Raw genomic sequence first — 227,980 nt, forward strand, 5'->3', positions numbered from 1 at the left:
CTGGGCACTGACCCGCTGTATGCTGACCCGCCCGACCGCAAACTGGCGCAGCAGCGGTTGCAGGTTGAGATCCTCATCGCGGTGCAGCCCGTCGGCTTCGATGACGAGCAGCCAGTCGCGCTCGCTCGCCCCCGGCAACAGCTCGGCCTCGACAGGGGCGGCCTGCACCCGCATGGCGCACAGGGCGAGCAGCAGCCAGCAGCCGATCCGGGGGGAGAGCAAGCGCTGCACGAGGATCACCAGGGCTCCTCCACCTTGATCAGGGGGCGGCGCAGGGCCTCCTTGCGAAGGCGCTGCTCCAGCAGCAGCACGGGGGGCGCCGGGGGGCGGGGAGCCTCTGAGGCGCGGACGGGGTCGGGAGTGTCGGCCTGCTCCGGGGCATTTGCCGAGGGAGTTGTCTGCGGCGGGTTGGCCCGCAGCAGGGCCAGGTTGTGCAAGGCATCCCTGTGCCCAGGTTCAAGGCGAAGGGCGCTCAGATAGGCCTGCTCCGCGGCGGCAAGGTCCCCGAGCCAGACCAGGGCATTGCCCCTGTTGTAGTGGGCGGTGGCGCTGTTTGCCCTGCCATAGGCGGCGACGGCCCTGGCGTAATCCCCGGCTCTATACCAGGCGTTGCCTTGCCAGACCGGATCCTGGAAGGCGTTGGCCGCTTCCCGATAGTGTCCCTGGCGATAAGCCTGCCAGCCTGCTTCATCTTGTCGGGAGGCCGCCTGCAGGGAAGGGGGCGCGACGCCAATGACGAGGATCACCAGCAGCCAGTGGGCGCCGATCCGTGCCAGCAGCGCCAGGGGGAGCAAGGGGATGAGCAGCCAGGGGCCGAGATCCCGGGATTGCCCCTGCGTCAGGGTCTGGCCCATGGGCAAGGGGGCAAAGCGGGGCAGGCCGGAATCAAGCCAGGCCAGCCTGCCTCCGGTACTGGCGGCAAGGGCGGTCATGGCCTCCTCGTCGGGCGCCGGCAAGGTGTGCCCGGCGTGGCTGCCGAGCTGCCAGCGCTCGGCAGCCACGCCGGGCAACCGGGTCTCCTTGCCCCCGCTGGCCAGCAAGATGTCGAGCCGCGGGGCCGAGCCTGCCTTGCAGAACAGGTCGTTGAGGCAGGGCCAGAGGGCGGCGATGCGATCGCGCGCTGTCCCGGAGAGGCCGTCGGTCACGAGCAGTAGACGGGCGGACTGGCCCGGCGGGATCAGGGTGAGGGCCAGGGCCACGGCGCGCTCGGGGGCGCTGCCCTGGACAGGCATGATGGCCGGGCGCAGGTCCGGCAGCAGCAGGGCGATGGCCTGATGATCCCGGGTGGGAGGCATGGCGAGGTAGGCATCCCCGGCAAATAGAATGAGGGCGATGGGATGGGCCGCGTCCTGCCGCGCTATGTCGGCCAGCATCTCCTGCAATCCCAGCCTCACCCGGGTTGCCCGGTCCGGCGCCAGATCCTGCGCCAGCATGGAGTCGGAGAGATCCAGCAGCCAGATATCGAGGGCCGGGCTCGGCATGGGGAGACTCTGTTGGCGCAGGGCGGGGCCCGAGAGCGCCAGGATCACCGGCAGACAGGCAAGCCAGCGCCAGGGGATGGCCCGATGGCGGCTCGGCAGCAGATAGGCCTGCATGGCCGGGGAGAGCAAGCCGGGATCGCGGCGGCGGCGCCACCCCTGCCACAGCCAGGGGATCAGGGCCAGCAACCAGAGGGGGCGCAGCAAGGTCAGCTCCATGGTGCCACCGTCATGACCAGCCTACTCATGGGATGGCCTGTGTGACAGGGGGATGCGCCAGCGGGCTGGCCAGCAGAGCAGCAGCCAGGCCAGGGCCAGTGGCCAGGGGTAGAGCTCCTGGTGGGGCCGGGAGAGGGTCTGGGGCCGGGCGAGGGGCTCCAGGGTGTCGATGGCCTGGTTGATGGCGGCGAGATCGCCCCGGTTGCGGGCGCGAAAATAGCGGCCTCCTCCCAGTGTCGCCAGCTGCTGCAACAGGGCTTCATCCAGTTCGGCACTGGGATCGGCATCCCCTGCGGGCGCGGCGAAGGTGTCGGGGTCGGCGCCCACCCCCAGGGTATAGAGACGGATGCCTGCTTTGGCGGCGAGCCGGGCCTCGGTCAGGGGATCCGCATTGCCCGAGGTATTGCGGCCGTCCGTCACCAGCAGCAGGGCGGTGGGGCGGGTGGGGTCGGCGTGCTGGCGTGCCAGCAGGATGGCTTCCCCCAGGGCCGTGGTGCGCCCCACCAGATCGAAATCGAGCTCCCTGGCCAGGGTGAGCAGGGCCCCGGTCTCCTGGGTGAGGGGGGAGAGCAGATAGGCGTGATCGGCAAAGACGACCAGGGCGATTCGATCCCCCGGGCGGGAGGCGACAAGGTTGCTTATCTGCTGGCGCACCGCGGCAAGCCTGTCCGTTTGCTCTCCGTCATCCAGCATGTCCTGGGTGCGCATGCTGTCGGAGAGATCCACCGCCAGGATGAGGTCCCGGCTGCTCTGGTAGTGAATGATCGGGGGCTCCTGCCACTGGGGGCGGCACAGGGCCAGTACCAGGGCGCACCAGCAGAGCATCATACGCCACAAGGGCTGCCCCGTCTGGGGCTGGAGCAGGGGAAAACCTCCATGAACGAGCCGGTTTCCTCCCTTGCGCCCCTTCATGGGAGGCAGGCCGAAGCGCACCAGCAGCGGCAAGGCGAGGGCGAGGGAAAACCAGGGCCAGGCGAGGATCATCGCGTACCCTCCGGGGGAGGTGCCCCTCGCTTGCTTGCCGGGAATCGCGGCGCGCTGACGCAGCGTCGCCCCCAGGCGAGATAGGCGAGGCGCAATCTTTTGCGCTGCGCCTCATCGGGCACGCTGCCCCCATAGAGCCAGAGTGGCCACTGGGCGGCAAACTGGGAAAAATCGCTCCCCCCCTTGCTGTCCAGCCAGGCGAGCCAGGCCTCCCCTTGCAGGGGGGCCGCCTCGGGCCAGCGGGCCATGGCCGCTTCTCGCAGGGCATCCTGCAGCCTGGGGACGAGATCGTCGGCCTGCCAGTCTATCCGGTGCGCCCAGCGGCGCTGGCGCCACAGGGTGAGGGCCGTCATGGCGATCAGGCAAGCGGCGGTCGCTGCGATCAGCAGCCCACCGAGGGCCATCAGGCGAGGATCCTGTGCAGGCTCGAGAGCGGGGCCTTGGTGGATGTCGCGCAGCTCGGCACGGATGGCTTGCAAGGCCTCACTGGACGAGGGCTGGCGATATGCATCCGGTGCGGGCACGCCCTGCTCCCCCTTCAAAACAGACGGCATCCGCCCTCCTGCCACTGGCGTTGCAGGGTGGCGCCGTTGTCGAGGCGATAGAGGCGCGTCACCAGGGGCAGTAACTGCTGGCGACAGGCCTCGGCCTGTTCGTCGGCCGCCCTCTGGTAGCGGGCGCGAAAGTGGGGGTCTTCTCCCGCGAGCCAACCGCTGTGTCTGCCTGCCTGCACTGCCAGTTGCCCCTGCTCGGGCAGCGCGGCTTCCAGGGGATCGCGGATCTGCCAGTAGTGGATGTCGTGGCGCAGGCGAAGACGTTGCAACTGCTGGCAGAGTGCCTGGTCCGGTGCCTGGTGATGGCTTATCAGGGTCAATCTGGCCCCGTGGGGCAGGGTGAGTCGTGCCAGGGTCTGGGCCAGCGTCCAGGGCGGGGGGGCGCGATCCAGCCCTGCCTCGTAATGGCGGCAGAGCGCTTCCAGCAGAGGCATGAGAGAGCCGCGCTGGTGCTCTGTGTGGGGGACTGCGCCCTGGCAGATCAAGGTATTGGCCTGTTTCTCCCCCTGCCAGAACAGGGCTGCGGCCAGCTCGCAGCCAAGGCGGGCCTTGAGCTGGGCGCGGGAGCCAAAGTACATGGCGGGTGAGAGATCCAGCAGCAACCAGTGGGCTTGATCCTGCTCTTCCCCGTAGAGGCGGGTGTGGGGGCGGCCGAGGCGGGCGGTGACCCGCCAGTCGATGTGACGTACCTCGTCACCGGCCTGATAGAGGCGAAGCTCCCTGAAATGGAGCCCGGGCTGGCGCCCGATACGCCCCTGGGCCGCCTGATGAATGCGAGCACGCTCGCCCTGGCGCGTCCAGAGGCGCACCGCCAGCAGCCGCTCGAGGGTGAGGGCGATGTCGGGGTGATCCCGGGGCTCGGCGACGGGGGTCATGGCTATAGGGCTGCCTGCGGGGGTCGGCTCAGGGGCATGGAATGGCATCCAGCAGCAGGGCGATGAGCGCCTCGCTATCGAGGTTGTCCGCCAGCGCCTGATAACTCGGGATGAGGCGGTGGCGCAGCACGGTAGGCGCCAGCTGCTGGATGTCTTCGGGCAACACGAAGTCGCGCCCGGCGAGCCAGGCCCGGGCCCGTGCGGCTCTTGCGAGGCCGATGCTGGCTCTGGGACTGGCCCCCACCGCGACCAGGGGGTCTAACTCGGGGCACAGGCCGCTGCCGGGGCGGGTGGCGCACACCAGTTGCACCAGATAGTGTTCGAGGCGCCCCTGCATCTGTACCCCTTGAACGGTGGTACGGGCTTCCAGCAGGTCGGACTGGCTGAGGGTGACCGGCGGCGTCGGCAGGGCGTCGCCGCGGGCGTTGAGTTGAAGGATGGCCAGCTCCATGGCGGGGCTGGGGTAATCCACCAGCAGCTTGAGCAAGAAGCGATCGAGCTGGGCCTCCGGCAGGGGATAGGTCCCTTCCTGTTCGATGGGGTTCTGGGTGGCGGCGACCATGAAGAGGGAGGGCAGGCGCCAGCTCTTCTTGCCCACGGTGATCTGGTGCTCGGCCATGGCCTCCAGCAGGGCGGACTGCACCTTGGCCGGCGCCCGGTTGATCTCGTCCGCCAGCACCAGGTGATTGAACAGGGGGCCGGGTTGAAACACGAAACTCGCATCCTGGGGATGGAAGACCTCGCTGCCGGTGAGATCGGCAGGGAGCAGATCCGGGGTGAACTGGATACGGGCAAAGCGCCCCTCCACGGCGCCGGCCAGCGCCTTGACCGCCCGGGTCTTGGCAAGACCGGGGGCCCCCTCGATCAGCACATGTCCTTCACATAACAGGGCGATCAGCAGCCCCTCGATGAGGGGGCCCTGTCCCAGGATCTGGCTGCCCAGATAGTCTCCAAGTGCTCTGAACTCGGCCGCTGCCATGCGATAAACCCGTTGTTTTTATGGAAGTTGATCTTTTTATACCCCAGTTGGCTCACAAGGGCGAGGGAGGGTGGCAAGATGGGGACAATTTAGTTTCAATCAGCCGTATGAAATTTGTGATTGGATTGTTAAGATGTGGCGCAATGAGGTCAGACCTCTGCCTTTTTAACCCAAGGAGCCAGGATGAAACAGCCATTGAAACTGACGACTCGCCAGGGCGAACGGATAGCCGTCGTGGCGGGTCTGCGCACCCCCTTTGCCAAGCAGGCCACCGCTTTTCACGGCGTGCCTGCGGTGGATCTGGGCAAACTGGTGGTGAGCGAGATGCTCGCCCGCACCGATCTCGACCCCAAGCTCATCGACCAGCTGGTGTTCGGCCAGGTGGTGCAGATGCCGGAAGCGCCAAACATCGCCCGGGAGATCGTGCTTGGCACTGGCATGAGCGTCAGCACCGATGCCTATAGCGTGTCGCGCGCCTGCGCCACCAGTTTCCAGGCGGTGGCCAATGTCACCGAATCCATCATGGCCGGCACGGTGGACATCGCCATCGCCGGCGGTGCCGACTCCTCTTCCGTGCTGCCCATCGGAGTCAGCAAGTCTCTGGCCCGCGCCCTGGTGGATCTCAACAAGGCGCGCAACCTCCAGCAGCGTTTCAATATTCTGCGCCGTCTGCGTCTGAAGGACCTGCTGCCGGTGCCCCCGGCCGTGGCCGAGTATTCCACCGGTCTCTCCATGGGGCAGACCGCCGAGCAGATGGCCAAGACCCACCAGATCAGCCGCGAGGCGCAAGATGCGCTGGCCCACCGCTCCCACACCCTGGCGGCCGAAGCCTGGGCCCAGGGCAAATTGAGTGGCGAGGTGTTCACTGCCCATGTGCCCCCCTACAAGTCGCCGCTGGAGCGGGACAACAACATCCGCGAAAGCTCGGATATGGCGAGTTACGCCAAGCTCAAACCGGTCTTTGACCGGGCTCACGGTTCGGTGACCGCCGCCAACGCCACTCCGCTTACCGACGGCGCCGCCGCCGTGCTGATGATGCGCGAAGGGCGGGCCCGCGAGCTGGGTCTGGAGCCGTTGGGTTACATCCGCAGCTTCGCGTTTTCCGCCATCGATGTCTGGCAGGACATGCTGATGGGCCCCTCCTATGCCACGCCGCTGGCGCTGGACCGTGCCGGCATCACCCTTGGGGATCTGACCCTCATCGACATGCACGAAGCCTTTGCCGCCCAGACGCTCGCCAACCTCAAGATGTTTGCAAACGCCGAATTTGCCCGTGACAAGCTGGGCCGGGATCAGGCCATCGGCGAGGTGGACATGGAGAAGTTCAACGTGCTCGGTGGCTCTTTGGCCTTTGGTCACCCCTTTGCCGCCACCGGGGCGCGCATGATCACCCAGACCCTGCATGAACTGCGGCGCCGGGGTGGGGGATTGGGGCTCAACACCGCCTGTGCGGCGGGTGGGCTGGGTGTGGCCATGGTGCTGGAGGTGGAATGATGAGTGCCAAGACTTTTTCTCTGGATATTCGTAAAGACGGCATCGGCATCCTCACCATGGATGTGCCCGGTGAGAGCATGAACACCCTGAAGGCCTCCTTTGCGGACGAGATCCGCACTCTGCTGGCCGAGGTAAAGGGGAACGGGGATCTGATCGGCCTGGTGATCGTCTCCGGCAAGAAGGACTCCTTCGTTGCCGGGGCCGACATCGCCATGCTGGCGGCCTGCACCAGCGCCCAGGATGCCGAAGCGCTGTCCCGGGCCGGACAGGAGGTGTTCGCCGAGATCGAAGCCCTGGGGATCCCGGTGATCGCCGCCATTCACGGTCCCTGCCTTGGCGGCGGGCTGGAGCTGGCGCTTGCCTGTCATGGCCGGGTGGTGACCGATCACGGTAAAACCGTGCTGGGCCTGCCGGAAGTGCAGCTCGGCCTGCTGCCGGGCTCCGGCGGCACCCAGCGCCTGCCGCGCCTCATCGGGGTGGCCAAGGCACTGGATCTGATGCTGACCGGCAAGCAGGTGCGGGCCAAACAGGCCAGGAAGCTCGGGCTGGTGGATGACATGGTGCCCCCGTCCATTTTGCTGGAGGCCGCCATCAAGCTTGCCAAGAAGGGCAAGCCGCGCCACCACCTGAAACGGGATCTGCAGGGCAAGGTGCTGGAGACCAACAAATTTGGTCGCAAGGTGCTGTTCGATCAGGCCCGCAAGGGGGTCAAGGCCAAGACCCGGGGCAACTACCCGGCGCCGGAGCGCATCATCGAGGTGGTGCGCATCGGCGTGGAGGAGGGGATGCAGGCTGGCCTGCTGGCCGAGGCCCGCCACTTCGGCGAGCTGGTGATGACGCCGGAATCCGCCGCCCTGCGCTCCCTCTTCTTCGCCACCACGGAGATGAAAAAAGAGGTGAGCTATCAGGGGGCCGAGCCGCGCAAGGTGGGTCATGCCGCCGTGCTGGGGGGCGGCCTGATGGGAGGGGGTATTGCCTTCGTCACCGCCACCAAGGCGGGGGTACCGGTGCGGATCAAGGATGTGGCGAGCGCCGGCATCGGCAATGCCATGCGTTACAGCTACGACCTCCTCGCGAGGAAGGTCAAGCGTCGCCAACTGCTGCGCAGCGAGCTGGAAAAACAGATGAGCCTGCTCACCGGCACCCTGGACTATTCCGGCTTCCACCGGGTGGACATGGTGGTGGAAGCGGTGTTCGAGGAGATCAACCTCAAGCACCAGATGGTGCAGGACGTGGAGCGCGAGTGCGGCGAGCACACCGTGTTTGCCTCCAACACCTCCTCCCTGCCCATCCACCAGATCGCCTCGGCGGCGACGCATCCGGAGCGGGTGGTAGGGCTGCACTACTTCAGCCCGGTGGACAAGATGCCGCTCGCCGAGATCATTCCCCACGCGGGTACCAGCGCCGAGACGGTGGCCACCACCCTGGCCTTCGCCCGGGCCCAGGGCAAGACCCCCATCGTGGTGAAGGACGAGGCGGGCTTCTACGTCAACCGCATCCTGGCGCCCTACATGAACGAGGCGGCGCGCCTGGTGCTGGAAGGGGAGCCGGTGGAGGTACTGGACGGCGCTCTGCTCGACTTCGGTTTCCCGGTCGGCCCCATCACCCTGCTGGACGAGGTGGGGATCGACGTGGGGGCCAAGATCTCCCCCATCCTCGAAAAAGAGCTGGGTGGCGAGCAGTTCCAGGCGCCCAAGGCCTTTGACAAGCTGCTGGAAGACGATCGCAAGGGGCGCAAGAACGGCAAGGGCTTCTACCTCTATGGCAAGGCGGCTCCGCGCAACAAGCTCACCGGCAAGGAGGGCAAGAAGACGGTGGACGCGAGCGTCTACGACGTGCTGGGCGTCAAGCCCCAGGCCAAGCTGGCCAGGCAGGAGATCGCCGAGCGCTGCGTGCTGCTGATGCTCAACGAAGCTGCCATGGCCCTGGATGGCGGCGTGGTGGCCTCGGCCCGGGATGGCGACATCGGCGCCATCTTCGGTATCGGCTTCCCCCCCTTCCTGGGCGGTCCGTTCCGCTACATGGACAGCCTCGGCATCGACTATCTGGTGGGGCGTCTTGAGCACCATCAGAAGCGCTTTGGCGACCGCTTCGCCCCCTGTGCGCGGCTGAAAGCGATGGCGGCGGAGCAGCAGACCTTCTACTGATGGCTCTCGACGGCATACATCGAGCGAGGCGACCCCAAGGTCGCCTCGCTTTTTGTTGGGCATACCTTTCCGGTTTGGGGCGGGGGCGCGAAGAAAAACGGGGCGGGGAGGGGGAAAACCTTGATCTGGCGCAAACTGGTGCCCCATTTATTACTTTGGTGGCATAGGACTCAGGCGCGGGTTGAGGTCAAATAGTCTCATCAGGAACGGGGGCGACCCCGTCACGAAAGGGACACCCATTTCACTGGATGAAGGACACACTATGAGTCTGCTCGAACAAACCATCTGGAACATATTGGGATACGGGGCCATGCCCTTTATCTTTCTGAGTGGCTTCGTGGCCGTGGCAGTCACCTGCTGCCTGCTGCTCAATGCCTTCGGGGTCAAGTCCGCCGAGAAGTGAGTCACTCTCGTTCATGCCGCCAAATGCCAGTCCTCGGACTGGCATTTGTTTTTTGTGTCTTCTGAAGCACTTGCCCGACCCTGATGGGGTAAACGGAGAGCAAGACGGTCGAACCCGGCAGCCATTTTGATTACACTGACGCCCGGCATGTCCGCCCCTTTCTCTTTTATCAGGTGTTCACGACTTCTATGGCGCTCAAGGCAACCATCTTCAAGGCCCAGATCAGCTTGTCTGACATGGATCGCAATCTCTATCAGGACTTCTCCCTCACCCTGGCCCGTCACCCCTCCGAGACCGACGAGCGCATGATGATCCGCCTCGCGGCCTTCGCCTGGCATGCCGCCGAGCGGCTGGAGTTCACCAAGGGGCTCTCAGCCGACGACGAGCCTGAGCTCTGGTGCAAGAACTACTCCGACGAGATTGAACTCTGGATTGAGCTGGGTCAGCCGGACGAGCGCCGTCTCAAGAAGGCATGCAACCGCTCTCGCCAGGTGGTGCTCTACCTCTATGGCGGTCGTGGCACCAGCGTCTGGTGGAAGCAGAACCAGGGCAAGCTCGGTCTGCACGACAACCTGAGCGTCATCGAACTCTCCGACAGCCAGACCCTGCCCCTGGCGGCCATGGTGGAGCGCACCATGCAGCTCACCTGTACCATCTCCGACGGCCAGCTCTGGGTCAGCAACGGCAGCCAGGAGGTGACGCTGGACCCCGTGGTGCTGATGGGACGCCCGGCCCGCGAACTGTAAACGGGATACCCATGTTCAGCGCCCTGCTCAATATCGTCATTCCCGTGTTTGCGGTGGTGGGCCTTGGCGCTCTCTATGGGCGGCTGCGGCCGGGCGGGGCCCTGGGTTATGTCAACCGGGCCAATATCGAGCTCTTTACCCCGGCGCTGGTCTTCTCGGCCCTGGTGAAATACCCCCTGGATCTCGCGGCGCACCTGCCCCTTGTGGGGGCCGGTGCCCTGGTCATCCTGCTGCCCGGCTTGCTGCTCTCCCTGCTCAAACTCAAGGAGATAGAGCGGGCCGCGCTGATCTTGCCCGCCATGTTTCGCAACACCGGCAACCTCGGCATTCCGCTGATGGTGCTCGCCTTTGGCGAGCAGCAGCTCGGCGCCATCGTCATCCTCTTTGTGCTCTCCAACCTGCTCCACTTCTCGGTGGGCATGTTTATCCTCTCCGCCAGCAGCTCCCGCTGGCTCTGGCTGAGAAGCCCCGTGCTCTGGGCCGCCTTCGCCGGGCTGCTGGTGGCCAACCTGCATATCCCGCTGCCGGAATACCTGGTGACCAGCGCCACCCTGCTCGGCCAGATAGCGGTGCCCCTGATGCTGTTTGCCTTAGGCATCCGGCTGATGGAAGGGGAGCTGGATCATCTGGGGCTGGCCATCAAGTGCAACCTGCTCTACCTGCTGGCGGGGGGCCTCTCTCTGGGGCTCGCCGTCTGGCTGCTGCCCCTCGAACCTGACTGGATACCACTCCTGATGCTGTCGGTGGCGCTGCCCCCGGCGGTGCTCAACTACATGCTGTGCGAGCAGTACCAGTGCCAGCCCGACAAGGTGGCCAGCATCGTGCTCGGCGGCAATGCGCTCTCTGTGGTGGTGATCCCCCTTGCGGTGTGGTTGGCGCTGCATCTGGGGGGATAAGGAATTAGGGATATCAGGGGGACCGATTTCCTGAGTGACAAGCCCATTGAGGTCGATCTGGATCAAAGAATGAAAACGGCGGAGAGAGCTGCTGCTTTGAGTTTGATTAAATCATTATTGTACTAATCTTGTACTCTACTCGCTTAAGATTATGGATCTCGCCATGATAGGTAAATCATTTTTCTCTGTACTTATGTTGGTAACGTCGACTGTATCTGTTAGTAAAATATCAGACGATTACATATTAGTGAACTCGCGAATTCAACTTCGAAGTGCGACACTCGCCTATGCCGCCTGACAGTACTCTTCGAATACCTTGACAGGCTGCCTGAATCCGAGACATTTCCGAGGTCGTAGGTTGAGCCACTGCTCCGCTCTCCTGACATCCTCGTCCGTGACCTCTCTCAGGTCTGTTCCCTTTGGGATAAACTGCCTCAACAGCCCATTGCTGTTCTCGTTCAGACCGCGCTCCCACGAAGAGTAAGGGTGCGCAAAGTAAGTCTCGGCACCCAGCGCTTCCTCTATCGCCTTGTGTTCGGCAAACTCGCCGCCGTTGTCAAAGGTGATGGTATGCACCTGCTCGATGTAGGGCGTTAACATCTCGATTATCGCATCCCGCACCACCCCAGCCTGTTTGCTCGCGACCCGCTTGACCAGATAGAGCCGGCTCTTGCGCTCCACCAGGGTGACCAGTGCACCTGTGCCTTGCTTGCCCAGCACCGTGTCCGCCTCCCAATCACCGAGCCGCTCCCGGCTATCGACGATAGCCGGCCGTTCATCAATAGAGCGGGCTTCCTTGATGGGAGAACGCAGGCTGCTCGCCCCCTTGCGGTAGCGCTTGTGGCCCTGGCGCAGATGGCGGTACAACTGGCCACCCCGGGCTTTGTCGGCGGCCACATGGCGGTATATCCACTCGTGACTCACCATGAGGCCTATCTGCTTGCCCACCGCGCTTATCTGCTCCGGGCTCCACCACCAGGCGAGTGTCAGCTCGACAAACTGGATGACATCGGCAGATAGCCGAGATTTGGCCGCACTGGCCCGTCGGTGGGTGGCGTGCTGATGCGCATTGTCTGGCTGGTAGCCCTGCGGCCCGGCGTTACGACGCAGCTCCCGGTAGAGGGTGGAGCGATGAACGCCAATGGCGCGTGCGGTGGCAAGGATGGACATCCCCTGTGCGCGAAGCACCGATAACTGGTATCGTTGCCCCTCGGTCAACTGCTGATAGCTCATGGTGATACTGCTTTTACTTTGGCGAGCAGAAGGGTACCACCAATCAGCAGTTGGCCACCTCTCGCCATTCATCCATGAGTGTCGCACTTATTATCTGAATTCCCGACTTGGTTGGATTTGCGGTGGATGACAGTTCAATGGTGACTAAAACTGAGGTCATAAAAAGATGGCTTGTATCTAAAGATGCTTTGGAAAAAGCGGTAAATTATTATGTCAACCATTTATGGGACGTCATCTAAATATTAACAAGACAAGGGCAGCACACAAAAATAAGATAATGGGAGATTTGGAAAATTTTAAAGTAGTTACAAGTGGAGCTGACTTTGATAAGAATTCAATAGCAATTAAACAAGTGGAGGAATTAGTTGTTTTGAAATTATCTAATATTGAAAAATATAAATATATGGTTGAATGTCATACTCTGTCACCGAATAGTGAAATGAGCGATTTTTTTGATTTTTGACTTGGACGTGAGCTATCCCCGCATGAAAGCCATTATCCTATGGCTGATCTTTTGGAGACGATATATTGGTTGAGAGGGATGAGAACAGTGGAGACCCTGCTGTTGTGGAGCTTGCCGATAATGCTTAATTACGCCTGTTGGCTAATTTAATCAACGATACAAGGTTTTTAGGTCATTTTTTCTGCATATAATTTAAGGTCGTTAAGGTGATTTTTGACAATATCATCACACTCATTCTGAGTAAGGTGTGTAGTTATAGTGATCACACAATTACTTGTAATGTTTACCGTGCCTCCAACTTGTGAGAAGTAATGAGTAAGATTCTCAACTAGTAATACAATATTTTTGACCACATCTTCTGGGCTCAGTTGGTCGTCCATGAAATTCTTTATCGTGGGATTGAATTTATAATAAGGTTTATACTTATACATAATAGCATTACCCCTTTACTGGTGTTCAATATACTATATTAGTACAGCACCATCTGACGATGCTGTCATTAATTATTTTTGGGCATTGTGACTCGGCCTCAGTAACTCACCATAATTTTCATTATTCCTTCAATTCTACCAACCTGAAATTCTCCTGAGGGCTGACCATGTTGGCAGTGTAGACACTTTTCTGACAAGACCGCCCCCTACGTAAAGAATATCGCCTTGTCTCGGGTGAGACGGATAAGGTGGGGAGTGTAGTGGTCAACTAAATCCGGACACACAGTTAAGCAGATTTTCGGCCTCTGCTGGCGGTATCCCATCATTGTGTTGATGTGGACGCCGCCAGTTGTAGTAATCCATCAGGTAATAGCTGATATCCCGCTTCGCCTCCCGCAGGTTCATATATCCCGTTGTCGGGATCCACTCTGTCTTCAGGCTCCTGAACAACCGCTCCATCGGCGCGTTATCCCAGCAGTTGCCACGCCGGCTCATGCTCTGGGTCATACGATAGCGCCACAGCCGTTGCCGAAACGCACGGCTGCCATATTGGCTGCCTTGGTCGGAGTGAAACAGCACGCCTGATGGTCAACCCCGCTGCTGATAGGCCATCTCGAGCGCTTTTATTGCCAGCTCTGCATCAGGTTTGTCAGACATCGCCCAGCCCACGACTCGCCGGGTATGCAGGTCGAGCACTGCGGCCAGGTAATACCAACGACCCGCGGCCCAGATGTAGGTGATATCGCCACACCACACCTGATTGGGTTGCTGGACATCAAATTCACGGGCCAGCAGATTGGGAATATCCGGTCGCTCAGACCGGGCGACCTGATAGCGATGAGCGCCCGGTTGCTTGGATACCAGACCGGCTTCTTTCATCAGACTGCGCACTTTGAATCGGCCAATCTGATGCCCCAGCTCTCGCATCATCGACATCAAGGCGCGGCTGCCCGCTGAGTTCCGGCTTTCTTTGAACAAACGGCGCAACTCGCTGCGTTGCTGCATCCGCTCACGGTTAATCGTCCGCTTGCGGGCCAGATAGTCGTAAAAACAGGATGTTGGAACATCGAAAGCGCAGCAGACCAGAGTGATGGGGGCTTGCTCTCTTAATCGGTCTATCAGCGCGTACGAGTGAACTCGTCCGTCATCAAGAGAGCCGTAGCCTTTTTTAGAATGTCCTTTTCGCGCTCGAGCCGGTTGATGCGGGCTTCCAGCTCCTGGATTTTCTGCTGCTCCGGGGTCAGCGCTTTGCCGATTGGGGTGGTGCCGGTTCGTTCGGATTGAAGCTGCTGAACCCAGCGGCGAAGTACGGTTTCACCGACATCCAGCGAACGGCTTGCTTCGGGGACAGAGTATCCCTGGTCGAGCACCAGGGATGCGGCTTCGAGTTTGAATTCAGCAGTAAATGAGCGACGCAATCTTGTCATTGAACACCTCAAGTCATGGTGGCGACTGTACCACCTAAAATGGTGTCCGGGATGATTAGACCACTACAGAGTGGGGGAAGAGTGGGATAGAAACAGGGCGGCCTTGGCCGCCCTGTTTATTGATGGGGAGCAGGTTGCACCTGGCCATCCTTGCGCAGTTGGGTATAGAGACCAAACCCCGCCAGCAGGCCGGCGAGGGCCAGCAGCCACCAGATGGAGGTGGCGGGGCGACTGCCCGCATCCCCCAGCATAAAGCCGATGAGCAGGTTGCCAAAGAGCGCCATGCAGCCCCCGGCGCTGGCATAGAAGCCGTAGTAGCTGCCGAGCTGCTCAGGGGGGGCGTAGCGGGGCAGCTGGGCGGCGAACAGTGGGAAGCAGAGGATGGAGCCCAAGGAAAGCAGGGCCACCTGCGTCAACACGCCTGCCGTCGGCCAGGGTACCAGCAGGGGCAGGGCCAGGTAGCTCAGGCCCATCATGCCTATCCCCAGTCCCATGGCGAGCGGTACTCCCAGGCGGCGCTCCACCAGGCGGGAGGCCGGGAGCTGGAGCACGACACCGATCACCGCCGAGAGGGTGAAGACGCCGCCGAGCAGGTGGGTGGCGTCCGGCAGGCTCTGGATATGGGCGGGGAGGGCGAGATAGAGCTGGTGGAACAGGATCTGGTAGCTGCCCGCCAGCAGGGTGAACCCCATAAAGGGGCGCTGGCGCACTATCTCCCCCCATTGGCGCAAGATGGCGCCACGGGGGCTCTGGTTGCTCACCGGGCGTTTGGGCAGCACGCGGTATTGCAGCACTCCGAGCAGAGCGAAGAGGCTCGCCGCCAGGACCCCCGTCAGGGTATAGCTCTGCTGGGTCAAGGTGAGGCCGACCAGGGGGCCGAGCAGCATGCCCGCCTCGCTGGCCAGATTGTGCAGGGCGAAGGCGCGCTGACGCTGGCTCGGGTTGTGGCATTCGCTGGCAAGGTAGGCCTGGGCGCAGGGGGTGAACAGGGCCCCCGCAAAGCCGGTGAGGGTGGCGGCCAGCAGCAGTATGGGCAGGGACTCGGCCCAGCCCAGCAGCACGAAGCCCAAGGATCGTACCAGGCAGCCCCAGACGATGGCGGGATGGTAGCCGATGCGATCCCCAAGGGTGCCGCCCAGCAGGAAGAGCCCCTGCTGGCTGAAGACCCGCATCCCCATGACGAGGCCACAGGCCCAGCCGGCCAGGCCCAGGCCGCTGCCCATGTGCTGGGCGAGGAAGGGCATCATCATGTAGAAGCCGAGGTTGAAGGCGAGCCCATTGGTGATGAGCAGGCGGGCGGCCGGGCTCATGCCCTGCCAGTCCCGCCAGTAGGAGGCGCCGTTCATGGTCGCCTCCCGCCAGTGCGTGGGGAGGTGGTCGCCGGGGTGGCGCAGCACTGTGTCATGATGTCTTTCGCAGGGTTCTGAGGAAGGGGATGCCGTGCTGATCGTGGCTTATCTCCACCGGCACCTGGTAGAGGCGCTCGATGAGGGCCGCGTCGAGCACCCGGGCGGGGGGGCCGAAGGCCTGCAGATCTCCCCCTGCCAGCACGATCAGCTGATCGGCAAACTGGGCGGCCAGGTTGAGATCGTGCAGCACCACCAGGGTGATCCACTGTTGCTCCAGGGTCTGCTGGCACAGGTGCTCCATCAGTTGCATCTGGTGGTGCAGGTCCAGGGCGCTGACCGGCTCGTCCAGCATCATGATGCGGGGGTCGCGCAGCAGCACCTGGGCGAAGAGCACCATCTGCCGCTGGCCGCCGCTCAAGGAGTAGAGGGGGCGATCCGCCAGATGGGCGATGCCGAGCGCCTGCAGGGCGCGGCCGGCCGCCAGTATGTCCTCGTCCGCGAGGCGCATGGAGAGGCTGTCGAGACGCCCCAGCACCACCACTTCGATGACGCTGAGGTCCAGCTCCAGCTGGATGTTCTGGGGCATGTAGCCAAACTGCTGGCGCCACCTGGCCTGCGTCATCTGGCTAGCACTCTGGTCCCCGAGGCGAATGTCGCCACTGTCCGGGGTCAGTTCACCAAAGAGGGTGCGCATCAAGGAGGTCTTGCCGGTCCCGTTCGGGCCGATGATCACATGGACCTGACCCGGATGCAGAGTGAGGCTGAGATCCCGCAGCAAGGTCTGCTGGCCGAGGGAGAGGGAGAGTCGGGATATTTCAAGCACGTTTACGCCCCCTGCCGAGGATCAACCAGATGAAGAAGGGCACGCCAATGAGCGCGGTGACGATGCCGATGGGGAACAGGGCCCCCGGAATGATGGACTTGGAGAGCACCGAGGCCGCCGAGAGCATGCAGGCGCCGCACAGGGCGGAGAGGGGGATCAAAAAGCGCTGATCTTCCCCCACCAGCATGCGGGCGATATGGGGGGCCACCAGGCCGACGAAGCCGATCACGCCGACGAAGCTGGTGGCGGTGGCGGTGAGCAAGGCGACCAGCACCAGGGTCTTCATGCGCAGCCTGTCGACGTTGACCCCGAGGCTGCGGGCGCGGGCTTCCCCGAGGCGCAGGCTGGTAAGGGCCCAGGCGTCACGGTAGATGAGCAGGGTGCAGATCAGGGTGACGACGGCGGTGATGATCAGGGAGTCCCAGGTGGTGCGCATCAGGCTGCCAAACAGCCAGAACAGGATCTGCTGGTTGAGCTCGGGAGAGGAGAGGAACTGCAGCAGGGAGAGCAGGGACTGGAACAGGAACAGCAGGGCGATGCCCGCCAGGATCAGGGTCTGGCTGCTGACATGGCGCATCATGGCCAGACCAAACAGCAGGCAGGCGGCAAACATGCACACAATGAAGGCGCCGGCCGGGATGGCCACCAGGGGAGGAAGCCCGAGGCCGCCGGTGTAGAGGGCCAGCGCCGCGCCCAGGCCCGCCGCTGCCGCGAGCCCGAGGGTATAGGGACTGGCGAGGGGGTTGTCCAGCAGGGTCTGCATCTGCACGCCGCCAAGGCCGAGAGAGGCCCCGACCACCAGGGCCATGAGGGCGATGGGCAGGCGCATGTCGTGGACGATGGTGCGGGTCATGGGATCGGCCTGGGCGGGGGAAACCAGGGCATCGATCACGTCGTGCAGGGCCAGCAGGGAGGGGCCGGTGGCGATATCGAGCACCAGGGTAATGCACAGGACCAGGGCGAGCAGCAGGAGCCAGTGCCAGCGACGGCGCTCCCGTTGCCGCTGCCGGGCGAGGGTCTGCTGCAGGGCAGCCAAATCATTCATGATGTCAATCCTGAAACGGGCGCCGCAAGAGGCGCCCACACAATCCAAGAGGGTTGCTGAAGAGGGCGTGGCCGAGGTGGGCCGCACCCGAATTGCCGGGGTTAGCTTGCGTCATCCTGCTTGATGCCCAGCATGAAGGTGCCCTGGGGACGGATGGGCAGATAGTGCTGGTAGAACGCCTGATAGGTGGCCAGGGGATCGAGATCCTGGAAGAGGTCCGGATAGAGGGCCTTGGCCATGAACTCGATGAGGGCGGCATCCATGATGCTGCGGGTGGCGCCGTGATAGACCGCGTAGAGGCGACCCTCCTTCACCGCAGGCAGCTCGCTCCAGCCCGGGCGGGCAGCAAAGCCTTGCAGACGCTGGCGCACGGTCTCTGCCGACACATCCTGGCCGACCTGCATGGCGACAGCACTGCTCACGCTCTCGTAGCCCGCCATCAGGATCACCTCGGGCTTGCTCGCTAGCAGTTGCTCCGGGTGGATGGGACCCCAGCGATCGACGAAGGGGGCGGCCACGTTGTCGCCACCGGCCAGCAGGGCCATGGCGCCCCACATGTCCTTGCCATAGGTGTAGCTGTACTCGGCCGGACCCTTGTCACCCAGCTCGATGTAGACCCGGGGCGGCGTGCGCTTCGCGGCGGCGATGCGGGAGGTGATGGTGTCAATCTTGGCCTTGTACTCGTCGGCCATCTTCCGGGCGCGGGCCTCCTGGCCGGTCAGCTTGCCAAGCAGCAAGGTGCTCGCCATGTGCTGTGTCAGGGTCTGGGCGTTGTAGTCGATGACCACCACCGGGATCCCCGCCTGCTCAAGGCGTGGCAGGTCCGCGGCCAGGGCTTCATATTGCCACTTCGCCAGGATCACCAGGTCGGGCTTGACCGCCAGGGTCTTCTCGATGGAGAAGCTCTGATCCTGCACGTTGCCAAGGTCGGGGACCTTGGCCAGTTGTGGCTGGCTGGCCACGTAGAGCGACCAGATGGCGGGACGGGACTTCATGAACCAGCCCAGGGACATGCCCACCAGGCGTTCGGCCCCGCCTTCACCGGCCACCGCCAGGTAATCCTCGGGATAGAAACCGAGCACGATACGGTTTGCCGGAAGGCTGAGGGAGACCTTGCGGCCCATCACATCTTCCACTTCAACGGGGGGGGCGGCCTGCGCCATCCAGCTCACCAGGACGAGCTGGCCGAGCAGCAGCAACTTTGCCAGGGGGTGACGAAACATCTTGTAGCACCTCGAGAATAGAGACGGTCAAAAAAGAAAGTGAGAACTATTGCCATTCGCGAGCGCAAAAGCAACAAACGTTTGTGTCATCCCCTCTCTTGTTATTTCTGTCATTACTGGAATCGGTTCCACAAGAGCACCAGGAGAGAGTCTTATCCCCCGGTTTTCTGCCTTCTCGGGCCACGCAGGGGGTGGCGCCCGGTATGGCACCCATGGATTTGCCCATGATCCAGTGTCTGTGAGTGGGGTTGCTCACGAAATGGTAGCGGGCAGAGGCCCGCCGTAGTGCTCCCCGGTCTGCCCCGGCGCCGATGTCGCTCCTTGACAGAGGCCGCCAGCAGGGGCTGGGGGGCGACAACTTCCTGCGCAGCGATGGCAGACACTGCCCATTCGGGTATTGCCCGTCACCTTGGCGCAACATTTTGTTGTCATTGTTAGCCAGCTCGCAGCAGCCCCGGCGCCGACGGGGCAGAGTGGGCGCGCAGTTTCGGCCGGGGGCTGACATGCCTCCCGTTGATGGCTGCATCCAAGGTGCTGCGGCCCGCCTTGTGCGGGGCGCCAATAACATGATCTGCAAATAAAAAAGGAAACTGACCATGTCAGGAAGACACTCTCTGGTGGCGCTGGCCGTCGGGCTGGCCCTCGCTGGACAGGCACAGGCGCAACTGCTCATCACCGAATACCTGGAAGGGTCCGGCAACAACAAGGCGGTGGAGCTGAGCAACCTCGGCTCGGACCCCGTCGATCTCTCCCAATACCGGCTGGCCCTCTACGCCAACGGCAAACCCATCACCGATGCCCCCACCAACAGCCTGGCGCTGCAAGGCACCCTCGCCCCGGGCGCCACCCTGGTGCTGGCCAACCCCTCAGCAAATGCCGAGATCCTGGCCAAGACGACCCAGACCAGCGGCAACCTGGTGTTCAACGGTGACGACGCCCTGGTGCTCTATCGCGGCAGCGAGATAATCGACAGCGTCGGCCAGGTAGGGGTGGATCCCGGCACGGCCTGGGTGTCGGGGAGCGTCTCGACCCTGGACATGACACTGCGCCGCAAGGCCACCGTCACCATGGGCCGCACTGATGCGACGTCGCCTTTTGATCCGGCGCAGGAATACGTGGCCGCCCCGAAAGATGACGCCAGTGGCCTGGGTTGCAGTGGCGATGGTCCCTGCGATGGCACCCAGCCGCCCGCCTTCGTCTGCCCGGTGGATCAGTTGGTGCCGGTGACCGTCATTCAGGGCCCGGGCAGCAGCAGCCCCCTGGTGCCAGCCGGCAAGTTTGAATCGGAACAGGCCTATGCCACTCGCGGCGTGGTGACCCAGGTAGTGAGCGGCCTCTACAAGGGCTTCTTCATTCAGGACGAGCAGGGGGACGGGGATGCGGCTACCTCCGACGGCCTCTTCGTCTACAGCACCAAGGCCAACGCTGCCATCGTGCCGGGGGCTGAGGTGTGCGTTTCGGGCAAGGTGAAGGAGTATTTCAATCAGACCCAGATCAACGCCGACGAGCTGGTGGTGACTCGGCCCGCTGAGGCAGTGCCGGCCGCGGTGGATCTGCTGCCGGTGGCGGGCGAGAGCCTGAGCCAGCTGCTGGAGCGTCACGAGGGGATGCAGGTACGGCTGGTGCCCGGCTCCAGCCTGGTGGTGACCCGCAACTTCAGCTTCGATTACGACGGCAAGCGCAACAACCTGGTGCTCTCTTATGGCGCGCCGCTCATCAAGTCGACCCAGAAATTTGCCGCCATGAGCCAGGAGGCGAGCGACTGGGCCCTTCGCAACCAGCAGAACCAGCTGGTGGTGGAGACCGACGCCAAGGCGCCGGATGGCGTGCTGCCCTGGTTCCCCGGCTTCAACGCCGAGGACGGTTACCTGCGCATCGGCGACAAGCTCAACGGGCTGGAGGGGGCCCTTGGTTACTCCTACAACCTGTTCAGGCTGGTGGCCAGCAATCGCATCGACGCGAGCCAGATTGATCACAGCGGCTGGGATCGGGTGGAAACCCCCGAACTTGCCGAGGCGGGGGATCTGCGGGTCGCGAGCTTCAACGTGCTCAACTTCTTCACCACGGTGGTGGGCGGGGATGCCAACCCCACCGGCAGCAACCGGGGCGCCTTGACGGTGGCGGAGTTCGAGCTGCAGCGCACCAAGATAGTCAGCGCCATCACCCGCCTCAATGCCGACGTGGTGGGGCTGATGGAGATCGAGAACAACGGCTACGGTGACAACTCCGCCATCGCCAACCTGGTGGCGGCCTTGAACGCGGCCCTGCCGGACGAGGCGGATCACTACCGCTGGATTGCCTCGCCGGATGGCAAGCCCATTGGCACCGACGCCATCACGGTGGGGCTCATCTACCGACCCGCCAGCGTGAGCCCGCAAGGGGCCGCCAGCCTCATCGCGCTGCCGGTGCAGCAGGCCGAGGCGGTGGACGCCAGCGGCAAGCCGGTGACCATCAATCAGGGGATGCGCGAGTCGCTGGTGCAGCGCTTCAGCTCGCCCAAGGGGGATGCGCCCCTGACCCTGGTGGTCAACCACCTCAAGTCCAAGGGCTCCGCCTGCTTCGAGGATTACCCCGACTACGCCAGCGCCGATCCGCTGGATGGCCAGGGCCACTGCAACGCGCTGCGGGTCTCCGCCGCCAAGGTGCTGGGGGAGCACCTCAAGGATCTGGCCGGGGATCTGCTGCTTATCGGCGACATGAACGCCTATGGCATGGAGGATCCCATCCGGGTGCTGACCGACTATGATCCGGCCGCCCAGGCGCGCCAGATCATGAGCGCCTCCTTCACCACTCTGGCGGGTCAGCCCTTCGAGGAGAGCGGCAGCGCCCTTGGCAAGGGGTATGGTCTGGTGAACCTCAATACCCGCTTCCATGGCACCGACACCTACTCCTACAGCTACGAAGGGGAGCTCGGCAACCTGGATCACGCCCTGGCAAACCCGAGCCTCGCGGCCAAGGTGATCGGCATCGAGGATTGGCACATCAACTCCGCCGAGAGCAACTTCTTCGAGTACGGCACTAAGTACAGCGGTCAGCTGGCGAAATCCGAAGGGCCCTTCAGCGCCTCGGATCACGATCCGGTGCTGGTGGCCATCCAGTATCCGCAGCCACCCGCCGGGGTATTGAGTCTCGAGAGCGCCGCTGCGAACGTGGAGGAGGGGAATACCTTGTCCCTGAGTGTCAGTCGCAGCGATGGCAGCCACGGGGAGGCGAGCGTCAGCTATCGCATCGTCTACGGCAGCGCGGACACAAGCGACGTGGCGCCCCTCACCGGCACCCTGCACTGGGCCGCCGGGCAGAGCGAGCCCCAGACCATCAGCATTCCGGTGAAGAGCGACACCCTGCACGAGGGGGACGAGACCTTTACCCTGGAGCTGTTTGACCCGAGCGGCGCGGCCCTGGGGGATCAGCACCAGACCCTGGTGACCATCAAGGACAAGCTGGCGCCGTCCACCATCTCGCTGGCGCGCGCCAGCATGACGGTGAACGAGGGGCAGTGGTTTGCCGAGATCCCCCTGGTGCGCAGCGGCGATCTGAGCAAGCCGGCCCGGGCCCGGGTGGCCCTTGACGGGGTCACGGCGCGCTGGGGGCTGGATTTCCTGCCCTGGTTCGGTCAGTCGGTGAGCTGGGCCGCGGGCGAGGGGGGCAGCAAGTCGGTTAAGGTGCTGATCATCGATGACTGGTTTGTGGAGCCCACCGAGCAGTTCAGGGTGAGCCTCGATCGGGTGGAAGGGGGCCAGCCCGGCGCCCTGCAGCAGACCCGGGTCGACATCCAGGACAACGACAAGTCCTGGTGGCCCTTCGGTCGCCACTGAGGATGACGTCTCAATATAAAAAGGGGCCTGCGGGCCCCTTTCTTAGTTGGGAAGACTTTTGTTGGGAAGACTTGTTGCAGACAGGTTGGGTTGCGAAGATGAAAAAGGCCCACCGTCATGGTGGGCCTTCCTCATGGCAGGGCGCTCCTAACGGAGTATCAACCCTGCGCGTTGCTCAGTACCAGCTTGCCATCCTTGACCGGAATGGTGGGGCCGGGTTGCTTCTCCATGCGTACCACCCCCTCCTGGCCGGCGAGGCGGTAGGTGACGTCATAGCCGATGGTGCGGGTGCTGCTCTCCTGCACCGTCTTGCAGCGCTGCTCCGTGGTGGTGTAGGTATCACCGGCCTGCATGTTGCCCTGCACCTGATTCCCGGCATAACCCCCTGCCACGGCACCGGCGGCGGTGGCCACCTTCTTGCCGCTGCCACCGCCAAACTGGTGGCCGACCACGCCGCCCAGGGCCGCGCCAACCACGGTACCCAGGATCTTGTGCTCGTCCTGCACCGGCTTGCGGTGGGTCAGGGTGACGTTGCGGCACTCCTGACGCGGCGTCTTGATGGTCTCGGTCACCGGCTTGCTGGCCAGCACCTCGGCAAACTGGGGCTCTGATGAAAACAGGGATCCGCTGGCGACCGCCGACAATGCCAGCGCAGAGGCAACACCGATCCCGACACCTGCCAACATGGATTTGTTCATCACTCTTCTCCTTGTACTCATACCCGTTGAGGGCTTGGGATCATTCTTGGCATTTTGCGCCGCAGGCTCAAGGCAAGGGCCACGGGATCGCGACAGGGGCTGACTGCGCAAAAAGTGACCGCACAAAAATAGCGTCGGCGATTGGCGACAGGGGGAGCAGGGCCGAGGGCCCCTAAGACGTTTCGCTAATACCTGGGATCTGGCCCCCTTGATACCCTTTCATCCGGTTCCAGCCGGCATCCTGGCCCCGCATCAGGGCACAATGCCGGTCGTGGTGAACCGCGAGTGCCACCCCGTTTTGTGTCCCTGTGAGGAAGGATCCGATGACAGAGCAGAACATGTACGACGCCGGCCTTGGCAAGACGCCCGCCAATTTCGAGGCGCTGACCCCCTTGAGCTTTCTGGGGCGGGCCGCCCGGGTCTATCCCGACTATCCGGCGCTGATCCACGGCCCCTTGCGCCAGAGCTGGGCCCAGACCGAACGCCGTTGCCGCCAGCTCGCCTCGGCCCTGCGCCGTCGCGGCATTGGCGAGGGGGACACCGTCTCCATCGTCGCCCCCAATGTGCCGGCCATGTTCGAGGCGCACTTCGGGGTACCCATGAGCGGCGCTGTGCTCAACACCATCAACACCCGGCTCGATGCGGACGCCATGGCCTTCATCTTCCAGCACGCCCAGATCAAGGTGGTGCTGGTGGACCGGGAGTTCGGCGCCGTGGTGCGAAAGGCGCTCTCTCTCATTGATAGCCAGCCCCTGGTGATCGCCATCGACGATCCCCTCTACCGGGAAGGGGAGCTGGTCGGCGAGCTCGACTACGAGGGGTTCATCGCCCTGGGGGACGGGGACGAACCCGGCTGGCTGCCGGCGGACGAGTGGCAGGCCATTTCCCTCAACTACACCTCCGGCACCACGGGGAACCCCAAGGGGGTGGTCTATCACCATCGCGGCGCCCACCTCAATGCGGTCAACAATGCCCTCTCCTGGGAGCTGCCCAAGCACCCCGTCTACCTCTGGACCCTGCCGATGTTCCACTGCAACGGCTGGTGCTTCCCCTGGACCCTGGCGGCCACCGCCGGGGTGAGCGTCTGCCTGCGCCACGTGCAGGCGGCGGCCATCTACGGGGCGCTGCGCGAACACAAGGTGAGCCATTTCTGCGCCGCCCCCATCGTGCTTAATATGCTGAACAATGCCGATCCGGCCCTCAAGCAGGGACTCGACCACCCCGTCAAGGCGATGACGGCGGGGGCAGCGCCACCCGCCACCGTGATCGCCGGCATGGAGGCCATGGGGATCGCCGTGACCCATGTCTATGGCCTCACCGAAACCTATGGCCCCTGCGTGGTGTGCGAGCCGCAAAGACACTGGCAGGGGCAGGATGCCACCACCCTCTCCCGTCTCAAGGCGCGCCAGGGGGTGGCCTCCCCCCTGCAAGGGGAGATGCGGGTCATCAACCCCGTCAGCGGCGAGCCGGTCCCCATGGATGGCAAGACCCTGGGAGAGATAGTGCTGCGGGGCAACATCGTCATGAAGGGCTACCTCAAGAACCCGGCGGCGAGCGAGGAGGCGATGGCACAGGGATGGTTTCGAAGCGGGGATCTCGCGGTCTGGCACCCGGACGGCTATGTGGAGATCAAGGACAGATCCAAGGACATCATCATCTCCGGCGGGGAGAACATTTCCAGCCTGGAGGTGGAGGACGTGCTCTATCGCCACCCCGATGTGGAAGAAGCCGCGGTGATCGCCATGCCGGACGAGACCTGGGGGGAGGTGCCCTGCGCCTTCGTCAAGCTCAAGGAGGGGCGCGAGCTCACCCAGGCCGAGCTCATCGGGTTCTGCCGCGAGCAGATGGCCCACTTCAAGGCCCCCAAGCGCATCATCTTCACCCCGCTGCCCAAGACCTCCACCGGCAAGGTGCAGAAATTCATGCTGCGCAAGCAGTTGGCGTGACGACAAAGGCGCCGCGCCATCAACGGGCCTGCGGGTCCGTTTTGTGTTGCGCGATGCAAAGAAGCAGGGCCTCGCCGGTAGCGGTCGCCAGCCAACAAGACGTGCCTTTTGAGCCCGTCCCGGCTTACCATGGCCGCCATGTCCCGCCAGCCTGAGGATGCCTGTGAGAAAATCGGACCGACTGTTTCAACTGACCAACCTGCTGCGGGCGCATCAACCCCTGACCGCCCAGGAGCTGGCGACACGCCTGTGCGTGTCGGAGCGCACCATCTACCGCTATATCGACGATCTCTCTTTGGCAGGCATTCCGGTTTACGGGGAAACCGGGCTGGGCTATCGGCTGAGCGAGGGGTTCGAAATGGCCCCGTTGCAACTGAGTACGGCCGAGCTGGAGGCCCTCATCACCGGGGTGAACCTGGTGGCGGTGCTGACGGGCAAGGGGATGGCCGATCCGGCCCGCGCCCTGCTCGCCAAGATTGAGGCGGCCCTGCCCGCCAAGGAGGCTCGGGCACCTCGCGTCCCCGTGGTGCGGGTGCCGGACTATTCCACGGCGCAGCCTGCATACGCTCGCTGGGACAGGTTGCACGACGCCATCACGGCCGGTCACTGGCTGCACATTGGCTACCGGGATGCCAGCGCCAGCAGGACGGAACGTCAGCTCTTTCCCCTCGGGCTCTTCTACTGGGGCGGATGCTGGACGCTCGGCGCCTGGTGTGCGCTGCGCCGGGCCTACCGGGATTTCAGGGTGGATCGCATCGACACCCTGGCGCCGTGCCGTCAGGGGGAAGGGGCGCCCCCTGGCGCGACCCTGGCCGATTACCTTGCCCTGCGCCAGTCGGACGCGTTCCCCCCTGGGCGCAGTGGCGCCGAAAAGTCATTCAGGACTGACACAAGGCTGTCAGTAGCTCTTCGTTATGCTGGGTTCTCCAGACCATCCACAACGGAGAAAACGAGATGATCATCAACGGTGACATGCAACAGGCAGGGGGCGTCGAATTTGCCACCTTCAGGCTCAGGGAAGGGGTGACGGAGGCGGATTTGCTCGCCCTGTCACGGCGGGTCGAGTCCGAGTTTCTTGTCCAGCAATCCGGGCTCATCATGCACTGCCTGCTGCGCGGCGCCGACGGCCTCTATGCGGACGTGGTGATGGCCCCCAACCAGTCGCTGGTGGAAGCCTACTGCCAGCAGTGGCTGCACAACGACGTGGCAGGGGAGTACCTGACCCTGCTTGACCATCACTCGGTCAACATGAGCTTCTGGACCCGTATCGGCTGAGGGCGGCGCGGGGCCTGCCATCCCCCGGCGAGGGGGCAATCATGAAATGAAACGGGCCCATAGGGCCCGTTTTGTTGAACAGAATTCAATAATTACTTGGTGTGGCGCTCATGCAGGCGCTGCACCACATCCTTCAAACCCAAGCCTTCGTGTTGCAGCAGCACGGTCAGGTGGTAGAGCAGGTCGGCGGATTCGTTGATGAGCTCTTCCCTGTCTTTCGCCATGGCGGCCAGGGCCACTTCCACCCCCTCTTCACCCACCTTCTGGGCGATTCGCTTGGTGCCTTTGCCATAGAGGCTGGCGGTGTAGCTGGTGGCGGGATCTGCCCCTTTGCGTGATGCCAGGATCTGTTCGAGCTCGGCCAGGAAGCCGAGCGGCGGCACGGGGTGGCCGTCGAAGCAGGAGGGGTTGCCCAGATGGCAGGTGGGGCCGACCGGGTCGGCGGCAATGAGCAGGGAGTCCTGATCACAGTCGGTGGTGATGGCGACGAGCTTGAGCACATGGCCCGAGCTCTCGCCCTTGGTCCACAGGCGCTGCTTGCTGCGGCTGAAGAAGGTGACCTGGCCGGTGGTCTGGGTCTTTTCCAGCGCCTCGCGGGTCATGAAGCCCTGCATCAGCACTTCGCCGCTGAGGGAATGCTGAACGATGGCGGGGATCATGCCCTCACACTTGGCCCAGTCCAGGCGCTCGGCCAGCGGCAATGCATTGTCTACTGCTTGATTATTCACGGATGGCGACTCCTTCGTTTTTCAGCCAGCGTTTCAATTCGGGAATGGGAATGAGGCCCTTGTGGAACACGGAGGCGGCCAGCGCCCCGTCCACGTCGGCCAGGGTAAAGGCATCGCGAAAGTGCTCCATGGCCCCGGCGCCGCCGGAGGCGATGAGGGGCACCTTGCACACGGCGCGCACCAGCTTGAGCTGCTCAAGGTCGTATCCCTGACGCATGCCGTCCTGGTTCATCACGTTGAGCACTATCTCCCCCGCGCCCCGGCGCTGCACTTCCTGTACCCACTCCAGGGTGGTCCAGGTGGTGGTGCGGGTGCGGCTCTCGTCGCCGGTAAACTGTTTGACCTGATATTGACCGAGGGCGGCATCGAAGTAGGAGTCGATACCCACCACCACGCATTGCACGCCGAAGCGCTCGGCGAGCCGGGTGATCAGGGTGGGATCGGCCAGGGCGGGGGAGTTGATGGAGACCTTGTCGGCACCGAATTCCAGGATCTGGCGGGCATCCTCCACGCTTTTGATGCCGCCGGCGACGCAGAAGGGGATGTCGATGACTTCCGCCACCCGGCTTACCCAGCTCTTGTCCACTACCCGTTCGTCGCTCGAGGCGGTGATGTCATAGAAGACCAGCTCATCGGCGCCCTCGGCGGCGTAGCGGCGGGCGAGGTCGACAATGCCGCCCATCACCTCGTGGTTGCGAAACTGCACGCCCTTGACCACCACGCCATCTTTGACGTCGAGACAGGGGATAATACGCTTTGACAACATGCTCATTGCTCCATGTAAAGCACGGTTAAAGAAACGTCGTTCTGCCGCCGGCGTTGGCCCGGGCGGCGGACGGGAACAGGGTTGGCATGCCTTGAACGGGGGCCCCTGACGGGGGAAACGACAGGCCCGGCAGGCCGTCTCGTCGCCTCTGGGCACCCCACTATATGCATGACTTTATTCAGTGATTCAACCCTTTGTCGCCCTTCACCTGGCCCGGATGGCAGGCTGGCGCCTCGGGGAGGCTGGCCCGATCGTCCGAGTGGGTCTCGTCCGTTGCCATATGTTGGCGCAGGGTGAGCAGGGCGGCATCAAAATCAAACGCCTTCAGTTGCCTGGTCAGGGTGTCGCTGCGAGACCCCAGCATGAGGCGAAGGGGACCGGCATACTGCTCGTAGAGGGGGATCACGGCGGTGTCGCTTTGCACCAGCAGGGCTTCCATCTGGCCCAGCAGTTGCTGGCGCCACTGATCCCCCAGGGGCACCAGATCGGTGGTCGGGGCGGCGAGATCGTCCCCGAGCAGAGCGCAAAGGGCGGCGATCTCTTCATCGATGGATGACATGAGTCCGGTGGGCTCAGTGTTGCCGTCCGCGATGGCCTGCTCCAGTGCCAGGCAGTGGCGCGACAGCTCATGTGCCCCCAGGGTGCTCGCCACGCCGCGCAGGCTGTGGGCCATGCGGGTTGCATCGCTGTGCTCCCCGGCCTGCAAGTGGCAGTGCAGCCGGGCCATGTCCTGGCCATGCTCATGGATGAAGTAGCGAAGCAGGGCCAGGTATTTCTCCTGATTGCAGTTGAGGGCCGCCAGCCCCTGGTCGAGATCCAGACCCGGGTGTGCCTGCAAGCGGGCAAGGGGGCCTGTCACGGGATGGCGAGTGCTGTCGTCCGGGGCAAGCTCGGGGACCTTGCCCTGGGGCAACCAGCGCTGCAGGGCGTCAAACAGCTTGGCGGGGGTGACGGGCTTGGCAATGAAATCGTTCATGCCAGCCGATGCGCTCGCCTTTCTGTCCTCCTCGAAGGCGCTGGCGGTGAGCGCCAGGATGGGCAGCCTGTCCATGCCGGGCAGGGCCCGGATGGCGCGGGTGGCGCTGTAGCCATCCATCACCGGCATCTGTATGTCCATCAGGATGAGGTCGAAGGGATGCTGGTTGACGAGGGCCAGGGCCTCCTGGCCGTTGACGGCCGTCTCGATGACGAGGCCGCTGTGGCACAGGAGCTCGAGCACCACTTCCCGGTTGATGGCGTTGTCTTCCACCAGCAGGATCCGGGCGTGGCGAGGGAAGCTGAAGGCCTGTTGGTTCCCCTGCTCGGACGGGATCCGGGAAGGGGCGTCCTCCTTTGCCTTGAACAGCCTGGCGGTAAACCAGAAGCAGCTTCCCTCGCCTGGCTCGCTGGTGACTCCGACCTCACCCCCATCAGGGCGGCGATCCGGCTGGTGATTGCAAGGCCAAGGCCAGTGCCGCCATATCTGCGAGTGGTGGAGACATCCGCCTGTTCGAACGCCTGGAACAGCTTCTCGCGCTGTGCAGGGGTGATGCCGATGCCGGTGTCTTCCACCTCGAAGCGCAGCAGGTAGCCGGTGGTGAGGGGGCGGGCCAGCCTGACGCGCAGGGTGACGGTTCCCTGCTCGGTGAACTTGATGGCGTTGGTCGCATAGTTGAGCAGGGCCTGGCGCAGGCGGGTGATGTCGCCGTGCACCCAGGCGGGGGTATCGCCGATGTCCGTCACTATGGTGAGCCCCTTGGCCCTGGCCTGGTCGCTCATCAGGGTGCGGACGTTGTCCAGCATGGCGGTGAGGGAGAAATCGGTCAGATCCAGCGTCATCTTGCCCGCATCGATCTTGGAGAGATCCAGGATGTCGTTGAGGATGCTGAGCAGGTGCTGGGCGGCAGTGTCTATCTTGGTCAGCCGTTCGAGGTCGGTGGGATCCCGGGTGTCGCACTTGAGCAGATAGGTGAGCCCCAGGATGGCATTCATGGGGGTGCGGATCTCGTGGCTCATGTTGGCAAGGAAGGCGCTCTTGGCGTGGTTGGCACTTTCGGCCCGCTGGTGGGCCTGGGCCAGCTGCCGGGTGCGCTCGTTGACCATCTCCTCCAGGTGGTAGCGATACTGGTCCAGCTCCTCGCCGAGCTGCTTCTTCTCGGTGATGTCGGCCTGGACCGTGACGTAGTGGGTGATTTCGCCGCTCTCCTGGCGGATCGGCGACACCGTGGCCAGCACCTGGTAGTGGGAGCCATCCTTGCGCTGGTTGATGAATTCGCCATGCCAGCGCTGGCCGTGGTTGATGGCATCCCACAGGGCGACATAGCTGGCATCCGGGGTGAGGCCAGAGCGCAGCAGGGACGGGGTCCGGCCTATCACCTCGTGCTGCTGGTAACCACTGGCGGCGAGGAAGGCGGGGTTGACGTACTCGATGCGCGCCCGGGTGTCGGTGATGAAGACGCCGTCAGGGCTCTGTTCGAGGGCCAGGGACAACTGGCGCAACTGCTGCTCGGCCAGCTTGCTCTGGGTGATGTCCAGATGGATGCCAAGGAGGCGCACGGGTCGCTGCTGGGCGTCCCGGTAGACGCTCCCTTTGCTCACCAGCCAGCGGATGCCGCCATCTGGCAGCAGGATCCTGAACTCCAGCTCGACGGGGGCGCCGCTGACAGCCCGCTCCGCCAGCAACTGCTCGATGCGCGGCCTGTCATCCGGATGCAGGCAGGCTTGCCAGGCGGCCAGCTCGCCGAGCGCCTCGGCACTGCGGCCATAGAGGCGGGCGCATTCCGGCGAGAAGAAGAGGCGGTTGCTGACCATGTCCCATTCCCAGATGCCGACATGGGCCCCTTCCTGGGCCATCAGCAGGCGCTGTTCGCTCTCGCGCAGGGCGCTGCTGACGGTTTCGGCGCGCACCCGTGCACTGATGGCGTCGTCCATCAGGTTCAGGGCTGCGAGGCGAGCACGACGCTGGGTATCGAGCGCCATCTGCTGATTGTGTTGCAGGCGCTGCTCCGCGAGCTTGCGCTCCGTGATGTCCTGCACAGTGCCGTAGAGCTCGAGTATGGTGCCATCCCTGTCCCTGAGCGCCGCCCCGCGGGCAATGACCCAGGCGGTCTCCCCCTGCTCCGTGATCACTTCGGCATCGCACTCGTAGGGCTGCCCGTCCATCCTGCAGCGCTCGACGGCCTGGGCCACCGTGTGCCACCCCTCCTGGGTGAAGTATTTTCTGACCTCGGGATAGACGGCGGGGGGGAGGGCCGGATCCCGGCCATAGATGCGATAGATCTCCGGTGACCAGAAGTGGCTGTCATCGGCCACGCGCCAGCGCCAGTTCCCTATCTTGGCGAGACGCTGGGACTCGCGCAGTATGGCTTCGTTGCGGCGCAGCGCCTCCTCGGTCTCCTTGTTCTGCCGGTTGTCCTCGATGATGGAGATGAAGTAGTCGGGATTGCCTTCGGCGTCGCGCACCAGGGCCACCGTCAGAGTGGTCCAGATGATCTCGCCCCCCTTGTGCAGGTAGCGCTTCTCCAGGGTGTAGTGGGGGATTGTCCCCGCCAGCACCCGGGCGATGTGGACCTCATCGAGGTAGAGATCGTCCGGGTGGGTCAACTGCTGGAATGTCATCCCGGTGAGCTCGTCGGCCCGGTAGCCCAGGATGTGGCACAGTCGCTGATTGACACGCAGCCAGTGTCCATCGGGGGAGACCAGGGCGATGCCGACCGCCGCCTGTTCGAAGGTGACCTGGAAGCGGTTCTCGCTCTGCTGCAACTGGTTCTGGGTGTTCATCAGCTCCTGCCAGCGCAGGACCTCTCTGGCCCGGGCGCGATGAAAGGCGGCACTGAGCACGCTGATGAGCAGACCGTTGGCGATGAGCAGGCACCATTGCACCAGATCCTGGCCAGCCTCGACACTCAGTGAATAAATGGGGGGGAGCATGAAATAGCTGGTGACCAGGGCGGTGATCAGGGTGCAGAGCAGACCTGGCAACAAGCCCCCCAACAGGGCGCAAACGATGATGGGCAGCATGTAGAGAACCAGCTGCGGTCGCTCGCCAAATGCGATGGGCAGCTGGACCCGGATTTGCAACATCAGAACGGGCAGCAGCACGGCCAGCAGGGAGATCCCCCAGCGCTGGGTGGAGGGGCGCACATGCCACAGGGGTGACCAGCTCATCATGGGAGATCCTCCGGAGGCATGGGGGCCTGGGGATAGGGGGGCGGCACTCCGAGCTGACGGGAGAGCCCGTTGATCTGGTGCTTGAGGGCCAGCATGGCGAGTTCCCTGTCCACCATCACCTTGTTGAACCGCTCCAGCTCATGGTTCTGCTGGCGCAGCTCGCTGGCCTGGCGGGTCAGGGCCTGTTCAACCTGCTCCCGTTCGGTGACATCGAGCAGAATGCCGATGATGGCGGGCTGGCCGAGGTAGTCGACGCGCCGCCCGTACAGCTCGACCTCCAGGGATTCCCCGTGCTGATGCAGGGCACTGAAGCGGGTGTGGATATCGCGCGCGTCCTGCTCGCACGCGTGCACCAGCTCGGCGACCCGGGTGCTGTCCTTGGGAGCAGCAAGGGCGTGTAACTGGCCAACGGCGATCAGCGCCCCCGGGGTGTCATAGCCAAACAGTCGGGCAAAACAGGGGTTGATGTAGCAGAGCCGACCCTGCTGGATGATGTAGATCCCGGCAAGGGATTGCTCCACCAGGGCACGGAACAGCCCCTCCCGCTCTCGCAAGTCGGCCTCGGCCCGTTTGAAGTTCGTGATGTCCCGAGAGATGCCGAAGATCCCGATCACCTGCCCCTCGCTGTCTTGCAAGGGACCCTTGGTTGCGAGAAACACATGCTCGCCATCGGGCAGGGTCAGGTACTCCTCCTCGGTCTGCACCCGGTTGCGCTCTATGACCTGGCGCCCGGATGCCATCAGCATCTGCGCCTGCTGCGGCGGGAAGAGCGTCAGATCATCCTGGCCCAGCACCTCGTCAACCGGCTTGCCGACAAACTGGCTGGCGGCCCGGTTGAAGAGGATGTATCTGCCCTCCTTGTTCTTGGCGAAGATGGCGTCTTCCGAGCTGTCGGCGATGGCGGAGAGCAGTTGCAAGGCCTCCAGCCGCTGGGACTGGGAGTGCTGAAGCTGCTCAGCCATCTGCAGCCGGGTGTGCTGGCGCAGCAGGATGATGCCGGCGTTGGTGACAAAGAGCACCAGCAGGCCGATGAGACCGATCCAGACGCTCTCCTTGAAGGTGGCCTGGTAGAGTTCCGCCTTGTCGATCTTGGCCAGCAGGTACCAGTCCGTGTTCATGACCGGATAGACAACCCCGAAGACCTCGCTGCCCCGGTAATCCTGGCCATAAAGCACCTGGGGCGTGCCGCGTTCGGCGAGCCGCAAATACTGGGCAGCCAGCAGGGTGGGGTGGGTGACGGGATAGTGCAGGGTGAGAGCCGGTTCCGGGCGATAGCGCAGGCTACTCAGATAGTGGACCTGATCCCCTTGCTGGCGAAACAGAATGGCTTCTCCGCTGCTGTCTGGGATGGGCCAGGACCCCAGGATCTGATCGAGCCAGCGATTTGCGCTTATCTGCATCACCAGCACGGGGGCAGGTCCTGCAGCGACCTCCAGATTGACCAGAAAGTCCAGCCTGGCGTGGCCGCGATCATCGAGATAGGGACCAAGACGCATGACGTTGCCCTGCTCGAGCCGTGGCAGGGCGTCACGCAACGTGGCATTCATGGTGTCGCCACCCGGGGTATGCCACAGGGGCTGTCCGGCAGGATTGAACACGGCCGCACCGTGAAATCCGCGTACCGAGATGAATTCGAGCAGCCTTGCCAGTGGTGGCGTGATCGCTTCGGGTGAGGATGGTGCTTGTCCGGGACGATAGAAATCAGTACTGCCCAGACCCTTTATGAGCTGGTGAATATCCTGCTCGTGGGTTCCGAGCCACTCGGTGACGCGCTGGCTCTTGAGATCCGCGATGGCTTCGAGACGAGCCACCTCCTTGTTGCGTGCCAGTTCGATGTTGCGGGCGATGGCCATGGCGGTCAGGGCCAAAATGAGCCCGTTGAGCAACAGGAAGGGGATCCATTGACGCCGCGTAAAGACAGGTGTGCTGCCGGTGGTGTCAATGCGACGACGCAGCATGGCATAAAGCATGAGGGCCGTGATGAGGATGAAGAGCCAGCCCTTGATGGTGCTTGCCATGGCGAACTGGGCAGGGGTGCTGAACAGCCACTCCACCGCCTTGTCGGAGAGCAGGATCCACAGGCTTGCCACGGCGGCATAGGTGAGCACGACGTTGAGCACATGTGCCCGGGTCAGGGGAGCCTCAGCCATCCACGGCCTCGCTGCCATCCTGGTAGCGTTCGGCAATGGTGACGAACGCGTCGAAATGGCGATCGAAGGCGGTCACGACATCGGGATCGAAATGGTGGCCGCTGCCGGAGAGGATGAGGGCGCGAGCCTCGTCGTAGCTCATGGCCGGCTTGTAGACCCTGGCGCAGATGAGGGCGTCAAACACGTCTGCCAGCGCCATCAGGCGGGCCGAGAGGGGTATGGCGTCCCCTTGCAAGCCGTCCGGGTAGCCGCTGCCATCCCACTTCTCGTGGTGCCAGTGGGCGATCTCCTTGGCCAGGGTGAGGAAGGCCAGGGGCTGCTCCATGTCCTGTTCGGCCTCCTCGATGGCATCGCTGCCGAGCTTGGCGTGGGTGCGCATGATCTGCCACTCCTCCGGGGTCAGCTTGCCCGGTTTGAGCAGGATGTGGTCGGGAATGCCCACCTTGCCGATATCATGAAGCGGTGCGGAGCGGCTCAGCAGATCGATGTAACCCGGGGTCAGGGTATCGGCGAAACGGGGGTGATCAGCCAGGGCGCTCGCCAGCAGACGTACATAGCCCTGGGTGCGCAGGATATGGTTGCCGGTTTCGGGGTCGCGGATCTCCGCCAGATGGGCGAGAGCGCGGATGGAGACCTGCTGGATCAGGTCGTTTTCCGCCATTCGCCGCGCGACCTCGGCTTCCAGCGCCGCATTCTGGTTTTGCAGACCGTCACGGGCCTGCTTGGCCTCCAGCTGGGTACGCACCCGGGCCTGAACGACCACCGGTTTGATGGGCTTGGTGATGTAATCGGCGGCGCCGAGGGAGAGGCCGAACTCCTCGCTCTGGGGGTCGGCGAGGGCGGTGAGCAGAACGACGGGAATACGGCTGCTGATCGGGGACTGACGCAATTGCCTGAGCACTTCATAACCATCCATGCCGGGCATCATCACATCCAGCAGGATGAGGTCAGGCTTTGGATCCGCGCTGACGATGCGCAGGCATTTTTCCCCGCTCTGCGCAGCCAGCACGCGGTAATGAGGCGAAAGCAATTCGGTCAGTACCATCAGATTTTCGGGTGAGTCGTCGACGATCAGGATGGTGGCGTTGTGAGGTGTCAACATATGTCTTCCATGACGCTATCCCTGTGAGGTCGAGTATAGAGCCAATTGCTGCCAAATCATAAGGTTCGCCCCCATCGGGGAGAAAGAGGCCTGCCCGGATGGGCAGGCTGTCTGATGCCGGAAAGGGGCGCGTCACGCAGCGCGGCCGTCACCCCAGCAGTGAATGGCTTCTGCCACGTCAAACTTGCCCTCCAGCAGGGCACGGCCGAGGATGATCCCCTTGACGCCGGTTCCCTTGAGCGCCTCGATATCCGCCAGACCGCCGATACCGCCGGACGCCTGGAAGCCGACGCTCGGGTAGCGGGCGCAGAGATCCCGGTAGAGTTCGACGTTGGTGCCCGCCAGGGTACCGTCCCGGCTGATGTCGGTGCAGAGCACGTGTCTGAGTCCGGCGGGGAGGAAGCGCTCGATCAGTGCCTCGATGGAGATGCCGCTGTTCTCCTGCCAGCCAGCCACTGCGATGTGGCGGTTGCCCTGTTCATCGATGTTGACATCCAGGGCCAGCACGATGCGCTCGGGACCATATTTCTCCATCCAGCTGGCCACCAGATCCGGGGATTTGACGGCGGTGGAGCCGATCACCACCCGGCTGGCGCCGGCCGCCAGCAAGTCGGCCACATCCTGTTCGCTGCGCACGCCGCCGCCGACCTGCACCGGTGCCTCGGTGGCGGACAGCAGCTGGGCGATGAGGGCCAACTGGCGTGCCTTGGCATCCTTGGCGCCGTCCAGATCCACCAGGTGCAGCTGCGCCGCCCCCTGGCTGACATAGTCATCGAAGCGGGCCTGCGGGTTGTCGCTGTAGGCGGTTTTCTGGCCGTAGTCGCCCTGATAGAGGCGCACGACCTGACCGTTGATAAGGTCGATTGCGGGAATAATCATGCCTGTCATAGCTCCAGAAAGTTTTGCAGTAGGCGGGCACCGGCCGGGCCGGATCGCTCCGGGTGGAATTGGGCGCCAAAGAAGTTGTCCCGCCCGACGATGGCGGTAAAGGGCAGGCCGTAGTCGCAGGTCGCCAGGGTCGCGTCGGTCACCTCCAGCGCATAGGAGTGGACAAAGTAGAAGTAGCTGCCGCTGGGAATGCCTTTGAGTAGCGGGTGGGTCTCGTCGTGTGCAATCTGGTTCCAGCCCATGTGGGGCAGGCGCAGGTTGCCCACCTCCATCAGGCGGATCCTGCCAGGCACGATGCCGAGGCAGTCGATGAGCGCTCCTTCGCTGCCATCGGCGCTCATGTTCTCTTCCGAGGCCTGTGCCAGCATCTGCATGCCGAGGCAAAAACCGAGCAACGGCTGCTTGGCGGCGCGAATGAGGGGCACCAGTTCCCGCTCATTGAGGTTCTTCATGGCGGCGATGGCGGTGCCGACGCCGGGCAGGATCAGCTTGTCCGCCTGTTCGATGTCGGTGGCCTTGCAGCTCACCCTGGGTTGCACGCCGAGGCGCTCGAACGCCATGCGCACCGAGGCGAGGTTGGCGCAGCCGGTGTCGATGATGACCAGGTTCTGTTTCCCCATCACAGCACCCCCTTGCTGGAGGGAAGCTCGCTCCCTTCCACGCGAATGGCCTGGCGCAGGGCGCGGCCAAAGCCTTTGAACAGCGCTTCCACCTGGTGGTGGGTGTTGCCGCTGCCCACCTTCATCTGCAAGGTGATGGCCATGGCGTCAGAGAGGGAGCGGAAGAAGTGGGGCACCATCTCGGTGGCCATCTCTCCCACGCTGTCGCGACCAAAGCCGCTCGGGCAGTCGAACACGAAGTAGGGACGGCCGCTCAGATCCAGCGCCGTGGCCACGTCCAGCTCGGTCAGCGAGGTGTTGTCAGCCTCCTGGCGGGGACGCCCGTCGATCACCGCCTGCACCTCGTCCATCGCCAGCACGAAGCCGAAGCGGCCGATGCCGCGCTTGTTGCCAAGGGCCTGGCGCAGGGCTTGACCCAGCGCCAATCCCACATCTTCCACCGTGTGGTGATCGTCGATGTGAAGATCGCCGCTCACTTTGAGCTTGAGGCGAAAGCCCGCGTGGGTCGCTATCTGATCCAGCATGTGATCGAAGAAGCCGATGCCGGTGGCGATCTGGTTGCCACCGCTCTTGTCGAGATCCACCGCCACCTGGATGCGGGTCTCCTTGGTGTAGCGCTCCACCTCGGCCACGCGCCCCTTGGAGAGCAGCTGATCACGAATGGCAGTCCAGCCGTGATCTTGCGGGTGGTAGCGGATGCCGCGGATGCCCATGTTCTCGGCAAGCTGGATGTCGGTCTGTCTGTCGCCAATCACGAAGGAGTGGGCAAAGTCGATGCGGCCCGAGGCGAGATACTCCTTCACCAGCCCAAGGTGAGGCTTGCGGCAGCTGCAACCGTCGGTGGGGAAGTGGGGGCAGATCAGCACTTGCTCCCAGGTGACACCCTGGGATTCGAAGAGGTGCATCATCAGGTCGTGGGGCGGCTGGAAGTGTTCAAGGGGCAGGCTGGCGGTGCCGAGCCCATCCTGGTTGGTCACCATCACCAGCACGTAGCCGGCGGCCTGGAGCTCACGCAGCACAGGTATCACCATGGGCTCGAAGCGCAGCTTCGCAAGGCTGTCCACCTGCTTGTCGGTGACCGGCTCCTCGATCAGGGTGCCGTCACGGTCGATAAACAAAAACGGGGTTTTCATCGCTACATCCTTGCTTGTCTTACAGAGAGGGTGGGGGCAGGTCACGCAGCACGGCGAGCACGGCGTCCATTTCGCCCTGATAGCCGATGGTGATGCGGATGCTGTTGTCAAGGCCAGGCTTGCTGGAGAAATCACGCAAGATGATGCCGGCGGCCTTCATGGCGGCGAACACGGCGGCGCCATCTTTGAAGCGCACCAGCACGAAGTTGCCCTTGTCCTCGAACACTTCCTTGACGCAGGACAGACGAAGCAGCTCCGCCTTGATGAGCGCCTTTTGCTTGTTGAGTTCCAGCACCCGCTCCTGCATCAGTTCCAGCCCCATGGGAGAGAGCGCCTGGGCGGCAATCTGGGCGATGGGGTCGGGAATGGGGTAGGGCGCGATCACCTTGGCCAGCATGGCAATCACCTCGGGATCCCCCAAAGTAAAGCCGCAGCGGATCCCCGCCAGGGCAAAGGCCTTGGAGAGGGTACGGGTCACCACCAGGTTCGGGTATTGGGCGAGCAGGTCCACCACAGAGGCCTCCGGGCAGAACTCGATGTAGGCCTCGTCCACGACGATGATGGCGCGGTCCCGGGCCTTCTCCAGCAGGGCGACGAGTCCCTTGCGGCCCACCAGATCCCCGGTGGGATTGTTGGGGGAGCAGAGGAACACCAGCTTCACGTCAGAGAGGCGATCGGCGATGGCGGGCCAGTCCGGCTGACGGCTGGCGGTCAATGGCTGCTCGACAATCCCCACGCCACAGGTCTCGGCGCTGATGGCGTACATGCCGTAGGTGGGGGGGCAGATGAGGATCTGATCTTCCCCCGCCTCGCAGAAGGTGCGGATCAAGAGCTCGATGGCCTCGTCGGCACCGCGGCTTACCAGCACCTGATCCGGATTGACCCCGGCGTAGGCGGCATAGCCATTCACCACCTCGGCCGGCTGGCACTCGGGATAGCGGTTGAGGCGACTCCCCTCGACGGTGAAGGGATAGGCCAGGGGGGCCTCGTTGGCATTGAGCCAGACGTGGCCCTGGCCGCCGATGCGGCGCGCGGACTGGTAGGGAGTGAGAGCCCGTACAACGCGACGGGCCAGATTGACGATGCTCATGACAAATCCTTCTGCTGTGCTGTTTGTTGGGGCTCGGCGGCCAGGGCGTTCAACCTGAGGGTGACGGCATGCTTGTGGGCATCGAGCCCCTCGGCCTGGGCGATGCGCTGGACGATGGGGCCAAGGCCGCGAATGCCGTCTGCAGTGAGCTCTTGAACCGTGTAGCGGCGCTGATAGTCAGCAAGCCCCAGGCTCGAGCAGGTGCGGGCATAGCCGTAGGTGGGCAGGGTGTGGTTGGTGCCGCTGGCGTAATCACCGACCGACTCCGGTGTCCATGCCCCGAGGAAGATGGAGCCCGCGTTCTCGAGCTTGTCCAGCAGATCCCGGGGTGCCCGGGTCTGCACGATGAGGTGTTCCGGTGCATAGGCGTTGGAGATGGCGCAGGCCTCCTCCAGGTTGTCGCAGAGGATCACCAGGCTTGCCTTCAGGGCTTGCTCGGCGATGTCGCGGCGGCTGAGGTCGGTGAGTTGCGCCTGGAGCTCGCTGCCGATGGCATCGGCCAGGGGAGCGGAGGTGGTGACCAGCACCACCTGGCTGTCGGGGCCGTGCTCGGCCTGGGAGAGCAGGTCCGATGCTACGAAGGCCGGGTTGGCGCTCTCGTCTGCGATCACCAGTACCTCGGAGGGGCCGGCTGGCATGTCGATGGCGGCGCCCCGCCAGTCACGGGAAACCTGGCCCTTGGCTTCGGTCACATAGGCGTTGCCCGGGCCGAAGATCTTGTCGACCTTGGGGATGGTTTGCGTGCCATAGGCCATGGCCGCGATGGCCTGGGCACCGCCGATGGCGAACACCTGGCGAACACCACAGGCGCGGGCGGCAAACAGGATCTCGTCGCTCGCCGGAGACGGGGTGCAGAGCACCACCTCACGGCAACCGGCCAGGCTTGCCGGAATGGCCAGCATCATCACGGTGGAGGGGAGCGGCGCGCTGCCTCCCGGGACATAGAGACCGACCCGGCTGATGGGTTGGGTGCGCAGCTCGCACAGCACCCCGGGCTGGGTCTCGACTCGCACGACGGGCTGCACCTGGGCGGCGTGGAAGGTTCGGATATTGGTGATGGCGGCCTCGATGGCACCCTTGATGTCATCACCGAGTCGAGCGCAGGCGGCATCCACTTCCGCGTCGCTCACCCGAAGCTGTTCGCGGGGCGCGCGTTCGAAACGCTGGCTCAGCTCGCGCAGGGCCTCATCGCCCCGGCTGCGTACTGCGGCAATGATGTCTCGCACCACGGTACCGATGTCGGCTTCGTCGCCAAGGGCGGGCCGGGTCAGGACTTCGGCTTGCCGGGCGGGGGAGAGGGTCTTCCAGATCAGGGTCTGCATGATGTGTCTTCCTTATTCCATCTCTCTCGGCTTATTCCATCATCTTTTCAATGGGCAGCACCAGGATGGAGCTGGCACCCAGGGCCTTGAGCTGTTCCATGGTCTCCCAGAACAGGGTTTCGCTGGAGACGACGTGCAGGGCCACCTGGTTGGTGTCACCGGCGAGCTGCATGATGGTGGGACGCTCCGCCCCCGGCAGCAGATCCGTGATGGCATCGAGCTTATCTTTGGGGGCGTGCAGCATGATGTATTTGCTTTCGCGCGCCTGCTGCATCCCCTGGATGCGGGGCAGCAGCTTGTCGATGAGTTTCTGCTTGGCATCGTTCAGGGGGTTGGGGGCCTGCACCAGGACGGCCTTGGAGCGGTAGATCACCTCGACCTCTTTCAGGCCGTTGGCTTCCAGGGTTGCGCCGGTGGAGACCAGATCGCAGATGGCATCGGCCAGACCCGCGCGGGGGGCCACTTCCACCGAGCCGCCCAGCATCACGCTCTTGAAGCCCAGGCCCTTCTCGTCGAAGAAGCGCTTGAGCAGACCGGGGTAGGAGGTGGCGATGCGTTTGCCGGCCAGGCTCTCGGGTCCTGTGTAGTTGACATCGTCCGGCACCGCCAGAGAGAGGCGGCAGCCGCCGAAGTCGAGCTGCTTGAGGGTCTTCACCGCAAAGGGCTGCCCCTGGGCTGCGCGGATGAGCTGCACCTCTTCGAGAACGTTCTCGCCGATGATGCCAAGATCGACCACCCCTTCCATCACCAGACCCGGGATGTCGTCATCACGCACTCGCAGAATGTCGATGGGCATGTTCTCGACATGGGCGATGAGGCGTTGTTCCCGCAGGTTGATCTTGAGGCCGCAGCTCTTGAAGAGGGCCTGGGAATCCTGGCTCAGACGACCGGATTTTTGCATGGCGATGCGCAGACGTTGTGTTTCCATTGCTCGATTTCCTTCTAGTCAAAAACGAAAAAACCCTCGGAAGTATGTGCTTCCGAGGGTTCATGAATCTTGCGTTCCTTTTGGAAGTCACCAGTTAAGTGTCTTCCAGCAGTCAACCTCCTGAAAGACTATTCGGGATGATGATGGTGATGATGAGTCTTCAGGTTGGTGAACTTCATGATGTAATCAATCCTTTACAAATCAGATGCCGTTGTTGACGCCCGATTTAAACTACCTGCCTTGACAGAAAATGCAACCGAAAAATGTGATCAGGACGATTAAAGTTGAGAAAACGGTTTTCTGGTCGATAACTAGACAATGAGATGCCAAAGGAGGCGACATCATGCCCAGCCAGGACCTGTTATTTCCCATCCTGCCCCGCGCACCCTCGACACCGAGCCCGGATGACATCAAGCGGGAGGTGACCCAGATCAGCCAGAAACATCAGCTGCGCAAGATAGGCACCGACAATGGTGGCGGTGGTCAGCATCACCAGCAGAGAGAGCAGCCGCCAAAGCCTGGTCAACCAGCGGTGCAGGATGATGATCACAAACCGGATCCGGACCACCGGATTGATCTCTTCGTCTGAACGCATTATCAGTCCCGCTTTTTCCGCGCTTTTGGCATAATGCCCGCTTTTGCAGCGGGACATGCCTTTGACCATCATCCAGACCCTGTTCAAGCCAGACGGCCCCCTGGCCCGCCATATCGACGGCTTCAAGGCCCGTGCCCCGCAACTGGAGATGGCCGAGGCGGTGTCCCGTGCCATCAAGCAAGGTGGCCGCTTGCTGGTGGAGGCTGGAACGGGCACTGGCAAAACCTATGCCTATCTGGTGCCTGCACTGGAATCCGGCAAGCGAGTGGTGCTCAGCACCGGGTCCAAGAATCTGCAGGAGCAGCTCTTCTATCGGGATCTGCCCACCATCACGGGGGCGCTTCACTACACCCCGCCGGTGGCACTGCTCAAGGGGCGCAGCAATTACCTCTGCATCGAGCGGATGAACCGGCTGTTGAGTGAATCCCATCTGCAAAAGCCCGAGATCCTGAGCGATCTCGTGAAGGTCAAATCCTGGTCGACCGCCACCGACAACGGCGATGTGGGGGATATCCCGGGGCTACAGGAGAACGCCGAGATCCTTGCCCACGTCACCAGCACCAACGACAACTGCCTGGGTCGCGACTGCCCCTATTACGATGATTGTCACCTGGTCATCGCCCGGCGCCGTGCCATGGACGCCCAGGTAGTGGTGATCAACCACCACCTCTTTTTCGCCGACATGGCGGTCAAAGACACCGGCTTTGGCGAGCTGGTGCCCGAGGCGCAGGTCTATGTCTTCGACGAGGCGCACCAGCTGCCCGAGATCGCCAGCCACTACTTCGGCAAGTCCGTGGGCAGCCGCACCATCCAGGATTTGGCGCAGGATATCCAGCTCGCCTACCGGGCAGAGGCTCATGACATGGCCCAGCTTGGCAAGGCGGCGGACAGGCTCGCCATTGCCAGTCAGGATCTGCGCCTTGCCTTCGGCGTGGAGGGGGGGCGCGGCAACACCCGGGATCTGCTGAGACAATCCCTCTGGGCCCAGGCGCTGGCCCGCCTCAATGATGCCATCGGGCTCTGTTATGAAGTGCTGAAACTGGCGCTCGGGCGAGGGGAGCAGCTGGATCACTGTTTCGAGCGCATCAGCGAGCTGCGTACTCGCCTTGGGGAGGTGCTGGCGGTCAACCAGACCGGTTTCTCCTACTGGTATGACTGTTCGCGTCTGCACTTTACCCTCAATCTGACGCCGCTGTCGGTCGCCGAGCGCTTCGGTGCCGAGGTGCAGCGCCCCGAGGTGGCCTGGGTCTTCACCTCGGCCACCTTGACGGTGGACAATCGCTTCGCCCACTTCGTCGCCGAGATGGGGCTGGCCGGCAGCGCCGAACTCATTCTCGACAGTCCGTTCGATTACGCCGAGCAGGCGCGCCTGTGCGTACCCCGTTTCCTGCCAGAGCCCAATGCCTTCGGGCGCGGGGAGCAGCTGGCGACCCTGATGATCCCCCTCATCAACAAGACGCCAGGGGGGTGTTTTTTCCTCTGCACCAGCCATCAGGTGATGCGCCAGGTGGCCGAGGTGCTGCGCCGGGAAATCGGCCGTACCGTCCTGCTGCAAGGGGAAGACAACAAGCAGCGGCTGCTCAAGACCTTCGTGGAAAACGGTCGGGCCGTGCTGGTGGCCACCAGCAGTTTCTGGGAGGGGATAGACGTGCGGGGGGCGGCATTGTCCTGTGTTATCATCGACAAGCTGCCCTTTGCGAGCCCGGACGATCCCCAGCTCAAGGCACGGGTGGAGGATTGCAAGCTCAAGGGGGGGGATCCCTTTGCCGAGCTGCAGTTGCCCAAGGCGGTGATTGCCCTCAAGCAGGGGGTGGGGCGGCTCATCCGTGATCGCAGTGATCACGGTGTACTGGTTATTTGTGATCCCCGGGTGGTCAACAAGCCCTATGGCGCCACCTTCATCAAGAGCCTGCCTGCCATTCCACGGACCCGGGAGCTGGCGACCCTGGGCGAATTTTTCGGACCACGGGAGTGAGTCCGCCGCGCCGGGGCTGATTGCCCCCGGCCATGCATGACGGCAGGCCTTGGCCATGCTGACGATTTAACTGACTGATGTGAAGAGAATAAAAAGAATGGATGAGTTGAAGATCCTGGCCGTGGATACCGCCACCGAAGCCTGCTCCGCAGCCCTCTTGGTGGGCGATACCCTCTACTCCCGCTGGGAAGAGGCGCCCCGTGACCATACCCGCAAGATCCTGCCCATGGTTCAGGCTCTGTTGGATGAAGCCGGTCTATCGTTGGATGAGCTCGACGCCATCGCCTTCGGTCGTGGGCCTGGCTCCTTCACCGGGGTACGGATCGGGATCAGCGTGGCCCAGGGGCTCGCCTTTGGTGCCGGCGTGCCGATGATCGGTGTCTCCACCCTGGCGGCCATGGCCCAGGGGGCCCATAAGCTGGAAGGGGCCGAGCAGGTGCTTGCCGCCATCGATGCGCGCATGGACGAGGTCTATTTTGGCCACTACGCCCTGGTGGACGGAGTGATGACGCTGGTGGGCGAGGAGGTGGTGAGCGAGCCAGCCGCACTGGTGCAGGCCCGTGACAAGCTGACTGGCGCGGTGAGCTGCGTTGGCACCGGTTTTGAAACCTATGGCGAGACTCTGGGCGGCCTGGCAGATGTGCTGATGCCAAGCCAGGTGCGTTTCCCGGCGGCCGCCGACATGCTGCCTCTGGCACGCCAGGCCTGGTTTGCGGGTGAGGCGGTGCCGGTTGAGCAAGCCACCCCTGTCTATCTGCGTGACAAGGTGACCTGGAAGAAACTGCCGGGTCGCGAATAGGCGGCAACAGCTGCCCCGGGCTGCTTTGTCGGACGATGAAGGAGAGACGAATGAGAAAATCCGTGATCATGCTGGGATTGGTGGGGCTGCTGCTGGGCGGTTGCAGCACGGTGCCCAAAGAGCTTGCCTATGAGCCTGCGGATCAGCTGGTGGCCTATCAACCCGCTCTGCAGGGGATGGAAGGCAAGCCGGCCCGCTGGAGCGGTGTCATCTCGGCGGTCCACAACAAGGCGGATCAGAGTGTCATCGAGGTGGTCTATCTGCCCCTCAAGTCCAACGGGGTGCCGGAGCAGACCGAGCAGAGCCCCGGTCGTTTTCTCGCCATCATGCAGGGGTTTGTCGACCCGACCCTCTATGCCAAGGGTCGCAGCCTGACGGTGCTCGGCACCCTCGACAAGCCGGTGGACAGCCAGATTGGCGAGCACAAGTATCGCTTCTCGGTACTCAAGGTGACGGGGAGCAAGCTGTGGCCACCGGTGAAGGAGGTGGAGATCCGCTACATGGATCCCTACTTTTACGATCCTTTCTATGATCCCTTCTGGCCCAGACGGCCCCTGCGCCGCTGAGGAGCCCGGATGACGGCGACATTGCAGGAGCGCAGGCTGCGCCTGGCGGACGGGCGGCACATCGCCCTGCTGGACAATGGTCAGGAGGACAGACCGCTGCTGGTGGCCCTCCATGGCTGGCTCGACAACGGCGCCAGCTTTTTGCCTCTGGCCCCCTGGCTGTGGGCGTTTCATCTGGTCTGCGTCGATCTGCCGGGCCATGGTCACTCCGATCACAAGTCGACCCCCTATGTCTTCGTGGACTGGCTGGATGATCTCTACCAGATCACCCAGGCCGCGGGCTGGCAGCGTTTCATCCTGCTTGGTCACTCCCTGGGGGCGCTGATTGCCTCTGCCTATGCCGGCGTTTTTCCCGAGCAAATCGAGCGGCTCATTCTGCTGGAGGGGCTCGGCCCCTTGAGCCAGCCTGACGAGGAGGTACCGGGGCATCTGCGTCGCGCCATCCTCAACCGCACTCGTACCCGTGAGCGTGCAACCAGTGGATTTGCCACCCTCGAAGAGGCCGTGGCTGCCCGCTGCAAGGTGGCGGACATCCCCCCGAGTGCGGCACGCCTTATCTGCGAGCGGCAGCTGGAGGCGCGGGCAGGGCGCTGGTATTGGCGCAGTGATCCCCGTCTTCGCGATCTCTCGCCCCTTCGCATGAGCGAGGGGCAGGCCCAGGCCCTGATCCGGGCCATCGCCTGTCCGGTGCTCTTTATCCGGGGAGAGCAGGGCTTCCCCGGGCTCCTGGCACAGTGGCAGTTGCGGGAGGCGGCCTTTGGCCACATTGAACGGGTGACAGTGGCAGGAGGCCATCATTTTCATATGGAAAATTCATCAGAAACCGCCGTTTATATCGAAAACTTCGCTCAAATCCGGTAGGATCAGCGGCTTTGAATCATGTCAGGTTTGCTTTCTCCTTCACATTTCCCGTTGTTAATTCACTGTTAATTGATGTTGCCTTATGTAAATATGTGCGGCATTAGAGCATGAACTTAAAACAACTGATTGAAATGGATGTGACAGGGACGGAGGCAACACAGTGAGCGCACAGGTGCGAGTTATGCAGGAGAAGTTCGTGGAAAGAGTCTGGCTGAAGCGTTATCCAGAAGGGGTGCCCGCCGAGATCAATCCAGACCAATACGGCTCTCTGGTCGAGATGTTTGAAGAGTCGGTGAACCAGTTCGCCGATCAACCCGCCTTCGTCAACATGGGGCAGACCATTACCTACCGCCGGCTGGAGGAGCAGTCCCGAGCCTTCGCCGCCTACCTGCAAAACGAGCTGAAGCTCGGCAAGGGGGACAGGGTGGCCGTGATGATGCCGAACCTGCTGCAATACCCCATCGCGGTATTCGGCATCCTGCGGGCCGGCATGACGGTGGTGAACGTCAACCCCCTCTATACCCCGCGCGAGCTGGAGCATCAGTTGAAAGACTCCGGCGCCAAGGCCATCGTCATCGTCTCCAACTTTGCCCACACCCTGGAAAAAGTGGTGTATGACACTCCGGTCAAGCACGTGATCCTGACCCGGATGGGTGACAACCTGGGGCTGGCCAAGGGGACCCTGGTCAACTTCGTGGTCAAATACGTCAAGAAGCTGGTGCCCAAGTACAACCTGCCCCATGCCAGCACCATGCGCCAGGCCCTCGCCAAGGGGCGCTACCTGCAGTACATCAAACCCGAGATCAGCAACCAGGACATCGCCTTCCTGCAATACACCGGCGGGACCACCGGCCTCTCCAAGGGGGCCATGCTGACTCATCGCAACATGATCGCCAACGTTGAGCAGTGCCTCGGTGTCTATGGCCCCGTGCTGGAGCGCGGCAAGGAGTTCGTGGTCACGGCGCTGCCGCTCTATCACGTCTTCGCCCTGACGGTAAACTGCCTGCTGTTCATGCGTCTGGGGGGCTACAACCTGCTCATCAGCAACCCCCGCGACATCCCGGGTTTTGTCAAAGAGATCAAGAAGTATCCTTTCACCTGCATCACCGGGGTGAACACCCTGTTCAACGCCCTGGTCAACAACGACGAGTTCAAGGGCATGGATTTTGCCAAGCTCAAGCTCACCATCGGTGGCGGCATGGCGGTGCAACGGGCGGTGGCCGAGCAGTGGAAGGGGCTGACCGGCACCCCGCTGCTGGAGGGCTATGGCCTGACCGAGTGCTCGCCCCTGGTGAGCGTCTGCCCCTATGATCTGGTGGATTACAACGGCTCCATCGGTCTGCCGGTCTGCTCCACCGAGATCCGTCTGGTGGATGACGAGGGTAACCAGGTCACCGAACGGGGTGCCCCCGGCGAGATGCAGGTGCGCGGTCCTCAGGTGATGACCGGCTACTGGCAGCGCCCGGAGGCGACCGCCGAGGTGATGCAGGATGGCTGGCTCTGCACCGGCGACATCGCGGTATGCGACGAGCAGGGTTTCTTCAAGATCGTCGATCGCAAGAAGGACATGATCCTGGTCTCCGGCTTCAACGTCTACCCGAACGAGATAGAAGACGTGGTGGCCCTGCATCCCAAGGTGCTGGAGGTGGCCGCCGTCGGCGTACCCAATCCGGTGTCCGGCGAACAGGTGAAGATCTTCGTGGTCAAGAAAGATGCAAAGCTGGCGGAAGAGGAGATAATTGCCCACTGCCGCAAACATCTGACTGCCTATAAGGTGCCGAAACTGGTAGAATTTCGCGACGAACTTCCCAAGACCAACGTGGGCAAGATCCTGCGCCGCGTACTGCGCGACGAGGAGATTGCCAAGCAGTAACCGGCATGCACTGCTTTGCAGTCCAGCGCTGTCGTTATGCAAAACCGTGGGACATCCACGGTTTTTTCTTTCTGGATCCGACCAACGTGCAGGCAACGATGCAATATCAACTCATTTCACAGCAAGCCGAACTGGATCAGTATCTCGCTTCTCTGGCCGACGTTCCCCTGGCCATCGATACCGAATTCGTTCGCACCCGTACCTACTATCCCCAGCTCGGTCTGTTCCAGATCTACGATGGCAAGCAGCTTGCCCTGCTCGATCCCCTGACCCTGGATCTCTCCGGTTTGTGGCAGCGCCTCGGTCGGGCCGGACAGATTGCCATCCTGCACGCCTCCGGTGAGGATCTGGAGCTCATCCAACATCAGGCGGGTCACCTGCCCAACCAGATGCACGATACCCAGCTGGCGGCAGCCTTCCTGGGCCATGGCGTGTCGGTGGGGTTTGGCGCCCTGGTCAACGAATTCCTCGGGGTTGAGCTTGAGAAGGATCAGGCCCGTACCGACTGGCTGGCGCGCCCCCTTACCCCTCGTCAGCTGGAATATGCCGCGGCGGATGTCTTCTACCTCATGCCCCTCTACGAGAAGGTGATGGCCAGACTGCGCGAGAGCGGCAAGTTCCCCTGGTTCGAACAGGAGTGCCAGAACCACTCCGCCCGCAAGACCCAGGGCAGCGATCCCCGTCAGGCCTACCTAGAGATAGTCAACGCCTGGCAACTGGGTCGCCGTGAGCTGGCCATCCTGCGCGAGCTGGCCGCCTGGCGCCAGCAGGAAGCGGTACGCCGGGATCTCGCCCTCAACTTCGTGGTCAAAGAGCTGCACCTGTTCAAGGTGGCGGAGCGTCGTCCCGCTTCCCTTCGGGATCTCAACGAGCTGGGCCTCTCGCCCATCGAGATCAAGATCCACGGCAAGCGGATGCTGGACATCGTCGCCGCCGCCCAGCAGAGCGACCCTGCGAGCTGGCCCGATCCCATCCGCCGTCTGGTGGACTTCCCCCAGTACAAGGCCGAGCTCAAGCGCATCAAGGCCATGGTGGAGGAGAAGGCCAAGGCCAGCAACATTCCGCCGGAGCTGGTGGCGAGCAAGAAGATCATCCACCAGTACTTCACCTGGAGCTGGCGCATGAGTGCCGAGGAGCGGGCCAGGGCGGACAAGCCCATGCTGCTGCAAGGGTGGCGTCATGAGCTGGTAGGCCACCTGCTGGCCCAGTGACGAGTACGCAGTACGAGAAGGGGAGTCCATGACTCCCCTTTTTCATGCCTGTGCGGCCGCCCCCAGGGGTTGCCGGGATCGTCGCACCAGGGGGTTGGTCATGATGGGAAGCGAGAAGGGGTGGAGGAGGAAAATGGCGGGCACAAAGGGTGCCCCCATCAGAGTTCGTGAGCGTGGAATCCCTTGCGGTAGCGGGCCTCGCAGCGCGGGCAGCGTTGCAGGGTCGGATCCTGTTCCAGCTGTTCAGGGAGCAGCGGCTCCTCACAATCGGAGCAGAAGCCATAGAGCCCCAGATCCATCTGGCAGAGCGCCGCGTCGAGCCGCTTGAGGCGTGCCACGCTGTGTTCCACCCCGGGCAGATCGAGACGGCTGGTCAGATCAACCAGTTGATCCCGCTCGCAGCGCTCCACCTTCTGTGCCCAGTCATCTTGTCGACAGGCCTTGAGCTGACGGATCAGCTCCTCTCTTGTTTGCGCCCAGTCGGTCAGAAGGCGCTGATGCCATTCGGCCAACCGGGCTTGCGTCACTTCACACACAGCAGCCCCCAAAAACGAGTGATAAAACTCGGCCAGTATAGGGAAACCCGCGGTTTATCAAGATGACATGAATCAAGTTAACCGTGCTTTGACGGGTTTTTCCGGCAGGTGCTGCGGCTTGCCGGTGATGACGTAGAGCACTCCCGCCACCAGACAGACGACACCCACCAGGGTACTCATGGGGGGCATGATCCCGCGCAGCATAAAGGCGTAAAAGAGCCCCGCCAGAGTCTCGAACACGATGAGCGGCCCGACCAGCACGGTCGGCAGGCGCTGGCTCGCTTCGTTCCAGCACAGGGTGCCGAGCCAGGAGCAGAGGAGCCCCACTGCCCCCATCAGCAGCACGAAGCGCAGGGGCGTCGGCCCGAAGGGCAGGGGAAAGTCCGGTGCGCTCAGGGCAAGATGGCCGAGGCTGCCGAGATAGGCAATGAGCGCCACCGGCAGGGTCACCAGCCCCTGGGCGGTGGCCCAGACGGCCGGACTGCGGCCCGGGTGCTCGCGCAGCCAGCGGGCGTTGCGCAGGGGATACCAGGTCCAGCACAGCACGGCGCCCACCGCCAGGGCGAGCCCAAGCAGTTGTTCGGTGCGCGCCTCGGTGTGCCAGGTGAGCTCGGCGCTGTTGACCAGACAGAGGCCGGCCCCCATCAGCACCAGGGACGGGTAGAGCCGGGTGCGGGAGAGGCGACCGTCCCGTGCGCCATAGAGGCGGTTGGCGGCCAGGGCCGTCACCACCGGCAGGGTGCCGATAAACATGGCCGCCAGGGGCGAGCCGATGCGCAAGATGGCCCCCGACAGGCAGAAGTAGTAGAGGAGGTTCCCCACCAGAGTGAGGGCGAGGGCCTCTCGCCAGTCGCTGGCCGAGAGGGCCGCCAAGTGTTTGCGGGCCTGCCAGGCGAGCGGCAGTACGATGAGGCCGAAGGCGAGGTAGCGGCCGCTCGCGAGCAGGGCGGGGGGATAGCCGTCCACTAAGAGGGGGGCGACGAAGATGAGCCCCCACATCAGGCCGGCCAGCAGGGCAAACAGGACTCCGATCAACATGTTTCATATCCGGTAAAGAAGAAGGAGGCCAGCCTAGCAGGGGGGAAGGAGGGCGTATTGAACCAGATTGCGCTTTAGCGGCCAGCCTGCACCTGTTTCTGGTAGCGGACCGGGGTGGTGCCATAGCGGCGCAGGAAGGCACGGTTGAGGTGGGACTGATCGGCCAGACCACAGGCGGCGGCCACCTCGGCCGCGGGCAGGCCGGCAGCCAGCCACCCCTTGGCGCGCTGCAGACGGATGGCCATCAGCATCTGCTGGGGGGTGACGTGAAAGCGGGCCTTGAAGCTGCGCTGGAAGTGGTAGGGGCTGAGGTTCACCGAACCGGCCAGCTCGGCCAGGGTAATGGGGCGGGCGAAACAGGCCTGCATATAGTCGATGGCGCGGCCCAGAGGGTGGGCCGCTTCGCGCGGGGCCGCCAGGGCCCGGGCATGGGGGCGTAGGGTCTCGCACACCCTTAGCAGCAGGCCGTCGGCGGCGAGCTCGCTGTCACAGTGCCAGAGGGCATCCAGGGCCGCCTGCAGGACGGGGGCAGTGCGCGGATCGCTTCGCACGGCATCGGTGAAATACCAGTCGCGCTCGCCGCTGATGGCCTCGAGCCGATCGGCGGGCAGGTAGAGCATGCGATAGCGCCACCCTTGCTCGCAGGCTGACTCGCCCGTGTGCAGCTCATCGGGGTTCATCAGCACCAGGCTGCCGGGACCGGCCAGGAGCTGGCTGCCGCGATAGCGAAAGCGCTCGGCACCGCACTCGATGACACCGAGGCAAAACCCCTCGTGACTATGGGGATCGAAGATGTGGTGCTGGATGTGGGCGCGATAGAGCTCGGTCGCAGGCTGCCCCGGCAGGGCGCGAAAATCGGCCCTGTCGTGCTGATGGGTAAAGTTGACCGGCACTCCTTGCATCCTGACCTCCTGTCAATGAGCCTTCATCATAGGGCGCTGCGGGGTGGCGGCCAAGTCTAGGCCTGTGAGGCGCACTCGCGCTCGAGGGCGGAGCGGATCTCCTCTGCGGTCTTGATGGTGCGGATGCGGCGAAACAGCTCGTCGGCCTGGGGGTATTCCCGCACTATGTAGGAGAACCACTGCTTGATGCGGCTCGGGTAGTAGTCGGCCTTGTCGCTCGCCAGATCCTGCTCGGTGTAGGTCACCATCAATTGCAGTACCTCGGCCCAGCTCATGTGGGCACACCCCGTCTTCATCACGTTGGCCAGGTTGGGCAGGGAGATGGCGCCCCGGCCAACCATGAGGGCATCGCAACCGGACACCCGGGCACAGATCAGGGCATCGGCATGGTTCCAGATCTCGCCGTTGGCGGTGACGGGGATGGGCAGGGCGCGGCGGATGGCGTCCACGTACTCCCAGTGTGCCGGCGCCTTGTAGCCTTCGCGCTTGGTGCGGGCATGCACCGCCAGCTCGTTGGCGCCCCCCTGATAGACGGCCTGGGCGTTGTCCAGATAGAGATCCTTGTCATCGTATCCCAGGCGGATCTTGGCGCTCACCGGCAGGTGGGCAGGCACGGCCTCCCGCACCGCCTTGACGATGCGATAGACGGTCTCGGGTTCCTTGAGCAGCACGGCGCCCCCCTTGCTCTTGTTGACCGTGGGGGCAGGGCAGCCGAAGTTGAGATCGACCCCGGGAGAGCCGAGCTCGATGGCGCGCACTGCGTTTTCGGCGAGCCATTCCGGATGCTGTCCCAGCAGTTGCACCCGTACCGGGGTCCCCGCACGGGTCTTGCCATCCTGTCTGAGCTCGGGGCAGAGGCGATGGAAGACCTTGGCGGGCAGCAGTTGATCGACCACCCGGATGAATTCACTGACGCAGAGGTCGTAATCATTGACGGAGGTGAGGACCTCCCGCATCAGGTGATCCAGCACCCCCTGCATGGGGGCCAAAATAACGCGCATAGCTGCTTCCGAAGACAAGGGGAGAAAAAAGAGCGCAGATTGTAGTGGCAATGGCCGGGATTGTCAGCCGTCTGCCCACTCGATGGCCCCCATCGACGGCCGCAGACTGGGCCAGGCTGTCAGCTTCCGGGCCAACTCTGTTAGGCTAAAGGCAGAGAAACACTAGAGGAGTACCCATGAAACGCTGGTGTCTGATGGCCCTGGGCTGGCTTGCCTTCGCCACCGGGATAGTCGGGATAGTCCTGCCCCTGCTGCCGACAACCCCCTTCATGTTGCTGGCGGCGGCGCTGTTTGCGCGCTCCTCCCCCCGCTTTCATGGCTGGTTGCTGGCGCATCCCTGGTTTGGCCCCCCCATCCTCGACTGGCAGCAGTATCGCGGCATTCGCCGCCACGCCAGATGCCGCGCCATCATCTTCATCCTGATCTCGTTCTCGGTATCGCTGCTGGTGGTGCCGTTGCCCTGGGTGAGGTGGCTGCTGGTTGTCATAATGGTGATCCTGCTCACCTGGTTGATGCGTCTGCCGGTGCTGGAGCCGGTTGCAATGAAGAAGTGAAATCCCTAAGCTATCGCGGCAATAATGCTATGGAGTTGGCTCGTCATTTTTGCGTGACGGGCCTTTTTATTGCCCCCAGGCGGAGACCCCGTGCGCCGCCATGGCAGGGCTCAAAAAATAAGCGGTCAAATAATGAATCCGGAAACCCTGAAGTTTATCGAAGCGAGCATCAAGACCATTCCCGACTATCCGAAGCCGGGCATTCTGTTTCGCGACATCACCAGCCTGATCGAGAATGCCGAGGCCTTCAAGGCCACCATCGATCTGCTGGCCGATCATTACCGTGATCAAGGCATCACCAAGATTGTCGGCACCGAGGCCCGTGGCTTCATCTTCGGCGCCCCGGTTGCCTACGCCATGGGGCTGGGGTTCGTGCCGGTGCGCAAGCCGGGCAAGCTGCCCCGCGCCGTCATCGAGGAGTCCTACGCCCTGGAGTACGGCACCGACACCCTGCAACTGCACACCGATGCCATCGTGCCCGGTGACAAGGTGCTGGTGGTGGACGATCTGCTGGCCACCGGCGGCACCGTCGATGCCACCGTCAAGCTCATCCGCCGCGCCGGCGGTGAGGTAGCGGATGCCGCCTTCATCATCTCCCTGCCGTCCCTGGGCGGTGATGCCCGCCTGACCGCCGCCGGCGTCAAGGTTGTCTCTCTGGTGGAACTCGCGGGGGCGTAAATCGCCCCTTCGCGCGGCAGGCCTCGTCACCCTGCTTTCTGCCGCAAACCGGTGCCTGAACGGGCACCGGTTTGAAATTCAAGCGATCCCTCCCAAGGCGGCGCATCCCCCATACAGCCAGCCTTCCATTTGTGTTAGCATCCAGCCTCAATGCCTCGTTTCCCAGCATCGAGATCTATGAGCTATCAGGTTTTGGCGCGCAAATGGCGCCCCCATACGTTTGAACAAGTGGTCGGCCAGCAACATGTGCTGACTGCCCTGACCAATGCCCTGGATCAGGGACGGCTTCACCATGCCTACCTGCTGAGCGGGACCCGCGGGGTGGGCAAGACCACCATCGCCCGCATTCTGGCCAAGAGTCTCAACTGCGAGCAGGGGATCAGCAGCCATCCGTGCGGTGTGTGCGATACCTGCCGCGAGATCGATCAGGGCAATTTCGTCGATCTGCTGGAAATCGATGCGGCGTCCCGCACCAAGGTGGAAGACACCCGCGAACTGCTCGACAACGTGCAGTACCGTCCGGCCCGTGGTCGTTTCAAGGTGTACCTCATCGATGAAGTGCACATGCTGTCGCGCCACAGCTTCAATGCGCTGCTCAAAACCCTGGAAGAGCCGCCCCCCTATGTGAAATTCCTGCTGGCCACCACGGATCCGCAGAAGCTCCCCATCACCATCCTCTCGCGCTGCCTGCAGTTTCATCTGAAGAGTCTGGATCAGACCCAGATCGCCAGGCAGCTCGAATGGGTGCTGGATCAGGAGGGACAACCCTTCGAGCCTCGCGCCCTGCTGGCCCTGGCCAAGGCGGCTGACGGCAGCATGCGCGATGCCCTGAGCCTCACCGATCAGGCGCTGGCCCACGGCAACGGCAGCGTGCGCCTGGAGAGCGTGCTCACCATGCTGGGGACCCTCGATCATCACCACCTGCACCAGTTGCTGGAGGCAGTGCTGCGCCAGGATGCACCCGCCACCATGGCCAAGATCACCGAGATAGCGACCCTGGGCCCCGACTTTGATCAGCTCCATGCCGAGCTGGAAGCCTTGCTCCACCGGGTGGCCATGGCGCAACTGCTGCCTGCGAGCGTGCAGGAGCAGGGGGCGGATGCCGATGCCTTGCTGCAGCTTGCCGGAGCCATGAGCCCGGAAGAGGTGCAGCTCTGCTATCAAATCGTGCTGGGGGGGCGCAAGGATCTGCCCTGGGCCCCTGACGGGCGCACCGCACTGGAAATGACCTGTCTGCGGATGCTGGCCTTCTCTCCCCGGCGCGAGGTGGTCCATCCCGCCAACCTGGCGGCCCAACCTCTCATGACAGGGCACTCCGGCGTGATGGCGGCTGCGAGGGAAAGCGCGCCGCTCCTGCCGGGAAAGCCCCAGGGGGCTGAGCCGGCCCCGGCTGCCAGTGCAGCACCACAGGCTCCCGCCGCGCCAGCATCGGTCCTTGAGGCCGAGCACGTCGCCCCCTCACCCAAGGCGGAGGAGGGCGCAGTGCTGGATCCGCTCTTTGCCGAGCAGGATGAGCTGCTGCGTGAGGCCGAACGGATGGGTTACGAGGCCGTGGTGCCTGCCAGTCCGCCTGCAGAGCCTGCCTCTGGGCCGTTGGCGGCGGATGACGCCGGGCAGACGCAGCAGGTTGATGTTCAAGGGGAAGACGTCGCCATCTCTTCGACCTCCAGCATGCAGAGCCTGCTTGGCAAGCGCAATTTGCTGCGAAGCCGCCTGCGTGGCGAGCAGAGTGCAAACGCCGCGCCTGCCCGGGTCACTCCCGTCAAACCGGTGGCCGCGACCAAACCGGCCCCGATGCCTGCCGTCGCGACTTCGCCCCAGGCCGAGGTGCAACCAGCGGCGCGGCCCGAGATGCCGGGGCAGGGATCTGCCATGCAAACGGGGTATGACGACCTGCCCCCTCTGGATGCCTATGAAGAGGGGGCCAGTGACTACGAAGAGTATCTGAATCAGGGGTTTGACGAGGGGTTTGCCAGTGCCCCGTTGCCCACGCGGGCAGTGACTTCCGCCCAGCCAGCTCCCGCCACCATGGCACCTCCTTCGCAGGAGGATCTGCCGCCCTGGGATCTGGGCGCTGACGCCGGCAGCGCGGATGCGGCGGCACCTGCGATTGTCGCTATGGTGCCTGCCGCGCCTCCAGTGGTCGCCAGCGAGCCTCAGCCCGCCATTGCGTTGATGGAGACCATCGATTGGGATGCGCTGGAGAGCGACGAACAACCCGAGGAGGAGGGGGAGGTCGCCCGTCTGATCCCCTCGTCCTTGTTGGTCAATTGCGGGGACGCCTGGGCCGAGCTCATCGCCCGCACCGGGGTGGGTGGTCGGCTGCGTCAACTGGCCATCAACGCGGTGATGACCCGGGAAGGCAATCGGGTCTCCCTGCTGCTCAAACCCGAGCAGCGCCATCTGGTGAGCGACAAGGCCCGCGCCGATCTGGCCGAGCTCATCGGTCCCGAGCTGGGCGGCCCGGTTCACATCGATGTGACCCTGGGCTCGGATCCCGCGCGGGAGACGCCGCTCGAGATAGAGCATCGTCTCTATCTCGGGGTGCGTGAACAGGTGAGCCGGGATCTGGCGGCGGATCCCAACGTACAATTCTTGCAGCAGCGTTTCGGCGCCGTGCTCCATCCCGAGAGCATCGAACCACTGAGTCGCTGAATTGCGGTGAAAAAACCGTGCCGGGGTTTGTCCCCGGTTGAAAAGACTTTTGGCTGCCCCCACTTAGGGCAGATGAACCCACAGCCCGGCGCTGGATGCCGGATTTCAAGACGAGAGACGATCTATGTTTGGTAAAGGTGGAATGGGTAACCTGATGAAACAGGCCCAACAGATGCAAGAGCGCATGCAGAAGATGCAAGAGCAGCTGGCCCAGATGGAAGTGGTCGGCGAGGCGGGCGCAGGCATGGTCAAGGTGACCATGGCCGGCAGCCACAGCGTGCGTCGTATCGAGATCGATCCCAGCCTGATGGAAGATGACAAGGAGATGCTGGAAGATCTGGTCGCCGCCGCCGTCAATGACGCCGTGCGCCGCGTGGAAGAGCAGAACAAGGCCAAGATGGGCGAGCTGACCGGCGGCATGCAACTGCCCCCGGGCTTCAAGATGCCCTTCTGAGGATACTGCCCGTATCCGTTTCCCCTCCTCTGAGAAGGGGAAAAATGAAAAGGCCAGAGCCAAGCTCTGGCCTTTTGCATGTCGGCACCCCCGGGAACGGCCATGCACAGATCATGGCGGGGGCGGCGCACTTGCCTGCCCCAGGGGGGAGAAGCCCTCGACCAGATGATCGATGAGGGCGCGGATGGCAGGCAGCAGACCGCGGCGTGAGGGGAAGACCGCGTGGATCACCTCCTGGCGCGGGGCCCAGTCGGGGAGCAAACGCACCAGCCGGCCATCGGCCAGGGGCTCATTCATTATCATGGTGGGCAGTTGCACGACCCCGAGCCCGTCGATCGCCCCCTGACGCAATGTCTGCATGTCGGTAGTGGCAAAGCGGGGGCTATGGTGCTGTTTGACTCGGGCACCATCGGGGCCCAGCAGGGTCCAGTGATGGCCTTCCAGGCTGGCGCCGTGACCGAGGCTCGGCCATGACAGCAGATCTGCGGGGGCCCGGGGCAGGCCGAGTGACGCGACAAGGGCCGGGCTTGCCACCAGACACTGGGTCGCATAACCCAGCACCCGCATGGCGAGATCGCTGTCCTCCAGGGGCAGTGGTCGCACCCTGAGCGCCATGTCCAACCCCTCCGCGACCAGATCCACCGCCCGGTTGACCCCGACGAGCTGCACCTTGACGCTGGGATGGGCCAGGGCGAAAGAGACCAGCATCCTCCCTACGTGGGCGTGCAGCAGATCGATGGGGCAGGCGATGCGCACCAGACCGCAAGGCTCGCTCTGGGTCGCGGCGATGAGATCCTGCGCCGCATCGGCTTCCACCAGCATGGCCCGGCAACGGGTGTAATAAGCCTGCCCGAGTTCGGTGACGGTGAAGCTGCGGGTGGAACGCTGGATAAGACGCACCCCGAGTCGCTCCTCCAGCATGGCGATGCGGCGGCTGAGCCTGGATTTGGGCATGCCGAGGGCCCTGCCGGCCTGGGCAAAGCCCCCGTGATCCACCACCTGGACATAGAAATAGAGGTCGTTGAGATCCTGTTGCATGGGGTTATCGTTCACAAAATAGGACGCTGATGGCCAATTTTACGTCTACCGGACGCAGCGTTCCAGACTCACAATGCGAGCAACGACACATCCCGTGACGATCACCCAGGAGAGCATCATGAAAAGAGTCATCGGTATTTACAGCGCCCCTCGACAACACTGGGTCGGCGACGGATTCCCGGTTCGCTCGCTGTTCTCGTATCAGACCCATGGCCGCGCCTTGAGCCCCTTCCTGCTGCTGGACAGGGCTGGCCCGGCACATTTCGAGCCCGCCGATCATGCCAGGGGCGTGGGGGAACACCCGCACCGTGGCTTCGAGACGGTCACCATCGTCTATGAAGGGGAGGTCGCCCATCGCGACTCGACCGGCCAGGGGGGGATCATCGGTCCGGGAGACGTGCAGTGGATGACGGCCGCCGCCGGCATCATGCACGACGAGTTCCACTCCCAGGGGTTCACCCGTCGTGGTGGCACCCTCGACATGGTGCAGCTCTGGGTCAACCTGCCCGCCAAACACAAGATGTCGACGCCCGGTTATCAGGGCATCACCAGCGACACCATCCCGCAACTGAGCCTCAAGGAGGGCGACGTGCGGGTGCGCATCATCGCCGGGAACGATGCCGGGTTACAACAAGGCGAGGTAGCGGGGCCCGCCCGCACCTTCTCGCCCATGAACATCTGGGATCTGCGGCTCAAGGGCGGGGCCAGCGTGGTGCTGCCGGCGGTAGCGGGATGGAACAGCGCCTTGGTGGTGCTCAAGGGCTCTCTCTTGATCAACGGTCAGGAGCGCGCGGGCGAAGCACAACTGGTGCTGCTCGATCCCAACGGGGAGGAGTTCATGCTGGAGGCGGAGGGCGAGGCCAGCTTGTTGCTGCTGAGTGGCGAGCCCATCGATGAACCCATCGTGGGTTATGGTCCCTTTGTCATGAACAGCGAGGCAGAGATCCATCAGGCGATAGATGATTTCAACAGCGGCCGGTTCGCCGTCATCGCCCCCTGAGACAATCCCGATAAAAACAAAGCGCCTGATGGCGCTTTGTTTTTTTATGAGCCCTGGTCAACCGAGCCAGCCGAGGGCCAGCGCCAGCCTGCCGCACAAGGCAGCCAGCAGGATGCCAAGCAGGGTGCGCAGCAGCCAGATCACCACCAGCTGTCCCACGCTCACCGGGATCCGGGTGGCCAGGATGCAGGGGATGGAGGCAGAGAAGAAGAGCACCGAGCTGACCGAAACCACGGCCGCGACATAGCGCACCAGCAGGTCGGCATCCTTGAGCAGGATGGCGGGCAGGAACATCTCGGCCAGACCGGCAGAGAGGGCCTTGGCGGTGGCGAGCGGTTCGCCGAGATCCAGCAGCCAGGTCAGTGGCCAGAGCAGCCAGCCCAGCAGATCGAACAGGGGAGTGTGCTTTGCCAGCAGCAGGCCCAGCAGACCGACGGACAGTATGGTGGGCACCACGGCAGCGGCCATGTGAAGACCGTCCCTGAGGTTGTCCTTCAATTGCCGCAGCAGGGGATCTGCCTGGTGGGACTGGGTCAGGCCGCAGGTGAGGGCTGCCTGCCAGCGGCTCATGCCAGCCGGTAGCGGCTCGTCGGTCTCCCCATGGTGAGCCAGGCGGCTGATGGGAGGAACGCGCGCCAGGATGGCGGTGATGACGAAAGTGATCACCAGGGTGGACCAGAAGTAGAAGTTCCAGTGTCCCATCAGGTTGAGGGTCTTGGCTACGATGATCATGAAGGCGGCCGAGACGGTGGAGAAGCCGGTGGCGATGATGACGGCTTCTCGCACCGTGTACTTGCCCGCGAGGAAGACCCGGTTGGTGATGAGCAGGCCCACCGAGTAGCTGCCGACGAAAGAGGCGACCGCATCGATGGCGGAGTGACCCGGCGTGCGCCACAGGGGGCGCATCACAGGTTGCATCAGTACCCCGATGAATTCCAGCAGGCCGAAACCGAGCAGGAAGGTCAGGGCCATGGCGCCGATAGGCACGATGAGACCCACAGACATGGCCAGTTTATCGAACAGGAAGGGGAGGCGATCCGGGGTCATCAACCAGGCAGGGCCCCAGTCTGTGACATACAAAATGGCCAGGGCCAGCCCGAGCAGCTTGAACAGGCTCAATACCCTGTCGATGGGACGGGCGCGCCAGCGGCCATCCAGCAAGGGGGTGATGGCGCCATAGGCGATGAGCAAGAGAATGAGGGTCAGGGCAAGGGGGCGCTGGGCAATCAGAAAGCCGGCCAGGTGATCCACCACTATGGTGCTGCGCCCGCCAAGCTCGAAGGGCACGAAAAAGATGGCGATGCCAAGCAGGCTGGCCAGCAGCAGCTTGATGCCGGCCCCTGATCCTGCCGGTGCAGTGAGCGTGTGTTCAGGTTCCATTTTCTCTCCTTGTGATCCGCATGGTTCAATTCCGTTGAGGGGATAATTTGTATATACAATATCGTCCAGCGCTCAAAATGGAAACACCAAAGTCACTAAAATGCAACATGTGAATCGGTGTGGATGTAGATGACCCCAAGACTGAAAAGCGTGATCTCGGGGGGAAAGAGGGGCCGGGATGGCGAGTGGGTGGTGAGGCATCAAGAGGCAAAACAGGAAGGTAAGCGACCAGCGCCAGGAAAAACATGAGCGGCTATTTACCCTTTCTGGTCATATTCATTCATGAGCCTATATTCATGACTATTTATGAATAAATCATAAACCCTTTGTTCATTTGACTACTTTTCGACTATCCCATTGCAGAGTAAGATGCCTCTTCAATAAAAATAAGAATTAGGAGTTCGGGTGTGAAGGCATTAGAGAAAGAAAGGATATCGCCCTATATCAGCCAGTTATACGAGTGCGGTATTAATGATTTTGACATTAAGCTCGTCGTGGACCAATTTCGTGCCGACGTTTCCTGCAGTTCATCCCTGTTTTTATTGCGGGATGATGACAAGAGCGACGGAATAAAGCTTTTTTCCAGCGGTCTGACCGAGGCCCAGCAGCAGTTTTACCTGCAACATCATCGCCAGGATGTGTGGTTCAACCATTATCTGGATAAAGGGTGCAAGGGGATCGTCAGCGCCAACAGCATTTCAAGCTCGGTGGGCCTGCTGGCAAGTTTCGGCGCCCAATTCGCCGCCGGCGGCGTCTGCCAGGTCAAAGGGCGTGGGCTGAGCAGCCTGTGCAGTTACCGTGGTGCAGCGCAAGATGATTTCAGCAGTCGCGACCTCACCTCGCTCTCGGAAATCTATTCCGGACTGGCGGCCTGGAGCCACCATTATTGGAACTTGCTGGCCCTGGAAACCCAGAACTATCAGTTGCAACAGCTGGTGAAAAACCATAATAAGCCCAGCGCCATCATAGACGACAAGGGGCATATTCATTATTCTAATGTGGCCTTCAACCGTATCGCCGATGAAAATGTGGAATTGCGGGCCATCAATGGCATTTTCTCTTTGCAGAATAAGGAGCAGCAACGCCAGCTCAAGGAGATCCTCAATGGCTTTGCCTATTTGCTGCCCGGCGCCAGCGCCTATATGTCCATTCCCCGTCAGCCTAACCTGCGTCCGCTGCTGGTCCAATGCACCCTGATGAGCGGACTCAGCCGCTTTGAACGCTATGTGGAAGTGGTGCTGCGTGACCCCGAGCACGCCTTCAACCCCGACATCGAAGCGCTGGCCAGCCTCTATCCCCTCACCATTGGCGAGAAGGAGCTGCTGGTGCTGATGAGCAAGGGTTACAGCAGCAACGACATTGCGGAGCTGCGCGGTGTCAAGGTGGAAACCGTCCGCTCCACTCTGAAAGGGGTGTTCAAGAAGACCGACTGCCACAGCCAGAACGAGCTCTTGCTCTTGCTGCAATCCATCTCCTGATCCATGCGGACTATGCTTGGAGTGAGCTGGACATAGTGCCCGGCTCTTGCCTCCCCTCGGGAGGCTCGTTGGGGTAAAGCGTCATGGAATCACTCAAAGCAAAGGACTACATGCAGACCAAGCCCATCACCTTCAGCGCAGAGATGATGGTACAGGCGGCGGTGGAAAAATTTCTCAACAGTCATCAGTTGGGCGGCCCCGTAGTGGACAGCCAGGGACATCTGATTGGCTGGGTCTCCGAGCAGGATTGCATCGCTGTCATGTTGAAAGAGGCTTACCACTGTGAACAGGTGGCCCAGGTCAGGGATGTGATGCGCAAGGAGGTGCTGGCAGTCGGCCCCGACACCAGCATCCTGGATCTGGCGGAGATGATGATGGGTCAAAAGCCCAAGATCTATCCTGTGGTGGAGGAGGGGCGCCTGCTCGGGGTCATCAACCGCCACAATGTGATGCAGGCCATCCACGCCCAGCTTGGCACCTGTTTCGTGCATCAGGCCAGAGTCTGAGCGGTGTTGTCTGGTTGTTTTCAAAGAGCAGGCTCCGGCCTGCTCTTTTCATCCGTGACGGTCATGATGCCTCCGGCTTGATGTGCTGGCGCGGCGCTTTAAGGCTTGCACCGCCCAGCCTCGCTCTTTAGGATCTCCCCCAGCTATCGATATGGCCCTTGATGGGCACTCTTTTAAGGAATTCGTACCTTGTCTCTCTCTATCGAGGCGCTGCGCCGCCGTCTTACCGCCTGCATGAATCTCGACGCCCGCCGTCTTTCCAGTCGACTGCATGGGGTCAAGAAGCTGCCGGAAGCCAAGCAGGCTGCCGTGCTCGAGACCATCGCCGCTGACCTGGATGTGGCACAGGCGCGCTATCAGTCCCGTCTGGCGGGCGTGCCCAAGGTCACCTATCCGGACAATCTGCCAGTCAGCCAGAAGCAGGGGGAGATCGCCAAAGCCATTGAAGAGCATCAAGTGGTGATCATCGCCGGCGAAACCGGCTCGGGCAAAACCACCCAGATCCCCAAGATCTGTCTGGCGCTCGGGCGTGGGGTCAAGGGCTTCATCGGCCACACCCAGCCACGCCGTCTGGCGGCCCGTACCGTCGCAGCCCGTATTGCCGAGGAGATGGAGTCCGAACTCGGCCACTACGTGGGTTACAAGGTGCGCTTTACTGATCAGGTGAGCGAGCAGACCCACATCAAGCTGATGACCGACGGTATCCTGCTGGCCGAGATCCAGAACGACCGGATGCTGACCCAGTACGACACCATCATCATCGATGAGGCCCACGAGCGCAGCCTCAACATCGACTTCATTCTGGGTTATCTCAAACAGCTGCTGCCAAAGCGCCCCGATCTCAAGGTGATCATCACCTCGGCAACTATCGACCCCCAGCGTTTCTCCCGGCATTTCAACAAGGCGCCGGTGATCGAGGTCTCTGGCCGCACCTATCCGGTGGAGGTGCGTTACCGCCCACTGTTTGTTGATAAAAAAAGCAATGAGAAGAGCGAAGGGCTGGAGGAGCGCGACGAGCTGCAGGGGATCTTTGATGCGGTGGAAGAGCTGGCCCGCGAGGGGCTCGGGGACATCCTCATCTTCATGAACGGCGAGCGGGAGATCCGCGATACCGCCGATGCCCTGCGCAAGCTCAACCTGCGCGATACCGAGGTGCTGCCGCTCTACGCCCGCCTCTCCAACGCCGAGCAGAACAAGGTGTTCCAGCCACACGCCGGACGGCGCATCGTACTGGCCACCAACGTGGCGGAGACCTCGCTGACGGTGCCGGGCATTCGTTACGTCATCGATCCGGGTACGGCCCGCATCAGTCGCTACTCCTGGCGCACCAAGGTGCAGCGCCTGCCCATCGAGCCGGTCTCCCAGGCCAGCGCCAACCAGCGTAAAGGGCGTTGCGGTCGGGTGGCGTATGGTATCTGTATCCGCCTCTACTCAGAGGAGGATTTCAATAGCCGTCCGACCTTTACCGACCCCGAGATCCTGCGCACCAACCTGGCCTCCGTCATCCTGCAGATGCTGGCGCTCGGCCTTGGCAATATGGAGGCTTTCCCGTTCGTCGAGCCGCCGGAGTCGCGCCATATCAAGGACGGTCTGACCCTCTTGAAAGAGCTGGAGGCGGTGCGCGAGCTGCCCGCCACCGGCGATCGCGAAGCCAAGCTGCAGCTGACCGAGACCGGTCGCCAGCTCTCGCGTATCCCCCTTGATCCGCGTCTGGCGAAGATGGTGATCAGTGCGGCGCAGACCGGTTGCCTGAGCGAGGTGATGGTGATCACCGCCGCCCTCAGCATTCAGGATCCCCGCGAGCGGCCCATGGAGAAAAAGCAGGCCGCCGACGAGCAGCACAGACGTTTTGAAGACAAGGATTCCGACTTCCTCGCTTTTGTTAACCTCTGGAACTATCTGAAAGAGCAGCAGGATGCCCTTGGCAGCAACCCGTTTCGCCGCATGTGCCAGAAGGAGTTTCTCTCCTATCTGCGGGTGCGCGAGTGGCAGGACATTCACTTCCAGCTGCGTCAGACGGTCAAGGAGCTGGGTTTTAAAGCCAACCAGGAACCGGCAGATTTCAAGACGGTGCACTGCGCCCTGCTGACCGGCCTCTTGAGCCATATCGGCAACAAGGATCTGGAGAAGCCCGAGTTCCTTGGGGCCCGCAATGGCCGTTTCCACCTCTTCCCGGCCTCGGGTCTGTTCAAGAAACCGCCCAAGTGGGTGATGGCCGCAGAATTGGTGGAGACCTCGCGCCTCTACGCCCGCATCAACGCCAAGATTGAACCCGAGTGGGTGGAGCCGCTGGCGGGGCACCTCATCAAGCTACACCACAGCGACCCCCACTGGTCGAAGAAAAATGGCGCCGTGATGGCCAAGGAGAAGGTGACGCTTTATGGCCTGACTCTGGTCAACGAGCGCATCATCAACTTCAGCCACATCGATCCGGCGCTGTGCCGCGAGCTCTTTATCCGCCGCGCCCTGGTGGAGGGGGATTTCGAGACCCGCCACCGTTTCTTCAGCGATAACCGCAAGCTCCTGGCCGAGGTAGAGGCGCTGGAGCACAAATCCCGTCGGCGCGATATTCTGGTGGATGATGAGGACTTGTTCCGCTTCTACGATGCCCGTTTGCCGGAAGATGTGATTTCCGCCCGCCACTTCGACAAGTGGTGGAAGGAGGCACAAAAGCAGGATCCCGAGCTGCTCAACTTCGAGAAAGAGATGTTGATGAAGGGGGATGCGGCCCACATCAGCGATCTCGACTACCCCAACTTCTGGCAGCAGGGGCGCCTCAAGCTCAAGCTGACCTATCAGTTCGAGCCGGGGGAGGCGGCGGATGGCGTGACCCTGCATATCCCGCTGCCGCTCCTGAATCAGGTGGAGGTGAAGGGGTTCGAGTGGCTGATCCCGGGGCTGCGTCACGAGCTGTTGGTGGCCCTTATCAAGTCGATGCCAAAGCCGATGCGCAAGAACTTCGTGCCGGCCCCCAACTACGCCGATGCACTGCTCGCCAGTATCAACCCCGAGCAGGGGCCGCTCTTGGACGAGATGGAGCGTCAGCTGCGCCGCATGACCGGCGTGACCGTGCCCCGTGAATCCTGGGATTGGGCTGCGGTGCCCGATCACCTGAAACTCACCTTCCGTGTGGTGGACGACAAGCACAAGAAGGTGGCGGAAGGCAAGGATCTGGAGGCATTGAAAGAGTCCCTGCGCGGCAAGGTGCAGGAGACCCTGTCGCAAGTGGCGGACGATGATATCGAGCAGTCCGGTCTCACCCTGTGGAGCTTTGGCGAGCTGCCCCAGGAGTACAGCCAGAAGCGGGGCAGGTTCGAGGTGAAAGCCTATCCGGCGTTGGTAGACGAGAAGGATTCGGTCGCCATCCAGCTGGTGGAGAGTCCAGTGGTGCAGCAGCAGCTGATGTGGGCAGGCCAACGCCGGCTGGTGCTGCTCAACGTGCCATCTCCCATCAAGTATCTGCAGGAGAAGTTGCCCAACAAGGCCAAGCTCGGGCTCTATTTCAACCCGTTTGGCAAGGTGGCCGAGCTGATTGACGACTGCATCGCCTGCGGCTGCGACAAGCTGATTGAGCAGCACGGCGGCATGGCTTGGGACGAGGCCGGTTTCGAGGCGCTCAAGGAGTATGTCCGCGCCGAGCTCAACGATGCGGTGGTGGAGGTGGCCAAACAGGTGGAAGCCGTGCTGACCCTCTCTCATGAGATCAAGAAACGGCTCAAGGGCAAGATGCAGCTCGACACCGCCTTTGCCATGTCGGACATCCAGCAGCAGTTGGGTAACCTCATTCACAAGGGCTTTGTCACCGAGACCGGCTGGCAGCGGCTGCCTGACTTGCTGCGCTACCTGCGGGCCATCGAGCGGCGGCTCGAGAAGCTCGCCATCGATCCCAACCGGGATCGGGTCTACATGCTCAAGGTGCACAGCGTGGAGTCGGAGTACAAGGCACTGCTCGCCAAGATCCCCAAATCCCAGCTGATCTCGGCCGAGGTGGCCAATATCCGCTGGATGATCGAGGAGCTGCGAGTTTCCTTCTTCGCCCAGCAACTGGGGACGCCATACCCTATCTCGGATAAACGGGTGCAGAGCGCCATTGCCCAGTGCTAAGCTGCTATCTATCTGTTTTCTGAGCCATAGTGTGAAAGCAACGAGACGCCAAAGGGAAGGGAGGCCGTCATATGCTGGGGATCTGGTTGGGGGTGGCACTGGTCAACATCAGCGGGTATCAACCCATTGCGGAACAAACCTGGGTGCAGCTCAACCCGGAGTTCTATCCGGTGCTGCGCCCCGTGCCGCCCATTTTTGCGGCCTGGCGGGGCAATCAGTTTCCCCCACTTGAACAGAGAAAGAAGAATGGCCGCTGGCAGATCCTCTTTCCTGCCCGGCTGGTGCCCCCCTTCGATCTGTTCGAAGGGGAGGCCCAGCTCTCCAAGGCTTACCTGGCCAGGCTAAAGCGCATCGATGAGATGGCCTATGGCATGGCGCCCCACCAATCAGTACAGCAAGCCGCCTCCTCGGCCCCCTCGTTCGAAGTCCCGGGCGCTGTCGCCTTTGTCGCCGAGTTCTCCCTGCCTCGGGAGAGGAAGGCGCGGATGCCTCTGGGGGAGCCCTTGCTCGCACGGCTTGGGGGGCAGGTCCCCACACAGGCCTTGGCAAGACAGGGAGATGCACAGCCCATGGCCACCGCAGATTCTGCCCCTGAGCAGGCGACCCTGACTCTTTCCGCCACGGCGGCAGGGGAGGCATCGCGGGTTTGTCATCAGGTGGCGGCGGGAGAAACCCTGTGGCGCATTGCAAGCCAGCTTCAGTCAAAGGAGGCCGGCGGCTCGGATACTTACAGTTATCTGCTGGCGCTGGTGCAGGAAAATCGTGACAGGATGGCCAAAGGGATCCAGGTACAGGCCGGGCAGCGCCTCTATTGCCCGAAAGCGCAGACTCTGGCGCAATTCGATGCCCTGAGCCCGGCCCAGCGACAGCAGCAGTTTGCCCGTCTGGAGCAGGGGCGCTAGGGGATGGCGAGAGGCGTGGTGGAGTGCCTCTTGGCCAAAGAGGAGTAACGCGGGTTCTTTCCTTGTATCCCCTCCGGGCCCGTGCTAGTATTAGCGCTCGTTTTGCGAGGTGCTGACCGGTCGCAGTCAACACCATACATTCATCTTAAAAGAGATAATCACTATGTCTTTCGTATTCCAAGCTGAAGTCCGTTCTGACCTGGGGAAAGGTGCGAGCCGCCGCCTGCGTCATGCTGACCTGGTTCCTGCCATCGTTTACGGTGCAGGCAAAGAAGCCGTGTCCGTTACCCTGGACCACAAAAAACTGATCCTGGCCCAAGAGAAGCCGGAGTTCTACTCCTCCGAGCTGACCCTGGTCATCAATGGTGAAGAAGTCAAAGTGAACGTGAAGGCTATCCAGCGTCACCCGGTTCGCTACAAGCTGGTTCACCTGGATTTCGTTCGCGTCTAATCGACAACGAACTTTCCTGTGAAGAGGCCACCCAATCGGGTGGCCTCTTTGTTTTTACAGCATTTTTTCCGGGAAAATAAAATACTCAAACAGCACTATTGGTCTTTACTTGTAGGCATGATTGACAGCAGGACACGTGTTGTGGTGCTCTGATGTCCAAAAGGTACTCGGGTAAGTCCATTCTTCGGGGCGATGTTGACCGTTATGAAAGGAATCGTACGGACATATATCCTGCTGTTTTCACCTATTCTGCTGTTGGTCCTGGCGGGGGGCTATCTGCTGGGCAATGCACTGATCGAGCGCGAGCTCTACCGCGTTCGCAGCGATTAGAGCACCTTCCTGGCGCTTGCCAGCGGCCGCCTTGACGGTGAGCTGGCGGTGCCGCTGCGTCATGTGCGCAGCATGTCGGAAGAGCCCATTCTGCTCGAGGCGGCGGCTCGCAATGACCGTGACACCCTGGCCGTCCAGTTCACCATCCTGATGAACCGTAATCCCGACTATGCCCAGGTGCGTTGGCTTGCCCCGGATGGCATGGAGTTGGTGCGCATCGATCGTCAGGGACAGCGTGTGTGGCGTGTGACGGACGACCAGTTGCAGAACAAGGGGGAGCGTTACTACTTTCGCGACGCCATGGCGCTGCCCTGGGAGCGGGTCTACGTCTCGCCGCTCGATCTCAACGTTGAACACGGCGTGATCGAACGTCCCTTCAACCCCATGATCCGCATTGCCAAGCGTATGCGCCTTGGGGGACGAGATCTTGGTCTGCTGCTTATCAACGTGCAGGCCGCCCGTATGCTCAAGGAGTTTGCCGACAGCAGCGGCAAGGCGGCCGATCACACCATGCTGTTCAACCAGGACGGATATTGGCTGCACAGCCCGGACCCATCCCAGGAGTGGGGCTTCATGCTCGAACGTCCGGATCTCACCCTGAAGCACACGTCCCCCCAGGCCTGGCAGGTGTTCTGGGGCGCATCAAACGGCCAGATGGAATCTGCCGACGGACTGTGGAGCTGGACCACTCTGTACCCGGCACAGAATCATGATCAGCTGATCTGGAAAGCCGCGTCCCTGGTGCCGCGCAGCGAGCTGCTGGCCATTCGCACTCACATCTGGGGGATCATCTCGGCCACTTGCGCGATGCTGCTGCTGTTGTTTGGTGCCGGGGTGGCCGCATTGGTGCGCAGCAGGCACAGGGAGCAGCTGGCCCAGCAGGAGGCGGCCAGGCTGGCACAGGTCAAAGGGGATTTCATCGCCAACATGAGCCACGAGATCCGCACCCCCATGAACGCCATCATGGGGCTGACTTACCTGCTCGAGCAGGGAGGGCTCGACGATGGCCAGCATGTCCTGGTGCGCAAAATTCACCAGGCCGGGCAGGCGCTGCTCGGGATCATCAACGACATTCTCGATTTTTCCAAGATTGAGTCGGGTCGGCTCGAGCTTGAGCGGGTGCCATTCAGTCTGGAAGAGGTGCTCGATCACGTGGCGGCCATCATGTCCACCTGCGTTGGCCAGAAGCACCTGGAACTGGTGGTGAGCAGCGCCCCCGAGCAGGTTTCCCATCTGATTGGGGATGCCCTGCGCCTCGAGCAGGTGCTGCTCAACCTGACCGGCAATGCCATCAAGTTTACCGAGCGCGGGGAGGTGGAGGTCAAGGTCGAGCTGGAAGCAGAGCAAGAGGGCATGGCCACCTTGCTGTTTCGGGTGCGCGACACCGGGATCGGCATTCCCCCCGAGCAGCAGGCCAATATTTTCAATGCTTTCTCCCAGGCAGACTCCTCCACCAGCCGCCGTTTCGGGGGGACCGGGCTCGGTCTGACCATCAGTCGCCGCCTGGTGAACCTGATGGGGGGGATATCGGTGTCACCAGCGAACTGGGCAAGGGGAGTGAGTTCTGGTTCCGCGTCCGGCTGGAGCAGGTGGAGCGGCCCGAGGCCTTGAACGAGCGTCTGCAGCACATCTCGCTGCTCATCGCCGACGACAATCAGGTGACCCGTGACGCCCTGTCGATGACGGTGGGTTCCCTCGGTTGGGAGTCTCGGGTGGTGGAGTCCGGTGAGCAGGCGCTGCACCATCTGCTGCGCCAGGGGGAGCGTTTCGACGTGATCCTGCTCGACTGGATCATGCCGGGCATGGACGGACTCGAGACCTGCCTGGCCATTCGCCGCGCCTTCGAGCGGCAGGAGCGTTCACCCATCATCATCATGGCGACCGCCTACTCCCAGGATGAGCTGATGCACTGCCCCGGCTCGGAGCAGGTGGATCTGGTGCTGCACAAACCGGTGACCGGCTCCAGTCTTTACAACGCGGTGGCACGCCTCATCCACGAGAAGCGCGAGCACGTGGAACCGCTTGAGAGTGGCCAGCGCCGTCTGCGCCTGCCGGGCGTGCACATACTGCTGGTGGATGACAGCGACATCAACCTGGAGGTGGCGACCCGTCGCCTGCGCCTGCTGCCGGGGCGGGAGGAGACTCCCGTGCTGGCACTCACCGCAGGGGTATTCAAGGATCAGCGGGAGGCGGCGCTGGCCTCTGGCATGAACGACTTCATAGCCAAGCCGCTCGATGTGGAGCAGCTCATCGCGACCTTGCTGCGTTATCTGCCGGACGTAGTCCTGCCGCTCACCGTGAACGACGAGCGACTCCCCCACGAGCCGGTGGCCGGCATCGATATCGATACCGGACTGCGCAACTGGGGTGAAGCCTCGGTCTATCTTAAATACCTGCGGCGTTTTCGCGATGACTACATGACGGTCGGTACCGTGTTGCCGGGTTACATCGCCCAGCACGAGACCGATGCGGCCGCGAGCCTGACCCACAAGCTCAAGGGGGTGGCGGGCAGCCTGTCACTCACCGATGTAGCGCGTATCAGTGCCGAGTTGAACGAGGCCATCGAGCAGGGTGGCGACACCAGCCAGCTTATCGCGCCCTTCCTCGAGGCCCTAGAGCGGGCGCAACACTCCATCGATACCTATGCCGGGCGCGAGCCGGGCGCGGTCAGCTCCCCGCTGGCCCTGGGGGAGGCGCGGGAGGTCTGCCTGCACGCCCTGCATCAGGCCCTGGTGAGCGAGGATCTGGATCTGATTGAGCCTGCGATGAGCCAGGCAAGGAGTCACCTGCCTTGTGAACTGGTGAGCGAGATAAGCGCAGCCCTGGAGCTGTTCGACATCCCGTTCGCCACCCGCAAGCTGGAGGCATATCTGGAGGATCGGGAGGAACCTGCGCCATGAGTCGACCGCGCGTGCTGATCATCGACGACGAGCCGAGCAACCTCGGGTTGCTGCGGCAAATCCTCAAGGAGGAGTACAACCTCTTCTTTGCCAAAGGGGGAGAGGAGGGGTTGGCCGCCGTGGGGCGTCATGAGCCGGCACTTATCCTGCTGGACGTGCGCATGCCCGACATGGATGGTTACGAGGTGTGCCGCCGGCTCAAGGCCGATCCGGCTCATGCCGGGATCCCGGTGCTCTTTATCACCGCGAGCGACAACGCAGACAGCGAGAGCCAGGGGTTCGAGGCGGGCGGAGTGGATTATATCTACAAGCCGGTCTGTCCGAGCACGGTGCGTGCCCGGGTGCGCAATCATCTCTCCCTGGTGCGCCTCGATCAGCTCGAGTGCAGCTATCGCACCGCCATCGTCATGCTGAGCGAGGCGGGCCACTACAACGACACCGACACGGGGGTGCATATCTGGCGCATGGCCGCATACGCCCGGGCCCTGGCTGATGCGGCGGGCTGGAGCCCGGAGCAGTCGGATCTGCTGGAGCTTGCGGCCCCCATGCACGACATGGGCAAGATTGGTATCCCCGATCACATCCTCAAGAAGCCCGGCCCCCTCACCGAGGAGGAGTGGGTCATCATGCGCAGTCACCCGCGTATCGGTTACGAGATCTTGAGGCGATCCGATGCCCCCATTTTTCGCATGGCGGCGGAGATTGCCCTGCACCACCACGAGAAATGGGACGGCTCGGGCTATCCCGCCGGCGAGACCGGCGAGGGGATCCCCGAGGCGTCGCGGATAGTGGCCATCGCCGACGTCTTTGACGCCCTGAGCGTGCGTCGTCCCTACAAGGAGCCCTGGCCCCTGGACCGGGTGCTGGCTACCATGCGCGATGGCTCCGGCCAGCACTTCGATCCCCGGCTGCTCTCCCGTTTTCTCGAGATCATGCCGGAGATCTTGCGCCTCAAGGCGCAATGGGATGCCCGCGAGGAGCGGGGGGATTACCAGATGGGCTGTTTCAGATAGGGATTGCTGGCCCGTTCGTGACCAAAGGTGGAGCTCGGGCCATGGCCCGGAATAAAGACGATCTCATCCCCGAGTGGCAGCAGGGTCTCAGTGATCGACTTGATCAGCGTCCCGTGATCCCCGCGCGGGAAATCGGTGCGGCCTATGCTGCCGGCAAAGAGCACATCCCCCACCCAGGCGAGGCGTTCTGCCTGGCAGAGCAGCACGATGTGGCCCGGAGTGTGGCCCGGGCAGAAATAGACCTCCAGCTCGCATTTGCCAACCTGTACCTTGTCACCCTGTTCGAGCCAGCTATCCGGTGTAAAGGCCGGAGTATGGGCAAAGCCGAACATCTGGCTCTGCTGGGGCAGGATATCGAGCCAGAAGGCATCCTCCTTGTGGGGGCCGGTAATGGCGACACCGGTTCTCTCGCGCAGCTCCGCGGCGGCGCCCACGTGATCCAGATGGCCGTGAGTCAGCAGGATATGGGTGAGGGTCAGCCCCCGTTTGGCAATGGCGGCCAGCAGCTTGTCCGCCTCGCCGCCGGGATCGACGAGGGCAGCCTGGCGGGTCTCGTCACACCAGATAAGAGAACAATTCTGGGCGAACTGGGTGACCGGGATCACCTCGAACTTCAACATGTGGGACTCTCCTGAGGGGTCTGAAGGGGGGAGCGTTTGGCGAAGAAGGCGAGGCAGGCCTCCTTGTCACCACGAAACAGGATCCGCTCGCGCTTGTTGTCCAGCTGATAGCGGTACATGGGGTCATAGTAGCGAGTCAGCAGCAGTCTGATCCAGACCAGATGGGCGCGGGTGTCCCCGCTCTGGGCCTGTTCCCTGAGGGCGGCCTGCAACAGCCCATCGAGTTCGCGATAATCCTTGTCACCGAGTCGGCGCTTGAGCCTGGCCATGGCGTCGGTGAGGTAGCCGGCAAACAGCGGCCAGCCTGCATCTGGCCCATGGAACTCCAGATAGCGCAGCCAGAGATCCTGCACGTAATCGGTGCGGATCTGCTCGGCCCGAGCCTCCTGCGGCACCTCCACCACCACCAGAGGAGCCCGGCACATGGCCTCATAAAGGTTGAGTGGCAGGGCGCAGCGACCGATGAGGCGGCTCTCGTCTTCCAGTACAAACTGTGACTCCCCCCGGTTGCGACGCTGAAGCAGCTCGATGGCAAGCCGATTTTCGAAGTCGATGTTGCCGGGTTGCCCACCCGGCAGTTGGCCAAACGACGACCCCCTGTGACGGGCGTGCCCTTCCAGATCCACCGCTTGGGTGATGTGCGCCAGCATGTGGGTCTTGCCGGAGCCGGTCATGCCGGTCAGCACGGTCCAGTCGCACTCTGCACTGGCCTTCGCCTGGGTGTCGATGAGAAAGTGGCGCAGCGCCTTGTAGCCGCCCGCGACCCGGGGGCGGGTGATGCCGGCCTCGGCCAGCCACTGCTGCACTGTCTGGGAGCGCAGGCCGCCGCGAAAACAGTAGAGCAGGGCGTCGGGTTGCTGGCGCAACCTGGCCAGCCAGCCTTCCATGCGCGCGGCGCGCACCGCGCCACCCACCAGTTGATGGCCCAGGGTGATGGCTGCGGCCTGTCCCTCCTGCTTGTAACAGGTACCGACCCGGGCACGCTCCTCGTCCGTCATCAGCGGCAGGCTGACGGCGGTGGGAAAGGCCCCTTCCTTGAACTCGACGGGGGCACGCAGATCGATGAGTGGAACCTCATCCAAAAAGATCTGGGCGTAATCCGTGGCCAGTGGCAGGGCACTCATTGGACAACCTCGATGAACTGGTTGCCGGTGCGGGCCTGCAACTGGCCGATGGGAGAGAGGGTCAGCCCTGCCTGTGCGGCAATGGCAAGGAGCTCGGCTTCACTTTCTTTACCGACGGCCACCAGCAGGCCGCCGCTGGTCTGCGGGTCACACAGGATGTTGCGGGTGCGATCATCCATGGCACCCAGCTTGTCACCATAGGAGTCGAAGTTGCGCAGGGTACCGCCCGGTACGCAGCCCTCACTCAGGTAGTAATCCACCTCGTCCAGCAGCGGCAGCGCCTTGAAGTCCAGACGGGCACTGACGCCGGAACCTTCGCACATCTCCAGCAGGTGGCCTGCCAGTCCAAAACCGGTCACGTCGGTCATGGCGTGCACGCCGGGTAAGGCGGCGAAGCGCTGGCCAATCTTGTTGAGGGTGCACATGGCATCCGGGGCCAGTTGCTCATGCTCGGGCTTGAGCTTGCCCTTCTTCTGGGCTGTGGTGAGGATGCCGATGCCAAGGGGTTTGGTCAGATAGAGGGTGTCGCCCACCTGGGCGGTGTCATTCTGCTTGATGGCGTCGAGTGGCACGATACCGGTCACTGCGAGGCCGAAGATGGGCTCGGGGGCGTCGATGCTGTGACCGCCTGCCAGAGAAATGCCCGCCTCGTGACACACCTGGCGACCCCCGTCGATCACCTGCTGGGCCACTTCCGGCGCCAGCGTGTTGACGGGCCAGCCGAGGATGGCTATGGCGACGATGGGTTTGCCGCCCATGGCGTAGATGTCGCTGATGGCGTTGGTGGCGGCGATGCGACCGAAGGTGAAGGGATCGTCGACGATGGGCATGAAGAAGTCGGTGGTGGAGACGATGCCCTGGCCGTTGCCGATGTCGACCACGGCGGCGTCATCTTTGCTGCTGTTGCCGACCACCAGGGTGGGGTCGTCAAAGCCCGGGATCTGGCTCTTCAAGATGGTGTCGAGCACCTTGGGGGAGATTTTGCAACCGCAGCCAGCGCCGTGGCTGTATTGGGTCAGACGAATGGAAGACATGCTTTCCCCTTGTGTGGGCAGACTTGCGTGTACAAATAACTGCTGTGGCACCGTCAAATGTGCGCGCAAAAATAGGGTGGCCCTGGCGGCTTGTGAACACAGTGATGTCAGGCTGCCTGGCAGGACGGGAGGAGGGCAAGGATGCGCCGGCGAAGCCCCGCCGAGGACCACAGGACGGGCCATTATGCCACAGATGGCCCTCTTGATTCGAACTGGAATTGACACAAAGCGAAGGGGATTGTCGGGTTCAAAAAGAGCCGTACTCTTCGCCTTGCTCAGGCTAGTCCCACTTTGAGCCGCCCCGACGGCGTGCCGGTCTTGCATCGGGGCAGCATGTGGCGACGGAAACTAGCCAGCTTGCTCCATCACTGGTTGGGGCGCCTTGCCTAGCCGGCGCAGTCGCCGTTGCAGCGGCCGCTCCAGCAGGGTGTAGCTCAGCGCCGAGAGCCCGATCAGCACGGCGAGCATCAACAGGGTGGCCAGCACCCCCAGCAAGGGGTTGGTCTGGGCGTACCACCACGCGGTGAGCCCCGGCGCCAGAGAGTGGACAAGCTCGCAGCCGGTGAGCAACACCAGGGCGTGGAGCAGGTAGATGGAGTAGGAGAGATCCCCCAGCCAGTTGGTGAAGCGGTTGTCCAGGAGGCGCAGCAGCGGGCTCTGGCGCTCCCCTTGGGCGGCGGCAATCCAGATCAGCAACACGTAGGCGCTGATCAGTAGCAGGGTCAACAACGGCGTCATGGTGAACTGCATCAGTGCGAAGGGGAGCAGAAAGGCGAGCAGCAGCGGCAGATCTTGCTGCATCATGGGCCACTGGCGGGCAGCCTTCACCTTGGGCAGCAGCCAGAGGCCGAGCACGAATTCACTCACCCCGCGCCCGATGGCCAGCGCGCCGCTGGTGACATCCAGGGTACCCCGGCTGTGCACGATATAGGCCAGCACCGTCAAGGCCAGCAAGGGGGCGAGGTTGCTCCAGCGGCTGCGGGTGACGGCGAGGGGAATGAGCAATGGAAACAGCAGATAACTTATCCACTCCACGCTGAGCGACCAGGCAGCGAAGTTCCAGGTCAATCCGTGATCCGTTACCACCTGCAGCAGCAGGAAGGCGCTTGGCAGTGCCTCGGCGGGGGTGAAGGGGGAACCAAAAGGAGGCATCCCCTCCCACTCCCACATCTTGAACAGGGGGCCGGCGTAGAAGCCAATCCCGTGGTGGGCCTTGTAGAGCTCCCAGCCAACCAGCAGCAGCAGGGTCACCAGGTAGAGGGGATACACCCGGGTCAGCCGCAGCCAGAGGAAGCGGCCATAACCAATGGTGCGGGGCGTGCGGGCGAAGGCCTCCCCATAGACATGGGCCAGCACCAGCCCGCTCAAGATAAAGAAGAGATCGACCCAGAGGTAGCCGTTCTCGATGAGTCGGGTGTGGCCGGCGATCGACTCCATCCACTGGGGGAAGAGTAGCAAGCGGGCGTGGAACAGCACCACCATCAGGGCAGCGATGCCCCGCAGCGGCGTCAACAGCGGCAATGATTGATTCATGACGGGATCCTTGATGATGTTCAGCTTGGCCTGACATCAATTTTTGTTGTGGTGCCGCTCATCAACCCTGATGAGTCGGCTGCCCCGGCTTGGCGGCCACAGGCGGGATCACCCTACCTAAAAGAGATCCATACGGGTGTTATTGCCGTCATGAATGGGCGTTTATCATCCCAAAACCAGCATGGGATAGGGACGCATCGAAAATAGAGAGGGGATCTAGACTAGGGAAGTCATCCCTCTGAGCGTCAGGAACATCCCCATGAAACTCTATGCCCACCCTTTTCGTCCTACAGCCAGAAAGTGCTGATCGCTCTCTACGAGAATGCCACCCTGTTCGAATACCGGAACCTCGAAGAGCCGGCGGCCAGCGCCGAACTTGCCGCCCTATGGCCACTCAAGCGCTTCCCGGTGTTGCTGGATGACGGTCGCTGCATCCTCGAGAGCAGCACCATCGTCGCCCACCTGCAGGCGTACCATCCGGGCCCCGTCAGCCTGATCCCGCCCGGCGATGCGGGTCTGGAGGTGCATATGCTGGATCGCATCTTCGACAACTATGTGGTGACGCCGATGCAAAAAGTGGTGCTGGATGCGCTGCGCCCGGCCGCTGATCGCGACCGCTATGGCGTAGCGGAGGCCCGCGAGATGCTCAATCAGATATACCCCTGGCTTGATCAGCGACTGGAAGGACGCCACTGGATTGCCGGCGCAGACTTCACGCTGGCCGATTGCGCCGCCGCCCCCTCGCTCTTCTACGCCGACTGGGCCCACGAGATCCCGGCTGGCTATGGCCGCCTGCGTGCCTATCGCGCCCGTCTGCTCAATCATCCCTCCATCGTGCGGGTGGTGGAGGAGGCGAGGCCATTTCGTCACTACTTCCCGCTGGGCGCGCAGGCGCGTGATTGAGCGGGATGACTTGTGGTGGGCGAGTATTGTCGCCCCAGGCAATGTGCGAGGCGGACAGGGGCATGGCGTGATCCATTGCAGGGGAAAACAGCAATATTCATTAAAATGAGTGGATATGCGTTTATGGCTGATGTTTCCCCGAGGATTTTTGAATGTTGATGCGTAATATTTCATGCTTTTGCATAAAAAAATGCCGGGCATGTCTCTGCTGGTGGGTTGTGTAGTGAAAGAGAGATGAGAATCGGGTTAACGATGCGGCAACCTTTAATTGAGGATGGCTGTAGTCACTCGAAGAGGAGGGATGGGGGCAGCAATCGCTGTTGGTGGCAAAGTCGGGGGGGAGGTTGTCTCTTTGGCGGCCTCATAAAAAAAGCCCGCTACGATCGCGGGCTTCTTGATGGCTTGCCGGACCCGGAACTGGAACTGGGGGCAAGGGAGGTCAGCGCTGGTCTGCTCGGCTTAGCGGGCGCGCACTACCAGCCCCTTGAGGTAGAAGCCTTCCGGATAGGCGGTGCCGATGGGGTGATCGGAGGCTTGGGACAGGAGCTCCAGGATCTGGGCATCGCGGCCGGCATCGAGGGCTGCATCGGCCACTATCTTCTGGAACAGGCTCTGCTCCATCAGGCCGGAGCAGGAGTAGGTCAAGAGCACGCCACCCGGCGCCAACAGCTGGAACGCCAGCATGTTGATGTCCTTGTAGCCGCGGCAGGCGCCCAGCAGCTGGGCCTTGCTCTCGGCAAACTTGGGCGGGTCCAGCACGATGACATCGAACTTCTCGCCCTTCTCGCGATATTCGCGCAAGAGCTTGAAGACGTCGTGACGCACGAACTGGGTGTTGCTGGTATCGAGACCGTTCAGTTCGGCGTTCTGGCGGGCGATGTCCAGCGCATTCTGGGAGAGATCGACGTTGACCACCTCCTTGGCACCGCCCTGGAGGGCATAGACGCCAAAACCGCCGGTGTAGCAGAAGCAGTTGAGCACCCGCTTGCCTTCAGTGTACTTGGCGGCAGCCTGGCGGTTGTCCCGCTGATCCAGATAGAAACCCGTCTTGTGACCGTTACGAATATCGACCAGGATCTTGACGCCGCCATTCTCCTCGATGACGACCGGCTCGGTCGGGGTCTCGCCATGGATGACGCCGGTGCGCTCCTTCAGCCCTTCCTTCTTGCGCACGGCCACGTCGGAGCGCTCATAGATGCTGCACTCGGGGTAGAGGGTACGCAGGGCTTGCGTGATCAGCTCACGCTGGAACTCGGCACCGGCAGAGAGAATTTGGCACACCAGGAAGTCGGCGTAGCGGTCGATGGTCAGACCCGGCAGACCGTCGGATTCGGCGGCGCAGAGGCGATAGCCGGTGAGGCCCTGACGCTTGATGAGCCCGTCACGGGACTCCTGCGCATATTTGAGGCGACGGATGAAGAAGTCGAGATCGACGTTCTCATCCTTGTCGAAGGTCCAGACCCGGGCACGGATCTGGGAGCTGCCGGACCAGGCACCACGGGCGAGCCATTTGCCGTCATGGGTGAAGATCTCGACGGTATCGCCGTCAACGGGGTTGCCCTGCACCCGCTCAATGCCCTTGGAGAAGATCCAGGGGTGGCGACGCAGCAGGGATTTTTCGCGGCCTTTGACGAGATAGATGGAAGCGCTCATGGGTAGTTGCCGATGGTAGAAAAGAAGGGGGCATATAGTAGGGGCTGTGAGGGTAGGCACGCAAGCCGCGTCTACCGGGATCCGTGCATCCTCACGCGGTCAGGGTCGAACGGGCTGTTTCGCGCGTCCCCAGCGCCTGGCCCAGACATGGCAGGCCATCTGGACGATGGCCTGCCGGAGGGGGGTCAGATCCGCAGGCCGGTCAGCGCCTGACCGAGTTCGCTGGCGGTTCCCTTGAGGCCGGTGGTGCCGGCGACCGCCGCGCTGGCGGACTCCTCCACCCGGCTTGCCTCGTGGCGCACCTTGTCGAGGTTGCGGGTGATCTCCTCGGCCACCGAACTCTGCTCTTCGCTGGAGGTGGCGATCTGGGTGCTCATCTCCAGCACCGCATCGCTGTGGTTGCTGAGCCGCTCGATGTCCATGCCCACCTCGGTGATGAGCTGCTGGCTGTCGGCGGCGCGCCCCACCGTCTTCTCCATGATGTCGTTCAGCGCCCCGGTCCCGGCCTGGAGCTCCTCGATCATCTGCTGGATCTCCACGGTCGCCTGCTGGGTGCGGCTGGCGAGGGTGCGCACCTCGTCGGCCACCACCGCAAAGCCGCGTCCCTGTTCACCAGCCCGGGCCGCCTCGATGGCGGCGTTGAGGGCCAGCAAGTTGGTTTGCTGGGAGATGGCGTTGATGACGTTGACCACTTCGTTGATGCGATTGGCGTTGTGAGTCAGCCGCTCGACCGCGCCCGAGGCATTGCCAATCTCGTCTGCCAGGGTGCGGATGGCGGTGATGGTGCGTGCCACCCGCTGTGCCCCGTGAGTCGCCTCGTCGCTGGACTGGCGGGTTTGCAGCAGGGTGTCATTGGCGTTGCGGGCCACTTCCCGGATGGCGGCGGACATCTGCTCCATGGCGGCGGCCAGGGAGTCCATGTGCTGGCGCTGGGCGCGGGCAAGCTGCTCGCCGTCGCTGGCATGCTCGCGAAATTCGTCTGCGGCCAGGGTAAGGGCATCGGCGGACTCTTCCACCAGTTGCACTATCTTGTGCTGGCGGTCGGTGAAGGTGTCGATGCTGCCCGCCAGAATGGAGAACTCATCCCGTACCGGGAAGAAGTTGAGCCGGAAGGTGAGATCGCCGTTCGCCACCGTCTGCAATGCCTTGTTGGTGGAGTAGAGCGCCCCCGAGACAAAGGTCATCAGATAGTGGGTGATGAGGGCCAGCAGGGCGGCCAGCACCGCGATGATGGTCAGGGTAGTGCCCTGGCCATCCCAGAGGGCGTAGTGACTCGTATCCAGGGTGCCGGAGACGACTCCCGCCTGACCTGCGCTGGCGCCATAGCGATAGATGTCTCCCTGCTGGCTAAGGCCGGTGGCGGCGCCAGGCGTGAGTACGAGATCCGCGGGCAGGGTAAGGGTCGGCTGCTGGCTCACCAGCTGGGCCGTGGTCTCGACCCGCCCTTTTAGCTGATCCACTCTGAGCTGCATCGCCTGATCATGGCCGTCGGCCAGCAGATACCAGGTGAGGAAGGCGATGAACACCAGGGGGCACCAGAAGGTGATAAGAAATTTCTCGCTGATCGTGAGGTGAATGAGATAACGGTCAACCCACCGAAACTTTACTTCTTTCATAATGGTATTGCGTCCTGCAAGGGGAAGAGAGTGTCGCGCTCATTATCGCCCCGGGGAAAAATTACTTAAGGGAAAGGTGTGATAAATGGGAGAGCAATCGTTTGTCGTGCGGGTGTGGGGTCAGGTTCAGGGGGTGGGGTTTCGCTACTTCACCCGGGAGCGGGCGCTGCAACTGGGGCTGCGGGGGCATGCCTACAACCTGGAAGATGGTTCGGTGGAAATCCTGATTGCCGGTCCCGAACAGAAGGTACAGATGATGCTGGGCTGGCTTGAGCACGGCCCGCGTACCGCCGAGGTGACCCGAATGGAATATGAGGTGGCGCTACCGCCCAAGGGGAGCGGTTTTCACACCAACTGAGGAGGCGGCAAGGGTCATCGCCTGCACACAATAACGGGAGCCTTGCGGGCTCCCGTTTGCATTGATGATCTCTTGTCTGCGGGTCAGCCTGCCTGGGCGGCGTCGGCGATGGCCTGGGTCTTGGCGAGCACCGTTTGCAGGGCTGGGCGTTTGGCCAGGCGATCCCGATAGGCGGCGAGTTTGGGGGGAATGCTCTGCTCGAAGCGGGTGGCCCACATCAGGGTATGAGCTAGGAGCAGATCCGCGATGGTTACCTGCTCACCCAGCAGGTAACCCTGCTCGGGTACCCAGGATTCGGCGATGGCCGCTGCCTTGTCGAACTCCCACTTGGCGGTGGGGAAGATGGCCGGCAGGCGCTGGGCCTCGGGCAGGGCGAAGCGGTGCTTGCCGATGGTCCACAGTGGCTGCTCCAGCTCGCAGGTGATGAAACTGATCCACTGGGCGTGCAGCGCCGAGGCCTGGGTCCCTCTGGCCGGCAGCCAGTTCGGGCCATATACCTCGGCCAGGTACTGCATGATGGCGGCGGACTCGGTCAACACGAACTCCCCGTCCTTGAGCACCGGCATCTTGCCGCTCGGGTTGAGGGTCAAGAACCAGTCGCTGCGGTTCTCGCCCTTGGCGAAGTCGAGAAACTGGAACTGCCATGCCACGTTCAGCTCTTCCAGTAACCAGGATACGCGCAGGGCACGGCTGATGGGGGTGCCGTATAAGGTGATCATGCTTGCTCCTTGCCTGATGAAGTGGGCCATGGGCCCGAAGTGAATCGCCAGTCTAGGTAAATTGATCGAGAGCAACAAGCGCCCAAGGGGGGAGGAAAAGCACACAACGGCGCAATCAGCAGGAGAAGAGGAGGAAAGAGAGAAAATAAAAGGGAGGCCAGAGGCCTCCCTCGTTGCTAACGGCTGCGGCAGCGCTTACTTCACGCGCATGCCCGGCTGAGCACCTTCCTGGGGCTCGAGGATCCAGAGATCCTTGCCGCCCGGACCTGCCGCCAGCACCATACCTTCGGACATGCCAAAGCGCATCTTGCGCGGGGCCAGATTGGCCGCCATCACGGTCAGCTTGCCTTCCAGATCTTCCGGGTTGTAGGCGGACTTGATACCGGCAAAGACCTGACGGGTTTCGCCGCCGATATCCAGCTGCAACTTCAGCAGCTTCTCGGCTTCCGGCACCGCTTCGGCTTTCTTGATCAGCGCCACCCGCAGGTCAATCTTGGCAAAGTCGTCGTAGGTGATGGTCTCGCTGATGGGATCGTCCACCAGGGGGCCTGCCGGCTTCTTGCTCTGCTCCTTGGCGAGATCTTCCTTGGACGCTTCCACCATGGCATCCACCTTGGCGGACTCGATGCGGGAGAAGAGCGCCTTGAAGGGGGCGACGCCGTGGTCGACCAGAGGGGCGGCGATGCCGTCCCAGGTCAGGGTTTCGCCAAGGAAGGCTTCGGCGCGCTCGGCCAGTTGCGGCATGACGGGCTTCAAGTAGGCCATCAGCACGCGGAACAGGTTGATGCCGACGGAGCAGACGGCTTGCAGCTCGGCATCCGCCCCTTCCTGCTTGGCGATGACCCAGGGAGCCTTGTCGTCCACATAGCGGTTGGCCTTGTCGGCCAGGGCCATGATCTCGCGGATGGCGCGGCTGAATTCGCGCGCTTCATAGGCTTCGGCGATGCTGGCGCTGGCGTTGGCAAACTCGGCGTAGAGTGCGGGCTCGGCGCAGGTGGCGGCCAGCTTGCCGTCAAAACGCTTGGCGATAAAGCCGGCATTGCGAGAGGCCAGGTTGACCAGCTTGTTGACCACGTCGGCGTTGACGCGGGAGACGAAGTCTTCGAGGTTCAAGTCCAGATCGTCGATGCGGCTGTTGAGCTTGGCGGCGTAGTAGTAACGCAGGCACTCCGGATCCAGGTGCTTGAGATAGGTGGACGCCTTGATGAAGGTGCCCTTGGACTTGGACATCTTGGCGCCGTTGACGGTCACATAGCCGTGTACGTTGACCTTGGTCGGCTTGCGGAAGTTCGCGCCTTCCAGCATGGCTGGCCAGAACAGGCAGTGGAAGTAGGCGATGTCCTTGCCGATGAAGTGATAGAGCTCGGCGTCGGAGTCCGCTTTCCAGTAGCTGTCGAAGTCGATGTCGCCGCGCTTGTTGCACAGGTTCTTGAACGACGCCATGTAGCCGATGGGGGCGTCCAGCCAGACATAGAAGTACTTGCCGGGGGCACCGGGAATTTCGAAGCCGAAGTAGGGTGCGTCACGGGTGATGTCCCACTGTTGCAGGCCGCTTTCGAACCACTCTTGCATCTTGTTGGCCATCTCTTCCTGGATGGCGCCGGAGCCGCGTACCCAGTCGGCGAGCCAGGCTTCGAACTGGGGCAGGTCGAAGAAGTAGTGCTCGGAGTCCTTCATCACCGGGGTCGCACCGGAGACGGCGGATTTCGGATCAATCAGCTCGGTCGGGCTGTAGGTCGCGCCGCAACTGTCGCAGTTGTCACCGTACTGATCGGGGGACTTGCACTTGGGGCAGGTGCCCTTGACGAAGCGATCCGGTAGGAACATGGATTTTTCCGGATCGAACAGTTGGGAGATGGTGCGGATCTTGATTTTGCCGGACTCTTTGAGGCGGCCATAGATCACGCCCGCCAGCTCGCGGTTTTCGTCGCTGTGGGTGGAGTGGTAGTTGTCGAAGCTGATGTTGAAACCGGCAAAATCCCCCTGGTGCTCCTGGGAGACGGCGGCAATCATCTCTTCCGGCGAGATCCCCATCTGCTGAGCCTTGAGCATGATGGGCGTGCCGTGGGCATCGTCGGCACAGACGAAATGCACCTGATGGCCACGCATTCGCTGATAACGAACCCAGATATCGGCCTGGATGTGTTCCAGCATGTGGCCGAGATGAATGGAGCCGTTGGCATAGGGGAGGGCGCAGGTTACAAGCATTCTACGAGGATCAGTTGCCATAATACGTTCTTTATGTGCCTGTTGGGATGATACAGTGCCGTGCATGTTACCCGAATTGGGGGCGGCCTGCCTAGGGTTGTGGCCCCCGGTGCCCTGACTGGCGGCATCACGATGTCGTCGGCAAGCCACTGATTTATGTGCGGTAACCGTTCACCTCAGCATAACGACAACATAATGGGGAGTTAATGGTGATTGATTCAGTAAAACAGATCCTTGCCGAATTTAAGCCGGCAGGATGGGGCAAGGATCTGGTCGCGGCCGGTTTTGTGCGTTCCGTCGAGCGGCACGAACAGACCTTGGCCATCACGCTGGTGCTGCCCTTTGCCGGCCAGTCCCTGTTTGAACAGATCAAAGAGGAGTTCGATGCCCGGCTGCGCAGCGCAACCGGTGCGACCCGCATCGACTGGACGGGGGAGATAGACGTGGCCAGCATGCCCCGCGCGCAGCAACTGGCGGCGGTGCAGGGGATCCGCAATATCCTGGTGGTTGCCTCCGGCAAGGGAGGGGTGGGCAAGTCCACTACCGCGGTCAACCTGGCGCTGGCGCTGCAAAAAGAGGGGGCGCGGGTCGCCCTGCTGGATGCGGACATCTATGGCCCCTCCATCCCGACCATGACGGGGACCCTCAAGGAGCGCCCTGTCAGCTTTGATGGCAAGTTGATGGAGCCGGTGATGGCCTGCGGCATCAAGAGCAACAGCATCGGTTATCTGGTGGCCGAGCAGGATGCCACCATCTGGCGCGGTCCCATGGCGAGCAAGGCACTCGGGCAGATCCTTCACGAGACCCGCTGGGGCGAGGTGGACTACCTGGTGGTGGACATGCCCCCGGGCACCGGCGATATCCAGCTGACGCTGGCCCAGCAGGTGCCCACCACGGCGGCGGTGATCGTCACGACGCCCCAGGATGTGGCGCTGGCAGATGCCCGCAAGGGGATCGCCATGTTCAACAAGGTCAATGTGCCTGTGCTTGGCATCGTCGAGAACATGAGTTACCACGTCTGCAGTGCCTGCGGGCATCACGAGCCGTTGTTCGGTACCGGCGGTGGCCAGAAGATGGCGGAGCAGTATCACGTGGCGCTGCTTGGTCAGTTGCCGCTGCATATCGACATTCGCCAGCACATGGATGACGGCTGCCCCACCGTGTTCGGTGCGCCGGATGGCGAGCTGTCACAGACTTACCTGAAACTGGCTCGCCGGGTAGGGGCCGAGCTCTATTTCAGCGCAAAACCGATTGCGACCCCGCTCTACACGGTGGCGCTGGACGAATAATCGGCGTTCGGCCAAGGGGGACGGATTTGGGGTGGGCATGACCACCCCTTTTTCATATAATGGATCGGTTTAAACAATCCCCAGTGCTCTTCTCTTTAGGTATTTTCAATGTCTGATACTCAACATTCCTGTGTGATCATCGGTATTGCTGGTGCATCCGCGTCCGGCAAGAGTCTTATCGCCCAAACCATCTATGAAGAGCTGGTGGCCGAGCTGGGAGCGGGTCAGATTGGTGTGATCACCGAGGATTGCTACTACCGTGATCAGACCCACCTGACCATGGAAGAGCGGGTCAAGACCAACTATGACCACCCCAATGCCCTGGATCACGATCTGCTGGTGCAGCATCTGACCCAGCTGACGCAAGGGGAGGCGGTCAACATCCCCCAGTACTCCTATACCGAGCACACGCGCATGACCGAGGTCACTACCTTTGCACCGCGCCGTGTCATCATCCTCGAAGGGATACTGCTGTTGACCGACAGCCGCCTGCGCGAACTGATGGACGCCTCCATCTTCATGGATACCCCGCTCGACATCTGTTTGCTGCGCCGTCTGGTGCGCGATGTGCAGGAGCGCGGTCGTACCATGGACTCCGTGCTCAAGCAGTATCAGAAGACTGTGCGTCCCATGTTCATGCAGTTCATCGACCCGTCCAAGCAGTATGCCGACGTGATCGTGCCCCGTGGCGGCAAGAACCGCATCGCCATCGACATGCTCAAGGCGCGTATCCGCCATATGTTGATTGGTTGAGAGAAAACAAGCCGGGTGATGCCCGGCTTTTTTTAATGAATCTTTTGTCAGGAGAGTCGCAGAATGCGTCTTTGTGATACCGATATCGAACGGCACCTGGATGAAGGCAAGATCGTTATCGAGCCACGGCCCGGTGTTGAGCGGATCAGCGGCGTCAGCGTCGATGTGCTGCTGGGCAACGAGTTTCGGGTGTTTCGCGATCATACCGCGCCTTACATCGACCTTGGCGGTACCAGTGCCGAGATGGCCGATGCCATCGAGCGGGTGATGAGCGAGGAGATCCACGTGCCGGACGGTGAAGCCTTCTATCTGCACCCGGGTCAGCTGGCGCTGGCGGTGACTTATGAATCGGTTACCTTGCCCGCAGATATCGTCGGCTGGCTGGATGGTCGCTCCTCCCTGGCGCGCCTGGGCCTCATGGTGCACGTCACCGCCCACCGCATCGATCCGGGCTGGTCCGGTCGCATCGTGCTGGAGTTTTACAACGGCGGCAAGTTGCCTCTGGCCCTGCGTCCCAAGATGAAGATCGGTGCCCTGAACTTCGAGATGCTGTCAGGTACCGCGGCTCGCCCGTACAACAAACGGGAAAATGCCAAATACAAGAGCCAGCAAGGGGCTGTGGCCAGCCGGATCAACCAGGATTGATCCCCGCATTGTGCGGCTTGTCTATGGAGGAGGGGGCCAAGGCACCCTCTTTTATATATGGCAAAAGGAAACGGACGTGCCGAGCGGGTTGAAAGGCTGCCTTTTTCGGGACATCGAGCCATGCTCAGGCTTTGATTGGCGCCTATCCACAGCAATGGAATGGACTTAAATTAATCCTCGACAAGCCCCGTTCCTACAGGCCCTAAGACATTTTCTGACGGAATGCCCTTTTTTTTTTTTGCTGAAATATTTCAACAACGGGTATGGCGCATCGAGCCTTCTGGCATAATCCGCCGCAACTCATAAACAGGTTCGTTTTTATGTTTGAAATGTTTAGTGGTTTGGGTTTGTGGTGGTCAATCGGTTTGGTATTGGCCGTTTTTTTTGTGCTGGCCTATGAATTCATCAACGGCTTTCACGATACCGCCAACGCGGTAGCAACGGTTATCTATACCAAGGCGATGCCGGCTCATATGGCGGTGGTGGCTTCCGGTCTGTTCAATTTCGCCGGTGTCATGCTGGGTGGGTTGGGGGTGGCCTATGCCATCGTTCACCTGCTGCCCATCGATCTGCTGCTTGGCATGGACTCTACCCAGGGTCTGATCATGGTGTTCTCCCTGCTGTTCTCGGCCATCTTCTGGAACCTGGGAACCTGGTACTTCGGCATTCCGGCATCCAGCTCCCACACCCTGATCGGTTCCATCCTGGGGGTAGGCGGCGCCTATGCCCTGATCAGCCATCAACCCCTGAAAGAGGGTATCAACGTCGGCAAAGCCATCGACATCATGCTCTCTCTCATCATCTCTCCCACCGTGGGCTTCATCATTGCCGCCCTGCTGCTGTTCGTCATGAAGCGCGTATGGCTTGGCAGCAAGATCCACAAGACCCCGGAAGAGCGCCTGCTGGTGGACGGCAAGAAGCATCCACCGTTCTGGGCCCGTGTCACTCTGATTTGTTCCGCAATGGGGGTGAGCTTCGTGCACGGCTCCAACGATGGTCAGAAAGGCATCGGTCTGGTGATGCTGGTGCTGATCTGCATGGCGCCTGCCTATTTTGCGCTGGACATGAACAGCCGCTCCTATGATCTGGACAGAACCCAGGATGCCAACCAGCGCATCATGGAGATCTACCAGCGTAACCAGGATCAGGTCTCCCATCTGGTGAACTTCAGTGTGCCTGCCAAAGCCCAGGAAGAGCTGATGAGCCACTGTGCGGCAGGGGAGGCCCTGCAGGCCATGGCGACCCTCGACAAGCGTCTGGGCCAGGTACGCACCTACGAGGAGATGAACCTGGTGGATCGCCGCGAGGTGCGTCGTCTGCTGCTGTGCATCGATGACACTGCCCGCAAGGTCTCCAAGTTGCCACTGCCGGCCAAGGAGCTGACCGATCTTGCCAAATGGCGCAAGGATCTGACCGCCACGGCCGAATATGCGCCGACCTGGGTCATCGTGTCCATCGCCCTGGCGCTCGGTTGCGGCACCATGGTGGGCTGGCGTCGTATCGTCTACACGGTAGGGGAGAAGATCGGTTCCTCCGGCATGACCTACAGCCAGGGCATTGCAGCCCAGATCACGGCCGCCGCGTCCATCGGGATTGCGAGTCTGACCGGGATGCCGGTGTCCACCACCCACATTCTCTCCTCTGCGGTAGCGGGGACCATGGTGGCCAACAAGTCCGGCCTGCAGAGCCAGACCATCAAGACCATTCTGCTGGCCTGGGTGCTGACATTGCCGCTCACCATGCTGCTCTCCGGCGGTCTCTTCCTGCTGAACAACCATCTCTTTGGCGGATAAGCGCGACAGTCATTGGAAATGAAACAAGGGCCTTCGGGCCCTTTTTTGTTGCCTGGTGAATGTCACGTCATACGGCAATAGTTCAATGAGCAATAGCTATATGCCATCAGACAAGAAGTTGAATGACATTATCTATCACCTTTTTGGCTTCTCTACATCCCTGAACCACTCGTTGTGCACAGTGAGGTGAACCTGCCTGTGTGACGCCTTGTTACGAGCCGACCCTTGCACGTGAAGCTGAAGGGAGGGCGTTCAACGGGTCTATGATCCTCACCAGAAATGATGAGAGTGAAGAGTGCCACAGGTTGCTCTATGTCTGGCATTCCTGTTCAACCTGGGCTGTCTCAGCTACCACGAACACACCGACAGAGCAGTCAAAGGGGCTGCCAGACTGTTTGCCAATGGCATCATATGCTGTCAATGCACGGACTCTGTCGACAAAGCAGAGCATGTCGTGATGCTTCGACAGAGATGAATCCTCTGTCTGGTGTGTTATTCACGTATTTTTGGACTGGGTGTGTGTGGTCGCTGAACATCGGGAAAGCGGCGGATATCGAACGGGCAGGGAGGGAGATCAAGGCGATGTCAGCCCCAAAAAAGAGACAAAAAAAGAGCCACACATTGTGTGGCTCTTTTTTCAGACTAACGGGTCTGCTCAGGGGCGACCGGCCGGGCTGGTTGCCACGTTGCTGGCAGCGGTGCTGCCACCGTGGCGACCGGAGGTCACGACTTCGCTGCGTACCAGGGGAGCGTACTCCACGGGTTCACGGGGTGTCGGGGCAGGAGCCGCAGCCGGCGTTGCCATGGGGGCATAAGCCTTGCGGGCACGGGCCAATACACCGGCACCCTTGCTGACCTTCACTTCGGGGCTGGTTGCTGGCTCGGTTTGCACCACGGCAGCCGGCATCTCGACGACCTCCGCTTCGGCGGTGGCCGTCTCCTCAGCGATCACGACAGGTGCCGCTTCAGCAACCGGTGCAACCTCTTCTGGGATGGCCTCAACTTGTTGGGTCTGCTCGACAGCGTCGATCACGGCGACAGGTTTGTCATGAGAGGCGGTATCGACGATAGGTTCGACCATCTCGGGTTCGACAACTGCCACTTCGGCGACGGGGTCAGCGTCTGCTTGCGCAACCTGCTCAACTTCGTCAGTGGAGGGCGCGTCCACAGCCTGGGCTGCCAGTGCTTGCTCTGCCGCTTCCTCAGCAACGGCTTCAGCCACCACGTGTTCGGTCAGTGCGGCGGAGGCCTGCAGGGCGGCAGCAACCGCTTCTGCGCTCGGAATGGTGATGACAGGCACAGCCGGTTCTTCCACCTTCACCTGAGCCGCATCGGCCTGGGCCGCGGCAGTCAGCTGCACTTCGCCTTGTGCTTCGTCTTCACGCTGGCCACGAGCCTCTTCGTTGATGCGCTTGCGACGTTGCCCTTCGATGCGCTGATTGCGCGGGGTACGGCGGGAACGACGCTGACCTTCGCCTTGCTCTTCTTGTTGCTCAGCAGAGGCGGCTTGCACGTCGGCGACATCGGTGATTTGCTCGTCAGTCGGCAGGGCAGGGGTGTCGATCGCGGCGACATCGACACGGATCTGCTTGCGCAGTTGGCGACGTTCGCGGCGTTCGGCCACTTTTTGCTCTTTTTCCTGACGCGGTTCAGCGCTGGCGACCGCAGTATCAACGGTATCAACCGCCTCGACGATCACCTCGGCACGGGGTTCGCGGGGGGCGCGAGGTTCACGAGCCGGACGCGGGGCACGAGGTTCGCGCTCCTGGCGGGGTTCGCGAGGCTCACGCTCCATGCGCTGTTCGGTGCGCACTTCGCCACGGGGTTCCCGTTCCTGGCGCGGTTCCCGCTCTTTGCGCGGGCGACGATTACGATCACTGCTCTCGCGGCTGGCTGCGCCTTCACGCTTCTCGCCGGCCTCGGCATTGCGACTGCCGCGGTTGTCGTCGCGACGACCACGTTGACCACGGCTGCGGGATTCATCGCGCTGGTGACGGTGCCCGTCATCCTTGCGAGCTTCGCGCTGGGCGGCCGGTTTGTCGGCAGGCGCCTTCACCTCGGCCGGAGCCGCATCGGAGGAGGCACCGAACAGGCCGGAGAAGGCCTTGGCCAGCTTGCCAAAGAAGCCGACTTGTTCTGCAACCGGAGCGGGAGTCGCAACAGGAGCCGGGGCGGCGGGCGCAACCGGCTGAGGAGCCGGGGCAAACCCTTGCAGCAGCGGTTGTTCACGCTCGACTACCTGAGCCTGGCGCGGCTGATAGACCGGCTTGGCAATCTCGGTTTTGAGCTCGTAGCTGGCCGCTTCCGGGATCTCGTTCTGACGGATGCGGGTCACTTCGTAGTGCGGGGTTTCCAGATGCTGGTTCGGAATGATGTAGACACGTACATCATTGCGCTGTTCCAGATTGGCGATGGAGGTACGCTTCTCGTTGAGCAGATAGGCGGCCACATCGACCGGCACCTGGGCATGCACCTGCTCGCTATTGTCCTTCATGGCCTCTTCTTCGATGAGACGCAGGATGGACAGGGCGAGGGATTCATTGTCACGGATGACCCCCTGACCCTGGCAACGGGGGCAGATATGGCTGCTGGACTCGTTGAGGGAGGGACGCAGACGCTGGCGAGACATCTCCAGCAGACCGAAACGGGAGATACGGCCCAGCTGGATGCGGGCACGATCCTGATGCACCGCTTCACGCAGACGGTTTTCCACTTCGCGCTGATGGCGAACCGGGGTCATGTCGATGAAGTCGATGACAATCAGGCCACCCAGGTCACGCAGGCGCAGCTGGCGGGCGATCTCGTCGGCCGCTTCCAGGTTGGTCTGCAGGGCGGTCTCTTCGATATCGCCGCCCTTGGTGGCGCGGGAGGAGTTGATATCGATGGAGGTCAGTGCTTCAGTCGGGTCGATGACGATGCTGCCGCCGGAGGGCAGGCGCACTTCGCGCTGGAAGGCCGATTCGATCTGGCTCTCGATCTGGAAGTGGTTGAACAGGGCGACATCACCCTTGTACAGCTTCACGCGATTGAGGAAATCGGGGCGGACCAGCTCGATATGTGACTTGGCGCGCTCGAAGATGACCGGGTTGTCGATCAGGATCTCACCCACATCGCGACGCAGATAGTCACGGATGGCGCGCACGATGACGTTGCTCTCCTGGTGAATGAGCACCGGAGCGGAACGTTGTTGTGACGCCTTGTGGATGGAGTCCCAGTGATTGAGCAGAACGTTCAGATCCCACTCCAGCTCTTCCGGGGACTTGCCCACACCGGCGGTGCGCACGATGAGGCCCATGCCGTCCGGCACGGTCAGTCCGCTCAGAGCTTCCTTCAGCTCGGTCCGCTCGTCACCCTCGATGCGACGGGAGATGCCGCCGGCACGGGGGTTGTTCGGCATCAGCACCAAGTAGCTGCCAGCCAGACTGATGAAGGTGGTGAGGGCTGCACCCTTGGTACCACGCTCTTCCTTGTCGATCTGGACAATCACTTCCTGGCCTTCGCGGACCACTTCTTTGATGTTGGGACGACCCTGATAGGAGTAACCGGAGGGGAAGTAATTGCGGGCGATTTCCTTTAACGGCAGGAAACCGTGGCGTTCGGCGCCATAGTCAACAAAAGCAGCTTCGAGACTGGGTTCTACTCGGGTGATTTTGCCCTTGTAAATGTTCGCTTTTTTCTGCTCGTGTCCCGGACTTTCAATATCCAAATCGTAGAGCTGTTGTCCGTCAACCAGCGCTACGCGCAACTCCTCTTCCTGAGTCGCGTTGATTAGCATTCTTTTCATTGAGTTCTCATTATTTTGTCATTTTGATTCCTCCACTGGGTCCTGCCGGCGCCGGCCTCGGGTCTTCAGCATGCTGGGGCAACCTCCCGGTTGGGGTATGCATGAGGCGCAAACTAAGGGCACTCTGGTTCAGCCTTCTCGAGAGGGCGTGAATTAAGGATACCGATGTGGAGACAATTTACGTCGGCTCTGTTTGTGTTCTCCATGCGTTGTACCTCGCACCCGGGAACCGTCATGTTCTTGTATACACGGTGTTTCGGGATTGGGTGGCATACATTTTGGCCACTTAGTACAAGGCTTGAACACAATGACAAAACCTTGTTTATTATCCCATTTAAACCACTTTTATAGCAAGACGCCATTTTTTAACAAAGCATGGAGCCAAGGGCTGTCAGCGGTGTTAAAATCCGCGCCATGACACAGATACATCAACAAGTGCAGCTGCTCACCATCGAAGCTGAGCATGACGGGCAGCGCATCGACAATTTTCTCAAGACTCAGTTAAAGGGCGTCCCCAAGAGCCTGATTTATCGCATCCTTCGAAAAGGGGAGGTGCGGGTCAACAAGAAGCGCATCAAACCGGAATACAAGCTTTGTGCCGGTGACGAGGTGCGGGTGCCCCCCGTGCGTGTGGCCGAGAAGAATGAGTTGCCTTCTGCCAACCTCGGCAGCATCCAGCGTCTGGAGAGCCAGATCCTGTTTGAAGACGATGCCATGATAGTGCTCAACAAGCCGTCCGGCATGGCAGTGCACGGCGGCAGCGGCCTCAGCTTTGGCGTCATCGAAGGGCTGCGTGCCCTGCGCCCCGAAGCCCGTTTCCTCGAACTGGTGCACCGGCTGGATCGCGACACCTCCGGCGTGCTGCTGGTTGCCAAGAAGCGCAGTGCCCTGCGCAGCCTGCACGAGCAGTTGCGGGTCAAGACCATGCGCAAGCAGTATCTGGCGCTGGTGCGCGGCCAGTGGCAACCCCACGTCAAGGTGGTCAATGCGCCACTTCGCAAAAATGATCTGCAATCCGGCGAGCGGGTGGTGCGGGTCAGCAGCGATGGCAAACCCTCCGAGACCCGGTTCCGGATTGCCCGTCAGTTTGCCGAGGCTACCCTGGTCGAGTGCAGCCCCATCACTGGCCGTACTCACCAGATCCGTGTCCACACCCAGCACGCCGGCCATCCCATCGCCTGCGATGACAAATATGGTGAGACCGGGTTTGATGAAAAAATGCGAGGGCAGGGGCTAAAGCGTCTGTTCCTGCACGCCTGGAAGCTCACCTTTACTCATCCGGTGGATGAGCGGGAGATGCAGGTGGAAGCGCCATTGTCACCGGAGCTTGAGGCGTTTCTCGCCAAGCTGCCACGCTGACAACCATGAAAAACGGGAGCCAAGGCTCCCGTTTTTCATGGCAGAGTTCTTGTTATGGCAGAGCCAGGCCGTGGCGACCCAGGAGATCAACCAAGCCTATCAGGGGAAGACCGACAAGGGCGTTGGGATCGCGCCCCTCCAGCGCCTTGAACAAGACGATGCCCATTCCCTCGCATTTGAAGCTGCCGGCACAATCCAGAGGACGTTCGGCCTCCACATAGCGACGGATGGCTGCTTCGTCGAGCGAGCGAAAATACACGGTGAAAGGCTCGACGAGCTGCTCGGCATGGCCATTCGCAGCATTGATCACACAGAGCCCGGTGTAAAAGATGACGCGCTTGCCTTGTGCCCGCAGCAACTGCTCGACCGCCTTCTCCACCGTGCCGGGCTTGCCGAGGATCTGCCCGTCACAGACGCACACCTGATCTGAACCGATGATCAATCCTTGATCACGGTCAGTAGCAACGGCATTCGCCTTGGCAAATGCCAATCTGCTGACCAGGGCTTCTGCGGTCTCCCCGTGTCGCGCTGTCTCATCGACTTGAGGCGCAGCACAGTGAAATGGCTGACCGAGTTTTTCCAGCAAGGTTTTGCGGTAAGACGAGGTGGACGCGAGGATCAAGGAAGGCTGCATGTTTTGATGATATCCATTTATAAATCAATTGGTTGATTCTATCTGTGCAGATGGGGCCACGCAAACAGGAGATGTCTACAGCGGGACTCGCCTAATTAGCGGGAAGCATGCATGCTGATGGAACCACAGCACAAACACAATCGCCAGCTGGGCAGGGACATGGCAACTTCGTCAGGGGGATGAGGGGGTGATGCTTTGGACCCAGCCACATCCTCCGACATCTTTTCAGGCCTTACGTCTGGAGATGCGCGTGAATGCCGATCCTGGCGCGCTGATCACGGTACTGCGCAACACGGTGCGCCATGAAGAGTGGTTGCCCCAGAGCCGTGAAGTCAGGGTGCTGGCCAGATCTGGTCCCGACGATGATCTGGTCTATACCCGCCTGGCGTCTCCCTGGCCGGTGCAAGACAGGGAGCTCATCACCCGCTCCCATTTGAGTCGACGCATCGATTGCGGCCTGACTCTCGAGGTGTGGGCAGAGCCGAATGCCCTGCCATTGCATGCAGGGCTGTTCCGGATCCAGGAAAGCGCTGGACGGTGGGAGGCGCTACCCCAACGGGATGGCAGCACACTCGTTCGGCTCGAAACCTATACCAACCCGGGCAACAACTTGCCGGGCTGGCTGGTCAATCCCATTGCCATCAAGGCTGCCGTGGGCAGTTTCAAAGCCATACGCAGACTGATGGAAGCCGAGCCCAGAGTGGCTGCGACACCAGGCCTGCTGGGGAGAGACCCGCGCTGTTCTGCCACCTGATGAGACACCAAGGAGCACATCCGGTGGACAGACAGGAGAGGGGAACAGGATCCTGTGCCAGATCCTGCACGATATGGCATAATCGGCCACCGATGAGCACAAGTTCCTCTTGCAGGGGCCTGTGAAGGTAAAATCATCGGCGGTAAGGACTTTTTCCTTTGACTATCCCTTGTTGGACCTATAATATTCGCGCCCTATGCAAAAGGTGAAGTTGCCCGTTAAGGTTGATCCAGTCCGTAATGCCTTGAAGCTACTCGATTATGTCGGGATAGTGGAAAAGTCGCAGATGCCCAGGCTGGAGGAATCAACCGAAGGCTTGCGAAGTGATGTGGATGTCACACTGCACTTTGGCAAAGATGTCCAGAAGTTGACCGTTATGAAAGGCACTGCCCATGCCAAGGTCGACCTGGTTTGCCAGCGTTGTGGTGAGACGTTTGAACACCTTTGTGAAGCTAGTTTTATTTACACTCCGCTGTTCGAAAGAACAAACGAGGAAGAACTGCCGGAAGCTTATGAGCCCATTGAGTTGGACGAAAACGGCGAGATAGATCTTCATCAAATCCTGGAGGATGAACTCATCCTCTCGTTGCCTCAGGTAGCCATGCATCCGGTGGATGTGTGTCCCAGAGGAAACATGGAGATGACCTGGGGTGAAATCGAACCTGCTGATGAGCGGCCGAATCCCTTTGCAGTTCTTGAAGCGCTCAAACGTAAGTGAATTTTAGGAGTTAGCCTACCATGGCCGTACAACAGAACCGTAAAACCCGCGCCAAGCGTGGCATGCGTCGTTCCCACGATGCGCTGACCACCGCTGCCCTGACTGTTGATCAGACCAGTGGCGAAATTCATCGTCGTCACCACGTGACTGCCGATGGTTTCTACCGCGGTAAAAAGGTAATCGCTTAAGGATTGCCTTTGTCTACGCAAACTGTCGCGCTAGACATAATGGGGGGAGATATCGGCCCCTCGGAAACAGTGCCTGCCGCCGTGCAGGCACTGTCTCTTCTACCCCAGCTAAAACTTGTTCTGGTCGGTGATCGACACCAGACCGCCTCTCTTCTGCAGCAACATGGCTTGCTCAACCACCCTCGCGTTCGTCTCGTGCATGCCTCCCAGGTCGTGGGCATGGGCGAAAAGCCTATCGTGGCGCTGCGTACCCTGAAAGACTCCTCCATGCGCGTGACCCTGGATCTGGTCAAGAGCGGCGCTGCCGATGCCTGTGTCAGTGCAGGCAACACCGGTGCCTTGATGGCCATGGCCAAGTGCGTGCTCAAATCCTTGCCCGGTGTTGACCGGCCAGCCCTCATCAAGGCGCTGCCCACATTGAGTGGAAAGCGGACCGTGATGCTGGATCTGGGTGCGAACGTGAGCTGCGATGCCGACACCCTGCTGCAATTTGCCGTGATGGGCGCCGTAGTCGCAGAGAAGGTGGAGGGGATACCTTCACCCAGAGTGGCACTGCTCAACGTAGGGGAGGAGGAGATCAAGGGCAACGACCTGGTGCGCCACAGCGCCGAGTTGCTGCGCCAATGCTCCGCCCTGAATTTTGTCGGTTTCATTGAGGGGGACAGGATCTTCAGCGGCGAGTGCGACGTGATCGTCTGCGACGGTTTCGTGGGCAACGTGGCGCTCAAGACCGCGGAGGGGGTGGTGCGGATGATGGCCGAACTGGCCGGATATCCGCGCAAAAAACGCAGTTTTCTTGGTCGACTCGCCGGATTTATGTTCAAACGGCGTTTCTCTTACCTGAACCCCGACCAGTATAATGGCGCGAGTCTGTTAGGATTGCGCGGCATTGTGGTAAAAAGCCATGGGCGGGCCGAGCGCCGCGCTCTGTGTCATGCGATTCTGCTGGCCGCACAAGAAGCCAGACATCAACTTCCATTGCAAATTGCAGATCGCCTTGAATCTGTCTTTTCCGACAGGGATTTATAAAACTCTATGCATAGCAAAATTCTGGGTACTGGTAGTTATCTGCCGAGTTCGGTTCGTACCAACGCCGATCTTGAACAGATGGTTGAAACCAGTGACGAATGGATCGTGGAACGCACCGGGATCCGTGAACGCCGTATCGCCGGAGCCGACGAAACCGTCGCGACCCTTTCTCATCAGGCGGCCTTGCGTGCGCTTGATGCGGCAGGTCTGACTGCCGCCGATCTGGACATGATAGTGCTGGCCACTACCAGCGCAGAGAATGCCTTCCCAGCTGCTGCCTGTGAACTGCAGGGGCTGCTTGACGTACCGGGGATCCCGGCGTTTGACGTAGCCGCCGCCTGTGCCGGCTTTACATATGCTCTCGCCATCGCCGATCAGTTCGTCAAATCCGGCGCTGCTCGCCACGTGCTGGTTGTCGGTGCGGACGTGCTGTCACGCATGTGCGATCCCGAGGATCGCGGCACCATCATCCTGTTCGGGGATGGGGCAGGGGCCGTGGTCATCGGTGCCAGCGACATTCCTGGGATCCTCTCCACCCATCTGCATGCCGATGGCCGTTATGGCGAGCTGCTCAAACTGCCGCAGCCCCGTCGCGGCATGCCGGGTGCTGAGCTCGAAGCCTACATGTACATGAAGGGCAACGATGTCTTCAAGGTGGCGGTGACACGCCTTAGCGAGATCGTGACCGAAACCCTGGCTGCGGCCAACGTCGAGCCGAGCGAGCTGGACTGGCTGGTGCCCCATCAAGCCAACTTCCGCATCATCAATGCCACCGCCAAGAAACTCGGCATGGGGCTCGACAAGGTGATCCTGACCCTGGATCGTCATGGCAATACCTCCGCGGCCTCCGTGCCCATCGCCTTCGATGAAGGGGTGCGCGATGGTCGCATCAAACCCGGCCAGCTGGTCCTGCTGGAAGCCTTCGGCGGCGGTTTTGCCTGGGGCTCTGCGCTGGTTCGCCTCTGATACCGAGCGGTGCCCGGTCCTCGGGCGCCCGCTTACCGAATTCGTCTTACCTTAAAGGAATCAATGATGACCCGATTTGCCATTGCCTTCCCGGGACAAGGCTCCCAGAGCGTCGGCATGCTGGCCGAGCTGGCCGAGCAACACGCAGTGATTAAAGAGACCTTCGCCGAGGCGAGCCAGGTGCTGGGCTATGACCTGTTTGCCCTGGTGATGGCAGGCCCGGCCGAGGATCTCAACAAAACCTGGCGTACCCAGCCAGCGCTGTTGACCGCCTCCGTCGCGCTGTGGCGCCTGTGGCAACAACAAGGCGGGGTAACCCCTGCCGTGATGGCCGGCCACAGCCTGGGGGAATACTCCGCCCTGGTGTGCAGCGGCGCGCTGGCGTTTGCCGATGCCGTCAAGCTGGTCGAGCTGCGTGGTTTGGCCATGCAGGAAGCCGTACCGGAAGGCACTGGCGCCATGGCTGCCATCATCGGTCTGGACAACGAAAGCATCGCTGCCAACTGTGAGAAAGCGGCCCAGGGGCAGGTGGTTTCTCCGGTCAACTTCAACTCTCCGGGTCAGGTGGTCATCGCCGGCCACAAAGAGGCGGTCGAGCGTGCCAACGTGCTGATGAAAGAGTCAGGTGCCAAGCGTGCCCTGCCGCTGCCGGTCTCCGTGCCCTCCCACTGCGCCCTGATGAAACCGGCCGCAGAAAAGCTGGCCGCCGCCCTGGATGGGATCGAGATCAAGGTTCCTGCCATCGCCGTCATCAATAATGTTGACGTCTCTTGTGAGCAGGATCCTGCCGCCATCAAGCAAGCCTTGGTGCGTCAGCTGTTCAGCCCGGTTCGCTGGACTGAAACGGTAGAGCGCATGGCAAACGACGGTGTTACCCTCGAGATCGAGATGGGCCCGGGCAAGGTATTGACCGGCCTGGCCAAGCGTATCGATGCGCGAGTGGAAGGTATTCACGCCAACGACGCCGCCTCGTTCGAGCAGGCACTGGCCCAGATCAAGTAAACAGGAGCAAGTCATGAGTTTTACCGATAAGGTTGTGTTGGTCACTGGCGCCAGCCGTGGCATTGGTCGTGCGATTGCGGAGATGTTTGCTGCTCGTGGCGCCAAAGTCGTGGGGACCGCGACCAGCGAGAGCGGTGCCGAGGCGATCAGTGCTTACCTGGGTGAACAAGGCTGCGGCATGGCACTGAACGTGACCAGTCAGGAATCTATCGAAACCGTCTTCGCCGCCATCAAGGCGCGTTTTGGCGACATCGACATCCTGATCAACAACGCCGGCATTACCCGCGACAACCTGCTGATGCGGATGAAGGATGACGAGTGGAACGAGATCATCGACACCAATCTCACCTCCCTGTACCGTCTGAGTAAGCCGGTATTGCGTGCCATGATGAAGAAGCGTAACGGTCGCATCATCAGCATCGGTTCCGTGGTCGGCACCATGGGCAACGCCGGTCAGGTCAACTATGCTGCTGCCAAGGCTGGTCTGGTTGGCTTTACCAAGTCGCTGGCCCGTGAAGTGGCATCTCGTGGCATCACGGTGAATGCGGTTGCTCCCGGTTTCATCGAGACCGACATGACCAAGGCGCTCAATGAAGAGCAGCGCGCCGGCATCATGAATCAGGTGCCTGCTGCCCGTTTGGGCGATCCGAAAGAAATTGCTGCCGCTGTGGTATTCTTGGCATCGGATGATGCCGCCTATATTACCGGCGAAACCCTGCATGTTAATGGCGGGATGTACATGGTGTAATCAATTTGTCGTGAGTTCTGTTCAAATTTGCGATAATACGCCGAAGTTTGGCGAATTTCGTGGTTTGACCAGCGGCAAGTCACTTGCAAACTCACGTCAATTGAATACACTACCCCAACCAGACGCAATAGCGTATTTTTAAAGGAAAATTCAGGTCATGAGCAACATCGAAGAACGCGTAAAGAAAATCATCATCGAACAACTGGGTGTTAAAGAAGAAGACGTGAAGAACGCTGCCTCCTTCGTCGACGACCTGGGCGCTGACTCTTTGGATACCGTTGAACTGGTAATGGCGCTGGAAGAAGAATTCGATACCGAAATTCCTGATGAAGAAGCCGAGAAGATCACCACTGTTCAAGCGGCTATCGACTACATCACCGCTAATCAGGAATAAGTTCCTGTTCTGAAAGAAGCGGCCCAAGGGCCGCTTCTTTTATGTTTACCCCTTTCAAAACACCTCTCGGAGACTACCTCAGTGTCAAAACGCAGAGTCGTGGTGACCGGCTTGGGGATGCTTTCCCCGGTAGGCAACACTGCCGAATCCAGCTGGCAAGCCCTGCTCAACGGGCAGAGCGGCATTTCCCTCATCGACCACTTTGATGCAAGCGAGTTCGCAACCCGTTTCGCAGGCCTGGTCAAGGATTTCGACCCCGAAGAGTTCGGCATCAACCGCAAAGAAGCCCGCAAGATGGATCTCTTCATCCAGTATGGCGTGGCGGCGGGTGTTCAGGCCCTGGAAGATTCCGGCCTGATCATCAACGAAGAGAACGCGGAGCGGGTAGGCGTTGCCATCGGCTCCGGTATCGGCGGTCTGGGTCTGATTGAGCAGAACCACAGCAGCCTCATCAATGGCGGCCCTCGCAAGCTGAGCCCTTTCTTCGTTCCGTCCACCATCATCAATATGGTGTCCGGTCATCTTTCCATCATGAAAGGCATGCAGGGCCCGAACATCGCCGTGACTACCGCCTGTACCACGGGTACCCATGCCATCGGCATGGCTGGCCGGATGATCGCCTATGGCGATGCGGACGTGATGGTTGCCGGTGGTGCCGAGAAAGCCTCCACCCCCATGGGCATGGGCGGCTTTGCCGCTGCCAAGGCGCTCTCCACACGTAATGACGAACCGCAGAAGGCGAGCCGCCCCTGGGACAAGGATCGCGACGGTTTCGTGCTGGGCGACGGTGCCGGCGTGTTGGTGCTGGAAGAGTATGAACATGCCAAGGCCCGCGGCGCCAAGATCTATGCCGAGCTGGTCGGCTTTGGCATGAGCGGGGATGCCTATCACATGACGGCCCCTCCCTCGGACGGCGATGGTGGCGCACGCGCCATGAAGAACGCCATCAAGGATGCTGGCATCGCACCCGAGCAGATCGGTTACATCAATGCCCACGGTACCTCCACGCCCCTTGGGGATGTGGCAGAGCTGCGCGGCATGAAGAAGGTGTTTGGTGACCATGCCAGCGCCCTGATGGTCAGTTCCACCAAGTCCATGACAGGCCACCTGTTGGGTGCGGCTGGCGCCATCGAGGCGATCATCACTGTGCTCTCTCTGCGTGACCAGATGGTGCCTCCCACCATCAACCTGGACAAGCCGGATGATGAGTGCGACCTGGATCTGGTGCCGCATGTTGCCAAGGCTGGCAGCTTCGAATATGCCCTCTCCAATTCCTTCGGTTTTGGCGGCACCAATGGCTCCCTGATCTTCAAACGCGTATAATTCGCTCTGGGCGAATGATAAGGCCCGATACGGCAGTATCGGGCCTTTTTTATCGGAGGGATCCCCTTGCTGATTAATGGAATACCCACAGAAACACTGTCAGCCAGGGATCGTGGGCTGGCATACGGTGATGGTCATTTCACCACCATGCTGGTGAGGGAAGGGAAGGTACTCTGGTGGCAGGACCATCTGGCCCGGCTGCAACATGCCAACGCCCGGCTTGGTTTTGGCGAGCACTCCTGGGACCTGCTTGCCGACGAGGCGGCGCAGCTGGCTTCTGGGCAGGCACAGGCTGTCGTCAAGATAATGCTGACCCGGGGCGCCGGTGGGCGGGGATATGACGGCGCAGGCTGTGACACGCCCACTCGCATCGTCTCTTTGGCACCTTATCCTGAGCATTATCATGATTGGCAGCAAACCGGCATCAATGCCTTGGTATGCCAGCAGCATCTTGGGGACAGTCCCATGCTCGCCGGTCTCAAGACGCTGGGGCGCCTCGAACAAGTGATGCTGAAGCGCGAACTTGCTGCGCGCGGCGGGGTCGAAGGTATAGTCTTGAACAGCCGGGGATTTCTGGTAGAAGGGGTCAGCGCCAATCTGTTTTGGCGTCGCGGCAGGACGGTGTTCACACCGGATCTCACCCGCGCCGGGATCGATGGCATCATGCGCAAGCGCGTGATGACGATGCTTAAACAGATGGGCATTGAACTGCGTGTCGTTGAAGCTCCATTGGAGTCACTCTGGCAGGCGGAAGAGGTCTGGCTGACCAATACCCTGATGGGGATTGTCCCGGTCACCAGCATCGGGGATATGCACTATCCCAGTCCGGTATTGATCCGCCGTTTACAGGAGCGCTTGGTCATTGAAGTTTAATCGGCTTTACACCCTGCTCGCGGGGGCGGCACTCTCTGTCGCCGTTGCCGGAGGGTACGTGTATCACAAGTGGCAACAGGTGGAGACGCTCACCAACAAGGGGCCAACCCGCCTCTTTACCGTCGAAAAAGGCGCCCATGCGGCGCGCCTGATTGCCGAACTGGGAGAGGGGGAAACCAGCCCCTGGGCGGTGCGCCTCTGGTTGCGCGGTCATCCCGAACTGGTGGCCATCAAGTCCGGCACCTATGAAATCAAGGAAGGGGCGCCGCTCAAGGAGACTCTCTCTCTCTTTGCTTCCGGCAAGGAGTTTCACTTCAGCCTGACCTTTGTCGAAGGGTCCCGTTTTGAGGATTGGCTGAAGCAACTTTCCAGCGCCCCCTATCTGGAGCGCCTGACTCTGGAGCAGAGCGAAACCGAGCTGGCTCAGGAACTCGGCATCGAAAATGGCAAGCTGGAGGGGTGGTTCCTGCCGGAAACCTACGCCTATACCACTCATGCCAGCGATCTTTCCATCCTGCGCCGCGCCTATCAGGACATGAAAACGTTCCTGGAGGCTTCCTGGGAGAAGCGTCAGGCCAATCTGCCCTACAAGACACCCTATGAGGCGCTCATCATGGCCTCCATCATCGAAAAAGAGACGGGCCAACCGGATGAACGAGCCCAGATTGCCTCTGTGTTCGTCAACCGTCTACGCCTTGGCATGAAGTTGCAGACCGACCCTACCGTCATCTACGGGGTGAAGGAGAGGTACGATGGCAACATTCGCCGCAGCGATTTGACCGACGTGAACCCCTACAACACCTATGTGATCGACGGTCTGCCTCCGACGCCCATCGCCATGCCGGGCAAGGCCTCCATCGAGGCGGCGCTCAACCCCAAATCGACCGACTATCTCTACTTCGTTGCCAAGGGGGGCGGTGCCCACTACTTCTCCAAGACCCTCGATGAACACAATCGGGCGGTGCGTGAATACATATTGAAGAAACCCTAATGTCTAAATTTATCGTGATTGAAGGATTGGAAGGGGCAGGGAAGAGCTCTGCGGTGCGCTATGTGACCGACTATCTGCAAGCCCACGGAGTTGCGCGGATCGAGTGCACCCGGGAGCCGGGCGGCACGCCGCTGGCGGAACGCATGCGGGCCATCGTCAAGGAAGTGCACGACGAGCGCCTGACAGTCGAGGCCGAGCTGCTGTTGATGTACGCCTCCCGGGTACAACTGGTGGAGACCCGGATCAAGCCTGCCTTGGCAGACGGCATCTGGGTAGTGGGCGATCGCCACGATCTCTCCTCCCAGGCCTATCAGGGGGGTGGCCGCGGCATCGATGCGAACCTCATCGGCGCCATCAAACGGGCGGTCCTCGGGGATTTCAAGCCGGATCTGACGCTCTATCTGGACATCGATCCTGCCATCGGCCTGCAGCGGGCCCGCCATCGCGGCGAGCTGGACAGGATTGAACTGGAGCAGATCGGCTTCTTTGAACGTACCCGCCAGCGTTACCTCGAGTTGGCGGCCGCCGATGATTCCATCCAGGTCATCGATGCCGGGTTGCCCCCGGCGCAAGTCAAAGCCGCCATCGAGGCTGCCCTTGAGCATTATCTGGCAAGCGAGGGGCTATGTATCCCTGGCTGATCCCGGATTGGCATGCCCTGAGCGAGACGGCCCGGGCCGGACGGCTCGGGCACGCCTGGTTGCTGCTAGGCGATCCCGGTCTTGGCAAGGAGCAGCTTGCAGAGCGACTGGCGCGACTGCACCTGTGTCAGCATCCACAACGAGGTGAGCCTTGCGGTCAGTGCCACTCCTGCCAACTGTTTGAGAAGGGGCATCACCCGGATCTTGGCACCCTGGGGCCCGAGGGCAAGACCATAGGTGTCGAAGCCATCCGGGAGATTTGCAGCCGCCTCCAGAGCACATCCCAGCTCGGTCGCGGCAAGGTGGTGATCATTCAGGAGGCGGAGCGCATGACGGAGTCTGCCGCCAATGCTTTGCTGAAGACGCTGGAAGAGCCGGCTGGCGACAGTCTGTTGCTGCTCATCGCATCCCGGGTATCTCGCCTGCTCCCCACCATCTTGAGCCGTTGTCACAAGCATGTCTGCCAGCTCCCCTCTGAGGGGGAGACCCTTGCCTGGCTCGCCGAGCAGGGCCATCAGGCCACCCAGGCCCAGGTGCGGATCTGCCAGGGTGCGCCGCTGCGGGTGCTGAGCTACATCGAAGCACAGCAAGATGATGCCAGACGGGCATTGCTCGACGGATTTGTCTCGCTGGCATCGGCCCCCACCCGTGCGGCGAATGTCTGTGCCCAGTTGGCCGAGGATACTCAGGTCCGGCTGCACTGGTTGCAGCTCTTCCTGTGTGATGCCCTCAAGCTTCAGGCTGGCTGCGGCCATCATCAACTGGCAATGCCGGATCTTGCATCACTCAGCCAGCAACTGGCAGAGAAACACTCCAGCGAACGGCTCCTGGAAGCCGAACAGCAGCTGGTTATGCTGAAAGAGGCTTGTCAGCCAGGGCAGCTTTCCAATCCCACCATCCATTTGATGAACTGGCTCAATCGCTGGTTATAAACAAGGTTGTCTATGTTACTCGTTGATTCCCATTGCCATCTCGATCGCTTGAGTTATGGCTCCAAGCAGACCGACATGGCCGATGTATTGGCCAAGGCGGCGCAGCAGAGCGTGGGATATTTTCTCTGCGTGAGTGTGACCCAGGCCCAGTTCCCGACCATGATGGAGGCCATCGCTCCCTATCCCCAGGTGTTTGCCTCCTGCGGTGTCCACCCGCTCAATCAGGATCCCGGGGTGGATGCTGCCTTGCTGCTGACTCAGGCGGCCGATGAGAGAGTGGTGGCCATCGGCGAAACCGGGCTCGACTACTTCTATTCACCGGAAAACAAGGATGTACAGCAAGCCTCTTTCCGCGAACATATTCGTGTAGCCCGGGCACTGAACAAACCGCTCATCATCCACACCCGGGATGCCCAGGAAGACACGCTGCGGATCATGCGAGAGGAGGGGGCCGAACAGGTGGGCGGAGTGCTGCACTGCTTCACCGAGTCCCTCGAAATGGCCGAGGCCGCGATGGCCATGGGGTTCTATATTTCCATCTCGGGAATAGCCACTTTCAAGAACGCCTCAGCCCTGCAGGCCGTGGTCAAGGCGTTGCCCCTGGAGCGACTGCTGGTTGAAACCGACTCTCCCTATCTGGCACCGGTTCCGCACCGGGGGAGGGAGAATGAGCCGGCCTTTGTTCGCGACGTTGCCCAATTTATCGCGGATCTTCGCCAGATTCCGCTCGCTGAATTGGCGGAGGCCACCAGCCACAATTTCTTCGAGTTGTTCAAGTTGGCAAAGCGATAACAGACAACGCCCCGCACAGCGGGGCGTTTTACTATGACAATTTGCACTATCATGATCCATCCAAAAACAATCATGCCAAGTTGTTATCTCTCATTTTGTATGGTGGGTGCTGACGAGATTAAATCGCCAGCACCTGATAAAACGGAGCAGGGATGACAGAGTGCTTGAGGAATCAATGAGGGAGCTGAAATGGGTTAAAGCAGTCTTCATAAGTATCGATAATATTCATTATCGATACTTGATAGATCTGGATGATCCTGTAAGATCCACCGAAACTCCGCTTTAAATCATAGAGTTAAGTGAACTACCCACGCCTTCAAAACCCAGTTCAGCAATCCTTGCAAAGCGTCTTCGATCCTCAGCTGAACAGCCGGGCAAGACGCTTCCTGCGCAGCGCCAAAGCCGACTCCACCCTCAATGCCTATCAGGCAGATACCCGCATCTTTGTCTCCTGGTGCCAACTCCACGGGCTGGATCCCTTGCAGACGACACACCACGACATCATGAATTTTTTGGCGGATCAGGCCGACGGCATCCTGGCCAACTGGGTCTGGCTGGACAAAGAAGAAGGGAAGGGGGAGCTTCGCAACGGGAAACCTCGTAAACCGGCCACCCTGGTAAGACGGCTTGCCGGCATTCGCTATGCCTTCAAGCAGAAGGGGATCCACCCCATGCCGACCGAGCATGCGGAGATAAAGGAGATGATGCGGGGCATAGTACGGCTCGGTGATAACCGCAAACGCAAAACGGGGGCGCTGACCCTGAAACCATTGGCCTGCGTGCTGGACGAGATAGATACCAGCAACCTGGCGGGACTTCGGGATTACACCCTGTTGCTCCTGATGTTCAGTGGCGCCTTGCGCCGATCGGAAGCGGCCAGGATCGAGGTGGATGACGTGCAGTTTGTGGGGCAGGGGATACGCCTTCGTCTCAAACCAAGCAAACATCAGCTCCATGAATCGGAGATAGCACTCATTCCAGGTACCCGGTATTGCCCAGTGTCTGCACTGCAACAATGGCTGAAAAAAAGCCGAATTGCTGAGGGCCCCCTGTTTCGTCGAATGAATCGCTGGGGACAGCTGATGACAGACCCCCTGGGGCCGCAAGGTATCAACCTGATGATCAAGCGGCGAACCGACCAGGCCATCGACGATCTCCACGTCAGTGGCCACAGTTTGCGGCGGGGGTTCATCACCTCGGCGGTGACGGCGGGCAAGCCGATGAACAAGATCATCGAGGTGACAAGGCACAAGGACATGCGCACCTTGCAGGAATATTTCGACGATGCACACAAGTTCTCGGATCACGCCCTGGATGGGTTGTTATAGAAAACCGCGCCTCTGCTTTTTTTATGTTAAATGCTATCCTGTTGATCTGATGGTATATTCAATCCGTCCTCCACAGACATCATGACGGTGGGGGAGTCGTAATCCGATTTACTTTCGTAGAAGATGCCAACGAAAAATGAGAGATAACATTCACGATATAGACATGTCGGAAGGTCACGATAGCCAGGAATTGAAGAAAAGCGCCGCTCAAGAGAACGCCGAACGCCAACGCCAGCACGTGAAGCGCAAGCAGGAGAGTCACAGCCGGTTGCAGTGCTGGATAAGCAATCGTCACGCCGAGCGACTGCATGAACTCGGCCTGCATCTGGAAGACAGTCAGGCATCCCTCATCGAGCAGGCAATCGATCTGCTCTATCAGCACGAACTGCAACAAACGACCAACGCGCAGCAGAGCGATCTCCCCGAGTCGGCAGACATGCTCGAATAGACGATGGTATCGTGCCGGCATGGTTGAAAAAGGAAGAAAAAAAAAGCCAGGTACGAATTCCTTGTACCTGGCATAGGGGAATTGGCTCCTTGCAGAGCCGTGCGCTAACTGGTATGCGGATAGCCTTAAGCTTAGACAAGGCTCTAGGCATTTCAAGAACCGGGTAAAAGTTCAACCAGAGTGTGGGTTTTTCAGACTCGAACAGGCGCTATTTTTGCTCGAGCGACCCCACTCTCACGCATTGAACAGGTTGTTGTCCCGTACCAGCTCCCGGGGCAGGGCATTCTTGATGCGACTCCCCACCCATTTCCCCATGCCGAGCGGGTGCCCCTGGTAACGAACGATCACTTCCCCAGTCCCGGCATCCTGCTCTGGCCAGAGATCTCGTCCCATCATGAATTCACGGGCATTGGCGGCATCCAGCTCGACGCATCCCTTACTCGCCTCATGGCCGTAAGCCAGAGCCCATTCATGGGTCAATCGATATCCCTTCTTGAAGGTCTCAGCCAGCTTGATGCCGATGCGATCGAAACGCAGCTTCCCCTGTACCTGCTCGAAGGCGTGAGGGAAGAGCCAGATCTCGTCATTGCGGCCAAACAGTTGGCCATGGGGCACGATGCCAAAATTCCCTTCAATCTCCCGCAACATGGGGCCGGCCTCTTTCTCTGGCAGCGGCGAGAAGGGGAACTTGCCGAGCTTGCCCGGTTTGAACATGGTGTTGGGCACGGAGTGATGCTTGCGCAACCGGGCGACGAAAAAGCCCTCACTGTCGAAGATCTGGGGCCACACATGCAGGTATCCCTCCGGCGTACAGGCTTTCTCCGCCCCCGGAAAGAGATCGGCCAACGAGTCAAAGCTGAAGGCATCGCCGAACTTCTCTTGCAGTGACTGGCAGACGTCCTGATTCTCTTGCAGGCTCAGGGTGCAGGTGGAGTAGACCAGTACGCCGCCGGGTTTGAGGGCGTGAAAAGCGCTCTCCAGCAGGCCACGCTGCACCGCGGCGATCTCCTCGATGCTCTCTAGGCTCCAGTTGCGCAGTGCGTCTTCATCTTTTCGCACTGTCCCCTCCCCGGAGCAGGGGGCGTCGAGCAGGATGGCGTCGAAGGTTTCCGGCAGCCATTGGCCAAAGACCTTGGCATCGAAATGGGTCATGCCGACGTTGGTCACACCGCAGCGCTGGATATTGGCGCTCAGCACTTTCAGCCTGCTGCTGGAAAACTCGTTGGCGATCAGCATGCCGCGATTTTCCATCAGCGCCGCGATCTGGGTAGTCTTGGAGCCAGGGGCGGCGGCCGCGTCCAGCCACATGCCATCCCCTCTGGTTTGCTCACTGGCAAAGAGCGCCGTCACCGGCAACATGGAGCTCGCTTCCTGAATATAGAAGAGGCCGCACAGATGCTCGGCCGTGTTGCCAAGGGGAACGCTCTCATCGCTGCGGGTGAGCCAGAAGCCGGTTTCACACCAGGGCACGGGATCCAGCTGCCAGCCAAGCGGCGCCATGCGGGCGACAAACTCGGATACCGTGATCTTGAGGGTGTTGACCCGGATGCTGCGCCGCAGCGGCTGCCGGCAACTCGCCACGAATGCCTCCATGGAGAGATGGGATGGCATGAACTCCGCAATGTGACGAAGGAAGTGATCGGGGAGGTAGGTGTTGTCGTGCACGGCGCAATCTCGCTGACCCAAAATGAGGGGCGACATCTTACCACAGTGCGCGGCCCTTCTTGATGGGGGAGTCCATGAGGCCATAAAAAAACCGGCACAAGGCCGGTTTTTGACGAACAGGGGAATAACTCAGGGCAAGATGCGGGGGCTCCACTCCAGCCACTCTTTCTCTGCCTTGGCATGAAGCGGATAACGATGGCCCGCCTTGACGGTCGCGCCCATTTCCCGCTCCGGCGTATTGAAGGCAATCCCGCCTGCCAGCAGGCTTTGCACCGTTTCGACCTCGATGGTGCCACCGGTCAGCCCGATATCGGCCTTGACCCCGGAGACATTCCAGAAGCGGCTGTTGGCGCGTATCAGATGGGCGTACTGTCCATCCACATTCACATCGATCAGTACCTCGCTGCCATCCCGGGCCAGGGTCACGCCGGTGACGCTGCCCACCACCATCTTGCGAAACAGCAGGGGGCTGCCCACGCTGATGCCATCGACGGAGGGGCTCTTGAGGGTCAGGACAAGACCGGCGGGGCCACTCTGGCTCAAGGGGAAGGTCTCCTTGCCAGCCCCCCGGCCCGGCGTTGCCTCCACAAAGGCCCCCTTGATCAGGGTATCGAGGTGGGCAACGCCCCCCAGCCCGACCTTGGCCTGCACCAGGGCATAGCGCGCCCCGGATTGCAGGAAGCGCGCGGCATATTGCTCATTCAGCTCGGCCTTGAAGCTTACCTGGCCCAGGGTCGGGTCCAGTTCCACCTGCTCCACCTTGCCGATGTCCACTCCGCGATAGCGGATGGGGCTGCCGACCCCGAGACCCGGGTTGTGATCCGCCGTGAGCGTGAGGGTGCGCACCTGGGAGCTTGCCTGCTCCTTGCTGTCAAAGAGCTGATGACTGCTGCGACCTGTCCCCAGCTTGTCGAATTCGATGGCACCACGCAGCAGGGTGGCGAGGTTCCCCATCTTGACCTGCACGCCATCGAGCCGGATCTTGCCGTCGATGGCGGCCTTCTTCCAGAACTGGGGTTGCTGCTTGAGCAAAGGAGCATAGATGGCATCGATCTCCAGGGTGATGGCCACACCGCGATCATCGGCATCCAGCGCCTTGACCTTGCCCGCTTCCAGTCCCAGGTAGAGGACGGGGGAGCCCACACCGATACCATCAGCCTGAGCGGCACGCAGCGTCCAGCTGACCGCTTTGGCATGGCGGCTCCCAAGCAGGGCCAGCTCCTGGCTGGGGTAGAGGCGGTCAATCCTGTCACCCTTCGCAGCCTGTACCAGCTTGATGCCCCCCGCCAACCAGGCACTGGCCGGGCTGGTCTCCACCTTGATACCGCTGAGGTCCGCCTCCACCTGCAAGGGAGCGGCGCGATAGAAGCGAGCCCGTTGCAGCAGATGGCGATAACGCTCGTTCACCAGCAACTCGACACTGGCATTGCCGCCGGCATCCAGGGTCAGTGCCCCGAGCTGACCTATCTGCAACCCCTTGAACCAGAGCGGAGCCCCTTCGCTCAAACCGGCGAGATCCTCTGCCTGCAGGGTCAGCTTGATGCCGCCGCGCTGTGCCTGGCTCTCCAGGATCATGGTGTTGACCCGTTTACCGGGTTCATAGTCCAGACGAATGGCGGGCCCGGCCAGCAGGCGATCCGCGTGCTTGATCCCGGCAGGGGAGAGAGAGACCGTCTCCCACACCAGACGACTCTTGCCGGTCACCCGGAACGCCTGTTCGGGGTTGATGAGGGCCGTCACGCTTCGCCCTTGCTCGGTGAGGCGAATGGGGTCGACTCGTCCAATCTCGATGCCCTCATAGAGGATGGGCATCCCTTCCTTGATGGGCAGAGTCCCCGCCTGGATGGTGATGCGCTCACCCCGGGCGGCCTCGGCCAGCCCCTTGTAGAGGATGAAGTTGACCCCCTTTTGCGCCACGGGAGAATCTTTGGGGGAGTCAAACGCAATGCCGCCGCTCAGGATGGAGGTGAGGCTGCCCGCCTCCACGCTGACGCCAGCCAGGCTGAAGGAGCCCTTGATGCCGCTGATGTTCCAGAAGCGGGTATCCGCCTTGACGAGGTGCTCGAAGCGCGGCTCGATCACCAGATCCAGGATCACGTTCTGGTTCTCTTCCCCAAGACGGGTGTTGATGACACTGCCCACCTCCAGCCCGCGGAAATAGATCTTGGCGCCGATGCCCACCGACCCCAGAGAATCGGCTGTCAGGTGCAGGGTGCGCCCTTGGGCCTGATAACCGGGGGGAGGGCCATCCAGGGCATCGAACTCATCCTCCAGCGGGTTGTTCTCCCGTCCGGGTTGCAGGTTGATGTAGTTGCCGGACACCAGGGTGTCCAGGCCGGAGATCTCGGTCAGTGACGCCTTGGGACTCACCAGCCAGAAGTCGGAGCCCTTGCGTATGAGGGAGCGGGCACGGCTGTCCACCTTGGCCAGGACCGCAATCTTGCGACCATCCTGTGCCAGTTCCAGCTCCTGGACCACGCCGATGGCGACCCCCTGATAGCGCAACTGGGTCTTGCCCGGCAAGATACCGTTGCCCTGGGCAAAGTTGATGCGAATGAGTTGACCACTGCTCGTCCACTGCTGGTAGAGAAAGCCTCCCGCCAGCAAGAGGGCGATGAAGGGCAGCAACCAGACCGGGGATAACCAGCGGTGCTTCTCAATGACGGGCTCAGCCCCGACCATACCGACTCCTTACATTGGCTGTGATGCACAGCGCGTTCGACACAAAAAACATTAACGGGCCGCCTTGTCCCACAACAGGCGGGTATCGAGCATCCTGGCCGACATCATGGTGAGCACCACCACGCCGGCGAACGCCGTCGCCCCGGGGCCGGCACGCACGTTGAGCAGCACGCCGCGATCCACCAGGGCCACCATCAGCGAGATGACGAACAGGTCCAGCATGGACCAGCGTCCGATGAAATCGATGATGCGGTACATGACGAGCTGGCGTTTGCGGCGCACCGGCTTGCTGCGCTGCAACTGCCAGCAGATCCAGCCAAGGCCCAGGATCTTGCCGATGGGCACGATGATGCTCGCGGTGAGCACTATGGTAGCGATGCCGGACATCTTGCTGCGATAGAGCGCCATGATACCGCTGAAAATGGTATCGGACTGCAATAATCCCTTGTTGTAGAAGTGGGTGATGGGCAGCAGGTTCGCAGGCAATAGCATGAAGGTGGCCAGCGCCAGCAGGCCCCATGACCAGGCGAGGGAATGGGGGATGCGCATCTGCAAGGGAGTGTGACAACGAGGGCAGCTCATGCCGTGTTGATGGCGCACCAGCAACCCACAGGTATGGCAGCGGCAAAGCCCCAGTTCACGGGCGCTGATCGGGGACATGGTCCGGCTCCCGGGAGGCATGTTGCAGCGGAATCCGCTCCCAGTAAGGGGCAGGATCAAAGAGGATCAGCAACGTCATGTTGAGCAGCATCAGACAACCCAGGCTCAGCAGACCGCCTCCCAGGCGCACGTCGGCGATGTCGATAAGCTTGAACAGGGCGACCAGCAGGCTGACGATGTACACCTCCAGCATGGCCCAGTGGCGAAATACCTCGACCGCTTTGAGGGTCCACGCCAGCAGATGCCAGCGCTTGGCCAGGCCGGAGGCGAGGGCAAAGATCCCGAGCAGCAGCCCTGTCGGCGCCAGCACGGCGCACCAGAGCACCAGTGTTGCCACCCAGAGCTCGCTCTCGGCATACAGCATCATAATTCCCTTGATCAGGTTGGCGTCCGAGTTCACGCCCGCCAGACGAAGATAGATCAAAGGCTCAAAAAACGCGGAAGGCAGCAACAGGAATCCGGTGATGGTCAGCGCCATCAACTGGGAAGGGCGAAAGGCATAGCGCCCATACAGATGCTGATGACAGCGGGGGCAATGGGCGTGACGGCGCAGCGGCAGCAACTTGCGTTCGATCAGCAAGTCACAGGCCGGACAGACAATCACCGAGTGCGGATCCGACATACGATTCAACCTGTTGAAGGAATTGATGAAATTTACCTTAAAACGCCTGCCCTGTCTTGCCGCGCTGCACACCCCCCTTTGAAAAGACGTGTTTTCCGGTGTGAACTGGCCGCCGCCAGCCAAGCAGGGGCTGGCGATGCATGCCGACATGCTGAGGGTATTTGCAATACTGTATATACGTACATATACTTGCAATCACTATCATCAGGAGGGCGCCGCGATGGCCGTTGAGATCAAGTATGTTGTGGTACGTGGGGGAGTGGAGAAGATGACCTTTGCCAGCAAGAAAGAGGCGGATGCCTATGACAAACTGCTGGACACGGGGTTTGGGGAGCAATGGAACCAAAAACCAACGTAAGCCCTACCAACGCTTTTCGGTGTCTTCTTCCCAGGCGCCCATCTCGACAAAACAGTTGCGCATGTCGGCCTCCTGGCTGATCTCGGTCAGCAGGTCATGCACGCTCTTGTCCAGCTCATCGTCGCTCCGATACGGAATGGTCAACTCATAGTGGCCGGCATCCAGCCGCTTCATGCCATAGGGCTCCAGGCAGTAGCGCTCAATGTTCTCCGTGGCCCGCTTCCGGCCGCGCACGAACTTGCTGTTATTCACCACCGCGAGGCGCAGGGTGACGGTGGCCACCCGCTCGGCGGCGGGCGGCTCTGCCGGCGACGCGGCCGAAGGCTGCTGGTCGCGTGACCTGGCGCTCTTCTGGTACGCGCCGATCTCGACACCACGGTGGCGCAGGTAGCTGTACAGGGGATGTAAGCCGGAACCCCAGAAATTTCCGTCACCCTAGTTGGGTGGGCTCAACACTCGTGTCACCAGCTACCTTCTGGAGAATCGAGCTCGGCCATCCCTCCCTGGACGGGCATCGCTCGACGATGTTCAACGGCTCCCTCACGGGGCCGTCGTTTTGTGGGGGCTATTCCATCCACAAGTCGTCGAGGTTCTTGAAGTTCCAGAGCGTCGGGTCTTCGGGGCCAGTGATACTGTCCTTGCAACTCGTGGCCGCCAGGTCGATGGTCTGCATCGGGATCGGCTCTCTCGAGCGTAGCGAGAAGAACACGCGAACCTTGGGAGTCAGCAGTGATTCCATTCCCGGCTCAACGACAACGGCCAGACGCTGAGAGGACAGGCGAACCAAGGAGCCGACGGGGTAGATGCCCACGGCCTTGACGAAGGCGTGGAAGATGCGTTTGTCGAAATGGCCCTCCCACTTGGCCATCTGCCGCATCGCCGCGGACGGGTCCCACGGCTTTTTGTAGGCTCGCTCCGACGTCACGGCATCATAGACGTCGCAGATTGCGCCCATGCGGGCCAGGAGTGAAATGGCGTCACCGGCCAAGCGATCCGGGTAGCCGGTTCCGTCGATCTTCTCGTGATGGTGCAGGGCAATGTCCACCACCCCGGGCTCGGCCCCGCCTGCGCGCAGCATCTTTGCGCCCTCCACAGGGTGGCGCTTCATGATGGCGAACTCGGCATCGGTGAGCTTGCCTGGTTTGTTAAGCACTTCCAGCGGCATCGCGGCCTTGCCTAGGTCGTGCATCAGTCCGCCGATGCCAGCCAGGCGCGTTTGCTCCTCGTCTAGATCGAGATGCCGGGCCAGCGATAGCATCAGGGCGCAGACGGCAACCGAGTGCAGGTAGGTGTAATCGTCGTGCGTTTTGATGCGTGCGACGCTGATGAGGGCATGAGGTTGGCGCAGCACCGAGGCAGCGATTTCTCCGACCAGCGGCAACGTCGTGCTTGGGTCGACGGCCTTGCCAAGCCGGGCTTCCTGGAACATGTCCATGACTTGGGACTTGGCCGCAAGACAGAGTTTCCGTGCATAACACATTTCGCTCTCCATTGAGGTTGCGCCGTCACTTTTCTTGCTTAGTGGACTAGACGGCAGAGATTGCTCCTCCGACAATTCTCTGGGCTCTGGGCTCTGGGCTCTGGGCTCTGGGCTCTGGGCTCTGGGCTCTGGGCTCTGGGCTCTCTGGGCTCTCTGGGCTCTCTGGGTCGACTTGGCTTTTGGCCAAGTCGACCCAGACCTCCCCGACGCCACATTCTCGAATGGCAGAGAGATCCTGAGGCTCGGTCAGCAGGAAGCTGCCGCGCCAGAATGGGTGTCGAAACCAAGAGCCGGCGAGCTTGTGGATGTACATGCCGAGACGAAGCTCGGATACGGGAATGCGTTTTACCAACTTATTTTCCTTTCTGAGTTGGGTGGTTAGGCGTGCGCCGAGGCTGGCACCCAGCGGTAGAGCGGAGGTAAGGTCACGCCAAGATTCTTGGATCAGCCGGAACCGCCGAAATTTCCGTCAGCCGATCAACATGGCTTTGTCTCGCGCTCGGTCGATGCGTTCCTGCATCGCCTGCATGACTTCTTCGTGGGTGTACGACTTGGCGTTGGGGTCGTCGGCCTCTCGGAGAGCTTCCTCGACCTCGCGGGTCATCCGCGCATATTCTTCCGGCCACAGCGCTTGCTCCATGCGCAGCGACGCCTGCCCAAGCAGGTGCAGCAGGCCGAACAGCCGCATGTCATTGGTGGCGACGACGTGCTCTCGAATCCGCTCCTGGATCACCTCGCAGGCCCGATGCGCCTCTGGCGTCGCCGTGCCCTCGTAGCCGGCTGGGAGTTCTGCTTCTTCAGCGATTCGCGCCCAAGCGATAGCCAGCGCCTCGATGGTGGACAGGTTCATTTGCTCATCCACTTGCGCAGCAGACGCTTTTTCAGGGAGGCGCGCTCTTGCGGATTGCGTCCCTTGTGGTTGGCAATGCGATCCGCCGTGGCGGCCTGGCGCTTGATGGGCCAGTAGGAGCGGCCATCCTTACCCATCGACCAGACGTTGCTGACCTGGTTTTCCAGTAGAGGCAGATGGGCGCATAGAGCTTCCGGCGACGCGCTGGCCAGCGCGGTGCGCTCGTGGGTTCGCCAGCGCTGATGCCAGAGTTTCTTGTCCTCGCGCTCGCTACGGCAGGTCGTGTGCCCAACGATGGGCGTTTTGCGGCGGCTGCGGCTCATGATGTGGTTGTCTCCAAGAACATTCAGGACAGGCTTTCTGGGTAGAGCGCCGTCAACCGGGACAGGGTTTCTTGCACTTGTTCCAGCGAGGTCATCAGATGATCAACCTGATCCTGAAGATCCACGGCGAGATCAAATAGCTCAGCCACTCGGCTGCGTGATCCCTCGTTGAACGCGGCCATTGCCAGTTGATGCAGCTTCAACAGGTCGGTGCGCAGTTGCGGAGGTGCGCCGTCTGCGCTGTCATTCAAATCGCCGCGCAGCACGTCCACGGCATCGACTGCACGCAGCAGTGCCGTGGTATCGAAATTCTCGGGAGTCAGTTCGTCCCATTCGTCGTCGGTGATGCGGGCTGCCATCAGGAGAGCTCCGATTAAGCGGTTGCGAGCGTTAGATGCCCGATCGGCTCGGCTGCTGGCCGTACCTTGATTTCGATGTCGTAGCCGAGGCGATTCAGACAATCCATCAGCTTGCGTTCGGATAGATTGGTGAAGTCGCCGCGCATCATGCCCGACACCTTCGGTTGCGGGATGCCCATGCGTTTGGCCGCCGCTTGTTGAGTCAGCCCAAGGGCGCGCATGGCCCTCCTGATCTCGACCACCAGGCCGGTCTTGATCTTGAGCTTTTCAGCGTCAGGCAGTCCAAGGTCGGCAAAGACGTTGCCCGAGCTGCGCTGAACCTCGACGCCTTCAATGATTCGTTTTTGCATTTCATAGCTCCTGTGCCAATACCTCGGCCACCTTCAGCCGAGCGCGGATGATGTCCATGTCGGCCTTTGGCGTGGCGATTCCGCTCTTGCTCTTCTTCTGGAAGCAGTGCAGGACGAACACCGCTTCCGCAAACTTGACCGTGTATACCGCTCGATAGGTGCCGCCGGCATCGTCTTCGACGACCTTCAGCACGCCGGCACCACCGAACCCCTTGAGCTCCTTTGCTGCGTCATCCTGATCGCCTATCTGCGCCAACGAGAGCGCGTAACCGAAACGGCGACGCACGTCGGACGGCAACGCCATCAAATCCTTGTGGCTGCTCGCGATCCATTCGAGCGGTTTTTCTTTGTTTGTCATGACGGAATTTTATACCTGTTCAGGTAATGATGTAAACGCGGCAACCTCAAGGAGGTGTCGTAAAACATTTGTTTTGCGACAGGCTGTCAGCCGCCGCTGTGCTACCTGTGCAACACCCCCTCAAAAATGTACGGAAAACTCTATCGCTATTCACTATTATGCGGAAACCTGTTTTTGATGGTTATCCGCCTATGTTGGTTGGCTACATGCGCGTGTCGTCGGACTCCGACCGCCAGAGCACGGACTTGCAGCGCGACGCGCTGCTCGCCGCCGGCGTCGATCCGCGTCACCTGTTTGAGGATCGTGCCTCTGGCGCGAAGGATGACCGTGCCGGCTTGGCGCGGGCGCTTGAGTTCGTTCGAGCCGGCGATGTGCTGGTGGTGTGGAAACTCGACCGGCTCGGTCGCTCGCTGTCGCACCTGCTCGCCATTGTGACTTCGCTCAAGGACAAGCGGGTGGCGTTCCGCTCGCTGACAGAGAACCTGGACACTACGACGCCCTCGGGCGAATTCCTGTTCCAGGTGTTCGGTGCGCTCGCGCAGTACGAGCGCGCCTTGATTCAGGAGCGCGTCGTCGCGGGCTTGGCCGCCGCACGCAAACGCGGCCGGATCGGCGGCCGGCCGCAGGCGATCACTGGTGAGAAGCTGGACGCCATCGTCGCCGCGCTCGATGGCGGCATGTCTAAGGCGGCGGTGTGCCGCAACTTCAATGTCAAGCGCACTACGTTGATCGAAACATTGACGCGAGCAGGTTGGCGTGGTGCGGGAAGGACGGTCGATGAGCAACAAGAATAAGCTACTCACCGTCTTTTCTGACGCAGAGCAGGAAGCCTTGTACGGCCTACCGGACTTCGACGATGCTCAGCGGCTGGAATACCTGGCGTTGACCGAATCTGAACTGGCGTTCGCCAGCAGCCGGCCTAGCCTGCAGGCCCAAGTCTATTGCGTCTTGCAGATCGGCTACTTCAAGGCCAAGCATGCTTTCTTCCGCTTCGATTGGCATGAGGTCGAGGACGATTGCGCCTTCGTGCTGAGTCGCTATTTCCACGGCGAAGCGTTCGAACGCAAGGCGATCACCAAGCATGAGCACTACAGCCAGAGGGGTCAGATCGCCGAACTGTTCGGCTACCGGTCGTGGGCGGCTAGCTTCCTGCCGCAACTGGCACAGCAGGCTGAACAGATCGTGCGGCGCGACGTAATGCCAGGATTCGTGGCCGCCGAACTGATCGTTTGGCTCAGCGAGCACAAAATCATCCGGCCCGGCCACACCACCTTACAAGAGCTGGTCAGTGAAGCCCTGTCCACCGAACGCAGGCGCTTGGGCGGCTTGCTGGCAGAAGTGTTGGACGAATCGGCCAAAGCTGCGCTGGGCCAGCTCCTGGTGCGTGACGACACCCTGTCTCAACTGGCAGCGCTCAAGCAGGACGCTAAAGATTTTGGCTGGCGTCAGATGGCAGGGGAGCGCGAGAAGCGCGCCACGCTGAAGTCCTTGCACGGGATCGCCAAGGCGCTGCTGCCCAAGCTCGGCATCTCGCAGCAGAACCTGCTGTACTACGCGAGCCTGGCGAACTTCTATACCGTCCATGACCTGCGCCACCTGAAGGCGGAGCAGACCCGGCTCTACCTGCTGTGCTATGCCTGGGTACGTTACCGGCAGCTCACCGACAACCTGGTCGACGCGATGGCCTTCCACATGAAAAAACTTGAGGACGAGAGCCGCACGGGTGCGAAACAGTCCTTTGTCGCCGAACAGCTGCGACGCCATCAGGAAACGCCGCAGGTTGGCCGCCTGCTGTCGCTGTACGTGGACGACAGCGTGGCCGATCCGACGCCGTTCGGCGAGGTGCGCCAACGCGCCTACAAAATCATGTCCAGGGAATTGCTGCAAAACACGGCGCAGCGCATGAGCGTCAAGCCACTGAACAAACTGGCGCTGCACTGGCAGGCGGTGGACGGCCTGGCCGAACGCATTCGACGCCATCTACGGCCGCTGTACGTCGCGCTCGACTTCGCCGGCACGGCCCCCGATAACCCATGGCTCGCGGCGCTGACTTGGGCCAAGAGCGTGTTCGCCAAGCAGCAGCGCCTATCACAACGGCCACTCGACGAATGTCCGGCGGCAACGCTGCCGAAACGCTTGCGTCCGTACCTGCTGATGTTCGATGCCGAAGGCACGCCGACAGGCCTGCATGCCGATCGTTACGAATTCTGGCTTTACCGTCAGGTCAGGAAACGCTTCCAGGCGGGCGAGCTCTACATTGACGATAGCTTGCAGCACCGGCATTTGTCCGACGAGTTGGTTTCGATGGACGAGAAAGCCGCCGTGCTCGCGCAGATGGACATCCCCTTCCTGCGGCAGCCGGTCAGTGCCCAGCTCGATGCACTGGCGACCGAGTTGCGTGCGCAATGGGTGGCGTTCAATCGCGAGCTGAAACAGGGCAAGCTGACGCACCTGGAATACGACAAGGACACGCAGAGACTGACCTGGCGCAAGCCCAAGGGGGAGAACCAGAAGGCGCGCGAGCAAGCTCTCTACGAGCAACTGCCATACTGCGATGTCGCCGACGTGTTTCGCTTCGTCAACGGCCAGTGCCAGTTCCTGTCGGCGCTGACACCATTGCAGCCACGCTATGCGAAGAAGGTAGCCGACGCCGACAGTCTGATGGCGGTGATCATTGCCCAAGCCATGAACCACGGCAACCAGGTTATGGCACGTACCAGCGACATCCCGTACCACGTCCTGGAGAGTACCTACCAGCAGTACCTGCGCCAGGCGACGCTACATGTGGCCAACGATTGCATCAGCAACGCCATCGCCGCACTGCCGATCTTCCCGCATTACTCGTTCGACCTCGATTCGTTGTACGGTGCCGTTGATGGGCAGAAATTCGGCGTCGAGCGACCAACTGTGAAGGCGCGCTACTCGCGCAAATATTTCGGCCGCGGCAAGGGCGTCGTCGCCTACACGCTGCTGTGCAATCACGTGCCGTTGAACGGCTACCTGATAGGCGCACACGAGTACGAGGCTCACCACGTGTTCGACATCTGGTACCGCAACACGTCGGACATCGTGCCGAGCGCGATCACCGGCGACATGCACAGCATCAACAAGGCCAACTTCGCCATCCTGCACTGGTTCGGACTTCGTTTCGAGCCGCGCTTCACCGACCTCGACGACCAGTTGCAGGAGCTGTATTGCGCCGATGATCTGGCATTGTACGAGAAATGCCTGATCCGGCCGGCTGGCCAGATCGACCGGCAACTCATCGTCGGTGAGAAGGCGAACATCGACCGAATCGTCGCCACACTGGGCCTGAAGGAAATGACGCAGGGCACGCTGATCCGCAAGCTGTGCACCTATACGGCGCCGAACCCGACGCGGCGCGCAATCTTCGAGTTCGACAAGCTCATCCGCAGTATCTACACACTGCGCTACCTGCGCGACCCGCAACTGGAGCGTAATGTTCACCGCTCGCAGAACCGCATTGAGTCCTATCACCAGCTACGCTCGACCATCGCCCAAGTCGGTGGGAAGAAGGAATTGACCGGCCGCACCGACATCGAAATCGAGATCAGCAACCAGTGCGCCAGGCTGATCGGCAACGCGATCATCTTCTACAACTCGGCGATCCTGTCCCTGCTGCTGACGAAGTACGAGGCAGCTGGCAATGCCAAGGCGCTGGCGTTGATCACGCAGATGTCGCCAGCGGCCTGGCGGCACATCCTGCTGAACGGGCATTACACCTTCCAGACTGACGGCAAGTTCATCGACCTGGATGCGCTCGTGGCGGGACTGGAGCTGGGCTGACGGAAATTTCTGGGATTCCGGCGTACAACCCCGTAAAATGGAAGAGTGAGCACTTGATTTGCTGGTGCTTTCAAACAACGGTGTTGTTTTTTTAACAGCCGAACTGGAAAGGGAGGCTGAGCTGCTCAGTGATCACTTTATCCGTTGGCTGATTTACGCCGGCATGTTCGCTACAGGCACTGAACGACAACGCAGATGGTATGGTCTGTGCGTTCTGACTCGTCAAGGATCGGCCAATGGATCGTTTGTCTAATTTGCTCTCGCGGTTCGGCGTGCGGGCCAATCTGTTCTATGACGGCGACCTATGCGGCTCTGCATCTTACGATGGCGCCGAGCGGCGAGGTTATATCCATCTGCTTCAGGCCGGCAGCGTGACGTTGCTTGGTCCCGATCGCAAGGATTTGCAGCTCACTCGCCCTAGCTTGATTTTTATGCCACGCCCCGCCAAGCATCAATTGTTTGCGGGTGAGTCCGATGGCGCAAAGTTGTTGTGTGCTTCCATGGAGTTTGAGGGCGGAATTGATAATCCTTTGTCGGCTTCATTACCGGACTGTTTGGTGCTCGCACTCGATGATCTGCCCATGCTGGCAGACACGTTGGAGTGGATGTTTGCCGAGGCGGCAAATGTGCATTGTGGAAGGGAAGCCGCGCTTGAGCGCTTATTTGAGCTCCTAATCATTCTGTTGCTCCGTTACCTGCTCGATCATCACCAGTTGCGCACCGGAATGATGGCTGGACTGGCCGACATGCGGCTTGCCCGATCGCTTTTACAGATGCACAACTCCCCGGAACATGCCTGGTCAATAGCAGAGCTGGCCAGTGAGTCAAATATGTCACGCGCTGCGTATGCCGTGCATTTCAAGAGTGTCATCGGACAGACGCCTGCTGATTATTTGTTGAGTTGGCGAGTTAGCCTGGCTCAGAAGCTGATGCGAGAAGGGCGCTCGATTACGCTGATTGCAGCTCAAGTCGGCTACGAAAGTCCTTCGGCGCTGTCTCGCGCATTTAGACGCAAGACGGGGTTGAGCCCTCGTGACTGGTTGAAAGATCTGGCGGGGGAAAATGATGGCAAAAAGGCCTAAGGCATTACTGCCTTAAGCCATTGAAAAAATTATGCATTAATTTTACGTTTTTCCAGTTCAACCAGCGAATGGCCTGCCACAAATATCGAAACAGCAAGCAACCCTAAGTCTTTAAGCAGAAACTGACCTGGCGCAACGGAAATCGCCGGAAACCCTAAACTAGGCTCAATGACGCCCGGAGTGGAAAACATAAAGCTAAGGGTTGTGAAGAACAGGCCTGCAGACAGAGCGCCTCCTACCACGGATAGTTTGGGCGACAGCATGCGGCCTGCGATCAGAGTGCCGATCGAAATCTCTAGTATGCCGAGCAGGCTGGAGAACATGTCGACCGAAAAAATGCTATACACCCATCCCAAAAGCGGGCTGTTGCTCACCAGTGGAACCAGGCCCTCGGCCTCGTAGTGGGTAAATTTCATGCCGCCGAACCAGAAGTAAATAATAGCGAGAGCCAAGTACGCGCCATAGATACCTAGCCCCATAGTTTTGGTTCCAAGCGTTAAGTGGGCCTGTACGCTGGACTTCGAGTTTTCAATGCCTATGGTTTTCATGTCTGAGCTTCCAGTAGTGAGTGAGAGTGTGTTGGCTGCCGAACGCCGTATGCGTTGGCGATGAGATGATTATGGCTGGCATCTCTAATCAAGAGGCATCAGAAAGTATTGATTTCAGTGCAGATCGTCTTGGGCGGTGCAATTCGCGATGAAGGGATCGCCGTGGAGAGCGATGAGTGCACTATTTCGATAAAGGAGTCGTTTTACATAGGTCGATGAAGCGCGTTGCGGCATCGCCTACTGTCATTTCTCAAATCTGACTATGGGGCTTGGGGCGAAGGGCGGCACTGACTAGGCTTAGAACAGCTACCAACTAGCCGCGCGGCCGCGATGCACAAAGAATGGTAACTGAGCCGTGAGTGCGGTGGGCGCCCGCATTTATTTCCAAACCCTACAGATACATCGATCTTCGACTTCAACCGGGCAGATAGCTGTTGCAGCAAGCCTATCAATCGACTTTGACGTGTTAAAGAGGATAGGTTTTCCAGGGTTGGGGAACAGCATGCCCTGCAGAACGACACACGTCACTTTTGTTAAATTAATAAGCTAGCTACCTATTGGGCATAACCTTGCAATTTGCTTCAATTTACGCACATGCACTTGCGACCTCAAAATGCAACGTAAGCCCCGAATATCTCCATTATTGTCGCCGCCAGCCTTAGTTACAGCTGCTATGATGAATGAGATCGAAAACTGAAATCCCCCACTAGAATTGTTGACTGGAGTCAAAATGAATAAAAAGCGGCCGGTTAATCTTGATATTCGAACCATTCAGCTTCCTCTCACGGCGCTTACATCGATTCTGCACCGGATTTCAGGAATTATGCTCTTTATTTTTCTGGGACTGATACTGTATATGCTGAGCAAATCGTTGGAGTCAGAAAAGGGTTTTAATGAAGTCAAGGAGATTTTTTCTTCACCTTTCGGCAAAGTTAGTTTCTGGTTGGTATACTCTTCATTTATTTATCATCTCGTAGCCGGAATTCGACACCTAGTTATGGATGTGGGTGTTGGTCATACTTTGAAAGGCAGCAATCGCGCCTCTACTATTGTTTTAGTAGTGTCGGGTGTTTTAATGGTTGCTGGCGCCGTATGGATTTGGTAGCTGTGGAGTCGTAATGCGTATTTACAAGGACTAAAAGCGTCCTTTAAAGCTAACTTACGAAAGTATTTATAATCGACGGTTCACGCTTAAACGGTTGAATCCTTTCGGGCTTCCGAATAGCTGTTAGCTGAAAGCTATCATGAGCTAAGTTTTCTGTGCATCATCAAATGTGTTAATGGGAGCGCCATAGTACTAGGTACAAATATGGCTCTAGGACAATGTTAGATGTTTTGGATTTTGAGGCGGATCGCTCTTATCGAAGATCGTCTAATTCGCTCTGAAGCGCAGGTTTTTTGAAACTATCACCTGGTTGGCACACTGTGCGAATCAACATCAGATATGAGAAAGCCAATCAGGTGAACACTACCCTCGAGGGCTCATCTGTCCAGTTAAAGCCTCGAGTCTTTCTGGGTGCGCAAAAGACAAGAAGGTTATATGGGAAAATTATGAGGCCTGGATACCATGCGTCATGGGCGTGCCGATGCTGTGAGTGACAGAGCGAGAAGCAAGTGAAAGTCCCTGAAGTAGGGGCGGGATGCGCCCGAGTGGCATTTTTTGTCTTAAGGTAGATCGCGTAGCTGTTCTTCAGAATAATCTTCAGAGCGTTGACGACAGCCATCGCTGTGCATTCCTCAAGAATAGAATGTGTCGGAAGGGTGGCGTCATTGGTGTTAGTCATCGCTTAGGATTTCTCAATCTGGCTTACACGGGCGCCTGTACCGATATCCCCGCGGATGGCGACGTATCGATGTTGAATTCCTCGCCAGACGAAGTGCAATGAGCTGCGGCTATAGGCTTGCGCAGCCTTAGATAGCCGGCCGTCGCAGGCGCGCCGGTTGGCCGGGATCTTCTTCTGCCCGTCAGGTGTCCGGTCGGAACTCCAGCACGAACGCTACGACCTTTTCGGCGGACATTTCGCACGGCTTCAACAATGTCCTATCTGATGTAACGCGGAAGAGGTTGAAGCTGACAATGTCAGTCCCGTCCAACTCCCTGGCGAACAGACTGTTGCGACGTCCGTCCCCAGATCGCCGGACGATCAAGCTGAAACGCCGGCCTTCATAAGTCCCTTCTCTGTATCCCTCCGCAAGCTTCGCGAAAGCGGCATCGAACTCGGAATGCTCCATGTCATCCATCCTTATTGATAGAACAGAGGCGCGGCGGGTGCGAGACCGCCAGTGCCGGGTCGCGCTAAGGTGCCGGGCAGATTCCTGCAGCCGACGAGGCCCGGGGTGGGCAGGATAATTGGGGTCGTTTGCGGGAGGGGGCGGAATCCTACGCTAAGGCTTTGGCCAGCGATATTCTCCGGTGAGATTGATGTGTTCCCATCCGAGCGGCGAAACATGGGCCAAGAGATCGGGCGATAGCAGCTTTCCATCGCGTTTCTGGTTTGCAACGACCTCGCCGAGCTTCATGGTGTTCCAGAAGATGATGATGGCGGCGAGCAGATTCATGCCGGCGATGCGGTAATGCTGGCCTTCGGCGGAACGGTCGCGGATTTCACCGCGGCGGTGGAAGCTGATTGCCCGCTTCAGCGCATGATGAGCTTCGCCTTTGTTGAGCCCGATCTGGGCACGCCGTTGGAGTTCGGCATCCAGAATCCAGTCGATCATGAACAGGGTGCGCTCGACGCGACCGACTTCCCGCAGGGCTGTCGCGAGCTCGTTCTGCCGCGGATAGGAGGCGAGTTTCCGCAGAATCTGGCTTGGCGCGACGGTCCCGGCAGCAATGGTGGTGGCGATGCGCAGGATGTCGGGCCAATTGCGCTCGATCATGGCTTGGTTGACCTTTCCGCCGATCAACGCTCGCAGGTGCGCCGGGGCGGCCGACGGATTGAACGCGTAGAGCCGTTTGGATGGCAGGTCGCGGATGCGCGGAGCGAACCGGTAGCCGAGAATGGCACATGCGGCAAAGACGTGATCGGTGAAGCCGCCCGTGTCGGTGAACTGCTCGCGGATATGGCGTCCAGCATCGTTCATCAGCAGGCCATCGAGGATGTAAGGCGCTTCGCTTGCCGTTGCAGGAATTACCTGGGTTGCGAACGGCGCATATTGGTCGGAGACGTGGCTATAAGCTTTCAGGCCCGGGGTATTGCCATATTTCGCGTTGACCAGGTTCATGGCCTCACCTTGCTCTGTAGCGACGAAGAACTGTCCGTCGCTCGAAGCCGACGTGCCCATGCCCCAGAACCGGGCCATGGGTAACGCTGCCTGTGCCTCGACCACCATGGCCAGCGCCCGGTCATAGGCTTCGCCCTCGACATGCCACCGTCCAATGCGGATCAATTCCCAGAAGGTGTGGGTGTTTGTCGCATCCGCCATTTTGCGCAAGCCGAGGTTGATCCCTTCCGCCAAGATAACGTTCATTAGCCCGATCCGGTCAGCGCAGGGTGCTCCTGTGCGCAGATGGGTGAACGCTTCGGTGAAGCCGGTCGCCGCATCCACCTCCAGCAGGAGATCGGTGATGCGCGTGGGCGGGATCTGCTTGTAGAGATCGAGCACCAGATCTTCGGCGCCTGTCGGCGCGGCGGCTTCGAGTTTCTCGATATGCAGAACGCCGTTCTCAATCGACCCGCCCGGGATCGTGCCTGCGCGAGCGGCACGGCCAAGCTCGCGCAACCGCATGTCGAGGCGAGCTTGCCGGTCTGCCAGCCATTCCTCCGGCCGCAATGGCACAGCGAGACGACCGCCTTCCGCGATGGCTTGTGCCGGAACGAGTGCGTGTTTCAGATCGCCATAGCGCCGGGACCTAGTAAGCCAGACATCTCCGGAGCGGAACGCATCGCGCAGATGGAACAGCACCGCGATCTCCCATAGGCGAGCGTCGCCAGCCCTCTGGGCCCGAAGGTGGCGATGCCATTTCGAGCTGGGCCGCAAGAAGCTGGTCATCGCGGCATCGTTCAAACCGGTACGAAGGGCCGTCACAGCTTCCAGAAGCGGCAGTGCAACGGGCGCAGCTCGCAGATCGAGCAGGCGCAACATGCGTGGAGCGTATCGGCGGAAGCGGTGATAACCGTCGAGCACATGATTGAGCGGATCGTCGGCCATGGTGGCGGTCAGCCTGGTTGCCATTGCAACAAGGGTTTTTAAGCCGTCCCACCCTGACCCACTCGCGATGACATCGCCCAGCGGCTGGCCATCATCCTGTGCATCGACCAGGGCGCCCCCGATCTCGGCGAAGGATTTCAGGGTGTCACGCACCACCCCCGCTTCGTCTGCGACCTTTGCATGGCAAATACGCTCCGAAGCACGGTAGAGACGGCCGACGATCCGGTCGTGGGTTTCGACCACTGCGTCGGCCAACATCGCCTGCCATTCCGAGACGCAAACAGCCAAGATCGCAAGCCGCCTGTCCTCCGGGAGATCGCGCATGCCGTCGGCATAATACCGTTCACCCTGCCTGCGCAGACGAGTCACCCGATGGGCAGGAACGCCGGCAAGCAGATCCTCGGGGAGATCGACGCGTTGCAGATATTCGAGCCGGTCGAGCAGCCGGTTGGCCGACGAAGAGTTCGAGCCAGGCTCGAACTGGCGCAGCCACACAAAACGGGTCACCCGATCATCAGCCGTCTCCTCGAGCAATGCCAGCAACTGTTCTCGGATCGGCATAGGCAGCCGACTGGCGATCCTCGTCTCGATGCGTCGCTCGGCATCGACGAGAGCCGCGGCACAAAGCCGCTCGATCGTGGATGTCGCGGGAAGGACAGTGCGGGTGCGTCGGCACTCGGCTACGAAGCGACGGGCGATATCCTCGTTCGACACCGCCATCTCCGCTTCTCGGAACAACCATTCCTTCAGCTCGCTCGCACCACGCCCGGAGAAGGTGCGGAAGCCGTAGAGCCCCCGTAACTCGGCAAGATGCTCGTGCCGTGTTTCCTCGCGGGCAGCATAGTCTACGAGATCGTCGGCACCCAGGCCAAGCTGCGCTCCGATAAATTCGATGACCTCTGCAGGGATCAGTTCGCCTGGAGCCAGCACCCGGCCGGGATAGTGCAGGACACACAATTGCAGGGCGAAGCCGAACCTGTTGTGAACGCGCCGACGCAGCCTGATATGCCCAAGGTCTTCATCACTCAGCGTATAGTGCTTGAGCAAATCCGTCTGTGAAGTCGGCAAGCGCAACAGCGCGTCTTTCTGCCGATCGGTTAGAGTGACGCGACGCGGCATACATGTTCCTTTTTCAAAATCTGATAGCGTTCAAGACGCTTTATTTATGAAGCTGGTTGAGATACATTTCCAGAGGTCAATGCAATCGTGGCCGAAGCGCCGCCTCAAACCAACGTTTGTGATACATGCTGATCGGATATGCCCGCGTCTCCAAAGCCGATGGCTCGCAGTCTCTCGACCTGCAGCACGACGCCTTGCGCGCCGCAGGTGTCGAACGGGACAATATCTATGATGATCTTGCTTCCGGCGGTCGTGATGATCGCCCTGGCTTGACTGCCTGCCTCAAGTCATTGCGTGACGGCGATGTGCTGGTGGTCTGGAAGCTCGATCGCCTCGGACGATCGCTTGCCCATCTGGTCAACACGGTGAAGGAGCTGTCAGACCGCAAGATCGGCCTGCGGGTTCTGACTGGAAAGGGCGCTCAGATCGACACCACGACTGCGTCCGGTCGCATGGTGTTCGGAATCTTCGCCACCTTGGCCGAGTTCGAGCGGGATCTGATCCGAGAGCGCACCATGGCGGGTCTCGCCTCCGCGAGAGCGCGCGGTCGCAAGGGCGGACGAAAATTCGCGCTCACCAAAGCTCAGGTGCGTCTCGCGCAAGCCGCCATGGCCCAGCGCGATACTTCAGTTTCCGATCTCTGCAAGGAACTCGGCATCGAGCGCGTCACTCTCTACCGATATGTCGGTCCCAAAGGCGAGCTCAGAGACCATGGAAAGCATGTTCTCGGACTTACGTAGCAACTCGTTTCTTTTCGCAGGTTGAGCCACCTCCGCGCTTCATCAGAAAACTGAAGGAACCTCCATTGAATCGAACTAATATTTTTTTTGGTGAATCGCATTCTGACTGGTTGCCTGTCAGAGGCGGAGAATCTGGTGATTTTGTTTTTCGACGTGGTGACGGGCATGCCTTCGCGAAAATCGCACCTGCTTCCCGCCGCGGTGAGCTCGCTGGAGAGCGTGACCGCCTCATTTGGCTCAAAGGTCGAGGTGTGGCTTGCCCCGAGGTGATCAACTGGCAGGAGGAACAGGAGGGTGCATGCTTGGTGATAACGGCAATTCCGGGAGTACCGGCGGCTGATCTGTCTGGAGCGGATTTGCTCAAAGCGTGGCCGTCAATGGGGCAGCAACTTGGCGCTGTTCACAGCCTATCGGTTGATCAATGTCCGTTTGAGCGCAGGCTGTCGCGAATGTTCGGACGCGCCGTTGATGTGGTGTCCCGCAATGCCGTCAATCCCGACTTCTTACCGGACGAGGACAAGAGTACGCCGCAGCTCGATCTTTTGGCTCGTGTCGAACGAGAGCTACCGGTGCGGCTCGACCAAGAGCGCACCGATATGGTTGTTTGCCATGGTGATCCCTGCATGCCGAACTTCATGGTGGACCCTAAAACTCTTCGATGCACGGGTCTGATCGACCTTGGGCGGCTCGGAACAGCAGATCGCTATGCCGATTTGGCACTCATGATTGCTAACGCCGAAGAGAACTGGGCAGCGCCAGATGAAGCAGAGCGCGCCTTCGCTGTCCTATTCAATGTATTGGGGATCGAAGCCCCCGACCGCGAACGCCTTGCCTTCTATCTGCGATTGGACCCTCTGACTTGGGGTTGATGTTCATGCCGCCTGTTTTTCCTGCTCATTGGCACGTTTCGCAACCTGTTCTCATTGCGGACACCTTTTCCAGCCTCGTTTGGAAAGTTTCATTGCCAGACGGGACTCCTGCAATCGTCAAGGGATTGAAACCTATAGAAGACATTGCTGATGAACTGCGCGGGGCCGACTATCTGGTATGGCGCAATGGGAGGGGAGCAGTCCGGTTGCTCGGTCGTGAGAACAATCTGATGTTGCTCGAATATGCCGGGGAGCGAATGCTCTCTCACATCGTTGCCGAGCACGGCGACTACCAGGCGACCGAAATTGCAGCGGAACTAATGGCGAAGCTGTATGCCGCATCTGAGGAACCCCTGCCTTCTGCCCTTCTCCCGATCCGGGATCGCTTTGCAGCTTTGTTTCAGCGGGCGCGCGATGATCAAAACGCAGGTTGTCAAACTGACTACGTCCACGCGGCGATTATAGCCGATCAAATGATGAGCAATGCCTCGGAACTGCGTGGGCTACATGGCGATCTGCATCATGAAAACATCATGTTCTCCAGTCGCGGCTGGCTGGTGATAGATCCCGTCGGTCTGGTCGGTGAAGTGGGCTTTGGCGCCGCCAATATGTTCTACGATCCGGCTGACAGAGACGACCTTTGTCTCGATCCCAGACGCATTGCACAGATGGCGGACGCATTCTCTCGTGCGCTGGACGTCGATCCGCGTCGCCTGCTCGACCAGGCGTACGCTTATGGGTGCCTTTCCGCAGCTTGGAACGCGGATGGAGAAGAGGAGCAACGCGATCTAGCTATCGCGGCCGCGATCAAGCAGGTGCGACAGACGTCATACTAGATATCAAGCGACTTCTCCTATCCCCTCGGAACACATCAATCTTACCGGAGAATATCGTTGGCCAAAGCCTTAGCGTAGGATTTCGCCCTCTCCCGCAAACGACCCCTAATTGAGATGTCGGCGCCCGCATGGCTATCAGCGAAGTCGTCCGTCCAGTCTGCTAGGCAACGTCCACGCCTTTCCAGAAAGCGATGTAATCCCGGATACCCTCGGCATCCGGAGTGGGGGCGGGATAGGTCCAAGCGGCGTTCACGTTGAGCGCGTCACCCGCGCGAACATGAAAGAAGCGCGCGGCGCCTTTGATCGGACAGACAGATGTGTGCGGGCTCATCTCAAGCAGGCTCAGGTCGACTCCTGACGGTGGGAAGTAGTGATTTCCCTCGACGATGACTGTTTCGTCGCTTGTGGCGATAGTAGTGTCTTTCCAGATGGCTGAGACCAACGGACTCTCCTTTTGTATTCATCAACCGGCGAAGGCTCGCGGGCTGGCTGCCCCAAGCCGCACCTCCTCAGGTGGCAGGCGGGTTGCGCCCGAGAAGTTTGTCGAGCTCGCCTCTGACATCGAGCGCGAATAGCTCATCGGAGCCACCGATAAGGGTGCCATTGATGAAGATCTGCGGCACGGAGCTTCGCCCCGACGCTTCCGCCATGGCCTGCCGGTGAGCCGGATCCGCCTCAATATCGAGCTCCTTCCATCGCACGCCCTTTTCCTTGAGGAGCGCCTTCGCTCGGCGGCAGAACGGGCACCAATTCGTGGTGTACAGCAATACATCAGTTGTCATATTGCATCTCCGGCAGTTGCACGCGGATCGCTGTCATGGCGTTGATCTCCAATTCGCGGCGTTCAAAGATGGCGACTGCACCTTGGCCGACATCGGAGCAGATGCTGACGATTGGCCGCTATCCAGGCGACATGGCCCAAAGTGCTTTCACCGCCAGGCAGAGGCCGCACGCGCCTCCTGTAGCGCCGAGCCGATGCTCTAAGGTAACCGAGCCTCGATTGGGACGGAAGCGGTCCCGCTCGAATCGCCCATCATGCTGGTCGAGCATATCAGGACGACGGATAGTGCAGGAACTTTCAAATTGAGCTTGATGTCGAGCCAGGTATCGCGAGCGAAGGCGTTCTAGAGGCCGGGGGGTACGAAGACTGTGTTCGGCAAAACGGTTCACGTTGATCGCCAAAGCTTCCCAGGGCGCACGTCTACGATCGGCGCGACGTGAGATAGCTCGCGCCGCTAGCCCCCGTAGCGCTCCGTCTTGATGATGGAGGCGTCCAAGCCCGCCAGCAGCGCGCTATCGGTTGCGATGTTGACGAATCCGTTAGACCCGCAGACGAACACTTGCGTCGGCTTTCCCTGAAGCCTGGTTAGAATTTCTTGGACCATCATGCCGTCGATCCGTCGCGCAAAGTCCGATGCGCGAACCGGTTTCTCGCGCGTAATCGCGAGCGCCAGGACGAACGCCGGATCGCTGATTTCGATGCAATGAAGTTCTTCTGAGAAGAGAACGTCCTCGGCGGTTCGTGCGGACAGGAGCAACGCTGTCGGAACGGCTTGGGCCAATGCGCGGCGCTGCCGGATCATTGCCATCAACGGCACGAGGCCGGAGCCTCCCCCGATCAACAGAACCGGATCTATGGCAGGCTCAGGCCAAAGGAAATGGCCACCGAGCGGACCGCGAACTTCGATTTCGTCACCAATCGCCGCGATGTCGTGAAAAAACGGCGAAACTTCGGCATCCGGCATGCGCTCGATAGCTATCTCGACGATCGGGGTCGAAACTGCCGATGACGCGATCGAGTAGCTGCGCATTGCACTGTAGCCGTCGGGCGCGGTCAGCCGGATATCGACGTGCTGACCTGCGGTGTGCGCGAACGGCTTGCTCAACCGAAGGAAGAAGCTCTTGATACTCGGTGTTTGCTGGATGATGTCGTCGATCACGCATGATTGCCACGAACGGACTTGCGCTTCGTTTTCAGTCATGGGTGTATCGTTGTTCGCGCCACGGATCGCCGTAGATGTGATAGCCGTGCAGCTCCCAAAAGCCGGCCTCGTCACGCGTCGTGAATTGCAGCGCATTCACCCATTTGGCGGATTTCCAGAAGTAAAGGTGCGGCACTAGAAGACGCGCCGGCCCCCCATGATCGCGGGAAAGTGGCTTGCCCGCATAACTGAGGGCGACCATCGCTTTCCCGGAAAGCAGATCCGTCAGAGGGACGTTTGTCGAATAATTATCGTAGCAGTGCGCCAAGACGAAATCGGTAGGCCGATCAAGCTCTGCATCTGCAAGGATGTCTTCAATGAGTACACCCTCCCAAACGGTATCCAGTTTGGACCAAGAGGTGACGCAGTGAATATCCTTTGTCACCTGGGTCTTTGGTAGAGTGTTGAATTCTCCCCAATTCCACGTTTTGACGGGCTTCGGACCAATTTTGACTGTGAATTTCCAGTCGGAGGGCTCTACCCTCGGCGTAGGGCCGGCCGACAGAACAGGGAAATCCTCCACCAGATGCTGACCTGGCGGAATCCGATCGGACTGGTCGCCTGAACCGCGACCGGTGAAACCTCTGGTGACCATAGTGACCCCTCTTGCTCGATACGGCAGACCGAAGCCGGCCTTCATTTCAGTACTCTGCGTAAAGCATTTGCCCGCACATCCGCCGAATAAGCCAATCGACTAAAAATCAGATACAGATGCTCTATCATCGTAAAAAATCGCGTATCGAACATAGCGTCAGGCCAGCATGATTCCCAATACCCAATGGCTATAGGGTAGATAACCCCAAGGCTGCGTACGCTGATCTGCGGTATGCGGAGCGGAAGTTGCAGGTTCGCTCTCAAACGGATGGGCAGCGTGCAAAGCTCAAGGCTCACCAGCGCATGGTTGCCCAGTTCGCGCTCGCCGGCAGCTTGAGTATATTAAGGACGAAATGTCGATCTGATCTATTCTGGCTTCAGGAAATAGGGAAAATAAGGTCGGACGTTCGCGCACCGTCGCGACGCGCGATCATCCACTAAGCTTCTGTATCGGGGTTGGAGGATCAGATGAACGAGATCGAACGACAAGCGCCTGAGCTGCGGGTGCAAAAATGGATTGGCAAAGATGGGGAAAGTATCGCGCCGTTCAAACTGTCAGATATCGGGCCCGGCCCGAAAATCTTGTTTGCCTTCCAGCATTGGTGCCAAGGTTGCCATTTGCATGGGTTTCCGACGCTACAAAAGTTGCATGCAGCGTTGAGCTCAAAAGACGTGGGGTTCGCAGTGATCCAGACCGTCTTCGAAGGAACGCATGAGAATACCTTCGAGAAGTTGCGCGTGAACCAGCTCAAGTATGAGCTTCCTATCGTTTTCGGTCACGACGAGCAACCGACCGGCTCGCCGTTTCCAACCTTCATGGAAGACTACCGCACACGAGGAACTCCGTGGTTTACGGTTATCGACGCTGGCGGTAGCATTGTTTTCTCGGACTTCCATCTCGACGCGGAGCGACTAGTGAAGCAACTTGAGCAAGGTTAATCGTTGGAAGGTGGGCAATCATCCTGATTGCCACCCATCCCCTGATGCCCACTACAGGCGTTGCGCGCTGTAACTCTGTTGATCAGCGTGCGAAAACCCGGATCCGGATAGGAGGAGCGTCAACGATTGAATCAATCCGTTGGGAGAGGGCGGCTCCGCTCCGTCAGCTCGGCAATAGATAACCCATTCTCGCCGAGCAACTCTCTGATCCGATCGACGATATGAGCCCCTAGCGCCGCTGTCTTGGTCCCCCCCACAGATTCCCAAGATGCGAGTTCACACGCCGATACCTCGTGGTCAGCGCCGAAGTGCTTCTGTCGGTATGTCACCGCCGCCCTTCAATGATAAAGGCGCGGTAACGGGAACCGGCAAAGCGTTGAGCAGCGATGGTTTGGTAGGCGGGACTGTCATACCAGTCGCGAGCGGCCTGCATCGTCGGGAAACGCAAGATTACGGCCCCTTCGATGGGCGGCCCCTCCAAATGCTGGATCGCGCCATAAGCGGCGAGAAAGGTAACGTCGTGACCATCGAACGATGGTCCGACGCCTGCAGAATAGGTTGCGAGTGCATGTGGGTCGCTGGTTTCTTCCCGCGTAAAGACGACGAACGCTTCCATCATTAGGCCTCTCAAAGGTTGGATCTGTTGGCCATTACCACCGGTGATGGCCTCACAGTCGTCAGGCTGGCAACTGGAACCCGATTTGTTGATCAGCGCGCAAAAATGACCAGGTTTCCGGGGTTTTCAGCGTCCAATTTTGACCACCCCGGAGTGTGTGCAACTATCCGATCTTTGGATCGGAGAACCTGGAGTGTTAATCATGGAAACCGTGTTGAAGATCCGGCGTATGCATCAGGTGGACGGCCAGTCCATCAGCGCCATCGCTAAAGTCACAGGACTCTCTCGCAATACCGTTCGCAAATACCTTCGCCAACCTCCCTCCGAACCGCCCAAGTACCGCCGTCCACAGCCAGCCAGGCCCAAGCTCGGTGAATTCGAGTCGACACTGACCCAGTGGCTGGACCTCGATGCCAAGCGGCCCAAGCGACAACGCCGCTGTGCCAGGCAACTCTTCGAAGACCTACAACGCCTGGGCTACCAGGGGGCCTACGACAGCGTCCAGCGCTTCGTCCGTGACTATAAACAGCAGTCAGCCAAAGTGGCTGCCTTTGTCCCCCTGACGTTCGCGGCTGGTGAGGCCTATCAGTTTGACTGGAGCGAGGAAGAGGTGGAGATCGGCGGCGTGGTGCAGCGGGTCAAGGCTGCCCATTTTCGCCTCACCCACAGCCGCCAGCCCTTCGTCATGGTGTTTCCTCGCGAAACCCAGGAGATGGTGTTTGCCGCTCACGATGCGGCCTTTCACTACTGGGGCGGCGTGCCACGCCAGGGCATCTACGACAACCTCAAGACCTGTATCGACCAAGTACTTGAGGGGAAAGAGCGCCGCTTCAATCCCCGCTTCCTGGCGCTGATGAGCCATTACGTCATTGAGCCGGTAGCCTGCACCCCTGCCTCGGGTTGGGAAAAGGGCCAGGTTGAGAAACAGGTTCAGGATGTGCGCCGGCGCTGCTTTACACCCCGGCGCAAGGTCGACAGCCTGGCCGAGCTCAACCGTCGGCTTATCCAGGAGCTGGAGCAGGCAGCACAAACACGCCCCCACCCGGACGACCCCTCGCAAACAGTGTGGCAGCGCTTCGAGCAGGAACGGACCACCCTGCGCCCCCTGGCTGCGCGCTTCAATGGCTATGTGGAGCGGGAGCTGCGGGTTGACAGCACCTGCCTCATCCACTTCGACCGCAACACCTACAGTGTCGACAGCCGTTACGCCCATCGTCATGTCACAGCCCGGGTCTTCGCTGACCGGCTCCAGGTGTATGCCCAGAGCGAGCTTATTGCCGAGCATCCCCGCCAGTTTGGCCGGGACAAGACCCAGTTCGACCCCTGGCATTACCTCGGCCTGCTCGAGCACAAACCCGGCGCGCTGCGCCACGGTGCTCCCTTCAAGGAGTGGGTGTTACCGCCGGCTTTGAGCCGCTTACAGCAGCAACTGCTGAGCCGCAAGGGCGGTGACCGGGACATGGTCAAGCTACTGTTGGCTGCCCGGCAGGACGGACTCGACCTGTTGGAGCAAGCCTGCCAGCAGGTACTGCTGCTGGGCGGCAGCTCGGCCGAGCTGGTACTCAACCACCTGCAGCGGCTGCGCCGCCCCGTCGAGGTGCCACAGCTCCATGCTCAGGTGGTGCCGCTTGCACAGCCGCCGCAGGCCAACTGCCAACGCTATGACAGCCTGTTACCGGGAGGTCAGCATGTCAGCCGATGAAATTTACCAGCGCCTGCAGGGGTTGAAACTGTTTGGTATGGCGGCGCTGTGCGACGAGCTGCTGGCGCATCGGGAGCGTCCCTTACCACCGCCGGAGCAGTGGCTCAAACGGATGATCGAAGCCGAAGAATCCGAACGTCAGTGTCGCTCGATCCGCTATCAGATGGGCATCGCCAAGTTCCCGCTGGCCAGGGACCTGGACAGCTTCGAGACCGCAGACACCCCGGTCAGCCCCGTGCACCTGTCCGCGCTGGATAGAGATGACTTCCTGGAGCAGAAGCGCAATCTGCTGCTGATAGGCGGAACCGGGACGGGTAAAACCCATCTGGCCATCGCCCTGGGGCGCAATGCCGTGCGCCGGGGCAAGCGAGTGCGTTTCTACGGCGTGGTGGATCTGGTCAACCAACTGGAGCAGGAGAAGGCGGCAGGCAAAGCCGGGCAGCTTGCCAACCGGCTGGTCAATGTCGATGCGGTTATCCTGGACGAACTGGGCTACTTGCCGTTTGCCGAAAGCGGTGGCGCCCTGCTATTTCACCTGATCAGCAAGCTGTACGAGCGCACCAGCCTGATCCTGACCACCAACCTGGCCTTCAGCGAATGGAGCAAGGTATTTACGGATGAGAAGATGACAACGGCGATGTTGGATAGGATCACCCATCACTGCGAGATCATCGAGACAGGAAACGACTCCTACCGCTTCAAACAGAGGATGAAATCAGCCAGCTAACCCTGGTCAATTTTGGACGCTGAACCCTGGTCATTTTTCGATGCTGATTGACAACCCGATTTTCATGAGTGCCTCGACGCACGCATCCTGATCCTGCTGATAGTTGCCTCCGGAGATGCCTATGCCGCCGATCAACTTCCCATCCTCCAGAATCGGATAACCGCCGCCGACAGCGACCATCCGAGGGCGATAGGCTAGCGGCGCCACTTTTGGATCGTTGGTCACATAGTCGTTCCAGACATGGGTCGGGAACCCAAACGAGGCGGAACTCCAGGCCTTGTCGATGGCAACATCGACGGTAAGGAACGGCGCATCGTCGGTGCGCTCGAACGCGCGCAGGTTACCGGTGGCGTCGACGACGGCGACGGCAGCCGGGATGCCGATGGCACGGGCCGCAGCGAGCGCCGCGTCGATGAGGGCGACTGCGGTTTCGCGGTTGATCGAGGCGGTGGCAATAGATTTGGTCATGGGATTCTCATCGCTGGGGCATAACCCGTTCGGCTTTTTGAGGTTGGACAAGATGTTTGGCGATCGCGGTCGTTAGAAGCCTTCGAGGACGATCTTGCCTTTAGCCGCGCCACTTTCGATCAGTGCATGCACCGTCTTCAGATTGGCGGCATTGATCGGCGACAGTCGCCGGGTCAGCGTCGTGCGGATTTTGCCGTCGTCAACCAGCGCTGCCATCGCATCCAGAATCTCGCCCTGCTCATTCATGTCGGGCGTGCCGTAGATCGACCGCGTGAACATCAGCTCGTGGTGGATCGACACCGCCTTGCGCTTGAAAACCATGATATCGAATGCCTTGGGATCGTCGATCAGTCCGAACCGTCCTTGTGGGGCGATCAGTTCGGCGATGTCGGCGACATGTTGCTCGGTATGCGTGGTCGAAAAGACGAAAGCGGGAGCACCGATGCCGAGTTCGGCGATCTGTGGCGCGAGCGGACGAGAATGGTCGATGACGTGGTGAGCTCCAAGCCCTCTTACCCACTCTTGGGTTTCCGGTCGAGAGGCTGTGGCGATGACGGTGAGGTCCGTGCGCTGTCGCGCGATCTGGACGGCGATCGACCCAACCCCGCCCGCGCCACCGATGATGAGGATCGCCTCCGCCGCACCGGGTACGGGCTTCGCCACGTCCAGGCGGTCGAACATCGCCTCCCAGGCCGTCAACGTCGTCAGCGGCAGCGCCGCCGCTTCCGCCCAGGAGAGCGACGCAGGTTTGTGACCGACAATCCGGGCGTCGACGAGATGGAACTCCGCATTGGTACCGGGCCGTGTGATCGATCCGGCATAATAGACCTCGTCGCCTAACTCGAACTGCGTGACGTCGGGGCCGACCTCGCGCACAATCCCGGCGGCATCCCATCCCAGCACCTTCCAATCGCCATCTGCCGGCGGCGTGCTGTTGCGGACCTTGTAGTCGACCGGGTTGACCGAGACGGCCTTCACCTCAACCAGGATATCGTATCCTGCAGCGACAGGCCGAGGCAGATTGATGTCGACCAGCGCGGCATCCGCGGCGATGGGTCCCGGAACCTTGTAACCAATGGCTTTCATAAATGTCTCCAGCTTGCTTGATCGGATGACGCGAATGCTCGTTAGTCAACTTCTTCTACATTGAGGTCCCGACTCTTGAACTGGGTCGCGGTAGCAGATTTCATCGAACACGTCGATCAACAGGCCCTTATGCTCGGTCGCCGGATCGGTGATCGCGTAGAGGGTGGAGGCGTTATCGCCATCATCACCGCTTCCGAGGCGAAACGCCGCGTCGACGCAGATGCCGCACGGACCGATGGTTGATCCTGGCTCGAGATCGACGAGATTGCTGTCCTTGACGCGCTATTCGCGGTCTTAGCCCTTGGCGATGAAGGACTGAACTGCTTGTAGAGCGTCGGTCAGCTGCTATGTCATGGACGCACCTTCATCTTGAGTTGGATTGGACAAGCTTCCGTATAAGGCCCGCTGTAACCGTCAGATGACGGCGAAGAAAACGATGGGCAGTATTCACAGCCACTTAGCCTTCTTGAAGCGCACAAATAGGAAAACGCACGATATCGCTATCACTCCGAGCACGACAAAGTATCCGTAGGCCGTGTCCAGCTCCGGCATGTGCTTAAAGTTCATGCCGTATATTCCAGCGATCGCCGTCGGGACTGCCAGTATTGCCGCCCAAGCCGCCAGCTGGCGGGTGATCACCCCCGTCCTTTGCGCTTCAAGAAGGCTGCTGGCCTCAAAGACCGTGGACAGGACAAGCAGGAGGCCGTCGACCATGGACTGCACGCGGTGGACATGGTCCGCGACGTCGTGGAAATATGGTGTCATTTCGGCGCTGATGCAGGGAAAGTGGCCGCGAACGAGCTTTCGCACCAGCTCGGCCATAGCCCCGAGCGTGCGCTGGAACCGCGTGAGTTCGGACCTTAGTTCGAAGATTCGCGCCACCTCTTCTGGCCCGAGGAAATCGTGCAGCGACCGTCGCTCCATCGCCAGGACGTCGTCCTCGATCATTTCGAAGATGGGCAGATACTGGTCGACCACGCGATGCAAGATCGCGTGCAGCACATAGTCGACACCCTTGCCGAACTGCGTCGGCGATGCCTCGAGTTGCTCCCGAAGTTTGCCCAGCGCTCCGGCATTGCCGTGCCGCACGGTGATAAGGTGATTGTGACCGGTGAAGATCGCCATCTTGCCGTAGCTGATCCGGTCGCCGACCAGCTCGGCGGTCTGCGCGACGACGTACAACTCATCGTTGTAGACCTCGAGCTTGGGCGGGCACAGCGGGTGCATCGCGTTGTCGATCGCCAACGGATGAAGATTATATGTCCTTTGGATCGCGAGTAGTTCCTCGGGGGTGGGTTCGCTAAGCGCGATCCAGCAGAAGCCCGAGCGACTCTCGCCCAACTTGACGTGCTCATCGAGCGCGATTTCGCGAACTCGCTTGCCTTCGTTGTAATAATAGGCGGCGATGATGCTCATGCTGGCCTCGCGGGAATGTGGAGGCCACGCTGGACGGCCGGTCGAGCCAGCCCGCGTCCAAGCCATGCGCGGACGTTCGAAAAGCTGCTGAGGCCAAGGATGTCACCCGCAGCGTAGAATTCCACCAGCGCATTCACCCAGCCGAGCGTCGCGATGTCCGCGATCGAATAGTCGTCGACGATCCAGTCGCGGCCTTCCAGCCGGCGATCCAGAATCCCCAGCAGACGCGTGGATTCGTCGATAAAGCGCTGTTGCGGCCGCTTGTCCTCATAGTCCTTGCCGCCAAATCGCAGGAAGAAGCCGAGCTGACCGAACATCGGCCCGATGGCCGACATCTGAAAGAACACCCACGCTAGGGTCTCGTAACGCTGGCCTGGTTCGGTGGAGATGAACTGACCCGTCTTGTCGGCCAGATAGAGGAGGATCGCACCGGATTCCCATAAGGCGATGGGTCTACCGTCAGGGCCAGCCGGATCGATGATCGCCGGTATGCGTCCGTTCGGGTTCAGCGACACGAACGCCGGATCCTTCGACTCGTTGTTCGAGATGTCGATCAGGTGGGGCTCGTACGCCAGGCCAGTCTCCTCAAGCATGATCGAGACCTTGACGCCATTGGGCGTAGGGGCTGCGTAGAGTTGCAGGCGATCGGGATGAGATGCCGGCCAGCGCTGCGTGATCGGAAAGGACGAGAGGTCTGGCATAAATCTGCGATCCTGGTGTTGCGATGGCGACTGACTGGAACGAGCCGTCACTCTGAAGTAGGGTTCGATGACCGCGTCGCTGAACGACGCGGTCACGAAGATTGCGGACCGGATCGGCGCAGTGGCAACGGCAGTGAAGCCTATTCCGCCGCGGTCCCGGCCGCTGGCTGTACGTCGTCAACCTTTTGGCGCTTCGGAAGCACCCAGCCGGGACGGACGAAGTGGCAGGTGTAGCCGCCCGGGCGCTTCTCCAGATAATCCTGGTGATCGGGCTCGGCCTCCCAGAACTCGCCGACCGGCTGGACCTCGGTCACCACTTTGCCATCCCACAGCCCCGAGGCATCCACATCGGCGATCGTATCCTCGGCGACGCGCTTCTGCTCCTCGTCGACATAATAGATGCCCGACCGGTAGGAGAGCCCACGATCATTGCCCTGGCGGTTCAGCGTCGTCGGATCGTGGATCTGGAAGAAGAATTCCAGGATGTTCCGGTAGCTCGTCACTGTCGGGTCGAAGACAATCTCGATCCCCTCGGCATGCGTGCCGTGATTACGATACGTGGCGTTCGGAATATCGCCGCCCGTGTAACCCACACGGGTCGAGATGATGCCGGGCCGCTTGCGGATCAGATCCTGCATGCCCCAGAAACATCCTCCTGCGAGAACAGCGCGCTGATGCATGTTAAGCCTCCTCTACTTGATCGAGATATTCACCGTATCCCTCGGACTCCATCTCGTCGCGCGGGATGAAGCGAAGGGACGCTGAGTTGATGCAGTACCGCAGACCGCCGCGGTCGGAAGGACCATCGGGGAACACATGGCCGAGATGACTGTCTGCGTGTACTGACCTGACCTCCGTCCGGACCATGCCGTGTGCGCTGTCCCGCACCTCGTTCACGTTTGCCGAAACGATCGGCTTGGTGAAGCTGGGCCAGCCAGTACCCGAATCGAACTTGTCCGTCGAAGCGAACAGTGGCTCTCCCGACACTATGTCGACGTAGATGCCAGGCTCCTTGTTGTCGTTGTACTCGCCCGTGAAGGGCCTTTCGGTGCCCGCCTCCTGGGTAATTCGGTGTTGCTCGGGAGTCAGGTGGTCGATTGCTGTCTGTGACTTTTCAAACTTCATTACAGTCTCCAATACTTATCTAAATAGCTGTTCCGAATAGTAGATCACCGGAGGAAGGGAACTCAGTCCAGTTTGTGCGATCTGATTAGTCGCTAAACAAAACAAGCCACACCCAAAGGACTGAGTTGATGCCTATCCTACCACCTCTGCCACGACCACAACGGCGCCGCATTCACAAAATCATCCATGCCACCCGTGATAAAGGACATGCTCGTCGCTTGATGGCCATCTTGCTGTTACATGAAGGACGCACGATCACCGATGTTCATCACCTTACCGGCGCTGCGCGCTCGACCATCGGTCGTTGGCTTCGGTGGTATCGAGATGAAGGCATAGATGCGCTAGAAGCCTTACCGGCTGGCCGTGCCCCAGTCTTACCTATCGCCAAGATTGTCACCTTACTGGTGCTGCTCATGCAGTTTTCTCCGCAAGATTTTGGTTATCAGCGCAGCCGTTGGTGTACTGAACTATTGGCTATAAAAATCAATCGATTAACAGGGCTCAATGTGGCAGCCTCCACGCTCCGCCGATGGTTACCTCGTATGGGCATTGTCTGGCGCAGGCCCGTGCCGACCTTGCGGATAAAAGACCCAGCCTATCAGGAAAAAATGGCGAATATCGACGCCGCGCTGGCCCGCTGTGATGCCGATAATCCGGTGTTTTATGAGGATGAAGTCGATATAGACCTCAATCCCAAATTAGGAGCCGACTGGATGTTCAGAGCGCAGCAAAAGCGGGTTGTCACACCGGGGCAGAATGCCAAGCATTATCTGGCAGGCGTTCTCCACGCAGGCAACGGAAGGGTACTTTACGTCAGCGGGATCAAGAAAAACTCATCGCTGTTTATTGCCATGCTGGAAAAGCTGCGCCACCACTACCGACGAGCCAAAACCATCACGTTGATCCTCGATAACTACATCATTCACAAAAGCAAACAGACCGAGCGATGGTTGAAGAAGAATCCCAAGTTCTGCCTGGTGTTCCAGCCAGTTTACAGCCCTTGGGTTAATCACATAGAACGGCTATGGCACAAGTTACATGAAACCATCACGCGCAATCATCAATGCAGAGGGATGGCAAACCTGCTGGCCCGAGTGAAACACTTCATGGATACCGTGTCTCCTTTCCCGGGGAATGGCTATGGCACAGCGAAGGTGTAGCACTATTGGGATCAGTTATTTAGAGGGCCAGGCACGCTACCGCTAATTTTTTATGTCTCCTGATTTGCTCCTACAATGGTAGTGGGATGGCAAACGAGGTTTTACTAAGTGTTGGAAAATTAGAGATTTAAATTTCGCGTCTATTAGTTCTAGCGCAACTGAGTGGTTAAGCAAGTACGTAATCAGTAAATATTAAAAAAATAACACAAAAGCACGATTATATAATACAGTGTCAGTGTTTTATGATAGGCGGTTGCAGGGGCTGAGTGCAACACGGTTATTGAATTGAAGCAGGCGCAGCATGATGCATTCCTACCACCTCTGTCATGACTTCAATCGGGCACTTCCAGTTGAAGCGTTTGCGCGGGCGAATGTTCATCAGGTAAGCGATCTCATCCAGCTGCTCCTGGCTGTGTACCGACAGATCTGTGCCCTTGGGCAGGAACTGGCGAATCAAGCCGTTGATGTTCTCGTTACTGCCTCGCTGCCAAGGGCTATGCGGGTCGCAGAAGTAAATGGCTACACCAGTGTTTTGCGTGATCTCGGCGTGCTTGGCCATCTCCCGGCCCTGGTCGTAAGTCATGCTCTTGCGCACCGCCAACGGCATCCGATTAAGCGCTGCACTGAAGCCCTCCATCGCCGACGTGGCCGTCGCGTCGCGCATCTTCACCAGCATCAAGTAGCCGCTGGTCCGTTCAACCAATGTACCGACAGACGATGCATTGGCCTTGCCTTTGATCAGGTCACCTTCCCAGTGTCCTGGCATAAGGCGGTCTTCAATTTCAGGCGGGCGCACGTGAATACTGACCATGTCGGGAATTTGCCCACGACGGTCAACGCCGCCACTGCGAGGTCTTCGCGAGCTCTTGCCCTGACGCAGGCAGATGATCAGCTCCTTACGCAACTCGCCAACCGGCAAGGCGTAGATCGCGTTATAGATGGTCTCACGACAGACGTAGGCGTCTTCAAAACTGGGAATGCTCATGCTGCGCAGCTTGCCGGCAATTTGCTCTGGAGAAAAGCGTTGGCGCAACAGGGCGATAACCAGCTCAAACAGTTCGCTGCCGGGCAGCAACCTTCGCTTCGGCCGACAGGCCTTGCGCCGGGAAAGAGTTCGGCTCTGAGCAGCATGGGCAACGTACGCAGCTTTCGGCCTACTGTTACGACGCAGCTCTCTGCTGACTGTGGATGGACTACGGCCCAACAGACCGGCGATTGCTCGCTGACTCAAGCCGTTCAGCTGGCCGATCTGGATCGTGACGCGTTCTTCAATGCTGAGTTCGTGATAGGACATAGGGCCGACACCTTACCGAAAGGTTCAGGTGTTGCACTCAGTTTCCGCGGCCGCCATAATCAACAACGCCTGTCAAGGCAATCGCATGAAGCTCACCTGAGACCTAATAGTTCAGCCCGATAATCATCAGAGGTTGCAGCAATCAGCCTTCGTGCCTTGATGCCACCCTTGCGCTTGACCGGATCCAACCGGATCAAATTCAATGTAAGTTGCTTGAGAACGGCCATGTTGTGGGCAGCATGCCCGGTTCGGATCCGCATCTGATCGTCACCAAAAATGACATCCATGCACCAGTGGACGCGGTTCTCCACGCCCCAGTGCGCCCTGATGGCATGTGCGATGCGCTCTGCATCCGGAGCAAGACTGCTGATGTAGTAACGGCGCTCCAGGCTGGTCTGGTTGCCCACAGTCCGCTCGGACTCCAGCATCACGAAAGTGCGCAGTCCTGGCCAGCGTTCTGGCTGTGGCAGGCACTGGAGTTGGTCGAAAACATGGCAGCGACGAACCTCCAGCCGGCCATGGTCCTTCTCGACATGCTCGAAGTGCGCATGGGGTACCCGGGCAGGATCGCCGTCCAAAAAGGTGTCAGCGAAGTCATCGATCGCTTCGGCCAGCTTCGGCTGGTTTCCCTTGATGGCCAGCAGATAGTGCGCCCCGCGATCGAGAATGGCCTGTGCAATGTCCGGCTGGGTACCCATGGCATCGATCGTCACGGTGCAGCCCTCAAGCGCCAGTGTGGCCAGCAGCTCAGGAATGGCGGTCTTCTCGTTGGACTTCTGGGAGGTCGCCCTCTGCCCGAGAATCAGCCCTGAATCAGCCGCAAAAGCGCTGACCAGGTGCAACGGGGCCGTGTTTTTCTTGCCGGAGCGGCGACTGGTCTTGCCGTCTAGGGCAACCACTTGCGGAGAAAGGGCCGGTAGGATCGCCGCAACCCAACAGCGGAAGGCCTGCTCGAACTCCTCTGGATCGATCAGGCTGAATAGCCGTCCAAAGGTGTCGTGTGAGGGAATGCCGTGGGGTAGTTTCAGAATACGGCGGAACCAGTCCAGCCGCTGCTCAGCCCAGAGTTCGATTTCGATGAAGGTGTCAGCGCCGGCAAGCACGCCGCAGATAGCCACGACCAGTGTTTCGACCAGGTCGTGACGAATCTTGCCCTGCTGACGGGGATCATTGATGGCGACCAGAACATCGGAGATTGGTATGTGATGCGACATTGCAGGGCATCCTGAGTAGAGAGGCGCTCAGGATGCCCGCTGGGAAAGGACTCATTCAAATCGGCAGGCGTTCATGCTATTGCCCTGCAACGCCTGTTTAGATGCTGGTAGATGCGAATTTTTTGGCGTACAGTCAAAATTTTCTGATGGTTGCTTAGTGTGTTGGCGCTGATGGAAAATTGACCCACCCTGCCGATTGAAATTTGACCCAGGGCGGATTGCTGATTTTGTTACCAGCAACTGTGGATAAGTCTACCAGCGCAGCTGCTGTTGCCCCCACTCCTTCGCTAGCCCAGTTCAGTTGTTTAAGACCTGCCACACGCAGCCATGTAGCAGGCCGTCGTCGCCATGAAATCAGAACGGCTCATCGTCCTCCGGTTCCTGGCCGCCCTTACGCTTTCGCTCCCGTGATTTGATCTTGGCCTGGGCCGCCAAGCTACTGTGTTGCAGGCGATAGGACTCGTTACCGGTTTCGACGATGTGGCAGTGGTGGGTCAGCCGATCCAGCAGGGCGGTGGTCATCTTGGCGTCGCCGAACACGCTCGACCATTCGGCGAAGCTCAGGTTGGTGGTGATCACCACGCTGGTGTGTTCGTACAGCTTGGATAGCAGGTGAAACAGCAACGCACCGCCGGCCTGGCTGAAGGGCAGATAACCCAGTTCGTCGAGGATGACCAGATCCATGCGCAGCAGTGCCTGGGCGATCCGCCCGGCTTTGCCGTCGTGTTTTTCGCGCTCCAGCAGATTGACCAGATCGACCGTGGAGTAGAAGCGCACGCGCTTGCCATGCTGGGTGATGCCGGACACGGCCAGTGCGGTGGCCAGGTGGGTTTTGCCGGTGCCTGGGCCGCCGATCAGCACCACGTTCTGCGCGTTGTCGGTAAAGCTCAGATTGGCCAGCTCGCTGATCAAGCGAGCGTCGGCGCTGGAGGCGCTGAAGTCGAAGCTGGCCAGATCGCGGTGCATCGGCAGCTTGGCCATGTTCATCTGGTGGCTCACCGAGCGCATGGCGCGATCTGTGTGCTCTTGTTCCAGCAGGTGTTCGAGCAGCCACTTGGACGAGGCTGTGTTCGACTCACCCTGTGCAGTTAACTCCGCCCAGGCCGTGGCCATGCCGTGCAGGCGCAGCTCCTTGAGTTCCGCCATCAAATCACGCATGACCGATCTCCTCGGTCTGGCCACGCAGGCGGTCGTAGCGCGCCGTGTTAGCGACGGGGGCTTCCTTGAGCGACAAGTGGGTTTCGACGCTGGGTGGTGGTTCGGTCGCGGCCAGGCGCGCCACGACATTGAGGATGTGTTCGGCGCTCAGGCTGCCGCTTTCCAGTACCAGCTCAACAGCCACCAGCACCGCATCGAGCCCGGCGACCGGTACGGCAGCCAGAACTTGCGCCATGATCCGGTCACCGCCGGCATGACGCCCCAGACCGTGCTTAAGCTGACGCAGCGGCGCCGGCAGATCAGCAAAGGGCGCGCCGTTGCGCAGCGCACCGGGCTTGCGTTCGATCAGCGGGAGGTAGTGCTGCCAGTCATAGCTGACCTGGTCGCGATCCAGCAAGCGGACATGGCTGGCGATCAGCGCGTCGTCAGCCACCACCTCGATTCGCGTCGGATACAAACGGCTGCTGACCCACTTACCCGCATACTCACACGGCACCGAGTAGCGGTTGCGCCCGACGCTGACCAGGCAGGTGCTGGAGACCCGCGCAGGCCGCTCGACGTAACCGTCGAATGGCGCTGGCACAGGCATCAGTTCAGCGCGCTCCAACTCCAGCACTTCGGCCACACTCAGCCCGCTGTATTGAGGGTGCGTCAGCTCGTTCCAAAGCGCGCGGCAGCGCTGGCCCAGCCAGGCATTGAGTTCCTCGAAGGAGTGAAACTGGCAGTCCTGGGCGTCTAGCCAGATACGCCTGCGGCTGTCTTGCACGTTCTTTTCAACGATGCCCTTTTCCCAACCAGCGGCGACGTTGCAGAAGTCCGGATCGAACAGGTAATGCGCGCACATCACCGCAAAGCGCGCATTCACCGCCCGGCCTTTGCCCTTATTGACCTTGTCGACGGCGGTCTTCATGTTGTCGTAGATGCCCCGGCGCGGCACGCCGCCCAAGGAGCCGAACGAGCGTGTATGGGCGTCAAATAACATCTCATGGCCCTGGCTCGGATACGCCACAAGCCAGAACGCACGGCTGGCACACAGCTTCAGATGTGCCACCTGCATACGCCGGTAAATGCCGCCGACCAGCAAGCCTTCCTCGCTCCAGTCAAACTGAAACGCCTCGCCAAGAGCAAAGGTCAGCGGCACAAAGGCCTGCGACGCCTTGCCCTGTCCCCCTCGCCAGGCACGGATAAACGCGGTGAGCTGGCTGTAGCCACCGTCATAACCTTCGGCTTTGATTTGCGCCAACAGCGCCTTGGCACTGCGCCGCTGTTGCTTGGGCCGCAGCGAATCGGCTTTTAGCGCCTGCTCCAGCGTGGCGTGAAAAGGGCTGAGTTTGTTGAAGATCGCGCGGCGTTGGTAGACCGGCGGCTTGGCCTCAGGTGCTCTGACCCACTTGCGAATCGTGTTGCGCGCCAACCCGGTGCGCTTGGCTATCTCATGCAGCGACAGCTTGTCGCGGAAATACATCCGGCGAATTTTGCCCATCATTTCCATACTGATCACCCTGTGTTCTCCTGCTCAAAAATTGAGCAGAAGCAGTTGAACACCTGGGTCAGTTTTCAGTCGGCAGAACAGCCTCTACTGGGTCAGTTTTCGGTCAGCGGCAACAATCAGGTGATCACGACCATTTAAGTTGGATACCGTGACATTGAAGTTGGAAACCGACCATTTAAGTTGGAAACTAAAAGGCCCTGCAATAGCAGGGCCTTTTTTATGCTTGGTTTGATAAAACGTAATTAAATTACAAATTAAGAATTTATTAGACCGTCGTTAGTAGATCAGTAGCATTCATATATCAAGGGCGCGGTATACTTTATACAAAAGTTTGCGTTATTACTCAAATTTCCCTATCGGGCTAAGCACCGGCATGGTGCCAAAGGATAATCTGGGTACCGAAGGAGGGCCAACGATAGGCACATGAAGGGGTAAAGCAACTCACCAACACATAATGGTAACAACATCAGCCATTCACAACACTAAGTATGCGATGTTCCGTCGTGGGCATTGCACCTAAACATTGAGCTAACGCAAGCATAGCTTAGATAATCTAAAAAATCCTAACTTGAAAATTCACTTCGATACCTCATTTTTGGTATAGTTGAAGAGTTCTTTGTTTTCCTCATATGTATTTCCTGAGTGTAATCATGATCGTAATTATCGACCCTTTTTTCAGTAAAGATGCCATATTGCGAACTTGTTACGGGTTTGCAGGTAATTTTAATTTCGAAATTCAAATGAAAAGTGGAATGTATTTCATTACTGTTGCGGCATTGGATACCACTCCGATAGCCAGCGACTTTGAGGCTGAATTTAAAAATGCGCTGATTGACCACGAGTTGCGGGTAGTGATTGAGGAAAAAACGAAGGTAGTGAAAGAGGCGTTGGTGTGTGCTGCGCTGCGTGAAGCATGGAGCGAACCGGTTGATGCGAAATAAATTTAAGAATAAAGCCTATTTTGCTGACAAAGATAAAGACTATACACTGTTTCCTTTTAACTTTGAACGCTTGAGTCAAGATGAAGTACTCATCGTCAATGCAGTTGGTGAATTTTCATTTATTCAGGATCGAGAATTGCAAGAATTGGTGGCTGGCGAACTGCCAACTGACACTGAGTTATATCAAGAGTTAAAACGAAAGAGTTTCTTGGCAGGTTCTGAGGATTCGTATGCACTGCGCTGTTTATCAGCCAAATACAGGCAGCGCAAATCTTTCCTCAGTGGCGGGCCGGGACTGCATATCTTTGTGATCACATTGCGTTGTGGAAATTCTTGCGAGTATTGTCAGGCGAGCCGCAAATCAGTGACATCGTCACAGCACGACATGTCACAAGAGACGGCCAGAAATGCGGTAGATCGGGTGTTCGAATCACCCAACCAGCGCATCACCATTGAGTTTCAGGGAGGTGAGCCTTTGCTCGCCTTCGATTTAATTAAATTTATCGTGGACTACGCTCACGAAAAAAACAGTGTGCATGGCAAGAGCCTCGTGTTTGTCATTGCCACTAGCCTGCAATACATTACCGATGAGATGCTGGATTTTATCAAGCTCCACAGTATTCAGATCTCAACGTCGCTGGATGGCCCAGAAGCGCTACACAACAAAAATCGGCCATCCTCATGTGGTAATAGCTATCAAAGTACCCTTGCGGGTATTCGAAAGGTGAGAGAGGCCATTGGCGATGAGGCCATCGCCGCCATGACCACCATCACCAAAGACAGTCTACCTTTTCACCAGGAGATCGTAGATGAGTATGTGAAGCATGGCTTCCATTCGATATTCTTGCGGCCGCTCAACATGTATGGCTTTGCCGTCAAAAGGGAAAGCAAGGTCAGCTATACCTCTGCCGAGTATTTCGCGTTTTATCAAAAGAGCCTGCAATACATCATCGATATCAATAAAGCAGGCTACTACCTAGATGAAGTCACGGCGTCCTTGGCACTGAACAACATGCTGACCGGACGTGCGGTGGGCTATGTGGATCTGCGCTCGCCCTGTGGCGATGGCACCGGGGTGCTGGTCTATCACTACAACAGCTATGTATACCCGTCCGATGAAGCCCGAATGCTCTATGACATGGGCGATAACAAATTCTGTTTGGGCTCAGTAGAGGCGCCCTATGTGGAGCTGATTTCGTCGGATGTGATGGGTGAGATATTGATGAGCGGGGTGGCCGAATCCCTTCCGGCTTGCGCCTATTGCGCCTATTTACCCTACTGTGGTGCCAACCCCATCCAGAACTATTCCCGTACTGGCGACTTGGGTGGACACAGGGCTAAGAATGACTTCTGCAATAAGCAGAAACCGTTGTATCGCCACTTGTTCAGCCTCCTTGAAGAGAACAAGGATGTATTCACTTCATGGGTCACAAGGGGTAAGTGAGCGATGAGCTTCAAACTGAAATTAAGAGCGGTCATTCATTATCCCTCTACAACTCGCCGCCCGTTGCGGGTAACGACAGTTGATAGCTACATCGCCACAGGAAGATCACCGGACGAGTTATGCCTGATCTACCCCGACGGGCAATATAGAGGCGAAGCCCTGCTTTCCATCAAGTGGGGGGCTATTGTCATTTATGACCATGCAACCCCGCTTTTTGACGGTCAAATCATTCACGTCACCGAGGAAGGTGAGCGCCTTGACGATGGCGACATCATTGTGACGTTAACGGATGCCGTGTATATCGCCTACAAGCAGCGCAGTGACTCCAACTCACTGTTCTTGACAGAGCGGTGCGATAACTTCTGCATCATGTGCTCGCAGCCGCCGAAAAATGTGGATGACGCGTGGCGGGTGAATGATGCACTGGACATCATTGATTTGTTGGACGATGAGCCGCGCACTTTGGGGATCAGCGGCGGTGAACCGACGACGTTAGGGGCGGATTTTTTGAAAATTCTGACCCATTGCCACCAGAAATTGCCGCAAACCCAGCTTCATATTTTGACCAATGGAAAAAACCTGAGTAATAGGGAGCTGATCGATGAGATTCAGCAGATTGGGCATGAGCGGGTGCTATGGGGTGTCCCATTGTATGGGGCAATGGCCCGCGATCACGATTACCATGTGCAGTCTCGCGGGGCATTCAATCAGACCATCAACGGCCTCTATCACCTAAAAACGATTGAACAGTCCATCGAACTGCGGATCGTCTTGACGAAAGATGTACTCAGAAATATCGAAGCGCTGTGTGAGTTTATTGTCAGAAATTTATCGTTTGTCTCTTTTGTTGCCCTTATGGGGATCGAATTTACGGGCTTTGCCAAGCAAAATTACGCTACGGTGTACTCTCCCATTGCTGAGCATTTGCCCGCGTTAAGCTCTGCCATGAATACCCTGAAAATGAATAATGTGCAGTACTGCCTTTACAATATTCCGCATTGTCACTTGCCGCTGAGTTTGCGCGATTTTGCCGCGCAAAGTATTTCCGACTGGAAAAATGGATTCCCGCAAGGTTGTGACGATTGTGCTTCGAAGGCAGTCTGCTGTGGCTTCTTTGCGTCGAACCTTGATCACAAGTCGGGTGTTTTAACTAAATCATTATGTAGTGTTGATGATGACTCTTATATTGGAGTAATAAATTTGTTATGAAAAAACTAATGTCCACGTTGCAGCGTTGGGGTGTACTGGGTCTGGGTGTGCTAAGTGGGCATGGGGTCACGGCTAGCGAAGCGCATCTCTCCGATGACGCCTTCAATCAGTTGAACTTAGACAACTTGCCCAACATGGAAGCCTCGTTGAACATGGATGTGAACAACCTCTATGCAGGCCACCGTTCACATCGCTCGCACAGTTCACATCGCTCGCACTCCAGTCATCGTTCTCACTACTCAGGCTACGGCACCTCGACCTATTCGGCCCCTGTCGCTGTGCCTTCGCGAGCATATGGCAGCAGTGTAAACAGCCTTAACCAAAGCTTGCAGGCCCCTCTCGAAGTCACTTCACCAGCCAGACGGCTGACAGCCAATGATAGCGCCATGATGGATCTGGTCATGCGGGTGCAATTAGCACTGTTCACCAAAGGCTATGATGTAGGTATTATCGATGGCAAGATTGGCCCGAAAACCCGCGCCCAGATAAAACGCTATCAGAGTGATAACAGGTTAAGTAGTACGGGAACACTGACGACCTCCTTACTCACAAGTTTGGGTATTCAAATTCAGTGAGTCATCCGGGCATTCTTAACTTAATTTAAAAAGGATTACAGATGAAAAAAATAACAATCACTCTAGCTTTCTTTGCTGCAATAATGTCTTCTAATATTTATGCATGGGAAGGTGTTGACAATGATTCTGGGAGTGACATTGAGATTGAAAGCGGTAATTTAGTAAGAGCTGGGGAGGAAATTGAATATTATGACCATGATTATGGAGAGTATCGTTCAGCGGATGTTGAGAGCGTAGAGTCTAGTGGTAGTGGTGCAGAGGTAGAAGTATATGATCATGAATCAGGTGAATATCGGACATTTGAAATGGAATGACTTCGCAGTTTCACTTGGGTAATACCTCTAATCGGTTGAGCACCGTGCCCTGACCAGCTAAGGAGGGTGCGAATAAGTGTCCTCTACAATAAAATTGAAATTTTTAGTCCTTAAAATTCAACTTGTTATAAAGGCATGGCATTGTGTTTGGTGGCTTATTCGCATCATCCCCCTGTGGGGGCGCTGTTCCCCCCATGGCCGGATCACGCTTAACCCACACCTCGTCAAAGCGTCTCGCGAGTGTATCGATTACGTCATCCTGCACGAGCTCTGCTACATTGCCGAGCACAACCACAGCGAGTCGTTTCGGCTGATGAGCCAAGTGATGCCAGGCTGGGAAAAGACAAAAGAGCGATTGGATGGGATGGCGGCTCGATTGTTGGCGTGAGTTATCTGATCGTCAGTCACTCCCACAGCCCGGCAGGTTACCCTTGCCGGGCTGTTTCTTTGGTACTGATGCCTTCTACTGATCCTCAAAGGATCCCTCTCATGGCCGAAAAGGCCATTTTTTCTGTGCAGAACAATCGATAGCCTCAGAATCATGCTCTATATCAGTTGTCCTCTTATATCTAAATTGGAATAAAAAACTTGTACTTATTATTTATAAAAATAAATATGCACTGTTGTGTGTATTTATGCGCATATAGGTAAGTTTTTGTTTTTAAAGGGGAAATATAAAAATTCAATACGTGTGGAGTTTTCACCACAGCAGCATCATCAGTTAATATTTATAAAAATAAATAAGATAAAACAACATCTTACGTTCATTCTTGTTGTTGACGATCCCCTGCCTGCTGACTAGGTTGTATGCAAGTCAGATAGGAGCGGTCATGAAACAAAAGATGGTTAAGCAGCCAATTATCACAGATGCGGAAATCGCCAAAACGGAGCGATACAACCGAGACATCCAGGCTTGGGGGTATCGGCCCTGGGTCACAGTGCGACAGTCCCATACCCATGGGCAGGGTCAGATTGTGTATAGTCACAAGACCAAACGTGAGCATCATCTGCTCAGCCGTGGTGAGCGACGCCCATTTTTTTACTTCGAACATGACCCAACGGTTATCGATATTCTGGAGCAGTACCCGTGCGTATTCCGGCGAAGTTGAACAGCCATTCCGGCCAACGTGAACACCCTGATCCTTAACGCGCTCACGTCACCCCGTTTCTAACTCGAGTGTTCAGATTGGGTCAACTCACTTCTCCTCTTTCTCATCGATTCTCCCTTCAGTGACAGCCGGTGAGCGTTGTGCATCAGCCGGTCCAGGATCGCATCTGCCAGAGTGTTGTCCCCCAAGCTCGCGTACCACTCTTCCGTTGGCAGCTGACTGACCACTACCGTCGAGTATTTCCCGTACCGATCATCCATGATCTCCAGCAGGGCGTTGCGCTGCTCGGCATTCACCGCTTCTAGTCCCCAGTCATCCAGGATCAACAGCTCTATCCTTGCCAGTTGACCCAGCAGCCTGGCGTAACTGCCATCTACCTTGGCCTGGCTCAGCTCAAGTAGCAGACGCGGCAGCCGGTAGTAACGAGTGCTATGCCCTTGCTGACAGGCTTGGTAGCCCAGCGCACAAGCCAGGTAGGTTTTTCCACAGCCACAGGGGCCGGTAATGAGCAGGTTCTGGCCCCGGCGCAGCCACTCTCCTTGGGCCAGGTTTGCTACCTGTGACCGCTCTAGGTTGCGTGCTGACTGGTAGTCCAGCTCCTGCACCGTGGCCTGGAGTTTGAGCCTTGCCTGCTTGACCAGCCGAGCTTGCTTACGCTGCTCCCTGCTCAGTTGTTCGTGTTCGACCAGCAGGCTTAGCCGCTCGATGAAGGGCAGCCCTTCGTAGGTACTCGCCTGTTCAAGTTGTTGTTGCACGGCATCCGCCATGCCGGTCAGTTTCAGGTTTCTCAGGCGGGTCAGGGTTTGTTGGGTCATGGGGCGTATCCTCTTTAGTGGAAGCTCTGGGGGCCACGGATGTTCTCGTGCTCTTGCGGTAACTCTGGGTAGCTCAGCGGGCTTGCGGGCAGTTGGTCGCGGCCACTGGTCAGCACCGACTTGAGCTGCTTGAGCCGCACCAGTCCTTCCCGGTTAGCCAACTGGCAGCAAGCCTCGACCCGTGATGGCGGATACTCTCGACTAAGACTCAGTAGACCCAGGCAGAGTCGGTATGCCTGCTCGGCATGGGCTTTTTCTTCCAGCCGTTCGCTAACCCAGCACAAGGTGCCCGGTCCGATGTCAGCAGCCCACTGCTTAAGACGCCCTGGCGTCCAGCGTTGCTGCTTGCTGTGACGTTCCGGCATGTGCTCAGGGAGCGTGCTCATCCCCGGGATGGTTTTACGTGGATGGCTCGCGACCAGCTGTTGCTGGTGATAGACCTGAAGCAGGGTATCGCCCGCATGGAGCTCCAGTTGCTGACCCACATACTGGTGCGGCACCGAGTAATGGTGCTGCTCATAGCTGACGTGATAGTCGATGTTGACCTTGACCGTTTTGATGGCGACATAGCGATAGGGATGCACCGGTAGTGACCCCAGTGCCGGGCGGTCCAACTGCTCAAACGCCTCGCGTCGGTTACCGGGCAGCTGCTTGAACGGGCGCTCGTTGAGCTCATTCAACAAAGCCCGGATGCACTGGTTGAGTTCGGCAAGCGAGAAGAAGGTCTGATGGCGTAGACGAGCCAGGATCCAGCGCTCGACGATCTGCACTCCCACTTCAGCCTTGGCTTTATCCTTAGGCTTATAAGGGCGAGCTGGCATCACTGCCACCTGATAGTGCTCGGCCAACTGCTGGTAGCTGGGGTTTAGCTCGGGATCGTAACGGCAAGCCTTGCTGACACCGCTCTTGAGATTGTCGGGGATCAGGAGTGCCGGGGTCCCGCCGAAAAACTCAAAGGCACGGACATGGCTTTGCAGCCAGTCCGGCAGTGACTGTGACCAGGTGGCCTCGGCAAAGGTGTAGTTGGACGCACCAAGCACGGCGACAAAGATCTGGGCCTGACGGATCTCACTCGTGGAGGGCGAGACGATGGGCACCGTGGGCCCGCAGTAGTCGATAAAGAGCTTTTCCCCCGCCTTGTGGATCTGGCGCATGGAGCGTTTTTGCAACTGACACCAGGACTTGTAACGGTCGCAGAACTGGGAGTAGCTGTAACAGCTATTGGGATAGCGCTGGGTGTATTCCTCCCAGAGCAGTTGTTTGGAGACCCCCTTGCGCTTGAGCTCCTGATGGACAGAGGGCCAATCCGGCACGACATGGCGGGCCGAGATGGTGGTATCGGCCTGCGGATAGAACAGGGCAGCCAGTCGGGCATCATCAAGCTCGGTGGGCAAGGGCCAGGTCAGGCCGAGCGCCTGGGCACTTTTGAGGAGTTTCTGGATGGAGCCAACGCTGACCTTGGTGCAGCAACTTATCTGGCGAACAGAGAGGTCAGCCTCCAGCCGCAGTCGCAGCACTTCACGAATTTTACGCATTGCAATCCTCTTGGCAGACATAGGCTCTTCCCTGGCAAAAGGGAGAGCGTATCAAAGGTTGTTAAATCAATGCGTTAAGGATGATTCCGGTGAATGTGAACAGTGATTCCGGGATGTTGAACACTGTTTCCGGAAAGGAGGGGCAAAGTGTTCAGGTTGAACCGGAATGAGCGTTCACATTGGTCCGGAAATGGTGTTCACGTTGAACCGGAATCGGTGTTCATGATCAGCCGGAATATGCAACCCGCTGCCCCTGCATAAAACTCTAGAAATTGCTGCCTCTCTGAACATTGTCCATCCAGGTAATTACAAAGAGAGGGGCAATCATGGTGGTCGTATTCCAGCCAAAACCATGACTCAGGATTTTTTAGTGTTGAGGCAATCCGATAGTGGCAACGCGCGATTGACAGCGTACAGCTATAAATATTCCGATGCTCTGGATCCTGCCATCACCAATCCTCGAGTCGTTAATCGAACACGAGCAAAAGAGAAAATTGCCCTTGAATATTGGCGTGCTGAAAATATCGATTTTGTGATGGTAACTGAGAAAGATTTTGATGCTACATTTATCTACAATGTAGAGTTCTTGCGGGAGTGTTTTGATTCAAAAAATCTTCTCCAAGTTTCAGCAGATCTTTATGATCATGTAGTTTTAAAATTTAAAAATCACATGATTATGGCACCCTTATCCACACTTAGGATGTTAGCCTTGCTGGTCGCTCAAGAGATGAACATTGATGAGAGGCATGCTGTTTGCTTATTCCAACATGCAGTATATACCGGTCGTATTGATATGGATTTGACACAGCGTATTGAGTTATACCACCCTCTTCCCGCATTGCGAGGGTCTCATGAGAATTAACCAAAAAATTGTATCTAACACAAAAAATAAATCCGAGTTGCTTATTGTTGATATCTGTCTGGATAACAGGTTAATAGCTGTATCAGATTTGTTGACTGACTCACCTAAGCGCCCATTTTTTATTTCTTTGGAACATGTCGAGTCTGATATAAATTCTGCTAGGGTTTCTATTGCAGATCATGATTTTCCAGAGATATTCTATCAACCAGATTCAGCTTTTGATCCTAGATGGATTGATAAAAGAGATCAATGTCTTGCTACTATCAAACCACTGATAGTAGATCCAGATCTTAAACATCGTTATCTATATGGTGAATCAAACGGCATATTGAAACAACTCATAATTCAGTCAGGTCGTAGTAAAAAATATGTAAGCAGTTGTTTGAATCGCTATTTCAAATGTGGAGGGATGAAAAATTCACTATTGCCACGATATTACGAGTGTGGTTTGAATCATCAACTACCAACTAAAACTATTAAGTTGGACGATGGGAAAATCTGTCTGGCCTCAAAAAGAGGACGTGAAACTAATTACGGCAATCCTTATCGAGGTATTACCCAGCAGGACATTAAAAACATTGATTTATTCTCAAAGTCGATTCGCTCTGGAGAGGAAGTCGTTCTCTCTAAATTATATTTAGACTATTGTATGACCTATGCATCTGTCGAATTGAGTCCAAAAAGTGTTGGAGATGGTGAAGTATCAGAATCAGTGAAAGTATTACTTCCAAAAGATCACTTGATTTCTCCCCGTTCATTCAAACGACAATTAATGAAATGTATCGATAAACTAACATTTATCAAAAAGCGAGTTGGTAGCATTAATTATGCGCGAGATCATGCGGCTAAACCTGGTGTGGCTAAAAAAGGGCTGCGCGGACCAACTTATCGGTATGAAATAGATAGTACCATTGCCGACATTTATATTCGTGATGAATATTCACAAGATGAATTAGTGAGTATTGGACGACCTACAATATATTTGGTTGTTGATACGTATAGTACCATGATTGTTGGAATTCATGTGGGATTTGGCAATCCCTGCTGGCATGGTGCCAGTCAGGCTCTTTTTAATGCCATGAGTAATAAAATTGATTTCTGTCGGGAGTATGGCGTTGATATAAAGGAGTCTGAATGGCCCTGCCAAGAAGTATGTCGTGAGTTAACGATGGATCGGGGATCTGAAAATTCGGATAACAATATTACTGCAATATTGCAAGGCCAAATCGGCATCAAGGCCGCAAATTTAAATGCACTCCACCGTGGCGATATGAAAGGCACGGTCGAAAAAAGCTTCCATTTACTGCAAGAAATGGCAATACCACCTCATGCAGGAAAAGTGATGAAAGTGCCGAAAAAAGAGGACCAACATCCGTCTCGTAAACCATTGTATAGTTACAGCGACTTTATGAACCGCTTGATAAATACTATTCTCTTTTTGAATAATAATCGCGCTAGTATTAATTCTCAAAACTTTGAAATGTCACGAGATGGTGTTGGTTTTACTCCTCGTGATGTCTGGAATTGGGGGCTAAAGCAAGCTGTCATAGGTTCCAGAGTGTCCGCAGATAAGCTGCGTTTTGCATTATTGCCCGAGGCTGAGGCAACGGTTATGTCACAGGGCATTTATTTTAGAGGCTTGTACTATAGTTGCAATGAAATTGTTCGTAGGAACTATCTGGATAAAGCCAGGAATCTTGGTAGGTTTAAGATTAAAATTCGCTACTCAGATGTCACCACCAATTATATATGGCTTAAAGATGCGGTATTGGGCGATGTTATCCAGTTGGATATTAATGACCGGAGTGAGGCCTATAAAAATCATAATTGGGAGAATGTCATGCGACAGCAGGAAATCACTAAGGAACGTCTCGCAAATATGAAGGAGCGCGAGTTCAGTGAGCGAGTCGCACTTGTACAAAAGTTCGATAAACAGGATAAACAAATACAGGCCAGTATCAGGCGGCATATAAAAAGCAATGCCAAAAGCATTCAAGGCGGCATGAAAGATCGCAAAATGATAGATGCTGCCATGCAACGACATCGGGAGGGGCAGTCCATTGTTGCCGAATTGGTTCCTGTCGCTCAGCTAGATACAAATCCTCGACCATTATCGGCGATAGGCCAGCAAGATCTCACTGATCCAACAATATTCACAGTTCAGGAAAAGTAACCATGGCGGAACCGAAATATTTTGCACACCCCAATGTGAGTTATCGTGGTAATCCCTATATTGAGGGGTTAGGTATGCCACTCTCTTCGGCACAGTTTTATGCGAACTGTGAGATTCCTTTTCACTATGAATTAGATCTTAGCGGGGTAGATGAATCGCTACATTCATATTTTATCCGTACTGCCATTGACCAACTGGCGGCGGTTTATACATCTCCAGATGAGGCGTACCGTTTATACGACCAGATGCGACGGATGATCGAGGCCGGGTATGTTCGACGCAACCCAGTTGGGGCTGATGTACGTCGGATATTAGCTGCGATTGATCGTGATAAGGCTGAACCGTGGAAGGCTGCACATGTATTGGAACTGGAGTTGTCGGTTCAATACAGCCTGTTACTGCTGGGACTGAGTGGACGTGGAAAGTCCACGATGGTAAAGCAGATTTGCAGGCAGATCCCACAGACGATAGAGCATGGTGATTATACGGATCACCATGGCAACGAGTTTGTTATTAACAGAATACAGGTGACCTATCTGTATATCGAGGTACATGATCGCCGTGGCCAAAAGGCATTACTACTGAACTTGTTGGAATCGCTGGATGCAGTCACTGGCGAGGATTACAGTCATGCGCATCGAGGTAGATCTGTCAATGAATTGATTTCGGTGGTGCAAAAGGCGTTTATCAGCCATGGGGTTGGTTTGTTGATCCTCGACGAAGCACAGAATCTGGCCAAGTCGGCCAAGAGTGAGGTGATCAGCAACAACGAAAAAACCACCATGAAATTTCTGGAGGAATTATTCAATCGAGTTGGTATACCACTGATGTTTGTCGGGACGCTGGCCACGATGAAATTATTTGAAAGCGAGATGACGCTCACTCGCCGAGCGACCAAAAATGGTTCTATGCAATTGGTGAGTTGTGACCTCGAAAGCTCATTTTGGCACCGCTTTATTCGCCTGATCTGCCAGACTAGATTGCTGAAAAACCAGACAACCTCGGAAGACGTGTTGCGCCAGCACATTCATTATTTAAGCGCAGGTATTCCAGCTATTGCGACTAGCCTAGTGCGGGTCACGCTTTCGTATCTGACCCATTTGAAACCTCAAGATCAAGATCTCTCGATAGCTGCATTGGATCGCTGCTTTAATCGCGATTTTAGAATACTCAATCCTGCGCTGACCGCATTGCGTAATGGTGCCTATTACCAATTTGAGGATCTCTCACCGATGCTCATACTGGAATCGGTGGCGAGTGGTCATGAGGTCGCTCAGCAGGTGCAACCACAGTCTGGAACTCATCTGCTGCAAGGTGATGTTAAGCTCAGCAATAAGTCGCAGAAAATAGATGTAAAACAACAGAAAACATTGGAACAGTTATCGCCGGAATTATTGTTAGGCCAGCTTGGGTATCACCTGGATACAGGTAAGCCGAAATGATCCTGCATCGATTGGAGTTGCTACCGGGCGAACATCTGGGGGCGGTGGTAGGCCGGATGCATGTGTTGAGCACGCACGGAACGTTTACAGCAACGGCCCGGGCGTTGGGGCTGAGCAGCCCACAAATCCGCCCTCACCGTTTATGTCACCCCGACGATCCTACCCTCGATACCCAGTTTCGGGCACGAGACGTTCAACGTGCGTGGCAGGATCACTCTGTCGGCAATTATTTAGCCCCCTTCCTGACTCCGCACGAGCAAGGGAGCGTGGTGGCAGCGTTGGCGGGTCATACGCCGCTCCGGCTGAGGGTGACCGGCCAACATAATATACAGCACCGACACTGGCGCTGGTGCGCAGGCTGTATCGCAGAAGATCACGAGATCCATGGCATGCCGTATTACCACCGGGATCATCAGTTGCCAGGGGTGTTTCATTGTCATCGACATCAACTCGGCTTGTCCGGGTGCTGCGCAGGCTGTGGTTTTACCGCCACGCTGTTGTCGGAACAACCCATCCCTCCCTACGATAACCTCTGCTCACAGTGCGGCCACTGGGTGGGGGGATATGATGGTCATTTTACCGAGCCGATGCGCGAGATCGAGTTAGCGTCGCTGGTATTGGCCCATTCCGCCAGCGCACTTACCCTACGCTCGCTGACCCAGTTGGTGAGTGATTCGATGGGGATATCGGGCGAGGCGATGCGCACGGTCAAGAGTATTAAAGCGATCAATATGTGGTTCAAGCAGATGGATGCGCAGAGCGATCCCCAGACATTGGCTGCGTATTTCATCAACTCTGGACGGATCGGTCAGGGCTGGCAGTTACCCCCCCAACTGCGTAATGCACGGGGCTATCATGAGCAGTCAGCCCGAGATCCGTTGCATCCTCTGGCCCACCTTCTGCTATTGCAGCATGCAGGTATCGATCTGGTAGGGCTCCTGGGATCTGAGGGGTGAGCGGTGTTGACCTCAGTGAGCCCAACCTATATTCCTGGCGAATCAGCCTACAGCTGGGTTAGCCAGTGTTTCGTACATTCTGCCTACAGTGACCGAAACCGCTTCTGTGAACGATTGTTCCATCGTCCTGCCATTCGGTTGCATCCGGTATTGCCAGGCCATATTGAGGTTACTGCCCAGGCTGCTGGAGTGGATCCGCAATACCTGCTGCACTATGGCACGGGCTTCCCGCTCTATGCCTTCGCGCTGGACGAGCAATCCCAAGTCCACGCCCTAGCGGCCGCCATGCTGGGTGAGGGGAGGGGGATCATCGCCCTGTCAGGGCAGGCCGCCAGCAAACTACATTTTGGCGGTGTCTGCCTTAAATGGTGTCCCGCCTGCCTGCGGGGGGATGAACAGGTCGTGGGTTGCGGCTACTGGCATACGGCGCACCAACTGTACGGGGTCACCGCCTGTGAAACGCACCAGCTGCGTCTGCATACCCTGGTGGCCGGTGCAGGCGGCATCGACCGCCGATTGTTCCTGCCGGATCCCGCGATACCCTGTGAACCATCACGACCATCCGCACATGAAATCTATCTCTCTGCATATATCACCGCTCTGCATCGGCATCTGTGCGTCCAGTCACCAACGGAGTCGCTAGCGGAGCTGTACCAGCGATGGCTCGGGCAACAGGGCTATCTGACGGCCCGAGGCCATCTGCGCAGCCAGGCCCTGTTGCAGGCCATGACGGAGTTCTGGCAGGGGTTGTTTGCCGATATAACGCCGATAGTGCCGCCGGGACTGGCCAACTATCGATACGTCTCGGGGCTGGTGCACGGTGACCGCAGTCACCACTACCTGAAACATGTGATGCTGATGGCGTTTGTGAGTCGCAGCCCAGCGGAGTTCTTCTCCATCGAGGCGCAGCAGGTGTTGCCTGTGCCGCCAGCGCGTGACGCGCAAGCCGCCGAGCGAGCAGTGCTAAGGTGGTTGGCAGAGCCGCTCTCCATGCGCCAGATCGCCCGCCACACCGGTTACAGTGTCGGTTATATCAAGCAACTCGCGTTGCGACACAACCACCCCGTCGAACACCGAATCCAGCGCATCACTGCGGCAGTGGCGCAGGGGATATGGCGGCAGGCGTTCATGGGGGTAAGCCGACAGCAGATCGCCCATTGCCATGGCGTCTCAGTCGGTGCGGTCGAAGCCATCATTCAGAGCCATCAGGGGTTGTCTGATTGGCGGCGGCATTTGGGCAGAGTGCGCAAGCTGCGTGAGCACCGCGATACATTGACGACATATCTGGCACAGCATGTCCATGCCAGTCGCGGTGTCATCGAGCAGGCGTGCCGAACGGCATTCAGCTGGCTCTATCAGCATGATCGCGTCTGGCTGTATCAGCAGTTGCCCGCTCCCAAACGGGCTGTTCACCATCCCAGCGTGGATTGGGCACAACGGGATCTGGAACTGGCTGCACGACTTGGGCAGCTGGCCGCACAGGCAAGATCATTGTCAGCCCTGGAGCGTGCGCTTGGCAAACCGGATTGGCTCAGGAAATACAAAGCTAGATTACCGCTCAGCTATGCGCTGGCTGTGCGACTTGTCGCTGCTTACGCAGCCCAGCATGCCAAACCCTGATGGTTGCCGTCGATATAGGCACGGCTGTCAGGGGTCAACACGAGGAGTATTGCCATGAAAGTCGAAGCCATCGTCCCCACCACGCAGGTCGTCGATATTCTCTGCGATGTCTGTGGCAGTAGCACGACAACCACCATTGGTACGCAGGAGTTCGGCACGCTGGCAGCGCGCTGGGGGTATGGTTCGCAGCACGATGGTGCGCAATATCAGGTGCATCTTTGCGAAACCTGTTTTTTCGAAGCGTTGGCAAACCTGAGGCAGGCTCATCGGTTGCAAAACCTGTTCGCGGAAGACTATCAACCCGCCGATCCGGACCACTTTGGGCGAGTTGAAGGAAATCAGGAGCTTATCTAACGATGAAGCGATTGAGACCCGTCGGCTCACGCAGGAGCGTGCCAGCCTGCGCCCAACGGCAATCAGACAACAGATACTCTCGTGTTGCATGGGAATAATTGCATTCTGCCCGTCACAGCAGGTTGTCCAAGAACCTAATTTATCCTGCGCTATGAAAGGAGCCGTGGTATGAAAGTTACACCAGAGGGGTGGGTGGTATTGCGTATCCCACCAGATGAAAAGGAGGAGCGAGTTGGCGTATTCAAAATATTTGCATCTTGGCGACAAGATGACAGATGGCGACTTTCCAGCGGAACTGGAACCCTATCAACGATAGCAAGACAGGGTGACTTTCTAGTATGGAAACAGTCATCTGGTAATGATTACTGGCTGCCATTTGATGGGGAAAATGGCATGACTTTTTATACCTGCGGGGTCCTTGAGAACATGTTAAATGCGCTTGAACTAGATCAAGGCGAGGTCATCATTCATCTCCTCAGGGATGGGCAGTTTGACTACGAAGAGCTTCGTCACCTTGAGTTTTGATTGCGTCAAAATAGCTTCGGAAATACTGGCCATTCATGTTAATGGATTCGTTTGGGCTTAAGCGGGCGATTCGACACGCTGCAAGCGGTTGAAAGGGGTCGTTCTGGTATAAACGATGACATGTACGGGTGAATCAATAAGGGACGCCGTGTTCAATTCCTCCTGCAAGGTCGATAACCGCCTGAGCGCCCATCGGTGAGGTGAGCACCTCAGCGGGCCTTTCACCCCCAAATCCCCAGGCTGGTCGAGTGAGCCATCGTAATGACTTGGTAATATCGCCGTTGTACAGGGATATGACAGCCTCCAGCGCTAGTACAACCCAGTAGAGGCGATCTCCCTGAGCGGGAGATAGGTGAACTCCCCGCCTGATTTGGCGACTCAACTCATCACGGTGAATGCCGATCATCGCACAAACAGTACGAGTGTCCGACCCTAGCAGGGCAACCAACTTGATGACGACCTCAGGGGAGACTCCGGCAACAATGTGCTGATGAGCCGCCAGCCTATTGCGAGGCATATCGAGGGATGCAAGAACATCGGTCACAGATGAACTGCTAGCGGTGAGAGCGTGGTTAGCACGATTCATGTAGCCAGTTGTCTCCATATGGGCTCTGTTGATGATGGTCGTGAACGTTGTCGGGCCCAATGTAATCCATCACTCAAGAGTTCATTGGGATCTCACCTAGTTTGGCGCACTTCGTTGGCCGTCGACGAAAGCGTTGGCGCTTTTGTGACGAATCAGGACCTGATTTGGCGATGAGCCGATTAGTGACGTTAATCGGCTCATTATCTAGGCCTTTTTGAGCCGATTAGGTTCTGGCATCGGCAACGCAGGCGTGTGTCAACCGGTGAGAGGTGTCATCTGATGACGAAAGCTTTCGCTCAGTCTCCGCTTTGCCGTCTGGCATCTCGCCCGAGCAGGGCTATCAACTGGCGTTCGCGTCTGCCGGTAGCGGGTGGGTCATTGAGTTAAACCGATCAAAATACCCGCTTGATGGCTTTTCTTGGAGTAAATCAGAGTGGCCTCCTCGCTGAGTCAAACTCACCAGCGATTTGTCATAAACTTTCACGCTAATCAGGCCCAGACTAGCTTCGGCTGAGGGTGTAAAACTGGCGCTAATTTACTATTTGGCTGCGAAGTGACCATTTTGCTAAGCAAACACTGCAATTAAACATAATGGGCATTATGCGCTGACAGATTGGCATGGTGGCTTGCAATTGTGGAGGACAGTTCTTTATTCTGTTTACCATACTTTCAGTATGGCGACAGTCGTTATGGAGTAGCGTTAATACTACTCAAATAATATGGCTTGCATTGTAGGTTCTCGTAGTAGTCCAATGTGTTACATTCACAATTTCTGATGCTGTGCAACGGTCGGTTTCACGTCTAGGAATTGGGGGCATTCAGTTACCATTACCATTTAAAGAAATGGCTGTGAATTGCTCTGATTTTTCGGGTGGACTGCCCTGCCGGGATAGAAAAACCTCAGTATAGTCAGTGCAACTACATACAATCCGCATCCAACTATCCACACCCAACCATTCCAAGATTCGTGGGTTGCACTATACAAAAATGCAAAAATAAGTGGACCGATTACACCCGTGAGGTGTGTCAAACTGGTCAGCAACCCTTGCAATTGTCCCTGTGCTACCTGACCGACACGAACAGATATAATTCCCTGCAAAGCGGGAAGAGTTATGCCACCACAAGCGAGTAACAGCACAACTGGCCAAACCATCCAGCTTTGCGTAATGACTGCCAATAAAAGTAGGCCACAGCCATCAGCCAAGATGCCAACCACGATAGCTCTCTGTTCTCCCAAATGTTTAGCGATAAAACCAGCAGCAAGTCCTTGAAACAGAGCGTGTGTAAGCCCAAACACAGCCAATGAAACACCGACCATTACGCCATCCCATGCGAAGCGCTCTTCTCCGAATAAAACCCATAATGTTGCAGGGATTTGGCCAATCAATTGAATGATGAAAAAGACAACTAGCAATCCCGATAATGGGGAGATCATCTCGCGTATGGAGGATGTGGTTTCATTGATTGTTTCATTCTTTATCTCGTCACTAACCTGATTAGCATTATGGGTCTCATGTAAAATGAATAGGGAGACCAGAAATGCCAGCCCGTTAATGGCAGCAGCGAACATAAACGGTGCCTGTACCGAAAGTTGACCTGCAAAACCACCAATGACTGGTCCAGCAATCATACCGCCACCAAAACAGGCACCCATCATACCAAACCAATGTGTCCTGGATTCCTCAGGTGTGACATCGGCAATTGTTGAGGCTGCAACAGCTCCAGTCGCACCGGTAATACCAGCAATTAAGCGTCCCAGATACAACACCCACACTACGCTGGCTGTTGCCATTAATGCGTAGTCCAGTGTTGCACCTAAAAGTGAAAGTAATAATACAGGGCGACGACCTATGCGATCTGACCAGCGGCCGAGAAGAGGGGCAAAAATCACTTGCATCATTGCATACAGCGCCAATAAAACACCGTAGTTCTCCGCAACATTAGCCTTTCCAACAAACTCCCGTAATAACGCCGGTAAGACAGGCATAATTATGCCAATCCCTATGGCATCTAAAAAAATGATGACCAGTGCCATCATCACAGTGCGGTTCATAGTTAACGCTCTCTATCGGTGATAGGGTTTGAAAAGTAACTCTATCAGTGATAGATTGTCAACAGCGAAAGGAGATAGTGATGGCACGACTAAGCTTGGACGACGTAATTTCAATGGCGCTCACCCTGCTGGACAGAGAAGGGCTAGAGGGCCTGACTACGCGTAAGCTGGCGCAGTCCCTCAAAATTGAGCAACCGACTCTGTATTGGCACGTGCGCAACAAGCAGACCCTTATGAACATGCTTTCAGAGGCAATACTGGCGAAGCATCACACCCGTTCAGTACCGTTACCGACTGAGAGTTGGCAGCAGTTTCTCCAGGAAAATGCTCTGAGTTTCCGTAAAGCATTATTGGTCCATCGTGATGGAGCCCGATTGCACATAGGGACCTCTCCTACGCCCCCCCAGTTTGAACAAGCAGAGGCGCAACTACGCTGTCTATGCGATGCAGGGTTTTCGGTCGAGGAGGCTCTTTTCATTCTGCAATCTATCAGCCATTTTACGCTGGGTGCAGTATTGGAAGAGCAAGCCACAAACCCGACAGAATACAATACAGTGATGGACGCTGTGCCACCATTATTACAGGAGGCATTTAATGTTCAGACGAGAACCACTGCTGAAACGGCCTTCCATTTCGGGCTGAAATCATTAATAGTTGGATTCTCTGCACAATTAGATGAAAAATATATGTCCATCCAGGGTAATAATAAATGATGCTGTCTATGGGGCAGTGCTAACGGTAGTAATTTTAAATCTATCGCCAGTGATTTTTATTTTTCACGCGACAAGTATTCTTGAAAATGTGTATGTGCATAGCCTTTGATAAATTAGGGAGATCCGAACAAAAGGGGGATTTCTTTGCGGGTCTGGCGGTGTTTGCCATTGAACTCGTAGTCAGCGAAGGTCAGTTGATGGCTCACGTTGGTTCTCATCCATGGTACTAAGAAAATCTGATGATCTCGTGTCAAGGATTTGTTCGCACCCTCCCCATCACGTCAAATAGAGCCTGTTTTCCAACTTAAATGTCCTGTTTGCTCACGGAGCAGATGTAGTATTACTTTTGAGTTTCCAACTTAAATGTCACATTTGGTATCGTTAACTCATTGAATACTTTGATCTGCCAGTTTCCAACTTAAATGGTTGTGATCATCAGGGGCGCGCATCACACATGCAGGCGGTGATAGGGCGTTTTACCGGCCATCAACCGACAGCATCACCATGCCCGAGCGCGGCCAGTTTCCCTCGGCCGACAACTACTACGCGACCGCACTGCATGAGCTGGGGCATTGGACTGGCCACCCTTCGCGGCTTGACCGTGACTTGTCCAACCCATTCGGGTCGGAGGGGTACGCCAAGGAAGAGTTGCGGGCAGAGATTTCCAGCATGATCCTGGGCAACGAGCTGGGTATTGGCCACGATCCTGGTCAGCACGTTGCGTATGTCGGGTCATGGATCAAGGTGCTGCAAGAAGATCCACTTGAGATCTTCCGGGCAGCCGCGGATGCCGAGAAAATCCAGGCTTTCGTCCTGGCGTTTGAACAGCAGCAAGTTCAAGACCACCAGGTGGACACCGCGCAGCTAGGCCAAGAGCAGGCCGAGGTATTGGCCCATATCCAGGAAGCCCACAAGAACGCCAATCCTGGATACAGCGCCCTGGAGTCGTGGCAGACCCTGGAGCGCACTGCCGAAGCTAACGGCCTCAAGGCAATGCTTCGCTGGTCGAATGCTGGCGAGTACGAGGCGGATATTCGCGTCGAGTACCAGGATACAGACGGAAAATTGATCCCAGTACATAGCGAGCTGCACAGCGGCGACGGTAAAGCTGTGAGCTGCATCGAGGGGCAGCGAGTTCCAGGCACTGGCATGACTTCGGATGATGAGTGGCAGACGAACGCCCTCAACTCTGCAATCGCCACAGCCCGGCATCGGCAGGAACAGCAGGAGGCCAAAATGGAGCAGGGACAGCAGTTGCCCCAACAGGAAATCACACAGCAGCAACTGACCGCCGAGCAATGGGTGCTGGACAAGCTGAGTAGCGACCTTCGCCCTGCCATTGGCCGGATGAACGAGCGGCAGCTAGACACTGTGCAGAGTGTTCTGGATTCGATGCACCCAATGGGCAACAACAACCCGTTCTGGCAGCGCCATGAGCCAGCCGCCGAAGCCATGTACCAGGATGTTGACCAGGTAGAGAAGCAGATATTCGATGCTACTGATGCGGTCAGCGACCGGCGCGAAGTGCTCCAGGGCCAGGGGCTGGTTCAGGCTGATGATATGCAGCAAGCAGTCGAGCAAGCACGACTGCGAGAAGCGCAGGTGCGACAAAACCCGAACAGCACTGACGAGGACATTTCTGCGGCCAAAGAAGAGCGAAAAAATGCCGAGGTGGCGCTTGCTCTAAATGATCCTGAAATGCAGCGGCGAATAGCCGAACTCGAAAAGAGCGAGGCCCGTAGCGAGCAGAGCAGTACCAGCGTGGCCAAGGAAAAGACCTGGTTGGCTGTTCCATACGAGCAGCGCGACGAGGCCAAACAGGTCGCTGGCAAGCTACAGAGCGGCCGTCCCGCCATCGGTTTCGATAAGCAGACTAAATGCTGGTACGCGCAGCCTGGCGCAGACCTGGAGAAGCTACAAAAGTGGCTGCCAGAGAACCAAGTTCGCCAGGCCCCCGCGATGGAGCCGCGAGAAGAGTTCGCCCAGGTCATGAAGGAAGCCGGCCTAGTGGTTGATGGAGAGCACCCCATCATGGACGGCAAATGGCACCGAGTCCCGGTCGAGGGGGGAAGCAAGGGCAACACCTCGGGAGCTTATCGGGGGTTCGAGCTGGAACCCGGCGAGAAAGGCGTTCCTGCAGGTACGATTCAGAACCACCGCACAGGCTTCCAATCAAACTGGAAAGCCAAGGGCTACGCGCTCAGCGAGGGCGACAAAGCATCTTTCAATGCCGAAGCTGCGCAGCGGCAAGCCCAGCGAGAGCAAGAGCGGCTGGTGAATCAAGCCCGCGCAGTTAAGGCGATCGGCGAACTGCTGGCGATCGCACCACAAGCAACAGCGGATCACACCTATCTCCAGAACAAGGAGGCCAGGCCCGGCGACCTCAAGGTTGTACCTGCGGACACAGCGGGCTTGCCTGCCGATTCGATCATCCTCATTGGGAAAAATGCTAGGGAGTCGAAGGCGCTGCGCGAGGCCAACCCGGATAATCTGGTCTTCACAGCCGGCGACTTGCTGCTGACCGCACAGGACAGCAATGGCAACCTCAAGGCTGCGCAGTCAATTCGCGCCAACGGCACGAAGATGTTTGCCAAGGGCACCGAGAAACACCAGAACTTCCATGTCGTCGGCGGCGCTGGCCTGGAGGCTCTGCAAGCAGCTCCTGCCATCGTGATCGGCGAAGGCTATGCCACGGCCGATACGCTGTCCCAAAGCCTTGGCTACGCAACCGTTGCGGCGTTTGACTCGGGCAACCTTCCCCATGTCGCCGCGCAGATGCGCGAGCAGTTCCCCGACAAGCCAATTCTGATTGCCGGGGACAACGATCTTCACCAGGAGCTGATTGACGGCAAGAACCCAGGCCGAACTAAGGCCCAGGAAGCGGCGAAGTCGGTAGAAGGCAAGGCCATCTTTCCGATCTTCGCACCAGGCGAGCAAGCCTATCCGGCTGGAGTGGAACCCATCGACCCGGAGAAGGCCCGCGCCAATAAGCTGACCCCTGAGCAACAAGAAGCTATCAACCAGATGAAGCGTTTCACGGACTTCAACGACCTGGCCACCAAAAGCAGCCTCGGCCGTGAGGCCCTGGATCGCCAGGTGCGGTCGGAGGTTGGCTTAGCCATCGAGAAGCACCAGGAGCGCATCGAGCAGAAACGCCTCGAGCAAGTTCAGACGCAGGCAGAGAAGCAACAACCGCGACGGGCAATGTCGCGCTAACAAGGAGAAGTTGAAGTGGTAATGAAAATTGCAAACCGCAATAACGGCGATGCCGGCGTTCTCATGAAGCCCGAAGGCAGCGTGAAAATCGTAGTGCTGAATGGCAGCCGTCAGATCGACCAGGTTGTACCTGGTGCGGGGAAAGATGGAGAACCGGGCTGGGTCACCATGAAGGTACAGCCAGAGGCAGGATTGCCTAAAGGCATCCACCAACTGAGCGACGCCACTAATCCAGCCAAGAACGTCCACCCGCAAACCTACGGTGGACAGGTGCTGCACGTTGACCAGAAGCATGTCTATCAGTTCGGCCCCAAGGGAATCGTCCAGCATGATCGCAAGCTGTTCGAGAAGGAGCCGGTAGTGGGCAAGTGCTACGAGGTGTCCTATAGCCGAGGTGTTGGCAAGGTCAAAGCAGAGCTGAGCCAGGAGGAAGGGGCCAAGCTGCAAGCGAAAAAGGCGCATACCCTGTGAAAGAGGCTGTCGGCCGGCGCTTAGCCCTGGAAGCGTCTCGACTCAACCTGACTGGCACCGAGACTGCTGCCAGGATTGGCTGTTCCCGGCGCACCTGGTGCTACTACGAAGCAGGGAAGAGCTGCCCGGATGCGGTGGCCTTGGCCAGTCTCGACCAGCTGGGTTTTGACGTGTTGTACGTCATTACCGGGCGCAGGGGTAAAGCGCTGTAGTAGAATCGCCGCCGCTGTACCTTTGGTCAGCGGCAGGCTGGAGTCGCAAGACTCGCCCAGGTGCTCACCCCCTCACGTCTACTTCTGTGGCACCGCGCTCGCTGATCGTCCTATTACAAAGCCCTCGCCTTGAGGGCTTTTTTTCGTCTTCGCGTCAGCAGGCGAAGGCCAGCGCCTCGATCCGTGGGAGTTGTTCATCACGTCCAGGAGCGCGCCAGTTTGTCGGTAGCCACCTCGATCCGTGCGCCCCCCTGACAAATTGTCACCCCTCTACACACGCGGTTTCAGGGGCGCATCACCTGATCCGTGGGAGTTGTTCATCACGTCCAGGAGCGCGCCAGTTTGTCGGTGGCCACCTCGATCCGTGCGTCCCCCCTGACAAATTGTCACCCCCTCTACACACGCGGTTTCAGGGGCGCATTACCTGACCCGTGGGAGTTGTTCATCACGTCCAGGTTCACGCCAGGTCGGCCGGAGGCCTATTCCCGATCCCGCGCCGGCAGGTGTCGATAGAGAGTTGGCAACGATACCCCGATGGACATGGCCACCTCCTTGGCGTCCATCCCGTTGCTCAGCAACGTTTGTGCTGCCTCGGTTTTTGCTGGGGTCATTACCGGACGCCGGCCACCGACCTTTCCGCTACGCCTAGCGGCTTCCAGGCCGGCCCTGGTTCGCTCCAGGATCAATTCCCGCTCCATTTCCGCCATAGCGGCAAGGACGTGGAAGAAAAAGCGTCCAGCGGTTCCTTTGGTGTCGATACCGTCAGTGAGCGAACGAAGATCGACCTTCCGCGCATCAAGTTCGGCAGCAAGGTCAACCAGCCCTTTCATTGAACGACCAAGGCGATCCAGCTTCCACACGACGAGCGTGTCACCCTCGCGGGCGAAAGCCAGTGCATCTATCAGGCCGGCGCGGTCTAGTTTCTTCCCGCTGGCCTTATCGGTGAAAACCTTGTCGCATCCAGCCGCTTGTAGTGCGTCGAGCTGGAGGCGTAAGTCTTGATCGACAGTTGAGACGCGAGCGTAGCCAATCAACATCAGGTGACCACCTGATTAGCGGTCTGGGTTCTGTGGGTCATGGCCTTCTTCTCAAATTTCGTTCTCCCGAGGGTATTTGAGAAAGTTTTTTTGAGAAAGCGTTTTGAGACAAAAAAAGCCCCGCGTTGCGGGGCCTTGGTGTCACTTTCAGAAGGCGACAGCACGAAATATCAAAAGTCGACCGCACGGTCTTTTCTGACGTTGGAGTCGCCTCAGAAAACGGAAAATAAAGCACGCTAAGGCGTAGTTCCCTCGGGCTACACCGCGTCCGCACTGCGCGGTTCTTTCTTCCCTTGCAGTGACGCAATCAGCGGGCAGGAAACGTTCCCCTTCCGCGCATGGCAGGCGCACACCAAATCAGACAGCACGGCCTCCATGCGCGCCAGGTCAGCCATCCTCTCGCGCACGTCCTTGAGCTTGTGCTCGGCCAGGCTGCTGGCTTCCTCGCAATGGGTGCCATCCTCCAGCCGCAGCAGCTCGGCGATCTCATCCAGGCTGAAGCCCAACCGCTGGGCTGATTTCACGAAGCGCACCCGCGTTACATCCGTCTCGCCATAGCGGCGAATGCTGCCGTAAGGCTTGTCCGGTTCCGGGAGCAAGCCCTTGCGCTGATAGAACCGGATGGTCTCCACATTGACCCCGGCCGTCCTGGCGAAAACGCCAATGGTCAGGTTCTCCAAATTGTTTTCCATATCGCTTGACTCCGTACATAACTACGGAAGTAAGCTTAAGCTATCCAATTCAGATTCGAAAGGACAAACGTATGTCTGAACCTCAAAACGGGCGCGGCGCGCTCTTCACTGGCGGGCTGGCCGCCATCCTCGCCTCGGCTTGCTGCCTCGGGCCGCTGGTTCTGATCGCCTTGGGGTTCAGCGGCGCTTGGATCGGCAACTTGACGGTGTTGGAACCCTATCGCCCCATCTTTATCGGCGTGGCGCTGGTGGCGTTGTTCTTCGCCTGGCGGCGCATCTACCGGCCGTCAGCCGCCTGCAAACCGGGTGAGGTTTGCGCGATTCCCCAAGTGCGAGCTACTTACAAGCTCATTTTCTGGGGCGTGGCCGTGCTGGTTTTGGTCGCGCTCGGATTTCCCTACGTCGTGCCATTTTTCTATTGATCACAGGAGTTCACCATGAAAAAGCTGCTTTCCGCCCTTGCCCTCGCTGCCGTTGTTGCCCCCGAGTGGGCCGCCACCCAGACCGTTACGCTGTCCGTACCGGGCATGACCTGCTCGGCCTGTCCGATCACTGTCAAGAAGGCGATTTCCAAGGTCGATGGCGTCAGTAAAGTTGACGTGACCTTCGAGACGCGCGAAGCGGTGGTCACCTTCGATGATGCCAAGACCAGCGTGCAGAAACTGACCAAGGCTACCGAGGATGCGGGCTACCCATCATCAGTCAAGAACTGATCATGAAAGACCCGAAGACACTGCTGCGGGTCAGCATCATTGGCACAACCCTCGTGGCGCTGTGTTGCTTCACCCCTGTTCTGGTCATTTTGCTCGGTGTGGTCGGCTTGTCCGCGCTGACCGGCTATCTGGACTATGTGCTGCTGCCTGCGCTGGCGATTTTCATCGGCTTGACCATCTACGCCATCCAACGAAAACGCCAAGCCGATGCCTGCTGCACCCCGAAATTCAATGGAGTAAAAAAATGACCGAAATCACCGTGAATGGCATGACCTGCACATCCTGCGCCACCCATGTCAAAGATGCTTTGGAAAAGATTCCCGGCGTGAATGCCGCTGTGGTGTCCTATCCAGAAAGCCGCGCGCAAGTCATGGCAGACACCGCCGTGAGCCACAACCAACTGCTGGCCGCCATCGCCGCATTGGGTTATCAAGGCTCGATCCGGGTTGGTGATTTCAAAGATGAACCAAAAATCCGTGATGCACTTGAGGGCGCCGGTTTGCATATCGCCATCATTGGCAGCGGCGGGGCCGCGATGGCGGCGGCGCTGAAGGCCGTCGAGCAAGGCGCGACGGTCACGCTGATCGAACGCGGCACCATCGGCGGCACCTGCGTCAATATCGGCTGTGTGCCGTCCAAGATCATGATCCGCGCTGCCCATATTGCCCATCTGCGCCGGGAAAGTCCGTTCGACGGCGGTATTGCGGCAACTGTGCCTGCGATTGACCGCAGCAAACTGCTGGCCCAGCAGCAGGCCCGTGTCGATGAACTGCGGCACGCCAAATACGAAGGCATCCTGGACGGCAATCCAGCCATCACCGTTTTGCACGGTGAAGCGCGTTTCAAGGACGACCAGAGCCTGGTCGTCCGTTTGAACGAGGGTGGCGAGCGCGAGGTAACGTTCGACCGCTGCCTGGTCGCCACCGGTGCCAGTCCGGCCGTGCCGCCGATTCCGGGCCTGAAAGAGTCACCCTACTGGACTTCCACCGAAGCGCTTGTCAGCGACACCATTCCCGCACGCCTGGCCGTGATCGGTTCGTCGGTGGTGGCGTTGGAACTGGCGCAAGCCTTTGCCCGGCTCGGCAGCCAGGTCACGATCCTGGCACGCAGCACCTTGTTCTTCCGGGAAGACCCGGCCATCGGCGAGGCCGTGACAGCCGCTTTCCGCGCCGAGGGCATCGAGGTGCTGGAGCACACGCAAGCCAGCCAGGTCGCCCATGTGAACGGCGAATTCGTGCTGACCACCGGACACGGTGAATTACGCGCTGACAAGTTGCTGGTTGCCACCGGTCGGGCACCGAATACGCGCAGCCTCGCGCTGGACGCGGCGGGGGTCACTGTCAATGCGCAAGGGGCCATCGTTATCGACCAAGGCATGCGCACGAGCAACCCGAACATCTACGCGGCCGGCGACTGCACCGACCAGCCGCAGTTCGTCTACGTGGCAGCGGCCGCCGGCACCCGTGCCGCGATCAACATGACCGGCGGCGACGCAGCCCTCAATCTGACCGCGATGCCGGCAGTGGTGTTCACCGACCCGCAAGTCGCCACCGTGGGCTACAGCGAGGCGGAAGCGCACCACGATGGCATCGAGACCGACAGTCGCACGCTGACACTCGACAACGTTCCGCGAGCGCTTGCCAACTTCGACACACGCGGCTTCATCAAGCTGGTCATCGAGGAAGGTAGCGGACGGCTCATCGGCGTGCAGGCGGTGGCCCCGGAAGCGGGCGAACTGATCCAGACGGCGGTGCTCGCCATCCGCAACCGCATGACGGTGCAGGAACTGGCCGACCAGTTGTTCCCCTACCTGACAATGGTCGAGGGGTTGAAGCTTGCGGCGCAGACCTTCAACAAGGACGTGAAGCAGCTTTCCTGCTGCGCTGGATAAAAAAAGGAGGTTTTCAATGAGCGCCTACACCGTGTCCCGGCTGGCCCTTGATGCCGGGGTGAGCGTGCATATCGTGCGCGACTACCTGCTGCGCGGATTTCTGCGTCCGGTGGCGTGCACCCCGGGCGGCTATGGCCTGTTCGATGATGCCGCCTTGCAACGGCTGTGCTTCGTGCGGGCGGCCTTCGAGGCGGGCATCGGCCTGGACGCGCTGGCGCGGCTGTGCCGGGCGCTGGATGCTGCGGACGGCGATGAAGCGGCCGCGCAGCTTGCCGTTCTGCGCCAGTTCGTCGAGCGTCGGCGCGAAGCGTTGGCCGATCTGGAGGTGCAGTTGGCCACCATGCCGACCGAGCCGGCACAGCACGCGGAGAGTCTGCCATGAACAGCCCCGAGCGCTTGCCGTCCGAGACGCACAAACCGATCACCGGCTACCTGTGGGGCGCGCTGGCCGTGCTCACCTGTCCCTGCCATTTGCCGATTCTCGCCATTGTGCTGGCCGGCACGACGGCCGGCGCGTTCATCGGAGAGTACTGGGGTATCGCAGCCCTCACGCTGACCGGTTTGTTCGTCCTGTCTGTGACACGACTGCTGCGGGCCTTCAAAGATCGATCATGAGCGCTTCCCATTGAGACAAACCACGCTGTCGCTACGTTGCCTCATGCCGGCATCAAATTCGGCTGAGTAGCTTCTCGCCATCTGGACGTAGCTCACCCTTGGGTGAAACATGCCGATACAGGGTCTGCCGCGTGACGCCAAGTTCCTGGCACAGGTCGCCGACCTTGGTCTCTGGCTGACCCATTGCCGCCATCGCCAGCCGCAGCTTGGCGGCGGTCATCTTGAACGGCCGGCCGCCTTTCCGCCCGCGCGCGCGGGCCGAGGCTAGGCCGGCAATCGTGCGCTCCGCGATCAACTCGCGCTCGAACTCGGCCAGGGCGGCGAAGATGCCAAAGACCAGCTTGCCGGCGGCGGTCGTGGTGTCGATGGCCGCGCCGTGCCCGGTTAATACCTTCAAGCCGATGCCGCGCCCAGTCAGGTCGTGCACGGTGTTGATGAGATGTCGCAGGTCGCGTCCGAGCCGATCCAGTTTCCACACGACCAGTGTGTCGCCAGTTCGCAACGCCTTCAGGCAGCTCGTCAAGCCGGGCCGATCCTCGCGCATGCCGGATGCCTGGTCCTCGTAAAGATGTACTGGATCGACCCCGGCGGCAATCAGCGCGTCGCGCTGCAAATCGGTAGCCTGGGAGCCGTCCGCCTTCGATACCCGCATGTAGCCTATCAGCATGTCGTACCTGTCACATATACGTTCGTTTTGTCGAACCATTGCATCGCCCTTTGTGATTGGCGTATAAACACACAAACACCTATTAGCGGAGAACGCTATGAATACCATTCGCTGGAATGTCGCCGTCTCGGCCGACACCGACCAGTCGCTTCGGATGTTTCTGGCCAGCCAGGGCGGCGGCCGTAAGGGCGACCTGTCGCGCTTCATCGAAGAAGCGGTACGGGCACACATCCTGGAGCTGAGCGCTGAGCAGGCCAAGGCCGCTAACGCCCATCTGAGTGAGGCAGAATTGACCAACGCGGTTGACGAAGCGCTCGACTGGGCACGTAAGCGCTGATGCGGGTCGTGTTGGATACCAACATCCTGTTCAGCGCCCTGATCTCGCCACATGGCGCGCCCGATGCGATCTACCGTGCCTGGCGGGCGGCGCGTTTCGAGGTGGTGACCTCGCGGATGCAACTCGATGAAATTCGTCGAGCCAGCCGCTATCCCAAGCTTCAGGCCATCCTACAGCCCGCCAAGGTGGGCGCCATGATCAATAACCTGCAACGGGCTGTGGTACTGGAGCGCCTGACCATCGAGGTCGAAGCCGATGATCCGGATGACTCGTTTTTGCTGGCCATGGCCTTGGCGGGCGATGCGGACTACCTGATAACCGGTGATCGCCGCGCCGGCCTGCTGCAACGCGGGCACATCGAACGCACGCGGATCGTCACGCCCGCCGTGTTCTGCGTCGAGGTGCTGTGATCAATGCCGGTCGGTTTTCTGACTCAAGAGCAACGCGACGGTTTTGGCCGCTATGTTGATTCGCCCAGCCGTGAAGAGCTGGAACGTTACTTCCACCTGAGCGATGAAGACCGTGAAGCCATCCAGGTGCTGCGGGGTAACCATAACCGTCTGGGTTATGCCGTTCTGCTGACCACCGTCCGCTTCGTTGGCGTTCTGCCGGACAAGCCCGCCGCCGTGCCGGTGGAAGTCCTGCAGGTGCTTTGCCGACAACTGGCGATTCCAGACCCCGACTGCCTCCAGCGCTATAGCGATCATCGCCGCTGGATACATGCCACCGATATTCAGAACCGCTTTGGCTATCGTCATTTCACCGATCCGGGCATCGGCTTTCGCTTGAGCCGCTGGCTGTATGCCCTCTGCTGGACGGGCACCGACCGGCCGGGAGTGCTGTTTGAGCGAGCCACCTCGTGGCTGTTCACACAGAAAGTCCTCCTGCCTGGTGTGTCTCAACTAGAGCGCTTTATCGCCCAGTTGCGCAGTCGGGTCGAAGAACGCCTCTGGTTTACGCTGGGCCGCAGCGTGACTGAGGAACAGCGATTGCAACTGCAAGACTTGCTGACGGTGGCCGAAGGCAACCGCAGCTCCCGGCTGGATCAATTGCGCTCCGGCCCGGTCATGGTCAGTGGCCCCGCGTTGATTCGGGCACTGCGCCGGCTCGATGACGTGCGCGGCATCGGCATCACCTTGCCGGCGGCGGCGCACATCCCTCCCAGCCGTATCGCCGCCCTGGCCCGCTTCGCCAACACGGCCAAGGTCACCGCGATTAATCGGCTGCCGGCGTCGCGGCGGATGGCGACACTGGTGGCCTTCGCACTCTGCCTGGAGGCGACTGCGCACGACGACGCACTGGAAGTCCTGGAGGCCTTGCTGCGCGACCTGTTCAGCAACGCGGAGAAGGCCGACAAGAAAGCCCGCATGCGCAGCCTGAAAGACCTGGATCGGTCGGCCGCGACGCTCGCCGCCGCGTGCAAGGTCGTGCTGGACAGCTCGATCAGCGATGACAACGTGCGCGCCCGGCTGTTCAACGACCTGCCGAGGACCACCCTGGAAAAGGCCCTGGAAGAGGTCAACGCGCTGATCCGCCCGGTAGATGACGTCTATTTTCTTGCATTGGAAGCGCGCTACCGCAGCGTGCGCCGCTTCCTGCCCGACCTGCTCAAGCACATCCGCTTCGGCTTCAGCCCGGCCGGCAAGGGCGTGGCGGCTAGTCTGGAGTGGCTGCAACTGAACCTGCCGCGCCGGAAGCCAGAGGATGACGCGCCGCAGGAGATCGTGGCCAAGGCTTGGCAGAAGCACATCACCCGCGAAGATGGCTCCCTCGACATGGGTGCCTATGTGTTCTGCACGCTCGATGCGCTGCGCACGGCCCTGCGCCGCCGCGATGTCTTCGTCTCGCCCAGTTGGCGCTATGCCGACCCGCGCCTTGGCCTGCTCGACGGTGCCGAATGGCTGGCGGCGCGACCGATCATCTGCCGGTCACTGGGCCTGACCATCGACGCCAAAACCACCCTGGACGCCTTGTCCGTCGAGCTGGATGCAACCTGGCTGGCAGTAGCCGCGCGCCTGCCCGACAACCCGGCGATTCAACTGAGCGAGAACACCGAGGGCAAGACCGAACTGTCGCTCGGGGCGCTGGACAAGCTGGACGAGCCCTGCTCGTTGCTGCAACTGCGGGCGGCCGTGTCTGACCTGATGCCGCGTGTCGATCTGCCGGAAATCCTCTTGGAAATCGCCGCCCGCACTGGCTTTTCCGAGGCCTTCACCCATGTCTCCGAACGCAATGCACGCGCCGACAACCTGGTCACCAGCCTCTGCGCGGTGCTGTTGGGCGGGGCCTGCAACACCGGCCTGGAGCCCTTGATCCGCACCGACAACCCGGCGCTGCGCCGTGACCGGCTGTCCTGGGTCAGCCAGAATTATATCCGCGACGACACCCTGTCAGCGGCTAACGCCATCCTGGTCGGAGCGCAAAGCCAACTGGAACTGGCCCAAGTCTGGGGTGGCGGCGAGGTCGCCTCCGCCGATGGCATGCGCTTCGTCGTACCGGTGCGCACCGTGCATGCCGGCCCCAATCCGAAGTATTTCGGCACCGGCCGGGGTGTCACCTGGTACAACCTGATTTCCGACCAATTCTCCGGCCTCAACGCCATCACCGTGCCCGGCACGCTGCGCGACAGCCTGGTGTTGCTGGCGGTCGTGCTGGAACAGCAGACCGAGTTGCAGCCGACGCAAATCATGACCGACACCGGGGCCTACAGCGATGTGGTGTTCGGGCTCTTCCGCCTACTTGGCTACCACTTCAGTCCGCGGCTGGCCGATGTCGGCGGTACCCGCTTCTGGCGCACGCGCCCGGACGCGGACTACGGCAAGCTCAACGGGCTGGCCCGCCAGTCGGTCAAACTCGACCTGATCGCCGAGCACTGGGACGACCTGCTGCGCCTGGCCGGCTCGCTCAAACTCGGCCGGGTGCCGGCGACTGGCATCATGCGCACGCTGCAAACGGGAGATAGACCCACCCGGCTGGCCCAGGCGCTGGCCGAATTCGGGCGGATCGAAAAGACTCTGCACACGTTGACCTATATCGACGACGAGTCCAAGCGCCGCGCCACCCTGACCCAGTTGAACCGAGGCGAAGGCCGGCACAGCCTGGCCCGCGCCGTGTTCCACGGCAAACGCGGCGAGCTCCGCCAGCGCTACCGCGAAGGCCAGGAAGACCAGCTCGGTGCTCTGGGCCTGGTGGTGAACATCATCGTGCTGTGGAACACCCTCTACATGACGGCGGCCGTGGAACGGCTCAAGCAGCACGGCTATCCAGTGCTGGAAGAGGATTTGGCCCGGCTATCGCCGCTGATCTACGAGCACATCAACATGCTCGGGCGGTATTCCTTTGCGGTACCGGAAGAAGTTGCGCGCGGCGAGCTGCGGCCACTGCGTAATCCAGACGACGACCTGTGATCCCCCTAAACGCTATGAGCAACACCCAAGCTGCTGCTGGATCGGCGGGCACTTCACCGAGCCGAACGAACAGAAAACGCAGCAATCCCCTGGGTTGGGGCGCAGCAGCGCCTTGCAGTTGCTGCACTCGTAATAGAACTGGCAGGCGTCCGTGGGCATGGTTTCCGGCTTGGCGAAGCCGCAGCGCGGGCAAGTCAGCACGGACTCAAGGACAATGGCGCTCATCGTGACCTCACTTCTGCACTGTGGAGGGGTATCCCGCGTTCGCGGTCGCCTCAGTCAGTGCCTCGGGCTGGGCCTTATCGGGATCGTAGGTGACGGTCGCCGTCTTCTGGTCGAAATTGACCTGGACGTCACTCACGCCGGACACCTTCTCCAGCGACTTCTTGACCGTGATCGGACAGAGTCCGCACGTCATGTTCTGCACGTCGAGCGTGACGGTTTTCGGGGGAGCCGCCAGCGCCACGAAGGGCAAGGCGAAAAGCACGGCGATCAGCAGTTTGCGCATGGTTAATCTCCTTCAGTAGAACAGCGGGGCGAGCCACGGCACGGCCAATAGGCCGAGCAGCAGCACGCTGACGATCCAGAACACGAGTCGCTGTCGCACGAGCGTGCGCGGATCGGCGCAGGGTGTACCTGGCGTACAAACCTGTGGCACCAGGTAGAGCTTGCGGAATGCCAATCCCAGGAACAGTAGAGTCAACCCGATGAAGAGGGGGCGTAGTGGCTCCATCATGGTCAGAGCGCCCACCCACGTACCGCCGACACCGAGTGCCAACAGCACCAGTGGCCCGACACAGCACACCGACGCACCGATGGCGGTCAGCGAACTCGCGACCAGCGAGCCTTTCCCGGTGAGTTGCATCCCCATTCCCATCTCCTGAGCCTGATTGCCTAGGTGCTATTCTAAACTCCGTACCAAAGTACGGAATCAAGGAGAAAGTGATGGCCACAGAGCTGACCATTGGCAAGCTGGCAGACGCCGCCGGGGTGAACGTCGAGACGATCCGCTACTACCAGCGACGCGGGCTGCTGGATGAACCAGCCAAACCCTTGGGTGGCCATCGGCGCTATCCGGTGGACATGGTGAAGCGACTGCGTTTCATCAAGCGGGCTCAGGCGCTGGGTTTCACGCTCTCGGAAGTCGGTGGACTGCTGACGCTGGATGAGTCGTGCGCCTGTGCCGAAACGCGAGCACGGGCTGCACGCAAGCTCGCGTTGATCGAGCAGAAGATGGCCGACTTGGTCGTCATGCAGCAACTGTTAGGCGAACTGGTGCAGCAATGTTATGCGGGAGACGGCGGAACGATCTGCCCGATCATCGAGGCACTGATCAGAGAGTAATGCCTGGCGGGTGAGCTGGAGATCGGAAAGCCCCTTTACGGTGGGGTTCAGAGCTTACGTTGGTTTTTGGTTCCATTGCTCCCCAAACCCCGACACCGCCGATGAGCTGATGACACTGCTGGCGGGTGCGCCGGTCGCGCTTGCACCGGAGCAGCAGGAGAGTCTGGCTTTTTATCTGGCCGAGCAGCGGGATCAGTTGCAGCAGGTATTGCGCGGTGGAAAAGGGCAGGGGAATCCCCCCAAAGAAGACAAGCTGGATACTGAACTGCCAAAGGGGAAGCCCCTGAAGAGCGTGGCTTGAGACAAAAGGGCGGGGAAGGGGATGTGAGGCAGAACCCGCTATCTCATTCATGAAAAGTGCAACTTAAGTCATTATCACGACTATTTTCCCCGAGAACTTTCTAACCACACTGCATATTCATTGAATATGCCGATTGCTCGTGATCATGGGGTATCACAGCAAGGTGCCTCAGATCGTTGCCCCCAAGACGCACTGCAAGCCCTGATGCCGATAACCCCATTTATCGGCATCAGGGGGTTGCGGCCCCGTTCAAAACATTCAACTGACATCACACACCATCATGACTCATCCAGCACTTCCACCCGCCATGCCACTGTTCGATAGCGTGGACCACCTTGAGGCGGGCAATCCCCAGGTCAACCAGTACCTCGCCACCCTGAGTCTTGGCAAGGTCCCCGACGCGGGGATCGTCTATGAGCTGGCCGTCGACTGGCTGCTGGAGCAGCGCCACAGCGAAAACAACTACAAGACCTATCGCAGTGAGCTGACCACTTTTTTGCACTGGTGCTTTTGCGAGGTGGCCATCAGCCCCAGGGATCTCACTAGGCGCATCATGATGCGCTATCTCGACTATTGCCAGGCGCCACCGTCCGGACTGATTGCCTATCGCAACGTCGCCCAGTTCGTGCTCGACAAGGAGTGGGGGGAACGGTTGCCAAACCCCCTGTGGCGTCCGTTTCTTGGCAAGCGGGAACTCGGACGGGAGCTGCCGTATCGACTGAGTGAGCAGGCGATGAAGACAAAACTCGCCATTTTGTCCGCCTTCTTCCAGTTTCTCATCCAGGAGGAGTACATGGATCGCAATCCGGCTCTCCTGCTGCAGCGGGTTAAACGTGCGGGACCCCAGGAGGCTGGTGAAGACGCGCAATCCTTCACCGAACTGCAATGGTCCTATGTGATGCAAGCCGCCGAACAGCTCGCTGCCGAATGCCCGGCACAACATGAGCGCAGCCGCTTTCTAATCTGTCTGATGTATGCCTGTTATCTGCGGATTTCCGAGGTGGCGGCCAGGCCGGGTTTCAGCCCCGTCATGGGCCAGTTTCGACGTGACGCCAAAACGGGCGTCTGGGGTTATGACATTCCCCGCAGCAAAGGCGGTAAACGTCGCACCGTGGCCGTTTCTCAGGCTCTGCTCGAAGCCCTGGCTCGCTATCGTACCTTTCTTGGACTTTCGCCACTGCCGGCCCCCGGAGAGCAGACACCGCTGTTCGTACGCCACAAGGCGGCGGCCCATGGCCGCGAACAAGGCGAACTCAATGCCAATCTGGGTATCCGCCAGCTACGAGACCTGGTAATGGCGGTATTTGAACAGGCCGCAAGCCTTGCCGAACAAGACGGTTTTGATCAGGATGCCGCTGAAATGCGAACCCTGACGCCGCACTCCATTCGCCACACCGGTATCACCCATGACATCAATCTGCACGGCCGGCCTTTATCCCACGTACAAGCCGATGCGGGACATGACAGCATCGACACCACCTCCAAGTACCTGCACACCGGCAACCGGGAACGTCACGAGAGTGCCAGCCGCAAGCCGCTGGACCACTTGCTCGACCAGAACCGAACATATGATTGATAACCAATGGTGAACAATAAAACTGCACTCATAACCAAGACGCGGGACCTAAAGACAATCCTTGATTGACCATGCCCTGGGACTCACAAATCCTACACCGCGCATAATGTATATTATGTTAAATTAAGTATCTTGGTATTCTGTCACCCTCAACCGAACTGTGTATAATGGTGGCAATTGATCCTATCCCCGACCGGATGTCTTAAGTGGCTGAATTAACATCAGAACAATTAAAACCCGCTTTCTCGATTGAGCAGTTCCCCACACTTGGCGAACTCGACCCCATTCCGTTTGCCGCCCTGCAACCCAGAGCGATTTCGGGTATCAAACGGCTGGCCAGTTTTGATGGTGACTGCCCGGTCATGATCCTCAACGGTTTCCCCGGTGCAGATTACGAGAATGTCTGCCAGACCCTGATCGCCTCTTCGAATGGCAAGGATGGCGACCTGTTCGATCTCTGTTATACCGAGAATCTCAACAACCCTTTCAAGCCCATCTGGCTGCGCCTGCAACCGGGCTCGGGTTTCGAGTTCTGCGAAATGGTCGGTGAGCTGCTCAAGCTGATGAGCCACCATCTCGACGCCGAGCGGCTGGTCACCCGGATCATCCGCAAACAGAACAACGACCCCAAGATCGTGGATTTCCTCTCCGATCTGGCCGCCCATGTCGCCCAGGGCCTCGAGTTCCAGCACCCGGTGCTCATCAACCTGCTGATCCATCATGAGGATCAGCAAGCCCCTGTCGTCTACGGCCGTGACCTGAACTGGGATACCTTGTTCGGCTCCATCAACTATCAGACGGAACAAGGCTCCGTTTACGCCAACCAGCACCTTTTGGAACCTGGTCTGCTGCGGGAAGCCAACGGTGGTTACCTGATACTTCAGCTCGATGAGCTGCTGGATCAGCCTCATCTCTGGTTCAAGCTCAAAAACGCCATGCAAAAAGGCGAGCTGGACTGGAATGCCTATCAGGAAGGCAAGACGCTGACGCCGTTCTTCACCCCGGAAGCGACCCCCATCCGGTTCAAGTTGATCCTGGTCGGTGACAGGCTGGACGTGGCGGAATTCCAGATGCTGGACAGGGACATGGCGGAGCGCATCTTCCTGCGTGCCGATCTGGTCTCCGAAGTGAACATCGAGGAAGATCTCCCCGCCTTCCTGCAATATCTCGCCTGGCTGCGAGCGCGCTGGGCGCTGCTGGATTTCACGCCAAGTGCCCTCCTCGCCCTCTGTCGCCATGCCAGCCGCCTGTGTGACCACCAGGAGTGGCTATCCCTCTCCGAGGTACAGCTCGGCGCCATCATGCGCATGGCCGACAGCCTGGCCCGCGAGCTGGAAGCGACCTGCGTCACTGACGAACATATCCTGCTCGCCCTGGAAGAGCAGGATTACCGCCTCAACTATCTGGTGGAGCAATCGGATCAGGGTGTCATCGACGGCCAGATCCTGCTGCAGACCGACGGTGAAGAGGTTGGCCAGATCAACGGCCTTTCCGTCATCCAGGTGGCCGGCCATCCCTATGACTTCGGGGAGCCGGTACGCCTCACCGCGACCGTCCACCTCGGGGATGGCGATGTGGCTGACATCGAGCGCAAGGCGGAGCTCGCCGGTCACATTCACGCCAAGGCCATGATGATCATCCACGGCTACCTCTCCAACAAGTTCGGTGCAGAGAACCCCTCGCCGCTCTCGGCCAACCTGGTGTTCGAGCAGTCATACCACGAGATCGATGGTGACAGCGCCTCCCTGACCGGCCTGTGTGCCCTCCTCTCCGCCCTCGCCCGCCAGCCCATCTATCAGCACTTCGCCGTGACCGGTGCGGTCGACCAGTTCGGCAATGTGCAGGCCGTTGGCGGCGTGAACGAGAAGATTGAGGGCTTCTTCCGGGTGTGCAAGATCCACGGTCTCACCGGCAAGCAAGGCATTCTGCTGCCCGGCACCAACGCCCAGCAGCTCAACCTCTCTGATGAAGTGATCGCGGCAGTAGAGGCCGGCCAGTTCCACATCCACCCGGTGGATCACGTGGAAGAGGCTATCGAGCTGCTCACCGGCTGCGTTGCTGGCGAACCGGACATGCCGGATACCCTGTTTGGTCGCATCCAGGAGAGACTTGACGAACTCAATGGCACGGCAACCAAGAGTGGCGGCCTGCTGCGCAGCCTGCTGGATCGGCTGCTTGGCCGTTAAATGAAGTGATCGGAGTTGTTTAGCGAACAGCTGTAAGCTAAATTGGCCCGGCTTTGACCCATATGAAGGATAAACAGCGTGACCCTAGATAACGACACCACTGATCCCCGCCTCTCCCTGTGCGAACAAGGCAAAGAGTCCTTTACCCGTGAAGAGCTGCTTGCCTGCAGCCGTGGCGAATTATTTGGTGAAGGTAACAGCCAGCTGCCCGCCCCCAACATGCTGATGATGGATCGCATCGTCAAGATCAACGACCATGGCGGCGAGCACGGCAAGGGTGAAATCCTGGCTGAACTCGATATCACGCCGGATCTCTGGTTCTTCGACTGCCACTTCCCCGGCGATCCCGTCATGCCCGGCTGCCTGGGCCTGGATGCCATGTGGCAACTGGTCGGCTTCTTCCTGGGCTGGAAAGGGGGTCCTGGCAAAGGACGTGCGCTGGGTGTCGGTGAAGTCAAGTTCACCGGCCAGATCCTGCCGACGGCCAAGAAGGTCACCTACAAGATCACCTTCAAGCGCGTCATCAACCGCAAACTGGTCATGGGCATTGCCGATGGCGTCGTGGAAGTGGATGGTCGCCCCATCTACAGCGCCACCGATCTGAAAGTGGGCCTGTTCAAAGACACCACCGCATTCTGATCCTGCTCCTGGGTGAGCAGAGACAACGTAAAGGGGCCACGATGGCCCCTTTCCTTTTGTAATGAGTGATGAAGTATCGGTTACTTCATGAAGAGGCCTGAGCCTCGCCCTTCCATGGCATCGCGCCAACCACCAAGCCAATGGCCCCTGGCATCCAGGCACTGGTACGGACACGCTTCTTTCTGTTTGCCGACTACGCCAGCCTGATAACCACGAGCGCGAGCTCTCTCCAGACGGTCCCGTTTCTGTCTCTTCATCATCTACGACCCTCTTCGTGGAACAAAAAAAGCGACCAGTTTTTCACCGGTCGCCTTCATCTTTACCCCAGGGGGGAGGCAGGGTCAAACAAAAAATTCCATGCTATTCAGGGGTTGTGACACAAGATACTGAACTGCATTAATTTTTGATGACACTTATTTATCGCTGATAGCGACGCAGCCAGGCAAAGGGCAGCGCCAGCAGAGTCAACCAGAACAGGCTGCCGCCACCGCCCTCGCCACCATCCTGACCGGTCTGGTTGTTGACCGGCGCATTGCTGACCACATAGCTGGCCGGGGCATTGCCCTGATAATCCGCCACGGCCGGCGTCAGTTTGACGGCGACCACGGTGGCGTTGGCGCGTTTGTTGAGGTCGCTCTCGCTGTCATAGCGATACGCCGTCGCGGCAATGGTGCCGTCGCTGCTGATGCCGCTCGCGTAAGCGATGTGATAGTACTTGCCGTTCTGGGCACACTGCTTGTTGCCGGCGTCATCCTTGCCACAGATGAGATCGTTCAGATACCAGCTGTTGGCCGGGGCGGCCGCGTTCAGCAGGAAGGCTTCCTGCATGCGGTTGGTGCCATTGACCACCGGTTGGGTCTGGTGACGGGAGTCGCGCCAGCCAACCACCATGTTGTGATCGTTGATGGCGGCCGCTTCCGAGCCTGCCCCCGAGACCGGCTTGTCCTGGAGAGGAAGGCTGGCCGCCGTACCCGGCTTGCTCAGGTTGAACAGGAACATCTCCACCGGGCGGTTCTGTCCCTTGTTGATGCGATAGCGCTGGTTGCCGATCACGTAGCCGTTGTCGTTGACGGCCACGGCCCAGCTGTGTTGCAGCTTGGCATCGTCCTTGCCAGGCTCGCCATCCGGCAGCGGGATGATCTTGGTGGTGCCCACGGTGCCGGCAGCCGTATCCAGGGTCCAGTAGCTGGCGAGGTTACGACCATCCAGATCACCGGTGCCCACCTCGCCGGTAGAGCTGTAGCCCACGCCGTAGAGGGTGCCGTTGTACTTGGCCACGCCCAGTGCAGAGGCGGTTTGCAGCACCTCGTCACGCTGATGGCCATAGGTGCCGGCCTGCATCAGCTTGTTGAACCCGCCCGAGCTGTTGAGCAGCCAGAAGCTCGCCTGGGTATCGACCCCGGGGCAGTAGCGGAAGTCACCGTACTGGCTGTCATTGCCCGTCTCGAAACACCACTTGTAGAAGTCACCGCCCACCTTGTGGCGATACTTGTCGCTGGCCGCGGTACCGGTCACCAGATACTGACCGTTGTCCAGCTTCTTGATGGAGGTGGGTACGCTCAGGCCGTGGGTGCTGGCCGCATCCTTGAGCTCGACCGGGTTGCCGTCATTGACCACGGCAAAGGCGGTGCGCAGCTTGCCATTCATCTTGTAACCGACCCGATCCTCCGGGACATCCCCGAGGGCCGTCACCAGGCCATCGACCTCGGAGCTGGTCACGTAGCCCAGGTTGCTGCGTTGATCCACCTTGTCCAGGAAGTCGCGACGCCACTGGTAGGCAAAGCCCGAGTTGTCGCTCCAGAAGGAGTTGCAGACCGAGTTGGAGAGCATGCAACCCTGCTCGAAACGGAAACGATCGACCAGGAAGTCGGCAAACCGCACGGTGGAGAAGTATTCCGCCATGTTGTTCTTGGTGTTGAGCCCGATGAGGCCGTTGGCATCGCCGCTGATCCCGCTGGCATAGCCTTTGACTTCGTCATCGACGATGGTGAAAAAGGAGCTTTGTGCCGCCTGCGCGTTGAGGCTGGCGCCGACCAGGATGGCCAGCATGGATAATTGCTTTTTCATCTACTTCCTTAGTCTTGATGTTTCAACGCTTCCAACTCCTCCCAACGGGAGAAGGCGTGTTCCAATGCGGCCTCTGCCGCATTCAATGCATCCAGTTTGGGCTGGGTCTGCTCTGCTGGCAGGGAGAAGAAACCGGGGTGGTTAATCTCGACCTGCAGGGCATCGAGTTCCATTTCCAACTGTTCCAGCCGGGCTGGCAGATTATCCAGCTCCAGTTGCAACTTGTAAGAGAGTTTTCGTGTTTTTTTCGCAGGCTCCGCTGCCGACGCGACAGGCTCTGCCACCTTGACCGGGGACGGCTTGGCCGACTGTTGGGCGGCCTGCAGGGCTCGTGTGGCCATCATGTCGGCGTAGCCCCCTACATAATCGCTGATCCGTCCATCCCCTTCAAACAGCCAGCAGCCGGTCACGGTATTGTCGATGAAACGGCGATCGTGGCTGACCAGCAGCAGGGTGCCCGGGTAATCGGTGAGCAGCTCTTCCAGCAATTCCAGCGTTTCGACATCCAGGTCGTTGGTTGGTTCATCCAGAATCAACAAGTTACTGGGCTTGAGGAAGAGTTTGGCCAACAGTAGACGGTTTTTCTCGCCCCCTGACAAGGCCTTGACCGGGGTGCGCGCCCGCTTGGGCTCGAACAGGAAGTCCTGCAGGTAGCCGAGGATGTGGCGGGAGCGGCTGCGAACCATCACCTCCTGCTTGCCCTCCCCCACGTTGTCCACCACCGTCTTCTCGGGATCGAGCTGCTCACGGTATTGATCGAAGTAGGCCACTTCCAGGTTGGTCCCTTGGCGCACCGAGCCACGGCTCGCCTCGAGCTGGCCCATCAGCAGCTTGATCAGGGTCGACTTGCCGCAGCCGTTGGGGCCCACCAGAGCAATCTTGTCCCCGCGCAGCACCTGCAGATCCAGTCCCTGGAACAGGGTGCGATCACCAAAGTCCAGCCCCAGCCCCTCGGTCTCGAACACCAGCTTGCCGGAGCGGCCCGCCTCGTCCAGTTGCAGCTTGGCCTTGCCCTGCAACTCCCGGCGCTGGGTGCGCTCCATGCGCATCGCCTTGAGGGCCCGCACCCGTCCCTCGTTGCGGGTACGACGCGCCTTGATCCCCTGGCGCACCCATACCTCTTCCTGGGCCAGCTTGCGGTCGAACTCGGCGTTTTTCAGCTCCTCGACCCGCAGCCACTCCTCCTTGCCTTGCAGATATTCGTCATAGTTGCCGGGCCAGGAGGTGATCACGCCGCGATCGAGATCGATGATCCGGGTCGCCAGCTTGTGGATGAACTCCCGGTCGTGGGAGATGAAGACGATGGCGCCGCGAAAGTCCTTGAGGAACTCTTCCAGCCAGTTGATGGCATCGATGTCCAGGTGGTTGGTCGGCTCGTCCAGCAGCAACAGATCCGGATCACACGCCAGGGCGCGGGCCAGAGCCACCTTGCGCAGCCAGCCGCCAGACAGACTGTCGAGCGTCACATCAGGGTCGAGATCGAGCAGGGTCAGCACCTGATTGATGCGGGTCTCGTACTGCCAGCCGTTCTGATAGTCGAGCTGCTCCTGCAACTGGCTCATGGTGCGAATGTTGGCATCGGAAGGGTCGTGCGCCAGGGCGTGGGAGACATGGTGGTACTGCTTGAGCAGCTCCCCTACCCCGGCCAGCCCTTCTGCGGCGTAATCGAACACGGTGATCTCGCTCGAAGCAGGCGGATCCTGCTCGAGGCGGGTCACTTTCAAATCTTGTTGCAACACCAGACGGCCGTCGTCCAGCGGCAGTTCGCTGGCAATCACCTTCATCAGGGTAGACTTGCCCGCCCCGTTGCGACCCACCAGACAGAGGCGCTCGCCCCGCTCTATGGTGAGCTCGGCATGGTCGAGCAGCGGAAAATCACTGAACGACAGGGACGCGCCGTGCAATGTCAAAAGAGCCATGTTTGTTCCTTGTTGCTTATGAAAAAACGGGCGGCAGCGTGAGTCTGCCCCCGTTTTGTCGTCAAATCCTGCTCACCCCTGTGCCAGCCAGCCTTGCAGCTCTCCCAGGGTGAAAGGCCAGCCCAGCTCCCGGCCGGCACTGTCTTGCAGCACCGGGATGCGCACCCGGTAAGCCTCGAGCCAGGCCTCTTCTTCCAGGATGTCGCAGCGGCGGGTCTGCGCGGCCATCCCGGCCTGTTCCACCAGCGCCCACGCCTGTTCGCACAGGTGGCAGCCGTCGGTGTGAAACAGGGTCAGCATCAGCCTTGTGCCTCGGCGTGGGTGATGATCCAGCAGTTGTGGATATGCTGGTTGCGCTCGAAGTCCTTGGGCCGGGTCTTGTTCGTGATGTTCTGCGCCTTGAGACCGATGGCGTCAAGGCCGGCCAAGTCCATCTTGAAGTGGCGCTTGTTGTTGGAGAAGACCAGGGTGCCGTCCGCCGCGAGCAGGCGCTTGAGGTGCTGCATCAACAGCAGGTGATCCCGCTGCACGTCGAAGCTCTCGTCCATCCGCTTGGAGTTGGAGAAGGTGGGCGGATCGATGAAGATGAGGTCGTACTGTTCGTCCGCCTCGGAGAGCCACTTCAGGCAGTCCGCCTGCACGAACTTGTGCTCGCGGCCCACCAGCGAGTTGAGGCGCATGTTGTCCTGGGCCCAGTTGAGGTAGGTGCGCGACATGTCCACCGTGGTGGTTTCGCGGGCGCCGCCGAGCCCCGCGTGCACGGTGGCACTGCCGGTGTAGGCGAAGAGGTTCAGGAAGCGCTTGCCCCGAGCCATCTGGCCCAGCATGCGGCGGGTCTGGCGATGGTCGAGGAAGAGGCCGGTGTCCAGATAGTCGTAGAGGTTGACCCAGAGGCGTGCACCGTACTCCTGGACCTCCATCCGGTGCTGCTCTTCGGAGAGCTTCTGGTACTGCTGTTTGCCTTCCTGGCGCTCGCGCACCTTCAGGATCACCTTCTCGCCGTCCATGCCGGTCACCTTGATGGCGGCCTGCACCATGTCCAGCAGACGCTGGCGGGTCTTCTGGGCGGGAATGTCCTTGGGCGCCGCGTACTCCTGTACCACCAGATAATCCTGATAGCGGTCGATGGCAGCGTTGTACTCCGGCAAGTCCGCGTCATAGAGGCGGTAGCAATCGAGGTTCTCCTTGCTCGCCCATTTCTCGAGGGTCTTCAGATTCTTGCGCAGACGGTTGGCAAAGTCCTGGGCCACCTCTTTCTGGGAAGCGACGGCATCGAGGGCGATCTGATAGTTGCGCAGCTGGCACTCGAGGGCGCCGTTGAACAGGCGATACTGCTTGTCGGCACGCAAGCGCAGGCAGCTCAGGAGTTCGGGAGAGGCGGAGAGAATGGTGACCTTCCACCCCTGGAAGCCGCGGCGCAGGGCATCGCCAAGGGCCTGATGCACTTCCAGCAACGCCGGGAATTCACCGAGACGCTCGCCATAGGGCGGGTTGGAGATGAGCATGCCGACCTGACGGCTCTCTCCTTCCACAGCCGGCATCGGCAGCGGATTTTCCAGCTTGGTGACATCGGCCTGCTTGAAGGTAATGAGATGGGCCACGCCGGCGGCCTTGGCGTTGTCACGGGCCTTCATCAGGACCCGGGTATCCGCATCGCAACCGAACAGTTTCACCTCGCAGCGCTGCATGCCGCGCTTGGCACGCACCTGGGCTTCCATCATCAGACTCTGCCACAGTTCACCATCGTGTTGCAGCCAGCGATCGAAACCGAAGCGCTCACGGCGCAGCGCAGGCGCCATGTCGGCAGCGATGAAGGCCGCTTCAATCAGCAGGGTACCGGAGCCGCACATGGGGTCCATCATGGGCTCGCCAGCCCAACCGCTGCGGGCAATCATGGCCGCAGCCAGGTTCTCTTTGAGGGGCGCCTCGCCGGTGCCCTGGCGATAGAAGCGCTGGTGCAGCGCCGGGCCTGACAAGTCCAGCGTGATATTGGCCTTGCCTTTGCCAAGGTGCGCCATGATGCGAATGTCCGGAGACTTCTTGTCCACATCCGGGCGCACGTGGCCGCGCTTGGTGAAGCGATCGACGATGGCGTCCTTGATCTTCAGGGCGCCGTACTGGGTATTGCGAATGGAGGCGTTGGTACCGGTAAAGTCCACCGCGATGGTGGCGGTACCGGAGAAGTGCTCTTCCCAGGGAATGGTATGGGCCCCGAGGTAGAGGTCCAGATCATCGTTCATCTGGAACTCGGAGAGCACCAGCACGATTCGGGAGGCAAAGCGGCTCCACAGACAGGCCTTGTAACCGATGGCCAGTTCGCCCTTGAAGTGGACGCCGGCCACGGTCTCACGGACCTGCTCCGCACCCAGATTGGTCAGCTCGACGGCCAGCAGGTTTTCCAGCCCTTTGGGGCAGGTTGCAAAAAATTCTTTCATCACGCTCACGGGGATGCCATAAAAATAGTGCCGCATTATACCTTATCGGCCCGCGCTCGGCACTCGAACCTTGGACAAAGGCGCCATATAAACGGCAAGAGGCGCGGCAAACGCTCCCCTCCCCCTTGCGGGCGACAGGATCCCGCTCCTGGCTGGCAGTTGTCCGGGAATTCAGATAATAAGTGCGACACTCATGGATGAATGGCGAGAGGTGGCCAACTGCTGATTGGTGGTACCCTTCTGCTCGCCAAAGTAAAAGCAGTACGGGAATTCAGATAATAAGTGCGACACTCATGGATGAATGGCGAGAGGTGGCCAACTGCTGATTGGTGGTACCCTTCTGCTCGCCAAAGTAAAAGCAGTATCACCATGAGCTATCAGCAGTTGACCGAGGGGCAACGATACCAGTTATCGGTGCTTCGCGCACAGGGGATGTCCATCCTTGCCACCGCACGCGCCATTGGCGTTCATCGCTCCACCCTCTACCGGGAGCTGCGTCGTAACGCCGGGCCGCAGGGCTACCAGCCAGACAATGCGCATCAGCACGCCACCCACCGACGGGCCAGTGCGGCCAAATCTCGGCTATCTGCCGATGTCATCCAGTTTGTCGAGCTGACACTCGCCTGGTGGTGGAGCCCGGAGCAGATAAGCGCGGTGGGCAAGCAGATAGGCCTCATGGTGAGTCACGAGTGGATATACCGCCATGTGGCCGCCGACAAAGCCCGGGGTGGCCAGTTGTACCGCCATCTGCGCCAGGGCCACAAGCGCTACCGCAAGGGGGCGAGCAGCCTGCGTTCTCCCATCAAGGAAGCCCGCTCTATTGATGAACGGCCGGCTATCGTCGATAGCCGGGAGCGGCTCGGTGATTGGGAGGCGGACACGGTGCTGGGCAAGCAAGGCACAGGTGCACTGGTCACCCTGGTGGAGCGCAAGAGCCGGCTCTATCTGGTCAAGCGGGTCGCGAGCAAACAGGCTGGGGTGGTGCGGGATGCGATAATCGAGATGTTAACGCCCTACATCGAGCAGGTGCATACCATCACCTTTGACAACGGCGGCGAGTTTGCCGAACACAAGGCGATAGAGGAAGCGCTGGGTGCCGAGACTTACTTTGCGCACCCTTACTCTTCGTGGGAGCGCGGTCTGAACGAGAACAGCAATGGGCTGTTGAGGCAGTTTATCCCAAAGGGAACAGACCTGAGAGAGGTCACGGACGAGGATGTCAGGAGAGCGGAGCAGTGGCTCAACCTACGACCTCGGAAATGTCTCGGATTCAGGCAGCCTGTCAAGGTATTCGAAGAGTACCGTCAGGCGGCATAGGCGAGTGTCGCACTTCGAAGTTGAATTCGCGGTCTACCATCACATTCGTAAAGAATTCGAAAATCTTGCCCGGACCGGGCAGAAAATGGTCGTGACGACCAGACGAAGGAAAAAGACAAATAATGGAACAAGAGAGAGACTGAGCGCTTAAATATCAGACTAATATAGCAGGCCTATAACGGACTTATTCGTCGCCATATAACGGCCCCATCGTCAGCCCACTTCCCGATATTGTGTCTGTGCCCGGACTCTGGCTTGCATCCGGTTATTCATCACCTTGATCACTGCAAAGCGCGGCAGCGTCTTGCTGTTGGTCAGCACCAGTTCGTCGGTCAGGTTCAGGCAAACGCTCGCCTGATCGCCGGCTTCGATGACCATGAATTCCCCCCGACCGTGGGGAGTATCCATCCACACCAGGGATCCCATCTCTGGAATAACATGAGCCTGCTGTTCATGAAAGAACCAGCTTTGCGGCATCAGGGGTTTATAAAAACGGCTGACGGCGATGGCATTGAGGACCAGCTGGACCTGGTGGGGCGTACTCCAGTCGAGTTCAGCGGCCTTGTCCATCAACTGGTAATAGAGGGCGGCATCATCCACACAAAAAGGCTGGGTGGTGAAAGAACAGGGAACAAGTTGTCGACCTTTATATTCGGTGGCAAATATCATGCGATCGGACAAATCCAGCATCAGGCGATCATCCTGAGCGTCATAATGCCACTGCCAATTGTCATTGGGTTGAATACACATGGTGGTGCCCTTATCTAAGCCGTCCCTCGACTTTATTCCATGTCGAGAATTTGAGCAACGTTAAATAAGGGCAACCGGTTATTTTTTAAATATGGGTAACGATCTCTTTGACCAGACTCGGCCCTTTATAAATAAAGCCGCTGTAAATCTGGACAAGACTGGCACCCGCTGCCAGTTTTTCCCGAGCCGCCATGGCGCTGTCGATACCACCCACACCGATAATGGGCAGGGCGCCGTCGAGGGCCTTGGCCAGGTGGCGGATCACCTCGGTGCTCTTGTGCTGGAGCGGACGACCGCTGAGCCCGCCAGCCTCTGCGGCATGGGGCATGTCATATATCATCTCCCGCTCCAGAGTGGTATTGGTGGCGATGACACCGTCAATACGGTTCTTGATCAAAGAGGCGGCTACCTGATCTATTTCATCGAGTGACAGATCCGGGGCAATTTTCACGGCCAGCGGCACATACTTTTTATATTTCTCGGCCAGCTCCTGTTGACGCTGTTTCAATGCGGCCAGCAGTTCATCCAGTGCATCGCCATATTGCAATTGACGCAGACCCGGGGTGTTTGGCGAGGAAATATTGACCGCAATATAACCGGCGTGGTCATACACCTTGTCCATGCAGAGAAGGTAATCATCCTTGCCCTGCTCGATGGGGGTGTCCTTGTTCTTGCCGATATTGATGCCGATCACCCCCTGATATTTGGCCTCTTTCACCTTGGCCACTAGGTGATCGACTCCCTTGTTGTTGAATCCCATGCGATTGATGATCCCCTCGGCCGGGATCACCCGGAAGAGACGAGGCTTGTCATTGCCGCTCTGGGGTCTGGGGGTCACGGTACCGACCTCGATGAAACCGAACCCCATGGCGCCGAAGGCATCGATGCACTCCCCGTCTTTATCCAGACCGGCGGCCAACCCCACCGGATTGGCAAAATTAAGCCCCATGACGGTGACGGGGCGTTTGGGCAGAGAATGGCGGAAGAAACAATCAAGCGGGGTACCGAGAAGGCGGGGCAAATATTTGATGGAGAGATCGTGAGCCTGCTCCGGATTGAGTTTGAACAGGAAATGCCTGGCGAGTGGGTACAGCATGCTTGCTCCTTAAAAAAAGCCCCGGCAACTGGCCGGGGCTTTTGGGGTTATGCCGAGGTTCGGCAATTCAACTGGAGCAGGTTCAACTCTCGCAAGGCCACCGAGAACTTGGCGAACTCGTGCGTGCTCGTGGTCTTGAAGTCGGCCAACATGTGGGTCCAACGGGACAAGAGTTGCTCATGCTCCGAAATCCAGTCGGCCAGTATGGTAGCGCATTCCCCCTGCTCTTTGCACCCTTCCAGTACCACGGAGGTGAGGCTGCGTTGCTGCCAGTCCAGATCTTCGCGGAAGGAGGCCCGCGCCATCGCCTGCCAGTGGTTGCCCACCGGCTGATGGTTGATCTGTTCGAGGAACCAGTGCAGATCCAGCTTGGCACCCAGGCGGTAGTAGACGTTGGCAACCCGCAGGATATCGGTCTTGTGCTCCGCGGCAATCTGCGCCAGATCCAGGCAGGAGAAGAGGCTGCTCATGTGGGCCACGCGACGGGCGATGGCCTCCGGCACCTGTTTCTCCATCAGGGCGGCGACCGCCTGGCTGTGTTCGGCCACTTCGCTCTCGTCCATTACCTCATAAAGGTGCTGACTCAGGGTCTCGAAGGCCGGGCGGAAGAAGGCGATGTTCTCGCCGATGCTCCAGCTGCGGTTGCGGGCGCGCAGGAACCAGCGGGTGGTGCGGCGTACGATGCGGCGGCTGTAGAACATCAGCTCGAGCTGGGTCTGGGCATCCACCCCGTTGTCACACCCTTCGATGTCACGCCACAGGGCGCCGAGGCCGAACACTTCCCGGGCCATGGCGAAGCAGCAGGCCACTTCCGCCACCGAGGCACCGGTCTCGTCCTTCATCCGGCTGGCGAAGTTGAGCCCCATGTCGTTGACCAGCATGTTGGCCACCCGGGTCGCGATGATCTCGCCTCGCAGCGGGTGCTGGGCCAGGGCAGCGCCAAATTGCTGCTGTAACGGGGTCGGGAAACTGGTGACCAGCATGTTGGCGAGGAAGGGCTCTTCGGTCACTTCCGGGCAGTTGAGCTGCTCTTTGAGAACCATCTTGCCGTAAGCCACCAGCACCGCCAGCTCGGGTCGGGTCAGCCCCTGCCCTGCCGCCATCCGCTCGGAGAGCTCCTCGTCGGAGGGGAGGAACTCGAGCGCCCGGTCCAGCTTGCCTTCCCGCTCCAGCCCCTGGATGAAGCGCTGCTGCTCTTTCAGCTGCTCAGCACCACGGAAGGCGGTCACCGAGATGGATTGTGACTGGCGGTAGGCGTTGGTGATGACCACCTGGGCCACCGCATCCGTCATCTCGTAGAGCATCTGGTTACGCTGCTTGAGAGTCAGATCCCCGGCGGCCACCAATTGGTTGAGCAGGATCTTGATGTTGACCTCGTTGTCGGAGCAATCCACCCCGCCCACGTTGTCGGTGAAGTCGGTGTTGATGCGACCACCCTGGCTCGCGTACTCCACCCGGCCAAGCTGGGTGAAGCCAAGATTGCCACCCTCGCCCACGATGCGGGCACGCAGGTCACGACCATTGACCCGCAGCACGTCGTTGCTGCGATCCCCGACATCGGCGTCGCTCTCGCGGGCGCTCTTCACATAGGTGCCGATGCCGCCGTTCCAGAGCAGGTCGACGTTCAGGCAGAGCAGCGCCTTGATCAGCTCGTTCGGGGCCATGCCGCTCTTGTCGGTGCCGAGCAGGGTCTGCATTTCCGGGCTCAGCTTGATGGACTTGGCAGAGCGCAGGAAGATGCCGCCCCCCTTGGAGATGAGCTCACGGTTGTAGTCATCCCAGCTGGAGCCGGGCAGCTCGAACAGGCGCTTGCGCTCGACGAAGCTCCCGGCCGCATCCGGGGTCGGGTCGACGAAGATGTGCATGTGGTTGAAGGCGCCCACCAGCTGGATGTGCTCGGAGAGCAGCATGCCGTTGCCGAACACGTCGCCGGCCATGTCACCTATCCCCACGCAGGTGAAGTCGGTGGTCTGGCAGTTGATGCCAATCTCACGGAAGTGGCGCTTGACCGATTCCCAGGCGCCGCGGGCGGTGATGCCCATCTTCTTGTGGTCATAGCCCACTGAGCCGCCGGAGGCGAACGCATCGCCGAGCCAGTGGCCGTATTCGAGGCTTATCTCGTTGGCGATGTCGGAGAAGGTGGCAGTGCCCTTGTCGGCCGCCACGACCAGGTAGTAGTCATCCTCGTCGTGACGCACCACGGATTTTGGCGGGATCACCTCGCCGCCAATGATGTTGTCGGTCACATCGAGCAGGCCGCGGATGAACAGACGGTAGCAGGCCTTGCCCTCCTCCTGGATGACGGCACGGGGGGCGCCTGCCGGCATCTGCTTGCAATAGAAGCCGCCCTTGGCGCCCACCGGCACGATGACGGTGTTCTTCACCTGCTGGGCTTTTACCAGACCCAGCACTTCGGTGCGGAAGTCCTCTTTGCGATCGGACCAGCGCAGGCCGCCACGGGCCACCTTGCCCCAACGCAGGTGTACCCCTTCCACTCGCGGGGAGTAGACGAAGATCTCGAACTTCGGCAGCGGCAGCGGCATGTCGGTGATGCTGGAGGGGGCCAGCTTGAAGGAGATGTAGGGCTTGATGTTGCCCGCCTTGTCCAGCTGGTAGTAGTTGGTGCGCAGGGTGGCGTCGATCATCTCCACATAGCGGCGAATGATGCGATCGTCATCCAGGTTGGCGACCTGATCCAGCTTGGCCGCAAGCTCCTCGTGCAGCTTGGCCTGCGCCTTGGCATCCTGCTTGATGGCCGGATCCAGGCGCTGTTCGAACAGAGTGAACAGCAGTTGGGCGATGTCCGGATAACGGGTCAGGGTCTCCTCGATGTAGGACTGGCTGAAGGAGACGCCGGTCTGGCGCATGTATTTGGCATAGGCCCGCAGCACGGATACCTGACGACCGGTGAGGCCGGCCCCCAGCACCAGACGGTTGAAGCCGTCATCTTCCAGGGTCTTGTTCCAGATGGCGGCGAAAGCCTGCTGGAAGCGCTGCTGGCTCTGCTCCAGATCGAACGGTTGCTCACCGCGCAGCAGCATGGAGAAATCGAGGATCCAGAACACCTCGCCAGTGGGGGTCCGTACCTGATACGGGGTCTCGCCGATGACACGCAGCCCCATGTTTTCGAGCATGGGCAGGACGTCTGAGAGGTGGATGGGTTCGCTTCGGTGGAACAGCTTGAGGCGTACCCGGCGATCGTTCTCCTCCTCCTGGGCGCGGTAGAACAGCATGCCAAGCGGCTCGGCCTCGCTCAATCCATCCAGGGCCATGATGTCCGCGACGGCAGAGCCCGGCAGCACATCTTCCTTGTAGGCGCGGGGGAAGGCGGTGCTGAAACGGCGGCGCAGCTCGTTGCCGCGGGCCTCGCCATAGTGGGAAAGCAGCACGGAATCCAGGCGGTCATCCCAGCTGCGGGCCGCTTCAATCAGGTTGTTCTGTACTTCGTTCACATCCACATCCACGTTGTTGTTGTTGACCCGCACTATGTAGTGGGTCCGTGCCAGCACGCCCTCGGTGAAGTAGACGTTGAACTCCACATCGATGCTGCTGCCAAAATATTTCTGCAAAATCTGCTGGGTCTTGACTCGCAGCGCCGTGTTGTAGCGCTCCTTGGTGACATAGACCATGCAGGAGAAGAAGCGGCCGTAGACATCGCGGCGCACGAACAGGCGCAGCATGTCCCGCTCCTGCATCTCCAGCACCCCGAGACCGGTGGCCAGCAGCTCCTCTTCACGGGCCTGGATCAGCTCGTCGCGCGGGTAGGTTTCCAGCACGTTCAGCAACGCCTTGTAGGCATGGGAGCCCGATTCAAAGCCGGAGGCGGCCATGATGCGCTCGAGGCGGTGGCTGATGAGGGGGATCTGGGTCGCACTGGTGTTGTAGATGGAGGAGGCATAAAGGCCGATGAAGCGATCCTCTCCCACCACCTTGCCGTGCTCGTCGAAACGCTTGATGCCGATGTAGTCCACATAGGCCGGACGATGTACCCGGGACTTGCTGTTGGACTTGGTGAGGATCAGCAAGTTGGAACTGAGGGCCGCGTGACGGGCGCTGGCGGGCATGATGCCGAGGCGCTGGCCTTCGTCCTTGATGGAGTTCTTCATCAGCCCCAGGCTGGACTCGGGCTGCGGCAGGATCTCGTGATCCCCCTCCACCGCCTTGACATCGTAGCGACGATAACCCATCAGGGTGAAGTTGTGGGCGGCCACCCATTTGAGGAAGGCAACGCAGGAGTCCACCTCGGCCTGGCTGACCGGGTTCTTGCGTTTGGGCAGCTCCTCGATGATCTCGTTCAGGCGCGCCAGCATGGGCTGCCAGTCTCCCACCGCCAGGGCCACTTCCCGCGCGACCGAGTTGAGCTCGGCAGTCAGGGCGTCCATCTCCTCTTCACCGGTCAGGTGATCGATTTCGATGAGAAAGGCGGTTTCCACCGAGGTCTGCTCTGCGGTGTTGTCCAGATCCAGGATGGCGCCAATCTTGCCGCCTTCGCCGCGGATCAGGTGCAGCGGCTGGTGAAGCATCATGTGGGCGGTGATATTGAGACGCTTGAGCGCCATGCGGATGGAGTCCACCAGGAAGGGGGAATCCTGCAGGATGATCTCGACGATGGTATGAGGAGACTGCCATCCGTGGCGGGTCAGCTCGGGGTTGTAGACCCGGATATAGGGCTCGATGCCGGTACGGTGGTTGAGGGCATTCCACAGACTGAGGGCGGCGCCATAGAGATCGCTGTCATTGCGGTCATGCAGATCAGTGCTGGCCATGTTGCCGTAGAACTTGGCAACGAAACATTCGACCAGGGAGGCACTGTTTTTCGGCAATTTCTGGTGGATCAGACTGAGAACGTTTTCGAGCAGAACGGATGTAGGGGCGTCTTTCAATGCCATTGCTAGTTTCCTTATCGGACGACATCACAGACACGGCGACATCCACCCAGGATGCGCGCCGGTACAGAGTTGCAGCGAAGTGTAATGGCTTGGATCAAGGAAGGCGAGCAAAGGTGATAACGGGATGTTAAAAACAAGGGACAGATCACGGCTTGGGTTGTGATAAATTTTGCCAAGTTGGCAAAATTCAGAAAATCGCACTGGATGCCGCGCCATTTACCGGATAGATAGTGACTTAAAGCAGATATTTACCCGGATTGATGTTCAAGTTTTGTTAATTTATGCGTTCCAGGGAAATGAAGCGATGATCGTCCTGGGTTTTCAGTCGAAAGTAGCCGTGAACGCCGCTCTCCGACACAAAACGCCGGATTTTCTCCAACCCCAGCTCCAGGGTCAGACCCTGCTCGGTACGTACCACCAGGCGGTTCACCTGCCCCTGGTACATCAACATGATCTCGTCGCGGCCAAGGGAGAGCCGAAAAGTGTATTGCCTCATGTCACCTCCTGGTCATCCATGAAAAACGGGCAGGAGAGCCAGACTCCCCTGCCCGCCGTCGTGACGCTTATTGTGCCAGCGCCTTGCTCACCTTCTCGAACAGATCCCGCGCCAGCCCGTCCAGGTTGGCCAGGCGGGTCAGCTCGGCGCGAACCAGCGCCTTGCGCCCCTCATCGAGCCGCTTGAACTGGATAAGCGGGGTGATGAGGCGGGACGCCACCTGGGGATTGACCTCGTTGAGCTCGATCAAGAGATCGGTCAGGAAGCGATAGCCGCTGCCATCGGCGGCGTGGAACTGCACCTGGTTGTTCATGGCGAAGCTGCCGATGAGCGCCCGCAGCCGGTTCGGGTTGCGGATGCTGAAGGTCGGGTGCGCCATCGCCTGCTTCACGTCATCGAGCACATCCTTGGCCGGCTTGGCGCCCACCAGCCGCAGCCAGTTGTCCAGTACCAGGCCATCATGGGCCCACTTGCCTTCGAAGTCGGCCAAAAGCGCGGCGCGGCACGGCAGCAGATGGCTGTTGGCCACCTGGAGTGCAGCCAGGGTGTCGGTCATGTTGTCGGCGGCCCCGTACTGCTCGCGCACCAGGGTATCGGCCTTCGCGGCATCCAGCGCCGCCAGATAACCCAGCACCACGCCCTTGAGGGCCCGTTTGGCCATGTCGGCATGGACCACCTGATAAGCCGGCAGACGCAGGCTCTCGTAGCACGCCAGCAGGCGGTCGCCGAAGGCGTGGGCCAATGCGGTCTGGATCCCGTTGCGCACCTGGTGGATGGCGTCGATATCGGCCACCTCGAACAGCTCGGCCAGGGTCGCCTCTCCCGGCAGGGCCAGGATCTCTGCCTTGAGGGCGGGATCCAGTGCAGCCTCGTCCAGAATGGCAACAAAGGCCGCCAGCAGGGTGTGGGAGAGTTCAACCCTCTGCCCGTGCTGGACCCGCGCCACCCCGTCGATCACCGCCTTGTTGATCAGCATCTGCGCCGCATCCCAGCGGGCAAACTCGTTGCGGGCATGGCGCATCAGGAAGGCCAGGGCCTCGTCGCTATAGTCATAGTGCAGCTTGACCGGGGCGGAGAAGTCCCGCAGCAGGGAGGGTACCGGTCTGACCGGCACCCGATCGAATTCGAAAGTCTGCTGTGCTTCCAGCACGTCCAGCACATTGCCGTTGGCCTTGCCCTGGTATTGCAGCGGGATGACGGCACCCTGTGCATCGTAGAGCTCGATGTCGAGGGGGATATGCAGCGGCAGCTTTTGTGGCTGATCCTGGGTCGGCGGGGTGTGCTGGCTCACGTGCAGACGATAAACACCACTCGTGGCATCGTACTCGTCGGTCACGGTGAGCTCGGGGGTGCCGGACTGGCTGTACCAGCGGCGGAAGCGAACGAGATCCACCCCGGAGGCATCCTCCATCGCCTGCACGAAGTCGTCGCAGGTGGCGGCAGAGCCGTCGTGACGCTCGAAGTAGAGGCGCATGCCCGCCAGGAAGGCGTCCTCCCCCAGCAGGGTGTGCATCATGCGGATCACTTCAGAGCCCTTCTCGTAGACGGTCAGGGTGTAGAAGTTGTTCATCTCGATCACCACATCCGGGCGGATGGGGTGGGCCATGGGGCCGGCATCTTCGGCAAACTGCGGACCGCGCACGGTGCGCACGTTGTTGATCCGGTTGACGCCGCGCGACCCCAGATCGGAGGAGAACTCCTGATCCCGGAACACCGTCAGCCCCTCTTTGAGGCTTAACTGGAACCAGTCGCGGCAGGTGACGCGGTTGCCGGTCCAGTTGTGGAAATATTCGTGACCGATCACCCGCTCGATGCCGTGGTAGTCCGCATCGGTGGCAGTGGCCGGGTTGGCCAGCACGAACTTGGAGTTGAAGATGTTGAGCCCCTTGTTCTCCATGGCCCCCATGTTGAAGAAGTCCACCGCCACGATCATGTAGATGTCGAGATCGTATTCGAGGCCAAAGCGCTGTTCATCCCAGCGCATGGAGTGGATGAGGCTCTCCATGGCGAAACCGGTGCGGTCCAGGTTGCCCTTGTCCACGAAGATTTCCAGCGCCACATCGCGACCACTCCGGGTGGTGTAGTGATTGCGCTCCACATCGAAGTCCCCCGCCACCAAGGCGAAGAGGTAGCTCGGCTTGGGGAAGGGATCCTGCCACTGCACGAAGTGGCGACCGTCGTCCAGATCGCCGCTCGCGACCTTGTTGCCGTTGGAGAGCAGATAGGGGTACTTGGCCTTGTCGGCGGTGATACGGGTACTGTAACGGGCCAGGATGTCTGGCCTGTCCATGTAATAGGTGATACGACGAAAGCCCTCGGCCTCGCACTGGGTGCAATAGGCATCGCCGGATTTGTAGAGCCCCTCCAGCGCCGTGTTGGCGGCGGGATCAATGTTGGTGACCACGGTCAGCACGCACTCGGCCGGCAGGTTGAACAGGGTCAGGCTGCTCTCTCCCTGCTCGTATTGCTGATAGGGCACGCCATCCACACTGACGCTGACAAGGTCAAGCCCCTCGCCGTCCAGCACCAGGGGTTCGTTGTGATCGCCGCTGCGACGCAAACGGGAGATGGCGGTGACCCGGGTCAGGGGCTCTTGCAGCTGAAAATCGAGATCCAGACTGTCACACCAATAGAGGGGAGCCTGGTAATCCTGGCGATATTTGGCCGTCATGGCCTGAGGTTGTTCAGTCATTATTGTGTGCTTCCACGCTTTGTTATTGACGTGTCAGAGGCTGTCACAAGGCTCGGACAGGGTCAAATAGTTTGCATTCAGGCAAAAGAAAGGGCGACCAGAGTCGCCCTTGTCATTTCGTTGCCAGCATCAGCTATTCTTGCTGAGGGTGGCCAGATCCGCCGTGATGTTGGCCGCTTCCACCTGGTATTCGTCAGGTGCCTCGAAATCGGTCGGCAGTTCATCCAGGCTCTTCACCGTCGGCTTGCCAAGTCGGGTCAGCCGCTCGTTGGCTCGCGCCAGCGCCTTCTCGTCCTGTTTGGCCTGTTCAGCCAGCCGCTCGGCTTCGTTCAGGGAGACCGACTTCTTGTCCTTGTCCGCCTGATACTCCTTGATGTCCTGCAGCACATAGGCAAATTCCGGATCCTTGGTGATCCGCGCCTCGTGGGCCGATTTCAGCTTGGGCAGCAGGCTGGAGAAGTCCCCCAGTCGCTCGTAGCTGGCCGAGGCAATCTTGTCCCAGGGCAAGGCGTTGAACTCGCGGCTCTCCCCCGTCTCACCCGGCGCCACTGCGGTCGGGAAGGCGATATCGGGTGCAACCCCTTTGTTCTGGGTACTGCCGCCATCGATACGGTAGAACTTGGCGATGGTGTACTGCACGTGACCCAGCGGCTGCTCGTAGAAGTCATAGACCTTGGCGAGGCTGCGATGCTGCTGCACCGTCCCCTTGCCGAACGAGTTTTCGCCGAGGATCAGCGCACGACCATAGTCCTGCATGGCGGCGGCAAAGATCTCGGAGGCCGAGGCGCTGTAGCGGTCGATCATCACCGACATGGGGCCACCGTAGTAGACATTGCCGTCGTCGTCTCCATTGACGGTGATGCGACCCATGTGATCACGGATCTGCACCACGGGGCCGCTGGCAAAGAAGAGACCGCTCAGGGCGGAGGCTTCCGTCAGGGCACCACCACCGTTGCCGCGCAGATCGACGATGAGGCCGTCGATCTTCTGCTTGTTGAGGCTGGAGATCTCCTTGATCACGTCGTCGTGCAGGTTGACGTAGAAGCTCGGGATCTCGAGCACGCCGATCTTCTTGCCCTCGGCGGTGATCACCTTGGACTTGGCGGCTCGGTCTTCCAGACGCACCTTGTCACGCACCAGCTCCACCAGCTCTGTCTTGGCGGTCGCGCCCTTGCCGCGCTGGATCTCCAGCTTCACCTTGCTGCCCTTGGGCCCCTTGATGAGCTCGACCACGTCGTCAAGACGCCAGCCTATGACATCCATAATCTTGCCGTCGTCCTGCCCCACCCCGGTGATCTTGTCATCGGGTTTCAGGTGATTGGACTTGGCCGCCGGGCCACCGGGCACCAGGGAGCGGATGACGGTGAAGTCATCTTCCGCCTGCAGCACGGCACCAATCCCCTCCAGCGAGAGGTTCATCTCGGTGTTGAACCGATCGGCGCTGCGCGGAGACAGATAGCTGGTGTGCGGTTCGATGGCGCGGGCGAAGGAGTTCATGAAGAGCTGGAACACGTCCTCGCTCTCGGTCTGGGACATCCGCTTGATGGCGTTGTTGTAACGCTTGCCAAGCAGCTCCTTGATCTCGGGCCACTCCTTGCCGCTGAGCTTGAGGCTCAGGGCATCGAACTTGACCCGCTGACGCCACAGCTCGTTGAGCTCGGCTTCATCCTTGGGCCAGGGAGCCCCTTCCCGATCGAAGACGTAATTGTCTTTCTGGGTAAAATCGAAGGGAGTGTCGAGCAGTTTGAGGGCGTATTCGAACCGCTCGTACCGCCGCTGCTGACTCAGGTTGAACATCTCGTAGGCCGGAGCCAGTCGCCCTCGCTCGAGGTCGGTGTCAAAACCGGTACGATATTTCTCAAAACGGCTGATGTCAGAGGCCAGAAACAGGTTGCGGCTGTAGTCCAGATTCTCCAGATACTTGTCAAAGATCACGGAGGAAAAGGCGTCGTCCAGCTTGAACTGTTTGTAGTGGGAGCGGGTAAACAGATTGGCAATTCGCTTGCTGGCCGTAGCATGTTGGCTCTCTTGAGCCAACACAGGCAAATCACTTTCCTTGAGCACCGGCTCGATGGCCTGTGCGAGCCCGGCAAGCGCCAGGCTACAGGCAACGAGTGAAAAACGAATCACGCCATGCTTCAACATTCGTCTCCTTAGAGAACCAGATGCTCGAACTTGACCCGCAACATCATGCCGGTCTGCAATTGAACCTGTACGTCATCCTTGGTCACTTCCTTGATGGTCGCAGGCACAGGGGACTTGCCCAGCACGACGCGCACGCCCTGCTCGACTTTCAGGGTAGCGGCATCCACTTTCACCAGCGGCGCATCGGCGACCGGTGCAGCCTTGGGAGCAGGGGCGGACTTGGGCTTGTCGGAGCGGGGAGCGTCAGCCTTGCGCGGCGCGTTGCGACGCGGCTGCTTGGGCTTGTCTTCCTTCTCCTTGGCGTTGGTGCGGCGGCTGGCAAAGACACGTTCCTTGCTCTCCTTGAGCGCCTGTTTGGCATGCTCGATGTGCTCTTCGGTGAGCAGCTCGCCCGGGTTGCCGTCCAGATCGACACGGGCCTGGCCAGCCTTGAGGCCATGCAGGTAACGCCAGCTGGAGGTGTATTGACGCAGAGCAGAGCGCAGCATGGTCTTGGAGACTCTCTCGTCATCAGCAAGACGCGCGGCCAGATCCTGGAAGATGCCAATCTTGAGTGGCTTGGCCTCTCCTTCAGCGATGAAGCAGGCCGGGAATTTCTCGACCAGGTAGGCGACGATCTCTTTACTGTTCTTCAGCTTTTCAGTGTTTTCCATGTATAACCTTGGCTTTCATATAGACGCACGGGCATGCCCGAACACAACAAAGGCCCCATTATAGAGAGCTTGGGACCTTTTGCGAACCATCTAGCAATGACTTAGAGCATGCTTTCCAAAATTTGCACCGTTTCTTCGAGGCCAATCCGGTCCTGCTCGTCAAAGCGGTTAAAGATTGGACTGTCGATGTCCAGCACCCCGATGATCTCCCCGCCACGGCGCAGCGGGATCACGATTTCCGAGTTGCTGGCACCGTCGCACGCAATGTGCCCCGCGAACTGGTGCACGTCGTCCACCAGCTGGGTCTTGCCCTCGGCAACCGCAGTGCCACAGACGCCGCGCCCGACCGGGATGCGCACACAGGCCGGCTTGCCCTGGAACGGGCCGAGCACCAGGGTCTCGCCCTGCAGCAGGTAGAAACCAACCCAGTTGATGTCAGCCAGTTCCTGATTGAGCAGGGCAGACAGGTTTGCCAGGGTGGCGATCATGTCGGGTTCGCCCTCTAGCAATGCCTGGGCCTGCTGGTTGAGCGTGCGATAAAATGCTTGTTTTTCAATCATGATTAAATGAACTTCACTCCTTGATAATCAATGCAAGGTACCGTCCTGCCTGAAAATTTCAAATCAATTTTCATTTATCCCCCCTCCTGGGGCCCGATGAGAGTCCGTTCAACGTGCCGCGCCCAACGTCAGTTGATGGCGCTGGCCATTGCTCCACTCGATGGTCAAGAGCCAGTCCATCGCCTCGGTCGTACAACTTCCCACCTGGGTCACCCCTCGCCACCCCGCATCGCTGGCTTCAAACAGCACGGGGATGAGCCCCATGAACATCTCCTTGCCCTCGAGCCAGGCCTTGACCGGCGTAATGGCCGGCACACCCCCTTGAAGGCGCAGGACAAAGTCATGTTCAGGGCGGATCGGCAAGCCATCGATGCTGACCGTCAGCGGGCGATCCCCGACGATGAGGCGGCAGGGGCTGTGGGACAGATCACAAATCTGAACATTGGAGCCCTCTGCATGGTCGCTTCCTGTGCCTGAAAACCAGGTTCGATAGGCCATCAGGGAGAGCAAAATGACCAGCACCATGGACAGGTGGACGATTTTGCGTGAAGTGAGTCTCTCTTTCATGAAAAAACAGCTCTGTAAGGTACGTTGAAAATGTAATTTTCGTGATCTGGCTCAAGGTAAAAACTGGCGGACATGAGACCCGCTGGAGCCAAATATATCACTGTTTGTACTGTTATTTTACCGGTCACTTCAGTATCATTCTCAATGGATTTTCATTTAACCACCTTTTGCTTTTCCTTTTATTAACAGATGTTAACGAGAGGATTTTGCAAAACCGGGGTGAAAATGGCCCAGGACACCGGGCAACACTAACAACAGCATCGGAAGCGGAATACAACGATGAGCCATACAACAAACCACCCTGAGTACAACTACACCGTTGTGCGCCAGTTCACCGTCATGACGATTGTCTGGGGTATCGTCGGCATGTCGGTGGGTGTATTGATTGCAGCCCAGTTGATCTGGCCTGCCCTCAACTTTGACACCCCCTGGCTGACGTACAGCCGTCTGCGTCCCCTGCATACCAATGCGGTCATCTTCGCATTTGGTTGCAGCGCCCTGATGGCCACCTCCTTCTACGTGGTGCAACGCACCTGTCAGGTCCGGCTGTTTGGTGGTCCCCTCGCCTCCTTCGTGTTCTGGGGCTGGCAGGCGATCATTCTGTCTGCAGCCATCTCGCTGCCGCTGGGGTACACCACCTCCAAAGAGTACGCCGAGCTGGAGTGGCCCATCGACATCGCCATCGCCGTGGTCTGGGTGAGCTATGCCATCGTCTTCTTCGGCACCTTGGTCAAGCGCACCACCTCCCACATCTATGTTGCGAACTGGTTCTTCGGTGCCTTCATCATCACGGTGGCCGTACTGCACATCGTCAACAACATGGAAGTGCCGCTCTCCGGCATGAAGTCCTACTCCATGTACTCCGGTGCCATGGATGCCATGGTGCAGTGGTGGTATGGCCACAACGCAGTGGGCTTCCTGCTGACAGCGGGCTTCCTTGGCATGATGTACTATTTCGTGCCCAAGCAGGCGGGTCGCCCCGTCTACTCCTACCGCCTCTCCATCGTGCACTTCTGGGCGCTGATCTCCCTCTATATCTGGGCCGGTCCGCACCACCTGCACTATACCGCCCTGCCTGACTGGGCCCAGTCGCTGGGCATGGTGATGTCCCTCATCCTGTTCGTGCCCTCCTGGGGCGGCATGATCAACGGCATCATGACCCTCTCGGGTGCCTGGCACAAGCTGCGTTATGACCCCATCCTGCGCTTCCTGATCGTCTCCCTGTCGTTCTACGGCATGTCGACCTTCGAAGGCCCCATGATGGCGATCAAGACCGTCAACGCCCTCTCCCACTACACCGACTGGACTATCGGTCACGTTCACTCCGGTGCCCTGGGCTGGGTTGCCATGGTGTCCATCGGTGCCGTCTACCACCTGATCCCGAACCTGTTCGGACAGGGGCGCATGTACAGCATCAAGCTCATCAACGTCCACTTCTGGCTGGCCACCGTGGGCACCGTGCTCTATATCGTCGCTATGTGGATTTCCGGTGTGATGCAGGGCCTGATGTGGCGTGCGGTCAACGACGACGGCACCCTGACCTACAGCTTCGTGGAGGCGCTGCAAGCTTCCTATCCCTTCTACTTCGTGCGCTTCCTGGGTGGCTGCTTCTTCGTCACCGGCATGCTGCTGATGGCCTACAACGCCTATCGCACCGTCACTGCGCCCAAGGGTTCTCTGGAACCCGTCGCACAGCCAGCCTGATTTGAAGGGGTTTAAAGCATGAGCAACAACAACCGTCACGAGATTTTTGAAAAAAGCGTCCCCATGCTGGTGATTGGCATCATCTTCGCCATCAGCCTGGGGGGCCTGGTGGAAATCACCCCCCTGTTCTTCCAGAAGCAGACCAACGAGCCGGTGGAGGGCCTCAAGCCCTACACCGCCCTGCAGATGGAAGGACGCGACATCTACATCCGCGAAGGCTGCACCGTCTGCCACAGCCAGATGATCCGCCCGTTCCGCGCCGAGACCGAACGCTACGGCCACTACTCGGTTGCCGGCGAGAGCGTCTGGGAGCACCCCTTCCTGTGGGGCTCCAAGCGTACCGGCCCGGATCTGGCCCGGGTCGGCGGCCGCTACTCCGATGACTGGCATCGCGCCCACCTCATCAACCCGCGTGACGTGGTGCCCGAGTCCAACATGCCGGCCTTCCCCTGGCTCGAGACCAATGTGCTGAGCGGCGAGTTGACTGGCAAGAAGCTGGCTCTGTTCCGGGATCACTTCGGCGTGCCCTATACCGATGCCGACATCGCTGGCGCCGGTGAGGCCGTCAAGGGCAAGACCGAGCTGGATGCGCTGATCGCCTATCTGCAATCACTGGGCCATGCCCTGAAATAAGGAGTCGGGATATGGATTACGGCACATTTCGCGGCCTGTACACCCTGCTGCTGATGGTCATCATGATTGGCATCATCGTCTGGGCCTACAGCAAGCGCCGCAAGGCTTCTTTCGACGAGGCCGCCAACCTGGTTTTTGCCGATGACGAGCAACCCAGTGCTGATAACAAGAACGCAGGAGCGAAGCAATAATGAGCACTCTGTTTAGCATTTTTGTGACCGTCATAAGCCTTGGCACCATTCTCGGCTGCTTCCTGCTGCTGGCCTGGTGCATGAAGGACAAGATGGGAGCCGAAGAGGGCAAACCCATGGGTCACACCTTCGACGGCATCGAGGAGATCAACAATCCCCTGCCGAAGTGGTGGTCCTATATGTTCCTCTTCTTCATCGTCACCGGGCTCATCTACCTGCTCGCCTTCCCGGGCCTTGGCAACTTCAAGGGTCTGCTGGGCTGGCAGAGCTCCAACCAGGATGTGCGTTCCCTGGCCGAGTCCAAGGCGGCGGCCGAGTCTGCCAAGGCCGAAGGACGCGCGGTGGAATACGACCGGGAACTCGCCAAGGCCGACGAGATCTACGGCGCCAAGTTCCGCGAGCTGACCTATCAGGCTGACGGCAAGAGCTACAAGGAGATCACCGAGATCGCCAAGGATCCGGAAGCCCTGAAGGTGGGTCAGCGCCTGTTCCTGCAAAACTGTTCCCAGTGTCATGGCTCCGATGCCCGCGGTGGTCGCGGTTTCCCAAACCTGACCGACAGCGAATGGCAGTGGGGCGGCGCACCCGACCAGATCAAGACCACCATCATGGGCGGTCGTCAGGGGATCATGGCCGCCTGGGGCGAGATCCTGGGTCAGGACGGGGTGAAGGAGGTGGCCTCCTATGTGCTGAGCCTCTCCGGTCGCAAGGTTGATCTGGTGGAAGCCAAGAAAGGGGAGGCACGCTTTGCCATGTGCGCCGCCTGCCACGGTCCGGATGCCAAGGGCGGCATCGCCTTCGGCGCACCGGATCTCACCAACAACATCTGGCTCTATGGCGGCTCCCGTCAGGTGGTCGAACAGACCATCACCCACGGGCGCCACGGCGTGATGCCGGCCTGGAAGGACATTCTGGGGGAAGACAAGGTACATCTGCTCGCTTCCTACGTTTACAGCTTGTCCCACAACGATCGGCAAAATCAGCAGTAACATGTGATAAGCACGTGATTAATCAGCAAAAAGCCTCGACTCTTCGAGGCTTTTTGTTATCTTGTGTTGGCTGAATTACCGCCATTTCGTTAACCATTTGTTTCGGTAGCATCATGACTCAACCCTGGTATCGCCAATTCTGGCCCTGGTTCATCATCGCCCTCCCCTGCGCCGCCGTGGTAGGCAGCATCGCCACCGCCATCATTGCCAGCAAGGATGGGGTCAACCTGGTGGCGGAGGACTACTACAAGCAGGGCAAGGAGATTAACCAGGATCTCAGCAAGTTCGATCGCGCCGAGGCGCTCGGCATCCGTATCGCCCTCAATGTCAGCGACAAGGAGCTGACGTTAAATCCACTATCCGGGGATTTCCCCCTCGGGCAGGCACTGCACCTCTCCCTGTTTCATCCCACGTTGGCGGGCCTGGACAGCGAACATCTGCTGACGGCCGATGGCAAGGGAGTCTATCGCCTGATGCTCGACAAGCCCCTCACCGGCAAGTGGCACGTGCGGGTCGATGCCTTCAACCATGAATGGCGCCTCCAGGAGACGGCACAACTGCCGACTCAGGCAGCGATTGAGCTCGATCCCAAGGGACGTTGAATCACGAAGGCAGGGTGATCGGCACGCCGGTCAGCCGCCCTTCTCCCCGACCCGGCCTGCTGGGCTGCATCAAAGAGGGATGATCACCATGACCGGCTGTTTTCACTGTGGTGAACCGGTTCCCACTGGCAGTAACTTTACTCTCGAGATCAAAGGCATCGTTCAGCCGATGTGTTGCCCTGGCTGTCAGGCCGTGGCACAGACCATTCTCGAATGCGGCCTCGCCAGTTATTACGAACACCGCACCGCTCCCGGCATCAAGGGGGAACTGGTGCCCGAAGAGCTCGCCGCCCTCACCCACTACGATCTGGCGGAGGTGCAGCAGGAGTTCGTCACCGACACCGGTACGGGTCGCGAAACTACGCGCGAGATCCAACTGACGGTGGAAGGTTTGACCTGCGCCGCCTGTGCCTGGCTCATCGAGCGGCACCTGATGACCCTGCGCGGTCTGCGTTACATCAACGTCAATACCACCACCCATCGCGCCCGCATCAAGTGGGATCCGGCCCAGCTCTCTTTGAGCGACATTCTCAAGGGCTTTGCCAGGGTCGGCTATCGCGCCTATCCCTTCCAGACTCATCAGCAGGAAGCGCTCTACGCCAAAGAGGTGCGCAGCTACATGCTCCGCATGGCGCTGGCCGGCCTTGGCTCCATGCAGGTGATGATGTGCGCCGTAGCACTCTACATGGACCTCTTCATCAGCGTGGAAGAGGAGTTCATGATCTACTTCAAGTGGATAAGCCTTCTGCTCTCCACCCCCATCATGATCTACTCGGCCCAGCCTTTTTACGTGGGGGCATGGCGCAGCCTGAAGCAGGGGCACCTCTCCATGGATGTTTCGGTGTCGCTGGCACTGATCGGCGCCTTCGTCGCCTCCATCTGGGCCACGGTCTTCAACACGGGTGAGGTCTATTACGACTCCATCACCATGTTCGTCTTTTTCCTGCTGTTGGGCCGTCTGCTGGAACTGCGAGCGAGGCGCAAGGCGTCGGAGTCGAGCTCCAACCTGGCGCGCCTGGTACCCATCATGGCAACCCGCATCGATGATGACGGCGAACGCGAGGTGGCCGCCAAGACGCTGCGAGTCGGAGACAGGGTGCGGGTACTCGCGGGGGCCACTCTGCCAGCCGACGGCATCGTCACCCTGGGCCAGGCCAGCTTCAACGAATCCATGCTGACTGGCGAACAGTTGCCTCTGCTCAAGCAGGCCGGGGATCCCGTCTATGCAGGCACCATCAATACCGATGCCCCCCTGGAGATCCGGGTCAGCCATCCCATTGAAGAGTCGCGTCTCGCCCAGATCATGCGCCTGCAGGATCATGCTCTTGACGACAAACCCGCCATCGCCCAACTGGCGGACGTGCTGTCGCGCCACTTTATCCTGGTGCTCCTGCTCATTGCGGCTGCGGTCTGGATCTTCTGGCATTTTCATCAGCCCGAGCGGGCCTTCTGGGTCACCCTGGCGGTGCTGGTGGCGACCTGCCCCTGCGCCCTCTCGCTGGCCACCCCGACCGCACTGACCTCGGCCACTGCCAACCTGACCCGCAGCGGCATTCTGCTGCGCCGCGGCCACGTGTTGGACATTCTGACCCGAGCCAACCGCATCGTGATGGACAAGACGGGGACCCTGACCACGGGCAACATCAGCCTGGTAAACACCCAGCCCCTCGGCGAGCTCGACGCAGCCCGCTGCCTCGCCCTCGCCCAGGCCCTGGAGACCTACTCCGAGCACCCCATCGCCCGTGCGTTTCGAAGCAAACCACTGGCGGACGGGGTGCCGCTCGCCGCCAGCGACGTCACCCCCGTCATCGGCCACGGCGTGCAGGGAGTGATTGAGGGCAAACATTACCGCATCGGCAGTGCACGCTGGCTCGAACTGGCGCAAGAAGAGAATGCCGCTCAAGGGCTGGCCATCTATCTGGCCGATGAACACGGACTGCTGGCCCGTTTCATCCTGGCCGACACGCTACGCCCCGATGCCGGTGCACTGATCCAAGCCTTCAAGGAGGCTGGCCTGCAAACCACCATCCTCACCGGCGACGGTTCGGACCAGGCGGACATGCTGGCCCGCGAGCTGGGTGTCGATGAGCTGGTAAAAGGGGTCACCCCGGACGGCAAGCTGGCCTATCTCAAGGCCCGGGAAGCGGCCGGGGATATCAGCATCATGGTAGGAGATGGCATCAACGACGCTCCCGTGCTGGCCGGCGCTCACGCTTCCTTTGCCATGGCGGGGGGCACGGATCTGGCCAAGAACAGCGCCGACGCCATCCTGCTGGCCGACGATCTCTCCCGTCTGCTGGCCGTCCGGGCCCTGGCCCTGCGCACTCGCAAGATCATCAAGGAGAACTTTGCCTGGTCCATCGGCTACAACCTGCTTGTGCTGCCGCTGGCGGCCAGTGGCTGGCTCCCCCCTTATCTGGCGGCGGCAGGCATGTCCCTGAGCTCCCTCATCGTGGTCACCAACTCCATGCGGCTCAACCGGTGAGCAGCCGTCTGGCATCCTCCCGGGTGGCGGCACCTCTTGCCTCGCCGGGTTATCATCCCCCTTTCACCCCAGGGTCCGCTCCATGAACATCATCTTCGTCCTCATCCCCATCGCCATCCTGTTCGTTGTCATCGCCGGCGCCTTCTTCTTCTGGGCCATCCGCTCCGAGCAGTTCGAGGATCTCGACAGGCAGGGCTCCAACATCCTGTTTGACGAGGAGCAGCGCCCCTTGCCCTCCCCTGAACAACAAGCAGAACAGGAAAGCAGGCCTCATGACCAGCAGCCTTGACCTCATGGGCGCCCTGCTGGTCGGGCTTGCCGGTGCCGGCCACTGTATCGGCATGTGCGGCGGCGTGTCCGCAGCGCTCTCCATGGCCATACCTGCCGAGCAGCAGCATTTTGGGGGCAGGCTCGGTTATCTGCTCAACTACAACCTGGGGCGCATCCTGAGCTATGTGCTGGCGGGGGCTCTGGTGGGCGGTTTGCTCGCCACCACCACGGAGATAGGCGCTGGCAAACACGCCCTGGCAGGGCTTCGCCTCATCGCAGCCCTGCTGATGATAGCGCTCGGCCTCTACTTGGCTGGCTGGTGGCATGGCGTCTTGCTGCTCGAGCGCATCGGTGCGAAGTTCTGGCCTCTCATCAAGCCGCTGGCAGGCAGGTTTCTCCCGTTTACATCAACCTGGCAGGCCCTCCCCTTTGGCATGATATGGGGCTGGCTCCCTTGCGGCCTCGTCTACTCCATGCTGACCTGGAGCGCTGCCGCAGGCTCCGCAAGTGGCGGGGCACTCATCATGCTCTTTTTCGGCCTCGGCACCCTGCCGACCCTGTTTGCGCTGGGGGGGCTGGCAGACCGATTGCGCTACTGGCTCACCCTGCGCAGCCTGCGCCTTGGGGGCGCCTTGCTGCTTATTGCCTACGGGATCCACACCCTCTGGATCGGAATGGCGTCCTTTTGAAACCCTATCCAAAATGGATGAGATGGTGGTAAACTTGTTTGATATAAATCAATTATTCATTTGAGCCTATGATTCCGGACAAGAAACCTGGCAGACGTATTCAGAGCGGTGGCTGTGCAATTCATTGCCAGGATTGCAGCATCAGCCAGCTCTGCATCCCCTTCACCCTGAACGATAACGAGCTCGATCAGCTCGACAGCATCATCGAGCGCAAAAAGCCGTTCCAGAAGGGTGAAGAGTTGTTCAAGGCCGGCGATGAGCTCAAGTCGCTCTATGCCATACGTTCCGGGACCATCAAGTCATACACCATCACCGAACAGGGTGACGAACAGATCACCGCCTTCCACCTCGCCGGTGATCTGGTCGGTTTCGACGCCATCCACAAGCAGGCCCACCCCTCCTTCGCCCAGGCGCTGGAAACCGCCATGGTGTGCGAAATACCGTTCGATGTGCTCGACGACCTCTCTGGCAAGATGCCCAAACTGCGCCAGCAGATCATGCGGCTGATGAGCAACGAGATCATGGGCGACCAGGAGATGATACTGCTGCTCTCCAAAAAGAACGCCGAAGAGCGCCTCGCTGCCTTCCTGCACAATCTCTCGGTTCGTTTCTCCGAGCGCGGCTTCTCCGCCAAGGAGTTCCGCCTCTCCATGACCCGTGGAGACATCGGCAACTACCTCGGTCTCACCGTCGAGACCATCAGCCGCCTGCTGGGCCGTTTCCAGAAATCCGGTCTCATCAGCGTCAAAGGCAAATACATTACTGTACTGGACAACGTTGCCTTGGGCGTCATGGCCGGAGCCACTCGTCCTCCCTGCGGTTAATCCCCATTTATTCCCTTTTTTGCCGGATCGGATCACCCTGAAATTTGATCCGGCACACCTTCCCGTCTCCCCCCTTGGACTAAGCTGTAATAGCTAAAGAGTTGCCATCATTGGCCTTTTTGCCAAGGAGGAGAACATGGTCAAGTACCGAAACATTCTGGTGGTGATCAATCCCGAGGAGGAGCGCCAGATCGCGCTCGAGCGCGCGGTCAAGGTCGCCGAGCTGGATGAGGGCGCCCAGCTGACCCTGCTCCTGACGATTTACGACTTCTCTTACGAGATGACCGCCATGCTCTCGGCAGACGAGCGGGAAGAGATGCGCCATGGTGTCATCGCCCAGCGTCGGGAGTGGCTCGACGAGATCCTCACTCCCTATCGGGCCAGAGGGCTGGAATGCGAAGTGAAAGTGCTCTGGCACAACCGTCCCTTCGAGTGCGTCATTCAGGAAGTGCTGGAACAGCGTCACGATCTGGTCGTCAAGGCGACTCACAAACACTCCTTCCTGCAAACCTTCATCTTCACCCCCACCGACTGGCACCTGCTGCGCAAATGCCCCTGTCCGGTTCTGCTGGTAAAAGAAGGGCACTGGCAGCGGGGGGGCAACCTGATTGCCGCCATCAACTGCTCGAGCGATGACAAGGAGCAGAAGGTGCTCAACGAGCGGATCACCCGCGAGGGGATCGCCATCGCCGAGCTGCTTGGTGCCAGTCTCTATCTGGTCAACACCTACCCGGGCACCCCGGTCAATGTCGCCATCGAACTGCCAGAGTTCGATCCCAACGCCTACAACGATGCCATTCGCAAACACCATGAAGATCTGCTGCGGGAACATGCCGATCAGTTCGGTATCAACCACATGTGGACCAAGGTGGCGGAAGGCTTGCCGGAGGAGGTGCTGCCGGACATGGCGGACGATCTGAATGCCACCCTGATGATCATGGGATGCGTCGGCCGTACCGGCCTCTCTGCCGCCCTGCTTGGCAACACCGCCGAGCACGTGGTGGACAGGCTCAACTGCGACATTCTCATCCTCAAACCCGACGATTACAGCTGCCCTATGGATGACAGGCGTCATCCTGCATAAGCGTTTCTTGCCCTCCCCCGGGACATGGCTATAATAAGCCGCTTATTTTTGTCCCGGGTTTGAGGCCATGCTAGAAGAGCTTAACGCCAAAGAGAAATACAGTTTCAACAAGCTGCAGAAACGCCTGCGGCGCAACGTGGGCCAGGCCATCGCCGACTTCAACATGATTGAAGAGGGTGACAAGATCATGGTCTGCCTGTCTGGCGGCAAGGACAGCTTTGCCATGCTCGACATCCTGATGAGCCTGAAGGCCAGCGCCCCCATCCATTTCGATCTGGTGGCCGTCAACCTGGATCAGAAGCAACCCGGCTTCCCCGAGCACGTGCTGCCCGAATACCTGAGCACTCTCGGCATCGACTTCAAGATCGTGGAAGAAGATACCTATTCCATCGTCAAGGAGAAGGTACCGGAGGGCAAGACTACCTGCGCGCTCTGCTCCCGCCTGCGCCGCGGCATTCTGTATCGCACCGCCCAGGAGCTGGGCTGTACCAAGATCGCCCTTGGCCATCACCGTGACGACATCCTCGAGACCCTGTTCCTCAACATGTTTTACGGTGGCAAGCTCAAATCCATGCCCCCCAAGCTGGTGAGCGACGATGGCAAGAACGTGGTGATCCGCCCCCTGGCCTACTGCAAGGAGAAAGACTTGGTGCGCTATGCCGAGGTCAAGGCCTTCCCCATCATCCCCTGCAACCTGTGCGGCTCCCAGGAAAACCTGCAGCGCCAGGCCATCAAACAGATGATGCAGGAGTGGGATCGCCGCTTCCCGGGTCGTCTCGAGACCATGTTCACCGCCATTCAGGACGTGATCCCGAGCCACCTGCTCGATCACCAGCTGTTTGACTTCAAGAGCATCAACCGCGACTCCGGCATCATCGACGGTGGCGACAAGGCATTTGATCCGCCCGAGCTGCCCAAGGCGCCGCTGCTGGACATCGACGAGATGGACATGCTGGACGTGATTGAGGTGCGCTAAGCCCCGTCACCCACAGAAAAGGAGCGCCAGGCGCTCCTTTTTTCATTCTGGCAATCTGCGGACTCGGGTCGCTACCCCTTGTGCAGCCAGGGGGTCAGGCGCAGGATCTCCCCTTGCAGTTGCAGCTTGCCCTGGGCAAACCCCTTCAGTTGCGCATTGCTGAGCAGCAGTTGCCCCTGCTGCCAGGAGACGGCCTCCTGACGGGCCCCCTCCACAAGGTAGGCTGTGCCTGCGGGCGCCACCATGGAGATCCGCACCCCTTCCATCTTGGGCAGGAAATACTGGCCGACCATGCCGGCCATCTTGTCGAGCAATCGCTGCATCTGCTGCTGGCGCGAGACAAGCTCGGCCAGCGGCACCTCGGGTGTGGCGGGGGCGTCGGCCATCACCTGTACCGACAGATCGCAGGCGGCGTGGGCCTCGGTGAGCCCCACCACCACGATCGCCTTGTCGAGGTTGAGATCATCGTCATAGGGCAGACGCAGTTCGCCATCCACCGTGACCTCGGCGGGCACATCCCTGTCCGGGGTCGAGACCCGGGCCGAGGTGAGCCCGCAGCGCCGACCGTTCTGTTGACTGGCCAGATAAAAGCCCAGTCTGGCGTGGCCAAATTCCCCCTTGGCGAAGGTCTTCATCTGGCTGTAGAAGGTGCCGTAGTCGAGTTCAAGGGACGGCTCAGCCTGTCCCAGCATGGGTACCAGCAGGAGCGCCGCCATCCCGTATCGCTTGTTCATATGCCATCCTTTTGCATCATGCTCCGGGCGGGTCGACACCGGCTGACCCCCTGGTATCCCGTTACGCGTTGAAATGATCCGGACCCTGCCCGTCATTGCCACTGGCAACCTCGGTCACTTCGACTGCCACCCCACACAGATCCCGGTAGAGAATGCCCTTGCAGTTGAAGTAGAGCGGCGCCACCCAGATAAGTCCCAGCCCCATGGGGATGAGCGCCAGGAAGAAGAGTGCCAGCATGACCCCGTGCAGCAGCACTATGCTGGGCCAGCCCCGGGCAAAGAGCTTGAGGGAGACCAGAATGGCCTGAGCCGGGGAAAGACCGCGCTCCAGCACCAGAGGTACGGTAAACACCAGCCCCATGCCCACCAGAGCGGAAGGGATGAAGGCCAGCATCACAGGCACGCCCAGCAGCTCGAACAGGGGTCCAAACAGGCTGGTGATGAGGCTGCCGAGCAGACTCAGGCTGCCCAGGCGCAGGAAGTGGCGGAAGAAGTCGAATACCTGGCTCGGCCGGGCGCGCACCCCCACCGACTGCTGCAACCCCAGCATGTCGAGGGAGGAGGTCATGGGTGACATGATCACCGTGACCAGCAGGCTCAGGATCAGGGCCATATCCATATCCCCTCCTTCACGGGCGACATAGGGCGTCAGCAAGGTATTGCTCAGCAGGATCCAGATTGCCATGACCCCGGCGATGGCCAGCGCCAATCCGAAACCGGTGCGACGAGTCTGTTGCCACCCCTCTTTCAACACCCCTTGCAGGTCCAGACGATATCCCTGGCTGAGGGACTGTTCGAGGGTTCCACCGATCCGCATTCTATTACTCAATTGACTGTCCAACATTCACTGACGACTGATCCAAGGTGGCACATTATAGCGGTTTGAACCGGCATGCGTAGCCGTTTTTCCTGTTATCTTCCGTTCAGAAAGCCATTGATACCAAAGGCCTTGCAGCCCTTCTTGATGAGGTTCCCCTCACCCTTGGCCCCTCTGTCCAACGGGGGTAGGATAATGGCGCGCGCTGGCGAACGAGATGTCCACTGGCTCTTCTCTCTCACACAAGGAAAATTGTCATGTCCGAACTGACGCTCTATCTTGCCCCCGGTACCTGTGCCATGGCGGTGCGCATCGCTCTGGTGGAGGCCGCTGCCCCTCACCTTGTCAAGCGCCTGGATCTGGCCGCTGGTGAACAGCGCAGCCCCGACTACCTCGCCATCAATCCCAAGGGGCGAGTCCCGGCACTGGTGACGGAGCATGGCGTGCTGACCGAAACACCGGCTCTGCTGCTCTACGTGGCCCAGCGTTTTCCTAACGCCGGGCTGGCCCCATTGGATGACCCCTTCCTCCTGGCCAGGATGCAGGAGGTACACAGTTTCCTCGTCTCCACCGTCCATGTCGCCCATGCCCATGGACGCCGTCCCGGCCGCTGGGCCGACGATGAACAGGCCATGGCTGCCATGCAGGCCAAGATGCCCCAGAACATGCGCGATGGCTTTGACCAGATTGAGCGCCACTATCTGGCCGGCCCCTGGGTACTGGGGGAGCGCTTTAGCCTGGCCGACATCTACCTCTTCGTGATTGCAGGCTGGCTCGAGAGCGACGGGGTTGCCATCAGCGAGTTTCCCAAGGTGGCGGATCACTATCAGCGCATGCTGGCCCGCCCCGCAGTGCAGGCGGCGCTCGCCCTCTGATCTCCTCGCGCCGGGTACGCCTTTTTGTGCGGGCAACATCCGGCGACGCCTCTCAGACGGGGTGCTCTTATGGCACCCGTTTCTTCTGAAATTGCCCTGTCACTGAGATCGTTTTCACATTTTCGTCATCACTGCCTAGACCCGTTAACGGTTAACACCTATCTTTCGCCCTAATGACGCAACCGGTTGCGTAACCGATTGCCCAACTCAATATTCATATGCGGTCCCAGGCCGCCGAGGTGCTGTATGAAACGAGGCAAGCTGCTCAATGCTCCCTTAAGCGCGCTGGTCGCGCAGATGGGCCACACCGACGAGATCACCGTCTGCGACGCTGGCCTGCCCATTCCGGCAGGCCCCGAGCGCATCGATCTGGCGCTGATGGCGGGCACCCCCAGCCTTGAAACCGTACTGACCGCCCTACTCACCGACCTGGTGGTGGAGAAGGTGATCATGGCAAGCGAGATCAAGCAGATCAGTCCCGCCGCCCATCAGGCGCTGGTGGATCAGCTGGAGGCCCACGCAGCCGCCCAGGGCAAGCCCATCACCATCGAGTACTGCCTGCACGAAGCGTTCAAGGCTCGCTCCTGCCAGAGCAAGGCTATCGTGCGCAGCGGCGAGGTGACTCCCTACGCCAACCTGATCCTCTGCGCCGGTGTGGCGTTCTGAATTCTTCAAAGAAGGCCTCTTCAAGGAAGCTGCAAATGAGCACAACCTCCCCCCTCTCACCCATTCTGGAGCTGACCGGGATCGTCAAGACCTTCCCCGGGGTACGCGCCCTCGACGAAGCGGGCCTTCGGGTCTATCCGGGCCAGGTGATGGCCCTGCTCGGCGAAAATGGCGCTGGCAAGTCGACCCTGATGAAGGTGCTGACCGGCATCTACCAGGCCGATGCGGGCTACATCAACTATCGCGGCCAGCCGGTGCACTTCAAGGGCCCCCGCGACTCTCAGGATCAGGGGATCAGCATCATCCACCAGGAGCTGAACCTGCTGCCGGAATTGTCGATTGCCGCCAATATCTTCCTCGGCCGCGAACCGCGCACCCGTTTTGGCAGCATCGACCACAAGCAGTTGCGTGAGCGTGCCAGCGGTCTGCTGGCGCGACTTGGCGTCAAGCACGGCCCGGATACCCGACTCGGGGATCTCTCCATCGGTGAACAGCAGATGGTAGAGATCGCCAAGGCGCTGTCGTTCGATGCCAGCGTCATCATCATGGACGAGCCCACCGATGCGCTGACCGACACCGAGACCGAGCAGCTCTTCACCGTCATTCGTGAACTGCGCGAGCAGGGCTGCGGCATTGTCTACATCTCCCACCGCCTGAAAGAGATCTTCGAGATCTGCGATCGGGTCACCGTGCTGCGGGATGGCAAGTGGATCGGCGAGCAGGCGGTGAGCGATCTCGATGAAGACAGGATCATCGAGATGATGGTGGGCCGCCGGCTGGAAGAGCAGTACCCACGTCTTGAGCGCGAGCTTGGCCCGGTTAGCCTGCAGGTGAACGATCTGGCTGGTCCCGGCGTGCGCGGGGTGAGCTTCTCCCTGCGTCAGGGGGAAATTCTGGGCTTTAGCGGCCTGATGGGCTCCGGCCGCACCGAGCTGATGAAGCTCATCTACGGTGCCAGCCCCATCAGCGCTGGCCAGGTGACGGTGGATGGCCACGCCCTGGTACCCAGAAGCCCGGCCGATGGTCTGGCCGCTGGTATCGCCTATATCTCCGAGGATCGCAAGGGCGACGGCCTGGTGCTGGAGCTGTCGGTGCGCGAAAACATGAGCCTGTGCGCCCTCGGCGAGTTCATTCGTGGCGGTAAGATTGACGGCAAGGCCGAGCGCCAGGCGGTAGGGGACTATGTGCGTTTGTTCAACATCAAGACCCCGAGTCAGGATCAGCTGATCAAGCTCCTCTCCGGCGGCAACCAGCAGAAGGTGGCCATCGCCAAGGGGCTGCTGACCCGGCCCAAGGTGCTGATCCTGGATGAGCCGACCCGCGGCGTCGATGTCGGCGCCAAGAAGGAGATCTATCAGCTCATCAACCAGTTCAAGAAGGAGGGGATGAGCATCATCCTGGTCTCCTCCGAAATGCCGGAAGTGCTCGGCATGAGTGATCGCATTATGGTGATGCACGAAGGGCGCATTAGCGCAGAATTCAACACCCGCGATGCCAATCAGGAGAAGCTGATGGCAGCGGCAGTCGGTAAACAGTGGCAAGCAGAGCAAGAGGCAGCACAATGACAACCCAAACCCTTTCCCGCCGCGGCGTCATGAGCAAGGCCTGGTGGATCGAGAACAAGTCCCTGGTCGCGCTGCTGGTGCTGATCGGCGTGGTCTCCTTCCTGAGCCCCAACTTCTTCACCGCCGACAACCTGCTCAACATCCTGCGCCAGACATCGGTCAACGCCATCATGGCGGTCGGCATGACGCTGGTCATCCTCACCGCCGGCATCGATCTGTCGGTCGGCTCGGTACTGGCCCTGTGCGGCGCCCTGGCCGCCACCATGGTGGCCATGGAGCTGCCCATCGGCCTGGTGATCCCCCTCACCCTGGGGGCCGGCGCCCTGCTTGGCAGCATCAGCGGCCTCATCATCGCCAAGGGCAAGGTACAGGCCTTCATCGCCACCCTGGTCACCATGACCGCCCTGCGCGGCGTCACCATGGTCTACACCGAGGGGCGCCCCATTTCCACCGGCTTCAGTGACGGCGCCGATCACTTCGCCTGGCTCGGGACCGGCTACCTGCTGGGTCTGCCGGTGCCCATCTGGCTGATGGCCATCGTCTTCCTGCTGGCCTGGTACCTGCTCAACCACACTCGCCTGGGCCGCCACATCTATGCCCTCGGCGGCAACGAATCGGCCACCCGCCTCTCTGGTATCAATGTGGCTCGGGTCAAGCTCGCGGTGTATGGTCTGTGCGGCATGCTGTCGGCACTGGCCGGGCTCATCGTCACATCCCGCCTCTCCTCCGCCCAGCCCACAGCCGGCATGGGGTACGAGCTGGATGCCATCGCCGCCGTTGTGCTGGGGGGCACCAGCCTGATGGGGGGCAAGGGCCGTATCATGGGTACCCTGATCGGTGCCCTCATCATCGGCTTCCTCAACAATGCCCTCAACCTGCTCGACGTCAGCTCCTATTACCAGATGATCGCCAAGGCCAGCGTGATTTTGCTTGCTGTGATGATCGATAACAAAAGCAACCGTTAACAAGCCACGCCACACACAAGGAATGAAATGATGAAAAAGCTCAATACCCTGCTCGCTGCCGCCATCATGTCCGTGCTGGGCACCGCCCAGGCCGCGGATCACACCCTGGCGATGGTGGTCTCCACCCTCAACAACCCCTTCTTCGTCACCATGAAGGAGGGGGCCGAAGCCAAGGCCAAGGAGCTTGGCTACGAGCTGGTGGTGCTGGACTCCCAAAACGACCCGGCCAAGGAGCTCTCCAACGTGGAAGATCTCACCGTGCGCAAGGTCAACGCCATCCTGATCAACCCGACCGACTCCGAAGCCGTGGGCAACGCCATTCGCCTGGCCAACAAGGCGCACATCCCGGTGCTGACCCTGGACCGCGGCGCAGCCCAGGGTGACGTCAAGGCCCACATCGCCTCTGACAACGTGGCCGGTGGCAAGCTGGCTGGCGACTTCATCGCCGAGAAGCTGGGCAGCGGTGCCAAGGTGATCCAGCTGGAAGGGATCGCAGGTACCTCCGCCGCCCGTGATCGCGGCGAAGGCTTCGCCCTGGCGGTCACCGCCAACAAACTGCAGGTGCTGGCCTCCCAACCCGCCGACTTTGACCGCACCAAGGGTCTGAACGTCATGGAGAACCTGCTGGCCGCCCATCCGACCGTGCAGGCAGTGTTCGCCCAGAACGACGAGATGGCGCTGGGTGCCATCCGCGCCGTGCAGGCCGCTGGCAAAGAGGTGATGATCGTGGGCTTTGACGGCACCGACGATGGCAAAGCCGCCGTGGCCAAGGGTAAACTGGCCGCCACCGTGGCACAGCAGCCTGCCCTCATCGGCGCCATCGGCGTGGAAACCGCCGACAAGGTGCTCAAGGGTCAACCGGTGGAAAAATCCATCCCGGTACCGCTGCAAATCGTCAACAAGTAAGTTGACGGGGGGAGGTTCGCCTCCCCTCTCTTTTTCCGCCAGTGCCGCCTGGTCTGGGTCCACCCAGACCAGGATGTACTCAACCAAGGGTGATAGGAATGAATCGTCTCGTAGTCCTCGGCAGCGTGAATGCGGATCATGTGCTGCGCGTCCCCCACTTTCCCCGCCCCGGTGAAACCCTGACCGGCCACAGCTATCAGGTCGTTCCCGGCGGCAAGGGCGCCAATCAGGCGGTGGCCGCCGCCCGCCTCGGCGCCCCTGTCTACTTCATCGCCCGCATCGGTGATGATGCCATCGGCCACCAGATGAAAACCGGGTTTGCCAACGACGGCATCGATGTCAGCGCCGTCGAACTCGACCCCAGGCTCCCCACCGGCATCGCCATCATCTATGTGAGCGACGAGGGGGAGAACAGCATCGGCATCTCCGCCGAAGCCAATGGCGCCCTCACCCCGGCCGTAGTGCAAGGTCACGAGGCAATGATCGCCGCCGCCCACACCCTGCTGCTGCAACTGGAAGTGCCGCTGGAGAGCGTGCAGGAAGCGGCCCGTCTGGCTCGTGCCCACGGCACCCGGGTGGTGCTCAACCCCGCCCCCGCGCGCCCGCTCTCAAGGGATCTGCTGGCGCTGGTGGACCTCATCACCCCCAACCAGACCGAGGCCGAGCTGCTGACCGGCGTCAAGGTGACGGACGAAGCGAGCGCCCGGGAGGCTGCCACCCGCTTCCACCAGATGGGCATCGGTGAGGTGATGATCACCCTGGGGTCTCAAGGGGTCTATTGCAGCAAGGGGCAGAAACAGGCGCTCATGCCGGGTTTTCGGGTCAAGGCGGTGGATACCACGGCTGCCGGGGATACCTTCAACGGCGCCTTCCTGGCGGCCGAGCTCGCCGGCGCCGACTTTGACGCAGCCGTACGCTTTGCCCACGGGGCGGCGGCACTCTCCGTCACCCGGTTTGGTGCACAGAGCTCCATCCCGAGCAAGCAGGAGGTCGATGCTTTCCTCCTTGAACAGACTGCGCAGGGGCACTGATGGCCAATATCAAGGAGGTGGCTGCGCTGGCGGGAGTGTCGACCACCACCGTTTCCCACGTCATCAACGAGACCCGCTTCGTGGCCGAAGAGACCCGGGAGCGGGTCTTCGCCGCCATGCGCGATCTCAACTATGCCCCGAGCCTGGTGGCCCGCAGCCTCAAGGTAAAGGAGACCAACAGCATCGGCATGCTGGTTACCACCTCCAGCAACCCCTTCTTCGCCGAGGTGGTGCGCGGGGTGGAGCGCTACTGCTTCGAGCAGGGTTACAACCTGATGCTGGGCAACACCGAAGGACAGGCCGAGACGGCGCTCTCCTACCTCAAGATGATGCTCAGGAAACGGGTCGACGGCCTGCTCATCATGTGCAGTGAAGGGCAGCAGGAGGTGTTCAACCAGCTCGACTGGCTCAAGAGCCTGCCGGTCGTGGTGATGGACTGGGGCATGGAGAATGGCGAGGTGGATCTCATCGCCGACAACTCCCATCGTGGAGGCTACCTGGCAACCCGCCATCTGCTGGGGCTGGGTCACACTGCCATCGGTTGCATCACGGGCCCCCACAGCCGCGCCCCGGCCAACCAGCGCCAGGCGGGTTTCGAGCAAGCGATGCAGGAGGCCGGGCTCACCGTCAATCCGGGCTGGATCCAGGAGGGAGACTTTGACTGCGCCAGCGGCGCCGCCGCCATGACCCGCCTGCTGGCGCTGCCAGAGCGTCCCACCGCGCTGTTTGTCTGCAACGACATGATGGCCATGGGGGTCATCAGTGCCGCCCATCAGGCAGGGCTGGTGATCCCCCGCGATCTCTCCATCGTCGGCTATGACAACGTGGCGCTGGCCCAGTTCATGTCCCCCCCGCTCACCACGGTCAATCAACCGAAAGAGGAGCTGGGCCGCCTCGCCGTCACCCGGCTGCTGGCGCGCATCAACGGCGAGCCCATCGCAAACCGCATGATCACCGTGGATCCGGACCTGGTGATCAGACACTCCTGCGCTCCCTTTTCCTCACCGGACAGCAAACCAGTTTAAGTGCCAGCAAGCAGCAGAAGGGCGGCCATGAGCCGCTCTTCTGTGTATTGTCTCCTTGGCATCGGCCCCGAGACTGCACAAGCCACCACTCAACTCAGCTTGAGATCATCCTCTTGCTGCGCCTCTCCCAGGGGAGCCAGGCGCAGCAGCCCCAGCGCCGTTGCCAACGGCTGGAGCAGCGCCTCGTACCCGGAGGGTGCTGGCAGCCAGTAGCGAATTGGCCAGCCCGCTTGCAGCAGTTCGGGGGCGCAGCTGCCAAGCTCGCTCAGCGCCAGCATGCAGCCACACTCGCGCATCTTCTCAAGCAGGGTGGCATCCGGTATCAGCGCAGGCAATGCCAGGATCAGTCTCCCCTGTGGCAAGGGGGGCAGGCTCGCCAGCAGAGGGGCCAGCTGGGCAGGCTGATGAAGCCTTACCAGCAAGGTGCCACTGCATGGCTCTTCTGTCAGCCATCGTGCCATCACGGGCCCAAGGACACCACGCTCTTGCATCCAGCCCACGTCACAGGGCTGCTGGCTCACCCGCCAGCGCAGGCTGACCGCCGTCACCGGCACGCCCTGCTCGTCTCTCATCGCCTCGCAGAGGGTCTCCAGGGGGGAAGGGGCGGCCCCCGCCAGCCATTCCCGCAATTGGTGCAGCTGCCGCTGGGCCATGTGGAGATCAGCCTTCATCGCACTCTGATACCACACCAGGGTGGTCCCCTCACGCTTGGCCTCGTTCAATGCCAATATGGCTTGCTCCAATAGCTCATCGGCATCCTCGCCACCCTCGCGCCTGGCCACTCCGAAGCGACACGCCAGATCAAAGCTGCTTTCCCGGGTCACAAACTCAAACTGCAACAGACTCACCATGGCTGCAAGCAGCAGGTTATCTCGCTGTCGTCGCGTCACGGGACAACCTCGATGCGGATCACCTGCCAGACCATGTTGTTGTGGATGGCGGACACATCCATGTCGGGATGGGCCGAG

General features: G+C 59.9%; 207 protein-coding genes, 6 pseudogenes and 1 other annotated feature (2 of these 214 running past the window's edge). Of the genes and pseudogenes, 114 read left to right on the forward strand and 99 right to left on the reverse strand.

What is annotated here, in order from left to right; genetic code table 11:
- The 6 genes in view from C3F36_RS21645 to C3F36_RS21670 are tightly spaced (at most 28 nt apart) and all read right to left on the reverse strand, a layout consistent with a single transcriptional unit that may run on beyond the window.
- Positions 1-231 carry the 5' end (the start) of a hypothetical protein gene (locus tag C3F36_RS21645; RefSeq protein ID WP_373870925.1) on the reverse strand. Its footprint begins 1,305 nt before the window's first position, so 231 of the gene's 1,536 nt are visible here — the first part of the coding sequence; the start codon lies at positions 229-231; its stop codon lies beyond the left edge, outside the window.
- A 5-nt stretch (positions 232-236) separates the two neighbouring features.
- Positions 237-1,697 carry a vWA domain-containing protein gene (locus C3F36_RS21650; RefSeq protein WP_104455900.1) on the reverse strand — a complete coding sequence of 487 codons (1,461 nt, stop codon included), beginning with the start codon at positions 1,695-1,697 and terminating at the stop codon, positions 237-239.
- Between the two features lie 21 nt (positions 1,698-1,718).
- Positions 1,719-2,681, reverse strand: a complete 963-nt coding sequence (locus C3F36_RS21655) for a VWA domain-containing protein (RefSeq protein ID WP_069784735.1) — start codon at positions 2,679-2,681, stop codon at positions 1,719-1,721.
- Complete coding sequence (locus tag C3F36_RS21660; protein WP_223925064.1) at positions 2,678-3,235, reverse strand: DUF4381 domain-containing protein; 558 nt, start codon at positions 3,233-3,235, stop codon at positions 2,678-2,680. The genes C3F36_RS21655 and C3F36_RS21660 overlap by 4 nt, the downstream gene beginning before the upstream one ends.
- Complete coding sequence (locus tag C3F36_RS21665) at positions 3,220-4,110, reverse strand: DUF58 domain-containing protein (protein ID WP_104455902.1); 891 nt, start codon at positions 4,108-4,110, stop codon at positions 3,220-3,222. The genes C3F36_RS21660 and C3F36_RS21665 overlap by 16 nt, the downstream gene beginning before the upstream one ends.
- Before the next feature lie 28 nt (positions 4,111-4,138).
- Positions 4,139-5,089: an AAA family ATPase gene (locus tag C3F36_RS21670; RefSeq protein WP_104455903.1), complete on the reverse strand. Its 951-nt coding sequence runs from the start codon at positions 5,087-5,089 to the stop codon at positions 4,139-4,141.
- Positions 5,090-5,272: 183 nt separating this feature from the next.
- On the opposite strand from C3F36_RS21670, the gene fadI reads away from it, so the two are divergent.
- The 5 genes from fadI to C3F36_RS21695 all read left to right on the forward strand — a co-directional run bounded on the left by fadI (position 5,273) and on the right by C3F36_RS21695 (position 10,775).
- A complete protein-coding gene (gene fadI / locus C3F36_RS21675) occupies positions 5,273-6,583 on the forward strand; it encodes an acetyl-CoA C-acyltransferase FadI (RefSeq protein WP_104455904.1) in 1,311 nt (436 codons plus the stop codon).
- On the forward strand, positions 6,583-8,730 hold the full coding sequence (gene fadJ / locus C3F36_RS21680; protein WP_104453283.1) for a fatty acid oxidation complex subunit alpha FadJ: 2,148 nt from the start codon (positions 6,583-6,585) through the stop codon (positions 8,728-8,730). The genes fadI and fadJ overlap by 1 nt, the downstream gene beginning before the upstream one ends.
- A 262-nt stretch (positions 8,731-8,992) precedes the next feature.
- Complete coding sequence (locus C3F36_RS21685) at positions 8,993-9,133, forward strand: TIGR02808 family protein (protein WP_005325161.1); 141 nt, start codon at positions 8,993-8,995, stop codon at positions 9,131-9,133.
- A 188-nt stretch (positions 9,134-9,321) separates the two neighbouring features.
- Positions 9,322-9,879 carry a YaeQ family protein gene (locus C3F36_RS21690; RefSeq protein ID WP_010674671.1) on the forward strand — a complete coding sequence of 186 codons (558 nt, stop codon included), beginning with the start codon at positions 9,322-9,324 and terminating at the stop codon, positions 9,877-9,879.
- 11 nt (positions 9,880-9,890) lie between these two features.
- Positions 9,891-10,775, forward strand: a complete 885-nt coding sequence (locus C3F36_RS21695) for an AEC family transporter (RefSeq protein WP_069784732.1) — start codon at positions 9,891-9,893, stop codon at positions 10,773-10,775.
- A gap of 285 nt (positions 10,776-11,060) precedes the next feature.
- Here C3F36_RS21695 and C3F36_RS21700 read toward each other — a convergent pair whose 3' ends face one another.
- Positions 11,061-12,008: an IS30-like element ISAs2 family transposase gene (locus C3F36_RS21700; protein WP_104454191.1), complete on the reverse strand. Its 948-nt coding sequence runs from the start codon at positions 12,006-12,008 to the stop codon at positions 11,061-11,063.
- 223 nt (positions 12,009-12,231) lie between these two features.
- Between C3F36_RS21700 and C3F36_RS23475 the strand changes: the two genes are divergently transcribed.
- On the forward strand, positions 12,232-12,471 hold the full coding sequence (locus tag C3F36_RS23475; protein ID WP_158656180.1) for a hypothetical protein: 240 nt from the start codon (positions 12,232-12,234) through the stop codon (positions 12,469-12,471).
- A 695-nt stretch (positions 12,472-13,166) separates the two neighbouring features.
- Here the strand turns inward: C3F36_RS23475 and C3F36_RS21705 are convergent.
- The 5 genes and pseudogenes from C3F36_RS21705 to C3F36_RS21725 all read right to left on the reverse strand — a co-directional run bounded on the left by C3F36_RS21705 (position 13,167) and on the right by C3F36_RS21725 (position 18,769).
- Positions 13,167-14,329 (reverse strand): annotated as a pseudogene (locus C3F36_RS21705) (IS3 family transposase).
- Positions 14,330-14,445: 116 nt separating this feature from the next.
- Complete coding sequence (locus tag C3F36_RS21710; RefSeq protein WP_104455905.1) at positions 14,446-15,675, reverse strand: MFS transporter; 1,230 nt, start codon at positions 15,673-15,675, stop codon at positions 14,446-14,448.
- A gap of 55 nt (positions 15,676-15,730) precedes the next feature.
- On the reverse strand, positions 15,731-16,501 hold the full coding sequence (locus tag C3F36_RS21715) for an ABC transporter ATP-binding protein (protein WP_104452906.1): 771 nt from the start codon (positions 16,499-16,501) through the stop codon (positions 15,731-15,733).
- Positions 16,494-17,546: a FecCD family ABC transporter permease gene (locus C3F36_RS21720; protein WP_010674675.1), complete on the reverse strand. Its 1,053-nt coding sequence runs from the start codon at positions 17,544-17,546 to the stop codon at positions 16,494-16,496. Before C3F36_RS21720 ends, C3F36_RS21715 begins: the two co-directional genes overlap by 8 nt.
- Before the next feature lie 101 nt (positions 17,547-17,647).
- Positions 17,648-18,769 carry an ABC transporter substrate-binding protein gene (locus C3F36_RS21725; RefSeq protein ID WP_104455906.1) on the reverse strand — a complete coding sequence of 374 codons (1,122 nt, stop codon included), beginning with the start codon at positions 18,767-18,769 and terminating at the stop codon, positions 17,648-17,650.
- Positions 18,770-19,365: 596 nt separating this feature from the next.
- On the opposite strand from C3F36_RS21725, the gene C3F36_RS21730 reads away from it, so the two are divergent.
- Entirely contained in the window at positions 19,366-22,584 is a 3,219-nt protein-coding gene (locus C3F36_RS21730) for an ExeM/NucH family extracellular endonuclease (protein WP_104455907.1), read from the forward strand.
- 158 nt (positions 22,585-22,742) lie between these two features.
- Here C3F36_RS21730 and C3F36_RS21735 read toward each other — a convergent pair whose 3' ends face one another.
- Positions 22,743-23,282 carry a glycine zipper 2TM domain-containing protein gene (locus C3F36_RS21735; RefSeq protein ID WP_010674678.1) on the reverse strand — a complete coding sequence of 180 codons (540 nt, stop codon included), beginning with the start codon at positions 23,280-23,282 and terminating at the stop codon, positions 22,743-22,745.
- A 323-nt stretch (positions 23,283-23,605) separates the two neighbouring features.
- On the opposite strand from C3F36_RS21735, the gene C3F36_RS21740 reads away from it, so the two are divergent.
- The 3 genes from C3F36_RS21740 (at position 23,606) to C3F36_RS21750 (ending at position 26,503) form a co-directional block, all read left to right on the forward strand.
- Complete coding sequence (locus C3F36_RS21740) at positions 23,606-25,228, forward strand: acyl-CoA synthetase (RefSeq protein ID WP_104455908.1); 1,623 nt, start codon at positions 23,606-23,608, stop codon at positions 25,226-25,228.
- Positions 25,229-25,418: 190 nt separating this feature from the next.
- On the forward strand, positions 25,419-26,186 hold the full coding sequence (locus C3F36_RS21745; RefSeq protein ID WP_199769730.1) for a helix-turn-helix transcriptional regulator: 768 nt from the start codon (positions 25,419-25,421) through the stop codon (positions 26,184-26,186).
- Complete coding sequence (locus C3F36_RS21750; protein ID WP_104455910.1) at positions 26,183-26,503, forward strand: hypothetical protein; 321 nt, start codon at positions 26,183-26,185, stop codon at positions 26,501-26,503. Before C3F36_RS21745 ends, C3F36_RS21750 begins: the two co-directional genes overlap by 4 nt.
- Positions 26,504-26,595: 92 nt before the next feature.
- On the opposite strand, the gene hisIE is transcribed toward C3F36_RS21750, so the two are convergent.
- From hisIE to hisG, 11 genes and pseudogenes are all read right to left on the reverse strand, one after another.
- Positions 26,596-27,231 carry a bifunctional phosphoribosyl-AMP cyclohydrolase/phosphoribosyl-ATP diphosphatase HisIE gene (gene hisIE, locus C3F36_RS21755; RefSeq protein WP_041215198.1) on the reverse strand — a complete coding sequence of 212 codons (636 nt, stop codon included), beginning with the start codon at positions 27,229-27,231 and terminating at the stop codon, positions 26,596-26,598.
- On the reverse strand, positions 27,224-27,997 hold the full coding sequence (gene hisF, locus C3F36_RS21760; protein WP_042881382.1) for an imidazole glycerol phosphate synthase subunit HisF: 774 nt from the start codon (positions 27,995-27,997) through the stop codon (positions 27,224-27,226). The genes hisIE and hisF overlap by 8 nt, the downstream gene beginning before the upstream one ends.
- A gap of 178 nt (positions 27,998-28,175) precedes the next feature.
- Positions 28,176-32,146, reverse strand: a pseudogene (locus tag C3F36_RS21765) (PAS domain S-box protein).
- On the reverse strand, positions 32,143-34,296 hold the full coding sequence (locus C3F36_RS21770) for a PAS domain-containing protein (RefSeq protein ID WP_104455911.1): 2,154 nt from the start codon (positions 34,294-34,296) through the stop codon (positions 32,143-32,145). Before C3F36_RS21770 ends, C3F36_RS21765 begins: the two are co-directional and overlap by 4 nt.
- Entirely contained in the window at positions 34,289-35,398 is a 1,110-nt protein-coding gene (locus C3F36_RS21775) for a response regulator (protein WP_010674688.1), read from the reverse strand. The genes C3F36_RS21770 and C3F36_RS21775 overlap by 8 nt, the downstream gene beginning before the upstream one ends.
- Positions 35,399-35,530: 132 nt before the next feature.
- Positions 35,531-36,277, reverse strand: coding sequence for a 1-(5-phosphoribosyl)-5-[(5-phosphoribosylamino)methylideneamino]imidazole-4-carboxamide isomerase (gene hisA / locus C3F36_RS21780; protein WP_045524835.1), 747 nt, complete (start codon positions 36,275-36,277; stop codon positions 35,531-35,533).
- Positions 36,278-36,282: 5 nt separating this feature from the next.
- Positions 36,283-36,906 (reverse strand): imidazole glycerol phosphate synthase subunit HisH, encoded by a 624-nt coding sequence (hisH, locus tag C3F36_RS21785; RefSeq protein WP_104455912.1) that lies wholly within the window; start codon positions 36,904-36,906, stop codon positions 36,283-36,285.
- The gene (hisB, locus tag C3F36_RS21790; protein WP_104455913.1) at positions 36,906-38,039 is read right to left on the reverse strand and encodes a bifunctional histidinol-phosphatase/imidazoleglycerol-phosphate dehydratase HisB; all 1,134 of its coding nucleotides are present in this window, start codon (positions 38,037-38,039) and stop codon (positions 36,906-36,908) included. The genes hisH and hisB overlap by 1 nt, the downstream gene beginning before the upstream one ends.
- 19 nt (positions 38,040-38,058) lie before the next feature.
- Entirely contained in the window at positions 38,059-39,129 is a 1,071-nt protein-coding gene (gene hisC / locus C3F36_RS21795) for a histidinol-phosphate transaminase (protein WP_104455914.1), read from the reverse strand.
- Complete coding sequence (gene hisD / locus C3F36_RS21800; protein ID WP_104452914.1) at positions 39,126-40,451, reverse strand: histidinol dehydrogenase; 1,326 nt, start codon at positions 40,449-40,451, stop codon at positions 39,126-39,128. The genes hisC and hisD overlap by 4 nt, the downstream gene beginning before the upstream one ends.
- Positions 40,452-40,482: 31 nt before the next feature.
- On the reverse strand, positions 40,483-41,379 hold the full coding sequence (gene hisG, locus C3F36_RS21805) for an ATP phosphoribosyltransferase (protein ID WP_010674694.1): 897 nt from the start codon (positions 41,377-41,379) through the stop codon (positions 40,483-40,485).
- 24 nt (positions 41,380-41,403) lie between these two features.
- Positions 41,404-41,532: a sequence feature (His leader region), on the reverse strand.
- A gap of 190 nt (positions 41,533-41,722) precedes the next feature.
- Here hisG and C3F36_RS21810 point away from each other — a divergent pair.
- The 7 genes from C3F36_RS21810 (at position 41,723) to rnd (ending at position 49,259) form a co-directional block, all read left to right on the forward strand.
- On the forward strand, positions 41,723-41,968 hold the full coding sequence (locus C3F36_RS21810) for a hypothetical protein (protein ID WP_104452916.1): 246 nt from the start codon (positions 41,723-41,725) through the stop codon (positions 41,966-41,968).
- Positions 41,969-42,029: 61 nt separating this feature from the next.
- On the forward strand, positions 42,030-43,949 hold the full coding sequence (locus tag C3F36_RS21815) for an ATP-dependent DNA helicase (protein ID WP_104455915.1): 1,920 nt from the start codon (positions 42,030-42,032) through the stop codon (positions 43,947-43,949).
- Positions 43,950-44,046: 97 nt separating this feature from the next.
- The gene (gene tsaB / locus C3F36_RS21820; protein WP_042017608.1) at positions 44,047-44,748 is read left to right on the forward strand and encodes a tRNA (adenosine(37)-N6)-threonylcarbamoyltransferase complex dimerization subunit type 1 TsaB; all 702 of its coding nucleotides are present in this window, start codon (positions 44,047-44,049) and stop codon (positions 44,746-44,748) included.
- A 50-nt stretch (positions 44,749-44,798) separates the two neighbouring features.
- A complete protein-coding gene (locus C3F36_RS21825; protein WP_039039136.1) occupies positions 44,799-45,314 on the forward strand; it encodes a Slp family lipoprotein in 516 nt (171 codons plus the stop codon).
- 9 nt (positions 45,315-45,323) lie between these two features.
- Positions 45,324-46,175: an alpha/beta fold hydrolase gene (locus C3F36_RS21830; protein WP_104452918.1), complete on the forward strand. Its 852-nt coding sequence runs from the start codon at positions 45,324-45,326 to the stop codon at positions 46,173-46,175.
- Positions 46,176-46,371: 196 nt separating this feature from the next.
- A complete protein-coding gene (gene fadD, locus C3F36_RS21835; RefSeq protein WP_010674700.1) occupies positions 46,372-48,048 on the forward strand; it encodes a long-chain-fatty-acid--CoA ligase FadD in 1,677 nt (558 codons plus the stop codon).
- Positions 48,049-48,146: 98 nt separating this feature from the next.
- A complete protein-coding gene (rnd, locus tag C3F36_RS21840; protein WP_039039174.1) occupies positions 48,147-49,259 on the forward strand; it encodes a ribonuclease D in 1,113 nt (370 codons plus the stop codon).
- 158 nt (positions 49,260-49,417) lie between these two features.
- On the opposite strand, the gene C3F36_RS21845 is transcribed toward rnd, so the two are convergent.
- The 4 genes from C3F36_RS21845 to dusC form a co-directional block, all read right to left on the reverse strand.
- Entirely contained in the window at positions 49,418-49,786 is a 369-nt protein-coding gene (locus tag C3F36_RS21845; protein WP_039039175.1) for a TraR/DksA family transcriptional regulator, read from the reverse strand.
- 81 nt (positions 49,787-49,867) lie between these two features.
- On the reverse strand, positions 49,868-50,833 hold the full coding sequence (locus C3F36_RS21850) for a DMT family transporter (protein ID WP_010674703.1): 966 nt from the start codon (positions 50,831-50,833) through the stop codon (positions 49,868-49,870).
- A 74-nt stretch (positions 50,834-50,907) separates the two neighbouring features.
- Complete coding sequence (locus C3F36_RS21855) at positions 50,908-51,735, reverse strand: AraC family transcriptional regulator (protein ID WP_104455916.1); 828 nt, start codon at positions 51,733-51,735, stop codon at positions 50,908-50,910.
- A gap of 56 nt (positions 51,736-51,791) precedes the next feature.
- Complete coding sequence (gene dusC, locus C3F36_RS21860; protein ID WP_041211404.1) at positions 51,792-52,736, reverse strand: tRNA dihydrouridine(16) synthase DusC; 945 nt, start codon at positions 52,734-52,736, stop codon at positions 51,792-51,794.
- A gap of 176 nt (positions 52,737-52,912) precedes the next feature.
- Between dusC and C3F36_RS21865 the strand changes: the two genes are divergently transcribed.
- The 4 genes from C3F36_RS21865 (at position 52,913) to C3F36_RS21880 (ending at position 57,077) form a co-directional block, all read left to right on the forward strand.
- Entirely contained in the window at positions 52,913-53,290 is a 378-nt protein-coding gene (locus C3F36_RS21865) for a YbaN family protein (protein WP_010674706.1), read from the forward strand.
- A gap of 132 nt (positions 53,291-53,422) precedes the next feature.
- The gene (apt, locus tag C3F36_RS21870) at positions 53,423-53,968 is read left to right on the forward strand and encodes an adenine phosphoribosyltransferase (protein ID WP_010674707.1); all 546 of its coding nucleotides are present in this window, start codon (positions 53,423-53,425) and stop codon (positions 53,966-53,968) included.
- A gap of 177 nt (positions 53,969-54,145) precedes the next feature.
- Entirely contained in the window at positions 54,146-56,623 is a 2,478-nt protein-coding gene (dnaX, locus tag C3F36_RS21875; RefSeq protein ID WP_104455917.1) for a DNA polymerase III subunit gamma/tau, read from the forward strand.
- 124 nt (positions 56,624-56,747) lie between these two features.
- Positions 56,748-57,077 (forward strand): YbaB/EbfC family nucleoid-associated protein, encoded by a 330-nt coding sequence (locus C3F36_RS21880; protein WP_005301028.1) that lies wholly within the window; start codon positions 56,748-56,750, stop codon positions 57,075-57,077.
- Positions 57,078-57,188: 111 nt separating this feature from the next.
- On the opposite strand, the gene C3F36_RS21885 is transcribed toward C3F36_RS21880, so the two are convergent.
- The gene (locus C3F36_RS21885; RefSeq protein WP_104455918.1) at positions 57,189-58,115 is read right to left on the reverse strand and encodes a LysR family transcriptional regulator; all 927 of its coding nucleotides are present in this window, start codon (positions 58,113-58,115) and stop codon (positions 57,189-57,191) included.
- A 118-nt stretch (positions 58,116-58,233) separates the two neighbouring features.
- On the opposite strand from C3F36_RS21885, the gene C3F36_RS21890 reads away from it, so the two are divergent.
- Positions 58,234-59,115: a pirin family protein gene (locus C3F36_RS21890; protein WP_104455919.1), complete on the forward strand. Its 882-nt coding sequence runs from the start codon at positions 58,234-58,236 to the stop codon at positions 59,113-59,115.
- A 57-nt stretch (positions 59,116-59,172) separates the two neighbouring features.
- Here the strand turns inward: C3F36_RS21890 and C3F36_RS21895 are convergent, their stop codons facing one another.
- Complete coding sequence (locus tag C3F36_RS21895) at positions 59,173-60,495, reverse strand: YjiH family protein (RefSeq protein ID WP_010674712.1); 1,323 nt, start codon at positions 60,493-60,495, stop codon at positions 59,173-59,175.
- A gap of 407 nt (positions 60,496-60,902) precedes the next feature.
- On the opposite strand from C3F36_RS21895, the gene C3F36_RS21900 reads away from it, so the two are divergent.
- The 7 genes and pseudogenes from C3F36_RS21900 to C3F36_RS21930 all read left to right on the forward strand — a co-directional run bounded on the left by C3F36_RS21900 (position 60,903) and on the right by C3F36_RS21930 (position 72,179).
- The gene (locus C3F36_RS21900; protein ID WP_104455920.1) at positions 60,903-61,973 is read left to right on the forward strand and encodes a helix-turn-helix transcriptional regulator; all 1,071 of its coding nucleotides are present in this window, start codon (positions 60,903-60,905) and stop codon (positions 61,971-61,973) included.
- A gap of 83 nt (positions 61,974-62,056) precedes the next feature.
- A complete protein-coding gene (locus C3F36_RS21905) occupies positions 62,057-62,479 on the forward strand; it encodes a CBS domain-containing protein (RefSeq protein WP_010674714.1) in 423 nt (140 codons plus the stop codon).
- Between the two features lie 189 nt (positions 62,480-62,668).
- On the forward strand, positions 62,669-66,583 hold the full coding sequence (hrpA, locus tag C3F36_RS21910; RefSeq protein WP_104455921.1) for an ATP-dependent RNA helicase HrpA: 3,915 nt from the start codon (positions 62,669-62,671) through the stop codon (positions 66,581-66,583).
- A gap of 71 nt (positions 66,584-66,654) precedes the next feature.
- A complete protein-coding gene (locus C3F36_RS21915; protein ID WP_104455922.1) occupies positions 66,655-67,485 on the forward strand; it encodes a hypothetical protein in 831 nt (276 codons plus the stop codon).
- Positions 67,486-67,648: 163 nt separating this feature from the next.
- Positions 67,649-67,936: a 50S ribosomal protein L25 gene (gene rplY / locus C3F36_RS21920; protein ID WP_010674717.1), complete on the forward strand. Its 288-nt coding sequence runs from the start codon at positions 67,649-67,651 to the stop codon at positions 67,934-67,936.
- A gap of 204 nt (positions 67,937-68,140) precedes the next feature.
- Positions 68,141-71,166, forward strand: a pseudogene (locus C3F36_RS24115) (ATP-binding protein).
- Entirely contained in the window at positions 71,163-72,179 is a 1,017-nt protein-coding gene (locus C3F36_RS21930) for a response regulator (protein WP_104455923.1), read from the forward strand. Before C3F36_RS24115 ends, C3F36_RS21930 begins: the two are co-directional and overlap by 4 nt.
- Here the strand turns inward: C3F36_RS21930 and C3F36_RS21935 are convergent.
- The 4 genes from C3F36_RS21935 to C3F36_RS21950 all read right to left on the reverse strand — a co-directional run bounded on the left by C3F36_RS21935 (position 72,155) and on the right by C3F36_RS21950 (position 76,490).
- Positions 72,155-72,799: an MBL fold metallo-hydrolase gene (locus C3F36_RS21935; protein ID WP_104452926.1), complete on the reverse strand. Its 645-nt coding sequence runs from the start codon at positions 72,797-72,799 to the stop codon at positions 72,155-72,157. The genes C3F36_RS21930 and C3F36_RS21935 overlap by 25 nt on opposite strands.
- Positions 72,793-73,923: a tRNA 2-selenouridine(34) synthase MnmH gene (mnmH, locus tag C3F36_RS21940; RefSeq protein ID WP_104455924.1), complete on the reverse strand. Its 1,131-nt coding sequence runs from the start codon at positions 73,921-73,923 to the stop codon at positions 72,793-72,795. The genes C3F36_RS21935 and mnmH overlap by 7 nt, the downstream gene beginning before the upstream one ends.
- Complete coding sequence (gene selD / locus C3F36_RS21945; protein ID WP_104455925.1) at positions 73,920-74,957, reverse strand: selenide, water dikinase SelD; 1,038 nt, start codon at positions 74,955-74,957, stop codon at positions 73,920-73,922. The genes mnmH and selD overlap by 4 nt, the downstream gene beginning before the upstream one ends.
- 348 nt (positions 74,958-75,305) lie before the next feature.
- Complete coding sequence (locus C3F36_RS21950; protein WP_041211416.1) at positions 75,306-76,490, reverse strand: acyltransferase family protein; 1,185 nt, start codon at positions 76,488-76,490, stop codon at positions 75,306-75,308.
- 259 nt (positions 76,491-76,749) lie between these two features.
- Here C3F36_RS21950 and C3F36_RS21955 point away from each other — a divergent pair.
- Positions 76,750-77,393, forward strand: a pseudogene (locus C3F36_RS21955) (glutathione S-transferase family protein).
- Between the two features lie 459 nt (positions 77,394-77,852).
- Here the strand turns inward: C3F36_RS21955 and C3F36_RS21960 are convergent.
- Both C3F36_RS21960 and C3F36_RS21965 read right to left on the reverse strand, forming a co-directional pair.
- Positions 77,853-79,046 carry a class I SAM-dependent methyltransferase gene (locus C3F36_RS21960; RefSeq protein WP_104455927.1) on the reverse strand — a complete coding sequence of 398 codons (1,194 nt, stop codon included), beginning with the start codon at positions 79,044-79,046 and terminating at the stop codon, positions 77,853-77,855.
- A 185-nt stretch (positions 79,047-79,231) separates the two neighbouring features.
- On the reverse strand, positions 79,232-80,662 hold the full coding sequence (locus C3F36_RS21965) for a methyl-accepting chemotaxis protein (RefSeq protein WP_010674726.1): 1,431 nt from the start codon (positions 80,660-80,662) through the stop codon (positions 79,232-79,234).
- A gap of 85 nt (positions 80,663-80,747) precedes the next feature.
- Here C3F36_RS21965 and C3F36_RS21970 point away from each other — a divergent pair, with 85 nt between their 5' ends.
- Entirely contained in the window at positions 80,748-81,020 is a 273-nt protein-coding gene (locus tag C3F36_RS21970; protein ID WP_042017631.1) for an acylphosphatase, read from the forward strand.
- 83 nt (positions 81,021-81,103) lie between these two features.
- Here C3F36_RS21970 and C3F36_RS21975 read toward each other — a convergent pair whose 3' ends face one another.
- A complete protein-coding gene (locus C3F36_RS21975) occupies positions 81,104-81,739 on the reverse strand; it encodes a glutathione S-transferase family protein (protein WP_042017632.1) in 636 nt (211 codons plus the stop codon).
- A 195-nt stretch (positions 81,740-81,934) separates the two neighbouring features.
- Positions 81,935-83,968 carry a methionine--tRNA ligase gene (gene metG / locus C3F36_RS21980; RefSeq protein WP_104455928.1) on the reverse strand — a complete coding sequence of 678 codons (2,034 nt, stop codon included), beginning with the start codon at positions 83,966-83,968 and terminating at the stop codon, positions 81,935-81,937.
- Positions 83,969-84,153: 185 nt separating this feature from the next.
- Between metG and apbC the strand changes: the two genes are divergently transcribed.
- From apbC to C3F36_RS22000, 4 genes are all read left to right on the forward strand, one after another.
- Positions 84,154-85,236, forward strand: coding sequence for an iron-sulfur cluster carrier protein ApbC (gene apbC, locus C3F36_RS21985; RefSeq protein WP_103243127.1), 1,083 nt, complete (start codon positions 84,154-84,156; stop codon positions 85,234-85,236).
- A gap of 108 nt (positions 85,237-85,344) precedes the next feature.
- A complete protein-coding gene (gene udk, locus C3F36_RS21990) occupies positions 85,345-85,989 on the forward strand; it encodes a uridine kinase (RefSeq protein WP_010674731.1) in 645 nt (214 codons plus the stop codon).
- 63 nt (positions 85,990-86,052) lie between these two features.
- Entirely contained in the window at positions 86,053-86,634 is a 582-nt protein-coding gene (gene dcd, locus C3F36_RS21995; protein ID WP_010674732.1) for a dCTP deaminase, read from the forward strand.
- A gap of 320 nt (positions 86,635-86,954) precedes the next feature.
- Positions 86,955-88,427 (forward strand): inorganic phosphate transporter, encoded by a 1,473-nt coding sequence (locus C3F36_RS22000; protein ID WP_104455929.1) that lies wholly within the window; start codon positions 86,955-86,957, stop codon positions 88,425-88,427.
- A 655-nt stretch (positions 88,428-89,082) separates the two neighbouring features.
- On the opposite strand, the gene rne is transcribed toward C3F36_RS22000, so the two are convergent.
- The gene (gene rne / locus C3F36_RS22005; protein ID WP_104455930.1) at positions 89,083-92,211 is read right to left on the reverse strand and encodes a ribonuclease E; all 3,129 of its coding nucleotides are present in this window, start codon (positions 92,209-92,211) and stop codon (positions 89,083-89,085) included.
- Positions 92,212-92,625: 414 nt separating this feature from the next.
- Between rne and rluC the strand changes: the two genes are divergently transcribed.
- On the forward strand, positions 92,626-93,570 hold the full coding sequence (gene rluC, locus C3F36_RS22010) for a 23S rRNA pseudouridine(955/2504/2580) synthase RluC (protein WP_010674735.1): 945 nt from the start codon (positions 92,626-92,628) through the stop codon (positions 93,568-93,570).
- A gap of 52 nt (positions 93,571-93,622) precedes the next feature.
- On the opposite strand, the gene C3F36_RS22015 is transcribed toward rluC, so the two are convergent.
- Positions 93,623-94,204 carry a Maf family protein gene (locus tag C3F36_RS22015; protein WP_029314530.1) on the reverse strand — a complete coding sequence of 194 codons (582 nt, stop codon included), beginning with the start codon at positions 94,202-94,204 and terminating at the stop codon, positions 93,623-93,625.
- Positions 94,205-94,394: 190 nt separating this feature from the next.
- Between C3F36_RS22015 and C3F36_RS22020 the strand changes: the two genes are divergently transcribed.
- From C3F36_RS22020 to C3F36_RS22095, 16 genes are all read left to right on the forward strand, one after another.
- Positions 94,395-94,958 (forward strand): hypothetical protein, encoded by a 564-nt coding sequence (locus tag C3F36_RS22020; RefSeq protein ID WP_223916170.1) that lies wholly within the window; start codon positions 94,395-94,397, stop codon positions 94,956-94,958.
- Between the two features lie 196 nt (positions 94,959-95,154).
- On the forward strand, positions 95,155-95,676 hold the full coding sequence (gene yceD, locus C3F36_RS22025) for a 23S rRNA accumulation protein YceD (protein WP_029314532.1): 522 nt from the start codon (positions 95,155-95,157) through the stop codon (positions 95,674-95,676).
- A 20-nt stretch (positions 95,677-95,696) separates the two neighbouring features.
- On the forward strand, positions 95,697-95,864 hold the full coding sequence (rpmF, locus tag C3F36_RS22030; protein WP_005300935.1) for a 50S ribosomal protein L32: 168 nt from the start codon (positions 95,697-95,699) through the stop codon (positions 95,862-95,864).
- A 9-nt stretch (positions 95,865-95,873) separates the two neighbouring features.
- Positions 95,874-96,893, forward strand: coding sequence for a phosphate acyltransferase PlsX (gene plsX / locus C3F36_RS22035; protein WP_104455931.1), 1,020 nt, complete (start codon positions 95,874-95,876; stop codon positions 96,891-96,893).
- Between the two features lie 6 nt (positions 96,894-96,899).
- Positions 96,900-97,859: a beta-ketoacyl-ACP synthase III gene (locus C3F36_RS22040; protein ID WP_104455932.1), complete on the forward strand. Its 960-nt coding sequence runs from the start codon at positions 96,900-96,902 to the stop codon at positions 97,857-97,859.
- 66 nt (positions 97,860-97,925) lie between these two features.
- Positions 97,926-98,861 carry an ACP S-malonyltransferase gene (gene fabD, locus C3F36_RS22045; protein WP_010674741.1) on the forward strand — a complete coding sequence of 312 codons (936 nt, stop codon included), beginning with the start codon at positions 97,926-97,928 and terminating at the stop codon, positions 98,859-98,861.
- A 13-nt stretch (positions 98,862-98,874) separates the two neighbouring features.
- Positions 98,875-99,609, forward strand: coding sequence for a 3-oxoacyl-ACP reductase FabG (gene fabG, locus C3F36_RS22050; protein WP_010674742.1), 735 nt, complete (start codon positions 98,875-98,877; stop codon positions 99,607-99,609).
- A gap of 157 nt (positions 99,610-99,766) precedes the next feature.
- Positions 99,767-100,003 carry an acyl carrier protein gene (gene acpP / locus C3F36_RS22055; protein WP_005300909.1) on the forward strand — a complete coding sequence of 79 codons (237 nt, stop codon included), beginning with the start codon at positions 99,767-99,769 and terminating at the stop codon, positions 100,001-100,003.
- An 81-nt stretch (positions 100,004-100,084) separates the two neighbouring features.
- Complete coding sequence (fabF, locus tag C3F36_RS22060; RefSeq protein WP_010674743.1) at positions 100,085-101,326, forward strand: beta-ketoacyl-ACP synthase II; 1,242 nt, start codon at positions 100,085-100,087, stop codon at positions 101,324-101,326.
- Positions 101,327-101,392: 66 nt separating this feature from the next.
- Positions 101,393-102,199 (forward strand): aminodeoxychorismate lyase, encoded by an 807-nt coding sequence (pabC, locus tag C3F36_RS22065; RefSeq protein ID WP_182721850.1) that lies wholly within the window; start codon positions 101,393-101,395, stop codon positions 102,197-102,199.
- Entirely contained in the window at positions 102,189-103,190 is a 1,002-nt protein-coding gene (mltG, locus tag C3F36_RS22070; RefSeq protein WP_029314535.1) for an endolytic transglycosylase MltG, read from the forward strand. The genes pabC and mltG overlap by 11 nt, the downstream gene beginning before the upstream one ends.
- Positions 103,190-103,831 carry a dTMP kinase gene (gene tmk, locus C3F36_RS22075; protein ID WP_042017643.1) on the forward strand — a complete coding sequence of 214 codons (642 nt, stop codon included), beginning with the start codon at positions 103,190-103,192 and terminating at the stop codon, positions 103,829-103,831. The genes mltG and tmk overlap by 1 nt, the downstream gene beginning before the upstream one ends.
- A complete protein-coding gene (holB, locus tag C3F36_RS22080) occupies positions 103,816-104,763 on the forward strand; it encodes a DNA polymerase III subunit delta' (protein ID WP_042863870.1) in 948 nt (315 codons plus the stop codon). Before tmk ends, holB begins: the two co-directional genes overlap by 16 nt.
- Positions 104,764-104,775: 12 nt before the next feature.
- Complete coding sequence (locus tag C3F36_RS22085) at positions 104,776-105,555, forward strand: TatD family hydrolase (RefSeq protein ID WP_042863871.1); 780 nt, start codon at positions 104,776-104,778, stop codon at positions 105,553-105,555.
- 299 nt (positions 105,556-105,854) lie between these two features.
- A complete protein-coding gene (locus C3F36_RS22090) occupies positions 105,855-106,883 on the forward strand; it encodes a site-specific integrase (RefSeq protein WP_104455933.1) in 1,029 nt (342 codons plus the stop codon).
- A 163-nt stretch (positions 106,884-107,046) separates the two neighbouring features.
- The gene (locus C3F36_RS22095; protein ID WP_104455934.1) at positions 107,047-107,331 is read left to right on the forward strand and encodes a RepB family protein; all 285 of its coding nucleotides are present in this window, start codon (positions 107,047-107,049) and stop codon (positions 107,329-107,331) included.
- A gap of 234 nt (positions 107,332-107,565) precedes the next feature.
- Here the strand turns inward: C3F36_RS22095 and rsmF are convergent, their stop codons facing one another.
- The 4 genes from rsmF to C3F36_RS22115 all read right to left on the reverse strand — a co-directional run bounded on the left by rsmF (position 107,566) and on the right by C3F36_RS22115 (position 112,960).
- On the reverse strand, positions 107,566-108,996 hold the full coding sequence (rsmF, locus tag C3F36_RS22100; protein ID WP_104456113.1) for a 16S rRNA (cytosine(1407)-C(5))-methyltransferase RsmF: 1,431 nt from the start codon (positions 108,994-108,996) through the stop codon (positions 107,566-107,568).
- Positions 108,997-109,125: 129 nt separating this feature from the next.
- Positions 109,126-111,678 carry an MlaD family protein gene (locus C3F36_RS22105; protein WP_104455935.1) on the reverse strand — a complete coding sequence of 851 codons (2,553 nt, stop codon included), beginning with the start codon at positions 111,676-111,678 and terminating at the stop codon, positions 109,126-109,128.
- Positions 111,679-111,729: 51 nt separating this feature from the next.
- Positions 111,730-112,338: a paraquat-inducible protein A gene (locus C3F36_RS22110; RefSeq protein ID WP_010674753.1), complete on the reverse strand. Its 609-nt coding sequence runs from the start codon at positions 112,336-112,338 to the stop codon at positions 111,730-111,732.
- Complete coding sequence (locus C3F36_RS22115) at positions 112,316-112,960, reverse strand: paraquat-inducible protein A (protein ID WP_010674754.1); 645 nt, start codon at positions 112,958-112,960, stop codon at positions 112,316-112,318. Before C3F36_RS22115 ends, C3F36_RS22110 begins: the two co-directional genes overlap by 23 nt.
- 220 nt (positions 112,961-113,180) lie before the next feature.
- On the opposite strand from C3F36_RS22115, the pseudogene C3F36_RS22120 reads away from it, so the two are divergent.
- A pseudogene (locus C3F36_RS22120) lies at positions 113,181-113,282 on the forward strand (YebG family protein); the annotation flags it as partial.
- A gap of 39 nt (positions 113,283-113,321) precedes the next feature.
- On the opposite strand, the gene C3F36_RS22125 reads toward C3F36_RS22120, so the two are convergent.
- The 8 genes from C3F36_RS22125 to C3F36_RS22160 all read right to left on the reverse strand — a co-directional run bounded on the left by C3F36_RS22125 (position 113,322) and on the right by C3F36_RS22160 (position 117,038).
- Positions 113,322-113,600 (reverse strand): hypothetical protein, encoded by a 279-nt coding sequence (locus C3F36_RS22125; protein ID WP_010465808.1) that lies wholly within the window; start codon positions 113,598-113,600, stop codon positions 113,322-113,324.
- A gap of 283 nt (positions 113,601-113,883) precedes the next feature.
- The gene (locus tag C3F36_RS22130; protein WP_223198360.1) at positions 113,884-114,753 is read right to left on the reverse strand and encodes an HD-GYP domain-containing protein; all 870 of its coding nucleotides are present in this window, start codon (positions 114,751-114,753) and stop codon (positions 113,884-113,886) included.
- 91 nt (positions 114,754-114,844) lie between these two features.
- On the reverse strand, positions 114,845-115,150 hold the full coding sequence (locus C3F36_RS24210; protein WP_072071574.1) for a DUF3391 domain-containing protein: 306 nt from the start codon (positions 115,148-115,150) through the stop codon (positions 114,845-114,847).
- A 117-nt stretch (positions 115,151-115,267) separates the two neighbouring features.
- Positions 115,268-115,648, reverse strand: coding sequence for a hypothetical protein (locus tag C3F36_RS22140; protein ID WP_001054412.1), 381 nt, complete (start codon positions 115,646-115,648; stop codon positions 115,268-115,270).
- Positions 115,645-115,971, reverse strand: coding sequence for a hypothetical protein (locus C3F36_RS22145; RefSeq protein ID WP_000091614.1), 327 nt, complete (start codon positions 115,969-115,971; stop codon positions 115,645-115,647). The genes C3F36_RS22140 and C3F36_RS22145 overlap by 4 nt, the downstream gene beginning before the upstream one ends.
- 23 nt (positions 115,972-115,994) lie before the next feature.
- Positions 115,995-116,330, reverse strand: a complete 336-nt coding sequence (locus C3F36_RS22150; protein WP_000741275.1) for a hypothetical protein — start codon at positions 116,328-116,330, stop codon at positions 115,995-115,997.
- A gap of 14 nt (positions 116,331-116,344) precedes the next feature.
- A complete protein-coding gene (locus C3F36_RS22155; protein ID WP_001172026.1) occupies positions 116,345-116,680 on the reverse strand; it encodes a helix-turn-helix domain-containing protein in 336 nt (111 codons plus the stop codon).
- A gap of 1 nt (position 116,681) precedes the next feature.
- Complete coding sequence (locus C3F36_RS22160; RefSeq protein WP_000182276.1) at positions 116,682-117,038, reverse strand: type II toxin-antitoxin system RelE/ParE family toxin; 357 nt, start codon at positions 117,036-117,038, stop codon at positions 116,682-116,684.
- Positions 117,039-117,229: 191 nt separating this feature from the next.
- Here C3F36_RS22160 and C3F36_RS22165 point away from each other — a divergent pair, with 191 nt between their 5' ends.
- The 3 genes from C3F36_RS22165 to C3F36_RS22175 all read left to right on the forward strand — a co-directional run bounded on the left by C3F36_RS22165 (position 117,230) and on the right by C3F36_RS22175 (position 121,927).
- A complete protein-coding gene (locus tag C3F36_RS22165; RefSeq protein WP_010465829.1) occupies positions 117,230-117,832 on the forward strand; it encodes a recombinase family protein in 603 nt (200 codons plus the stop codon).
- The gene (locus C3F36_RS22170) at positions 117,816-120,845 is read left to right on the forward strand and encodes a Tn3 family transposase (protein ID WP_032432545.1); all 3,030 of its coding nucleotides are present in this window, start codon (positions 117,816-117,818) and stop codon (positions 120,843-120,845) included. The genes C3F36_RS22165 and C3F36_RS22170 overlap by 17 nt, the downstream gene beginning before the upstream one ends.
- A 236-nt stretch (positions 120,846-121,081) precedes the next feature.
- On the forward strand, positions 121,082-121,927 hold the full coding sequence (locus tag C3F36_RS22175) for an AraC family transcriptional regulator (protein ID WP_003464995.1): 846 nt from the start codon (positions 121,082-121,084) through the stop codon (positions 121,925-121,927).
- A 29-nt stretch (positions 121,928-121,956) separates the two neighbouring features.
- On the opposite strand, the gene C3F36_RS22180 is transcribed toward C3F36_RS22175, so the two are convergent.
- Positions 121,957-122,475: a YkgB family protein gene (locus C3F36_RS22180; protein WP_003464991.1), complete on the reverse strand. Its 519-nt coding sequence runs from the start codon at positions 122,473-122,475 to the stop codon at positions 121,957-121,959.
- Between the two features lie 730 nt (positions 122,476-123,205).
- On the opposite strand from C3F36_RS22180, the gene sdhC reads away from it, so the two are divergent.
- Positions 123,206-123,580 (forward strand): succinate dehydrogenase, cytochrome b556 subunit, encoded by a 375-nt coding sequence (sdhC, locus tag C3F36_RS22185; protein ID WP_005005993.1) that lies wholly within the window; start codon positions 123,206-123,208, stop codon positions 123,578-123,580.
- Positions 123,581-124,440: 860 nt separating this feature from the next.
- Here sdhC and C3F36_RS22195 read toward each other — a convergent pair.
- Together C3F36_RS22195 and C3F36_RS22200 are read right to left on the reverse strand one after the other, a co-directional pair.
- Positions 124,441-124,707, reverse strand: a complete 267-nt coding sequence (locus C3F36_RS22195; RefSeq protein WP_003464988.1) for a hypothetical protein — start codon at positions 124,705-124,707, stop codon at positions 124,441-124,443.
- 153 nt (positions 124,708-124,860) lie between these two features.
- On the reverse strand, positions 124,861-127,746 hold the full coding sequence (locus C3F36_RS22200) for a Tn3 family transposase (RefSeq protein WP_031943935.1): 2,886 nt from the start codon (positions 127,744-127,746) through the stop codon (positions 124,861-124,863).
- Between the two features lie 125 nt (positions 127,747-127,871).
- Here C3F36_RS22200 and C3F36_RS22205 point away from each other — a divergent pair, with 125 nt between their 5' ends.
- The 3 genes from C3F36_RS22205 to C3F36_RS22215 all read left to right on the forward strand — a co-directional run bounded on the left by C3F36_RS22205 (position 127,872) and on the right by C3F36_RS22215 (position 130,191).
- Positions 127,872-128,486, forward strand: a complete 615-nt coding sequence (locus tag C3F36_RS22205; protein ID WP_000904906.1) for a recombinase family protein — start codon at positions 127,872-127,874, stop codon at positions 128,484-128,486.
- Positions 128,487-128,551: 65 nt separating this feature from the next.
- On the forward strand, positions 128,552-129,355 hold the full coding sequence (gene aph(3'')-Ib / locus C3F36_RS22210) for an aminoglycoside O-phosphotransferase APH(3'')-Ib (protein ID WP_031943936.1): 804 nt from the start codon (positions 128,552-128,554) through the stop codon (positions 129,353-129,355).
- Positions 129,355-130,191, forward strand: coding sequence for an aminoglycoside O-phosphotransferase APH(6)-Id (locus tag C3F36_RS22215; RefSeq protein ID WP_000480968.1), 837 nt, complete (start codon positions 129,355-129,357; stop codon positions 130,189-130,191). Before aph(3'')-Ib ends, C3F36_RS22215 begins: the two co-directional genes overlap by 1 nt.
- 160 nt (positions 130,192-130,351) lie before the next feature.
- On the opposite strand, the gene C3F36_RS22225 is transcribed toward C3F36_RS22215, so the two are convergent.
- From C3F36_RS22225 to C3F36_RS22240, 4 genes are all read right to left on the reverse strand, one after another.
- Positions 130,352-130,633 carry a DUF427 domain-containing protein gene (locus C3F36_RS22225; RefSeq protein ID WP_003464986.1) on the reverse strand — a complete coding sequence of 94 codons (282 nt, stop codon included), beginning with the start codon at positions 130,631-130,633 and terminating at the stop codon, positions 130,352-130,354.
- Positions 130,634-130,700: 67 nt separating this feature from the next.
- Positions 130,701-130,973 carry a glutaredoxin 3 gene (gene grxC / locus C3F36_RS22230; protein WP_005005995.1) on the reverse strand — a complete coding sequence of 91 codons (273 nt, stop codon included), beginning with the start codon at positions 130,971-130,973 and terminating at the stop codon, positions 130,701-130,703.
- Between the two features lie 453 nt (positions 130,974-131,426).
- The gene (locus tag C3F36_RS22235) at positions 131,427-132,173 is read right to left on the reverse strand and encodes a ferredoxin reductase (RefSeq protein ID WP_002118292.1); all 747 of its coding nucleotides are present in this window, start codon (positions 132,171-132,173) and stop codon (positions 131,427-131,429) included.
- The gene (locus C3F36_RS22240; protein ID WP_003464980.1) at positions 132,166-132,768 is read right to left on the reverse strand and encodes a sulfite oxidase-like oxidoreductase; all 603 of its coding nucleotides are present in this window, start codon (positions 132,766-132,768) and stop codon (positions 132,166-132,168) included. The genes C3F36_RS22235 and C3F36_RS22240 overlap by 8 nt, the downstream gene beginning before the upstream one ends.
- 467 nt (positions 132,769-133,235) lie before the next feature.
- Here C3F36_RS22240 and C3F36_RS22245 point away from each other — a divergent pair, with 467 nt between their 5' ends.
- The gene (locus tag C3F36_RS22245; protein ID WP_003464979.1) at positions 133,236-133,706 is read left to right on the forward strand and encodes a TlpA family protein disulfide reductase; all 471 of its coding nucleotides are present in this window, start codon (positions 133,236-133,238) and stop codon (positions 133,704-133,706) included.
- 325 nt (positions 133,707-134,031) lie between these two features.
- Here the strand turns inward: C3F36_RS22245 and C3F36_RS22255 are convergent, their stop codons facing one another.
- Positions 134,032-134,325: a DUF1330 domain-containing protein gene (locus tag C3F36_RS22255; RefSeq protein ID WP_010591688.1), complete on the reverse strand. Its 294-nt coding sequence runs from the start codon at positions 134,323-134,325 to the stop codon at positions 134,032-134,034.
- A gap of 199 nt (positions 134,326-134,524) precedes the next feature.
- Here C3F36_RS22255 and istA (C3F36_RS22260) point away from each other — a divergent pair, with 199 nt between their 5' ends.
- Positions 134,525-136,024, forward strand: a complete 1,500-nt coding sequence (gene istA / locus C3F36_RS22260) for an IS21 family transposase (protein ID WP_010675355.1) — start codon at positions 134,525-134,527, stop codon at positions 136,022-136,024.
- A complete protein-coding gene (istB, locus tag C3F36_RS22265; RefSeq protein ID WP_010675356.1) occupies positions 136,011-136,751 on the forward strand; it encodes an IS21-like element helper ATPase IstB in 741 nt (246 codons plus the stop codon). Before istA (C3F36_RS22260) ends, istB (C3F36_RS22265) begins: the two co-directional genes overlap by 14 nt.
- A gap of 30 nt (positions 136,752-136,781) precedes the next feature.
- Here istB (C3F36_RS22265) and C3F36_RS22270 read toward each other — a convergent pair whose 3' ends face one another.
- Together C3F36_RS22270 and C3F36_RS22275 are read right to left on the reverse strand one after the other, a co-directional pair.
- The gene (locus C3F36_RS22270; RefSeq protein WP_104455938.1) at positions 136,782-137,219 is read right to left on the reverse strand and encodes a GlcG/HbpS family heme-binding protein; all 438 of its coding nucleotides are present in this window, start codon (positions 137,217-137,219) and stop codon (positions 136,782-136,784) included.
- A 72-nt stretch (positions 137,220-137,291) separates the two neighbouring features.
- Entirely contained in the window at positions 137,292-138,305 is a 1,014-nt protein-coding gene (locus tag C3F36_RS22275) for a zinc-binding alcohol dehydrogenase family protein (protein ID WP_002118279.1), read from the reverse strand.
- Between the two features lie 75 nt (positions 138,306-138,380).
- Between C3F36_RS22275 and C3F36_RS23640 the strand changes: the two genes are divergently transcribed.
- Entirely contained in the window at positions 138,381-138,548 is a 168-nt protein-coding gene (locus C3F36_RS23640; RefSeq protein WP_016487060.1) for a hypothetical protein, read from the forward strand.
- Positions 138,549-138,752: 204 nt separating this feature from the next.
- On the opposite strand, the gene C3F36_RS22280 is transcribed toward C3F36_RS23640, so the two are convergent.
- The 4 genes from C3F36_RS22280 to msrB all read right to left on the reverse strand — a co-directional run bounded on the left by C3F36_RS22280 (position 138,753) and on the right by msrB (position 141,547).
- The gene (locus C3F36_RS22280) at positions 138,753-139,721 is read right to left on the reverse strand and encodes a magnesium and cobalt transport protein CorA (RefSeq protein WP_003464971.1); all 969 of its coding nucleotides are present in this window, start codon (positions 139,719-139,721) and stop codon (positions 138,753-138,755) included.
- Positions 139,718-140,422, reverse strand: coding sequence for a glutathione S-transferase N-terminal domain-containing protein (locus tag C3F36_RS22285; protein ID WP_003464969.1), 705 nt, complete (start codon positions 140,420-140,422; stop codon positions 139,718-139,720). Before C3F36_RS22285 ends, C3F36_RS22280 begins: the two co-directional genes overlap by 4 nt.
- 140 nt (positions 140,423-140,562) lie before the next feature.
- The gene (gene msrA / locus C3F36_RS22290; RefSeq protein ID WP_003464967.1) at positions 140,563-141,102 is read right to left on the reverse strand and encodes a peptide-methionine (S)-S-oxide reductase MsrA; all 540 of its coding nucleotides are present in this window, start codon (positions 141,100-141,102) and stop codon (positions 140,563-140,565) included.
- Position 141,103: 1 nt separating this feature from the next.
- Positions 141,104-141,547: a peptide-methionine (R)-S-oxide reductase MsrB gene (gene msrB / locus C3F36_RS22295; protein ID WP_003464965.1), complete on the reverse strand. Its 444-nt coding sequence runs from the start codon at positions 141,545-141,547 to the stop codon at positions 141,104-141,106.
- A 128-nt stretch (positions 141,548-141,675) separates the two neighbouring features.
- Here msrB and C3F36_RS22300 point away from each other — a divergent pair, with 128 nt between their 5' ends.
- A complete protein-coding gene (locus C3F36_RS22300; RefSeq protein ID WP_001809438.1) occupies positions 141,676-142,707 on the forward strand; it encodes an IS630-like element ISAhy2 family transposase in 1,032 nt (343 codons plus the stop codon).
- A 277-nt stretch (positions 142,708-142,984) separates the two neighbouring features.
- Here the strand turns inward: C3F36_RS22300 and C3F36_RS22305 are convergent, their stop codons facing one another.
- From C3F36_RS22305 to istA (C3F36_RS22320), 4 genes are all read right to left on the reverse strand, one after another.
- Positions 142,985-144,001, reverse strand: a complete 1,017-nt coding sequence (locus C3F36_RS22305) for an IS30 family transposase (protein ID WP_090523474.1) — start codon at positions 143,999-144,001, stop codon at positions 142,985-142,987.
- Positions 144,002-144,093: 92 nt separating this feature from the next.
- Positions 144,094-145,215, reverse strand: a complete 1,122-nt coding sequence (locus C3F36_RS22310) for an ISAs1-like element ISPa60 family transposase (protein ID WP_010455375.1) — start codon at positions 145,213-145,215, stop codon at positions 144,094-144,096.
- A gap of 354 nt (positions 145,216-145,569) precedes the next feature.
- Complete coding sequence (gene istB / locus C3F36_RS22315) at positions 145,570-146,373, reverse strand: IS21-like element ISPst3 family helper ATPase IstB (RefSeq protein ID WP_104455939.1); 804 nt, start codon at positions 146,371-146,373, stop codon at positions 145,570-145,572.
- Complete coding sequence (gene istA / locus C3F36_RS22320; RefSeq protein WP_024012635.1) at positions 146,366-147,865, reverse strand: IS21-like element ISPst3 family transposase; 1,500 nt, start codon at positions 147,863-147,865, stop codon at positions 146,366-146,368. Before istA (C3F36_RS22320) ends, istB (C3F36_RS22315) begins: the two co-directional genes overlap by 8 nt.
- A gap of 650 nt (positions 147,866-148,515) precedes the next feature.
- Between istA (C3F36_RS22320) and hxsD the strand changes: the two genes are divergently transcribed.
- The 6 genes from hxsD (at position 148,516) to C3F36_RS22350 (ending at position 152,736) form a co-directional block, all read left to right on the forward strand.
- A complete protein-coding gene (hxsD, locus tag C3F36_RS22325) occupies positions 148,516-148,806 on the forward strand; it encodes a His-Xaa-Ser system protein HxsD (protein ID WP_157868080.1) in 291 nt (96 codons plus the stop codon).
- Complete coding sequence (gene hxsB / locus C3F36_RS22330) at positions 148,796-150,250, forward strand: His-Xaa-Ser system radical SAM maturase HxsB (protein WP_011899284.1); 1,455 nt, start codon at positions 148,796-148,798, stop codon at positions 150,248-150,250. Before hxsD ends, hxsB begins: the two co-directional genes overlap by 11 nt.
- Positions 150,251-150,253: 3 nt before the next feature.
- Positions 150,254-151,459 carry a His-Xaa-Ser system radical SAM maturase HxsC gene (gene hxsC / locus C3F36_RS22335; RefSeq protein WP_011899283.1) on the forward strand — a complete coding sequence of 402 codons (1,206 nt, stop codon included), beginning with the start codon at positions 150,254-150,256 and terminating at the stop codon, positions 151,457-151,459.
- A gap of 8 nt (positions 151,460-151,467) precedes the next feature.
- Positions 151,468-152,034: a His-Xaa-Ser repeat protein HxsA gene (gene hxsA / locus C3F36_RS22340; protein WP_158513278.1), complete on the forward strand. Its 567-nt coding sequence runs from the start codon at positions 151,468-151,470 to the stop codon at positions 152,032-152,034.
- Between the two features lie 41 nt (positions 152,035-152,075).
- The gene (locus C3F36_RS22345) at positions 152,076-152,348 is read left to right on the forward strand and encodes a DUF5334 family protein (protein ID WP_042657574.1); all 273 of its coding nucleotides are present in this window, start codon (positions 152,076-152,078) and stop codon (positions 152,346-152,348) included.
- A 76-nt stretch (positions 152,349-152,424) separates the two neighbouring features.
- A complete protein-coding gene (locus C3F36_RS22350; protein ID WP_011899280.1) occupies positions 152,425-152,736 on the forward strand; it encodes a M48 metallopeptidase family protein in 312 nt (103 codons plus the stop codon).
- Between the two features lie 376 nt (positions 152,737-153,112).
- Here C3F36_RS22350 and C3F36_RS23480 read toward each other — a convergent pair whose 3' ends face one another.
- The 3 genes from C3F36_RS23480 to istA (C3F36_RS22365) all read right to left on the reverse strand — a co-directional run bounded on the left by C3F36_RS23480 (position 153,113) and on the right by istA (C3F36_RS22365) (position 155,828).
- A complete protein-coding gene (locus C3F36_RS23480) occupies positions 153,113-153,400 on the reverse strand; it encodes a hypothetical protein (protein ID WP_158656181.1) in 288 nt (95 codons plus the stop codon).
- 116 nt (positions 153,401-153,516) lie between these two features.
- A complete protein-coding gene (gene istB / locus C3F36_RS22360; RefSeq protein ID WP_104454438.1) occupies positions 153,517-154,272 on the reverse strand; it encodes an IS21-like element ISAs29 family helper ATPase IstB in 756 nt (251 codons plus the stop codon).
- Between the two features lie 14 nt (positions 154,273-154,286).
- Entirely contained in the window at positions 154,287-155,828 is a 1,542-nt protein-coding gene (gene istA, locus C3F36_RS22365) for an IS21-like element ISAs29 family transposase (RefSeq protein ID WP_104454439.1), read from the reverse strand.
- 250 nt (positions 155,829-156,078) lie between these two features.
- Between istA (C3F36_RS22365) and C3F36_RS22370 the strand changes: the two genes are divergently transcribed.
- From C3F36_RS22370 to C3F36_RS23490, 7 genes are all read left to right on the forward strand, one after another.
- Positions 156,079-156,669 carry a TnsA endonuclease N-terminal domain-containing protein gene (locus tag C3F36_RS22370; RefSeq protein ID WP_324806741.1) on the forward strand — a complete coding sequence of 197 codons (591 nt, stop codon included), beginning with the start codon at positions 156,079-156,081 and terminating at the stop codon, positions 156,667-156,669.
- Positions 156,659-158,842, forward strand: coding sequence for a hypothetical protein (locus C3F36_RS23485; RefSeq protein ID WP_011899278.1), 2,184 nt, complete (start codon positions 156,659-156,661; stop codon positions 158,840-158,842). Before C3F36_RS22370 ends, C3F36_RS23485 begins: the two co-directional genes overlap by 11 nt.
- A 2-nt stretch (positions 158,843-158,844) precedes the next feature.
- A complete protein-coding gene (locus tag C3F36_RS22380) occupies positions 158,845-160,284 on the forward strand; it encodes an AAA family ATPase (RefSeq protein ID WP_011899277.1) in 1,440 nt (479 codons plus the stop codon).
- On the forward strand, positions 160,281-161,240 hold the full coding sequence (locus tag C3F36_RS22385) for a TniQ family protein (protein WP_042657575.1): 960 nt from the start codon (positions 160,281-160,283) through the stop codon (positions 161,238-161,240). The genes C3F36_RS22380 and C3F36_RS22385 overlap by 4 nt, the downstream gene beginning before the upstream one ends.
- 15 nt (positions 161,241-161,255) lie before the next feature.
- Positions 161,256-162,860, forward strand: coding sequence for a TnsD family transposase (locus C3F36_RS22390; RefSeq protein WP_223945899.1), 1,605 nt, complete (start codon positions 161,256-161,258; stop codon positions 162,858-162,860).
- A gap of 54 nt (positions 162,861-162,914) precedes the next feature.
- Positions 162,915-163,214, forward strand: a complete 300-nt coding sequence (locus C3F36_RS22395; RefSeq protein ID WP_011899273.1) for a hypothetical protein — start codon at positions 162,915-162,917, stop codon at positions 163,212-163,214.
- 168 nt (positions 163,215-163,382) lie between these two features.
- Positions 163,383-163,739, forward strand: coding sequence for a hypothetical protein (locus C3F36_RS23490; RefSeq protein ID WP_011899272.1), 357 nt, complete (start codon positions 163,383-163,385; stop codon positions 163,737-163,739).
- A 133-nt stretch (positions 163,740-163,872) separates the two neighbouring features.
- Here the strand turns inward: C3F36_RS23490 and C3F36_RS24215 are convergent, their stop codons facing one another.
- Both C3F36_RS24215 and tet(E) read right to left on the reverse strand, forming a co-directional pair.
- Positions 163,873-164,343 (reverse strand): antitoxin Xre/MbcA/ParS toxin-binding domain-containing protein, encoded by a 471-nt coding sequence (locus C3F36_RS24215; protein WP_011899271.1) that lies wholly within the window; start codon positions 164,341-164,343, stop codon positions 163,873-163,875.
- An 817-nt stretch (positions 164,344-165,160) separates the two neighbouring features.
- Complete coding sequence (gene tet(E) / locus C3F36_RS22405) at positions 165,161-166,378, reverse strand: tetracycline efflux MFS transporter Tet(E) (protein WP_011899270.1); 1,218 nt, start codon at positions 166,376-166,378, stop codon at positions 165,161-165,163.
- Between the two features lie 80 nt (positions 166,379-166,458).
- Here tet(E) and C3F36_RS22410 point away from each other — a divergent pair, with 80 nt between their 5' ends.
- The 3 genes from C3F36_RS22410 (at position 166,459) to C3F36_RS22420 (ending at position 170,778) form a co-directional block, all read left to right on the forward strand.
- Positions 166,459-167,091 (forward strand): tetracycline resistance transcriptional repressor TetR(E), encoded by a 633-nt coding sequence (locus tag C3F36_RS22410; RefSeq protein WP_011899269.1) that lies wholly within the window; start codon positions 166,459-166,461, stop codon positions 167,089-167,091.
- Between the two features lie 447 nt (positions 167,092-167,538).
- Entirely contained in the window at positions 167,539-170,307 is a 2,769-nt protein-coding gene (locus C3F36_RS24120; RefSeq protein ID WP_158656190.1) for a zincin-like metallopeptidase domain-containing protein, read from the forward strand.
- A 21-nt stretch (positions 170,308-170,328) separates the two neighbouring features.
- Entirely contained in the window at positions 170,329-170,778 is a 450-nt protein-coding gene (locus C3F36_RS22420; protein ID WP_010466474.1) for a KfrB domain-containing protein, read from the forward strand.
- 691 nt (positions 170,779-171,469) lie between these two features.
- Here C3F36_RS22420 and C3F36_RS22430 read toward each other — a convergent pair.
- Together C3F36_RS22430 and merR (C3F36_RS22435) are read right to left on the reverse strand one after the other, a co-directional pair.
- On the reverse strand, positions 171,470-172,027 hold the full coding sequence (locus C3F36_RS22430; protein WP_010466470.1) for a recombinase family protein: 558 nt from the start codon (positions 172,025-172,027) through the stop codon (positions 171,470-171,472).
- A gap of 257 nt (positions 172,028-172,284) precedes the next feature.
- Positions 172,285-172,719, reverse strand: coding sequence for an Hg(II)-responsive transcriptional regulator (merR, locus tag C3F36_RS22435; RefSeq protein ID WP_000429838.1), 435 nt, complete (start codon positions 172,717-172,719; stop codon positions 172,285-172,287).
- 71 nt (positions 172,720-172,790) lie between these two features.
- Here merR (C3F36_RS22435) and merT point away from each other — a divergent pair, with 71 nt between their 5' ends.
- From merT to merE, 6 genes are read left to right on the forward strand one after another with little or no spacing between them, the layout of a single operon-like run.
- A complete protein-coding gene (gene merT, locus C3F36_RS22440; protein WP_001294667.1) occupies positions 172,791-173,141 on the forward strand; it encodes a mercuric ion transporter MerT in 351 nt (116 codons plus the stop codon).
- A gap of 15 nt (positions 173,142-173,156) precedes the next feature.
- Positions 173,157-173,432 carry a mercury resistance system periplasmic binding protein MerP gene (gene merP, locus C3F36_RS22445; protein ID WP_104455940.1) on the forward strand — a complete coding sequence of 92 codons (276 nt, stop codon included), beginning with the start codon at positions 173,157-173,159 and terminating at the stop codon, positions 173,430-173,432.
- Between the two features lie 2 nt (positions 173,433-173,434).
- A complete protein-coding gene (gene merF, locus C3F36_RS22450) occupies positions 173,435-173,680 on the forward strand; it encodes a mercury resistance system transport protein MerF (RefSeq protein WP_000654684.1) in 246 nt (81 codons plus the stop codon).
- Entirely contained in the window at positions 173,677-175,323 is a 1,647-nt protein-coding gene (merA, locus tag C3F36_RS22455) for a mercury(II) reductase (RefSeq protein WP_000136268.1), read from the forward strand. Before merF ends, merA begins: the two co-directional genes overlap by 4 nt.
- A 16-nt stretch (positions 175,324-175,339) precedes the next feature.
- Positions 175,340-175,705, forward strand: coding sequence for a mercury resistance co-regulator MerD (merD, locus tag C3F36_RS22460; RefSeq protein WP_010466447.1), 366 nt, complete (start codon positions 175,340-175,342; stop codon positions 175,703-175,705).
- Positions 175,702-175,938: a broad-spectrum mercury transporter MerE gene (gene merE, locus C3F36_RS22465; protein ID WP_001087809.1), complete on the forward strand. Its 237-nt coding sequence runs from the start codon at positions 175,702-175,704 to the stop codon at positions 175,936-175,938. The genes merD and merE overlap by 4 nt, the downstream gene beginning before the upstream one ends.
- 52 nt (positions 175,939-175,990) lie before the next feature.
- Here the strand turns inward: merE and C3F36_RS22470 are convergent, their stop codons facing one another.
- Positions 175,991-176,605 (reverse strand): recombinase family protein, encoded by a 615-nt coding sequence (locus tag C3F36_RS22470; protein ID WP_000904941.1) that lies wholly within the window; start codon positions 176,603-176,605, stop codon positions 175,991-175,993.
- Between the two features lie 97 nt (positions 176,606-176,702).
- Between C3F36_RS22470 and C3F36_RS22475 the strand changes: the two genes are divergently transcribed.
- From C3F36_RS22475 to C3F36_RS22485, 3 genes are read left to right on the forward strand one after another with little or no spacing between them, the layout of a single operon-like run.
- Entirely contained in the window at positions 176,703-176,942 is a 240-nt protein-coding gene (locus C3F36_RS22475) for a ribbon-helix-helix domain-containing protein (protein ID WP_003089107.1), read from the forward strand.
- Entirely contained in the window at positions 176,942-177,352 is a 411-nt protein-coding gene (locus C3F36_RS22480; RefSeq protein ID WP_003463562.1) for a putative toxin-antitoxin system toxin component, PIN family, read from the forward strand. The genes C3F36_RS22475 and C3F36_RS22480 overlap by 1 nt, the downstream gene beginning before the upstream one ends.
- Before the next feature lie 3 nt (positions 177,353-177,355).
- Positions 177,356-180,349 carry a Tn3 family transposase gene (locus C3F36_RS22485; RefSeq protein WP_003299771.1) on the forward strand — a complete coding sequence of 998 codons (2,994 nt, stop codon included), beginning with the start codon at positions 177,356-177,358 and terminating at the stop codon, positions 180,347-180,349.
- 12 nt (positions 180,350-180,361) lie between these two features.
- On the opposite strand, the gene C3F36_RS22490 is transcribed toward C3F36_RS22485, so the two are convergent.
- Genes C3F36_RS22490 through C3F36_RS22500 form a run of 3 tightly spaced genes read right to left on the reverse strand, consistent with a single transcriptional unit; the run spans position 180,362 to position 181,220 of the window.
- A complete protein-coding gene (locus C3F36_RS22490) occupies positions 180,362-180,574 on the reverse strand; it encodes a GDCCVxC domain-containing (seleno)protein (protein WP_003089113.1) in 213 nt (70 codons plus the stop codon).
- Between the two features lie 7 nt (positions 180,575-180,581).
- Positions 180,582-180,857 (reverse strand): mercury resistance system periplasmic binding protein MerP, encoded by a 276-nt coding sequence (merP, locus tag C3F36_RS22495; protein WP_003150552.1) that lies wholly within the window; start codon positions 180,855-180,857, stop codon positions 180,582-180,584.
- A 12-nt stretch (positions 180,858-180,869) separates the two neighbouring features.
- Positions 180,870-181,220, reverse strand: coding sequence for a mercuric transporter MerT family protein (locus C3F36_RS22500; protein WP_003089115.1), 351 nt, complete (start codon positions 181,218-181,220; stop codon positions 180,870-180,872).
- A gap of 74 nt (positions 181,221-181,294) precedes the next feature.
- Here C3F36_RS22500 and merR (C3F36_RS22505) point away from each other — a divergent pair, with 74 nt between their 5' ends.
- The 5 genes and pseudogenes from merR (C3F36_RS22505) to fabA all read left to right on the forward strand — a co-directional run bounded on the left by merR (C3F36_RS22505) (position 181,295) and on the right by fabA (position 186,395).
- Complete coding sequence (merR, locus tag C3F36_RS22505) at positions 181,295-181,693, forward strand: Hg(II)-responsive transcriptional regulator (protein WP_010466370.1); 399 nt, start codon at positions 181,295-181,297, stop codon at positions 181,691-181,693.
- Positions 181,694-181,784: 91 nt separating this feature from the next.
- Positions 181,785-181,994, forward strand: a pseudogene (locus C3F36_RS22510) (YebG family protein); the annotation flags it as partial.
- A gap of 280 nt (positions 181,995-182,274) precedes the next feature.
- Positions 182,275-183,570: a tyrosine-type recombinase/integrase gene (locus C3F36_RS22515; protein ID WP_045524874.1), complete on the forward strand. Its 1,296-nt coding sequence runs from the start codon at positions 182,275-182,277 to the stop codon at positions 183,568-183,570.
- A gap of 206 nt (positions 183,571-183,776) precedes the next feature.
- Positions 183,777-185,756 (forward strand): Lon protease family protein, encoded by a 1,980-nt coding sequence (locus C3F36_RS22520; RefSeq protein WP_045524875.1) that lies wholly within the window; start codon positions 183,777-183,779, stop codon positions 185,754-185,756.
- Positions 185,757-185,834: 78 nt separating this feature from the next.
- Positions 185,835-186,395: a 3-hydroxyacyl-[acyl-carrier-protein] dehydratase FabA gene (gene fabA / locus C3F36_RS22525; protein ID WP_010674758.1), complete on the forward strand. Its 561-nt coding sequence runs from the start codon at positions 185,835-185,837 to the stop codon at positions 186,393-186,395.
- Between the two features lie 80 nt (positions 186,396-186,475).
- Here the strand turns inward: fabA and rmf are convergent, their stop codons facing one another.
- The 5 genes from rmf to rlmKL form a co-directional block, all read right to left on the reverse strand.
- A complete protein-coding gene (gene rmf, locus C3F36_RS22530; protein WP_005315693.1) occupies positions 186,476-186,655 on the reverse strand; it encodes a ribosome modulation factor in 180 nt (59 codons plus the stop codon).
- A 157-nt stretch (positions 186,656-186,812) separates the two neighbouring features.
- Entirely contained in the window at positions 186,813-188,462 is a 1,650-nt protein-coding gene (locus C3F36_RS22535; protein ID WP_045524876.1) for a DUF3466 family protein, read from the reverse strand.
- An 8-nt stretch (positions 188,463-188,470) separates the two neighbouring features.
- Positions 188,471-190,381 (reverse strand): ATP-binding cassette ATPase Uup, encoded by a 1,911-nt coding sequence (gene uup, locus C3F36_RS22540; protein WP_104455941.1) that lies wholly within the window; start codon positions 190,379-190,381, stop codon positions 188,471-188,473.
- Positions 190,382-190,453: 72 nt separating this feature from the next.
- Positions 190,454-190,681, reverse strand: a complete 228-nt coding sequence (locus C3F36_RS22545) for a glutaredoxin family protein (protein WP_039040794.1) — start codon at positions 190,679-190,681, stop codon at positions 190,454-190,456.
- On the reverse strand, positions 190,681-192,852 hold the full coding sequence (gene rlmKL / locus C3F36_RS22550) for a bifunctional 23S rRNA (guanine(2069)-N(7))-methyltransferase RlmK/23S rRNA (guanine(2445)-N(2))-methyltransferase RlmL (RefSeq protein ID WP_052814621.1): 2,172 nt from the start codon (positions 192,850-192,852) through the stop codon (positions 190,681-190,683). Before rlmKL ends, C3F36_RS22545 begins: the two co-directional genes overlap by 1 nt.
- A gap of 333 nt (positions 192,853-193,185) precedes the next feature.
- Between rlmKL and C3F36_RS22555 the strand changes: the two genes are divergently transcribed.
- The gene (locus tag C3F36_RS22555) at positions 193,186-194,133 is read left to right on the forward strand and encodes an IS30-like element ISAs2 family transposase (protein WP_019706001.1); all 948 of its coding nucleotides are present in this window, start codon (positions 193,186-193,188) and stop codon (positions 194,131-194,133) included.
- A 213-nt stretch (positions 194,134-194,346) separates the two neighbouring features.
- Here the strand turns inward: C3F36_RS22555 and C3F36_RS22560 are convergent, their stop codons facing one another.
- The 9 genes from C3F36_RS22560 to C3F36_RS22600 form a co-directional block, all read right to left on the reverse strand.
- Positions 194,347-194,883, reverse strand: coding sequence for a cell division protein ZapC (locus C3F36_RS22560; RefSeq protein WP_041211431.1), 537 nt, complete (start codon positions 194,881-194,883; stop codon positions 194,347-194,349).
- Between the two features lie 85 nt (positions 194,884-194,968).
- Entirely contained in the window at positions 194,969-195,979 is a 1,011-nt protein-coding gene (gene pyrD, locus C3F36_RS22565) for a quinone-dependent dihydroorotate dehydrogenase (protein WP_039040791.1), read from the reverse strand.
- A gap of 47 nt (positions 195,980-196,026) precedes the next feature.
- Positions 196,027-200,868 (reverse strand): NAD-glutamate dehydrogenase, encoded by a 4,842-nt coding sequence (locus C3F36_RS22570; RefSeq protein ID WP_104455942.1) that lies wholly within the window; start codon positions 200,866-200,868, stop codon positions 196,027-196,029.
- A gap of 274 nt (positions 200,869-201,142) precedes the next feature.
- A complete protein-coding gene (locus tag C3F36_RS22575) occupies positions 201,143-201,364 on the reverse strand; it encodes a DUF2835 family protein (RefSeq protein WP_010674767.1) in 222 nt (73 codons plus the stop codon).
- A gap of 67 nt (positions 201,365-201,431) precedes the next feature.
- Positions 201,432-204,056: an aminopeptidase N gene (gene pepN / locus C3F36_RS22580; RefSeq protein WP_104455943.1), complete on the reverse strand. Its 2,625-nt coding sequence runs from the start codon at positions 204,054-204,056 to the stop codon at positions 201,432-201,434.
- Positions 204,057-204,185: 129 nt separating this feature from the next.
- Positions 204,186-206,201, reverse strand: a complete 2,016-nt coding sequence (gene prc, locus C3F36_RS22585) for a carboxy terminal-processing peptidase (protein WP_104455944.1) — start codon at positions 206,199-206,201, stop codon at positions 204,186-204,188.
- An 8-nt stretch (positions 206,202-206,209) separates the two neighbouring features.
- Positions 206,210-206,854, reverse strand: a complete 645-nt coding sequence (proQ, locus tag C3F36_RS22590) for an RNA chaperone ProQ (RefSeq protein WP_104455945.1) — start codon at positions 206,852-206,854, stop codon at positions 206,210-206,212.
- Between the two features lie 101 nt (positions 206,855-206,955).
- Positions 206,956-207,414, reverse strand: a complete 459-nt coding sequence (locus C3F36_RS22595) for a GAF domain-containing protein (protein WP_010674771.1) — start codon at positions 207,412-207,414, stop codon at positions 206,956-206,958.
- Positions 207,415-207,522: 108 nt separating this feature from the next.
- Positions 207,523-207,981 (reverse strand): hypothetical protein, encoded by a 459-nt coding sequence (locus tag C3F36_RS22600; RefSeq protein ID WP_104455946.1) that lies wholly within the window; start codon positions 207,979-207,981, stop codon positions 207,523-207,525.
- Positions 207,982-208,260: 279 nt separating this feature from the next.
- Here C3F36_RS22600 and ccoN point away from each other — a divergent pair, with 279 nt between their 5' ends.
- The 11 genes from ccoN to ttcA all read left to right on the forward strand — a co-directional run bounded on the left by ccoN (position 208,261) and on the right by ttcA (position 218,428).
- Positions 208,261-209,685: a cytochrome-c oxidase, cbb3-type subunit I gene (ccoN, locus tag C3F36_RS22605; protein WP_010674773.1), complete on the forward strand. Its 1,425-nt coding sequence runs from the start codon at positions 208,261-208,263 to the stop codon at positions 209,683-209,685.
- Positions 209,686-209,703: 18 nt separating this feature from the next.
- Entirely contained in the window at positions 209,704-210,318 is a 615-nt protein-coding gene (gene ccoO, locus C3F36_RS22610; RefSeq protein WP_010674774.1) for a cytochrome-c oxidase, cbb3-type subunit II, read from the forward strand.
- 11 nt (positions 210,319-210,329) lie between these two features.
- Complete coding sequence (locus tag C3F36_RS22615; protein ID WP_010674775.1) at positions 210,330-210,509, forward strand: CcoQ/FixQ family Cbb3-type cytochrome c oxidase assembly chaperone; 180 nt, start codon at positions 210,330-210,332, stop codon at positions 210,507-210,509.
- Positions 210,509-211,498 (forward strand): cytochrome-c oxidase, cbb3-type subunit III, encoded by a 990-nt coding sequence (gene ccoP, locus C3F36_RS22620; RefSeq protein ID WP_039040785.1) that lies wholly within the window; start codon positions 210,509-210,511, stop codon positions 211,496-211,498. Before C3F36_RS22615 ends, ccoP begins: the two co-directional genes overlap by 1 nt.
- 113 nt (positions 211,499-211,611) lie before the next feature.
- Complete coding sequence (locus tag C3F36_RS22625) at positions 211,612-212,100, forward strand: FixH family protein (protein WP_010674777.1); 489 nt, start codon at positions 211,612-211,614, stop codon at positions 212,098-212,100.
- An 88-nt stretch (positions 212,101-212,188) separates the two neighbouring features.
- Positions 212,189-214,585: a heavy metal translocating P-type ATPase gene (locus C3F36_RS22630; protein WP_104456116.1), complete on the forward strand. Its 2,397-nt coding sequence runs from the start codon at positions 212,189-212,191 to the stop codon at positions 214,583-214,585.
- A gap of 82 nt (positions 214,586-214,667) precedes the next feature.
- Positions 214,668-214,874 carry a cbb3-type cytochrome oxidase assembly protein CcoS gene (ccoS, locus tag C3F36_RS22635; protein ID WP_104455947.1) on the forward strand — a complete coding sequence of 69 codons (207 nt, stop codon included), beginning with the start codon at positions 214,668-214,670 and terminating at the stop codon, positions 214,872-214,874.
- The gene (locus tag C3F36_RS22640; RefSeq protein WP_104455948.1) at positions 214,858-215,544 is read left to right on the forward strand and encodes a sulfite exporter TauE/SafE family protein; all 687 of its coding nucleotides are present in this window, start codon (positions 214,858-214,860) and stop codon (positions 215,542-215,544) included. The genes ccoS and C3F36_RS22640 overlap by 17 nt, the downstream gene beginning before the upstream one ends.
- A gap of 68 nt (positions 215,545-215,612) precedes the next feature.
- Positions 215,613-216,368, forward strand: coding sequence for an FNR family transcription factor (locus C3F36_RS22645; protein WP_010674781.1), 756 nt, complete (start codon positions 215,613-215,615; stop codon positions 216,366-216,368).
- Positions 216,369-216,504: 136 nt separating this feature from the next.
- Positions 216,505-217,452: a universal stress protein UspE gene (gene uspE / locus C3F36_RS22650; protein ID WP_104455949.1), complete on the forward strand. Its 948-nt coding sequence runs from the start codon at positions 216,505-216,507 to the stop codon at positions 217,450-217,452.
- 67 nt (positions 217,453-217,519) lie between these two features.
- Positions 217,520-218,428: a tRNA 2-thiocytidine(32) synthetase TtcA gene (gene ttcA, locus C3F36_RS22655; protein WP_010674783.1), complete on the forward strand. Its 909-nt coding sequence runs from the start codon at positions 217,520-217,522 to the stop codon at positions 218,426-218,428.
- 71 nt (positions 218,429-218,499) lie between these two features.
- Here ttcA and C3F36_RS22660 read toward each other — a convergent pair whose 3' ends face one another.
- Positions 218,500-219,162 (reverse strand): DUF2987 domain-containing protein, encoded by a 663-nt coding sequence (locus C3F36_RS22660; protein WP_042017087.1) that lies wholly within the window; start codon positions 219,160-219,162, stop codon positions 218,500-218,502.
- Between the two features lie 61 nt (positions 219,163-219,223).
- Positions 219,224-219,979 (reverse strand): hypothetical protein, encoded by a 756-nt coding sequence (locus C3F36_RS22665; protein ID WP_042017089.1) that lies wholly within the window; start codon positions 219,977-219,979, stop codon positions 219,224-219,226.
- A 257-nt stretch (positions 219,980-220,236) separates the two neighbouring features.
- On the opposite strand from C3F36_RS22665, the gene C3F36_RS22670 reads away from it, so the two are divergent.
- The 7 genes from C3F36_RS22670 (at position 220,237) to C3F36_RS22700 (ending at position 227,012) form a co-directional block, all read left to right on the forward strand.
- Positions 220,237-220,854, forward strand: a complete 618-nt coding sequence (locus C3F36_RS22670; RefSeq protein WP_048207717.1) for a glutathione S-transferase family protein — start codon at positions 220,237-220,239, stop codon at positions 220,852-220,854.
- A gap of 246 nt (positions 220,855-221,100) precedes the next feature.
- Positions 221,101-221,520: a D-ribose pyranase gene (gene rbsD / locus C3F36_RS22675; protein WP_010674787.1), complete on the forward strand. Its 420-nt coding sequence runs from the start codon at positions 221,101-221,103 to the stop codon at positions 221,518-221,520.
- A 35-nt stretch (positions 221,521-221,555) separates the two neighbouring features.
- The gene (gene rbsA, locus C3F36_RS22680) at positions 221,556-223,085 is read left to right on the forward strand and encodes a ribose ABC transporter ATP-binding protein RbsA (protein WP_052814800.1); all 1,530 of its coding nucleotides are present in this window, start codon (positions 221,556-221,558) and stop codon (positions 223,083-223,085) included.
- Positions 223,082-224,050, forward strand: coding sequence for a ribose ABC transporter permease (rbsC, locus tag C3F36_RS22685; RefSeq protein ID WP_104455950.1), 969 nt, complete (start codon positions 223,082-223,084; stop codon positions 224,048-224,050). Before rbsA ends, rbsC begins: the two co-directional genes overlap by 4 nt.
- A gap of 30 nt (positions 224,051-224,080) precedes the next feature.
- Complete coding sequence (rbsB, locus tag C3F36_RS22690) at positions 224,081-224,956, forward strand: ribose ABC transporter substrate-binding protein RbsB (RefSeq protein WP_104455951.1); 876 nt, start codon at positions 224,081-224,083, stop codon at positions 224,954-224,956.
- A gap of 98 nt (positions 224,957-225,054) precedes the next feature.
- Positions 225,055-225,987 carry a ribokinase gene (gene rbsK / locus C3F36_RS22695; protein ID WP_104455952.1) on the forward strand — a complete coding sequence of 311 codons (933 nt, stop codon included), beginning with the start codon at positions 225,055-225,057 and terminating at the stop codon, positions 225,985-225,987.
- Positions 225,987-227,012, forward strand: a complete 1,026-nt coding sequence (locus tag C3F36_RS22700) for a substrate-binding domain-containing protein (RefSeq protein WP_041211440.1) — start codon at positions 225,987-225,989, stop codon at positions 227,010-227,012. Before rbsK ends, C3F36_RS22700 begins: the two co-directional genes overlap by 1 nt.
- Before the next feature lie 89 nt (positions 227,013-227,101).
- Here the strand turns inward: C3F36_RS22700 and C3F36_RS22705 are convergent, their stop codons facing one another.
- Entirely contained in the window at positions 227,102-227,902 is an 801-nt protein-coding gene (locus C3F36_RS22705) for a hypothetical protein (RefSeq protein ID WP_158656183.1), read from the reverse strand.
- On the reverse strand, positions 227,899-227,980 hold the end of the coding sequence (locus tag C3F36_RS22710) for a hypothetical protein (RefSeq protein ID WP_041211442.1). It continues 398 nt past the right edge of the window; 82 of the gene's 480 nt are visible here — the last part of the coding sequence; its start codon lies beyond the right edge, outside the window — the gene reads right to left on this strand; the stop codon is at positions 227,899-227,901. The genes C3F36_RS22705 and C3F36_RS22710 overlap by 4 nt, the downstream gene beginning before the upstream one ends.

The sequence above is a fragment of the Aeromonas sp. ASNIH2 genome (assembly GCF_002934795.1).
GTDB lineage: Bacteria > Pseudomonadota > Gammaproteobacteria > Enterobacterales > Aeromonadaceae > Aeromonas > Aeromonas caviae.

Coding starts and splice junctions, on each gene's coding strand:
- C3F36_RS21650 (WP_104455900.1), bottom strand. CDS start 1,697: ATGGAGCTGACCTTGCTGCGCCCCCTCTGGTTGCTGGCCCTGATCCCC.
- C3F36_RS21655 (WP_069784735.1), bottom strand. CDS start 2,681: ATGATCCTCGCCTGGCCCTGGTTTTCCCTCGCCCTCGCCTTGCCGCTG.
- C3F36_RS21660 (WP_223925064.1), bottom strand. CDS start 3,235: ATGCCGTCTGTTTTGAAGGGGGAGCAGGGCGTGCCCGCACCGGATGCA.
- C3F36_RS21665 (WP_104455902.1), bottom strand. CDS start 4,110: ATGACCCCCGTCGCCGAGCCCCGGGATCACCCCGACATCGCCCTCACC.
- C3F36_RS21670 (WP_104455903.1), bottom strand. CDS start 5,089: ATGGCAGCGGCCGAGTTCAGAGCACTTGGAGACTATCTGGGCAGCCAG.
- fadI (WP_104455904.1), top strand. CDS start 5,273: ATGAAACAGCCATTGAAACTGACGACTCGCCAGGGCGAACGGATAGCC.
- fadJ (WP_104453283.1), top strand. CDS start 6,583: ATGAGTGCCAAGACTTTTTCTCTGGATATTCGTAAAGACGGCATCGGC.
- C3F36_RS21685 (WP_005325161.1), top strand. CDS start 8,993: ATGAGTCTGCTCGAACAAACCATCTGGAACATATTGGGATACGGGGCC.
- C3F36_RS21690 (WP_010674671.1), top strand. CDS start 9,322: ATGGCGCTCAAGGCAACCATCTTCAAGGCCCAGATCAGCTTGTCTGAC.
- C3F36_RS21695 (WP_069784732.1), top strand. CDS start 9,891: ATGTTCAGCGCCCTGCTCAATATCGTCATTCCCGTGTTTGCGGTGGTG.
- C3F36_RS21700 (WP_104454191.1), bottom strand. CDS start 12,008: ATGAGCTATCAGCAGTTGACCGAGGGGCAACGATACCAGTTATCGGTG.
- C3F36_RS23475 (WP_158656180.1), top strand. CDS start 12,232: ATGGGACGTCATCTAAATATTAACAAGACAAGGGCAGCACACAAAAAT.
- C3F36_RS21710 (WP_104455905.1), bottom strand. CDS start 15,675: ATGAACGGCGCCTCCTACTGGCGGGACTGGCAGGGCATGAGCCCGGCC.
- C3F36_RS21720 (WP_010674675.1), bottom strand. CDS start 17,546: ATGAATGATTTGGCTGCCCTGCAGCAGACCCTCGCCCGGCAGCGGCAA.
- C3F36_RS21725 (WP_104455906.1), bottom strand. CDS start 18,769: ATGTTTCGTCACCCCCTGGCAAAGTTGCTGCTGCTCGGCCAGCTCGTC.
- C3F36_RS21730 (WP_104455907.1), top strand. CDS start 19,366: ATGTCAGGAAGACACTCTCTGGTGGCGCTGGCCGTCGGGCTGGCCCTC.
- C3F36_RS21735 (WP_010674678.1), bottom strand. CDS start 23,282: ATGAACAAATCCATGTTGGCAGGTGTCGGGATCGGTGTTGCCTCTGCG.
- C3F36_RS21740 (WP_104455908.1), top strand. CDS start 23,606: ATGACAGAGCAGAACATGTACGACGCCGGCCTTGGCAAGACGCCCGCC.
- C3F36_RS21750 (WP_104455910.1), top strand. CDS start 26,183: ATGATCATCAACGGTGACATGCAACAGGCAGGGGGCGTCGAATTTGCC.
- hisF (WP_042881382.1), bottom strand. CDS start 27,997: ATGTTGTCAAAGCGTATTATCCCCTGTCTCGACGTCAAAGATGGCGTG.
- C3F36_RS21770 (WP_104455911.1), bottom strand. CDS start 34,296: ATGGCTGAGGCTCCCCTGACCCGGGCACATGTGCTCAACGTCGTGCTC.
- C3F36_RS21775 (WP_010674688.1), bottom strand. CDS start 35,398: ATGTTGACACCTCACAACGCCACCATCCTGATCGTCGACGACTCACCC.
- hisA (WP_045524835.1), bottom strand. CDS start 36,277: ATGATTATTCCCGCAATCGACCTTATCAACGGTCAGGTCGTGCGCCTC.
- hisH (WP_104455912.1), bottom strand. CDS start 36,906: ATGGGGAAACAGAACCTGGTCATCATCGACACCGGCTGCGCCAACCTC.
- hisB (WP_104455913.1), bottom strand. CDS start 38,039: ATGAAAACCCCGTTTTTGTTTATCGACCGTGACGGCACCCTGATCGAG.
- hisC (WP_104455914.1), bottom strand. CDS start 39,129: ATGAGCATCGTCAATCTGGCCCGTCGCGTTGTACGGGCTCTCACTCCC.
- hisD (WP_104452914.1), bottom strand. CDS start 40,451: ATGCAGACCCTGATCTGGAAGACCCTCTCCCCCGCCCGGCAAGCCGAA.
- hisG (WP_010674694.1), bottom strand. CDS start 41,379: ATGGAAACACAACGTCTGCGCATCGCCATGCAAAAATCCGGTCGTCTG.
- C3F36_RS21810 (WP_104452916.1), top strand. CDS start 41,723: ATGCCCAGCCAGGACCTGTTATTTCCCATCCTGCCCCGCGCACCCTCG.
- C3F36_RS21815 (WP_104455915.1), top strand. CDS start 42,030: ATGCCTTTGACCATCATCCAGACCCTGTTCAAGCCAGACGGCCCCCTG.
- tsaB (WP_042017608.1), top strand. CDS start 44,047: ATGGATGAGTTGAAGATCCTGGCCGTGGATACCGCCACCGAAGCCTGC.
- C3F36_RS21825 (WP_039039136.1), top strand. CDS start 44,799: ATGAGAAAATCCGTGATCATGCTGGGATTGGTGGGGCTGCTGCTGGGC.
- C3F36_RS21830 (WP_104452918.1), top strand. CDS start 45,324: ATGACGGCGACATTGCAGGAGCGCAGGCTGCGCCTGGCGGACGGGCGG.
- rnd (WP_039039174.1), top strand. CDS start 48,147: ATGCAATATCAACTCATTTCACAGCAAGCCGAACTGGATCAGTATCTC.
- C3F36_RS21850 (WP_010674703.1), bottom strand. CDS start 50,833: ATGTTGATCGGAGTCCTGTTTGCCCTGCTGGCCGGCCTGATGTGGGGG.
- C3F36_RS21855 (WP_104455916.1), bottom strand. CDS start 51,735: ATGCAAGGAGTGCCGGTCAACTTTACCCATCAGCACGACAGGGCCGAT.
- dusC (WP_041211404.1), bottom strand. CDS start 52,736: ATGCGCGTTATTTTGGCCCCCATGCAGGGGGTGCTGGATCACCTGATG.
- C3F36_RS21865 (WP_010674706.1), top strand. CDS start 52,913: ATGAAACGCTGGTGTCTGATGGCCCTGGGCTGGCTTGCCTTCGCCACC.
- apt (WP_010674707.1), top strand. CDS start 53,423: ATGAATCCGGAAACCCTGAAGTTTATCGAAGCGAGCATCAAGACCATT.
- dnaX (WP_104455917.1), top strand. CDS start 54,146: ATGAGCTATCAGGTTTTGGCGCGCAAATGGCGCCCCCATACGTTTGAA.
- C3F36_RS21880 (WP_005301028.1), top strand. CDS start 56,748: ATGTTTGGTAAAGGTGGAATGGGTAACCTGATGAAACAGGCCCAACAG.
- C3F36_RS21885 (WP_104455918.1), bottom strand. CDS start 58,115: ATGCAACAGGATCTCAACGACCTCTATTTCTATGTCCAGGTGGTGGAT.
- C3F36_RS21890 (WP_104455919.1), top strand. CDS start 58,234: ATGAAAAGAGTCATCGGTATTTACAGCGCCCCTCGACAACACTGGGTC.
- C3F36_RS21895 (WP_010674712.1), bottom strand. CDS start 60,495: ATGGAACCTGAACACACGCTCACTGCACCGGCAGGATCAGGGGCCGGC.
- C3F36_RS21905 (WP_010674714.1), top strand. CDS start 62,057: ATGGAATCACTCAAAGCAAAGGACTACATGCAGACCAAGCCCATCACC.
- C3F36_RS21915 (WP_104455922.1), top strand. CDS start 66,655: ATGCTGGGGATCTGGTTGGGGGTGGCACTGGTCAACATCAGCGGGTAT.
- rplY (WP_010674717.1), top strand. CDS start 67,649: ATGTCTTTCGTATTCCAAGCTGAAGTCCGTTCTGACCTGGGGAAAGGT.
- C3F36_RS21930 (WP_104455923.1), top strand. CDS start 71,163: ATGAGTCGACCGCGCGTGCTGATCATCGACGACGAGCCGAGCAACCTC.
- C3F36_RS21935 (WP_104452926.1), bottom strand. CDS start 72,799: ATGTTGAAGTTCGAGGTGATCCCGGTCACCCAGTTCGCCCAGAATTGT.
- mnmH (WP_104455924.1), bottom strand. CDS start 73,923: ATGAGTGCCCTGCCACTGGCCACGGATTACGCCCAGATCTTTTTGGAT.
- selD (WP_104455925.1), bottom strand. CDS start 74,957: ATGTCTTCCATTCGTCTGACCCAATACAGCCACGGCGCTGGCTGCGGT.
- C3F36_RS21950 (WP_041211416.1), bottom strand. CDS start 76,490: ATGAATCAATCATTGCCGCTGTTGACGCCGCTGCGGGGCATCGCTGCC.
- C3F36_RS21960 (WP_104455927.1), bottom strand. CDS start 79,046: ATGAGCGCTTCCATCTATCTCGTCAAAGGCCGCGAAAAATCCCTGCTG.
- C3F36_RS21965 (WP_010674726.1), bottom strand. CDS start 80,662: ATGAAAGAAGTAAAGTTTCGGTGGGTTGACCGTTATCTCATTCACCTC.
- C3F36_RS21970 (WP_042017631.1), top strand. CDS start 80,748: ATGGGAGAGCAATCGTTTGTCGTGCGGGTGTGGGGTCAGGTTCAGGGG.
- C3F36_RS21975 (WP_042017632.1), bottom strand. CDS start 81,739: ATGATCACCTTATACGGCACCCCCATCAGCCGTGCCCTGCGCGTATCC.
- metG (WP_104455928.1), bottom strand. CDS start 83,968: ATGGCAACTGATCCTCGTAGAATGCTTGTAACCTGCGCCCTCCCCTAT.
- apbC (WP_103243127.1), top strand. CDS start 84,154: ATGGTGATTGATTCAGTAAAACAGATCCTTGCCGAATTTAAGCCGGCA.
- udk (WP_010674731.1), top strand. CDS start 85,345: ATGTCTGATACTCAACATTCCTGTGTGATCATCGGTATTGCTGGTGCA.
- dcd (WP_010674732.1), top strand. CDS start 86,053: ATGCGTCTTTGTGATACCGATATCGAACGGCACCTGGATGAAGGCAAG.
- C3F36_RS22000 (WP_104455929.1), top strand. CDS start 86,955: ATGTTTGAAATGTTTAGTGGTTTGGGTTTGTGGTGGTCAATCGGTTTG.
- rne (WP_104455930.1), bottom strand. CDS start 92,211: ATGAAAAGAATGCTAATCAACGCGACTCAGGAAGAGGAGTTGCGCGTA.
- rluC (WP_010674735.1), top strand. CDS start 92,626: ATGACACAGATACATCAACAAGTGCAGCTGCTCACCATCGAAGCTGAG.
- C3F36_RS22015 (WP_029314530.1), bottom strand. CDS start 94,204: ATGCAGCCTTCCTTGATCCTCGCGTCCACCTCGTCTTACCGCAAAACC.
- C3F36_RS22020 (WP_223916170.1), top strand. CDS start 94,395: ATGCTTTGGACCCAGCCACATCCTCCGACATCTTTTCAGGCCTTACGT.
- yceD (WP_029314532.1), top strand. CDS start 95,155: ATGCAAAAGGTGAAGTTGCCCGTTAAGGTTGATCCAGTCCGTAATGCC.
- rpmF (WP_005300935.1), top strand. CDS start 95,697: ATGGCCGTACAACAGAACCGTAAAACCCGCGCCAAGCGTGGCATGCGT.
- C3F36_RS22040 (WP_104455932.1), top strand. CDS start 96,900: ATGCATAGCAAAATTCTGGGTACTGGTAGTTATCTGCCGAGTTCGGTT.
- fabD (WP_010674741.1), top strand. CDS start 97,926: ATGACCCGATTTGCCATTGCCTTCCCGGGACAAGGCTCCCAGAGCGTC.
- fabG (WP_010674742.1), top strand. CDS start 98,875: ATGAGTTTTACCGATAAGGTTGTGTTGGTCACTGGCGCCAGCCGTGGC.
- acpP (WP_005300909.1), top strand. CDS start 99,767: ATGAGCAACATCGAAGAACGCGTAAAGAAAATCATCATCGAACAACTG.
- tmk (WP_042017643.1), top strand. CDS start 103,190: ATGTCTAAATTTATCGTGATTGAAGGATTGGAAGGGGCAGGGAAGAGC.
- holB (WP_042863870.1), top strand. CDS start 103,816: ATGTATCCCTGGCTGATCCCGGATTGGCATGCCCTGAGCGAGACGGCC.
- C3F36_RS22085 (WP_042863871.1), top strand. CDS start 104,776: ATGTTACTCGTTGATTCCCATTGCCATCTCGATCGCTTGAGTTATGGC.
- C3F36_RS22095 (WP_104455934.1), top strand. CDS start 107,047: ATGTCGGAAGGTCACGATAGCCAGGAATTGAAGAAAAGCGCCGCTCAA.
- C3F36_RS22105 (WP_104455935.1), bottom strand. CDS start 111,678: ATGGTCGGGGCTGAGCCCGTCATTGAGAAGCACCGCTGGTTATCCCCG.
- C3F36_RS22110 (WP_010674753.1), bottom strand. CDS start 112,338: ATGTCCCCGATCAGCGCCCGTGAACTGGGGCTTTGCCGCTGCCATACC.
- C3F36_RS22115 (WP_010674754.1), bottom strand. CDS start 112,960: ATGTCGGATCCGCACTCGGTGATTGTCTGTCCGGCCTGTGACTTGCTG.
- C3F36_RS22130 (WP_223198360.1), bottom strand. CDS start 114,753: ATGGACATGTTCCAGGAAGCCCGGCTTGGCAAGGCCGTCGACCCAAGC.
- C3F36_RS22140 (WP_001054412.1), bottom strand. CDS start 115,648: ATGAACCTGTCCACCATCGAGGCGCTGGCTATCGCTTGGGCGCGAATC.
- C3F36_RS22145 (WP_000091614.1), bottom strand. CDS start 115,971: ATGAGCCGCAGCCGCCGCAAAACGCCCATCGTTGGGCACACGACCTGC.
- C3F36_RS22150 (WP_000741275.1), bottom strand. CDS start 116,330: ATGGCAGCCCGCATCACCGACGACGAATGGGACGAACTGACTCCCGAG.
- C3F36_RS22155 (WP_001172026.1), bottom strand. CDS start 116,680: ATGCAAAAACGAATCATTGAAGGCGTCGAGGTTCAGCGCAGCTCGGGC.
- C3F36_RS22160 (WP_000182276.1), bottom strand. CDS start 117,038: ATGACAAACAAAGAAAAACCGCTCGAATGGATCGCGAGCAGCCACAAG.
- C3F36_RS22165 (WP_010465829.1), top strand. CDS start 117,230: ATGTTGGTTGGCTACATGCGCGTGTCGTCGGACTCCGACCGCCAGAGC.
- C3F36_RS22170 (WP_032432545.1), top strand. CDS start 117,816: ATGAGCAACAAGAATAAGCTACTCACCGTCTTTTCTGACGCAGAGCAG.
- C3F36_RS22175 (WP_003464995.1), top strand. CDS start 121,082: ATGGATCGTTTGTCTAATTTGCTCTCGCGGTTCGGCGTGCGGGCCAAT.
- C3F36_RS22180 (WP_003464991.1), bottom strand. CDS start 122,475: ATGAAAACCATAGGCATTGAAAACTCGAAGTCCAGCGTACAGGCCCAC.
- sdhC (WP_005005993.1), top strand. CDS start 123,206: ATGAATAAAAAGCGGCCGGTTAATCTTGATATTCGAACCATTCAGCTT.
- C3F36_RS22195 (WP_003464988.1), bottom strand. CDS start 124,707: ATGGAGCATTCCGAGTTCGATGCCGCTTTCGCGAAGCTTGCGGAGGGA.
- C3F36_RS22200 (WP_031943935.1), bottom strand. CDS start 127,746: ATGCCGCGTCGCGTCACTCTAACCGATCGGCAGAAAGACGCGCTGTTG.
- C3F36_RS22205 (WP_000904906.1), top strand. CDS start 127,872: ATGCTGATCGGATATGCCCGCGTCTCCAAAGCCGATGGCTCGCAGTCT.
- C3F36_RS22215 (WP_000480968.1), top strand. CDS start 129,355: ATGTTCATGCCGCCTGTTTTTCCTGCTCATTGGCACGTTTCGCAACCT.
- grxC (WP_005005995.1), bottom strand. CDS start 130,973: ATGACAACTGATGTATTGCTGTACACCACGAATTGGTGCCCGTTCTGC.
- C3F36_RS22235 (WP_002118292.1), bottom strand. CDS start 132,173: ATGACTGAAAACGAAGCGCAAGTCCGTTCGTGGCAATCATGCGTGATC.
- C3F36_RS22240 (WP_003464980.1), bottom strand. CDS start 132,768: ATGGTCACCAGAGGTTTCACCGGTCGCGGTTCAGGCGACCAGTCCGAT.
- C3F36_RS22245 (WP_003464979.1), top strand. CDS start 133,236: ATGAACGAGATCGAACGACAAGCGCCTGAGCTGCGGGTGCAAAAATGG.
- C3F36_RS22255 (WP_010591688.1), bottom strand. CDS start 134,325: ATGATGGAAGCGTTCGTCGTCTTTACGCGGGAAGAAACCAGCGACCCA.
- istA (WP_010675355.1), top strand. CDS start 134,525: ATGGAAACCGTGTTGAAGATCCGGCGTATGCATCAGGTGGACGGCCAG.
- istB (WP_010675356.1), top strand. CDS start 136,011: ATGTCAGCCGATGAAATTTACCAGCGCCTGCAGGGGTTGAAACTGTTT.
- C3F36_RS22270 (WP_104455938.1), bottom strand. CDS start 137,219: ATGACCAAATCTATTGCCACCGCCTCGATCAACCGCGAAACCGCAGTC.
- C3F36_RS22275 (WP_002118279.1), bottom strand. CDS start 138,305: ATGAAAGCCATTGGTTACAAGGTTCCGGGACCCATCGCCGCGGATGCC.
- C3F36_RS22280 (WP_003464971.1), bottom strand. CDS start 139,721: ATGAGCATCATCGCCGCCTATTATTACAACGAAGGCAAGCGAGTTCGC.
- C3F36_RS22285 (WP_003464969.1), bottom strand. CDS start 140,422: ATGCCAGACCTCTCGTCCTTTCCGATCACGCAGCGCTGGCCGGCATCT.
- msrA (WP_003464967.1), bottom strand. CDS start 141,102: ATGCATCAGCGCGCTGTTCTCGCAGGAGGATGTTTCTGGGGCATGCAG.
- msrB (WP_003464965.1), bottom strand. CDS start 141,547: ATGAAGTTTGAAAAGTCACAGACAGCAATCGACCACCTGACTCCCGAG.
- C3F36_RS22300 (WP_001809438.1), top strand. CDS start 141,676: ATGCCTATCCTACCACCTCTGCCACGACCACAACGGCGCCGCATTCAC.
- C3F36_RS22305 (WP_090523474.1), bottom strand. CDS start 144,001: ATGTCCTATCACGAACTCAGCATTGAAGAACGCGTCACGATCCAGATC.
- C3F36_RS22310 (WP_010455375.1), bottom strand. CDS start 145,215: ATGTCGCATCACATACCAATCTCCGATGTTCTGGTCGCCATCAATGAT.
- istB (WP_104455939.1), bottom strand. CDS start 146,373: ATGCGTGATTTGATGGCGGAACTCAAGGAGCTGCGCCTGCACGGCATG.
- istA (WP_024012635.1), bottom strand. CDS start 147,865: ATGGAAATGATGGGCAAAATTCGCCGGATGTATTTCCGCGACAAGCTG.
- hxsD (WP_157868080.1), top strand. CDS start 148,516: ATGATCGTAATTATCGACCCTTTTTTCAGTAAAGATGCCATATTGCGA.
- hxsB (WP_011899284.1), top strand. CDS start 148,796: ATGCGAAATAAATTTAAGAATAAAGCCTATTTTGCTGACAAAGATAAA.
- hxsC (WP_011899283.1), top strand. CDS start 150,254: ATGAGCTTCAAACTGAAATTAAGAGCGGTCATTCATTATCCCTCTACA.
- hxsA (WP_158513278.1), top strand. CDS start 151,468: ATGTCCACGTTGCAGCGTTGGGGTGTACTGGGTCTGGGTGTGCTAAGT.
- C3F36_RS22345 (WP_042657574.1), top strand. CDS start 152,076: ATGAAAAAAATAACAATCACTCTAGCTTTCTTTGCTGCAATAATGTCT.
- C3F36_RS23480 (WP_158656181.1), bottom strand. CDS start 153,400: ATGTTCGAAGTAAAAAAATGGGCGTCGCTCACCACGGCTGAGCAGATG.
- istB (WP_104454438.1), bottom strand. CDS start 154,272: ATGACCCAACAAACCCTGACCCGCCTGAGAAACCTGAAACTGACCGGC.
- istA (WP_104454439.1), bottom strand. CDS start 155,828: ATGTCTGCCAAGAGGATTGCAATGCGTAAAATTCGTGAAGTGCTGCGA.
- C3F36_RS23485 (WP_011899278.1), top strand. CDS start 156,659: ATGAGAATTAACCAAAAAATTGTATCTAACACAAAAAATAAATCCGAG.
- C3F36_RS22380 (WP_011899277.1), top strand. CDS start 158,845: ATGGCGGAACCGAAATATTTTGCACACCCCAATGTGAGTTATCGTGGT.
- C3F36_RS22385 (WP_042657575.1), top strand. CDS start 160,281: ATGATCCTGCATCGATTGGAGTTGCTACCGGGCGAACATCTGGGGGCG.
- C3F36_RS22395 (WP_011899273.1), top strand. CDS start 162,915: ATGAAAGTCGAAGCCATCGTCCCCACCACGCAGGTCGTCGATATTCTC.
- C3F36_RS23490 (WP_011899272.1), top strand. CDS start 163,383: ATGAAAGTTACACCAGAGGGGTGGGTGGTATTGCGTATCCCACCAGAT.
- C3F36_RS24215 (WP_011899271.1), bottom strand. CDS start 164,343: ATGGAGACAACTGGCTACATGAATCGTGCTAACCACGCTCTCACCGCT.
- C3F36_RS22410 (WP_011899269.1), top strand. CDS start 166,459: ATGGCACGACTAAGCTTGGACGACGTAATTTCAATGGCGCTCACCCTG.
- C3F36_RS22420 (WP_010466474.1), top strand. CDS start 170,329: ATGAAAATTGCAAACCGCAATAACGGCGATGCCGGCGTTCTCATGAAG.
- C3F36_RS22430 (WP_010466470.1), bottom strand. CDS start 172,027: ATGTTGATTGGCTACGCTCGCGTCTCAACTGTCGATCAAGACTTACGC.
- merR (WP_000429838.1), bottom strand. CDS start 172,719: ATGGAAAACAATTTGGAGAACCTGACCATTGGCGTTTTCGCCAGGACG.
- merT (WP_001294667.1), top strand. CDS start 172,791: ATGTCTGAACCTCAAAACGGGCGCGGCGCGCTCTTCACTGGCGGGCTG.
- merP (WP_104455940.1), top strand. CDS start 173,157: ATGAAAAAGCTGCTTTCCGCCCTTGCCCTCGCTGCCGTTGTTGCCCCC.
- merF (WP_000654684.1), top strand. CDS start 173,435: ATGAAAGACCCGAAGACACTGCTGCGGGTCAGCATCATTGGCACAACC.
- merA (WP_000136268.1), top strand. CDS start 173,677: ATGACCGAAATCACCGTGAATGGCATGACCTGCACATCCTGCGCCACC.
- merD (WP_010466447.1), top strand. CDS start 175,340: ATGAGCGCCTACACCGTGTCCCGGCTGGCCCTTGATGCCGGGGTGAGC.
- merE (WP_001087809.1), top strand. CDS start 175,702: ATGAACAGCCCCGAGCGCTTGCCGTCCGAGACGCACAAACCGATCACC.
- C3F36_RS22470 (WP_000904941.1), bottom strand. CDS start 176,605: ATGCTGATAGGCTACATGCGGGTATCGAAGGCGGACGGCTCCCAGGCT.
- C3F36_RS22475 (WP_003089107.1), top strand. CDS start 176,703: ATGAATACCATTCGCTGGAATGTCGCCGTCTCGGCCGACACCGACCAG.
- C3F36_RS22480 (WP_003463562.1), top strand. CDS start 176,942: ATGCGGGTCGTGTTGGATACCAACATCCTGTTCAGCGCCCTGATCTCG.
- C3F36_RS22485 (WP_003299771.1), top strand. CDS start 177,356: ATGCCGGTCGGTTTTCTGACTCAAGAGCAACGCGACGGTTTTGGCCGC.
- C3F36_RS22490 (WP_003089113.1), bottom strand. CDS start 180,574: ATGAGCGCCATTGTCCTTGAGTCCGTGCTGACTTGCCCGCGCTGCGGC.
- merP (WP_003150552.1), bottom strand. CDS start 180,857: ATGCGCAAACTGCTGATCGCCGTGCTTTTCGCCTTGCCCTTCGTGGCG.
- C3F36_RS22500 (WP_003089115.1), bottom strand. CDS start 181,220: ATGGGGATGCAACTCACCGGGAAAGGCTCGCTGGTCGCGAGTTCGCTG.
- merR (WP_010466370.1), top strand. CDS start 181,295: ATGGCCACAGAGCTGACCATTGGCAAGCTGGCAGACGCCGCCGGGGTG.
- C3F36_RS22515 (WP_045524874.1), top strand. CDS start 182,275: ATGACTCATCCAGCACTTCCACCCGCCATGCCACTGTTCGATAGCGTG.
- rmf (WP_005315693.1), bottom strand. CDS start 186,655: ATGATGAAGAGACAGAAACGGGACCGTCTGGAGAGAGCTCGCGCTCGT.
- C3F36_RS22535 (WP_045524876.1), bottom strand. CDS start 188,462: ATGAAAAAGCAATTATCCATGCTGGCCATCCTGGTCGGCGCCAGCCTC.
- uup (WP_104455941.1), bottom strand. CDS start 190,381: ATGGCTCTTTTGACATTGCACGGCGCGTCCCTGTCGTTCAGTGATTTT.
- C3F36_RS22545 (WP_039040794.1), bottom strand. CDS start 190,681: ATGCTGACCCTGTTTCACACCGACGGCTGCCACCTGTGCGAACAGGCG.
- rlmKL (WP_052814621.1), bottom strand. CDS start 192,852: ATGCGGCACTATTTTTATGGCATCCCCGTGAGCGTGATGAAAGAATTT.
- C3F36_RS22555 (WP_019706001.1), top strand. CDS start 193,186: ATGAGCTATCAGCAGTTGACCGAGGGGCAACGATACCAGTTATCGGTG.
- C3F36_RS22560 (WP_041211431.1), bottom strand. CDS start 194,883: ATGTGTATTCAACCCAATGACAATTGGCAGTGGCATTATGACGCTCAG.
- pyrD (WP_039040791.1), bottom strand. CDS start 195,979: ATGCTGTACCCACTCGCCAGGCATTTCCTGTTCAAACTCAATCCGGAG.
- C3F36_RS22570 (WP_104455942.1), bottom strand. CDS start 200,868: ATGGCATTGAAAGACGCCCCTACATCCGTTCTGCTCGAAAACGTTCTC.
- C3F36_RS22575 (WP_010674767.1), bottom strand. CDS start 201,364: ATGAGGCAATACACTTTTCGGCTCTCCCTTGGCCGCGACGAGATCATG.
- pepN (WP_104455943.1), bottom strand. CDS start 204,056: ATGACTGAACAACCTCAGGCCATGACGGCCAAATATCGCCAGGATTAC.
- prc (WP_104455944.1), bottom strand. CDS start 206,201: ATGTTGAAGCATGGCGTGATTCGTTTTTCACTCGTTGCCTGTAGCCTG.
- proQ (WP_104455945.1), bottom strand. CDS start 206,854: ATGGAAAACACTGAAAAGCTGAAGAACAGTAAAGAGATCGTCGCCTAC.
- C3F36_RS22595 (WP_010674771.1), bottom strand. CDS start 207,414: ATGATTGAAAAACAAGCATTTTATCGCACGCTCAACCAGCAGGCCCAG.
- C3F36_RS22600 (WP_104455946.1), bottom strand. CDS start 207,981: ATGAAAGAGAGACTCACTTCACGCAAAATCGTCCACCTGTCCATGGTG.
- ccoN (WP_010674773.1), top strand. CDS start 208,261: ATGAGCCATACAACAAACCACCCTGAGTACAACTACACCGTTGTGCGC.
- ccoO (WP_010674774.1), top strand. CDS start 209,704: ATGAGCAACAACAACCGTCACGAGATTTTTGAAAAAAGCGTCCCCATG.
- C3F36_RS22615 (WP_010674775.1), top strand. CDS start 210,330: ATGGATTACGGCACATTTCGCGGCCTGTACACCCTGCTGCTGATGGTC.
- ccoP (WP_039040785.1), top strand. CDS start 210,509: ATGAGCACTCTGTTTAGCATTTTTGTGACCGTCATAAGCCTTGGCACC.
- C3F36_RS22625 (WP_010674777.1), top strand. CDS start 211,612: ATGACTCAACCCTGGTATCGCCAATTCTGGCCCTGGTTCATCATCGCC.
- C3F36_RS22630 (WP_104456116.1), top strand. CDS start 212,189: ATGACCGGCTGTTTTCACTGTGGTGAACCGGTTCCCACTGGCAGTAAC.
- ccoS (WP_104455947.1), top strand. CDS start 214,668: ATGAACATCATCTTCGTCCTCATCCCCATCGCCATCCTGTTCGTTGTC.
- C3F36_RS22640 (WP_104455948.1), top strand. CDS start 214,858: ATGACCAGCAGCCTTGACCTCATGGGCGCCCTGCTGGTCGGGCTTGCC.
- C3F36_RS22645 (WP_010674781.1), top strand. CDS start 215,613: ATGATTCCGGACAAGAAACCTGGCAGACGTATTCAGAGCGGTGGCTGT.
- uspE (WP_104455949.1), top strand. CDS start 216,505: ATGGTCAAGTACCGAAACATTCTGGTGGTGATCAATCCCGAGGAGGAG.
- ttcA (WP_010674783.1), top strand. CDS start 217,520: ATGCTAGAAGAGCTTAACGCCAAAGAGAAATACAGTTTCAACAAGCTG.
- C3F36_RS22660 (WP_042017087.1), bottom strand. CDS start 219,162: ATGAACAAGCGATACGGGATGGCGGCGCTCCTGCTGGTACCCATGCTG.
- C3F36_RS22665 (WP_042017089.1), bottom strand. CDS start 219,979: ATGCGGATCGGTGGAACCCTCGAACAGTCCCTCAGCCAGGGATATCGT.
- C3F36_RS22670 (WP_048207717.1), top strand. CDS start 220,237: ATGTCCGAACTGACGCTCTATCTTGCCCCCGGTACCTGTGCCATGGCG.
- rbsD (WP_010674787.1), top strand. CDS start 221,101: ATGAAACGAGGCAAGCTGCTCAATGCTCCCTTAAGCGCGCTGGTCGCG.
- rbsA (WP_052814800.1), top strand. CDS start 221,556: ATGAGCACAACCTCCCCCCTCTCACCCATTCTGGAGCTGACCGGGATC.
- rbsC (WP_104455950.1), top strand. CDS start 223,082: ATGACAACCCAAACCCTTTCCCGCCGCGGCGTCATGAGCAAGGCCTGG.
- rbsB (WP_104455951.1), top strand. CDS start 224,081: ATGAAAAAGCTCAATACCCTGCTCGCTGCCGCCATCATGTCCGTGCTG.
- rbsK (WP_104455952.1), top strand. CDS start 225,055: ATGAATCGTCTCGTAGTCCTCGGCAGCGTGAATGCGGATCATGTGCTG.
- C3F36_RS22700 (WP_041211440.1), top strand. CDS start 225,987: ATGGCCAATATCAAGGAGGTGGCTGCGCTGGCGGGAGTGTCGACCACC.